The organism is Pseudomonas sp. S1_G07, from assembly GCF_054668565.1.
The window spans coordinates 4064873-4295558 of the sequence record NZ_CP162778.1 but is presented as its reverse complement, the minus strand read 5'-3'; the positions used below and the strand labels follow the sequence as shown (position 1 = coordinate 4295558).

Annotated in this window: 179 protein-coding genes, 2 tRNA genes and 7 pseudogenes (2 of these 188 cut by a window edge); 87 read left to right on the top strand and 101 right to left on the bottom strand. The window is 60.1% G+C overall.

What is annotated here, in order from left to right:
* From AB4O05_RS19500 to AB4O05_RS19390, 23 genes and pseudogenes are all read right to left on the bottom strand, one after another.
* Nucleotides 1–29 carry the 5' portion of a hypothetical protein gene (locus AB4O05_RS19500; protein ID WP_460135885.1) on the bottom strand. Its footprint begins 454 nt before the window's first position, so only the first 29 of its 483 coding nucleotides appear in the window; the start codon lies at nt 27–29; its stop codon lies beyond the left edge, outside the window.
* 144 nt (nt 30–173) lie between these two features.
* Entirely contained in the window at nt 174–1667 is a 1494-nt protein-coding gene (locus tag AB4O05_RS19495; RefSeq protein WP_460135887.1) for a methyl-accepting chemotaxis protein, read from the bottom strand.
* A 270-nt stretch (nt 1668–1937) separates the two neighbouring features.
* The gene (locus tag AB4O05_RS19490) at nt 1938–4097 is read right to left on the bottom strand and encodes a TonB-dependent siderophore receptor (protein WP_460135889.1); all 2160 of its coding nucleotides are present in this window, start codon (nt 4095–4097) and stop codon (nt 1938–1940) included.
* 259 nt (nt 4098–4356) lie between these two features.
* Entirely contained in the window at nt 4357–6936 is a 2580-nt protein-coding gene (locus tag AB4O05_RS19485) for an autotransporter family protein (protein WP_460135891.1), read from the bottom strand.
* Nucleotides 6937–7177: 241 nt separating this feature from the next.
* Entirely contained in the window at nt 7178–7939 is a 762-nt protein-coding gene (locus AB4O05_RS19480) for a PIG-L deacetylase family protein (RefSeq protein ID WP_460135892.1), read from the bottom strand.
* A gap of 177 nt (nt 7940–8116) precedes the next feature.
* Complete coding sequence (locus AB4O05_RS19475; RefSeq protein WP_460135894.1) at nt 8117–8776, bottom strand: glycosyltransferase family 2 protein; 660 nt, start codon at nt 8774–8776, stop codon at nt 8117–8119.
* Nucleotides 8773–9372 (bottom strand): SAM-dependent methyltransferase, encoded by a 600-nt coding sequence (locus tag AB4O05_RS19470; RefSeq protein WP_460135896.1) that lies wholly within the window; start codon nt 9370–9372, stop codon nt 8773–8775. Before AB4O05_RS19470 ends, AB4O05_RS19475 begins: the two co-directional genes overlap by 4 nt.
* Nucleotides 9369–10126: pseudogene (locus AB4O05_RS19465) on the bottom strand (PIG-L deacetylase family protein). Before AB4O05_RS19465 ends, AB4O05_RS19470 begins: the two are co-directional and overlap by 4 nt.
* A complete protein-coding gene (locus AB4O05_RS19460) occupies nt 10123–11121 on the bottom strand; it encodes an acyl-CoA dehydrogenase (protein WP_460135898.1) in 999 nt (332 codons plus the stop codon). Before AB4O05_RS19460 ends, AB4O05_RS19465 begins: the two are co-directional and overlap by 4 nt.
* 1 nt (nt 11122) lies before the next feature.
* On the bottom strand, nt 11123–13282 hold the full coding sequence (glgX, locus tag AB4O05_RS19455) for a glycogen debranching protein GlgX (protein ID WP_460135899.1): 2160 nt from the start codon (nt 13280–13282) through the stop codon (nt 11123–11125).
* 133 nt (nt 13283–13415) lie between these two features.
* A complete protein-coding gene (locus tag AB4O05_RS19450) occupies nt 13416–13682 on the bottom strand; it encodes a DUF2934 domain-containing protein (RefSeq protein WP_460135900.1) in 267 nt (88 codons plus the stop codon).
* Between the two features lie 24 nt (nt 13683–13706).
* Complete coding sequence (locus AB4O05_RS19445; RefSeq protein ID WP_460135901.1) at nt 13707–16457, bottom strand: malto-oligosyltrehalose synthase; 2751 nt, start codon at nt 16455–16457, stop codon at nt 13707–13709.
* Nucleotides 16454–18538 (bottom strand): 4-alpha-glucanotransferase, encoded by a 2085-nt coding sequence (malQ, locus tag AB4O05_RS19440; protein ID WP_460135902.1) that lies wholly within the window; start codon nt 18536–18538, stop codon nt 16454–16456. The genes AB4O05_RS19445 and malQ overlap by 4 nt, the downstream gene beginning before the upstream one ends.
* On the bottom strand, nt 18535–20280 hold the full coding sequence (treZ, locus tag AB4O05_RS19435; protein WP_460135903.1) for a malto-oligosyltrehalose trehalohydrolase: 1746 nt from the start codon (nt 20278–20280) through the stop codon (nt 18535–18537). The genes malQ and treZ overlap by 4 nt, the downstream gene beginning before the upstream one ends.
* A 19-nt stretch (nt 20281–20299) precedes the next feature.
* Entirely contained in the window at nt 20300–21856 is a 1557-nt protein-coding gene (gene glgA / locus AB4O05_RS19430; RefSeq protein ID WP_460135904.1) for a glycogen synthase GlgA, read from the bottom strand.
* 815 nt (nt 21857–22671) lie between these two features.
* Nucleotides 22672–23625, bottom strand: a complete 954-nt coding sequence (locus AB4O05_RS19425; protein ID WP_460135905.1) for a D-2-hydroxyacid dehydrogenase family protein — start codon at nt 23623–23625, stop codon at nt 22672–22674.
* Between the two features lie 24 nt (nt 23626–23649).
* Nucleotides 23650–24663 (bottom strand): alpha/beta fold hydrolase, encoded by a 1014-nt coding sequence (locus tag AB4O05_RS19420; protein ID WP_460135906.1) that lies wholly within the window; start codon nt 24661–24663, stop codon nt 23650–23652.
* Between the two features lie 131 nt (nt 24664–24794).
* Nucleotides 24795–28529: a carbohydrate binding domain-containing protein gene (locus AB4O05_RS19415; RefSeq protein WP_460135907.1), complete on the bottom strand. Its 3735-nt coding sequence runs from the start codon at nt 28527–28529 to the stop codon at nt 24795–24797.
* A gap of 125 nt (nt 28530–28654) precedes the next feature.
* Nucleotides 28655–29092 carry a YqaA family protein gene (locus tag AB4O05_RS19410; protein ID WP_460135908.1) on the bottom strand — a complete coding sequence of 146 codons (438 nt, stop codon included), beginning with the start codon at nt 29090–29092 and terminating at the stop codon, nt 28655–28657.
* Between the two features lie 3 nt (nt 29093–29095).
* A complete protein-coding gene (locus AB4O05_RS19405; protein ID WP_460135909.1) occupies nt 29096–29542 on the bottom strand; it encodes a DUF411 domain-containing protein in 447 nt (148 codons plus the stop codon).
* A 108-nt stretch (nt 29543–29650) separates the two neighbouring features.
* Entirely contained in the window at nt 29651–30109 is a 459-nt protein-coding gene (locus AB4O05_RS19400) for an SRPBCC family protein (RefSeq protein ID WP_460135910.1), read from the bottom strand.
* Between the two features lie 81 nt (nt 30110–30190).
* Nucleotides 30191–32185: a methyl-accepting chemotaxis protein gene (locus AB4O05_RS19395; protein WP_460135911.1), complete on the bottom strand. Its 1995-nt coding sequence runs from the start codon at nt 32183–32185 to the stop codon at nt 30191–30193.
* A 143-nt stretch (nt 32186–32328) separates the two neighbouring features.
* Nucleotides 32329–33324, bottom strand: a complete 996-nt coding sequence (locus AB4O05_RS19390; protein ID WP_460135912.1) for an aldo/keto reductase — start codon at nt 33322–33324, stop codon at nt 32329–32331.
* 120 nt (nt 33325–33444) lie between these two features.
* Here AB4O05_RS19390 and AB4O05_RS19385 point away from each other — a divergent pair, with 120 nt between their 5' ends.
* On the top strand, nt 33445–34356 hold the full coding sequence (locus AB4O05_RS19385; protein WP_460135913.1) for a LysR family transcriptional regulator: 912 nt from the start codon (nt 33445–33447) through the stop codon (nt 34354–34356).
* A gap of 75 nt (nt 34357–34431) precedes the next feature.
* Here AB4O05_RS19385 and AB4O05_RS19380 read toward each other — a convergent pair whose 3' ends face one another.
* Nucleotides 34432–37716, bottom strand: a complete 3285-nt coding sequence (locus tag AB4O05_RS19380) for a membrane-targeted effector domain-containing toxin (protein ID WP_460164782.1) — start codon at nt 37714–37716, stop codon at nt 34432–34434.
* Nucleotides 37717–38265: 549 nt separating this feature from the next.
* Between AB4O05_RS19380 and AB4O05_RS19375 the strand changes: the two genes are divergently transcribed.
* Complete coding sequence (locus AB4O05_RS19375) at nt 38266–38460, top strand: hypothetical protein (RefSeq protein WP_460135916.1); 195 nt, start codon at nt 38266–38268, stop codon at nt 38458–38460.
* 15 nt (nt 38461–38475) lie between these two features.
* On the opposite strand, the gene AB4O05_RS19370 is transcribed toward AB4O05_RS19375, so the two are convergent.
* Nucleotides 38476–38856, bottom strand: coding sequence for a fe2+ zn2+ uptake regulation protein (locus AB4O05_RS19370; RefSeq protein ID WP_460135917.1), 381 nt, complete (start codon nt 38854–38856; stop codon nt 38476–38478).
* A 237-nt stretch (nt 38857–39093) separates the two neighbouring features.
* On the opposite strand from AB4O05_RS19370, the gene pvdQ reads away from it, so the two are divergent.
* A complete protein-coding gene (gene pvdQ, locus AB4O05_RS19365) occupies nt 39094–41379 on the top strand; it encodes a bifunctional acylase PvdQ (protein ID WP_460135918.1) in 2286 nt (761 codons plus the stop codon).
* A gap of 212 nt (nt 41380–41591) precedes the next feature.
* Nucleotides 41592–41665, top strand: a tRNA-Cys gene (locus tag AB4O05_RS19360).
* Between the two features lie 285 nt (nt 41666–41950).
* Here AB4O05_RS19360 and AB4O05_RS19355 read toward each other — a convergent pair.
* The 3 genes from AB4O05_RS19355 to AB4O05_RS19345 all read right to left on the bottom strand — a co-directional run bounded on the left by AB4O05_RS19355 (nt 41951) and on the right by AB4O05_RS19345 (nt 43531).
* Complete coding sequence (locus tag AB4O05_RS19355) at nt 41951–42202, bottom strand: hypothetical protein (protein ID WP_460135919.1); 252 nt, start codon at nt 42200–42202, stop codon at nt 41951–41953.
* A 352-nt stretch (nt 42203–42554) separates the two neighbouring features.
* On the bottom strand, nt 42555–43178 hold the full coding sequence (locus AB4O05_RS19350) for a CatB-related O-acetyltransferase (protein WP_460135920.1): 624 nt from the start codon (nt 43176–43178) through the stop codon (nt 42555–42557).
* Nucleotides 43179–43273: 95 nt separating this feature from the next.
* Nucleotides 43274–43531: a hypothetical protein gene (locus tag AB4O05_RS19345; protein WP_460135921.1), complete on the bottom strand. Its 258-nt coding sequence runs from the start codon at nt 43529–43531 to the stop codon at nt 43274–43276.
* Between the two features lie 304 nt (nt 43532–43835).
* On the opposite strand from AB4O05_RS19345, the gene AB4O05_RS19340 reads away from it, so the two are divergent.
* From AB4O05_RS19340 to AB4O05_RS19330, 3 genes are all read left to right on the top strand, one after another.
* Entirely contained in the window at nt 43836–44444 is a 609-nt protein-coding gene (locus AB4O05_RS19340) for a LysE family translocator (RefSeq protein WP_460135922.1), read from the top strand.
* Between the two features lie 342 nt (nt 44445–44786).
* A complete protein-coding gene (locus tag AB4O05_RS19335) occupies nt 44787–45767 on the top strand; it encodes a GlxA family transcriptional regulator (protein WP_460137541.1) in 981 nt (326 codons plus the stop codon).
* A 47-nt stretch (nt 45768–45814) separates the two neighbouring features.
* On the top strand, nt 45815–46750 hold the full coding sequence (locus tag AB4O05_RS19330) for an ADP-ribosylglycohydrolase family protein (protein ID WP_460135923.1): 936 nt from the start codon (nt 45815–45817) through the stop codon (nt 46748–46750).
* A 41-nt stretch (nt 46751–46791) separates the two neighbouring features.
* Here the strand turns inward: AB4O05_RS19330 and AB4O05_RS19325 are convergent, their stop codons facing one another.
* The 3 genes from AB4O05_RS19325 to AB4O05_RS19315 are packed head-to-tail and all read right to left on the bottom strand — an operon-like array spanning nt 46792 to nt 50008.
* On the bottom strand, nt 46792–48051 hold the full coding sequence (locus AB4O05_RS19325) for an NAD(P)/FAD-dependent oxidoreductase (RefSeq protein ID WP_460135925.1): 1260 nt from the start codon (nt 48049–48051) through the stop codon (nt 46792–46794).
* Nucleotides 48052–48093: 42 nt separating this feature from the next.
* Nucleotides 48094–49041 (bottom strand): dihydrodipicolinate synthase family protein, encoded by a 948-nt coding sequence (locus AB4O05_RS19320; RefSeq protein WP_460135926.1) that lies wholly within the window; start codon nt 49039–49041, stop codon nt 48094–48096.
* 25 nt (nt 49042–49066) lie between these two features.
* Nucleotides 49067–50008, bottom strand: a complete 942-nt coding sequence (locus AB4O05_RS19315; RefSeq protein ID WP_460135928.1) for a 4-hydroxyproline epimerase — start codon at nt 50006–50008, stop codon at nt 49067–49069.
* A 172-nt stretch (nt 50009–50180) separates the two neighbouring features.
* Here AB4O05_RS19315 and AB4O05_RS19310 point away from each other — a divergent pair, with 172 nt between their 5' ends.
* The gene (locus tag AB4O05_RS19310; protein ID WP_460135930.1) at nt 50181–50963 is read left to right on the top strand and encodes a PAS domain-containing protein; all 783 of its coding nucleotides are present in this window, start codon (nt 50181–50183) and stop codon (nt 50961–50963) included.
* 163 nt (nt 50964–51126) lie between these two features.
* Here the strand turns inward: AB4O05_RS19310 and AB4O05_RS19305 are convergent, their stop codons facing one another.
* Nucleotides 51127–51660 carry a hypothetical protein gene (locus tag AB4O05_RS19305; protein WP_460135931.1) on the bottom strand — a complete coding sequence of 178 codons (534 nt, stop codon included), beginning with the start codon at nt 51658–51660 and terminating at the stop codon, nt 51127–51129.
* A gap of 338 nt (nt 51661–51998) precedes the next feature.
* Between AB4O05_RS19305 and treS the strand changes: the two genes are divergently transcribed.
* The gene (treS, locus tag AB4O05_RS19300; RefSeq protein WP_460135932.1) at nt 51999–54062 is read left to right on the top strand and encodes a maltose alpha-D-glucosyltransferase; all 2064 of its coding nucleotides are present in this window, start codon (nt 51999–52001) and stop codon (nt 54060–54062) included.
* Between the two features lie 185 nt (nt 54063–54247).
* Nucleotides 54248–54445, top strand: coding sequence for a hypothetical protein (locus tag AB4O05_RS19295; RefSeq protein ID WP_460135933.1), 198 nt, complete (start codon nt 54248–54250; stop codon nt 54443–54445).
* 17 nt (nt 54446–54462) lie between these two features.
* Here the strand turns inward: AB4O05_RS19295 and AB4O05_RS19290 are convergent, their stop codons facing one another.
* The 7 genes from AB4O05_RS19290 to AB4O05_RS19260 form a co-directional block, all read right to left on the bottom strand.
* Nucleotides 54463–55218 carry an ABC transporter ATP-binding protein gene (locus tag AB4O05_RS19290; RefSeq protein WP_460135934.1) on the bottom strand — a complete coding sequence of 252 codons (756 nt, stop codon included), beginning with the start codon at nt 55216–55218 and terminating at the stop codon, nt 54463–54465.
* Nucleotides 55212–56273 (bottom strand): FecCD family ABC transporter permease, encoded by a 1062-nt coding sequence (locus AB4O05_RS19285; RefSeq protein ID WP_460135935.1) that lies wholly within the window; start codon nt 56271–56273, stop codon nt 55212–55214. The genes AB4O05_RS19290 and AB4O05_RS19285 overlap by 7 nt, the downstream gene beginning before the upstream one ends.
* The gene (locus tag AB4O05_RS19280; RefSeq protein WP_460135936.1) at nt 56270–57439 is read right to left on the bottom strand and encodes an ABC transporter substrate-binding protein; all 1170 of its coding nucleotides are present in this window, start codon (nt 57437–57439) and stop codon (nt 56270–56272) included. The genes AB4O05_RS19285 and AB4O05_RS19280 overlap by 4 nt, the downstream gene beginning before the upstream one ends.
* A gap of 20 nt (nt 57440–57459) precedes the next feature.
* On the bottom strand, nt 57460–59835 hold the full coding sequence (locus AB4O05_RS19275) for a TonB-dependent siderophore receptor (protein ID WP_460135937.1): 2376 nt from the start codon (nt 59833–59835) through the stop codon (nt 57460–57462).
* 100 nt (nt 59836–59935) lie between these two features.
* The gene (locus tag AB4O05_RS19270) at nt 59936–60913 is read right to left on the bottom strand and encodes a FecR domain-containing protein (RefSeq protein ID WP_460164781.1); all 978 of its coding nucleotides are present in this window, start codon (nt 60911–60913) and stop codon (nt 59936–59938) included.
* Nucleotides 60914–61429 carry a sigma-70 family RNA polymerase sigma factor gene (locus tag AB4O05_RS19265; protein ID WP_460135939.1) on the bottom strand — a complete coding sequence of 172 codons (516 nt, stop codon included), beginning with the start codon at nt 61427–61429 and terminating at the stop codon, nt 60914–60916.
* Nucleotides 61430–61501: 72 nt separating this feature from the next.
* Entirely contained in the window at nt 61502–62746 is a 1245-nt protein-coding gene (locus AB4O05_RS19260; RefSeq protein ID WP_460135940.1) for an MFS transporter, read from the bottom strand.
* A gap of 182 nt (nt 62747–62928) precedes the next feature.
* Between AB4O05_RS19260 and AB4O05_RS19255 the strand changes: the two genes are divergently transcribed.
* Nucleotides 62929–65145: a TonB-dependent receptor gene (locus AB4O05_RS19255; RefSeq protein WP_460164780.1), complete on the top strand. Its 2217-nt coding sequence runs from the start codon at nt 62929–62931 to the stop codon at nt 65143–65145.
* Nucleotides 65146–65326: 181 nt separating this feature from the next.
* A tRNA-Leu gene (locus AB4O05_RS19250) sits at nt 65327–65413 on the top strand.
* An 80-nt stretch (nt 65414–65493) separates the two neighbouring features.
* On the opposite strand, the pseudogene AB4O05_RS19245 reads toward AB4O05_RS19250, so the two are convergent.
* Both AB4O05_RS19245 and AB4O05_RS19240 read right to left on the bottom strand, forming a co-directional pair.
* Nucleotides 65494–65709, bottom strand: a pseudogene (locus AB4O05_RS19245) (site-specific integrase); the annotation flags it as partial.
* Nucleotides 65710–65916: pseudogene (locus AB4O05_RS19240) on the bottom strand (DNA cytosine methyltransferase); the annotation flags it as partial.
* Between the two features lie 84 nt (nt 65917–66000).
* On the opposite strand from AB4O05_RS19240, the gene AB4O05_RS19235 reads away from it, so the two are divergent.
* Nucleotides 66001–66600, top strand: coding sequence for a hypothetical protein (locus AB4O05_RS19235; protein WP_460135942.1), 600 nt, complete (start codon nt 66001–66003; stop codon nt 66598–66600).
* Between the two features lie 244 nt (nt 66601–66844).
* Here the strand turns inward: AB4O05_RS19235 and AB4O05_RS19230 are convergent, their stop codons facing one another.
* Nucleotides 66845–67189 carry a hypothetical protein gene (locus tag AB4O05_RS19230; protein ID WP_460135943.1) on the bottom strand — a complete coding sequence of 115 codons (345 nt, stop codon included), beginning with the start codon at nt 67187–67189 and terminating at the stop codon, nt 66845–66847.
* A gap of 141 nt (nt 67190–67330) precedes the next feature.
* Here AB4O05_RS19230 and AB4O05_RS19225 point away from each other — a divergent pair, with 141 nt between their 5' ends.
* Nucleotides 67331–67648, top strand: a complete 318-nt coding sequence (locus AB4O05_RS19225; protein WP_460135944.1) for a hypothetical protein — start codon at nt 67331–67333, stop codon at nt 67646–67648.
* Between the two features lie 465 nt (nt 67649–68113).
* Here the strand turns inward: AB4O05_RS19225 and AB4O05_RS19220 are convergent, their stop codons facing one another.
* The 4 genes and pseudogenes from AB4O05_RS19220 to AB4O05_RS19205 form a co-directional block, all read right to left on the bottom strand.
* Nucleotides 68114–68452 carry a hypothetical protein gene (locus AB4O05_RS19220; protein ID WP_460135945.1) on the bottom strand — a complete coding sequence of 113 codons (339 nt, stop codon included), beginning with the start codon at nt 68450–68452 and terminating at the stop codon, nt 68114–68116.
* 139 nt (nt 68453–68591) lie between these two features.
* A pseudogene (locus AB4O05_RS19215) lies at nt 68592–68813 on the bottom strand (hypothetical protein); the annotation flags it as partial.
* Nucleotides 68814–69182: 369 nt separating this feature from the next.
* Nucleotides 69183–69491 carry a hypothetical protein gene (locus tag AB4O05_RS19210; RefSeq protein WP_460135946.1) on the bottom strand — a complete coding sequence of 103 codons (309 nt, stop codon included), beginning with the start codon at nt 69489–69491 and terminating at the stop codon, nt 69183–69185.
* Nucleotides 69492–69758: 267 nt separating this feature from the next.
* A complete protein-coding gene (locus tag AB4O05_RS19205; RefSeq protein WP_460135947.1) occupies nt 69759–71975 on the bottom strand; it encodes a TonB-dependent siderophore receptor in 2217 nt (738 codons plus the stop codon).
* A gap of 294 nt (nt 71976–72269) precedes the next feature.
* Between AB4O05_RS19205 and AB4O05_RS19200 the strand changes: the two genes are divergently transcribed.
* The 10 genes from AB4O05_RS19200 to AB4O05_RS19155 all read left to right on the top strand — a co-directional run bounded on the left by AB4O05_RS19200 (nt 72270) and on the right by AB4O05_RS19155 (nt 106054).
* Nucleotides 72270–73073, top strand: a complete 804-nt coding sequence (locus tag AB4O05_RS19200; protein ID WP_460135948.1) for an ABC transporter ATP-binding protein — start codon at nt 72270–72272, stop codon at nt 73071–73073.
* Nucleotides 73070–74053 (top strand): FecCD family ABC transporter permease, encoded by a 984-nt coding sequence (locus tag AB4O05_RS19195; protein ID WP_460135949.1) that lies wholly within the window; start codon nt 73070–73072, stop codon nt 74051–74053. The genes AB4O05_RS19200 and AB4O05_RS19195 overlap by 4 nt, the downstream gene beginning before the upstream one ends.
* Nucleotides 74050–75099, top strand: a complete 1050-nt coding sequence (locus tag AB4O05_RS19190; protein WP_460135951.1) for a FecCD family ABC transporter permease — start codon at nt 74050–74052, stop codon at nt 75097–75099. The genes AB4O05_RS19195 and AB4O05_RS19190 overlap by 4 nt, the downstream gene beginning before the upstream one ends.
* A gap of 51 nt (nt 75100–75150) precedes the next feature.
* Nucleotides 75151–76089 (top strand): ABC transporter substrate-binding protein, encoded by a 939-nt coding sequence (locus tag AB4O05_RS19185; protein ID WP_460164779.1) that lies wholly within the window; start codon nt 75151–75153, stop codon nt 76087–76089.
* 120 nt (nt 76090–76209) lie between these two features.
* Nucleotides 76210–77199 (top strand): TauD/TfdA family dioxygenase, encoded by a 990-nt coding sequence (locus AB4O05_RS19180; protein WP_460135953.1) that lies wholly within the window; start codon nt 76210–76212, stop codon nt 77197–77199.
* Nucleotides 77200–77268: 69 nt separating this feature from the next.
* Nucleotides 77269–82086 carry an acyl carrier protein gene (locus AB4O05_RS19175; RefSeq protein ID WP_460135954.1) on the top strand — a complete coding sequence of 1606 codons (4818 nt, stop codon included), beginning with the start codon at nt 77269–77271 and terminating at the stop codon, nt 82084–82086.
* A gap of 43 nt (nt 82087–82129) precedes the next feature.
* A complete protein-coding gene (locus AB4O05_RS19170; RefSeq protein WP_460135955.1) occupies nt 82130–91591 on the top strand; it encodes an amino acid adenylation domain-containing protein in 9462 nt (3153 codons plus the stop codon).
* A gap of 11 nt (nt 91592–91602) precedes the next feature.
* Complete coding sequence (locus AB4O05_RS19165) at nt 91603–100617, top strand: amino acid adenylation domain-containing protein (RefSeq protein WP_460164778.1); 9015 nt, start codon at nt 91603–91605, stop codon at nt 100615–100617.
* The gene (locus AB4O05_RS19160) at nt 100614–104402 is read left to right on the top strand and encodes an AMP-binding protein (protein WP_460135959.1); all 3789 of its coding nucleotides are present in this window, start codon (nt 100614–100616) and stop codon (nt 104400–104402) included. Before AB4O05_RS19165 ends, AB4O05_RS19160 begins: the two co-directional genes overlap by 4 nt.
* On the top strand, nt 104399–106054 hold the full coding sequence (locus tag AB4O05_RS19155; RefSeq protein WP_460135960.1) for a cyclic peptide export ABC transporter: 1656 nt from the start codon (nt 104399–104401) through the stop codon (nt 106052–106054). The genes AB4O05_RS19160 and AB4O05_RS19155 overlap by 4 nt, the downstream gene beginning before the upstream one ends.
* On the opposite strand, the gene fhuF is transcribed toward AB4O05_RS19155, so the two are convergent.
* Complete coding sequence (fhuF, locus tag AB4O05_RS19150) at nt 106051–106788, bottom strand: siderophore-iron reductase FhuF (RefSeq protein WP_460135962.1); 738 nt, start codon at nt 106786–106788, stop codon at nt 106051–106053. The two genes, AB4O05_RS19155 and fhuF, sit on opposite strands and share 4 nt — an antisense overlap.
* Nucleotides 106789–106992: 204 nt before the next feature.
* Here fhuF and AB4O05_RS19145 point away from each other — a divergent pair, with 204 nt between their 5' ends.
* The 3 genes from AB4O05_RS19145 to AB4O05_RS19135 all read left to right on the top strand — a co-directional run bounded on the left by AB4O05_RS19145 (nt 106993) and on the right by AB4O05_RS19135 (nt 108978).
* Complete coding sequence (locus AB4O05_RS19145) at nt 106993–107208, top strand: MbtH family protein (protein ID WP_460135963.1); 216 nt, start codon at nt 106993–106995, stop codon at nt 107206–107208.
* Between the two features lie 36 nt (nt 107209–107244).
* Entirely contained in the window at nt 107245–108675 is a 1431-nt protein-coding gene (locus tag AB4O05_RS19140; RefSeq protein ID WP_460135964.1) for a diaminobutyrate--2-oxoglutarate transaminase, read from the top strand.
* A gap of 111 nt (nt 108676–108786) precedes the next feature.
* Nucleotides 108787–108978 (top strand): DUF2188 domain-containing protein, encoded by a 192-nt coding sequence (locus AB4O05_RS19135; RefSeq protein WP_460135965.1) that lies wholly within the window; start codon nt 108787–108789, stop codon nt 108976–108978.
* 41 nt (nt 108979–109019) lie between these two features.
* On the opposite strand, the gene AB4O05_RS19130 is transcribed toward AB4O05_RS19135, so the two are convergent.
* The 3 genes from AB4O05_RS19130 to AB4O05_RS19120 form a co-directional block, all read right to left on the bottom strand.
* The gene (locus AB4O05_RS19130; protein WP_460135966.1) at nt 109020–109547 is read right to left on the bottom strand and encodes a DinB family protein; all 528 of its coding nucleotides are present in this window, start codon (nt 109545–109547) and stop codon (nt 109020–109022) included.
* 94 nt (nt 109548–109641) lie between these two features.
* Complete coding sequence (locus AB4O05_RS19125) at nt 109642–110253, bottom strand: LysE family transporter (protein ID WP_460135967.1); 612 nt, start codon at nt 110251–110253, stop codon at nt 109642–109644.
* Between the two features lie 128 nt (nt 110254–110381).
* On the bottom strand, nt 110382–111665 hold the full coding sequence (locus tag AB4O05_RS19120) for an arsenic transporter (RefSeq protein ID WP_460135969.1): 1284 nt from the start codon (nt 111663–111665) through the stop codon (nt 110382–110384).
* Between the two features lie 14 nt (nt 111666–111679).
* Between AB4O05_RS19120 and AB4O05_RS19115 the strand changes: the two genes are divergently transcribed.
* The 5 genes from AB4O05_RS19115 (at nt 111680) to AB4O05_RS19095 (ending at nt 113850) form a co-directional block, all read left to right on the top strand.
* The gene (locus AB4O05_RS19115; RefSeq protein WP_460164777.1) at nt 111680–111907 is read left to right on the top strand and encodes a hypothetical protein; all 228 of its coding nucleotides are present in this window, start codon (nt 111680–111682) and stop codon (nt 111905–111907) included.
* Nucleotides 111908–111973: 66 nt separating this feature from the next.
* Nucleotides 111974–112189, top strand: coding sequence for a hypothetical protein (locus AB4O05_RS19110; protein WP_460135971.1), 216 nt, complete (start codon nt 111974–111976; stop codon nt 112187–112189).
* A gap of 71 nt (nt 112190–112260) precedes the next feature.
* Complete coding sequence (locus AB4O05_RS19105; RefSeq protein WP_460135972.1) at nt 112261–112956, top strand: AzlC family ABC transporter permease; 696 nt, start codon at nt 112261–112263, stop codon at nt 112954–112956.
* Nucleotides 112953–113264, top strand: a complete 312-nt coding sequence (locus AB4O05_RS19100; protein ID WP_460135973.1) for an AzlD domain-containing protein — start codon at nt 112953–112955, stop codon at nt 113262–113264. The genes AB4O05_RS19105 and AB4O05_RS19100 overlap by 4 nt, the downstream gene beginning before the upstream one ends.
* Before the next feature lie 232 nt (nt 113265–113496).
* Nucleotides 113497–113850, top strand: coding sequence for a hypothetical protein (locus tag AB4O05_RS19095; protein WP_460135974.1), 354 nt, complete (start codon nt 113497–113499; stop codon nt 113848–113850).
* Nucleotides 113851–113994: 144 nt separating this feature from the next.
* Here the strand turns inward: AB4O05_RS19095 and AB4O05_RS19090 are convergent, their stop codons facing one another.
* The 10 genes from AB4O05_RS19090 to AB4O05_RS19045 all read right to left on the bottom strand — a co-directional run bounded on the left by AB4O05_RS19090 (nt 113995) and on the right by AB4O05_RS19045 (nt 122053).
* The gene (locus AB4O05_RS19090; RefSeq protein ID WP_460135975.1) at nt 113995–114699 is read right to left on the bottom strand and encodes a YoaK family protein; all 705 of its coding nucleotides are present in this window, start codon (nt 114697–114699) and stop codon (nt 113995–113997) included.
* Nucleotides 114700–114814: 115 nt separating this feature from the next.
* Complete coding sequence (locus tag AB4O05_RS19085; RefSeq protein WP_460135976.1) at nt 114815–115894, bottom strand: DNA topoisomerase IB; 1080 nt, start codon at nt 115892–115894, stop codon at nt 114815–114817.
* 72 nt (nt 115895–115966) lie between these two features.
* Nucleotides 115967–117046, bottom strand: a complete 1080-nt coding sequence (gene modC / locus AB4O05_RS19080) for a molybdenum ABC transporter ATP-binding protein (protein WP_460135977.1) — start codon at nt 117044–117046, stop codon at nt 115967–115969.
* Between the two features lie 5 nt (nt 117047–117051).
* The gene (gene modB, locus AB4O05_RS19075) at nt 117052–117732 is read right to left on the bottom strand and encodes a molybdate ABC transporter permease subunit (RefSeq protein WP_460135978.1); all 681 of its coding nucleotides are present in this window, start codon (nt 117730–117732) and stop codon (nt 117052–117054) included.
* The gene (modA, locus tag AB4O05_RS19070; protein ID WP_460135979.1) at nt 117733–118485 is read right to left on the bottom strand and encodes a molybdate ABC transporter substrate-binding protein; all 753 of its coding nucleotides are present in this window, start codon (nt 118483–118485) and stop codon (nt 117733–117735) included.
* A gap of 117 nt (nt 118486–118602) precedes the next feature.
* Nucleotides 118603–119661 carry an NAD(P)H-dependent flavin oxidoreductase gene (locus AB4O05_RS19065; protein WP_460135980.1) on the bottom strand — a complete coding sequence of 353 codons (1059 nt, stop codon included), beginning with the start codon at nt 119659–119661 and terminating at the stop codon, nt 118603–118605.
* A 105-nt stretch (nt 119662–119766) separates the two neighbouring features.
* Nucleotides 119767–120813 (bottom strand): bifunctional DNA-binding transcriptional regulator/O6-methylguanine-DNA methyltransferase Ada, encoded by a 1047-nt coding sequence (gene ada, locus AB4O05_RS19060; protein ID WP_460135981.1) that lies wholly within the window; start codon nt 120811–120813, stop codon nt 119767–119769.
* 75 nt (nt 120814–120888) lie between these two features.
* A complete protein-coding gene (alkB, locus tag AB4O05_RS19055) occupies nt 120889–121554 on the bottom strand; it encodes a DNA oxidative demethylase AlkB (RefSeq protein ID WP_460135982.1) in 666 nt (221 codons plus the stop codon).
* Between the two features lie 3 nt (nt 121555–121557).
* Nucleotides 121558–121725, bottom strand: a complete 168-nt coding sequence (locus tag AB4O05_RS19050; protein WP_012724160.1) for a hypothetical protein — start codon at nt 121723–121725, stop codon at nt 121558–121560.
* A gap of 25 nt (nt 121726–121750) precedes the next feature.
* Nucleotides 121751–122053 (bottom strand): DUF1883 domain-containing protein, encoded by a 303-nt coding sequence (locus tag AB4O05_RS19045; RefSeq protein ID WP_034105160.1) that lies wholly within the window; start codon nt 122051–122053, stop codon nt 121751–121753.
* A gap of 213 nt (nt 122054–122266) precedes the next feature.
* On the opposite strand from AB4O05_RS19045, the gene AB4O05_RS19040 reads away from it, so the two are divergent.
* Nucleotides 122267–122617 carry a hypothetical protein gene (locus AB4O05_RS19040; protein WP_460135983.1) on the top strand — a complete coding sequence of 117 codons (351 nt, stop codon included), beginning with the start codon at nt 122267–122269 and terminating at the stop codon, nt 122615–122617.
* A gap of 136 nt (nt 122618–122753) precedes the next feature.
* Nucleotides 122754–122984, top strand: coding sequence for a hypothetical protein (locus AB4O05_RS19035; RefSeq protein WP_460135984.1), 231 nt, complete (start codon nt 122754–122756; stop codon nt 122982–122984).
* Between the two features lie 10 nt (nt 122985–122994).
* On the opposite strand, the gene AB4O05_RS19030 is transcribed toward AB4O05_RS19035, so the two are convergent.
* Both AB4O05_RS19030 and AB4O05_RS19025 read right to left on the bottom strand, forming a co-directional pair.
* Nucleotides 122995–123276 (bottom strand): hypothetical protein, encoded by a 282-nt coding sequence (locus AB4O05_RS19030; protein ID WP_460135985.1) that lies wholly within the window; start codon nt 123274–123276, stop codon nt 122995–122997.
* A gap of 141 nt (nt 123277–123417) precedes the next feature.
* Nucleotides 123418–123603: a hypothetical protein gene (locus AB4O05_RS19025; protein WP_010562799.1), complete on the bottom strand. Its 186-nt coding sequence runs from the start codon at nt 123601–123603 to the stop codon at nt 123418–123420.
* Nucleotides 123604–123918: 315 nt separating this feature from the next.
* On the opposite strand from AB4O05_RS19025, the gene galU reads away from it, so the two are divergent.
* Both galU and gorA read left to right on the top strand, forming a co-directional pair.
* On the top strand, nt 123919–124758 hold the full coding sequence (gene galU, locus AB4O05_RS19020) for a UTP--glucose-1-phosphate uridylyltransferase GalU (protein WP_003212579.1): 840 nt from the start codon (nt 123919–123921) through the stop codon (nt 124756–124758).
* A gap of 101 nt (nt 124759–124859) precedes the next feature.
* A complete protein-coding gene (gorA, locus tag AB4O05_RS19015) occupies nt 124860–126218 on the top strand; it encodes a glutathione-disulfide reductase (protein ID WP_460135986.1) in 1359 nt (452 codons plus the stop codon).
* Here the strand turns inward: gorA and AB4O05_RS19010 are convergent, their stop codons facing one another.
* Nucleotides 126219–127226: a DNA-binding protein gene (locus AB4O05_RS19010; protein ID WP_460135987.1), complete on the bottom strand. Its 1008-nt coding sequence runs from the start codon at nt 127224–127226 to the stop codon at nt 126219–126221.
* A gap of 170 nt (nt 127227–127396) precedes the next feature.
* On the opposite strand from AB4O05_RS19010, the gene AB4O05_RS19005 reads away from it, so the two are divergent.
* The 3 genes from AB4O05_RS19005 (at nt 127397) to ahpF (ending at nt 130722) form a co-directional block, all read left to right on the top strand.
* Nucleotides 127397–128329, top strand: coding sequence for a site-specific integrase (locus tag AB4O05_RS19005; RefSeq protein ID WP_460164776.1), 933 nt, complete (start codon nt 127397–127399; stop codon nt 128327–128329).
* Nucleotides 128330–128462: 133 nt separating this feature from the next.
* Entirely contained in the window at nt 128463–129026 is a 564-nt protein-coding gene (gene ahpC / locus AB4O05_RS19000; protein ID WP_003173835.1) for an alkyl hydroperoxide reductase subunit C, read from the top strand.
* A 130-nt stretch (nt 129027–129156) separates the two neighbouring features.
* Nucleotides 129157–130722 carry an alkyl hydroperoxide reductase subunit F gene (gene ahpF / locus AB4O05_RS18995; protein WP_460135990.1) on the top strand — a complete coding sequence of 522 codons (1566 nt, stop codon included), beginning with the start codon at nt 129157–129159 and terminating at the stop codon, nt 130720–130722.
* A 61-nt stretch (nt 130723–130783) separates the two neighbouring features.
* On the opposite strand, the gene gloA is transcribed toward ahpF, so the two are convergent.
* Entirely contained in the window at nt 130784–131305 is a 522-nt protein-coding gene (gloA, locus tag AB4O05_RS18990; protein WP_460135991.1) for a lactoylglutathione lyase, read from the bottom strand.
* 196 nt (nt 131306–131501) lie between these two features.
* Between gloA and AB4O05_RS18985 the strand changes: the two genes are divergently transcribed.
* Nucleotides 131502–132029: a DUF4946 domain-containing protein gene (locus AB4O05_RS18985; RefSeq protein WP_460135992.1), complete on the top strand. Its 528-nt coding sequence runs from the start codon at nt 131502–131504 to the stop codon at nt 132027–132029.
* Nucleotides 132030–132141: 112 nt separating this feature from the next.
* On the opposite strand, the gene AB4O05_RS18980 is transcribed toward AB4O05_RS18985, so the two are convergent.
* From AB4O05_RS18980 to AB4O05_RS18970, 3 genes are all read right to left on the bottom strand, one after another.
* Nucleotides 132142–132507, bottom strand: coding sequence for a histone-like nucleoid-structuring protein, MvaT/MvaU family (locus tag AB4O05_RS18980; RefSeq protein WP_460135993.1), 366 nt, complete (start codon nt 132505–132507; stop codon nt 132142–132144).
* A gap of 197 nt (nt 132508–132704) precedes the next feature.
* Nucleotides 132705–134246: an EAL domain-containing protein gene (locus AB4O05_RS18975; protein WP_460135995.1), complete on the bottom strand. Its 1542-nt coding sequence runs from the start codon at nt 134244–134246 to the stop codon at nt 132705–132707.
* A 44-nt stretch (nt 134247–134290) separates the two neighbouring features.
* Entirely contained in the window at nt 134291–135202 is a 912-nt protein-coding gene (locus AB4O05_RS18970) for a LysR family transcriptional regulator (protein ID WP_460135996.1), read from the bottom strand.
* Nucleotides 135203–135278: 76 nt separating this feature from the next.
* Between AB4O05_RS18970 and AB4O05_RS18965 the strand changes: the two genes are divergently transcribed.
* The 3 genes from AB4O05_RS18965 (at nt 135279) to AB4O05_RS18955 (ending at nt 138925) form a co-directional block, all read left to right on the top strand.
* On the top strand, nt 135279–136202 hold the full coding sequence (locus AB4O05_RS18965; protein WP_460135997.1) for a DMT family transporter: 924 nt from the start codon (nt 135279–135281) through the stop codon (nt 136200–136202).
* A gap of 242 nt (nt 136203–136444) precedes the next feature.
* Nucleotides 136445–137521 carry a 4-hydroxyphenylpyruvate dioxygenase gene (gene hppD / locus AB4O05_RS18960; protein WP_460135998.1) on the top strand — a complete coding sequence of 359 codons (1077 nt, stop codon included), beginning with the start codon at nt 136445–136447 and terminating at the stop codon, nt 137519–137521.
* 162 nt (nt 137522–137683) lie between these two features.
* Nucleotides 137684–138925, top strand: coding sequence for a dermonecrotic toxin domain-containing protein (locus tag AB4O05_RS18955; protein WP_460135999.1), 1242 nt, complete (start codon nt 137684–137686; stop codon nt 138923–138925).
* A 62-nt stretch (nt 138926–138987) separates the two neighbouring features.
* Here AB4O05_RS18955 and rarD read toward each other — a convergent pair whose 3' ends face one another.
* The 3 genes from rarD to AB4O05_RS18940 form a co-directional block, all read right to left on the bottom strand.
* On the bottom strand, nt 138988–139869 hold the full coding sequence (gene rarD, locus AB4O05_RS18950; protein WP_460136000.1) for an EamA family transporter RarD: 882 nt from the start codon (nt 139867–139869) through the stop codon (nt 138988–138990).
* Between the two features lie 146 nt (nt 139870–140015).
* The gene (locus AB4O05_RS18945) at nt 140016–141026 is read right to left on the bottom strand and encodes an aldo/keto reductase (protein ID WP_460136001.1); all 1011 of its coding nucleotides are present in this window, start codon (nt 141024–141026) and stop codon (nt 140016–140018) included.
* 165 nt (nt 141027–141191) lie between these two features.
* On the bottom strand, nt 141192–142502 hold the full coding sequence (locus tag AB4O05_RS18940; RefSeq protein WP_460136002.1) for an MFS transporter: 1311 nt from the start codon (nt 142500–142502) through the stop codon (nt 141192–141194).
* A gap of 158 nt (nt 142503–142660) precedes the next feature.
* Between AB4O05_RS18940 and AB4O05_RS18935 the strand changes: the two genes are divergently transcribed.
* The 3 genes from AB4O05_RS18935 to AB4O05_RS18925 all read left to right on the top strand — a co-directional run bounded on the left by AB4O05_RS18935 (nt 142661) and on the right by AB4O05_RS18925 (nt 145570).
* Nucleotides 142661–143767: a sugar diacid recognition domain-containing protein gene (locus AB4O05_RS18935; RefSeq protein WP_460136003.1), complete on the top strand. Its 1107-nt coding sequence runs from the start codon at nt 142661–142663 to the stop codon at nt 143765–143767.
* Between the two features lie 91 nt (nt 143768–143858).
* Entirely contained in the window at nt 143859–144998 is a 1140-nt protein-coding gene (locus tag AB4O05_RS18930) for a glycerate kinase (RefSeq protein ID WP_460136004.1), read from the top strand.
* Between the two features lie 59 nt (nt 144999–145057).
* Nucleotides 145058–145570 carry a GNAT family N-acetyltransferase gene (locus AB4O05_RS18925; RefSeq protein WP_460136006.1) on the top strand — a complete coding sequence of 171 codons (513 nt, stop codon included), beginning with the start codon at nt 145058–145060 and terminating at the stop codon, nt 145568–145570.
* Here AB4O05_RS18925 and AB4O05_RS18920 read toward each other — a convergent pair.
* On the bottom strand, nt 145567–146259 hold the full coding sequence (locus tag AB4O05_RS18920; protein ID WP_460136007.1) for an aspartate/glutamate racemase family protein: 693 nt from the start codon (nt 146257–146259) through the stop codon (nt 145567–145569). The two genes, AB4O05_RS18925 and AB4O05_RS18920, sit on opposite strands and share 4 nt — an antisense overlap.
* Nucleotides 146260–146431: 172 nt before the next feature.
* On the opposite strand from AB4O05_RS18920, the gene AB4O05_RS18915 reads away from it, so the two are divergent.
* Both AB4O05_RS18915 and AB4O05_RS18910 read left to right on the top strand, forming a co-directional pair.
* Nucleotides 146432–146926 carry a hypothetical protein gene (locus AB4O05_RS18915; protein WP_460136008.1) on the top strand — a complete coding sequence of 165 codons (495 nt, stop codon included), beginning with the start codon at nt 146432–146434 and terminating at the stop codon, nt 146924–146926.
* Nucleotides 146927–147031: 105 nt separating this feature from the next.
* On the top strand, nt 147032–147703 hold the full coding sequence (locus tag AB4O05_RS18910; protein WP_460136009.1) for a DUF3313 domain-containing protein: 672 nt from the start codon (nt 147032–147034) through the stop codon (nt 147701–147703).
* 104 nt (nt 147704–147807) lie between these two features.
* On the opposite strand, the gene AB4O05_RS18905 is transcribed toward AB4O05_RS18910, so the two are convergent.
* Nucleotides 147808–149208, bottom strand: coding sequence for a DUF1254 domain-containing protein (locus AB4O05_RS18905; RefSeq protein ID WP_460136010.1), 1401 nt, complete (start codon nt 149206–149208; stop codon nt 147808–147810).
* 159 nt (nt 149209–149367) lie between these two features.
* Nucleotides 149368–149733 (bottom strand): response regulator, encoded by a 366-nt coding sequence (locus AB4O05_RS18900; protein ID WP_460136011.1) that lies wholly within the window; start codon nt 149731–149733, stop codon nt 149368–149370.
* Between the two features lie 238 nt (nt 149734–149971).
* Here AB4O05_RS18900 and AB4O05_RS18895 point away from each other — a divergent pair, with 238 nt between their 5' ends.
* The 6 genes from AB4O05_RS18895 to AB4O05_RS18870 all read left to right on the top strand — a co-directional run bounded on the left by AB4O05_RS18895 (nt 149972) and on the right by AB4O05_RS18870 (nt 160761).
* Complete coding sequence (locus tag AB4O05_RS18895; protein WP_460136012.1) at nt 149972–153469, top strand: response regulator; 3498 nt, start codon at nt 149972–149974, stop codon at nt 153467–153469.
* Nucleotides 153470–154300 carry a CheR family methyltransferase gene (locus AB4O05_RS18890; protein WP_460136013.1) on the top strand — a complete coding sequence of 277 codons (831 nt, stop codon included), beginning with the start codon at nt 153470–153472 and terminating at the stop codon, nt 154298–154300.
* On the top strand, nt 154297–154896 hold the full coding sequence (locus tag AB4O05_RS18885) for a chemotaxis protein CheB (RefSeq protein WP_460136014.1): 600 nt from the start codon (nt 154297–154299) through the stop codon (nt 154894–154896). The genes AB4O05_RS18890 and AB4O05_RS18885 overlap by 4 nt, the downstream gene beginning before the upstream one ends.
* The gene (locus tag AB4O05_RS18880) at nt 154890–156083 is read left to right on the top strand and encodes a hybrid sensor histidine kinase/response regulator (RefSeq protein ID WP_460136015.1); all 1194 of its coding nucleotides are present in this window, start codon (nt 154890–154892) and stop codon (nt 156081–156083) included. The genes AB4O05_RS18885 and AB4O05_RS18880 overlap by 7 nt, the downstream gene beginning before the upstream one ends.
* Before the next feature lie 78 nt (nt 156084–156161).
* Nucleotides 156162–156539: a response regulator gene (locus tag AB4O05_RS18875; RefSeq protein WP_017528049.1), complete on the top strand. Its 378-nt coding sequence runs from the start codon at nt 156162–156164 to the stop codon at nt 156537–156539.
* A 91-nt stretch (nt 156540–156630) separates the two neighbouring features.
* Complete coding sequence (locus tag AB4O05_RS18870) at nt 156631–160761, top strand: YopT-type cysteine protease domain-containing protein (RefSeq protein ID WP_460164775.1); 4131 nt, start codon at nt 156631–156633, stop codon at nt 160759–160761.
* A gap of 9 nt (nt 160762–160770) precedes the next feature.
* Here the strand turns inward: AB4O05_RS18870 and AB4O05_RS18865 are convergent, their stop codons facing one another.
* The 3 genes from AB4O05_RS18865 to AB4O05_RS18855 form a co-directional block, all read right to left on the bottom strand.
* Complete coding sequence (locus tag AB4O05_RS18865) at nt 160771–162459, bottom strand: ATP-binding protein (protein ID WP_460136017.1); 1689 nt, start codon at nt 162457–162459, stop codon at nt 160771–160773.
* Nucleotides 162459–163958, bottom strand: coding sequence for an ATPase domain-containing protein (locus AB4O05_RS18860; protein WP_460136019.1), 1500 nt, complete (start codon nt 163956–163958; stop codon nt 162459–162461). Before AB4O05_RS18860 ends, AB4O05_RS18865 begins: the two co-directional genes overlap by 1 nt.
* Nucleotides 163959–164091: 133 nt before the next feature.
* Complete coding sequence (locus AB4O05_RS18855) at nt 164092–165150, bottom strand: tetratricopeptide repeat protein (RefSeq protein ID WP_460136020.1); 1059 nt, start codon at nt 165148–165150, stop codon at nt 164092–164094.
* 298 nt (nt 165151–165448) lie between these two features.
* Between AB4O05_RS18855 and AB4O05_RS18850 the strand changes: the two genes are divergently transcribed.
* Genes AB4O05_RS18850 through AB4O05_RS18830 form a run of 5 tightly spaced genes read left to right on the top strand, consistent with a single transcriptional unit; the run spans nt 165449 to nt 171012 of the window.
* The gene (locus tag AB4O05_RS18850; RefSeq protein ID WP_460136022.1) at nt 165449–167098 is read left to right on the top strand and encodes an AMP-binding protein; all 1650 of its coding nucleotides are present in this window, start codon (nt 165449–165451) and stop codon (nt 167096–167098) included.
* A 21-nt stretch (nt 167099–167119) separates the two neighbouring features.
* A complete protein-coding gene (locus AB4O05_RS18845; RefSeq protein ID WP_460136024.1) occupies nt 167120–167887 on the top strand; it encodes an SDR family NAD(P)-dependent oxidoreductase in 768 nt (255 codons plus the stop codon).
* A gap of 15 nt (nt 167888–167902) precedes the next feature.
* Nucleotides 167903–169087: an acetyl-CoA C-acyltransferase gene (locus AB4O05_RS18840; RefSeq protein ID WP_460136026.1), complete on the top strand. Its 1185-nt coding sequence runs from the start codon at nt 167903–167905 to the stop codon at nt 169085–169087.
* Between the two features lie 12 nt (nt 169088–169099).
* Entirely contained in the window at nt 169100–170227 is a 1128-nt protein-coding gene (locus AB4O05_RS18835) for an acyl-CoA dehydrogenase (RefSeq protein ID WP_460136027.1), read from the top strand.
* A gap of 11 nt (nt 170228–170238) precedes the next feature.
* Nucleotides 170239–171012 (top strand): enoyl-CoA hydratase, encoded by a 774-nt coding sequence (locus AB4O05_RS18830; RefSeq protein WP_460136029.1) that lies wholly within the window; start codon nt 170239–170241, stop codon nt 171010–171012.
* Nucleotides 171013–171213: 201 nt separating this feature from the next.
* Here the strand turns inward: AB4O05_RS18830 and AB4O05_RS18825 are convergent, their stop codons facing one another.
* The 12 genes from AB4O05_RS18825 to arnC all read right to left on the bottom strand — a co-directional run bounded on the left by AB4O05_RS18825 (nt 171214) and on the right by arnC (nt 184247).
* Nucleotides 171214–172365 carry an acyl-CoA dehydrogenase family protein gene (locus AB4O05_RS18825; RefSeq protein ID WP_460136031.1) on the bottom strand — a complete coding sequence of 384 codons (1152 nt, stop codon included), beginning with the start codon at nt 172363–172365 and terminating at the stop codon, nt 171214–171216.
* A 3-nt stretch (nt 172366–172368) separates the two neighbouring features.
* Nucleotides 172369–173472 carry an enoyl-CoA hydratase/isomerase family protein gene (locus tag AB4O05_RS18820; RefSeq protein WP_460136032.1) on the bottom strand — a complete coding sequence of 368 codons (1104 nt, stop codon included), beginning with the start codon at nt 173470–173472 and terminating at the stop codon, nt 172369–172371.
* Between the two features lie 141 nt (nt 173473–173613).
* On the bottom strand, nt 173614–174324 hold the full coding sequence (locus AB4O05_RS18815; protein ID WP_460136034.1) for an HPP family protein: 711 nt from the start codon (nt 174322–174324) through the stop codon (nt 173614–173616).
* A gap of 191 nt (nt 174325–174515) precedes the next feature.
* Nucleotides 174516–174752, bottom strand: a complete 237-nt coding sequence (locus AB4O05_RS18810; protein ID WP_460164774.1) for a type VI secretion system contractile sheath small subunit — start codon at nt 174750–174752, stop codon at nt 174516–174518.
* A 195-nt stretch (nt 174753–174947) separates the two neighbouring features.
* Complete coding sequence (locus AB4O05_RS18805) at nt 174948–176570, bottom strand: ArnT family glycosyltransferase (RefSeq protein WP_460136037.1); 1623 nt, start codon at nt 176568–176570, stop codon at nt 174948–174950.
* Nucleotides 176571–176573: 3 nt separating this feature from the next.
* Complete coding sequence (locus AB4O05_RS18800; RefSeq protein ID WP_460136039.1) at nt 176574–177953, bottom strand: UDP-glucose dehydrogenase family protein; 1380 nt, start codon at nt 177951–177953, stop codon at nt 176574–176576.
* Nucleotides 177950–178351, bottom strand: coding sequence for a 4-amino-4-deoxy-L-arabinose-phosphoundecaprenol flippase subunit ArnF (gene arnF, locus AB4O05_RS18795; protein ID WP_460136040.1), 402 nt, complete (start codon nt 178349–178351; stop codon nt 177950–177952). Before arnF ends, AB4O05_RS18800 begins: the two co-directional genes overlap by 4 nt.
* On the bottom strand, nt 178348–178695 hold the full coding sequence (gene arnE / locus AB4O05_RS18790) for a 4-amino-4-deoxy-L-arabinose-phosphoundecaprenol flippase subunit ArnE (RefSeq protein WP_460136042.1): 348 nt from the start codon (nt 178693–178695) through the stop codon (nt 178348–178350). Before arnE ends, arnF begins: the two co-directional genes overlap by 4 nt.
* Nucleotides 178692–180347 carry a lipid IV(A) 4-amino-4-deoxy-L-arabinosyltransferase gene (gene arnT / locus AB4O05_RS18785; protein WP_460136044.1) on the bottom strand — a complete coding sequence of 552 codons (1656 nt, stop codon included), beginning with the start codon at nt 180345–180347 and terminating at the stop codon, nt 178692–178694. The genes arnE and arnT overlap by 4 nt, the downstream gene beginning before the upstream one ends.
* Nucleotides 180344–181228: a 4-deoxy-4-formamido-L-arabinose-phosphoundecaprenol deformylase gene (gene arnD, locus AB4O05_RS18780; RefSeq protein WP_460136046.1), complete on the bottom strand. Its 885-nt coding sequence runs from the start codon at nt 181226–181228 to the stop codon at nt 180344–180346. The genes arnT and arnD overlap by 4 nt, the downstream gene beginning before the upstream one ends.
* On the bottom strand, nt 181228–183219 hold the full coding sequence (gene arnA, locus AB4O05_RS18775) for a bifunctional UDP-4-amino-4-deoxy-L-arabinose formyltransferase/UDP-glucuronic acid oxidase ArnA (RefSeq protein ID WP_460136047.1): 1992 nt from the start codon (nt 183217–183219) through the stop codon (nt 181228–181230). The genes arnD and arnA overlap by 1 nt, the downstream gene beginning before the upstream one ends.
* Nucleotides 183216–184247, bottom strand: a complete 1032-nt coding sequence (gene arnC / locus AB4O05_RS18770; RefSeq protein ID WP_460136049.1) for an undecaprenyl-phosphate 4-deoxy-4-formamido-L-arabinose transferase — start codon at nt 184245–184247, stop codon at nt 183216–183218. The genes arnA and arnC overlap by 4 nt, the downstream gene beginning before the upstream one ends.
* Nucleotides 184248–184649: 402 nt before the next feature.
* Between arnC and AB4O05_RS18765 the strand changes: the two genes are divergently transcribed.
* Nucleotides 184650–185462, top strand: a complete 813-nt coding sequence (locus AB4O05_RS18765; protein ID WP_460136051.1) for a M949_RS01915 family surface polysaccharide biosynthesis protein — start codon at nt 184650–184652, stop codon at nt 185460–185462.
* Nucleotides 185463–185759: 297 nt separating this feature from the next.
* Here AB4O05_RS18765 and AB4O05_RS18760 read toward each other — a convergent pair whose 3' ends face one another.
* Nucleotides 185760–186617: an SDR family oxidoreductase gene (locus tag AB4O05_RS18760; protein WP_460136052.1), complete on the bottom strand. Its 858-nt coding sequence runs from the start codon at nt 186615–186617 to the stop codon at nt 185760–185762.
* Between the two features lie 104 nt (nt 186618–186721).
* Nucleotides 186722–187930 (bottom strand): multidrug effflux MFS transporter, encoded by a 1209-nt coding sequence (locus AB4O05_RS18755; protein WP_460136053.1) that lies wholly within the window; start codon nt 187928–187930, stop codon nt 186722–186724.
* A gap of 104 nt (nt 187931–188034) precedes the next feature.
* On the opposite strand from AB4O05_RS18755, the pseudogene AB4O05_RS18750 reads away from it, so the two are divergent.
* The 5 genes and pseudogenes from AB4O05_RS18750 to AB4O05_RS18730 all read left to right on the top strand — a co-directional run.
* Nucleotides 188035–188841 (top strand): annotated as a pseudogene (locus AB4O05_RS18750) (HAMP domain-containing protein); the annotation flags it as partial.
* Nucleotides 188836–189699, top strand: coding sequence for a methyl-accepting chemotaxis protein (locus AB4O05_RS18745; protein ID WP_460164919.1), 864 nt, complete (start codon nt 188836–188838; stop codon nt 189697–189699). The pseudogene AB4O05_RS18750 and the gene AB4O05_RS18745, both read left to right, overlap by 6 nt.
* A 184-nt stretch (nt 189700–189883) precedes the next feature.
* Nucleotides 189884–190804 (top strand): ribokinase, encoded by a 921-nt coding sequence (gene rbsK / locus AB4O05_RS18740; protein ID WP_460136054.1) that lies wholly within the window; start codon nt 189884–189886, stop codon nt 190802–190804.
* Between the two features lie 27 nt (nt 190805–190831).
* Entirely contained in the window at nt 190832–192163 is a 1332-nt protein-coding gene (gene fucP, locus AB4O05_RS18735) for an L-fucose:H+ symporter permease (protein ID WP_460136055.1), read from the top strand.
* Nucleotides 192160–193206, top strand: a complete 1047-nt coding sequence (locus AB4O05_RS18730; RefSeq protein ID WP_460136056.1) for an aldose 1-epimerase family protein — start codon at nt 192160–192162, stop codon at nt 193204–193206. Before fucP ends, AB4O05_RS18730 begins: the two co-directional genes overlap by 4 nt.
* Here AB4O05_RS18730 and deoR read toward each other — a convergent pair.
* Nucleotides 193203–193960 (bottom strand): annotated as a pseudogene (gene deoR, locus AB4O05_RS18725) (DNA-binding transcriptional repressor DeoR). The gene AB4O05_RS18730 and the pseudogene deoR sit on opposite strands and share 4 nt — an antisense overlap.
* Nucleotides 193961–194089: 129 nt before the next feature.
* Between deoR and deoC the strand changes: the two are divergent.
* Nucleotides 194090–194773 carry a deoxyribose-phosphate aldolase gene (gene deoC, locus AB4O05_RS18720; protein ID WP_460136058.1) on the top strand — a complete coding sequence of 228 codons (684 nt, stop codon included), beginning with the start codon at nt 194090–194092 and terminating at the stop codon, nt 194771–194773.
* Between the two features lie 51 nt (nt 194774–194824).
* Here deoC and AB4O05_RS18715 read toward each other — a convergent pair whose 3' ends face one another.
* Nucleotides 194825–195217: a winged helix-turn-helix transcriptional regulator gene (locus AB4O05_RS18715; RefSeq protein ID WP_460136059.1), complete on the bottom strand. Its 393-nt coding sequence runs from the start codon at nt 195215–195217 to the stop codon at nt 194825–194827.
* Between the two features lie 98 nt (nt 195218–195315).
* On the opposite strand from AB4O05_RS18715, the gene AB4O05_RS18710 reads away from it, so the two are divergent.
* The 4 genes from AB4O05_RS18710 to AB4O05_RS18695 all read left to right on the top strand — a co-directional run bounded on the left by AB4O05_RS18710 (nt 195316) and on the right by AB4O05_RS18695 (nt 201175).
* Nucleotides 195316–196065, top strand: coding sequence for an SDR family NAD(P)-dependent oxidoreductase (locus AB4O05_RS18710; RefSeq protein WP_460136061.1), 750 nt, complete (start codon nt 195316–195318; stop codon nt 196063–196065).
* A gap of 220 nt (nt 196066–196285) precedes the next feature.
* On the top strand, nt 196286–197539 hold the full coding sequence (locus tag AB4O05_RS18705; RefSeq protein WP_460136062.1) for a tyrosine-type recombinase/integrase: 1254 nt from the start codon (nt 196286–196288) through the stop codon (nt 197537–197539).
* 11 nt (nt 197540–197550) lie between these two features.
* Nucleotides 197551–199071: a tyrosine-type recombinase/integrase gene (locus AB4O05_RS18700; protein ID WP_460136063.1), complete on the top strand. Its 1521-nt coding sequence runs from the start codon at nt 197551–197553 to the stop codon at nt 199069–199071.
* Nucleotides 199058–201175: a hypothetical protein gene (locus AB4O05_RS18695; RefSeq protein ID WP_460136064.1), complete on the top strand. Its 2118-nt coding sequence runs from the start codon at nt 199058–199060 to the stop codon at nt 201173–201175. Before AB4O05_RS18700 ends, AB4O05_RS18695 begins: the two co-directional genes overlap by 14 nt.
* A gap of 1046 nt (nt 201176–202221) precedes the next feature.
* Here AB4O05_RS18695 and AB4O05_RS18690 read toward each other — a convergent pair.
* Both AB4O05_RS18690 and AB4O05_RS18685 read right to left on the bottom strand, forming a co-directional pair.
* On the bottom strand, nt 202222–204447 hold the full coding sequence (locus AB4O05_RS18690; protein ID WP_460136065.1) for a Mov34/MPN/PAD-1 family protein: 2226 nt from the start codon (nt 204445–204447) through the stop codon (nt 202222–202224).
* Nucleotides 204444–205634, bottom strand: coding sequence for a ComEC/Rec2 family competence protein (locus AB4O05_RS18685; RefSeq protein WP_460136066.1), 1191 nt, complete (start codon nt 205632–205634; stop codon nt 204444–204446). Before AB4O05_RS18685 ends, AB4O05_RS18690 begins: the two co-directional genes overlap by 4 nt.
* 130 nt (nt 205635–205764) lie before the next feature.
* Between AB4O05_RS18685 and AB4O05_RS18680 the strand changes: the two genes are divergently transcribed.
* Nucleotides 205765–206640, top strand: coding sequence for a WYL domain-containing protein (locus AB4O05_RS18680; RefSeq protein ID WP_038843347.1), 876 nt, complete (start codon nt 205765–205767; stop codon nt 206638–206640).
* Nucleotides 206633–207172 (top strand): hypothetical protein, encoded by a 540-nt coding sequence (locus AB4O05_RS18675; protein WP_050572377.1) that lies wholly within the window; start codon nt 206633–206635, stop codon nt 207170–207172. Before AB4O05_RS18680 ends, AB4O05_RS18675 begins: the two co-directional genes overlap by 8 nt.
* Nucleotides 207173–207252: 80 nt before the next feature.
* On the opposite strand, the pseudogene AB4O05_RS18670 reads toward AB4O05_RS18675, so the two are convergent.
* Nucleotides 207253–207402, bottom strand: a pseudogene (locus AB4O05_RS18670) (IS3 family transposase); the annotation flags it as partial.
* Nucleotides 207403–207663: 261 nt separating this feature from the next.
* Between AB4O05_RS18670 and AB4O05_RS18665 the strand changes: the two are divergent.
* Nucleotides 207664–208884 (top strand): RES family NAD+ phosphorylase, encoded by a 1221-nt coding sequence (locus AB4O05_RS18665; protein ID WP_460136068.1) that lies wholly within the window; start codon nt 207664–207666, stop codon nt 208882–208884.
* Between the two features lie 222 nt (nt 208885–209106).
* Here the strand turns inward: AB4O05_RS18665 and AB4O05_RS18660 are convergent, their stop codons facing one another.
* Both AB4O05_RS18660 and AB4O05_RS18655 read right to left on the bottom strand, forming a co-directional pair.
* Nucleotides 209107–209943 carry a hypothetical protein gene (locus AB4O05_RS18660; RefSeq protein ID WP_460136069.1) on the bottom strand — a complete coding sequence of 279 codons (837 nt, stop codon included), beginning with the start codon at nt 209941–209943 and terminating at the stop codon, nt 209107–209109.
* A gap of 584 nt (nt 209944–210527) precedes the next feature.
* A complete protein-coding gene (locus tag AB4O05_RS18655) occupies nt 210528–210779 on the bottom strand; it encodes a hypothetical protein (protein ID WP_460136070.1) in 252 nt (83 codons plus the stop codon).
* Between the two features lie 238 nt (nt 210780–211017).
* Between AB4O05_RS18655 and AB4O05_RS18650 the strand changes: the two genes are divergently transcribed.
* Entirely contained in the window at nt 211018–212373 is a 1356-nt protein-coding gene (locus AB4O05_RS18650) for a trypsin-like serine peptidase (RefSeq protein WP_460136071.1), read from the top strand.
* Nucleotides 212370–213347 carry a hypothetical protein gene (locus tag AB4O05_RS18645; RefSeq protein ID WP_079303365.1) on the top strand — a complete coding sequence of 326 codons (978 nt, stop codon included), beginning with the start codon at nt 212370–212372 and terminating at the stop codon, nt 213345–213347. The genes AB4O05_RS18650 and AB4O05_RS18645 overlap by 4 nt, the downstream gene beginning before the upstream one ends.
* Before the next feature lie 785 nt (nt 213348–214132).
* On the opposite strand, the gene trxB is transcribed toward AB4O05_RS18645, so the two are convergent.
* Entirely contained in the window at nt 214133–215095 is a 963-nt protein-coding gene (trxB, locus tag AB4O05_RS18640; RefSeq protein ID WP_460136072.1) for a thioredoxin-disulfide reductase, read from the bottom strand.
* Between the two features lie 334 nt (nt 215096–215429).
* Here trxB and metC point away from each other — a divergent pair, with 334 nt between their 5' ends.
* Complete coding sequence (metC, locus tag AB4O05_RS18635; protein ID WP_460136073.1) at nt 215430–216461, top strand: cystathionine beta-lyase; 1032 nt, start codon at nt 215430–215432, stop codon at nt 216459–216461.
* Nucleotides 216462–216666: 205 nt separating this feature from the next.
* The gene (locus AB4O05_RS18630; protein WP_460136074.1) at nt 216667–218157 is read left to right on the top strand and encodes a leucyl aminopeptidase; all 1491 of its coding nucleotides are present in this window, start codon (nt 216667–216669) and stop codon (nt 218155–218157) included.
* Between the two features lie 44 nt (nt 218158–218201).
* On the opposite strand, the gene AB4O05_RS18625 is transcribed toward AB4O05_RS18630, so the two are convergent.
* The 3 genes from AB4O05_RS18625 to AB4O05_RS18615 all read right to left on the bottom strand — a co-directional run bounded on the left by AB4O05_RS18625 (nt 218202) and on the right by AB4O05_RS18615 (nt 222906).
* Complete coding sequence (locus AB4O05_RS18625; protein ID WP_460136076.1) at nt 218202–220247, bottom strand: M3 family metallopeptidase; 2046 nt, start codon at nt 220245–220247, stop codon at nt 218202–218204.
* 24 nt (nt 220248–220271) lie between these two features.
* The gene (locus tag AB4O05_RS18620) at nt 220272–220418 is read right to left on the bottom strand and encodes a DUF2891 family protein (RefSeq protein ID WP_460136078.1); all 147 of its coding nucleotides are present in this window, start codon (nt 220416–220418) and stop codon (nt 220272–220274) included.
* 76 nt (nt 220419–220494) lie between these two features.
* Nucleotides 220495–222906: a TonB-dependent siderophore receptor gene (locus AB4O05_RS18615; protein WP_460136079.1), complete on the bottom strand. Its 2412-nt coding sequence runs from the start codon at nt 222904–222906 to the stop codon at nt 220495–220497.
* A 67-nt stretch (nt 222907–222973) separates the two neighbouring features.
* Between AB4O05_RS18615 and AB4O05_RS18610 the strand changes: the two genes are divergently transcribed.
* From AB4O05_RS18610 to AB4O05_RS18565, 10 genes are all read left to right on the top strand, one after another.
* The gene (locus AB4O05_RS18610; RefSeq protein WP_460136081.1) at nt 222974–223231 is read left to right on the top strand and encodes a hypothetical protein; all 258 of its coding nucleotides are present in this window, start codon (nt 222974–222976) and stop codon (nt 223229–223231) included.
* Between the two features lie 96 nt (nt 223232–223327).
* The gene (locus AB4O05_RS18605) at nt 223328–223840 is read left to right on the top strand and encodes a sigma-70 family RNA polymerase sigma factor (RefSeq protein WP_460136083.1); all 513 of its coding nucleotides are present in this window, start codon (nt 223328–223330) and stop codon (nt 223838–223840) included.
* 14 nt (nt 223841–223854) lie between these two features.
* The gene (locus tag AB4O05_RS18600) at nt 223855–224793 is read left to right on the top strand and encodes a FecR domain-containing protein (protein WP_460136085.1); all 939 of its coding nucleotides are present in this window, start codon (nt 223855–223857) and stop codon (nt 224791–224793) included.
* 241 nt (nt 224794–225034) lie between these two features.
* Nucleotides 225035–225262: an STN domain-containing protein gene (locus AB4O05_RS18595; protein WP_339532212.1), complete on the top strand. Its 228-nt coding sequence runs from the start codon at nt 225035–225037 to the stop codon at nt 225260–225262.
* Between the two features lie 14 nt (nt 225263–225276).
* Nucleotides 225277–226053, top strand: a complete 777-nt coding sequence (locus tag AB4O05_RS18590) for an energy transducer TonB (RefSeq protein WP_460136087.1) — start codon at nt 225277–225279, stop codon at nt 226051–226053.
* Nucleotides 226054–226077: 24 nt separating this feature from the next.
* Nucleotides 226078–226824 carry a MotA/TolQ/ExbB proton channel family protein gene (locus AB4O05_RS18585; protein WP_460136088.1) on the top strand — a complete coding sequence of 249 codons (747 nt, stop codon included), beginning with the start codon at nt 226078–226080 and terminating at the stop codon, nt 226822–226824.
* A complete protein-coding gene (locus AB4O05_RS18580; protein ID WP_460136089.1) occupies nt 226824–227249 on the top strand; it encodes an ExbD/TolR family protein in 426 nt (141 codons plus the stop codon). Before AB4O05_RS18585 ends, AB4O05_RS18580 begins: the two co-directional genes overlap by 1 nt.
* A 30-nt stretch (nt 227250–227279) precedes the next feature.
* The gene (locus AB4O05_RS18575; RefSeq protein WP_460136090.1) at nt 227280–229025 is read left to right on the top strand and encodes an ABC transporter ATP-binding protein/permease; all 1746 of its coding nucleotides are present in this window, start codon (nt 227280–227282) and stop codon (nt 229023–229025) included.
* Between the two features lie 9 nt (nt 229026–229034).
* Complete coding sequence (locus AB4O05_RS18570) at nt 229035–230282, top strand: thioredoxin family protein (RefSeq protein ID WP_460136092.1); 1248 nt, start codon at nt 229035–229037, stop codon at nt 230280–230282.
* Nucleotides 230283–230300: 18 nt separating this feature from the next.
* Nucleotides 230301–230686 carry the 5' end (the start) of a TldD/PmbA family protein gene (locus AB4O05_RS18565; protein WP_460136093.1) on the top strand. Its footprint extends 961 nt past the window's final position, so the window shows 386 of its 1347 coding nt (coding positions 1–386); the start codon lies at nt 230301–230303; its stop codon lies beyond the right edge, outside the window.

Genomic DNA, 230686 nt, shown 5'->3' with positions numbered 1-230686 from the left:
GTTGTTCTCAGGAAACGATAAAAATACAAATGAATAATTCCTTGTGCCTAACTGTAAGTTGGAACCGCATAACATTTACAACGCGCACCGCTCAAACCCGTATTTCGCGTTGGGACGGTGTGAGAGGTAAATGAGTGCAAATACGTCATTCCCATTGCTCCCAGCCAAAAAACTTACTGATGAAACCTCCTCCCCAACGCATCCAGCCTCACTGCAATCGGCGGCAGCCGTTCGCTGCTTCTGGCCAACATCTCCACGTCGTCGGCCGTGCTCTGCGCAATGCTTTGCACCGACTGCAAGCGCTCGACAATCTCCAGGTTCGCCTCGGTCTGTTCGCGCGTGGTGGTGACGATCCGCCCATTGAGTTCATCGATCTGCGTAATGTCATTGCCCACCGCCCTTAGCATTTCCACTGCGACCTGGCTGTCTTCCACGCAGCGTTCCACGCCCTGGCGGCTGTCGTGCATGGCCTCGACGGCCTGGCGGCTGCCTTGCTGCAACCCTTCAATGATGGCCTTGATTTCCTGGGTGGAGACCGCCGTACGTTGCGCCAGGTTGCGCACTTCATCGGCCACCACCGCGAACCCCCGGCCTTGTTCACCCGCGCGGGCGGCTTCGATGGCGGCGTTGAGGGCGAGGAGGTTGGTCTGGTTGGCGATGCTGCTGATGACGTCCAGTACCGAGCCGATCTGTTCGGCTTGTACGGCCAGGCCCTGGATGGTCTGGTGGGTGCCTTCCAGGCGTGTGGCCAGTTGGGTGATTTCGTGCTGGGCGCGGCCAACGCTTTGCTGGCCGCGCAGGATTTGTTTGCTGGCGCCTCCGGCATGTTCAACCGCTTGTTCGACGTGCACCGCAATGTTGCCCATGGCGTGTTCCATGCGTTGCATGGACCCGGTCATTTCGGTGATTTCGGCCAACTGGTGCCGCGCGCCTTTTTCCAGGGTGCCGCTGGCGTCGGCCAGTTCCTGGCCGAGTTGGCCGAGGCCATGGGAGTCACGGGCGACGCCGCCGATGAGGTGGGTGAGCTGCTGCAGGAAGTGATCGAAACGCTCGGCCAGGGAGACGCGTGCCTTGCCTTCGTCGAGGCCGGTTTCTGCGGTGAATTGGGACGTGACGGCGAGCATTTTCTCGAGCATTTCCTGGCTCTCGACGGCTTCGGCCTGGCTGTGTACCGCGAGGTAGAGGAGGGCGATGGTCTCCATCACCACGTAGAAGGCATGCACGAACACCATGGTCCAGCCGCCGTGGTGCTCCATCACGAACACCGGGAAGCCCTGGTGCTGCAAGGCGTGAAACACCACGTGGTGCACGGCGATGGTGAGCGCCGCCACCAGGATCGGCAGCCAGTCGCGGTAGAAGGTCAGCACGGCCAGCAGCGCGAAAATCCCGAAGTGCGCTTCGATCACGCCCTGGGCCTGGTTGATGTGCAGCGCGGCCATGACCATCAGGCCGGCGCCCAACGCGCAACGCATCACACGGGTGCCACCGAGGGTGCGATAGAGCACGGTCAGCACCAGGCTGGTGCCGCCACCCACGATGATCGCCTGGCTAAAGGTGTCGTGCCAGAACGCCAGGCCCAGGGAGAATAGGGACATCAGCCACATCAGCGCCAGCATGACGCGGTCGGCCTTGCGGTAGTGCTCCAGGAAACGGGGGCTGGAAGGCATTCACTGTTACTCCATGTGGTCTAGCCGGGAACAAAGCACGCGGCGTGCCACGATGGCGCGCAGTTGCGGAGCAAAGCAGGTATCAGGTTTTTTGCAGATGTGGGCAAGCCAAAAGGCGTATCGGCAGTGAGTGAGGAGACTTTAAGCGCGATTCGGTTCAATTTTGAATGGGGCATCACCCCGCAGCAGTGTGATCCGAGTGCTGCCTCGCGTCTGCGAGGCAGCGGATCCTTTCGCCGCCTCGTTGGGGGTCGACAGTGCCCGTATCGGTCAGAAGCTGTACTTGGCCGTCAGCATCATGTTGCGTGGGCTGCCATAAGCGTCGCCGCCATAGCTCGCGGAGTTGGCGATGGTCGAGTAATAGCGGCGGTCGAAGATGTTATTGGCGTTGAGCTGCAAGTCCAGATGCTGGTTGACCTTGTAACCGGCCATCAGGTCGGTGACGGCGTAGGCGCCTTGTTTGAGGCGGTAGCTGCTGCCATCGACCAGGGGGATGTCGTTATACATGCGGCTCTGCCAGGAGATATTACCGCCTACGCGCAGTTTCTGCAGCGGGCCCTGGAAGTTGTAGCGGGTGGTGAGCTTGAACAGTTGCTCGGGCGTGTCGGTGTCGAACGGCTTGTTGACCTTTTGCGGGTTGGCGTCATCTTTGAGGGTGTGGGTGCGCGCGTAGGTATAGCCACCGCCCACTTGCCAGTTCTCGGTCAAGGCGCCTTGCAGCTCGACGTCGATACCCTGGCTGCGGATCTTGCCGGAGCCTTCGCTGCAGCTGGCTTGCGGGCAGTTTGGCACGACTGTCGCCACAGCGCGGTTTTCCTGGTCGATGTTGAACAGCGCCACGCTCGCATTCAGCGCCCCACCCAGATATTCGCCCTTGATGCCGACCTCGTAGTTTTTGCCGACGATGGGTTTGAGCGGCGTGCCGGTGCTGTCTCGTTGGCTTTGCGGCGTGAAGATGTCGCTGTAGCTGACGTAGACCGAGTGGTGGTCGTCCAGCTCATAGATCAGGCCCGCGTAGCGGGTGAGGTTACGGGTGACGTGGTAGTCGCCTTCGCCGTCGCGGTTATCGTAGTCGTACCAGTCCAGGCGCGCACCGAGGATCAGCTTCAACGGGTCGGCCAGGCTCAGTCGCGTGGTTACGTAGACGCCGTCCTGGGTGGTGACCGCACGTTCGTTGCGGGTGTGGACGAAGTCCGGCTTGCCTGCGGTAAGCGGCCAGTTGTTGTTGTACGGGCTGTAGTTGTGGGTGGTCATGTCGTAGATACGCTTGCTGGCACCGACCACCAGTTCATGGCTACGACCGAAGGCCTGGAACGGGCCGCTGGCAAACGCGTCGACGCCGGCCTGGTTTTCATCGTAGGCGGCCTGGTAGACCGTCCGGGCCAGGGTGTTGTTGACCCAGCGCGACTGATAGGAGCCGGAAAACAGCGCGTTCTGTTCGGCGTAGTTGGCGTTGACCTGCAGGCTCCAGTCGTTGGCCAGCTGTTGGCGCAGCTCGGCGAACACGGTGTTGATTTCCTGATCCTTGTTCTCCCAGTCGGTGCCAGGGTTGTAGGCGCGCGGCAGGTTCAGGTGATGGCCATCCTGGCCGATCATCGCGGCGCCCCAGAAGTAGTTGGTCTTGTCCTTCTGGTTCGAGTAGCCGAGGGTCAGGGTGGTGTCTTCGCTCAGGTCGGCTTCGGTGACGGCATAGAACAGGCCGTGATATTCCTCGGCATGGTCGATGAAACTGTTGGCGTCGCGGTACGAGGTGACGACCCGGCCACGCCAGGTGCCGCTGTCATTGAGCGGGCTGGAGGCGTCGAGTTCGCCACGGTAGTCGTCCCAGCTGCCGGCGGCGCCGGTCAGGGTGACTTTCTGCTCGTCCAATGGCCGCTTGCGGATCAGGTTGATGGCGGCCGAAGGGTTGCCCGCGCCGGTCACCAGGCCGGTGGCCCCGCGCACCACTTCGACGCGATCGAACATCGCCAGGTTCGGCTGGGCGCCCACCGAAGCGCCGTTATAGCCGGTGGGAATGCCGTCATACATGAGGTTGTCGATGTCGAAACCGCGCGAGGTGTAGGACTGCCGGCCAGGGCCGCTGGAGAAGTTCAGGAACAGCCCCGGCGTGGCCTTGACCACGTCGTTGATACTGGTCATGTTCTGGTCGTCCATGCGCTGGCGCGTAATCACGGTGACAGCCTGCGGGGTTTCGCGCATGGTCATGGGCAGTTTGGTCGCGGTTTTCATCGCGCCCGTGGTGTACGACTGCGTGCCTTCGGTGGTCTGGCCCAGTTGCTCTTCGCCGGAGATTTGCGTGGCACCCAGTTCCAGCTTGGTGGCCGGTGCTTCGTCGTCGGCGGCGAAGGCTGCGGGGGTGGTGACCAGACAGATCGCCATGGCCATTGAATTCAGAGAAAAACCGTTACCGCCCAGTTGTTGCACAGACATGAATCTGACTCTCCCTAAAGCGCCTTCCTTAGCGAATAACAAAGATGTTGATAATTATTCGCATCAGTGTGGCAGATCGATCCTGTAGGAAAAAGCCTTTGTCGAGCATTGGTTAACGAATTTGTCACATTCGCGGGGCGCCTGGCCCCATGGGGGGTGTGCGGGTGTGGAAGGGCTCAGCCGGGTTGAATAGTGTCCTCCAGTGGTTTGCACGCTGTATCGCAGTGGCCCGCCTACACACTGCGATACGCCAGTCGGGTCAGAAATCCATTCTCAAGCCCAAGGTGCCTTGGCGGCCATTGTAGGTGTTGCTGTCCAGGTTGCGGTTGTAGCCCACTTCGCTGTACAGGCTGACGCCCTTGGCGAGGCTCAGCGTGGCGCCGACACTCAGCCCCAGAGTGGTGGACTTCTGCTCGGTGACGATGTCCGTAGTGTCGGCAAAGGTCACAGTGTTGTCACCCTTGCGGGTATGCCAGACGTTGGCTCGCGCATAGGGCTGAAACGGCATGCCTTGTACCTGATAGTCGCCGCGCAGGCGCACCCCCAGGCGGCTGGTGAGGCTGGTGTCGGCGTCATAGGACACCTCGGAGATGCCATCGTTTTGCCGATCCAGTTTGGTCTTGCCGACGATCAGTTGGGCCTGGGGTTCTGCGACCCAGTTCGCGCTCACCGGGAACGGCCAGCCGACTTCCGCGGATGCCATGAGGTTGTGACCGCGGGTGTTCATCTTCACGCCACGGTCCGACTGGTTGTTGCCGTCCAGGCGGGTGCCCATCAGTACCAGGTCGAGGTAGGCCTGATTGGCGCCGATCAGTGTCCAGTAAACCCCCAGGCTGTCCCCGCGCAAGGTGGTCTTGCCGGTGTCCTTGTCCTGCCAGCCGCGGCTGAAGCCTTTGACATTGCCTTTGAGGGTGCTGTGACCGACAAAGAAACCGGCGCGCTGGATCTGGCCGTTGTCGGTGGCAGTGGCATACACGTCACTGCCGATCTGGAAGCCGGTTATCGAGCTGTCCAGCGTCGGGCTGACGGTGCCGGCGAAACCCTGGCGGCTGCTGTTACCGTAGACTCGCCCCCAACCGGCTGGAAAGGTGCCGGTGGCCTGCTGTTGGCGCTGGTCGCCCATGCGTTCGTGATAGGTGCCCAGCATGCCCTGCACGAGTTGTTGCGCCGCGGGAAACAGCGCCGAGTAAATCGCCACTTCCGGGCGGTAGATCGGAATCGGCCGCCCACCGGGATCAGGCCGTGGCGGAGGAGGGTCTTCGCCCGGCACGGGCAGCACTTCAATCGGGTCCTCCACGCCTGGCAGCGGGGTGACTGGCACGGTGGAGCGCAGGTAGAAATTCTCGCCAGTGCCGGCGCTCACGCCGCCCTTGTACAGGTAATAGTCAAAGGCGCCGGCGGACACCGGTCGGGCCAGGGTGAAGCTGCCGATGCCGGTGCCGCCGGATGCACCATTGATCGCCTGTACCACCTGGATACCGTCCTGAAGGGTGGCCGCACCACTGCCGCCGAGGTTGGTGACGCTGATGGTGGTAGCGCCCCCGATCGTGCCCTGGCTGACCACCAGCTTGTCGCTGGGCGAGCCGTCGCCGCCCAGGACACTTTGCAGCGCGAGCTGGCCGCCAGTGCCGTTGTAGTTGCCATTGACCGTCAGGGTATCGGTGGCGAGGGAACTGCCGGTGGTCATGTCGATCAGGCCGCCGTTGTTCAGTGTCGTCCGTTGGCCGGCGGTAAAGGGGCTGATGACGCCGGTGCTGACCCGCAATGCACTGCTGCCATCGAGCGTCATGCTGCCGGTGCCGGTCACACTGTCACCGAGGGTGAAGGTGCCACCGAGGGTCAGTTGCGATGCGTTATCCAGGTTGACCTGTTCCCAGTTGGTATAGCGACCGGGCGTGGCCACCTGTGCGTTGTCAAAGGTCAGTGTGTCGGTACCGGTGCCACCGTCCACCTGCAAGGTGGGCGCCACGATCGCTTCGGTCAGGTTCTTCAGCAGCGCGGTGTCGTCATCGCCGCCCATCATGACGCTCGAGTTAAGCTTGCCGGCGCCGTTCCACTCGAATTGATCGTTGCCGAAGCTGGCGAGGATCTGCCCATTCACCTCGCCGCCGGTGATGGTAATGATGTCGGCGCCGCCACTGACGCTGATATTGCCGCCAATATAGCTGCTGCCCGAGACCAGGATGGTGTCGTTGCCAAAGCCGCTGACCAGGTTGCCGACGATGGTGCCGCCGCGCATATCGAACACGTTGTTGTCGAGCTTCATGTCGACTCGACCGATCGTGCCCCCGTTCATCAGAGCCACGTCGCCGTCCTCGAATGCCCCGGTGATCTCTCCGGATTGCAGGACGAAGTTATCGATGCCATCCCCTTGGGCCAGCGATGCGATCTTGCCCGCGTTCATTTGGAACGTATCTGCCCCCGCGCCTTGGTTGATTGCCATCGCTTGTCCGCCACTGATTTGTACCGTATCGGCGCCGGCCCCCTGCAGTACCGTCGCCTGGACCTGCCCCTTGGAGAGACGGAAGATGTTCGCGCCATCTCCCATGTTCACGCCACCTGGGCCGATAACGGCAGCATCCGAATTCAGTTCGATCAGATCGTTACCGGCGCCGTAGGTGACCCCGACGACACTGCCGTCCCCGGAGGGGAAGAGCAGGCTGTTGTTGCCTTGCGGGTCGTTAAGGGTGCTGGCGGCGCCGCTGGTGCAGTTGATCACGTCGTCCCCGGCCGTGACCGTCAATGTGCAAGCGCCCGCGCTGCCGGGTGACAGCGTCAGCCAGGATGCCGTGGCGATGGCTACGCTCAGGCAAGTATGGGGGGGAAGTCGTTTGCTCATGATCCGTCCTCGCTCATAGCGACCTATCCAACGATGCCTGCGGGCAGGCACGGTCAAGACCATGGCAACTGAGAGCGCGATACGGATCAGGGACGACGGGTTACCTGCATCTGAAAACACCGGCCAATGCAAAGGGTTGGCATGGCTTTCTCGACTGCACATTAAGCTGTGCAGGTCTTTTGCACCTTAGCCGCAGAGCCTGCCGGGCGCTACTGTCATAACTAACAGGTACAGACGAGTGCTACGAAAGCACAATCTCGTAGGGCTCGCGCATGCGCTCGAGCAGCACCTGGGCCAGTATCGGTTCCAGGCCGATCTGCGGGTCGCCCATCAACTGGGTGGCAAACGCATGAGCGGCATGCAGTTTGCGCGCCACGGTCCACGTGTCCAGGCGCACCTTGCGCGCCCGGTGCCAGGGGATCAATGCCCCCTCGCGGGCGGGCCAGTGCCAGGCCCAGATCGGCACTTCATACAAACGCGCGCCCACCCTGTCGCAGGCGTTGGCGCTGGCACGGCCGACGGCATCGTGATCAGGGTTGCGATCGTTGCGCCAGGTGGTGAAGACCACATCGCCAGGCTGCAGGTAGCGCGCGATAAATTGGCTCAGTTGCGGCTCGCTGGCGGCCAGGGCGTTGTCGCAAAAGCCGCCGCGAATCCATTTGAGGCTGTGCAAGGGCATGCCCAGGCGGCGCAGCGCCTCGGCGCTTTCCTGGGGCCGCACCACGCTCAGGCGGCTGGCCGGCCATACATGGGAGCCGGGGTGGCTGGCGCTGCCATCGGTGATCGAGATCAATTTCAGGGGATAGTCCAGGGTGCTGAACAGCTGCAGCATCCCGCCGCAAGCCACTATCTCGTCGCCGGGATGCGGAGCGATGACCACCACCCGTGCGCCGGGGGGCACCAGCGAGGTGGGTGCGACAGGGGCGATTTGCGCCAGTTGCGGCGCACTGTTCCAGATTTGCGCGGGGCCGCGACGGCCTTCGCTTAAGGAGGCTGGCTTCATGGGTGTCACATCCTTGTCCATCGATGCTGGGGCGTGCCCGGTTGACGGGACGACGCTCTTGTCTTGATCACAGGCTCCGCTGTGATGGGTGCATGGCAATTCAACCCTGAATTACCTGCAAGGCGTCATCAGCATAGACAAGGATTCGGCGCTTTTACATGTGACACGGCCGTTTTTTCAAGCCGATTGCATCAGGCCCTTGAGATAATCACCGAAGCCGCCTCGGGCCCTGGGGTCCAGGCGTGCGCTGGTGATGACTTGCGGGGCGTGGCTCCAGGCGATGGAGGCGCCGCAGCGTTCCAGGTCGCGCACCAGTTGTACATCTTCATGGCACGGCAACGGTTCGAAGCCACCGGCACGTATGTAGGCCCCGGCGCTCACCCCCAGATTGGCGCCGTGGATATGCCGATGCCCGTCCCGCGCCTGGTAGTTCTGGTCATAACGGATCTGTGCGCTCGGGTCGAAGTCTTCGCTCCAGGTATCCACCGTTACGGTGCCACACACCACGTCCACCCCCAGCGCCAGTTGGGCCACCAGCCAATCGGGCGCGACCCGGCTGTCGGCGTCGGTGCAGGAGATCCAGCGGGCACCGCTGTTGAGCAAGTGCCGCGCACCCACCCCGCGTACCTGGCCCACATTGCGCGCTTGCACCTCGAGGCTCTGCACCGGGTATGCGCTGGCGATGGCCGCGCTGGCGTCGCTGCAACTGTCGAGCACGACCAGGATCTGCACCGTTTCGCCCAGCAGGCCCGGGTGGCGGGCGGCAACCAGTGCCGCGTCCAGGCAGTCGGCCAACAGCGCCTCTTCGTTGTGCACCGGGATCAAAATGCCGATCATCGCAGGCCCTCAAGGCTGGCGACCGAGGCGCCGTCGCGGCTCCACAGGTCGAGGAGAAAGTCGTGTTCGTGGTGGCTGGCGACCAAGGGCATGCCCAGCCGCTGCCCAAGCGTGGCATGCACCTGCTCGGCGGTCTGCGGGCAGCCTTCGATAGGCGGGCGCCAATGGCAGGCCAGTAGCTGGCCGTCGGCGCTCAGGCTGCAAAGGGCGCGGTCTATCAGGCGGTCGAGGTCGGCGGCGTCCAGGTAGTAACACAGTTCGCTCAATACGATCAGTTCGAACTGGCCCGCCGGCCATTGCTCGGGCAGGCGACTCTGCTGCACCTGGGCATGGGCGAAACCCAGCAGGCGGCCGCGTGCCAGGGCCACTGCCGCCGACGCGGTATCGCAGCACAGCAGGCGATCACAGCGCGGTGCCAACTCGGCGCTCAGCTCGCCATTGGCGCAACCCGGTTCGAAGATCGCGGCATAACGCGGTCGTGTCAGCACCGCCAGGGTCAGCGCGCGTTTGCGTCGTTCATACCAGCGTTGGCGAAAGGCCCAAGGGTCGTCGTTATTGGCAAACAGTTGATCAAAATACGGCGTGGCCACACTCATACGAATACCACTTCAAAAGGTTGCAGCAAGCGCTCCACCACATACGGCGCCAGCACCGGCGGCAGGCCGATCTGGGGGTCGCCTTCCAACTGGCTGGCGAAGGCATGGATGGCGTGACGCTTGCGCGCCACCGCTTCACAGGTCAGCGGGATTTTGCGCGCGCGGTGCCATGGCACCAGGCTGTCTTCGGGGTTGCCCAGTGCCAGGTCCATACCGGCAATTCATACAATGTGGCGCCTACCGCCTGCGCCGCCTTGGCACTGGCCCGGCCAACGGCCTCATGGTCGCAATGCCCGTCTTCGCGCCAGGTGGTGAACACCACATCGTTGGGTTTGAGGTAGCGCTGGATGAACTCAACCAGCTGCGTTTCCCGCGCGGCGACCTGGCTGTCGGTAAAGCCGGCGCGCAGCCATTTCAAACTGTGCAACGGTAAACCGAGGCGATGCAGGGCCTGGGCCGATTCCTGCGGGCGCACCACACTCAGGCGTTCCACCGGCCAGCGCCGCGAACCTGGGTGGCTGGCACTGCCGTCGGTCACGGAGATCAACTGCAGGGCCCGCCCCAGCGCGGCCAACCCTTGCAACAGGCCGCCGCAGCCGAGCACTTCATCATCCGGATGGGGCGCGATGATCACTGCGCGATGGCCCTCGGGCACCAACTGCTCGACGCTGATCAGCGGCAACTCGGCCATGCGCGGCGAGGTTTGCCAGTGATGCAGAGGGGTGCCCTGGCCGACAATCGGGTTGGGTTTCATAGCTGCCAGCTCCTGCTGGGGGCGTCGACAACCTGTGCGCCCAGCGCGGCCAGGTCGCGCTCTGCATGGCTCTGGCGCACGTACACGGGCAGGTCCGCGATCAGTTGGGCAAAGTGCCGGTTCTGGCAATAAGGCCCAGCGCCGATGGCACGGCCCACATGGTGGATCACCTGCTCGACGGTGTTTTCGATGCAGGCCCGTGCCTGCCCGGCCAGGTGCCTGGCGCTGGCCGTGGGCTCACGATCGATCCGCGCGGCGCTGTCACGCAACACACAGGCCGCACTGTTCAGTGCACTGTCCACCGCGCCCAGGTGGGCGAGGGCATGGGGCTCGGGGCGCCGGGAGCAGTGTTCGCGCAGCACCTGCGCCAGGCGTTGTGCGGCGCCGTACCAGCACGCCGCGATTCCGACTCCGCCTTGCCAGAAGCCGGGGCGCGCCAGATAGTCGCCAGGGCCGCCGACGGCCAGGCCACTGGCCTCCTCGAACAGCACCTCGACACTGCCGGTGGCGGCCATGCCCACCGCACTCCAGCCGTCATCCGTTACCGTAACGCCCGGTTGCTGCATCGGTACCGCCACCAATTGCTGGCGGTCCTCTTCGTCCCAGGCGGTCAACAAACCATGGCTGACCACCGCCGCGCCGGAGCACCAGGCCTTGCGCCCCAGCACGATCAGCCGCTGGCCGTCGCGCCGTACGCGCACCTTGGCGCTCGGTGGCTCGGCGGCCCACATGCCCCAGGTGTTGCCCGCAGGCGGCGGAGGGCTGTGCAGTTCGGCGATGATGGCCAGGGCATCGGTATGGCCCTCGAACAGTTTGCACAACCGCAGGTCGTGCCCGGCCACTTCGGCCAGGCGCCTGAAGCGCTCCAGGGTCTGGCCGCCGCCAGGCAGCGGCAAGCGGTCCAGGCCCAGTTCCTGCAGCGCCCTCAGGGCGGCGCCGAGGGCCTGTGTATGCGCATACTCCCGGTCGGCCTGGAGCCATCCATGCACAGCCATTTCACACCTCGTCGTCGCGCTGCAGTTCAAACAGCAACAGCGAACGGCCGGTCACGGCGTACTCGTGCTCGAAATCAAAGCGCTCCTGGCCACGTACCGCCGGGTCGTTGGTGTCGAGCATGCAGGTCCAGAATTCACCCTGTGGCACCGGCGGCAGGCGGAAATTGACCATGTCATGGTGTGCGTTCACCACCAGCAACAGGGTGGCATCCGCGCCGGCGCGACGAATCCCGGTTTCCTGGGCTCGCCCATCCATCAGCATGCCCAGGCAGCGGCCATGGCTGTCTTCCCACTGTTCGGTGGTCATTTCATTGCCATCCGGCGCCAGCCAGGTCACGTCCTTCACACCGATGGCTTCGTTGTAGTCGCCCACCAGGAAGCGCCCGCGACGCAGGATCGGGTACGCCAGGCGCAGCTTGATCAAGCGCTTCACGAACTTGAGCAACGCCCTGCCGTCATCGTCCAGATCCCAGTTGACCCAGCCGATCTCGCTGTCCTGGCAATAGGCATTGTTGTTGCCGTGCTGGGTGCGCGCGAACTCGTCACCGGCGACGATCATCGGCGTGCCCTGGGCCAGCAGCAGGGTGGCGAAGAAATTGCGCATCTGGCGCAGGCGCAGTGCGTTGATCTCCGGGTCGTCGGTGGGGCCTTCGACGCCGTGGTTCCAGGACAGATTGTTGTTGCTGCCGTCCTGGTTGTTTTCGTCGTTGTCTTCGTTGTGCTTGTCGTTGTATGACACCAGGTCATGCAGGGTGAAACCGTCGTGGGCGGTGATGAAGTTCACCGAGCTGTATGGCCGGCGACCCCGGTGGTTGAACATCTCGCCCGAGGCGGTCATGCGCCCGGCGAAGTCCGCCAGTTGGCCGTCGTCGCCTTTCCAGAAGGCGCGCACGGTGTCGCGGAAACGGTCGTTCCATTCCACCCAGCCTGGCGGGAAGTTGCCCACCTGGTAGCCGCCGGGCCCGCAGTCCCAAGGCTCGGCGATCATTTTCAGCTGGCGCAGCACCGGGTCCTGGCGGCAGGCGACGAGGAAGCTGTGGCGTTCGTCGAAGCCGTCGCGGTAGCGCCCGAGGATGGTCGCCAGGTCGAAGCGGAAGCCGTCGACATGCATCTCGGTGGCCCAGTAGCGCAGGGAGTCGGTGACCATCTGCAGCACGCACGGGTGGCTGAGGTCCAGGGTGTTGCCGGTGCCGGAATCGTTGATGTAGAAGCGCTTGTCGTCGGGCATCAGCCGGTAGTACGAGGCGTTGTCGATGCCGCGCATCGACAGGGTCGGGCCGCGCTCGTTGCCTTCGGCGGTGTGGTTGTAGACCACATCGAGGATCACTTCGAGTTTCTGCTCGTGCAGGTGCGCGACCATTTCCTTGAACTCGGCGATCTTGCCGCTGGCCAGGTAACGTGGGTCGGGGGCGAAGAATGCGATGCTGTTGTAGCCCCAATAGTTGGTCATGCCTTTTTCCAGCAAGTGCTGGTCGTTGACAAAGGCGTGCACCGGCAACAGTTCGACCGAAGAGATGCCCAACTGGCGAATGTGTTTGAGTACTTCGTCTTCCATCAGCCCGGCGCAGGTACCGCGTACCGATTCGCCGACCGCAGGGTGACGCATGCTGATGCCACGCAGGTGGGTTTCATAAATGATCGTCCGGTCCCACGGCACGCGTACCGGCTGGTCGTTGCCCCAGGTATGCGCCGGGTCGATGACTTTGCACTTGGGCACGAAGGGCGCGCTGTCGCGCTCGTCGAAGCTGAGGTCGTCGTCCGGGTGGCCGATGGTGTAGCCGAACAGTGCTTCGGACCATTTGAGCTCGCCGACCAGTTGCTTGGCATAGGGGTCGATCAGCAGTTTGTTGTGGTTGAAACGATGCCCGTTGGCCGGGTCATACGCACCGTACACACGGTAGCCGTAGATCAGCCCGGGGTGGGCGTCGGGCAGGTAGCCGTGGAAGATCTCGTCGGTGTATTCCGGCAGCTCGATACGCTCCAGTTCCACTTCGCCGGTGTCGTCGAACAAGCACAGTTCGACCTTGGTGGCGTTGGCCGAGAACAGTGCAAAGTTGACGCCCAGGCCATCCCAGGTGGCGCCGAGAGGGAAGGGCAAACCTTCACGAATCCGCGACGGCTCATTGCCTGGCGTCGATGGGGTCTTATGGGGTTTGCTCATTGAAAATTGCTCCTGCAAGGGTCTTCTTTCGGGCCGAACGCAGCCGGGCCGACGAGGGGTCAGCGGATAAGTATGAAAAGTAAGGTCACCTCCTGCCGGCTGCGCCGGGAGGAGGTTCAGGACGTCACGACGTTCAGGGTTTTGGCTTTTTCGGCGCCGCCGGTTTTTTTGCCGGCGGCGGGGCCGGTTTGCTCGCGGCGGCCGGCTTGGCCTTGGATGCGGCCGGCTTGGGCGCGGTTTTCGGTTTGGCGGCCGGCTTGGGTTTGCTTGGCGTCAGCGCTTCGGCTTCGGCCAGTTTGCGCGCCATCTCCCAGTGGCGTGCGTCCTCCCCATGAGGCTTGCCCTCAGACTCCCAGATCTGATGCGCCAGTTCGCGTATGCGTTTGTCTTCAGTACTCATCACAATGCTCCTCACAGAAAATTTTCAGCTTTCTTGATCATCAGGATTGATAAAGACATTGACCGGGAAATCCCCCAGGGCAGTGCTGATCAACAGCTCCTTGTCTGGTGTGACTGCGCCTGCATGAAAAAGTCCCTTCCAGTTTTGAGTTGGTGCGGTAAACGGTAATTTCACCCGGGTATCGCCCCAAACCCGCGCGTTGATCTGGGGATGCACACCGTTTTCAAGCAATAGATGGGGCCAGCGTGGCACCACCACCAACAGGCGTTTGCCCTGGTGTTCACGGCAGAACGCGACCACCCGATCAGCGTGTTGGCCGATCACTTCCAGCGGCGTATACGTCCCGTTGCGGAACAGATCTGGATGGGCCTTGCGCAAGGCCAGCACCTGGGCAATCAACGCCTGTTTGATACGCCCATCACGCCAGTTGAACAACAGCTCACCGATGTCCGGTGGGGTATTGAGCGCTTGTTGCCGTGCGTTGAAATCCACCGGGCGACGGTTGTCCGGGTCCACCAGGCTGAAGTCCCAGAACTCCGTGCCCTGGTACAGGTCCGGCACCCCCGGCACAGTGATGCGTAGCAAGGATTGCGCCAGGCCATTGAGGGCACCGGCCGGCGCAATCGCCTGGGCGGCAGCGCCGATCGCGGTGCGCAACGGCTGGCCTTCGTCACTGAGCAGCAGGCGCGCCAGGAAGGTCTCGACGCCCTGTTCATACGCCTCATTGGGCGCGCTCCAGCTGCTGTGCAATTTGGCTTCGCGCAGGGCCTTTTGTTGCCATTGCCACAGGCGTTGCTGGTAGTCGTCAAGTTTATCGGTGAGGTCCAGCGGCCAACTGCCCAACAGCACCTGGTAGAGAATCAACTCGTCACCCGCCGACGGCGTGGTGTGGTCTTCACGCAATGGCGCCGCAAGCCTGCGCCAATGCTCCACCTGTTCCACGTACCAGGGCGCGCATTCGCTGAGCACCGCCAGGCGCGCGCGGGTGTCTTCGCCGCGTTTGTGGTCATGGGTGGCGGTGGCCAGCAGGTTGTCCGGGAAGGCGTGCAAGCGTTGTGCGTTGACCTGGTGGAAATCGGCCAGCGGCGCGCTGAACTGCTCGGTACTGAAGCCCACATCGTTACGCGACAACAGCACCGCCGAGCGATAGAACGCGGTGTCTTCCACGGCCTTGGCGGCGGCCGGCGAGGTCAGTTGCTGGAAGCGCACGCAGGCATGCTTGAGCATCTTGCGCTCGCGGCCCAGCGGGCGATTGCGCCAGGGCTGGCCGCCAAGCCATTTTTCCAGGTGCTCGAGCACCGGCCAGTCGCCCTCGCTCAAGGTGCTGCGCGCACCGTCCATGGCCTGTTGGAATATCCTGTCGTCGGCGGCGCTGCGACCGCGCGCACTGATGTAGGTGCGGTACACCGGGAAGTGCACGATCAGTTCCTGCAAGGCGCGGCGAATCGCGCCCAAGGTCAGGTCGCGGGTCATCACATCGTCGCGGGCGACCTGAAGCAATGCCTGGGCGACACTTTCAAAATCGCCGCCGAGGGAGCCATTGAGGATTTGCTGGCGCGCCAGGCGGGCTTCTTCGATAAACGCCGAGGGCCGTTCGCTTTCGCGTGTCCACAACTCGGCCAGCGGTGCAAACCCGTCCGGGTGGTGTTGCAGCAACGACAGCTGGTTCATGAATTCATAGCCGGTAGTGCCGTCCACCTGCCAGTCTTCGCGCAGGGTTTCGCCTTCGCCGAGGATCTTCTCGACAAAGATCGGCAGGTGCCGCCCGGGTGACAGCGAATCGACGCGGCGGCGCAGCTTGCGGCAGTAACCGCGCGGGTCGGCGAGCCCGTCGATATGGTCGATGCGCAGCCCATCCACCAGACCTTCGCTGATCAGTTCGAAGATCTTGCCGTGGGTGGCTTCGAACACCGCCGTACGTTCGACGCGCAGGCCGCCCAGCTCATTGACGTCGAAGAAGCGCCGCCAGTTGATATCGTCCGCCGCCGTGCGCCAGCTGGCCAGGCGGTAACTCTGTTGTTCGAGCAACTGATGCAGGCGCGTGAAGCCTGCGGCGGTGCGCCCGTCGAACTTGGCCAGGCGCTGCTCGATGGCGCGCAGCACATCGGTCGCCCGCTCGGCCAGCGCCTGCTTGAGCCAGGCCGCCTCGCTGTAGGCGTCGTCCTGATAGGCGAGGGCGCTGAAACGGTCGGCCAGGGGTTTGAGTGGCTCATCGCTGCCGAGGATCAAGGCGTAGTCGCGTGGGCAGATCGGGAAACGGTGTTCGTAGTGCTCCACATAAAACGCCCCGTGGGCCTGGTCAAAGCGCAGGGTCAGGGTGCCGGTCTGCAGGGCTTCGCCGTAGTCGCTGCCGAGAAACGGCATCAGCAACTGGCCCTTGAGCAGCGGGTCGGGCGAGTGCCACTGAATATCGAAGAACTCGCTGTACGGGCTCAGGCGCCCCCATTCCAGCAGGTCCAGCCACCAGGGGTTGTCGGCACCGCCCACGGCCATATGGTTGGACACGATGTCGAGGATCAGCCCCATGTCGTGTTCGCGCAGCGCGGCGATCAAACGTCGCAACGCCGCTTCACCGCCCAGCTCGGGGTTGACGGTGGTGGGGTCGACCACATCGTAACCGTGCATGGAACCGGCGCGCGCGCTGAGCAGGGGCGAGGCATACAGGTGACTGATGCCCAGTTGGGCGAAGTACGGCACCAAGGGCACCGCATCGTCGAGGGTAAAGCCTTTATGGAATTGCAGACGCTGGGTCGCGCGCAGGGGCAAAGCTCTCATCGGTCACGCTCATAGGCTTGGTTACGCGCAACCGCCAGCAGTTCGAGGCGGCGCGCGGCGCCGGCATTGTCGAGCAGGCTGGCGGCCTCGCCCGGCAGGCGGCGGCGCCAATTGGGGTGGGTGTCGGTGGTGCCAGGCAGATTGGCTTGCTCCTCCACACCCAGCGCATCTTCCAGGGGCAGCAGCACCAAGGGCGCGCGGGTATGGCCGAGGTAACGCACGCTGGCGTCGATCATATGGTCGGTTTCGTTGCGAACCTCATCGACGAAGTTCTGCGGGTCCTGGCTCAATGCCTGGCGCAGGGCCTGGCGCTCGCGCAGGCGGTGTTCGCTCCATTGCTCCGTGGTCGGCGCATCGATCAGGTCGAGCTGGACGTTCCAGTCGATATCGCGGCTGTGCCACCAGCCATTGAGGGTCGGCAAATCGTGGGTGCTGGTGGTGGCCAGGGCGTTGTCCGGCCAATCGAGGATCGGCGTGAACTGGCCGTCGTGGCCCTGCTCGAAGAGCAGCACGCGCATGCCCAGTATCGAACGGCCGATGAGCTTGTCGCGCAGGCCGTCGGGCACTGTGCCCAGGTCTTCACCGAGCACGATGGCCTGGTGGCGATGGGATTCGAGAGCGAGCAGGCGCAGCAGATCGTCCACCGGGTAATACAGGTAGGCGCCTTCCCGGGGCGAGGCGTCCATGGGGATCACCCACAGGCGTTGCAGGCCCATCACATGGTCAATGCGCAAACCGCCGGCATGCGCAAAGTTGGCCCGCAGCATTTCGATAAAGGCGCGAAAACCGTGGCGCTTGAGCCCTTCGGGCGAGAACGCAGAGATGCCCCAGCCTTGACCGGCGCGGTTGAGAATGTCCGGTGGCGCGCCCACGGTGAGGTTGGCCAGCAATTCATCCTGGCGGCTCCAGGCCTGGCTGCCACCGCCGTCGGCGCCCACCGCGAGGTCAGCGATCAGACCCACGCCCATGCCGCTGCCTTTGGCGGCTTGTTGCGCGCGCTCCAGGCAGCGGGCGATCAGCCATTGGGTAAAGGCGAAGTAACCGATTTCGTCACGGTTTTCTTCGGCAAACCGCAGCAGCGCCGGGCTCTGTGGGCTGCGCCATGCCTGCGGCCAGTGGCGCCAGTCGAGGTCTTCGCCAGCGGCGGCGCGAGCGGCTTGCACGGCTTCGAAACGGCAATGGTTTTCCAGGGCTTCACCGCCGGCCTGGCGGAAACTTTGGAAGTCGGCATGTTGCGGGTGGTGGCCGTGGCGGAAGTCTTCATACAGCGCGCGTAACAGGCGTTGCTTGGCCTTGGCGGCGGCGGGCCAGTCGACCAGCGTGTGCTGTTCGAGGGTGTGCAGCTCTTCTTCCAGGCCGATGGCCTCGATGGCGTTGCGCACTTCACGTTCGCCGAGGATGCAGCCGGGCGAGGCATACAGGCTGTTGAGGAACAACCGGCTCGACGGCGAATACGGGCTGTAGCGCCCGGTGTCGGCGCTGAACATCGCGTGCATCGGGCTGATCGCCAGGGCATCGGCACCGCGTTCGGCGGCCGAACGCGCCAGGTGTTCCAGGGCCAGGGTGTCGCCGAAACCGCCATCGCCCAGACGCCGCAGGGCATAGAGTTGGGCGCTCAGGCCCCAGGCACGCGCGGGGCGGCTGTCGACCGCTTCGGCCACGCTGTAGCAGTGGGTGGGGGCGACGGCGAGGGTGAAGGTCTGGTCGGCGATATGCACCTGGTGGTAGCCGAGGGCGACCACCCCAGGCAGTACTGCGTCGCCATCGAGGCGCAGCTCCAGGGTCTGGCCGTCTTCCAGGTTGATCCGGCACGGCGTGTCGGCTTCGAAGTAGCGCGCGAGGTCGAGGCCGTGGCCGCTGTCGACGGTCAGCAAGGGCGGCAGGTGCTTGTCTTGTTGCACCCGCTCCAGTTCAAGCAGGCTGGCGTTTATCTCGGCATCGCTGTCGGCCGGATGCCCCAGGCCTTTGAGGACGGCGCGCAGGGCGCCGGGTGTGACACGTTGCGGGCGGCCGTTGGCGTCGATCCAATCGACGGCCAGGCCCGCTCGGCTGGCGAGAGTTTCCAGGTTCGCTTCGCTCAAGGGTGTTCTCCAGCAGGGGATAGGCTAACGCGTGCGCTGTATGGCGGCAGTTGCGCGCCCTGGTCGGCAGGCGTTGCAAAAATAACGGGCTGCGGCGCGGTGTGATCCAACGCCGTGGCACTCAGGTTCAGGTCGATTTGCAGCACGGCGCCGTTGCCCAGGCGCCAGCGGGCGGTCAACGCACGGTCTGCCAGCACCTGTGCGCCCAACGCCACGCTGCCGGGCAGATGCGGCACGATGTGGTGGTGGCGCAGGTTCAGCAGGTGGCGGTAAAGCTGCGTGTGTGCGTTGTCGACGAACACCGGGGACGATTGCTGGAAGGTCTGCAGCGCGTTGGGGTCGGGGATGCGCGCGCGTCGCTCGGGGTCGTGGAATGCGGCGAAGTCGGCAAACTCATTGCGCCGTCCTTCACGCACCGCTTCGGCCAACTCACCGTGATGGTCGGTGAAGAACAGGAACGGTTGATCGGCGTTGACTTCATCGCCCATGAACATCAGCGGGATCATCGGCGACATCAGCAGCAACGTGGTCGCGGCCTCGAGCGCCTGGGGCGGGCAGAGCCGGTGCAGACGCTCGCCCAGGGCGCGGTTGCCGATCTGGTCGTGGTTTTGCAGAAACAATACAAAGGCGCTGGGTGGCAGGTGCCCGCTGGGCTCGCCACGGGCATGGCCATGGCGGGTGGTGTGGCCTTGGTAGATAAAGCCTTCGCTCAGGCAGCGCGCGAGCTTGGCGGTGGTGTCTTCGGCAAAGTCGCTGTAATAGGCGTCGGTTTCCCCGGTGAGCAACACGTGCAGGGCGTTATGGCCGTCGTCGTTCCATTGCGCATCGAAGTCATGATGGAGCAGGCTGGCCTGATTGAATTCGTTTTCCAGCACCAGCCATACGTGGCGACCGCTATCGACCTGCTGGCGAACCCGCTGTGCCAGCTCTTGCAGGAAGCCGGGGTTGTCGATGGCGTGTACGGCGTCCAGGCGCAACCCGTCGAAGCGGTATTCGAGTAACCACATCAGCGCATTGTCGAGGAAAAAATCGCGGACTTCGCGACGGTCGAAATCGATGCCGGCGCCCCAGGGTGTTTGCACGTCTTCGCGAAAGAAACCTTGGGCGTATTGGCCCAGGTAATTGCCGTCGGGGCCGAAGTGGTTGTAGACCACATCGAGGATCACCGCCAGGCCATGTTCGTGGGCACTGTCGATCAGGTGTTTGAGCTGCTCGGGCGTGCCGTAGGAGGCCTGGGGGGCGTAGGGCAATACGCCGTCGTAGCCCCAGTTGCGTTCGCCGGGAAACTGCGCCAGCGGCATCAATTCAATGGCCGTGACGCCCAGCTCGGCCAGGCGTGGCAGGTGCTGCTCGACGCCGGCATAACCGCCCAGTGCGCCGACGTGCAATTCGTAGATCACCGCCTCGTGCCAGGGGCGGCCTTGCCACTGGTTGTGGCGCCATTCGTAGGCGAGGGGGTCGACGACCACGCTCCAACCGTGGACATCCGCAGCCTGGGCCCGGGAGGCCGGGTCAGGCACATCCCTTTCGCCGTCGATGTTGTAGCGGTAGCGCGTGCCCGCCGGGCACTTTATCTCGACCTCGAACCAGCCAGTTGCCTGCGGCAGCATGGCGATGGATTTACCGTTTTCCAATTCAACGCTGACATAAAACGCGTCTGGCGCCCACAAGGCAAAACGCGTGTATTGCGCGTCCAGCATGATTGCGCCGTGGGGCCAGGTTTCCAGAGTCCGTAACGGCATCTATAGAGACCTCCCTTGATTACTTGGTTTGTTTCCCCAGTGCTTTGGCCACCAGTTGTTCGTACAGTTCGGCGTAGGGTTCTACTGCCTGGCACCAGTTGAAGGGTTGAGTCATGGCGCGGCAGCGCATGGCGTTGAGCAGGCCGGGGAAGGCGAACACCTTGAAGGCACGGCTCAGGGCTTGTTCATAACTCTCTACGGTGGATTCATTGAACAGGAACCCGGTCACTCCATCCTCGATGGTGTCCGCCAGCCCGCCGGTATTGCGCGCCACCGGCAGTGAACCGAAGCGCTGGGCGTACATCTGGCTCAAGCCGCAGGGTTCGTAACGCGATGGCATCAGCAGGAAGTCGCTACCGGCAAACATGCGGCGCGCATCCGTTTCGTTGAAGCCGATGCGCACGCCGACCTGGCCGGGAAAGCGCAGGGCCAGTTCACGCATGGCCTGCTCTTCTTCCGGTTCGCCGCGCCCGATGATCGCGATCTGGCCGCCGTTTTCGACAATAAAACTGGCGACCGCTTCGGTCAGGTCCAGGCCTTTTTGATAAACCAGGCGCGAGACCACGGCAAACAGCGGGCCGGTGGAGTGGTGCAGGCCAAATAACTCACGCACATGGGCGGCATTGATCGCCTTGCCTTCCCAGTCGCCGATATTGAAGTTGTGGATCAGGTGCTCGTCGGTAGAGGTTTCCCAGCTTTCGTCGATACCGTTGGGGATACCACTGAGCAGCCCTTGCTGGGTCTTGGCGGCGAGGAAGCCGTCGAGGCCGCAGCCGAATTCCGGGGTGGTGATTTCCTGGGCATACGTGGCACTGACCGTGGTGATATGGCTGGAGTACGCCATGCCGGCCTTGAGGAATGACATCTTGCCGTAGAACTCCATGCCTTCCTGCTGCAGGGCGTGGGGTGGAATGCCCAGCTCCGGCGTGGAGGCCAGGCTGACCACGCCTTGATAGGCCAGGTTATGAATGGTGAACAGGGTCGGCGTGCGTGACCCACGCCAGTGCATATACGCCGGGGCCAGGCCAGCGGGCCAGTCATGAGCGTGCACCAGGTCCGGGCACCAGTGGATCTGCGCGAGGTTGGCGGCCATGTCGGCGGCGGCCAGGCCCAGGCGGGCGAAGCGAATATGATTGTCGGGCCAGTCGCGGCCGTTGTTGGCGCCGTAGGGTGTGCCTTCACGCTCGTAGAGCTCGGGGCAGATCAACACATAGATGACCAGGCCATCCTTGAGGTCCATGCGCCCGATCTTGCACGGCGGCAGCGCGGCGTGGCCGCCCAGCTCACCGATGATATGGATCGGGTTGTCGCTTTCCATCACCTGCGGGTAGCCGGGGATGAGTACGCGCACATCATGCAAATGGGCCATGGCACGGGGCAGGGCGGCGGACACGTCGCCCAGGCCGCCGGTTTTCACCAGATCGGCGAATTCTGAGGTGACAAACAGCACTTTCTTTCGGTTCGGGTTCTGACTCACGATCGGCCGCACAGTGTTGGGCAGGTCGGCCAATGAAGTCGGTCCCCCTACCGGCTGACTAAAACGCTCTCCCTGAGTATCTACAGCGGCACTGATCATAATGAACTCCCATTTTGTTGATCGGCTAATGGCCCGCTGCCATTAGCTCCGATTGACCGCATCCTGCGGCCAGGCGCACAAGCACTGTACAAACTGGCAAGGCGTATGCCAGTTGCACGGCTAGCTGAAAAAGATTGGATGGACGGGCATTTGCTTAATTCGCGCGTGCTCGCCGTCCCTTAAAAACTGGACCAATGGCAGAGGCGTAAAGTTTCGATTTTTTGCGGGGTTTTTGTTTTGGAACGGACCCATCGGTCATGAGTCTAGGACAGATCGTAGAGCCTGTAAGGTTTATGTGGGAATTTTGTAGGACAAAAAACGTGTAAGCAGAAACTGAGCGGCGCTTATCCGATGAACGGAGGCCTTTGAGGCCAGCTGGCTTGCCCTGATGCCGGTCAGTTAAGAGATAGAGCGGGCGAAAAGTAACCTGTGGCGAGCGGGCTTGCCCCGCGTTGGGCTGCGCAGCAGCCCCAAAATACAGCCCCGGAGCTGCCTGGCACACTGCAGCGTTCTTATTGGGGGCTGCTTCGCAGCCCAACGCGGGGCAAGCCCGCTCGCCACATAAGCCCGCTTGCCACAGTTAGTGTTTCTCCTTAACTGACTGGCATTAAGGCTTGCCCCGCCGTCGAGCTGCGAGGCAGCTCCATTGGGTGCACTGTCCGCCTGCGTGGTGCGCCGCGGTGGCCCATTTGGGAGCGCTTCGCACGCCAGTGCAGGGCAGTCTGCTCACTCCCGCAACCTTGCTCAGCACCACAGGGCGGCTCAATCAGCAGAGGCTTTCACCCCATCGGTGCAGGCTGCCCCGAGTTGGTGCGTCAGCCCAGGGTGCGGATTGGCGCCTCATTCGCCCAGGCCTGGATATTCTCGATCATCTGTTGGTAGAACTGTCGGTAGTTCTGCTCGCTTACATAGCCGATATGGGGCGTGGCCAGGACATTCGGCAAGCGGCGGAAGGGGTGATCCAGTGGTAATGGCTCCTCGCCATATACGTCCAGGGCTGCCCCGGCCAGACGGCCGCTCTCCAGTGCCTCGACCAATGCCTGTTCATCCACGATCGGCCCGCGCGCGGTATTGACCAGGCGGGCCGTGGGCTTCATCCAGCCCAGTGCCTCGGCGTCCACTACGCCACGACTACGCTCGCTGAGCACCAGGTGGACGGTGAGAATGTCGGCCTGTTCGAACAGCGCCTGCTTGCTGACCCAGGTCACGCCCGCCGCCGCCGCGCGCTCGGGCGTGAGGTTTTCGCTCCAGGCAATGATGCGCATGCCGAACACCTGGGCAAATTTCGCCACTTTCTGGCCAATGCTGCCCAGGCCGAGGATGCCCAGGGTCTTGCCATACAGGTCGCCGCCCAAGCCCACCTGCCAGTGGCCGGCGCGCAGGGCGTTGGCTTCGGCCAGCAGGTTGCGGGTGCTGGCCATGATCAATGCCCAGGTCAGTTCCGGTGCCGCGTGTTTATAGCTGTCGGTGCCACAGACCTGAATGCCCAGGGCCTTGGCGGCGACGATGTCGATGGCGGCATTGCGCATGCCGCCGGTCACCAGCAGCTTGAGGTCAGGCAGCCCCTGCAACAGCGCCTTGTCGAAGGTGGTGCGTTCGCGCATGACGCAAATCACCTCGAAGCCTTGCAAGCGCTGGATCAGCGTCGCGGTATCTGTCGGGTAATCGTGCAGGAAATGGACCGTACCCAGGGGCTTGAGCACTGACCAATCCACCACACCACTGGCGACATTCTGCCAATCATCAATGACTGCGATCTGTACCGACATTCACGGGTGCCTCGAAAAAGGGGATTAAAGGGCGTTCAAACCCTGCAACAGCGCCTGGTGAAACCGCTCCGGCTCTTCCATCTGCGGCGCATGGCCCAGGCCAGGGAACTCCACCAAGGTGGCGTGGGGAATCAACCCAGCCACGTGCTTGCCCAATACCGCGTAGTTGCCGAGCTTGGCCTTGACCGCCGGCGGGGCGATCGCTTTGTTGATCGCGGTGGTGTCGGCGGTGCCGATCAGCAGCAGGGTGGGCATCTGCAGGTCCTTGAACTCGTAGTACACCGGCTGGGTGAAGATCATGTCGTAAATCAACGCCGAGTTCCAGGCGACCCGCTTATGCCCGGGGCCGTTGCTCAGGCCGGCGTACATGTCCACCCAGCGCTGGTACTCGGGTTTCCAGCGCCCGACATAATAGGTGTCGAGTTGGTACTGGCGGATACCGTCGGCGTTGACGTTCAGTTCTCGTTGATACCATTGGTCAACCGTCAGGTAAGGCACACCCAGGGCTTTCCAGTCTTCCAGGCCAATGGGGTTGACCAGAGCCAGTTGCTCGGTCTGTTCGGGATACAGGAGGGCATAACGGGTGGCCAGCATGCCGCCGGTGGAATGGCCGAGGAGCGTGGCCTTGTGAATGCCGAGTTTTTCCAGCAATTGGTGGGTATTGGCCGCCAATTGCTGGAAGCTGTACTGGTAATGCTCGGGCTTGCTGGAGGTGCAGAAACCGATCTGGTCGGGGACGACGATCCGGTAACCGGCGTCGCTCAGCACCTTGATCGAACCTTCCCAGGTGGCGCCGCAGAAGTTCTTGCCGTGCATCAGCACCACGGTGCGACCGTTGGGTTTGCCGTTGGCCGGCACGTCCATGTAACCCATTTGCAGGGCGTTGCCTTGGGACTGGAAGGTGAAGTGCTTAAGTGGGTAGGGGTATTGGAAGCCTTGCAGTTCGGGGCCGTAGGTGGGGCCGTCCGTTGCTGCGAAGGTCGGCAGGGCGATGGTTGTGAATAGGCTGGCGAGACAAAGTGTGCGTATTGATGGCATGAGTAAGGCTCTGGACACGGTGCCCGGAGAGTATGGCTTGGGGATTAAGCGTGGGTTAACGAAGTGTAGATGAGGTTTTTAAAAAGGGCATATTTATTTCTAAATAGATATGCCCGACTGCCGTGCGTTATTTATACCTCTTCGATCGTTAACGAGCCAATTTCATAGTCATTCCCGTTCCAAGCGGCTTCCTCGCTAAAGACAGAGAAAAACGTCCTATTGTTAGGCACTGCCTCGGCGGTGGCTGTATGAGAGATAGTCACCCAATCGGGGGACGATAGCGTCACGGTGGCCGACGAACTGTATCGGACGGTGACTCGCAACTTAGGTGTGACTGTGCCGACATTGACCTGTCTTGCAGTAATACTGATTCTATATTTTTTCCCTGGGACGGTTGTTAGCCGCTTCTGAAGGACATAGCCATTGAATATATTTCCTGAGGCGGAGTTGGTGTTGTTAAACCAGACTTTGCTTCCGACGGCTCCTCTTATATACCCCCCTGCGCCAGCGGGCTCAACTGTCCAATTGTTTAACTTTCCATCTTCGAAATTGGTTATGTCAGGCAGGCTACGAAGTACGTAGTTTGTCTGTGGAAACGTCGAAATACGTTCGTAAGTGCCGTCAAATGCGACATGAAAAGCGACGTTAATATGCCGCGAGCTGGCAATGCTTCCCAACCAGTTGCGCAATACCGTTTTGTTGACCAGCCCATTCGCGGCCTCCACCGATGTAATTGCCACGCCGTCAAGCACCTTCAAATCGGCCACATCGGCACTGCTGCACGTCAGCCACACGCGTTGGCCAGTTGCACTCAACGGCCACTTGGCCACCGCTGCCAAGGCATTGCCAGCAAAGGTACTGAGATCCAGCGTTCCGTTATCCGCCACCCCGTTAATCAGTGGCCTTGGCAGATTGGCGTTAGGAATCGGACTCACCGTCACGGTCTGGACTTCCGACGGGATTGGCGCTCCCCCATGACGCACAATTGAGTAACGCAACATCACCGTGCTGTTCACGCTGCGGTGCAGCACCTTGGCATTGGTAAGGTTAAACACCACTGTGCCACCGTCCTGACCGTCCAGAGATGCGTCATGTGTCGTGCAATCGGCGAACACCCACGTCAGCGTAATGCGATCATTGCTGCTCATGCCGTCGTAGCGAACGGTCACCGTGGTGTTGTGCTCGATCGTCAACGGTGCCACCGTCACACTCGGCCCGGTGCCTGAGGCACCGCCGATAAACGGATGCGGCAGTATCCCCGGCACCGCCTGGATAACATGCTGACGTACGCCGAACAGTACGGCAGTGCTCTTACTGATGCTTTCGGCCAGGCTGACCCAGAAGCGGATCGTCAACGTCGAGCCATCTTTAAGCAGCTTGAGCTGATCGACCGGAGTGGGTGGGCTGATCCCATTGGCCGCGCCCTCTGCGGTGACCAGGTTGGCGGTGTAGGTGTTTTCGGTATATGGCGTGTCGTCGGCGTAGGTGCCGTCGTAGGTCATCCACATCCGCTGGTTGGCATGGATAAAGTTCCACACGGATATGTGGGTACGTGCAGTCGGACTCAGTTGCGACAGATCCAGGATTGGCCCATTGATGCCCTCGATATAGGGAGTTGGTAACCCTGTCAGCGGCAGCAATCGCAGGGCGACGGTTTCGGAGGCGTACGGGAAGGTGCCGCGATTGAAGCGATATTGCACATGGATCAGATTGCCGCTCTCACGAATCCCTTTGGCGATCGTGCGTGAGTCGATCAGCACGCTGACCTGATGGGTCGAGGGGTTGCCCTGGACCGGCTGCGTGATGCTGCCGATGCCATCGATGCTGAGCCAATCAACGTTAATCTCGTCAGTGGCCAACATCGGCCGGTACCCCACAATCACCTTGGCACCCGCCAGGACGGCCAGCGGGTTGAGTTCATCGGGGAAGGTCGAGGCGCCTTCGATGATGGGCCGGTTCAACTCCACGCCTTTGCCGACGGTGAGTTCCAGCACCTCCGAGCGCAGCACCAATGGCGGTGTGCCAGGGCGCTCCAGGCTGTAGGAAATACGCAGGCTGCCGTTGTTGTTTTTATCCAGAATGTCACGCGTCACCGGGTACGGCAGTTCCCGGCCCGCCGTCGCGGCATTGATGTCGAGGGTGCCGCTGGCGGAGCCGCCCAAGCCAGAGCCAATGCACGACCAGTGCAGCTTGTCGCCCGCCAGGGTGCCCAGGTAGGTAAAGGTCACCAACACCTCACTGCCCGGTACATCGGCGGGGTCCACGTTGTTACCGATAGCCCCTTGCAACCGAGGTGCCGGCAGGTCGGCGATCCGCTCTCCGACTTGAGCGCCGAGCATCAGCGATCTACGAATCGCCAGGGCATTGCCCCCGAAGATATGGGCGGCACCGTCATTGGTTTCGTAAGAGATCTTGATCGGCCCCAGCCCAATAAACGGGTGCAGCTCGGCGGCGGTGACCGTGCGGGTGCCGCCCTGGCTCCCCGCCAGTTGTGGCTGCGTGAAGATAATGGCACCGCCACCGCCGGTCGGCGCGTATTCAATCACCAGGGTTTCCAGCCAGCCCGGGTTATGCGGCTCGTAATGGGGGATGGTGACCGTGATGTTTTCACCGGCCGGAATCAATCCCAGTTCAATCGGGCTGACAGCGGGGGCCGGCATCAGCACCTGGGTGCCGACCACGGTGATGGTAATGCTGCCGGATTGGCGCTTGGGAACACCGTCGGCGGTTTGCCAACTGAACGATACCCGGAATGAACCGCCGACCAATTGGGCAATGATGGCGCGGTCAATGGGAACATAGGTGAAACCGAAGTTACTGTCGTTCACCGGATCCAGCACAAAGGAGTGGGTGGACCCATCGGCCAGGAGGCCGAGCAAGGTCACAATGATCTGATGCCGGGGGTTGGGTGTTGGGAACTCTCGGGGCGTGAGGGCGAGCACATCAAAATGCGCGTCACTTTGGGTGTCGAAGTCAATCTGCCTCGACTCGAGTTCTGCGTTGTCCACCAGGAAAATCGGCGCCCCTAACAGGTCGGAGTCCAATTCCGCCACCAGAAAATAGGGTTTGGAGTACTGGTATTTTTCGCCGGAGAAATTCTCCACCACGTCCCGCACACGAAAGCGCAGGGTCAAGGTGCCCAACTGCCCGCCCTGGTCGATGACCGACTTGGGCACAAATACCCGTACCGCTCCCGACCCGGCGGCTTCGTCAGGGCTCACGGTATGCAGGACGAAAATGCCGTCCCAGGACAACTCGATCACATCGTTCTTGCGGATATTTTCGTAGCGGTTAATCAGGCACCACAGGCCGGCAGAGACATCGCCAGCGCCAATACTGGAGCCTTCGGGAAAACCTTCGACGCTCATCACCAGCCCTGTGTGCCAGGGGCTGCCGGGGTCGATATCGGTTCCGCCTGGCCGGGACGTCTTGATTAAAATCGTTTGGACGGGCGAAGTACTTTCGTTACCGCTGCCTGCGCGCAGCACCCGGCCATAGGTCTGCACCTCACCTTCAGGCATACGCTCTTCGGGGACCGCCAGGACGTGCCGATTCAGGGAGGGGTCCGTGACCAAGTCCTCGGCAGCGGGAAATACAAGGTTGCCCAGGTATATGGCGAAATAATCGTTGACGACCTGCACAAACCAGCTTTCAAACACAAACAAGGCATAGGGGCGCACGTGACGGATGCCCAGGCCATAGACGCCGTTTTCCGGGTAGGGGGTAGACAGCAGCGGCACCGAGGGAAAGGCCGAGTAAGGGTGATCCAGGTCTTCAAGGCGTTGCGGGGCGGTGGGTATTGGGGTGTTCGGGGGGCAGACGGCGGGAAGCAAATCGTCGGTGGGGTGCCGTGGATGCGTAGGCATGATGAATTCTCCTGGCTGAGAGGACGCGCGCGGGCTGGGCGCGTAGGGGGCCAGGAAGATCAAACACCTATGGGGCGAGGGCGGATAACTGTCAGAAGTGACAGTGGCGATGAACGGTCGCTTTGCTAAAGAGGCCATTGGCTGGAGACCAGCAGCGCCAGCACGCCATAGCGCACGCCCTTGGCCAGGATCACCAGCAGCAGGAAGCGCCACAACGGTTCACGCATCACGCCGGCCACCAGGGTCAGCGGGTCGCCGATGATCGGCAGCCAACTGAGCAGGAGTGTCCAGTGCCCCCAGCGCTGGTAATGGCGACGCGCCTTTTCCAGTTGCGTGTCGCTGACCGGAAACCAACGTTTGCGCTTGAAGTGCTCCACCCAGCGCCCAAGCAGCCAATTGACCACCGAGCCGAGGACATTGCCCAGGGTGGCAACCCCCAGCAATAGCCACAGGCTGTAATGCCCGCTGACCAGCAGGCCGACCAGCACCGCTTCCGATTGCAGCGGCAGCAGGGTCGCGGCGCCAAACGCCGCGAGGAACAGCCCCAGGTAACCCATCAGCACCGATCAGTGCGCCGGGTACTTGGCCACCACCACATCGTTACCGTCACGGGTCAAGCCGATGACTTGATAGGCCTCACCGCGTCCCTCGACTTCCATGCCGGGCGAACCCATCGGCATGCCCGGTGCCGCGATGCCGAGCAGATCGTCGCGCTTGCGCAAGGCCAGCACCTGTTCGGCCGGCACGTGGCCTTCGACGAACTTGCCGTCGATCACGGCGGTATGGCACGAGCCCAGGTGCGGTGCCACGCCCAAGCGTTGTTTGACGGCGCTCATATCGGCTTCGACATGGTCATTGACCTTGAAACCGTTGCTTTCCAAGTGGCTGATCCATTTTTTGCAGCAGCCGCAGTTGGCGTCACGGTGCACGTCGATGGGAATCAGCTCGGCAGCCTGGGCCAGGGGGGCGCAGAACAGCGCGCAAAGCAGGGCAAATCGAAAGGGTGTTTTCATACCGGTCTCTTGAAGTGGTGAGGTCATCGGATCGCTGGCGATCATGACGACCTCATCGCAGGCAAGCCAGCGCCCACGGTCACGCGGAGGGGGGGTAATGTTTCAAAATTATACTGAAGGTGGGTTTTCCAATCGGTGCTTGAGCCGATCCAGTGCAACGGCCGACAGTTCAGTCATACGCTCATGCAGGGCGACCAGTTGCAGTTCGGTTTCGTAGGTCAACACACGCTTGAACAGCGTGCCGCCGCGAAAGGGCTGCAGGAAATAGTGAATGGAACCGTCGACCGCCAGGGATGTGAAGACCGTCTTGAATTCGCCGGGACGCTGGGCGACCTGCACCCGGTAGCTCATGGGCACGCGTATGCCCAGCAGGTCGATGAACTCGGTAAAGCGGCTGCCGGCGGGGAGCGAACCGGTGGTGCCGGTTTCGGCACCGAGGGAGGTAGGGTGCCATTCGTGCCAGCGATCCGGCTGGGTCACATAGTCGTAAACGGCATCGATAGGGGCCTGGATAAAGCGTTCCTGACTGATCCGTTCCAAGCGGACCGACGGCTCGACAGCGCGCATCTCACACCTCCTGTGTGGCGACAGAGAGTTATGAGAATAGTCCTACTCCCGTGCTTTGCACGGGAGTGTCCGGGCAATGGGTCAACGGACTTTGAAGCGACTCATCAGGCTGATCACCCGACCATTGGCGTCCAGCAGGCTTTGCGTATTGGTTTCAGTAGCATGACCGCTCTGCACCAGCTCTTCGACCATATGTCGGATTTGTACCATGCTGCGGTTGATCTCCTCGGTGACCGCACTTTGCTGTTCGGCGGCCGTGGCGATCTGGGTGCTGAGGTTGTTGATATGGCTGACCGAGCCGGCCATTTCATCCAGCCCCGTGTTGACCCGCGCGGTGGCATCCGCTGCCGACTGGCAACTGGCCTGGGTGTTTTCCATCGCGGCCACCGACGAGCTCACCCCCGTGGTCAGGCGTGCCAGCATCTCGTTGATCTGCGAGGTGCTGGCCTGGGTGCGCGCGGCCAATGCCCGCACTTCGTCGGCCACCACCGCAAAGCCGCGGCCTTGTTCGCCGGCCCGCGCCGCTTCAATCGCCGCGTTGAGCGCCAGCAGGTTGGTCTGGCCGGCAATCGCACCGATCACGCCCAGGGTTTCGGTGATGCGCGCGGCGTCCTGGCGCATGTTTTCCACGGTCTGGGTGGCACTGGCGACCTCGCCGATCAAGGCGCTGACGCTGGTGGACGCTTCGCCCACCACCACGCGGGAACGGTCCGCATGTTCATTGGCGCGCTGGGTGAAGGACGCTGTTTCTGCTGCATTTTGCGCCACGGTGTCGGCGGTGGAACTCATCTCAGTAATGGCGGTGACGGTCTGGTCGGTCTCCGAGGCGTGGCGCACCAGAATGCTATTGGTGTGCGCCGAGGTCTGCTGCAATTGCTCAAGACCCGAGGACATGGCGCCAGTGGCCTGGGTCACTTCGCCGATCATGTTCTGCAGGTAGACGATAAAGCGGTTCACCGAATGGCCGATGGCGCCCAGTTCGTCCTCGGCGCGGATGGTGATGCGGCGCGTCAGGTCGGCGTCGCCGGTGGACAGGGCATCGATATTGGTTTTCAGGATTTTCATGCGCTGCACCAATTGGCGGATCGCATACACCGCCAGCAGTACCAGCAGCAATACCATGGGGATTTGCAGCAACGCCAGGCTGCCGAGTACATCGTCACGCTGGGCGGTAATCAACGAGGTGGGCAGGGCGGTGGCAAGGAACCACGGCGTGCCTTGGATCGGGCGCATATAGAAGGTGCTGGCCACGCCGCCGTTATCGAATTCGCTGCGTTGCAGCGCCTGGTCACGGTGGGCCAGGGCTTTGCTGATCTGGGCGGCGAACGCCGAGGTGCCGGTGAGCTCGCTGATGTTCTTCAACACCACCGGGCTGCTCAGGCGCGTGCTGTTGCTGATGATCTTGCCGTCGCCCTCGACGATCAGCATTTGCCCGCCTATGTCTTTTTCCTTGCTGGCCACCAGGTCATTGAAGAAGCCCAGGGTCACGTCGATGGTGGCCACGCCGTACGCCGCGCCATCGCGCTGGATCGCCATGGCGCAGTTGGTGCGTGGCTCCTGGCTGGCGTCGTCTTTGTAGGCCGCGGCCCAGGCACATTGCCCGCGCGGTGCGGCGAGTCCGCCTTTGTACCAGCTCTGGTCGTAGTAGTTGGGCGCGGGGTCGCTGTTCCAGAAGGTGTTCACCGCCAGCTTGCCGGAGGCATCGCGGTGCCAGAACGTACTGTGCTTGTTGCGCCCCGGTGTGCGCTGGTTGGGCAGCGGCCAGATACCGCCGCCGAACACCTTCAGCTCGCCGTACTGGTCCACCAGGCCGGGCAGGACCTTGTCGATGGCGTCGCTGTCGAGCAGGGGAATGGTCTGGGTGATGGTGCGTTGCTGGGCCTGGACTTTATTCAGCTCGCCCTGAATCTGTTCAGCCACCTCACTGATGCGGTTGAGCACCACCTGTTCTTCGGTGTGTCGCAGCGTGGGCGCGACCATCTGGCCGATTCCGACGACGGTCAACACCAATAACACCAGGACGAACAGCACCAGAAACAGGGTGTAGCGAGCTTGGATGGAGCGCAGTGGGGGCATGGAGGTCGTCCTTACGAAGCGTTTATTGTCGACGCGGCTTTGTTAGAGCTTCGTAGGGCTATCGGCTTGGCGAATGGGACCTTTAGATACGATGGTGCAAGAAAGCCGGAGCGCCGATTAACGACGCTCCTGGCAAGGGTAGATCAGATATCCAGCATGGCCATGATTGCCTCTGGGTAGCGCAGGCCGGCCGTGGCATCGGCGGGGAAGATCGCATCCAGCGCCGCCCGCTCGGTTGGGCTGAGCCGGATCGACACCGCCGCGATGTTTTCCTCCAGGTAGACGCGTTGTTTGGTCCCCGGGATCGGAATGATGAACTCGCCTTGGGCCAGTACCCAGGCCAACGCCAGCTGCCCGGCCGTAACGCCCTTGTCGGCCGCCAGCGCCTGCACTTGCTTGACCAACAGCAGGTTCTTGGCAAAGTTCTCGCCTTGGAAACGCGGGCTGAAACGACGGTAGTCATCGGCGCCGAAGTCTTCCGGGCTTTTCAGTGCACCGGTGAGGAAACCGCGGCCCAGCGGGCTGTAGGGCACAAATGCGATACCCAGGCGTTGGCAGGCGGCGAGGCAGCCGTTTTCCTGCGGGTCGCGGCTCCACAGGGAGAATTCGCTTTGCAACGCACTGATCGGATGGACCTTGTGCGCCCGCTCCAGCGTGGCGGCGCTGGCCTCGCTCAGGCCCAGGTAACGCACCTTGCCCTGCTGCACCAGTTCGGCCATGGCGCCGACGGTCTCTTCAATGGCCACGTCCGGGTCGATGCGATGCTGGTAGTACAGGTCCAGGGTTTCCACGCCCAGCCGTTGCAAGGTACCGTTGATGGCGTTGCGGATGTACTCCGGGCGCCCATTGACGCCGCGCAGCGTCGGGTGGGCGGGGTCGCGCACGATGCCGAACTTGCTGGCCAGGAACACCTGGTCACGTTTGCCGGCGATGGCTTTGCCGATCAGTTGTTCGTTGGTGTGCGGGCCGTACATGTCGGCGGTGTCGAGGAAATTCACGCCCAGCTCGAGGGCGCGGTGCAAGGTGGCGGTGGCTTCGCTGGTGTCGCTGCCAGGGGCGTAGAAATCGGTCATGCCCATGCAGCCGAGGCCGATGGCGGAAACGAGGGGGCCATGTGTGCCGAGTTGACGAGTGTGCATGGGTTCAGCTCCAGGGGTAGGGAAGGGTTCTATTGTTATCCTCGACAAAAGCGGGATAAACCGGCTAAAACCGCTATCACTATTCGTAATATCTAAATAATCTCTTGAGGAGCCCCTCCCTTGGATCGTTTCCACGCCATGCGCGTATTCACCCGCATTGTCGAGTTGGGCGGCTTCGCCAAGGCCGCTGACAGCCTGCAACTGCCCCGTGCTTCGGTGACTGTGTTGATCAAGCAATTGGAGGCGCACCTGGGCGTGCAGTTGCTGCAGCGCACCACGCGCCAGGTCAACCCGACCCTGGACGGCACCGCGTATTACCAACGATGCGTACAGTTGCTGACGGACCTGGAAGAAACCGAGGCGGTGTTTTCCACTCGCCGCCAGAACCCGCGCGGTACGTTGAGTATCGATATGCCGTCGGGTATCGGCCGTTTCCTGGTGATCCCCGCCTTGCCGACGTTTACCGCCCGTTACCCGCAGATCGACTTGGAAATCGGCTTGAACGACCGCCCGGTCGATCTGATCCGCGAAGGCGTGGATTGCGTGCTGCGCGGCGGCCTGGCGCTGGACGAGTCGCTGGTGGCCAGGCCGTTGGCGATGATGGATCAAATCACCTTGGCCAGCCCCGACTACCTACGACGCATGGGCACGCCCGAGTGCTTGGACGACCTGGCCCGGCATCACATGGTCGAGTACGTGTCCAGCGTCAGCGGCAAACGTTTTGGCCTGGAGTTTGTGCTCGGCGCCGAACTGCGTGCGGTCAACCTGCCCAAGGTGGTCGCGGTGAACAGCGCCGACGGTTACTTCTGCGCGTGCGAGGCCGGGTATGGGTTGATCCAGGCGCCGTACTACCACGCCCGGCAGCGCCTGGCCGAGGGCGCGCTGGTGGAGGTGCTGCCGCAGTTGGCGGTACCCAGGATGGCCCTGAGCGCCCTGTACCCGCAGCACCGCCAGCTGTCGCAGCGGGTGCGCGTCTTTGTGGATTGGCTGGTCGAGCTGTGTGCCCAACCGGGCAGCGGGCTGCAACGCTAGGTTTGCGCTTTACGTTAGGCGCCTGGCTGTTGCCCGCTGACTTTGTGAAACCTCAAAGACACGTTGATCGAAGGGTTACACTCGCGGCTTGATGTAGATCTGCAGGTCGCCTGGGATACTGCCTGCGCTGATCGGCTGAGCCGGATCAGGCGCGCGGCCCAGCACTTTTAAACCAAGATGCTTGGGCACGTTGGCGTTGTTAAAAACGCCTATGCCAATAGCCCCCGTCAACTCCGCGATACCGGGGACGCCTTCGGAGGTATTCATATGTGAATGCCCTACCAAAGCCACCCACTTCTCCGTTCCCGAAGTGGCCTGGATGGTTTCTGCGGCGTAGTAGTTGAGTTCCTCGAGCCGACGTACAGAGCCTGATCCTTTTTCTGTCTTATCGAGTAGCTGGCGAACATCGTTGTGTCGGGTGAGGTAGTAGTGGTCAAGCGGCATGGCTTCTATGCCATTGTCCGCAAGCTTGGTGAGCAGCTCTGCAAGGGTGGGGTCGGTGCGAGGGATGCGGGGCGGCGGCGGGAGATTGGGGGTGCGAGGGCGAGGGTCTTTTGGCGCAAGCAGGCCAATCCCGTCATCGACCAACCCTTCCGGCCTATCGATCAAGCCTTCGAAATACACTTTTTTCACGCCCTGTTTCTTTAACGTCTCTGCATTGTCGAACAACACCCTGAAGCTTGCCGTCTGTTTATGTGACTCCCCCAAAACGATTCCAGGTGAAACCTTCAAGGCTTCTTCGAGCAGTTCGGGGACAGAGACCGGCTTTGGCATGGGGGGCAGAGGGGGGCGCGGTGGAAGGCCGGTCTGCTTGATAGCGGCATAATATTCATTCATCTCATCGTTGAACTTGGCCATGGTTTTCAGCTTGGTGTCTGGCTTGAAATGGTCCGGCTCCAGCTTGCCTTTGAGGCTCTCCACGTAGTCTCCATCGGGCAATGGTTTTCTCACTCGTAGCGGACGGTTGTGGGTGCTCAGCGGGTTATAGCGATGGGGGCGTTGCTGTCGCGGTGATAGCGTATTGGGCGAGAAAGGCGCCAGCGTATCAAGCGGGTTGAAGTCTTCCAGCGGCGGGCCGTAAGGTGTCATTTTGATTGGGTCGTATGCATAGTGCTGGCCGTTGCTGAGCACGGTGCTGCCCTCCACGGTTCGGCCTGATGCCTTGAAGGTGCCTAAGGTGACTGCGCCGTAGTGGGGGTCGGTAATGATCGAGGCACTCCTGAGTTTTTCAATACCCTTGCCGATCAGCCGTGTGCCGCCCCGCACCATGTCGCCCAGGCCATTCAATGGGTTCAACTCTCCGATGACCGTGGTGCCGAGGATTTTCGCCACCTGCAACGCCTTGGCCGTCGTGCTGAGCGCCTTGGCACCGACTTTTGCCACCTTCGATACCGTGCCGGCGCCGGCTGTGATGAAGCCGAAAATATCCATGCCCAAGTCCAGCGCACCGTCCAGGTAGTTGCCGTTCTGGAAGTTGACGATGGCGGATCTGAGTGGAACGAGATCCAGGAGAAAATTGATTACTTTCCACTCCGACGCCAGCTGTTGGTCGTAGCTGCTGGTGCCTTTGGCCTGCTTGACCACCTCCTCGTTGTCGACATCCAGGTGCTCTACAAACACCTCGGCGATGGTGTTTGTTCGCGCGCTTGAAAAGCTGGAGGGCACCGGCGGTGGGGTGCCTGCACCGGTATCCTGGCCCAATTGGGCTGCGCTGGCCTTGGTGGGGGTGAACTTCTCTATTGGAAAGACCAGGTTGGCTTTACGCTCGCGTGCTTGAGTCAGCACGGTGCTTGGGACTACCGCGATGGAGCCCTGTTTCACATCAATCTTATAAACCGTCTCATCCTCGCCACGCGTGGCTTTAACCAGCAACGTTGGGTTTTTTTCCTCCAGTGTCTTGCCGGTGAAACCTGCACCCAGCTTGTAGGTGTTGTTTTGAAAGAACTCCAGCTTGCCGTATTCCAGGTTTTGCCTGTCGGCCAGTGGGAGCTGAGCGATCAAGTGTTTGACGGTTGTCGCAATGCCTTTTTTGCGCGCCTCGATCGCCTGGGTGAATTGCTCGTTGAACACGGTGTTCACGTCGAATCTGAGCGACTTGCCTTGCGTTGCGTCGAGGATGCGCGGGTCTTCGCTCTCCCACGTGTAGTTATGCAGCCCGCTCATGGCGATATCCAGCAGCGAGTGCAGGCCAGCAGGTGCGCGATTTGGGTCGTAGAGCGGCTGATTGTGAGGCTGGCGGGTGTCCTTGACCTTCAAGAGTTTTTCTTCAAATGGCACGTGCTCGCCAAAGCGTTCTTTGAGTTTTGCCAGGGCGATGGCTTTGCGGCTGGGTATTTCAGTCTGGATCTGGCTGGACGCCTCTATCCGTTCATTCGCCTGGAGATTGAATGCACTCCTGACTTTTTCGACCTCAGGGCTGTCGTAGCGCTCGGCTTCTTCCCTGCTGATAACGCCGTTGACCACCCCCCAGACCCGCAGTGCTGCACGCTGTGCCTGTTGAGTGACGGCGTGGTCTTGCAGGCTGGCGTTCTCAGCGGCCGACATGACTTGGGCGAAAGTCATGCCCGGCACTTTCCCAGGGGTTTGGGCCTCAATCGTGGCGGCGGCGATCGACAGGCTGACCCACGCGGGGCTGCCATAGGTCACGCTGGCGGGAATGTCCTTGATCAGCAGTTCAGGCGCCTTCCTGGCCAATAACAGGTAAGCGCCGACCTTGGCCATTTCCGCTGTGGTGATGCCTTCTTCGCTCAGGTGCTCGCTCAGGCTGGCGAGCAATGCCGAAGCGGGCTTGCCCCAGTTTTGTTCGCCTGTGAGTTCAAAACCGGCGAGCTGGGTTGGACGTGGATGATCGGGGGATTCCGGATCCAGTGCCAGGTTGAGGGCTGCCAGGGTGTAATCGTAGACGCTGGTGTCCGTGGCAATGCCTTTCAATTGGGTTTGCAGCGCCTGCCCCAGGGCCTGTGCGCGCGGGGTGCTGATGATGGCTTCGAGCGCTTTTGCCGGGTCGTTGAGTGCATCACCGGAGGGTGGCTGGTTGCTGTTCAGGTATTCCAGCAGGCTAAGGCTGGCGCCCATCTCGGGTGGGTTCGGATGGCGCAGGGTATGGTGGTTGATCGTATTGATCAGCGTACGTTGCTCGTCAGCGCTGAGGGGGAGGGGCCAGGACAGGCCACCGCCGAAATTGCCCAAGGGGTGTTCCAGGGCCCTGTTGAGCACGGCGTCCGCCAGGGCGGTCAATGAGAAGTGGCTGTTGGGTAGCGCCAGGCCTTTGGCGGTGATGTAGCTCTCCAGGGTCACGGAATCGCCGGTTTGTGTGTGTTCGGATGAACCCGGATCGATGTTCAGGGTGGTCGTCTTCAACGCCGCGAGGATCGCCTGAGGCGTGGCGTTTACCCCCAGGCGTGTGGCGGTCTCGTTGAGCTTTTGCCCCAGGGCTCTGAGGTTGCGGTTATTTGCCAGCATTTGCGGCAGGCCATCGCCGACGGCGGGCTGTTCGATGCCAGCAGATGGTTGCGGTGCGGATCGCGCGCTGCGCGTTGAGGGGGGCGCCTGGTTCAAGGCGGGGGGAGGCGACAACTGAATGTGCAATGGACGTTGGGATAGCGCAGTGGTGTTAATCATGTACGGGTACCTATTCAGACTTGCCTGGACTAAGCGCCTGCCTATAGGAGGTTCCCTGTTCCCCAGACGCCCTTGCTGGGTGTGCGGAACATTCGCTGTGGTTCCATCCGAAGATACTGCGGGTTGTAAGACTTGATTGAGACTGAAAGACGAAAATGCCTCCGGCCAATCTGGCGTCGGACAAGCCAAAGCTTTTTATCGCCTGTAAGATAAGACGTTGCCGACCCGATGGCAGGCAATGTCCGGCGGCACACAGTGGATACACTTTTTCAGGTTCAGGAACCCGTCATGACCCAAAAGCAACGCTTGAAATACTCGATTCTGATCTCCCTGGTGGTGCTGGGGTCGATGTTTGGCTTGTCCTATCTGCAGAACACCGGGGTTATCAGCGAAAAAACTTTTCAATACATCGCCATTGCAATCGCGGTGACAGTGGTGGTGATCAACGGCGTGATGCGTCGCAAGGTCAAGCCCACCCTCTGATTCAAGTGCCGTGAGTCAGGCGCGGCCTTCGAGTACTTTGGCCGCCTCTTCGTGGAGGCTGTAGCTCTTGTCGGCATTGAGGGTGATCACGCCCTCGCTGCACAGGCGCTTGAGCACCTCGCGCACGCTGAGAAACGATAACGGTATGCCCAGCGCCAAGAGGTGGCTGTGCACGCCACGCACCCCGAGGGTGCGCTGGTTGTCGGCGGCGGTGAGCAGGGCGTCGATGACCTTCAGCCGAATCAGGCTGGTACGCAAACCGAAGCACTTGAGCAGGTGGCGAATACGCTGGTTGCCGTGTTGTTCGGACGCTTTGCCGAACGCTTGCTGGGTGTCGCCGAAATGGGCGTCGGCCACCGATGAATGTCCTTCCGTGGGCACTTGCGGGTTGTACATGCAAAAACTCCTTATCAGAGCCTGATCAGGAAAAATGACGGCGCTCTTAGTTAATAAGACGAACGAGCGAGCGAAATCATGAAGCGCGGAATGTAGAAATTTCGTCAGTGTCAGTTTTGTCACAGTGCGCCGCCCTTCAATAAACATGTGGCGCGGTTAAATTCTTCGCGGTTTTTTGCGTTCTTACCCAGGGGTAACTGCCTCGGTGAGGATGTTCAATTTGACTGTGGAGTCTGCGTGATTATTTCCAATGGGTTGTCCAGGGTGTGCATGGCCGGTCTGATGCTGGGGCTGAGCCTTGCCGCATCGGCGCAGGAGCCGCTGCCTGCGTCGGCGGATATCCGGCGTACCGGTTTTGGCGTGCCCCACATTCGCGCCAATGATGAGCGTGGCCTGGGCTACGGCATCGGCTATGCCTACGCCCAGGACAACCTGTGCCTGCTGGCCAATGAAGTGGTCACGGTGAATGGCCAGCGTGCCAGGTTCTTCGGCCCCGAACAGGCCACGCTGGAGGAGCGCAACAACCTCGCCAGCGATGTGTTCTTTACCTGGCTCAATACCCCGCAGGCGGTGGCCACGTTCTGGCAGGCGCAGAGCCCGCAGATCAAGCAGCGTATCGAAGGCTATGTGGCCGGCTATAACCGTTATCTGAAAGAGCAGGGCGCCCCGGCACAGTGCCAGGCGGCGTGGGTACGCCCGCTGGTCGCCGAAGACCTGGTCAAACTGACCCGCAGGCTGTTGGTCGAGGGCGGTATCGGCCAATTCGCAGAAGCCCTGGTGGGCGCAGCTCCCCCTCAAGCCACTGCCCGTGTGCAACCCACTGCTCAGGCATTTGAACTCGCCGCCGCCAACCAGCAGCGCTTCACCCTTGACCGTGGCAGCAATGCCGTGGCGGTGGGGCGTGATCGCTCCTTCAACGGCCGTGGCATGCTGCTGGCGAATCCGCATTTCCCTTGGGTGGGCGGCATGCGCTTCTACGAGATGCACCTGACCCTCCCTGGCCAACTGAACGTGATGGGCGCCGCGCTGCCGGGCCTGCCGGTGGTCAATATCGGCTTTAACCAGCATGTGGCCTGGACTCATACGGTGGATACATCCAAGCATTTCACCTTGTACCGCCTGACCCTCGATCCCAAGGACGCCACGCGCTATCTGCTGGATGGCCAATCCATTGCCCTGGATAAAACGGCGGTGAAGGTGCAGGTCAAACAAGCCGACGGCAGCGTGAAAGACGTGAGTCATACGGTGTACAGCTCGTCGTTCGGCCCTGTGGTGCAATGGCCCGGCAAGCTGGATTGGGACAACCATTATGCGTTCAGCCTGCGTGACGCCAACCTGGGCAACGACCGTGTGCTGCAACAGTGGGATGCCATGAACCGCGCTACCAGCCTCAAGGCCCTGCAACACTCGGTGCGCAGCCTGCAGGGCATCCCGTGGGTCAACACCCTGGCCGCCGACGACCAGGGCCAGAGCCTGTACATGAACGTGTCGGTGGTGCCCAACGTCAGCGCGGCCAAACTCGCCAAATGCAGCGACCCACGTGCCGGCCTGCAAATGATCGTGCTCGACGGCGCCCACAGTGCCTGTGCCTGGGACATCGACCCGCGTGCGGCCCAGGCCGGTATCTTCGCCGCTGAGCAACTGCCGCAACTGGCGCGTACCGACTACGTGCAGCACGCCAATGATTCGGCGTGGCTGGCCAACCCCAAGGCGCCGCTGACCGGTTTCTCGCCAGTGATCAGCCAGGAGAATATCGGCCTGGGCCCACGGGCGCGTTTTGCCCTGCAACGCCTGCAATCCCTGGAAAAGCAACCGATCACCATCGCCGACCTGCGCAATATTGTGATGGACAACGAGGTATACCTGGCCGGCCAAGTCATGCCCGACCTGCTGGAGTTCTGCGACAAATACCTGGGCGCCGACGCCAGCAAGTTGCAACTGCTGTGCACCAGCCTGAAACACTGGGACCGGCACGCCAACCTCGACAGCGGCGTGGGCCTGGTGCACTTCATCAACTTGATCGAACACCTGCGGCAACTGCCCGACGCCTGGCGTGTCGCCTTCGACCCGACCCAGCCGCTGACCACGCCACGCGGCCTGGCCATCGACCGCGCGCCAGTGGCCAAGGCCTTGCGCGAAGCCATGCTGGCCTCCACGGCAAGCGTCGCCGAACTGGGCCTGACCGCCACCAGCCGATGGGGCGACGTGCAGGTCTCGGGCCACACCCCGATCCACGGAGGCCCGCAGGAACTGGGGCTCTACAACGCCATGCAAACCGTGCCCCGCGCCGACGGCAAGCGCGAAGTGGTCAGCGGCACCAGCTACCTGCAAATCGTCACCTTTGACGACAACGGTCCGCAGGCCCAGGGGCTACTCGCGTTCTCGGTTTCCAGCAACCCTGCGTCGAAATACGCAAAGGACCAAACCCAAGCCTTCTCCGAGAAAAAACTGCGCCCACTGCCATTCACCGAAGCGCAGATCAAGGCCGACCCGCAGTACCAGTCACTGCGCATCCGGGAGTAGGACCGGCACGCAACCCCTTGATGCCGTTGCGAAATATTTTCGAAATCAAGGGGTTGCAGGTAAAAGCAAATGAGTACATAATGGCGCCCATCGAACGCAACGAAGCATTAAAAACTTCAATGTATTCAATGAGTTAGAGTAGAGGCATGGCTTTAAAGCCCACTCAAGTTTTTATGCGGTGAATGCCAGCGACAAGGGCATTGATCGTTTGAGGCCGAGTAGCAAAATGGTTATGCAGTGGATTGCAAATCCACCTACGCCGGTTCGATTCCGACCTCGGCCTCCACTCTCAAAAAACCCGTAGCTCAATGAGTTACGGGTTTTTTTTTGTTTGGTTCCAGGTGCTGGGTTCCGCAACCTGTCGCTATTTCGTAGGCTTCACAGTCTCCAACTCGGTGTTAGACACGCTTTGTCATTTCTTCCGTCAAGCGCCCAGTAACCGGTACGTGCGAGTCTGATGATATCCCTTCATTGCTTGCGCACTGGCTGAAAGTGGTAAGCAACGCCTGGCCCCCTGACTGGCCCGTCTTAAGCAAGTTTAGAGGATGCAGATCGGACGTTACAGGTAATCCTATTCGTCAAAGACCACCTCGCGTGAGAGGCCGCGCTCGATGATGGCAATGCTTACCCGGTCATTTTTTTTATGATAGTTGACCATCCCGCAGTAGATGATTTGTTTAATGTCTGTTCCGTCATCTGGCTGGACGCTCACTTTCCAACATTTTTGATTCGGTGTTGCAAAAGGTTTACGATCGTCATGCTCCCAAGGCTCACTAATGTCCGTAATTACACCTTTTTTAACCGTTCTGGTGGTGGTCTCCATTTTTCATCTCCTTAATAACGCACAACCGCAGTAATGCTATTTGAAGAGTTTCCCCTCCGACACTCTGGATTTGATACCGACAACGGATGTTCGACAACTGTCAATGTTGACAGGTAGATAATCAAGGCTGAGAAGGGGGCTCGACGATAGATCGGAGGTTGACCATCGTGTCGGGGTTGGCCGGTTCGATTCCGTAGATTAACGTCTACGGGGTTTTTTATTACCCTGGATTAATGATCCCTTTCGCACCTGTCAGCAGGGTTTGCGCCATGGCCTGACCGCGCTGGGTGCGTGCCAGGCTTACATCATGGCGGTGGCTGGATCATTCAGGCGCTAAGCCTTAAGTCGCGCTTCACGTCAGCGGGCGCTGTTGAAGGTATTCCACAAATGGCGCGATATCCGGGCTGCAGAGCAAATGTGCAATCGCACGGACCTCCTGCTCTGGCCAATCCCACCAGGCGGATTGTTCCAGGATCAGGCGAGTCGGCTCGTCAAAACGCCAGCGGATATGCTTGGCCGGGTTTCCGCCAACGATGGAGTAAGGCGCAACATCCTTTGTCACCATTGAACCTGCCGCTACCACCGCGCCATTGCCAATCGTGACGCCAGACAGGATCTTTGCGTGGGAGCTGATCCAGCAATCATTCCCAATGATCACGTCGCCTTTGCTGCCGCCAAAATCGGTGATGTGCGCGACGCTGTCGACCTTGGCCGGGAAGGGGTAGCAACTGAGCCAATCGGTGCGATGGTGCCCGCCCAGGTACACTTCCACATTGCCGGCGATGGACGTATACGCACCGACGCGCAGGGTCGTCCCCTCATGCCAGTCGTGAACCTTCAGGTCACCGTAGGTGCCCAGGCCAAAACTATAGTTGGGATAGCGGTTGCGCAGTTTTTGCGTCGAGCGCTCCAGGGCAGAGAGTGCGCGCAACGCCTTGCGCGCTTTGTGTTCGCGCCATTTACGCAATAACTTCATGCGTCGAGCCTTCTTGCAGAGGTTAAAAACAGGCCGCTATCCTGAGCAATGGGGGCCTTCCATGCAAGTGGGGCATGAGGTGCACGGGGCAGGCATCACTCATTCGGCTCGGACCTGAGGATGCGCTGGTGCCTGGCTTCACTCGCATACATGGCCAGCTTTTGCTGCTGAGCCGTCAGCAGCGTGCAGAGCTTCATCAGCGCCACCGCTTCGGCCGATGTTCTGTCATTCGCCGCCATGGTCGTCAGTTCTGTCACCGACCAGCCTATGACAGTCGCGGCGTCTTCCAGGTCGTAAAAAAGCTCCTGCTGAGCGGTTCTGGGCCCATCCAGGCCCTGTATCAACCTTTCCATCTATTTCTCCGCCTGGCGCTGATAACTGCGTGAGTTGACGTCCCATTCCGATCATCCCACCTTCCATCCCGTCCGTCCGGGATAAATCAAAGGCAAAGAAAAGCCCGCGATGGGGGCGCGGGCTAAAAGGGATGTTCATTAGGAGCTGGGTCTACCATAGGCGCTCGTCTGTGAAAGGTTTGTGAAAGCGCGCGGTGTATGCGCACCTCAAGTGTATGCCTCGATCCGCCCCTGGCTGTACGGGGCGTCGGACCGCAGAAGTGATTACTGTCGCAGGCCTGTCACCTTGTTGGGATGCCGCGTCATGTTTATATCCAGCAGTCTGCTTTCAGCCTTTGTGCTGTTCGCCTTTGTGTCCTCGATCACGCCAGGGCCCAATAACACCATGTTGCTGGCCTCGGGGGTGAACTTCGGGTTCCGCCGTTCGATGCCCCATGCGCTCGGGATCAGCATTGGCTTCATGCTGCTGGTGATTTCGGTGGGGCTGGGGCTGGGCGAAGTGTTCAAGGTATTCCCCTGGGCCTACACCGTGTTGCGCTATATGGGCGCGGCATATCTGCTGTATCTGGCGTGGAAGATCGCGACGGCGGGCGGTATGTCCGACAGCGATGATGCGCGCGGCAAACCCATGACCTTTCTGGGCGCGGCTGCTTTTCAGTGGGTAAACCCCAAGGCCTGGATCATGGCATTGGGGGCGATCACCACCTATACGCCGGCGGAGGGCTATATTACCAACGTGCTGGTGATTGCCCTGGTCTTCGCGCTGGTGAACCTGCCCAGTGTGTGCGTGTGGGTGGGATGTGGCAGCGGCTTGCGCAATGTGCTGCGCGAGCCGCGTTGGCTGCGGTTGTTCAACGGGTCGATGGCCGGTTTACTGGTGCTGTCGCTGTACCCGATGTTGTTTGCCGGCTAGGCGCTAAACCGGCGAGATGGTCGCCAGCAGGCCGATGCCGATGGTCAGCACTAAAAAGCCGAACAGGAAAATCGCCATCTTGGTCATAAGGCCTCCGTCAGGAAGGGGAGTGGGAAGTGGCGCTATTGTCCACCCAGGCGCTATTTCAATACAGACGCAGATAGTAAAGAAAAAACCGTATCAGATGCCCTTGCAGCGGCTCTGTCAGGGGCTTTGCGCGGTGGCGGGTTCTTCGGGAGCAGCGCCTGAGACAGCCACCCCATTTCCCCCTAAGATGACACCCCTGCATCAACAATAAGAGTGGGCCAACCCTCGATGGAAAGACGTCAATTCAGCGGCGGCATGAAAGGCAAAAACCTGCGCTACCTCAACGAAACCTCGCAGCCCACGGCGGTCACCCGTATCGGCTTCCTGTTGCTGGAACATTTCTCCTTACCCGCCTTCACCCAGACCCTCGACACCTTCGTCACCGCCAACCTGCTGCGCGCCGACCTGTTTGCCTCGCGCACGTTTGGCTGCGGTGAGGGTGAGGTCATCAGCGACCTGGGCCTGGTCATCCGACCCGATGCGCGCCTGGATACGGCTGCGCTGCATGACGTGCAATTGCTCGTGATCTGCGGCGGCTTTCGCACCGAACTCAAGGCCAGCGAAGACTTCATCCAACTGTTACGCACGGCGGCCGAGCACGGCATCCACCTCGCCGGGCTGTGGAACGGCGCCTGGTTCCTCGGCCGTGCGGGGCTGCTGCAGGGCTATCGCTGCGCCATCCATCCCGAACATCGCCCGGCGCTGGCCGAAGTGTCCAAGGCTACCCACGTCACCAGCGAACCCTACGTGATCGACCGCGACCGCCTGACCGCGTCCAGCCCCTCCGGCGCCTTCCATATGGCCCTGGACTGGATCAAAAGCCTGCACGACAAAGCCCTGGTCGAAGGCATCGAAGACATCCTGGCGTTTGAGGAGTCCCGCTATCGGCGCATCAAGCCCACCGAAAATGTCAGCGTCAGCGCGCCCCTGCGCGAAGTGGTGAAGCTGATGGACGCTAATCTGGAAGAACCACTGGAACTCGACCAACTGGCCGTTTACGCCGGCCGTTCGCGCCGCCAGTTAGAGCGCTTGTTCAAGGAGCAACTGGGCACCACGCCGCAGCGCTACTACATGGAACTGCGCGTCACCGAGGCGCGTCGGTTGTTGCAGCACACCGAGTTGTCACAGGTAGAGGTGCTGGTGGCCTGCGGGTTCGTGTCGCCGAGCCACTTCAGCAAGTGCTACAGCTCGTATTTCGGATATCGCCCCTCCAAAGAGAAGCGGTTGGTCAAGTAACGTAAGCGCTGCTCATGCATCCCGGCATGACTTTTCAGGGAAGGCACATGTCTCTCACGCTTTTGGATCGTTATCGCGGCAGCCTGCTGGGCCTGGCCTGCGGCGATGCTGTCGGCACCACAGTCGAATTCATGCCGCGTGGCAGTTTTTCCACGGTCACGGATATGGTCGGGGGTGGCCCGTTCAATCTCAAGCCGGGCCAGTGGACGGACGACACATCGATGGCCCTGTGTCTGGCAGAAAGCCTGCTGCATAAAGGTGGCTGTGACGCGAACGATCAGATGGGGCGTTATCTGAACTGGTGGAAATGGGGGTACTTGAGCGCTACTGGGGATTGTTTTGATATCGGCATGACAGTCCGCGAAGCGCTGGCGACGTTCGAGGCTAGCGGCAACCCATTTGCAGGTTCAACCGCCCCGTATTCCGCCGGCAATGGTTCGATGATGCGTCTGGCGCCCGTGGTGTTGTTCTACTTTCCAGACCCCGACAATATCAGCACATTCACCATCCAGAGCTCGCGAACCACCCACGCTGCCGAGGAGGCAATCGAATGTTGCCTGGTGCTCGCGCAAGCCATCTGCAACGCGTTGCGCGGTGATGCCAAGGATGAGGTGTTGCGCTTATCCTGCACGTCGTTGTCTGCGCCGAAAGTCATGGCCATCGCGCGCGGAGAGTACCGCGACAAGTCGAGCGCTGACATCAACGGGTCGGGGTATTCGGTCGCGTCTTTAGAAGCGGCGTTGTGGTGTTTCCATCACAGCAATAGCTTTGCCGAGGCCGTGCTTTGCGCCGCGAACCTTGGTGATGACGCCGATACCACCGCCGCGATCGTTGGGCAATTGGCCGGCGCGCACTATGGGGTTCAAGCGATCCCCACGGACTGGATAAAAAAACTGTGGTGGCAGGATGAGATTCGAGAGATGGCCGACGCGCTCTTGAGGGCCTCAAGCAACCGTACGATAAAAAGCCACAACCAACGTTAATGCACCCCGAGCAACTCGCCTCTTCAATCGCAGCCACGCCGCTAGAACCGATCCAGCCGATACGGCCCAGGCGCCGGCAAGCACGCAGGTGCCGCACCTGGCGACATCAGCCGGGCCACCAGCTCGGCCGTCACCGCCGCCTGCGTCAAGCCTAAATGCTGATGCCCGAACGCAAGCAGCACTTTCCCCTCACACACCCGGTCGATAATCGGTAGCGAGTCCGGCAATGACGGCCGAAAGCCCATCCAGGGCGTGGCGTCCTGCGCATTCAGATCTTCACGAAACAACCCCTTGCTCAACCGATGCAACTGCCAGGCACGCTGCATGGCGGCGGGGCGTTCCAGGCCGGCGAATTCCACCGTGCCGGCCAGGCGCAGGCCGCCCGCCATGGGGGTCATGATGAATTTGCGCTCCAGGGAGGTGACGGCAAAGGGCAGGCGCTGTTGCTCGTGGGGCAGCATCAGGTGATAGCCGCGTTCGGTGTCCAGCGGGACTTTTTTGCCCGTGAGTGCGGCGGTGAGTTTGGCCGAGTGGGCGCCGCAGGCGATCAGCACCTGGCGCGTGGTAAGGCTGCCTTGGTCGGTGCTCAGCGTGACGCCGTGTGCTTGAACCCGTGCATCCAGCACCTCGCGCTTGAGGAACTGTACGCCACTGGCCTTGGCCGCCATCACCAATTCGCCGACCACCTGGTAAGGGTCGAGAAAGTGCCCGGTACCCGGGAAAAACAGCCCGCCCTGAATGCCATCGCTCAACGCCGGGGCGGCCTGGTGTACGGCATCGCCCGACCAGAACGCTACGGGCACCTGCTGCTCTGTCATCCGCTGTTGCAGGGCGCCCAGCGCTGCCCGTGAGCCCGCCCGTTCGAACACCAGCAACGAGCCATCCTGGCGCAGCAAGCCGGGGCGCTGGATGCTGGCCAGCAAACGCTGCCAGGCACCGAGGCTGCCTTCGTTGAGCGCGCGAATACCTGCCACCGTTCGCTGGTAGCTTGCCGGGCGCAGGTTCAGCAGCAGCCGAGTAAACCAGGGCAGGGCTCGGGGCAGGTAGCGCCAGTCCAGGCGCAGGGGGCCCATGGGGTCCAGGAGCATCGCAGGCAAGTGTTTGAGGATCGACATGTCGGCGATGGGAAACACTTGCTCGGTCGCCAGGTGCCCGGCATTGCCGTAGGAGGCACCCATGCCGGGCTCCTGAGCGTCGATCACCACCACGCGCCGACCCTGGCGCGCCAACTGCATTGCGCAGGCGACGCCGATGATGCCGGCACCGATCACGGCGATGTCCGCCGGGGCTGAGTCGCGCATTGTCTAAACCTCGCTCTGGCCGTGAAGTAAACGCCGTGCGAATCAGGCGATGTGCTGTTCAGCCGACCAGTTGGCGTACCACTGGCGGAACAGTGTGTATTGGTGTTGTGCATAGCGGCGCTGGGCCTCGCTGAGCACATCGGTCTCATTGAAATGCAGGTCGTAGCCTTGGTCGCCGTTGAGCACCATCAAGTACTTGTAATACAGCACCAGGTCGCAGCCTTCGTCGAAGGACGACAGCACCGCCAGTGCCGCCTCCAATTCATGCGCCAGGCGGCGGGCCTTGGCATCGCCCTCGGCCGCTTGTGTGCTCAGGGCCACCAAGTGCAGCACTTCCCGTGGCAGCGCGTTGCCGATGCCGGTGATGGCGCCGGTGGCGTTGCAGTTGACGAACCCGTGCACCACCTGGGTGTCGACGCCGACCATCAGCGTCACATTGTCGTCCTGAGAGGTGATGTGTTCGGCGGCGTAGCGCAGGTCGGCCGCGCCACCGAACTCCTTGAAGCCGATCAGGTTCGGGTGTTCGCGGCGCAATTGGAAGAACAACTCGGCGCGGGTCGCAAAGCCGTAATACGGGCTGTTGTAGATCACTGCCGGCAGGTTGGGCGCGGCCTTGAGAATCGCCGAGAAGTGCGCTTTTTGTGCGGTGGCCGACGCGCCCCGGGACAGCAGGCGCGGAATCACCATCAAACCCTGGGCGCCGACCTTGGCCGCATGGGCGGCGTGGGCCACCGCTTCACGGCTGTTCACCGCGCCAGTGCCGACGATGGTCGGCACGCCGGCCGCCACCAGACGCGCCACGCCTTCCTGGCGCTCGGCCTCGCTGAGCAACGGCCAGTCACCCATGGAGCCGCAGTACACCACGGCGCTCATACCGGCCGCGATCAGCTCGCGGCCCTTGGCTACCAGGGCGACAAAGTCGGGCGTGCGTGCGTCGGTGCACGGGGTCATCAGCGCGGGGATGCAACCGGTGAAGATGTTGTCGCTCATGGTGCTGGCTCCTTGGGGCATTCAGTCAAATGGATGCGGGGCTAAGGCCCCAGGCAAACGGGTCCTGTGCATCGATCAGCAAGGTGCTGTCGGCGGTCATGTAGGCGCGGCCAGTGATGAAGGGGGTTACACGGTCGCCGTCCCATTCATAGCGGGCTTCGAATTGGCTGCCGGTGATACTGGCCTGTACCCAGGTTTCACCCTCGGCGAGGGAACCGTCGGCCGCCAGGCAGGCGAGTTTGGCACTGGTGCCGGTGCCGCAAGGCGAGCGGTCATAGGCTTTGCCGGGGCACATCACGAAGTTGCGGCTGTCGGCGTGGTCGTCATCGGCGAACAGCTCGATATGGTCGATCAGCGCCCCGTCCGCACCCTGGACGCCTTGATCTTCCAGGGCCTTGAGCATCGCCCAGGTGTAGTCGGTGAGGGCGTCGACGTTGTCCATCTGCAAGCGGTGAGCGTGTTGTGACACCAGGAAAAACCAATTGCCACCCCAGGCGATATCGCCCCGTACCGTGCCATGGCCGGGCACGTCCACCGGCACCTGCTGGCGATAACGATAGGCGGGCACGTTGCGCAGGGTCACGGCGCCGTCTGCATGCAGCGTTGCCGTCACCGGGCCAACGGCGGTGTCGAGGGTATGCACGCCCGGCTGGATACGCCCCAAGTAATGCAACGAGGCAACCAGGCCGATGGTGCCGTGGCCGCACATGCCCAGGTAGCCCGCGTTGTTGAAGAAGATCACCCCGCAGGTGGCGCCCGGCGAAACCGGTTCGCAGTACAGCGCGCCGACCAGCACGTCGTTGCCGCGCGGCTCCAGCAGGCAGGCGCGGCGCCATTCATCGTGCTCGGTACGCAGGTGCTCAAGCCGGGCGGCGATGCTGTTGCCGGCGAGCGGGGGGAAGCCTGTGAGTATCAGGCGCGTGGGTTCGCCGCCGGTGTGGGAGTCGATCACATGCAGTCGCTTCATGGCACGCGCCTTTGAATGGTGGGGCAGGGCTCTACAGTGAAGACATTGTTGCCGCCGCGATTGATCTTTTTGCTGTCCGCGATGACGAATTCAGCACAGTGCGCGTCGCTCGACAGCGCGCCGGGCATCGGGCAATCTGCTACGCGTCGAGGGTTCGGTGGGAGGGACGGTGATGCTGCACAGTGCGTTTGCGAGCCTCTGCCAAGGCAGCGAGACGGTTCGCCCCCACAACATCGAGCAGTTGTTGGCGGGGGTGGCGCAGCTGTTGCCGATGCTGGACGTGATCCCCAATGCCGCGATCTTCATCAAGGACACGCACGCCCGTTACCTCCTGGCGAACCGCACCCTGGTGCACCGCTGCGGCCTCAAGCAGTTGCAACCGCTGCTGGGCAAAACCAGCGCCGAGGTGTTCCCCGCCCAACTGGGGCCGGGCTACACCGAGCAGGACCGCCGTGTGCTGGAGGAGGGGTTGGTGCTTGAAGATCAACTCGAACTGCACCTCTACGGCACCCGCGAACCCGGCTGGTGCCTGACGCACAAATGGCCGCTGTACAACCACGAAGAGCGCATCATCGGCCTGGCCGGTATCTCGGTCGACCTGCAATCGGCCAGCCAGACCCACCCGGCCTACCAGCGCCTGGCCGCGGTGGACGAGCACATCCGTACGCACTTTCACCGCCGCGTCACCCTCGGCGAATTGACGCGCATCGCCGGGATTTCCGTAGCCCAGCTGGAGCGCTACTGCAAGCGTGTGTTCCACCTCACACCCCGGCAAATGATCCAGAAAGTGCGCCTGGAACATGCCCATCGCCTGTTGCACACCGACCTGCCGATCACCGAGGTGGCGTTGCAGTGCGGGTATACCGACCACAGCGCGTTTAGCCGGCAGTTCAAGGCGTCGACCGGGTTTGCGCCGAGGGAGTATCGACAGGCGATGGGAGGGGAGAATGAGTAGCAGCGGCAGTGCTGCTGCGGTAGTTTGTGGTCTTCATCTATAGCAGGATCGGGTGTAGTCACCCAGTTCAGTAAGCGGTTACCGGGACAGCGAGCTCTTCGGCAGGAAGATCAGGCTCGTTTTCCCGGTAGCCCGTAAAGAACCAGGTTTCAGCCGAGAGCAATCAGATCTTGCTCATAAAGTATTTATGTCTCCAGCCGAAACCATTCACATCAACTTCATGATACTTAACGCGATCTCCTACCTTGAGGTCTTTTATAAATGCGGGGTGGGGTTTAGTGGCCCACTCGACGAATGATTCAAGAAGCTTGGTTTTGTCATGGAGATATGTTTCAAGTATCGGTTCCCAGTATTCACTGTCTAATGAGAATGTTTCTATAATTTCAAATTTGGAACTTTTAATTAAATTAGCTATTTCGTCATTGTTTGGAGCCCGTATCAGGTCTCCAAGAAAGATTTTAAAGTCGTCGGGTAAGAAGGGGGAATCTCTTGAGCTGATAAATTTTAATAATTGTGCTTCGTATTCAAAGCAGTGTTGCGAGTTTTCGTTATTGATTTTATAAGAGTCTGTAATAGGAATTATAATATTCCCATAGCCTACGTGCGGCATGACAGTTGCATATTTTACCTCGGGAAATAGAAAGCTGTCATCCATGGCCTCGGATATTGCTTTTACAGTACCAGTTGTTTCAGTCATGATAGATGCTCCAATATTAAAACTTAAGATTTGGTTGCCGCTTTTATATGGAGCAGGGCTGCTCGTGTTTTTCTTGATGTTGGCTATAAATGCTCAAGTAATTATCGATGCTTACGGCTTTTATAATGGCGCAATGCGGCCCTTGATGTAACTGTCAAATCTGACAGGGTTTTATTATTTTTAGCGATAACTGCTTATAGAAAAACTACTGAAAAACACCGGCCTTCAGTCAATGCTCGCCTATCGGAACCTGCATAACTGAGCCCAATGCAACGAATGGCCCACGTACCCCTCATATGTCTACGAGCAACTTTTTCACGACGACAGGTACCGAGCTTATGACTGCGGCTGAAAACAACCATGTGAACTGGCTGGTGGAACAATCGATGCTGCATGCGGCACGCCAGCGCGCCAAGCTCTATTCGGGGCAGGGCCGGTTGTGGCAGCAGCCCTTCGCGCAGACGCGGCCGCGTGATGCCACGGCGTTGTCGTCGGTGTGGTTTACCGCGTACCCGGCGTCGATTGTGACGCGTGAGGGCGGCACGGTGCTGGAAGCGCTGGGGGATGAGACGCTGTGGCACACGCTGTCGAAGATCGGCATCCAGGGCATTCATAACGGCCCGTTGAAAAAGTCCGGCGGACTGATCGGCACGCAGCACACGCCGACCATTGACGGCAACTTCGATCGCATCAGCTTCGAGATCGACCCGCAACTGGGCACCGAGGCGCAGTTGCAGGCGTTGACGCGCATGGCCGCGGCGCACAATGCGGTGATCATTGACGATGTGATCCCGTCCCACACCGGCAAGGGCGCGGATTTTCGCCTGGCCGAGATGGCGTATGAGGATTACCCCGGCCTCTACCACATGGTGGAGATCCGCGAAGAAGACTGGCCTTTGCTGCCCGACGTCGCCGAGGGCCGTGATGCGCAGAACCTCAGTCCATTGCAGGTGGATGCACTGCGTGACAAGCACTACATCGTCGGCCAGCTGCAGCGGGTGATCTTCTTCGAGCCCGGCGTCAAGGAAACCGACTGGAGCACCACACCGGTGGTGATTGGCGTGGATGGCAAGCCGCGCCGCTGGGTGTACCTGCATTACTTCAAGGAAGGCCAGCCGTCGCTCAACTGGCTGGACCCGACCTTTGCCGCGCAGCAGATGATCATCGGGGATGCGTTGCATGCCATCGACGTGATGGGCGCAAAGATCCTGCGCCTGGACGCCAATGGTTTCCTGGGAGTGGAGCGCAAGCTCGATGGCACGGCCTGGTCGGAGAGCCATCCACTGTCGATCACCGGCAACCAGTTGCTTGGCGGAGCGATTCGCAAGGCCGGTGGTTTCAGCTTCCAGGAGTTGAACCTCACGGTGGATGACATCGCGTCCATGTCCCATGGTGGTGCCGACCTCTCCTACGACTTCATCACCCGCCCGGCGTACCAGCATGCGTTGCTGATGGGCGATGCCGAGTTCCTGCGCCTGATGTTGCGCGAAATGCACCGCCAGGGCATCGACCCTGGCTCGTTGATCCATGCGTTGCAGAACCACGACGAACTGACCCTGGAACTGGTGCACTTCTGGACGCTGCACGCCCACGACACCTTCCTCTACCAGGGCCAGACTTTCCCCGGCAATATCCTGCGCGAACACATCCGCGAGCAGATGTACGAGCGCCTGACCGGCGAGCACGCACCGTACAACCTCAAGTTCGTGACCAATGGCGTATCTTGCACCACCGCGAGCATCATCACCGCGGCGCTGGGGATTCGAGACCTGGAAGCGATCACGCCGGCCGATATCGAGCAGATCCGCCGGATCCATGTGCTGCTGGTGATGTACAACGCCATGCAGCCAGGGGTGTTCGCTTTGTCGGGCTGGGACCTGGTGGGCGCGCTGCCGTTGGCGGCCGAGGAGGTGGCGCACCTGATGACGGACGGCGATACCCGCTGGATTCATCGCGGTGCCTACGACCTGGTGGACCTGAACCCCGACGCGCAGTTATCCGCCGGGCAGATGCCGCGCTCGAAAAGCCTGTATGGCAGCCTGAACAGTCAGTTGCAGGACCCTGAATCATTTGCCTCGCAACTGCAGAAAATCCTCGCGGTGCGCCGCGCCTATGATATTGCCGCCAGCCGCCAGATCCTGGTGCCAGACGTGGAAAACCCCGCCCTGTTGATCATGGTCCATGAGTTGCCGGCCGGCAGAGGCACGCAAATCACCGCGCTTAACTTCGGTGCCACCTCGATCACCGAAACCGTGAACCTGCCCGATATTGCAGCGGGCATGGTGGTGGACATCATCAACGAGCGCGTGGAAGGCGACCTCACGGCAGAAGGCGAATTCACCATTACGCTGGATGCGTATGAAGGGTTGGCATTGCGGGTGGTGAGCAATTCACCGATCTGATAACCACAGCCGCCCAACGGTGGGAGCCGGGCTTGCCCGCGATGGCGGTGTATCAGCTAAGCCATTATTGCCTGATCTACCGCTATCTCCGGCTTGGCCGTTCGTCCATTGCCCGGCACTCTCGAGCCGTCGCCGTCTCTGATGTTCAAGCGCGGATATCCCGCGTGTCAGACAGGAGACACCGCATGGACATTGACGAAAATGCACCGGGCAACCAATCCCAGCAGCCGGTAACACGCACGACGGACAACGAAACCGGCCCTGAGCTCAAGCCACGCGAAGGTCAAGTCCCGCTGCCGCCGGATGACGACGCACCCCTTGAAGAAGATATGTCGGATGTGGATGCCGCTGATTCGGTGGCGAGCGAGCATCCTGATTCCTGATACCGGCCGCACGCCGTTCAAACGATGCCGTCGATCAGAATGTGGTGCTGCCCACGACTGCACTGCTCGATGCGCGCCTCTACCCGGTAGACGGTGCGCAGCATGCCTTCGGTGATCACCTCATGGCTCGCGCCACTGCCGTGGGCGGTGCCGTCGGCAATCACCAGCACTTGATCGGCAAAACGCAGCGCTTGGTTGAGGTCATGGATGGCAATGAACACGATCACTTTGCGCTCGCGTGCCAAGGCGCGCATGAAGTTCAGTACCTGAACCTGGCGGTGCATATCGAGGGCGCTGGTAGGTTCGTCCATCAGCAGGATTTCTGGCTCGCGCACCAGGGTCTGGGCAATGGACACCAGCTGTTGCTGCCCGCCGCTGAGTTCGCCAAGGTTACGAAAGGACAATTCGCTGATCCCCAGCGCGTCGAGTATGGCGTCGACTCGCTGCAATTCATCGTCGTCGACGGCCCAGCCCGGTGACAGTTGCTTACGGGCCAGCACGATTGATTCATACACGGTCAATCGTGCACTGCCGTTCACCCCTTGAGGCATATAGCTGATGCCTTGCAGACCTTTTTCCGAGTTTTGCAGGATCACCCGGCCGGGGCCGTCTATCAGCCCGGCGATGCGCTTGAACAGGGTCGACTTGCCTGCGGCATTGGGGCCCACCACGGCCACCACCTGGCCGCCGGAAAACGTCGAGGTGGTCACCCCGGCAATGATGGTGCGCTGGCCGTAGCGCGCACCGAGGTTTTCCAGCTGGATCGTTACCATGAGTTTTTCTTTGCGCTCAGAATCAGGGAGATGAAGAACGGTACGCCGATCAGTGAGGTGACCACGCCGATGGGGAAAATGGCGCCCGGGATCAGGGTTTTGCTGACTACCGAACTGGCAGACAGAATCAACGACCCGGTCAGCAGCGAAGCGGGCAGGAAGAAACGCTGATCCTCGCCGATCAACATGCGTGCAATGTGCGGGCCGACCAGGCCGATAAAGCCGATGGTGCCGACGAACGCCACGGGAAACGAGGCGAGCAGGCTGACCATGATCAACGTTTGAAAGCGCAGGCTGCGCACGTTGATACCGAAACTGGCGGCCTTGTCATCACCCAGTCTCAGGGCGGTCAGGGCCCAGGCGCGTCTGGCGAAAATCGGCAGGGTAATCACGATCACCAGGCAAATCACCCCGAGTTTGGGCCAGGTGGCCTTGGTCAGGCTGCCCATGGTCCAGAACACCACTGCCGCCACGGCTTGTTCGGTGGCAAAGAACTGCACCAGGGCCAGCAGTGCGTTGAAGGTAAACACCAGGGCAATGCCGAGCAGCACGATGGTTTCGGCGGTGACGCCGCGACGCAGGCTCAGAAAGTGGATCAGCAACGCCGACAGCATGGCCATGATGAATGCATTTACCGGCACCATGTACTGCGCCGCCAGTGGGAACAGGGCCACGCCAAACGCCAGGCCCATGGCCGCGCCGAAGCTTGCGGCAGCGGAAATGCCAAGGGTGAAGGGGCTGGCCAGCGGATTGTTGAGGATGGTCTGCATCTGCGCACCCGCCAGCGATAACGCTGCGCCCACGGCAACCGCCATCAGGGCGATCGGCAGGCGGATATCCCACATCACCACGCGTATCTGCGGGGTCGCGCTGTCAGGCGACAGCAGTGCGCCGATGACTTCGCGCAGGCTGTAGCTGGCCGGGCCCAGGGCGAGGTCGAGCAATACGCTGCACAGCAACAGCAACGTGAGCCCGGCGAGGATCAGGCGTTTGCGCAGCACCAGACGTCGGTAGGTATCGCGTTGCGGCACCAGGGTGTCGTTCAGGGTGCTCATGGTTTGACCTCGGGCTTGCGCAAGCTGACAAAGTAGCCCGGCTCATAAGGCACAGGCAGGAACCGCTCGTGTAATTCGCGAAAGGACGCTTCGGGATCCAGATCGGCGAACAAGTCGGGATGAAACCACTTCGCCAGTTGTTGGATCGCCACGAATTGATAGGGGCTGTTGTAGAACTGATGCCAGATGGCATGGAAGTTTTGTTGAGCCTGGGCCTTGATTCCCGCATACGCCGGGCGTTGCGTGTACCACGCCAGTTTGCGCCGAGCCTGAGCCATGTCGGCGCCCGGGCCGACGCCAACCCAGTGGCCGCCGGGGGCGAACGCCTCCCAGTTGGCGCTGGTGATCACCACCTGCTCGGGGTTGGCGACGATCACCTGTTCCGGATTCAACTGACCGAACGTCGTCGGGATAATGCCCTTGGCGATGTTATTGCCACCGGCCATATCGACGAACAGCCCGAAATTTTCATTGCCAAAGCTCAGGCAGCAATCGTCTGCATAGCCGCCGATGCGCTCGATAAACACCGTTGGGCGGGGCGGCTGGCGGGCCGCGATCATGTCCGTCACCCGGCGGATCTGCTGGTTTCGAAAAGCGATGAAGGCTTCGGCGCGCGCTTCTTTGCCGAACAGTTTGCCGAACAGGCGCATGGTCGGCTCGGTGTTCTGCATGGGGTGATTACGAAAGTCGACGTACACCACGGGGATGCCCAGCGCATCGAGCTTCTCGATATAGCGCGCATCCTCGGTGGCATGCTGCGCTTCGATATTGAGGATGATCACATCGGGGTGCTGGGCGATGGCTTGTTCGATGTCGAAGGTGCCGTCTTCGAAACCGCCAAAGGTGGGGATTTGGGCAATCGCGGGGAATTGACGCAGGTAAGCGCTATAGGTATCCGGGTCCGACTGGATCAGATCCTTACGCCAGCCGACAATACGCTCGATAGGGTTTTGCGTATCCAGTGCAGCAACCAGGTACAGCTGCCGGCCCTCGCCGAGAATTACCCGCCTGACCGGCAGGTGAACCTTGACCTGGCGGCCGAGCAGGTCGGTGACGGTGCTCAGCGGCGGCTGTGCCTCGGTTGCCATTGAAGGTAGCGCCAGTCCTAGTACGCCAACGAACAGCAGCGCCGTGAGGGCGTGGCTGCGTCGAACAGTCTTAACCATGGTTAGAGCCTTTATCGATATCAGAAATCGACTGTGGTGGAGAGCAGAAGTGTGCGTGGCGAGCCTTGGGAGAACGCCCCATAAGACGCGACGCCCGACCAGTACTCGCGGTCAAACACGTTTTGCAGGGTGGCGCGTAACGTGGTGGGCCGTTCGGCAATCCGCGTGGTGTAGCGCACTCCAACGTCGAAGCGGGTCCAGGGATCCAGGTGTTGCGTGTTGGCCTGGTTGACGTACTGGCTGCCGGTATAGATCGCGCCACTGATGAGGGTCAGCCCTTTGACCCACGGGGTGTCCCATTCGGCCCACACGTTGGCTTGTACATCGGGCACGCCCACAGGGGTGTTGCCGCGGTTGGCGGCTATGCCGGTTTCGGTCAACCGCGCATCCAGCAGCGTCACGCCACTCAGCAGGCGCGTGCCCTGTGCAACTTCGCCAAACACGCTCAGCTCAACCCCCCGGTTACGCTGTTCGCCCTGCACCGAAAACATTCCGGCCGTCAGCTCGCCACTGGGCTTTTTGATCTGAAACAACGCGAGGGTCGACATGAACGTGCCGTAGTCGAGCTTGACCCCGATTTCCTGTTGCCGGGACACGTAAGGGGCAAAGACCTGGCCGGCATTGGCGGCGTTGGAAGGGGCGACATCCCCCTTGCTCAGGCCTTCAAGGTAGTTGTAGTAGAGCGACACGTGGTCCCAGGGTTTGATCACTACGCCGAACAGCGGCGTGGTCTTGCCCTGGTCATAAGATGCGGGCACCGTGCCGGTCGCGGTGTAGTTGTCGGCCTTGATGTTCTGCTGGCGCAGGCCGAGGGTGACCTGCAGGCGTTGTTCGAACGCCGACAGGGTGTCTGCGACTGCGATGCCAGACAGCCGCGTTGCCGATACCTTGGGCGTTTGCGGTTCTGCGATGAAGGGCTTGGGTTGGTCGATCGGGTGGTAGATGTTCGACAACACGGCCGAGCCGGAGAGGATGCCGCGCGACAGCTCATCGCGATACCGGCTGAGCTGCAACGTGGCGCTGTGGCCAACCGCGCCAGTCTCGAAACGCAGGCGCGCGCCCGCATCGACGGTATAGCGCCGCACGTCGAACTTGTAATAGCCGGGTATCGAAGAGGTGTCGCCAGCGGCATTGATAAGGGTTGGGGTCTGGTCGGACATGCGCGCGACGGTTGACTGGCCGCCACCGGCGTGGGCGAACAGGGTCAGTGCATCGGTAAGGTCGTATTCGCCGCTGAGCAGCGTGGACTTGTCGCGGGTTTTGGACCAGCCCCAGTCCTGGCTCACGTTGGTGCGCCCATTGGCAGCGGGGGGAATGTCCACGCCCGAGGCGATCAGGAAGGGGCGCGATGCCGCGTTGAACTGTTCTTGCTGGGCGATCAGGTCCAGGCTGGCGCGCAGGCGGTCGCCCTGATAGTCGAGTGACAGCGCACCCAGGTCGATGTCACGCGATTGGTGGTCGATCACCGTGTCACCTTGCTGGGCACTGCCGTTGAATCGCATCCCGAATCGGCGGTCTTCGCCAAAGCGCCGACTGATATCGATGTGGCTGCCCAGTTGCGCATCCTGGGCGTAACGGGCGGTGAACCGGGTGAGGTCTTCGTCCAGGGACCGTTTGGGCACCACATTGATCACGCCGCCAACGGCGCTGTTGGGCGACATGCCATAGAGCAGTGCAGCCGGGCCCTTGACCACTTCGATGCGTTCGGCGTATTCGGTGAACACGCGGTAATTGGAGGCCACGCCATATACGCCGTCAAAGGCCAGCTCACCGAGGTTGCCTTCGCCTACCGGAAACCCGCGGATAAAAAACGAATCGACAATGCCCCCCGTCTGGCCGGTGGAGCGTACCGACGAGTCGTGTTCGAGCAGGTCGCCGACAGTGGTTGCCTGCTGGTCCTTGATCAGCGCCGCTGTGTAGGTGCTGACGCTGAACGGGGCATCCATCGCATCGGTATTTCCCAACATGCCCAGGCGCCCGCCGACGGCCACCTGACCTCCCGCGTACACGGGCGGCAGGCCGTTGGCAGGTATTTCGCCGGCGCTGACAGTGGTCTGCTCCAGGGTGACCCGGCGCTGTACCAGGGTGTAACTGCCGTCGCCACGCGCCTGCATGTCCAGGCCGCTGCCGGCGAGCAAGCGCATGACGGCCTCCTGGGTCGAGTAAGTGCCGGAAAGTCTCGGGCTGAATAACCCGTCCGTGAGCGCCGGCTCGAATGACAAGGCTATGCCGGCCTCTACGGCAAAGCTTGACAGTGTCGCGCCGAGTGGCCCGGGGGCAATGTTGTAGGCTCGCACGTTGATTGAATCCAGCTGCGTCGATACAGCCGCCTGGGCCGTAGGGCAGACGGCACTGATCAAGGTCAGGCTGAGCAGCGCGCAGCGAATGACAGGCATCAATGGGGGACCCTGTGGCGAGAGAAAAGGGTAGTTGCTGTCATTGCCAGTTGAGATCAAAAAAAGTATCACCCCGGCAGCCGTTTATTTTTCGACGCGCTCAAGCAGCAGAGAGGGTGACCCAATAGCCGTTCAAGTGGCCGGTGACGAGCACCGGGTAGGTGTGTGCCAGCATGTTCAAGGTGCGCTGGGTGTCGCTGATCGGAAAAGCGCCGGAGACGCGCAGGTCGGCGATGGCGGGTTCACAGCGCACGAAACCGCGACGATAACGGGCCAGTTCGACGAGCAGATCCGCCAGGCGCATGTTGTCGGCCATCAGCATGCCCTGGACCCAGGCGCCGACATTGCGATCATTCGGATCTACCCCACCCAAGGTCTGCGCGGAAAAGTCGGTGCGTTGCCCGGCGTTGACGATCAACGGTGCGCCCGGGGTGTCATGGGCCAGTGTCACTTTTACCGCACCTTCCAGGACCGCCAGGTGGGTACGCAGGCTCATCTCGCGCACGGTGAACCGTGTACCCAGCGCCTGCATTCGCCCCTGGGGCGTGCTGACCAGGAAGGGGCGGGGCAGGGCGGCCGTGTCCGGTGCGGTCTGCACCAGTATTTCGCCCTCGCGTAGATGGACCAGCCGCTGCTGGCTGTCGAACAGCACATCGATGGCTGTGTCGGTGTTGAGCGTGAGGCGCGAGCCATCGGCGAGGGTCAATTCGCGCCGTTGGCCCACCGCCGTGCGGTAGTCCGCCGACCAGGGCGGCGACTGCGCCAGTTTCCAACCCCCCCAGCCCACGGGCATCACCGCCAGCAGCAGTGCCAGTTTGCCCAACGCCGCACGCCGCTCGGGGCTGTTGGGTCGATCCAGCGCCGACATGGCCAGGGACGACGGCAAACCGCCCAGCTTGCTTTGCAACCGCTGCGCCCGCGCCCACGCACGATCATGCTCGGGGCTGCTGACCTTCCAGCGTTCCCATTCGGCGCGGTCGTTGTCGCTCAGCTCGCTTTCGCTCAAGCGCATCAGCCATTCGGCGGCCTCTTCGAGCACGTCGGGGTTCAGTGGTGGCTCTTTGCGCAGCAAGCGCACTTACTCGACCATCATCAGGCATTGCACAAAGGCCTGTTTCATGTAGCGCTTGACGGTAATCAGCGATACCCCCAGTTGCGCGGCGATGTCTTCGTATTTGAGGCCGTTGATCTGCGACAGCAGGAACGCACGCTTCACCAGCTGCGGCAAGGCGTCGAGCATGGCATCGATTTCGTGCAGGGTCTCCAGGACCATGAAGTGCGATTCAGGCGACGGCGCGTCCTGTACAGGCGCATTGGCCAGCGCTTCAAGATAGGCGCGCTCCAGTGCTTTGCGCTGGTACCAGTTGATCAGGATGCCCTTGGCCACGCAGCTCAAGTAAGCCCTGGGCTGCTCGATCACCGTGACTTGCGAGGCGAGGATACGGGTGAAGGTGTCCTGCGCCAGATCCGCCGCGTCCATGGCGTTGCCCAGTTTTCGCTTGAGGGTGGCATACAGCCAGCCATGATGCCCGCTGTACAGGGCCTCAATCGCGCGCAAATGATTCGGGTTGTTCGCGGAATGGGTTTGGCTCATGGCGGCAGGTTTGCTTCTAATTGAGAAGTATTCCCAATGCTAGTTGACTCCCGATGTGGAAAGCAAGGGCCATCATTCCCGCTTCGCGACCTGACTGGTTTGCATGCCCGCAGGCCGGTAACGCAGAGCAACAAGAGGCACCAGCGCCACCGTGTAAGCCAGGCAAACAAACAGGTAGGTGTACTGCAGGCCATACACCTGGCTGAGCAACCCGCCCATGGAAATACCTGCGATCGAGGCGAACTGCGCGGTGCTCTGGGCGATACCCAGCACGTAGCCTTGTTGTGAGCTGTCGGCGGTTCTCGAGATCATTGCCATCAGCACTGGGGTCGTCGCACCCAGCAGGACGCCCCATATGAAGTAGGCCGCGATAAACGCGACGGGGTTGCGGGTAATGCCGGCAAAGGCAGTCAAGGCAATGCATCCGATCACCACGTAAGTGATGTGCTGCAACGTCTCGGGTTGAGGGCGATGCTCGAAATAGCGCGACCACGCCGTCGCCGACAGAATGAAGCCCAGGGCCAGCAGCCCGTAGCACAGGCCGACCACGGCGTTGCTCACGGCAAAGGTCGAGCTGACGTACAGCGAGAACGAGGTCTGGGGCAGCATCCGCGCCAGCAGCAGAAGGCCCATGACGCCCAGCAGCGACAGCAGCGGGGAAGCGCGCCAAGCCGCTGGTTTGGTCTGGGGCGATGCCGGGAGGTTGGTTGCCGATGGCTTTTGCACGGGGGGAACATCCGGCAACGTCATGGCGGCGATCACGGTGCAGACGGCGCATAACAGCGCCGCCACCAGGTTGATCCAAAAAAAGCTCGCATAGTCCAGGATCAGGCCGCCGACCACTGCACCCAGGAGTGAACCGACGTTGGTTGATATCTGCAGGATCGCAAACAGCCGGGCTCGCCGCGACGGGGCTTCGATGCTCACGCCGTATGCCTGCGCCGGCGCGATGTAGCCCGCAAAAGCGCCTTGCAGGAAACGCAGCGTGAGGATCACCCAGATGTCACTGAAATACGCCAGCCCGAGCTGAGTCACGGACAGCCCGGCGAGTGCACGGATCATCATCAGCTTATGGCCGTAGCGATCACCGATACGCCCCCAGAAGGCACTGGTGAGCATAATGCCCAGCATCGGCGCGACGTAGACCGCAATAGTGGCGAAGCTGAACACCGACTCCGAGGACGTCAGTCCACGCAAGTGAACGGGCCAGAACGGCCCGCTCATTTCCATCGCGCCCATGGACACCAACTGGATCGCGAACAAAAGATAAATCAGGACTCTGACCCGCGAACCCTGGATGGCACCTGCATGGGACATGGAACAGTCTCGGTGGTTGAACGGCGGTTGGCATACGGCAGGATGCCAGGCTGCACATGGGGTTGTAAGGCGTGGGAGAACGAAGGTTCTCAAAAAAATGACGAGGAGGATGATACTTTTTCGCCGCTCGACTGGCACTAAGAGTGATTCCCATTAACCAGTATTCCAAGGATCCTCTCGTCATGCCTGTTGCCAGTCGTCCCTGCCGTGAGCGTGCGTTAACCCTCGCGATTCGTACCGTCATGTTGAACGTCGTCCTGGTCGCGGGGGGCGCCAATGCCTGGGCGGCGGAACCCGAGCCGAGGCCGGTGGCAACCGATTCGTCAACGGACGACAACGCGCAGCACCTGACGCTCGATACCACCCATGTCGAGGGCCAATATGCTGGCCCCATGGCCTTGCCGCCTGTGCTGGCCGGCGGGCAGGTAGCTCGTGGCGCTCGCCTGGGCATGATGGGCAACAAGGATGTGATGGACACTCCGTTCAGTGTGACGAGCTATACCGCCAAAACCCTCGCCGACCTGCAAACCGTGACGGTGGCCGACGCCCTGGAGCGCGACCCTTCGGTGCGTTCCACTGGTCAAACGGGCGGTATTGTCGACTCGTTTTTCATCCGTGGTTTTGCCATTGGCGAGGGCAACCTTGGCGAACTGGCCTACGATGGTATGTACGGCGTAGCGCCGAACTACCGTGTGTTTACCGAGTACGCCGAACGCGTTGAAGTGCTCAAGGGCCCCGGCGCCCTGATGTACGGCATCTCGCCGAACAGCGGCGTCGGCGGCGTGATCAACATCGTGCCCAAACGCCCGCTGGATGAGGACCTGACGCGCTTTACGGGCAGCTATGCATCAGACTCCCAAGTGGGCGGGCATCTGGATATCAGCCGCCGTTTTGGTGAAGATCATCAGTTTGGCGTGCGCTTCAATGGCAACCTGCAAGGCGGGGATACTGCCGTGGACAATCAACACCGTGACGTGGGGATCGGTGCCATTGCCCTGGACTATCGCGGCGAGCGGCTGCGTCTGAACCTCGACTACATCAACCAGAAAGAGAGTTTTGAAGGTGCCTCGCGACCCTTCAACGTTGCGTCGGGCGTCCAGGTGCCATCGGCGCCCAATGGTCGCACCAGCCTGCCGCAAAAATGGGGCTGGTCGGACACCAAGGAGCAGTCGGCATTACTGGGCGGCGAATATGACCTGAACGATTCGCTTACGGTATTCGCCCATGCGGGGGGTGGTAAATCGGATGTGAAGCGCATGTCCGATCAGGTGCCCAAGATTCTCAATGACGCCGGCAACACCAGTAATTTTCCGGGGTACTACAAATTCAACGTCGATCGCAACACGGCGGATGTGGGCATTCGCGGGTTGTTCGCCACCGGGCCGGTGACCCATACCACCACACTGATGGCGACCCGTTATCAGGATGAGCTGTCGCGCGGGATTACCAACGGTACTGAGGTCTTGTCCAACATTTATCACCCGGTGGATACGCCCAAGCAATATATCAACGCGCCAAAGGTGTTGCGTATCTCGGAATCGGACTTGTCCGGCGTCGCGTTGACCGACACCTTGGGCGTACTTGACGACCGCCTCCAACTGACCCTGGGGGTGCGTCGGCAGGACATCGAGTCACGTAACTACAACGCCGCCGGCGGTGTCAGCTCGCGCTATAAAGACAGCGCCACTACCCCGTTGCTGGGGGTGGTCGTCAAGCCTTGGGAGGATGTGTCGCTCTATTACAACTATGTAGAAGGTTTGAGCAAAGGTGATATCGCGCCTGGCACCGCGACTAACGTCGGCGAAACCTTTGCGCCTTACGAGTCCAAGCAACACGAGCTGGGGGTGAAGTATGAACACGGCACCTTCATGACCAGCGTGGCGTTGTTCCAGATTGAAAAGCCCAGCGGTGAGCTGGCGGCCAGCGGTGTGTACGCCGTACAAGCCGAACAGCGCAACCGTGGTGTCGAGCTGAGCCTCTACGGCGAAGTGGCGCCGGGTACACGTTTGATGGGCGGCGTGACGTTCCTGGACGGCGAACTGACCCAATCGGCCACGGCGGCCAATCGTGGCAATAAACCGGTCGGTGTACCGGATATCCAGGCCAACCTGTGGGCCGAATGGGACACCCCTTGGCTGGAAGGCTTCACCTTGACCGGCGGTGCGATCTATACCGACAGCCAATACGTCAACCAGGCTAACACCCAGGAGCTGGACGCCTGGACGCGCATCGATGCGGGCGCGCGTTATGCCACCAAAATCGAAGGGCGGCCGACAACATTCCGCGCCACCGTACAAAACGTCTTCGACCGTGAGTACTGGTCGGGCGTCGCGTCGTACGGCGCGTTTTCCCCGGGTTACCCGCGCACCTTGCAGTTGTCGGCCACGGTTGATTTCTAAGGTCGGCGAGCGGTATCAGGTCTACCGGGCGGCGGGGTTACCGGCACAAGGTCTGGATTAGGGTGTAGATCACTGATCTACCAAGCTTTTTTATCCTGACTTTGTGCAATAAAGTCGCCCTTCGACCTTGCACCGACGCACCTGGGCCTATATATTCCCAACCCTGCTGCACCGCGCTGCCGCCCGAATGGCGAAACTGGTAGACGCATGGGACTTAAAATCCCCCGCTCGTAAGGGCGTCCCGGTTCGATTCCGGGTTCGGGCACCATATGATTCAAGGGCTTGCGTGATTTTTCATGCGAGCCCTTTTTGTTTTTCGCTCCGCAATTTAAGAGGGCGCTCCGCAACTCACTTTGTTGGCGTGACCTTTTTTCCTATCCTTTTACGGATATAGTTCTCCGTCATCACAACCGTGGTGTGCCCTAACTGATCGCGCGCTTGCAAGATGTCACCGCTGGATTCTGCTTTGTCAGTACCAGCTTTTGCGCGAAGGTCGCGCATCTGAAAGTCTCCCGTCTCAACACCTGCCGCCTCACGGGCCGCGTCAAACCTCCCACGCAACATTGGGTGATTCACTGTGTGCATGCTGATCGCTTGCGGGCTGTGGTTCTTCGCAACGTTCACCGCACTGCCCAGCCTCATTTCCAGCCCGGTACCGGCGCCGCCACCGCCACAGAAGAAGTCGACAACGATCTCATCGTCCTGAGGGTTGAAGCCGAGTCCGTATTGAGTTTTGAAATCGAAGGGGTGTTTCTTCTGTTGTGCGGACATAGGTGATCCTCGCCGGGTATATTTGGCGGATAAATTCGGAGGGGGGGGGGGATTGGGATGCTTAACGAGAAGGGGAGGTCTCTAATGAAACCGTGGATATCAGTTCAAAATTTTGTTTTGGCTTGCGCACTGATTTTTTTGATTGCACTGCTCAAACTTACAAGCAGTGAGCTAGCGAGTTGGGTACAGGCTATTGGGTCCATTGCTGCGATCTGGGGAGCGCTACATGTCAGCAACTTGCAGCATTACCGTCAAAATGCTGCTCAAAATGCTATGGCAATAAATCGGGCTAAAGCTCGATTGGCAGTAGTAAAAAATGCTGCCGAGTACGGTATGTCGACGGGGGCATTTGCTGCCAAAACTCCACCCATTTACGTCTTTGTTAGCACCTGGAAAATGACGCTGGGAGTTACTACAGCAGCGGCCTTGAGTTCTCTAGAGGCACTTCCTAGTCATGAGCTTGGTACTTATGAAATGGTCCTTGCCTGTAGCGGGATATTGGGAGGTTTGGTCCAAATGAGGGCTGACGTCAATAGTCTCATCGACAAAGGAGAAGTCAGCGAAGAATCCGCAGTGCTGGCTTACGAAGGAATACAACTACAAGGCAGGATGATTGAAATGTATTGGTTACAGTTTCAGGATTCGTTTTCGAAAGAGATTTCCCAACTAGAGTTGTCAAACTAGGCGACGCACACATTCGACTCCCATAGGTCGCTGCCACCGATCAGCTCTTCGTTATTTTGGAGAAATTCGTAGGCCAGGACCGTCTCGCTGTCGCGACCGTCGGCGAAGGTCTCGACCCCCTCAACTACGTCAGTCAGGTCGGAGAAAGGAAGGCGCTCGTCTTCTGCCCCGTCGCGCTCGCACAGCCATTAACGAGTTGTTCAGCCTGCTCCAGGGTGACGCCCTTATTCGGGACATCCGCGATCTATTCCGGAGCCTCATCGCTCCGCAATTCGTAATCGATGCGTCCGGCGATGCACTCGCACACAGTGTCACGGATCGCGTCGAAGTCGATCACCTTACTCTTGATGTCGCGGTCCAGCTTCTCGTGCAGATAACCATCGCTCTGGTGGCGCAAGAAGTTGATGCTGTAGCTGGATCCAACGTGGAATACGAGCGGGCCGATATCGCCCATCATGCACATGCCGAAGCGGGTAACGCAGATGTCGAACCCGTAGCAGCTGCTGCCTGGCCGTGCGCAGCGCCAAACCTCGACGCCGTTTTCACTCACCAGCTGGGTGTACTGATGTAGGGCCAGGTCTTCTGCCACGCGGGCGGTGAGTGCGGCGCGTTCTTGCTCTTTCTTGGATTATCTCCAGTCAGGCGCCGCCCTCCGTGTCGGGTGGTGGCAATTTGGTTTTGGTTGGGGTATTACGGATATCCGGCATGGAGTCGGATCAAGGAGATGCTGATGCGCTATGCGGCCTGGACGGTAGTTTTGTTTTTCGCTGTGAGCTGGACTTTTGGTCTTTTGGTGGCCCCGCAGCATCGAGTGAAATCAACAGTCGTAGCTCTCACCCACTGGTGGATATCTATTGCGATAGTAGTGTTCATCGGCCTTAGCGTGTATCACCTTTTTTGGCTCATGCCGCTCGCATTGGTAGTATCGATGGTTGCCCTTAATATTGAGTTGAGAAAATTTCGGGCCAATGTTGGAACGATTTTCTTGAAAGTCGCCTTGGTCATGTGGCCTGCAATTTTCTTTACATTGAAGGCTGCGGAAATCTGAGGCCAGGAGACGCCCTTCGGTTTACCGATGCAGCGAGTAGATTGATATAATGGCCTATTGCAATTACGATCACGCCTTTCTCAAGGGAGTGATTTTGATGTTTCCACGATATTTCCGCTGGATTTCGGTGCTGGGCATCCTTGCCGCAGTTGTTGTCTTCGTATTCGCTAGCCTGCAAATATTTACCGGTATGGCGCCGGCAACAGACCTGATTCGACCTATCATCGCAGCGGTCGCATTTGGGTGGGCTTTCACACAGTCCACAAAGGTCTGAGTCTGGACAAGGTTTTTACTCAGGTTTGCGGGTTATTCGTCGTCGTCGACATTTATTTGAAGTGATTCGGCGAAACCCGCTTGCCGTAATTTGTGCGCCACATTTTCCGATACGGTCAAATCGTGGCGCGGAATTTCGAAGAGATGCGCGGACTTCTTGGCGCCCAGTGAGTGCGCGTGCGCAATCAGTCGTCAGATGGTAGCCCGGTCTTTCTCTTCGCTCAGTTCAGCGGTGAGTGCTTCAAGTCGGACCCGCATTCCCTTGCGGAAGTAGTGGCGGATGATGTCGGACGGTCCTTTTACTTTCTGGGGCGCCGGCGGTAGATTCTCGGCTCGACCATTCAGCACCAGCACCAGCACCAGCACCAGCACCAGCACCGCCTCGCTGACTTCCTCGACCTCATGCCAGCACATCAGTTCGTCGAGCATCCGCCAGGTACTGTGCGGGACCGTGTGCCGCAATTCCTGCTCGCCCAGTTCCTGCCGCTCCTCGGCAAGCTTGGCTGTGCGTTCCTTCTGTTCGGCAGCCATGGCCTACCTCTTCTAATCCGCTGGCCGGCAGTGCGAGCCAGGTTTGACGTTTGCGTTGCTGGGTGCGGGCTATGCGGCGCATGAATCGACCTTGACTTGGCGCCAGGCCCATATGATTTAAAAAGAAAAGTCTGCGGACTTAACCCCCCCCCCACTCGTAAGGGCGTCCCGGTTTGGGCACCATATGATTCAAGGGCTTGCGTGATTTATCACGCAAGCCCTTTTTCGTTATATGCCCGAGCTGATCACGCGCCTGTAAGAAATCGCCGCTGAATTCTGCCTTGTCAGCACCCGCTTTGGCGCGCAGGTCCCTCATCTGAAAGATTCCTTCCCCTCGTAACATGCTGCTGGTCATTGGCTGATCGTTAAAACTCTATACTGCGGTTTTTAGGGAATATGAGGAACACGGATGTCCAGCTCGTTTCAGGCCTTTGGGTTTATCTTTCTTGCAAGTGGCGCAAGTGCTCTTCATCTATGGCTTATCTGCAGGGTAATGGTTAGCGGCCTTGGCGGATTGAAGAGAGCCTTGTTACTGGTGGCACTGTTACTTGCTCCGATATCTGCTCTTACGGCCGGACATGGTTGGTATGGAAAGCTCATCTTTCCAGAGGATATTGAGCTTAGTTCGGACTAGGAGTTGCGCGTGCGCAGGTTGATGGCCATCGCATGGAAGGCAGCGAAGTTGAGGACGGGCAGGCGGAGGACTTGGAAATCCTTCAATGCTGCGGGCTTAGCGCACAGGCGGGGCATCATGAGTCAGGTGCCACTGGTCCGCGATATCACTCAAATCTGTTTGTTTTGAACGTTCGATATCTTGGATGAGATCGCCAAGGCCAGCCTGATCTACATTGGCGCGTTCGCGTTTTTTAGGGTTCTGCAACGGAATGAAGGTGTCACAAACGCTGCCGGCCGGGAGTTTCGTGCCTTTAAGCACCTCTCTCATCACACTGCGAGTTGCCTGACGGCCTGAATGGTCATCACCGTTGTTCTGAGCGGCCTTTCTCAGTCGATCTGCCTTGTCTGCGTTCGTCTGGCTCATACGGTCCTTCGCTTCAGATAATCAACAAGGCACAAAGCTACTACGCCAGGCCCCCACGCAGTTACTGGCATTTCATCCACGCTGGATGCCTGGACAGGGAAAGCGGCAAAAAAAACGCTGGGGCGGTTGGCCGACCCCAGCGTTGTCTCATGTCGCTTATTCCGCTTTCGCGTCTTCACCTGCTCAGGTTGGACGGTCAGTGGGTGGACTTTTTGAACAGGTCGATCCTCGACAAGAGAGTTGACGACATGCTGACCGAACCCGTGCTTACCACCTGAAGTTGACGGACGTCACCAACTCGCGTTCGTCGCCGTAGCGGCAGATTGCAAACTCACAGTAGGTGTACTTTTTGTTCATGACGTTGTTCGCGTTGAGGCTAACGTCCCAGTTCTTGTCGATCTGGTAGCTGGCCATGGCGTCGAACAGGGTATAGGCGGGCATCTGCGAGGCAATACCGGAGGCCTGGGTCGTTCCCTGGTACCGCGCACCACCGCCCACCTTCAGCTTCGGCAAGCCAAACAAGGCGAAGTTGTAGTCAGCCCACAGGGCGGCCTGATGGTAGGGCGTGTCTTCGCTGCGCTGGCCTACTTCGCTCTGGGTCAAGCTTTTGGTGATACGTGCATCGGTGTAGGCATAGGTCGCGATGACACTGAGTTGAGGGCTGACATCCGCCTTGGCTTCCAGCTCAAGTCCACGGGAGCGCTGTTCGCCGATTTGTGTGGGGTTGGCCCCTGCGAGGTCAAACTTCAGCACGTTTGTCTGGGTCAGTTCGTAGACCGCCGCGCTCAACAAGATGTTGCTGCCCGTGGGCTGGTAGCGAATGCCGACTTCGTACTGCTTGCCTTCGGTGGGGTCGAACGTCTGGCCAGGCGCTTCGGACACCGCGACCGGGAAGAATGATTCGCTGTAGCTGATGTAAGGCGCAAGGCCGTTATCTGCCTGGTACACCAGCCCCGCGCGCCAGGTCGTGGCTTCGTTGTTCTGGCTGAGTTTCTGCCCGGTGGCGAAGCCTCTTTGATCCTGGTCTGCCCAGTCGTGTCGGCCACCGAGCAGCAATAGCCAGTGATCGTCGAACTTTATCTGGTCTTGCAGGTAGATGCCTGTCTGCAGGGTGTCGATCTGCGAGCCGCGATCACGCCTCGGATCCTTGTTCACGACCACGGGCTGTCCGTAGTTGTAGGTGCTGAGGTTGAGGGAAGTGGTATTGGCTCGGAAGTTATGCGAGTCGTACGAGGCATCGTAGGTATCGGCGCCGACCAGGAAGGTGTTTTCCACGCCGCCGATATTCCAGCGGGTTTCGATATTGGTATCGCTGGCCAATGCTCGGGAGCGTTCACGCCGATCACTGTACTGACGGGCCAGGATACCTCGGGTGGCCGCCGCATTGATGGCCGCTGTACCTGTCTGGGCCTGCAGGTATTTCCATTTCACGTCCGCTTCGTAGTAACGCAGTTTGTTACTGATACGGGTGTGCTCGTCGAAGCGGTGTTCGAACTCATAGCCGATGGCGGACATTTCGCCATTCATGTCGTCATAGCTGGGCTCGCCGATGAAGTCATGGCGGCCGATGGTGAAGGGGCCGTTGCCTACACCCTTGACGAGCTGGTAGGGCAGGGGCGCAGAGAAGCGTGTGTCACTTTTCTGGTAGAAGGACAGCAAGGTCAGCGACGTATCGTCGTTGGGGCGCCAGGTCAGGGCTGGGGCGATGTAGGTCTTGTCGTCGTTGACGTGGTCCTGCTGGGTATCACTGTCGCGCTTGAGCAGGGTCAGGCGATAGCTGAGGGTCTCGCTGTCGCCGAGGGGGCCGCTGAAGTCTCCAGTCAGTTGCTTGCGGTCATTGTTGCCGTATTGCAGGCCCAACTCATGCAGCGGGGTGTCGGTCGGGCGCTTGCTGACGCCGTTGACAAAACCGCCCGGCGACAACTGCCCGTACAGCACCGAGGCCGCGCCGCGGATCACCTCTACGCGCTCCAGGCCGTAGGGTTCCTGCACACCGTCATAGGAGTTGTTTTGCAGGCGCAGGCCGTCGCGCAACGAGCCGCCGGTGGCGGACTCTACGTCGAAGCCGCGAATGCGGAACCGGTCGGAGGTGCGGTTGAAGCTGCCAGGCTGGCTGGTGAAGCCCGGGGTATAGCTGAGGGCGTCGGCCAGGGTGTCCGATTTGCGGTCGCGCATTTCATCGGCTGTCACCACGGACAACGATTGGGGTGTTTCAGTAATGGCCGCATTGGTTTTGGTGGCGCTGGTGTTGCGCAACGCGACTTTGCCGTTGATCGGCCCCGTGGGGTTCTCGGGCGCCGTGGCATTGATGTTGATTTCTCCGAGTTGAACCGCCGCGCCCTTGTCGGACGGTTCACTCTGCGCGGCAATCGCCTGCGCTGAAAAAATGCTTCCCAAAGCCAGTGCAAGGGTGCTTAGGTGAAACACTGGATGACGCCTGGCATAACCATTTTCGCTGGCAACTGTTGTTTTTGTTCCGCGCATCGAGGGAGTCCTTGAGTTCACATTTTGGCTTCGGGTGGGCCTTATGCCCTGATTCCTGCTCAATCAGGCAGACCGTGCAGAGGGATGTCTACTGGCCATATATTAGCTGTTAATGATAAAGGTTTGCATTAGTATTGTCAGTCCTGCGGGCATTTTTTTTAATTTCGACATATCCTGTCGCCCACTTAGATAGCCCCCCCAACCGATGGCCTCATATGGCCGGGCGTAAAAACGCTGCGGGGGCATTACTCGATGAATGATTCGATCAGGCCTTTTGGGCGTGGAGGGAAGGTCATGCTGAAAGCCACCGACGTGCGGCTGAGCTATGGCGAACAGCAGATTCTCAACGGCGTCAGCCTGGATATACCGCAAGGTCGTTTCACTGCGTTGATCGGGGCCAATGGCTGCGGCAAGACCACGCTGTTGAATGTGCTTGCGCACATGCTGCGGCCGAGTGCAGGCAGCGTGCGGTTGTCGGGAAAGCCCTTGGGGCAATATTCGCGTCGGGCGTTGGCGCAACAACTGGCGTTATTGCCCCAGCGCACCACATCGCCCGCCGGCATGACTGTGCGCGAGCTGGTGATGCAGGGGCGTTTTCCCTGGCAGAGTTGGTGGCGCCAATGGTCCGAACAGGATCAACAGGCGATTGAGCGCGCCATTGACCTGGCTGGCATCAGTCTTTTGCTTGATCGTTCGTTGGCAACCCTGTCGGGTGGGCAATTGCAGCGCTGCTGGATCGCTATGACGCTGGCCCAGGATACGCCGGTGATTCTGCTGGATGAGCCAACGACCTTTCTCGACATTGCGCACCAGGTCACGCTGCTGGAATTGCTGGTTGACCTTCGTGACCAAGGCAAAACCATCGTGGCTGTGCTTCACGACCTCAACCAGGCCGCGCGTTATGCCGATCATTTGGTGATGATGCGCGAAGGGTGCCTGCTCGCCCAGGGCTCGCCTGCCGAGGTGTTCACGCGGGAAAATCTCAAGGCGGTGTTCGATCTGGATGCGCACATTATCACCGACCCCCATTCCGGTGACCCGTTATGCGTACCGCAGACCCGCCTCAAACGGTCGGCAGCCCTGCGGGAGGCGATGTGAGTCACGGTTTACGCTTGCCAGTCTGGTTGGGTTTATTGCTGGCGATCGCCCTGGCGGCGCTGCTTCATCTGCTGGTCGGCGCCAAGGACATACCCTGGCATGAAGCGTGGCAAGCCTTGGTCGCCTACGCACCGGACAACGCCGACCAGAACGTCATTCGCGGCAGCCGCTTGCCGCGCCTGCTGGTTGCGATACTGGTAGGGGCCAGCCTCGGGCTTGCTGGCGCAATCATGCAGGCGGTGGGCGATAACCCGCTGGCCGACCCTGGCATTCTCGGCATCAACAGCGGCGCTGCGTTGTTTGTCGTGTTCGGCTTGCTGGTGCTGCCGGGCAACGATATGTCGATGATTCCGTTGTTTGCGTTTGCGGGCGCATTGGTGGCCGCTCTCGGCGTCCTGATGTTGGCGGGACGGGGGCACAACCCGATTCGACTGACCTTGTCGGGTGCGATGATCGCGGCGCTGTTCAGCGCGATCACCTCGATCTTGCTGCTGCTCGACCAGCAGGGCCTCGACAGCTTGCGGCGCTGGCTTACCGGCTCTATCGGCGTGACCGGAGGCTCGATGCAAGCCTGGGTCTGGCCTTACCTGTTATGGGGTATGGCATTGTGCCTGGTGAACGTACGTGCGTTGAATGCACATCGCCTGGGCGCGCAAGCCGCCGCAAGCATGGGTGTCAGCCTGTTGAAAATGCGTGTGTTCGGCCTGGCATCGGTGGTCCTGTTGTCAGGGTGTGCGGTGTCACTGGCGGGTCCCATTGGTTTTGTCGGCCTGGTGGTGCCGCATGCTGCGCGGCTGTTGTTCGGTGATGATTATCGTCGACTCCTGCTGGCGGCTCCGTTGCTGGGGGCCTTGCTGCTGATCCTGGCGGACATCGCGGCCAGAACCGTGGTGCGCCCGTTCGAACTCAATACCGGCATCGTAACGGCCCTGATCGGCGGCCCGATTTTTGTCGTGCTGGTGTTGAGGAAGGTCCGATGATGCGCACTGGATTGACCTTGCCCCGCGCCTATCCGTGGCTGCCATGGGTGGCCCGGCCGATCGATTTGATTTCAGTGCTGTTGCTGATGGTTGCCGTGGTGGCAATGGCGCTGTACGCCTTGACTGTTGGCAGTTATGCGCTGGATGTTGCCCAGGTAGGGCAAGCCTTGCTGACGCCTGAGCAGGTCGACTCGACCCTGCGCAATTTGCTCTGGGAGCTGCGGCTGCCCCGGGTCTTGCTGGCGATTCTGGCCGGCAGCGCAATGTCTCTGGCCGGCCTGTTGATGCAGTCGTTGACGCGTAACCCGTTGGCGGCGCCGGGGCTGGTGGGGGTCGAGTCGGGCGCCAGCGTTACCATGTTGCTGATCATCGTGCTCTGGCCGACGCTCCTGCCTCTGGCGTTCTACCCCTTGGCGGCGCTGGCCGGCGGCTTGACGGTGGCGTTGTTTGTCGCGCTGCTGTCCTGGCGCCAGGGCATCTCGCCGTTGCGCCTGATCCTGGTCGGCGTGGGGCTGACCGCCATGCTCAGCGCGGTGGCCGATTTGCTCATTACGTACGGCAATATCGACCAGGTCGAGTCGGCGCTGATGTGGCTTGGTGGCAGTTTGCACCGCGCCGGCTGGCCGCAGGTGCACAGCCTGGGCATCTGGCTGCTGGTGGCGGGGCTGCCATTGGTGTTCTGCCATCGTCAGCTGAATCTGTTGCAGCTGGGCGAAAAAGTTGCCCTCAGCCGAGGTCTGAATGTTACGGGGGTCATGCTGGCCTTGTTGTTGTGCAGCGTGATGCTGACGGCGGCGGCTGTGGCGAATGTCGGCACCATGACGTTTGTCGGGCTGGTGGCGCCGCATCTGGCGCGACAAATGGCCGGTGATCGTCATGGTGCGTTGATCCCTTTGTCGGCATTGGTCGGCGCGCTGTTGGTGCTGGCCGGTGACACGCTGGGCAGAGGGCTTTTCCCTCCGTTGCAGTTGCCGGCGGGGCTGGTGGTCGCAATCATCGGCGCGCCTTATCTGATTGTTTTGCTGGCGCGCCAGCGCAGTCGCTGAAACACATTAACGCCTATCGAAGGGGCTGGAGGTAAACACGTGCGGGAACGGGTGAAGGTTTTTTTTCGGGCGATGGTCGGCATGCTGTGTGTGCCGCTGGCATTGTTGGCTGGGCAGGCCGGTGCGGCTGAAACCAAGGTGTTCGAAAACCAGTTTGGTCGGGTCGAGGTCCCCGTGGCCCCGCATTGCATTGTGTCTTTGCACGATTTCAGCCTGACGACCCAGTTGCTTGAGCTGGGGATCAAGCCCTGTGGTTCCACGGGGCGTAAAAAGCTGTTCTCGGATGTGTTGTTTCGCGGAACGCAAGGGCGGTTCGATGTGACGGGTATCCAGTACGTCGGCTCGCAGCAGGCACCCGATCTGGAGGCCATCGCCGCCTTGAAACCTGATTTGATCGTCGGTTTGTCGTATCACGCCGACCTCAAGGACAAACTCAGCAAGATCGCCCCGGTCGTGCTGCTGCCCGTCCGGGAAGGCGACATCAAGACCTATGCCAAGGAGCTCGCCGACCTGGTTGGCAAGCCGCAGCGCTATCAAGAAATGCTCAACGAATATCAAGGGATCGTCAGCGAGTTCAAGAAGCGCGTGAAAGAACCTTCACGTATCACTGTCACCACGCTGGAGGTCTACAGTGACGGTTTCCAGCTGATCGGGCGCGGCGGCATGGACGACGTCATCGCCGATTTCGGCCTGGGGCGCGTCGCCGCGTACCGCGATGCCCGGCAAAACGTGCCTTACAGCCTGGAGCGCATCGGCGACTTCGACAGTGATTTCATTATCGACACCTATGAAGAGCTGCTCAATTCAGAAGCCAGCACCGCGGCGTTTCGCCAGTCGCCGCAGTGGCAGAACCTGTTTGCGGTGAAGAACCGCCAGTTCCTCTACCTCAATCGCAGCCGCTATGCCGATACGATGCAGGGCCTGGTGGGTTCCGCCTATTTGTTGATGTCGCATATCGCCGAACGGGAGAGCGTGCTGCAGGCCAAGTGAAACATGTCGTCTGTGAAACAATACACATTAATGACAATGATTCTCTATTGCAGCTGTTACCTATTTGTATTAGTTTGTGCTCTCGAAAAAATGCGCCGATGGCGATGGTGGGGGGCTCAAATGGAAAGTGGTGTGTTGCGTGCACAGGTTCAATTCAAGGATGTTGTACCGGGTAGCGAGCAGACCCTCCCGTTCATTGTCGAAGCCGCGAATGCCGGTGACGCCTGGCAAGCCAGCCAGGCGCTGATCCGGCGCGTGGTCGAAGCCGAATTACCCAGGGCTGGTGGCATTTTGTTTCGTGGCTTTGGATTCAACGGCGAAGCGGACTTCGAGGCATTTGCCCGCAGCTTCGGTCATGAACTGCTGACCTACGATTACGCATCCACCCCGCGCACCAAGCTCAACAACCGGGTGTACACGTCTACCGAGTACCCGGCCCATCAGGTTATCCCGCTGCACAATGAACAATCCTATTCGCTGAACTGGCCGATGAAGATCTGGTTTCATTGCATGCAGGCCTCGCAGGTCGGCGGTGAAACACCTATTTCCGACAGCCGCCTTGTCTACCAGCAACTCGACCCCGCCATCCGTCAGCGCTTTGCCGAGAAGCGCCTGATGTACGTGCGCAATTACGGCAACGGCCTGGACTTGCCCTGGCAGCAGGCATTCAGCACCGAAGACCGCTCGCAGGTTGAGCGTTTCTGTCGCGCCAGCCACATCGACTTCCAATGGACGGAGGACGGCGAGCTTTCCACGCGCCAGGTCTGCCAGGCCGTGGCCCGGCATCCGGTCAGCGGCGAATGGGTGTGGTTCAACCAGGCCCATCTGTTCCATATCTCCAACCTTGCCGCGTCGGTGCGCGAGACCTTGATCTCCATTGTCGGGGAGCAGGGGGTGCCGCGTAACGTGTTTTACGGCGACGGCTCACCCATCGAGCTGGAGGCGCTGACGCATATCCGCGAGGTCCTGCAACGCTGCCAGGTGAGCTTTGCCTGGCAGGCGGGGGATGTGTTGATGCTCGACAACATGCTGGTGGCTCACGGCCGCTCGACCTTCCAGGGCACGCGCAAGGTCGTGGTCGCGATGGCGGAGCCTGCCTCGGCAAGCTGATCGCCTCTGACTTTCAGAAAGCCGTCGTCATGGGCGGCCTGTTTCGAACCTGCACAAAAAGGACACCCAATGCTCGATCGCCTGATGCATCGCTGCTGGCTGCGCGGAATTCGCTTATCGGCGGCCGAAGGCCAATTGATCATTACGCACGGATCGCCAGAGGCGCTGGATGAGGCGCTCAAAGCTGAGCTTCACGCCTGCCAGGCCGACGTTGTGCAATGGCTGCAACAGCATCCCGATTATTTCGAGGCACGGCCGCTCACGGATAACGAGCAGGCACTCTGGTTTCTGCAACGCCTGGAACCTGACAGCTGTGCGTATAACATTGCCTACGCCGGTCGGATCAAGCCGCAGTTCGTCACCCCGGACTTGCCCCAGCGCCTGCAGGACGCCTGGGCGACGCTGCAACAACGCTATCCGATGCTGTGCACGCCGTATGCCGAGCGCAACGGTGAATGGCTGCAGTGGAGCCACCGCGAGCGCGTCCGGCCGTTGCAGTGTGTGGCCTTGCAAGCGGCAGACGCCGCGACGTTGCAGCAACGTATCACCGAGTCGGCCGATCTTCCCTTCACTCTGGAAGACGGCGATGTCAGCCGCGTCGTTCTGTTCAGCAACGCCTGCGACGGCCATGTCGAGCACACCGTGTTGCTGGTGATTCATCACATCGCGGCGGATCTTGCCACGTTCTACATCGTGCTCAATGAGTTGTTCGCATTGGTCAACGACCAACCGCTGCCGGCCGTGAATCCCGACGCCTATCGCAACTATTGCAGTGCGCTGCATATCCGCAGTGAAGTGACCGAGCCTGTGGAGCTGGCATGGTGGCAGGCGTGGCTGGCCGAAGCCCCGGCGCTGGAGTTGCCGACGGATTTTCCCTACGGCAGCAATCAGGCCTTCAAGGGCGGGGAGTTGTCGGTGCGTTTCGACCCGGCCACCACCGCACGGTTTCGCGCCGTCGCCCGCGAGTGGGGCGTAACACCGTATGTGCTGTGGTTTTCGCTGTTCCAGCAATTTCTCGGCGTACTGTCGGGCCAGGATGACTTCGTCCTCGGCACACCCAGTGGTTGGCGCTTGCGGCGTGAACACGTCAACCTGCCGGGTTACCTGGTCAATCCGCTGCCGATCCGCTGTCGCTTGCGTCGGGACCTGTCCAGCGGCGAGTGGGCCAGGCAGGTGGACGCCAACGTCAAGCAGGCTCTGCAGCACCGCCACTATCCCTTCTCGCGGCTGGTCAAACAGCTGGATCTACCGCGTCAGGCGGGCAGGGCGCCGCTGTTCCAGCATATGTTCACCCTGAACAAGGAACGCACCGCGCCGTTCGAGCAGTATGTCGACCGCTTGCTCTCGGAGCAGCGAGGCGCGGCCCACGAACTGAACATGGTGATCATCGACGAGGAAGAGGGATTCCTCTGCCGGTGGCGCTACAGCAAGGCGTTGTACCGCCATGCGACCGTCGAGCGCTATCGGGATCAGTTTGTCGCCCTGGCACTTGCCGTGATCGAACAACCCCAGGTGCCGTTTGCCGAACTTGACTGGCTGGCGCCCGAGCAACACGCGTTGCTCACCGGCGAGGACGTGCCGGTGGGCGTCAGCAACGCCTGGCAGGCGTTCACCGAGCAATGTGCACTCAAGCCTCGCTCGATTGCGCTTGAGGATCAGCAGGGTGCGCTCAGCTATGCCGAACTGGGGCGCGCCGTGGTCGCCCGTGGCGAACGCTTGCAAGCGAATGTGCCGTTGGCCGGCGAGCGTGTCGCGTTGTGCCTGCCGCGCAGTCGTGAGCTGGTGATGCACATGCTCGCGACGTGGCAGTGTGGCGCGACCTACCTGGCCGTTGATCCGCAGTGGCCGCCGTCACGTTTGCAGGCGATCTGCGAGGATGCCATGCCCAAGGTCTGGATCAGTCAAGGTGCGCGGCCTGACTGGTTGCCCGAGCAGGTTCGGTGGTTGGCGTTGCCGGCGGCGCCCCTGTTCAGTGAGTCGCCTTTGCGCGCGCCCCTGGCGGCCGATCTCGCGGCTTACGTGGTGTACACCTCGGGCTCCAGCGGTCGGCCGAAGGGCGTGATGGTCAGCCAGGGCAACCTGATTCACTACGTGAGTGGCTGCCTTGAACGCCTGGACCTGACGGCCGACGCAAGCCTGGCCAGCCTGGCCAGTTGCGCCACCGACCTGGGGCACACCGCCTTGTTCGGCGCATTACTGAGCGGGCGCCGCCTGCGCCTGCTGGCCGAGGACCTGGCCTTCGACGCCGAGGAACTGGCTGCCGAGCTGGCGCGCCAGCCCGTCGATCTGTTGAAGATCGTGCCTTCGCATCTCAACGCCTTGTTGATCGCCACCAACCCGCAGCGCTTATTGCCGCGCCAGTGCCTGGTGGTGGGCGGCGAAGCCCTGGGGCAGGACCTGGTGACACGCTTGCGCGCCTTGCAAACGGACTTGCGCATCGTCAACCACTACGGCCCCAGCGAAACCACCGTCGGGGTACTGACCCATGAGGTCGATGCCACGGGGGCCGCGCCGTTGGGGCGGCCACTGGCGAATGTCCAGGTCAGTGTGCGTTCACCTGACGGCGCGCTGTTGCCGATAGGCGTCAGCGGCGAGTTGTACGTTGAGGGGCCGACGGTGGCGCTGGGTTATCTCAGTGCCGACGATGCTGACCGGGCTCGTTTTGGTGAGCACGGCTATCGCACGGGCGACCGAGTGCGGCTTAATCACCAGGGGCAGGTGGAGTTTCTCGGGCGCCTCGATGAGCAGGTCAAAATCAGGGGGTACCGCGTAGAGCCGGCAGAGGTCGCGGCGCAGTTGCGTGCCCTGCCGCAGGTCAGCGACGCCAGGGTGTTGAACAACCCCACGTTGCTGTCGGGCAATCGCCTGGTGGCCTTTCTGGTCGCGCCGCCGGCTGCACTGGGTGAGATCCAGAACGCCCTGCAGCGGCAATTGCCGGACTATATGCACCCGGCCGAGTGGCATTGTCTCGACGGATTTGCCTTGCTGCCCAACGGCAAGGTCGATCGTCAGGCGTTGTTGCGCCTGGCTGAGCAGGCTACGCCTGCTGTCCATGAGCCACAGCGGTCGAACGATCAGCTCCTGGATGCCGTGGAAGTCGCCTTGCTGGACATCTGGCGGGCAATGCTCGGCAACCCCGAGGTGGGGCCCGATGACAACTTCTTCGCCCTGGGGGGCGATTCGATTCTCGGCCTGCAGATCATCGCCCTGGCGCGTCAGCAACAGATCCTGATGACGCCCAAGCAGCTGTTCGCCGAGCCAAGCGTGCGCGCCTTGGCTCGGGTGGTGCAGACCCCGCAACGCACCCTCGAACGGCGCCTGCTCGACATCGCCCGGGATATTCTCAACAACCCTGGTTTGCAGGTGGACGATAATTTCTTCGCGGTCGGCGGCGATTCGATTCTGAGCCTGCAGATCATCGCCCGCGCCAAGCAACAGGGGCTGCAACTCAAACCCAAGCAGATCTTCGAACACCCCACCGTGCGCGGTTGGGCCGTACAGGTGATCGACCTTGGCGCACGGGATGCGCGGCGCGGCGACGAAGCGCCCGAACCCACCACGGCGTTTGCCTTGACGCCCATCCAGGCTTGGTTTTTTGCTCAACAGCACAACCTGTCCGAACCCTGGAACCAGTCGCTGTTACTGGCCCTTGACCAACCCCTGGACCCGGCGCGCTTCACCCAGGCCCTCGGCTCGTTGCTCAAGCGCCATGCCAGCCTGCGCCTGACCTTCGTGGCAACCCCCGAGGGCTGGCAACAACGCTACCAAGGCTTTTCCCCGGACCAGGTCGACGCGTTGCTGCACGTGGAGGAGGCACCCTTGACCGAAGCCCTGCTTCAAAGTGCGCAGCAGGGCTGGAACCTGGCCCAGGCTCCGTTGATCCGCTGGGTGTACTTCGCCCACAGCCGCGAGTTGCTCTGTACGGCACATCACTTGCTGGTCGACGCGGTGTCGTGGCAGGTGCTGCTGCACGAGCTGGAAAGCCTTTACCTGCACCCGGAAACGGTTCTGCCCCCCGTGACAGCAGGGTTTCATGTGTGGAGCGAAGCGTTGCAACGCCGCCGTGGCGAGCCCGATGTACTGGCCCAGGTGGATTTCTGGCGGGCACAACTGGCCGCTGAGGGCGGCGTGCCTGCACCGCTCGGCCTGTACGGTGAGAGCCAGACGCTGGATGCGCAATTGTCGGTCGAGCAGACGCAATGGCTGCTGGGCGACTGTCATGCCGCCTACGGCACGCAGGTCCAGGACCTGCTGGTGGCCGCCCTGGCCGGTGCCATCGGGTACTGGCAGGGACGCGAGCGCGTCACCCTGGAACTGGAAAGCCACGGTCGCAGCGGCTGGGAGCAGGGCCCCGATCTGTCCCGGTCGGTGGGTTGGCATACCAGCCGCTATCCGCTGGCCGTCGACACCTCGTGGGACCTCGAACACTCGATCATCGCCGCCAAGGAAGCCCTGCGCAGCATCCCTGAACAAGGTATCGGCTACGGCCTGCTGCGCCTCGATCCGGCCCACGGCCTGGGAGCGACCTCGCTGTTGACCTTCAACTATCTGGGGCGCGTCGACCAGTGGCTCGAGGCATCCAGCCTTTGGCGACTGGCCCGACCGATCTGCCCCGGGATGCGCGCCGACAGCACCCGTCGCACGCATTGGCTGGATGTCACCGCACTGGTGAACGAAGGTCGCCTGCATATCGAATGGCGTTACGACCCGAAGGCCCACACGCCCGCAGTGGTCCGCGAGCTGGCCGAGCAATTCCAGCAGCGCCTCGCTGGCTTGCTGGAGCACTGCCTGGCGCCGGCCGCTGGGCGTGCCACGGCCTCGGACTTCGCTGACTCGGGCTTGTCCGACGATGAATTCCTGGGGCTGCTCGAACAACTTGAGCAGTGATTATTCCTGCGTCCCCTACATTACAGGTTCGGATACCGTCAGCATGAACGACAAGGTCAAAGCACTTTCGCGCAATATCGAATCGATTTACCCGCTGGCCCCCATGCAGCAAGGGTTGTTGTTCCACAGCCTGTTGCACCCTGGCAAGGGCATGTATCTGCTGCAATACCGGCATGTCATGGTCATGCCGAATCTCGACCTGGCGGCGTTCCAGCAGGCCTGGGCACAGGTGGTGGAGCGCCATGAGCTGCTGCGCACCTCCTTCGTCTGGAAGCAGCAGAAGCGCCCGATGCAAGTGGTGCACAAACAGGTCCAATTGCCGATCACCTATGAAGACTGGTCGCATTTGAGCGAAGGCGAACAACAGGAGCGCCTGGAACGCTTGCTCAGTGAGGAGCGCGCCCAGGGGCTGGACTTTACCAAGGCGCCGCTGATGCGCGTCAGGCTCTATAAGCTGGCGCCCGACACCTACCAGTTCGTGCGCAGCTATCACCACATCCTGATGGATGCCTGGTGCTTCTCGATCATCATGATGGACTTTCTCAACGGCTATCGCGCGGCCCAGGAAGGCCGTCGCCTGAACCTGCCGGCGCCGCGTCCGTATCGTGATTTCATTCGTTGGCTGGAAACCCAGAAGCCCCAGGACCATCAGGCGTTCTGGCAACAACGCCTGGCGGGTTTCGACACGCCCAACGAGTTTGGCTTCGGCCATGTCGGCCGCATCCAGGGCGCCGCCGAGCCGGTCGAAGACTGTGTCGAACAGCTGCAGATCGAGCAGACCCAGGCATTGCAACACGCGGCGGCCCAACACGGCATCACCCTCAACACCCTGGTGCAAGGGGCCTGGGCGTTGCTGTTGGCGCGCTACAGCGGGGATCGCGACCTGGTGTTCGGGATAACGGTCGCCGGCCGCCCGGTCCACCTGCAAGGCATGGACAGTATTGTCGGGCTGTTCATCAATAGCCTGCCGCTGCGTTGGGGCTGGCGCCCGGACGAGGCGCTCGGCCCGTGGTTGAAGGCGCTGCAGAGCGAAAATCTGAGCCTGCGCGAACACGAAAGTGTGTCCCTGGCCGACATCCAGCGCTGGAGCGATGTGCAGCGCCAGGACCTGTTCCAGAGCCTGTTCGTGTTCGAAAACGCCCCTATTGCCGCCGACCTGCGGCAGGGGCAGCTCGACTACCTGATCAGCGACATGGCCAACCGCACCCACACCAACTATCCCATCACGGTGGTGATCGTTCCGGGTGAGCGCCTGCACCTGCAGTTGACCTACCAGACCGACTGGTTTCTGCGCGAAGAAATCGAGCAGATGCTGCGCCATTTCCGCACCTTGCTGCTGAACATCGGCGATGCCCTGCGCACGAACGCAGCGACCCCCTTGCACCAGCTGGCGATGCTCGATCCGCGTGAAATCGCCCATCAGCATCAGGTGTGGGCCGGCGGTGGCCTGGCGGCCGACGAACAAGCGCTGCACCCTTTGTACATCGAGCGATTGCAGCAACAGGTGCGCCGCACGCCCGAACGCATTGCCGTGGTTCACGGCGAGCAAAGCCTGAGCTTCGATCAGGTGAACCGCGCCGCCAACCGCCTGGCCCGGCACCTGCGCGCGCAGGGTGTCAACGCCGGCGACTTGGTCGCGGTATTCGACGAGCGTGGCCTGGACCTGGTGGTGATGATCGTCGCCACCCTCAAGGCCGGTGCCGGCTGGCTGCCACTTGACCCGCGCAACCCGCCTCAGCGCTTGGCTCAAGTGCTGCGCCAGAGCCGCACGCCGTTGCTGATTCACAGCGCGGGGCTGGGCGAATTGGCGATGCAGGCCGTGGGTTTACTTGAGCAGCGCCCCAACGCCGTGCTCTACGACCCGGCCGTATTGAACCGCTACAGCGATGACGACCTGAACCTGCCGGTGTACGAGCATTCGCTGGCCTATTGCATCTTCACGTCCGGTTCCACCGGCACACCCAAGGGCGCCATGGTGGCGCACGCCGGGATGCTCAACAACATCCTTGGCAAGCTGCCGGGGCTGGGGCTCGATGCGAACGATGTGATTGCCCAGACCGCGCCGCAGTGCTTCGACATTTCCGTCTGGCAAACCCTTGCCGGGCTGGTGCTGGGCGCGCGCACCGTGATCCTCGGCGATTGCGTGGTGCAGGACCCCGATGCTCTGGCGTCGGCCATCGAGCGGCACGCGGTCAGCATCCTCGAAGCCGTGCCCTCACTGATGCAGGGCCTGCTTGACGCGGGGCTTGAGCGTTCGCGCCTGCGCTGGGTGCTGGCAACCGGCGAAGCGCTGCCGCCGGCCTTGGCGCGTCGCTGGTTCGAACGCTATCCCGCCATCCCGTTGATGAATGCCTACGGGCCCGCCGAATGCTCCGATGATGTGGCTTTCCATCCGTTGCTCGAACGGTTGCCGGAACACCGCACCAACGTGCCGATCGGCCGTGCCACGCTGAACAACCGCTTGTACCTGCTCAATGCCGACCTGCAGCCGATACCGGCCGGTGCGGTGGGGGAGATTTTCGTCGCCGGTGTCGGCGTCGGGCGCGGCTACATGGCCGACCCTGCGCGTACGGCGGCGGTGTTCCTGCCGAACCCGATCGCCAACGATGGTTCGCGCCTGTATCGCACCGGCGACCTGGCGCGCTTCCTGCCCAATGGTGATCTCGAATACGTCGGGCGTACCGACCATCAGGTCAAGATCCGTGGGCACCGCATCGAGCTGGACGAGATCGAAGCCTGCCTGACCCGTTACCCCGGCGTGCGCGAGGCGGTGGTCGTCGCCCGTGATGACCAGCAACGTGCCAAGGTGCTGGTGGCCTATGTGGTGGGCGATGCCCTGGCCACTATCGAAGCCTTGCGCGAGCATGTGCTGGGCAACCTGCCGCCGTACATGACGCCGGGCGCATTTGTCTTGCTGGAGCGGTTTCCACTCAACGGCAATGGCAAGATCGACCGCAAATCCTTGCCCGCGCCGGACTTCGCCGCGCAGAGCCAGGCCCGCTACGTCGCGCCGAGCAGCGAGCTGCAAAGCCAGATGGTCGAGGCTTGGCAGAGCGTGCTGGCGCTTGGCAAGGTCGGGGTCGAGGACAACTTTTTCGAGCTGGGCGGCCACTCGCTGCTGGCCACTCAACTGATTGGCCAGGTCGGCAAACTCACGGGCAAGGACCTGCCTCTGCGCGTGGTGTTCGAGCGCCCGACCATCGCCGCCATGGCCGATTGGCTGGAGAACCAGGCCGACACCGTGAAGCCATCGCCAAGCGTGTTGCCGCGCCCTGAAACGCTGCCGCTCTCGTTTGCCCAGCAGCGTCTGTGGTTCTTGCAGCAACTTGACCCCGACAGCCCGGCCTACAACCTGGCCGGCGCCGTACGCTTGACCGGTGAGTTGCACATCGCCGACCTGCGGGCGGCGCTGCAGGCGGTGGTCGACCAGCACGAGGTGCTGCGCACCGGGTTTATCAGCCAGGCCGATGGGCCGAGCCAGGTGGTGCTGGAGCGGGCCGAGCTTGACGTGCCCGTGATCGAGGTGCCGGACGAGGAGGCGCTGCACGGTCTGCTGCGTCGGGACGCTATGACACCGTTCTCGCTGGACGCCGCGCCATTGTTGCGCGCCAGACTCTATCGCCTGGCGCCGGATGCCTTTGTCCTCTCATTGAACTGCCATCACATCGTTGCCGATGGTTGGTCCCTGCAATTGATCATCGACAGTGTGTGCAAGCAGTACTGCAACGTGCGCCAGGGCATAAGCACCGCACAAATAGCCCCGGCGATGCACTACGCCGACTACGCCGTCTGGCAACGTCAATGGATGGACAGCAAGGCGTGCGAGCAGGAACTGGCCTATTGGCGCGAGCAGTTGAGCGGCGAGCTGCCGGTGCTGGAGCTGGCGGCCGACTTTCCCCGCCCGGCCCAGGCCAGCCAGGCCGGCGCTCGTATTGAACGACGCTTGCCCGACGCCCAGGCGGCACGCTTGCGCGCCTTCAGTGCCCGCCACGGCTGGAGCAATTTCATCCCGATGCTCACCGCGTTCCAACTGCTGTTGCGCAGCCGCAGTGGCACAGACGACATTCTGGTCGGGGTGCCCGCCGCCAATCGGCACCATGCGGTGCTGCAACCCCTGGTCGGGTGCTTCGTCAATACACTGGTGTATCGCAAGCAACTCTCGGGTGAGCGCAGCCTGCTGCAGCTGATGAATGAACTGCAGGCGTTGTCCGTATCGGTTCAGTCCCATCAGGACTTGCCGTTCGATTACCTGATCGAGCAGCTCGGTGTCGTTCGGCAGGTGAGTTACAACCCATTGTTCCAGGCCATGTTCAACTACTTTCCGGGCAATGCCCTGGAACGTTTCGAGCTGACCGATGTGATCGCCGAGCCGCTGGACAACCGTCCGGACAGCGCCTTGTGCGATGTGCACCTGGACGTGCGCGACAGCGAACATGGCATCAGCCTGAGCCTTCAATACAGCACCGACCTGTTCCGCGAACAGACGGCCCAGGCGATGGCCGACCAGTATCTGGCATTGCTCGATGTGTTGCTGGCGCAGCCGCAGCAAGCCTTGGGTGAGCTGGCATGGCAAGCCGCCGACACCCACCTTGCGCGGATCGATGGCCGTCGTGTGAGCGGCCATCAGGACATGATTCAGGCCTTTGCCCATCAGGTGGCCCGCCAGCCTGATGCGATCGCCGTACTGGCCGGCGACGAGCGTCTGACCTACGCCGAACTGGACCAGGCCGCCGAGCGGCTGGCGGCAGCCTTGCAGGCCCGTGGCATTGGCCTGGAAGATCGAGTGGCGCTGAGCCTGCCCCGTGATGCCCGCCTGCCCATGGCCATGCTGGCGATCCTCAAGGCCGGCGCTGCCTATGTGCCATTGGCCGAGGACACACCGCCGGAACGTGGCCGCTACATCCTTGAGGCGGCGCAACCCAAACTGTGCCTGGGCACCGGCGCTAGCCTGGCGGTATTGGCACAGTGGAACAGCGGCGTGCCGTTGCTGGACATCGATGCCTTGGAGGCAACCGGCCGCTGCACGGCGGTGCCACCGACGGCAGAGCAACTTGCCTATGTGTTGTATACCTCCGGTTCCACCGGCCAGCCCAAAGGCGTGGCCATCAGCCGTGGCAACCTGATGAACCTGATGCTGGCCGTGGAGCAGGTGTTGCCCATGACCGCCCAGGACCGGGTGCTGGCCTTGACCACCGCGACCTTTGATATCGCCATCGTCGAGTTGCTGCTGCCCCTGGCGCATGGCGCCAGCATCCTGTTGGCCGACCGCGAACAGGCGCGCGACCCCCAGGCCATCGATCACCTGCTGATGAGTGGGCGACCGACGATCATGCAGGCCACGCCGGCCACCTGGCGCATGCTGGTGGCGCACACCTCGCGCAGTTGGCAGGGCGTGCGCGCGGTGTCCGGTGGCGAGGCCTTGCCCGTGGCACTGGCCGAGGCCATGGAGGGCCGAGGTGCCAGGGTGATCAACGGTTACGGGCCGACGGAAGCGACGGTCTACAGCACCTTTGAAGTGCGTCGCGGCGACGAGGCGGGGGTGGAGGTGCCGATCGGGCAGCCGGTCGCCAACACCGCCGCGTATGTCCTCGATGCCGACTTGCAGCCTGTGGCCGCCGGCGTGCCTGGTGAACTCTACCTGGCCGGGGCCAACCTCGGGCGGGGCTACTTCGCGGCGGCGCGGCTGACGGCGGCGGCTTTCCTGCCGGATCCTTTCGTGCCGGGGGCCCGCATGTACCGCACGGGTGACCGGGTGCGGCGCAACCGCAGCGGTAGCCTGGACTACCTGGGGCGCCTGGATTTCCAGGTCAAGCTGCGTGGCTTTCGCATCGAACTCGGGGAAATCGAAGCGCTGCTGGCGCGTATTCCTGGGGTTCACGAAGCGGCGGTCGTGCTGCTGGGCAGCGGCGAAGCGGCGAGCCTGGTGGGTTACTACGCAGGCGAGGCGCTGGATGAGACGCTGCTGCGCGAGGCACTCGGCGCGCAACTGCCGGACTACATGCTGCCAAGCCAGTTCGTGCGGCTGGACACCCTGCCTTTGAGCCCAAGCGGCAAGGTCGACCGCAAGGCGTTGCCGGCGCCGCTGCAACGCGACGGGCAGCGCGGCGCGCTCTCGGGCGAGTGGGAACAGGCAGTGGCGAGGCTCTGGGAGGCGCTGCTGGGATGCTCCGACGTGGGCGCGCACGACCATTTCTTCGCCCTGGGTGGCCATTCGTTGCTGGCGGCGCGTCTGGTGGCGCGGATTGCCGAGCTGCATGGCCGGCGCCTGCCATTGCGCACGCTGTTCGAGCACCCGGTCCTGCGCGATTTTGCCGCGCAGGTGGCACTGAACAGCGTTGAGGCCGATAGCCTCCTGCGTCCGTTCAATGCGTGCCAAGCGCCGTTGCATTTCACCCAGCAGCGCTTGTGGTTCCTCGACCGTTTGCAGGGGGACACTCAGGCCTACCAGCTGTCCCTCGCCTTGCGCTTGGACGGTACCCTGCAACCCGAGTTGCTGGAGCAGGCTCTGGCACAACTGAGCGATCGTCAGCACAGTTTGCGCACGGTGTTCAGCGAAACGCCCGAGGGCGCGCGCCAGGCGGTCGAGGTGTGCACGACGGTGCCGCTGAGCCGCGAACCCCTGGAGGTCGATGTGCATTCGCCGGCCTTTGCACAAAGGTTGAGCCAAGAGGCACAACGGCCCTTCGACCTGTCGGCGCCACCGTTGTGGCGGGTGCAGCTGTATCAGGGCCAGCGCCTGAGCGTGCTGCAGGTTACCTTGCACCACATCATCGCCGATGCCCGCTCGCTGGAAATTTTCTTCAATGAACTGCAACTGATCTACCAGGCGCTGGCGCAAGGGCGCAGCGCTTGCTTGCCGCCACTGCCGCTGCAGTTTTCGGACATCGCGGCCAGCTGGCAAAGCCCGGCAGGCCAAGCGCGTATCGACACGCAGTTGGCGTACTGGCGCCAAACCCTGGCCGGGGAACCGCCGGTGCTGAACCTGCCGACCGACCTGCCACGCCCCGCAGAGCAAGGCTACACCGGCCAGCGCCTGCGCTTCAGCCTGCCGGCGCCACTGGTCAAGCGTTTGCGCGAGACCGCGCAACGCCACGGGCTGACCGCATTCACGCCGTTGCTGGCAGCCTGGAAAACCCTCCTGGCCAGGCACTCGGGCCAGCGTGAAATCTGGATCGGCCTGCCCGTTGCCCATCGCCACCAGGCGCATACCGATCACCTGATCGGCTACTTCGCGACCACCCAAGTGCTGCGCAGCCGCCTGGACGCCCAGCAATCGGTCGAACATTTGTGGCAGCAACTGCACGCCACTCACCTGGCCGCGCAGCAACATGGCGACGTGCCTTTCGAGCGGCTGGTGGAGGCCTTGCAGGTGCGCCGCGACCTGAGCCACACACCGCTGTTCCAGGCGCTGTTCAACCTGATCCAGCGCGATGTGGCAAACGGCGAACAGCGTTTTGCCGGTTTGCCGGCGCAGCGCCTGGCGGTGGAAAGTGACAGCGCCCTGGTGGATATCGGCTTGCACATCGAGCAGCACGGTGACGATTGGCCCTGTGTACTGGAATACAACACCGACCTGTTCCTGGCCCGCACCGCGCAACGCTATGCCGACGAATTTCTGCACCTGCTCGAGGGCATGCTGGAAAACCCGCAGGCGCGCCTCTGGGACATCGACCTGGCCAACGCCGACCACGCCCTGGCCCAGCGCCCCTGGCACCGGCCTGACGAGGCGGTGCACCGCGACGCGGACCTGATCGCCCGTTTCGAGCGTCAAGTGGCACTGACCCCTCAGGCGCTGGCGGTCGATTGCCAGGACCAGCAACTGAGCTATGCCCAACTCAACGCGCTCGGCAATCGCCTGGCCCATTGGCTGCGTACACAAGGTGTCGGTACGGATGACCTGATTGCGGTCTGCCTGACGCGAGGCCCGTGGTTGCTGCCAACCCTGTTGGCCATTCACAAAGCCGGCGCGGCGTACCTGCCGCTGGATCCACAACAGCCGGCGGAGCGCCTGCGCTTCATCATCGAGCACGCGCGCCCGGCCCTGGTACTCAGCGAAAGCCTGTGTGGCGATGCCTTGAGCGGGGTCGACAACGTCTGGCTCGATCAGGTGCCGCTGCAGGCATGCAGTGCCGATAACCTCGGGCTGGCGGTGCACCCACAGCAACGCGCCTACGTGATCTACACCTCCGGCTCCACCGGCACCCCCAAAGGCGTCCAGGTCAGCCGCGAGAACCTGAGCAACCTGTTGGCCGGGCTTGATCGGCAATTGCCGCTCAGCGCGACGGATGTCTGGTTGGCCAGCACCACGTATGCGTTCGATATGTGCAAGCCGGAGCTGTTCCTGCCGCTGGTCAATGGCGCGTCCATACTGCTGGCCCGCCGCGAGCAGGTGGTCGATGGGTACCAACTGTTTGCCTTGCTGCGCCGGGCCACGGTGTTCCAGGCGACGCCCGCCGGCTGGCAGATCCTGCTGGAAACCGCGCAGGCCGACTGGCCGCCGGTGCGTGGGTTGATCGGCGGTGAAGCGGTTCCCGGTGAGCTGGTGGCCGAGCTGCGCAGCCGTGGCGTGGCGCTGATCAATGCCTATGGCCCGACCGAAACCACGGTGTGGTCAACCACCCAGGCGTTGCAGGACGCGCCGTCCGGCGTGGCCGATATTGGCTTGCCGTTGCTCAACACCCGCTGCTACGTGCTCGATGAAATGCTGCGTCCGGTGCCGCTGGGTACTACCGGCGAGTTGTATATCGCGGGCGCCGGGGTGACTCGGGGTTATCAGCATGCCGCCCCGACAACGGCTGCGGTCTATCTGCCCGACCCCTATGCCAGCCAACCTGGCAGCCGCATGTATCGCACCGGCGACCTGGTACGCCGGCGCGAGGACGGTCGCCTGGCGTATGTCGGGCGCAGCGACTTCCAGGTCAAGGTGCGTGGGTTCCGCATCGAGCCTGGCGAGATCGAATCGTTGTTGCGTCGCTACCCGGGCGTGGAGGAGGCGGTGGTGATGATCGATCCGCGCAGCCAAAGCCTGTTCGCCTGGTTGCAGGCGCCGAGCTCGGTTGACCAAGGGGCCCTGCGTCGGTACCTGGAAAGCGTGTTGCCGAGCTATATGGTCCCGGCCGGTTTTGTCGAACAACCGCGCTTGGCCCTCAATGCCAACGGCAAGATCGACCGCAAGGCTTTGCCGGCGCCGCAGCCGGTCAGGGTCGAAGGGGTGGCGCCGCGTACCGAAACGGAGCGGCAACTGGCCGAAATCTGGCAGGACCTGCTCGCGGTGCCGCACGTTGGGGTGTTCGACAGTTTCTTCGAACTGGGCGGTCATTCGTTGTTGGCGATGCGCCTGATGACCCAGGTCGAGAGCCGTTTTGGCATCAGGATCGAGCTGCGCAGCCTGTTCCATAACCCGACAATTGCCGCACTGGCCGAGCAGATTGACAAACCCCAGGGGCCTTCGGCCGACGAAAGCCTGGACGAAATGCAGCGCCTGCTATCAGAGATGGAAGAGTAAGGATGAGTGCGATGACGCAACAAGCGTTCCTGGAGATTGCGCAGCGCCTGGCTTCCTTGCCTGCGGACAAGAAAAAGGTCTTTCGCCAGCGCCTGGCCGAGAAGGGCATCGACAGTTGGCGCCTGCCGATCGTCCCCGCCGTGCTCGGCGCCGGCGAGCCCACGCCGTTGGCCCAGGCGCAGCGGCGTTTTCTGTCGGCGGAAGCCGTGAGCAGCCGCGCCCTTTACAACCTGTGCTCGGTGCTGCGTTTCGACGGCCGCCTCGATGGCGAACGTTTGCAGCAGGCCATGCAGCAGTTGACCGACCGTCACCAGATCCTGCGCACCCGCTACATCACCGACGCGCACGGCCAGTTGCAGCCCCACTGCGAGCCGCAAGCCGTCGCCCGGCCAACCGTCGAACCCTTGACCTTGGCGGCCAGCGAGTACGAGCAGTGGTGTGCCGACGAGTACGCCCGGCAACTGGCCGAACCGTTTGACCTCAGCCAGTCAGCGCCGTGGCGCTGGCAAGCGTTCAGCGATGCGCGGGAACACTCCACCTGGTTGTTCTTCACCATTCACCACGTGGCCTACGACGCCTGGTCAGCGCAGCAACTGACCCTTGAACTGGCCGAAGCTTACCGGGCGCTGGCAGTGGGCGAGGTTGCCCGGCAGCCCGAATTGAGCATCCAGTACTCCGACTACGCCGCGTGGGAACAGGAGTGGCTGAACAGCGAAAGCTGCCGGCAGCACATCGACTTCTGGCGCGCACAACTGAGCGATGCCCCGGCCCCATTGGCGTTGCCCCTGGACCGGCCACGTCCGGCATCCGCCCAGCGCTGCCATAGCGGCGCGGTGCTTGCCCGGGCGCTTTCGCCACAACTGGCGGGCGCGGTCGAGGCGGCGATTCGCGCTCATGGGGTGACGCTGTACATCTACGGCCTGACGGCTTTCAGCTGCCTGCTGTCGCGCTACAGCGGCGAGCATGACCTGTGCCTGGGCACCTCGGCCGCGCAACGTGATCGTCCGGAGCTGGTGCCCTTGATCGGCCCCTTGCTCAATACCCTGGTGATCCGTCAGCGCCTGCACGACAACCCAAGCTTCGCCACCGCACTGTTGCGCACCCGTGACAGCGTCGCAGCCGCCTTCGATCACCAATTGCTGCCTTTCGAAAAGGTGCTTGAGAACCTTGAGCGCCCACGGTCGAGCCCGCTGTTTCAGGTGATGTTCGTCCAGGTGGACTTGCCCGAAAGCCGCACCCTGGCATTGCCCGGTGTCGCGGTGGAAGTGCTCGACCCGCCGCAGCGCCATGCACGCTTCGACCTCACGTTGCGCATGGTGCGCAGCGCCGACGCGGGGCTGCGCTGCGAGCTGGAATACAGCGATGAAGTGTTCGACGCGGCGACGGTCGAGCAAATGCTGGATGACTTGCTGGCGATTTTCCACCAGTCGACGAGCCATCCCCAGCGACGTCTGGCCGAGCTGCAACTGGTGTCGCCGCCGAGCGAGGTGCAGGGCCCCGTGCCGGGCACGATGCCCTTGCCGCTGGATCAGCAGGTGCTTCAGTGGGCAGCACGCACGCCGACCGCGCCGGCCTTGTGCGGCGTCGGGCAAACCCTCGACTATGCCACGCTGGGTGCCGCGAGCCGCGCGCTGGCCTCACGGCTGGCCGGGCAGGGCGTAGGTCCGGGGCAGGTGGTGGCCCTGTGTATGCCGCGTTGCGCGGAACAACTGCTGGCGATGCTGGCTTGCTGGCAACGTGGCGCGGCGTGCCTGTTTCTGGACCCGGCCCAACCGCCACGGCGACTTGCGCAATTGTTGCAGGACAGTGGCGCGAGTCTGTGGGTGACCTTGGCCGAGGCGCCTGAAACCGGCGTTGACATGGCACACCTGGTACTCAGCGACGCTGACTTGTCGGCCGTGGCCGGCGAGAGCCAGAGCCTCAGCCAGCCGCACCTGCCGGCTTATCTCATTTACACCTCGGGTTCGACGGGGCAGCCCAAAGGCGTGGTGGTCACTCACGGCAACCTGGCGCATTACGCGCGTGCGATCGGTGACCGTTTGCCAGCGAAGCCGGGCAGCCGCTGGGCGACGTTGGCGACCGTGGCTGCCGATCTGGGGCTGACAAGCGTGTTCGCCGCACTGAACGCCGGCGATGCGCTGATCCTGCCGCCCGCATCGTTGGCCTTCGATCCGCCAGGCTGGGCCGACTTTCTCGACGCGCAACCGGTCGACTGCCTGAAGATCGCGCCTTCGCACCTGCGCGGCCTGTTGGCGCTGGACGATGCCCGACGCGTGTTGCCCAGGGAGGTGTTGATCCTCGGTGGCGAAGGGTTCGATCACGCCCTGTTCGCACGGGTGCGCGAACTGGCGCCGCAACTGCGCATCTTCAATCACTACGGCCCCTCGGAAACCACGGTGGGGGTGCTGTGCGGAGAACTCCTGGCGCGCGACGCGCTTGACTCGAATCGGTATCTGCCCTTGGGCCAACCGTTAGCGGGCTGCCAACTGCGCATCGTTGACAGCCATGACGTGGCGGTGCCGCTGGGCGTGGCCGGCGAGTTGCTGATCGGGGGGCCTCAGGTTGCCCAGGGCTACCTCGGTCAACCCGAGTTGACCGCCAACGTCTTTGGTTCCACCGCCCAGGGGCAACGTTTTTATCGCAGCGGCGACCGGGTTCGCCTGGACCGCAACGGGCATCTGGTGTTTCTGGGGCGCCAGGACGATCAGGTCAAGATCCGCGGTTTCCGCGTTGAACCCGGCGAAGTCAGCGCCTGGCTCAAGGCTCAGCCTCAGGTGCGCGAAGGCGCGGTGCTGGCCTGTGAGGTCAAGGGGCGCACGCAGTTGGTGGCGTACCTCAGCCCGTTGTTGTCGGCCGAAGCATTGGCGGGCCTGCAGGCCGAGGCCCGGCGTCAATTGCCGGAGCACATGGTGCCCGGTCATTGGTTGGCCCTGGAGACGCTGCCGCTGACGGCCAATGGCAAGCTGGACCGACAGGCATTGCCTGAACCGGCCGACAGCGGGTCGGTCGAGGCCGGCATCCAGCCGCCGCGTGGTGCCACGGAACAGCGTCTGGCGCAACTGTGGTGCCAGATTCTCGGTTGCGCGCACGTCGGGCGCGAGGACGATTTTTTTGCCCTTGGCGGCGATTCGATTCTCAGTCTGCAACTGATCGGCCTGGCCTCGCGCGAAGGGCTCAAGTTGCAACCACGCGATGTCCAGCAGCAACCGACATTGGCGGCCATGGCCCTGTGCATCGATAGCCGCTCGGACCCTGTATTGCTCAGCGTACTGACCGCCTTTCGTGAGTTGCTCGAACAGCCTGGCCTGGGGCCGGATGCCGACTTTTTTGCCGCGGGCGGTGACTCGATCCTCAGCCTGCAGTTGATCGCGCGGCTGCGCCAGGCCGACCTGCGCCTGATGCCCCGGCAATTGCTGGCCAACCCCACCGCCCGGCAATTGGCCGGAGCACTGAGCGTGTCGGCGTCGCCGGCCGTTGCATCCGTGAGCACCGGCGAAGACCTGGAGCAGCCACGCAGGCTGTCCCACGCCCAGCAACGGGTGTGGTTCATGCAACAGCTCGATCCGGCCGCAACCGCGTACAACGTGACACAGTTGCTGGCGTTGCGCGGTGAGCTGGATGTGCCTCGACTGCAGCGCACCTGTCAGGCGCTGGTTTCGCGCCATGAGGCGTTGCGTTGCCGGTTTTTCGAAGCGCAGGGGCACGTCTGGCAGCGCCTGGATGAGAACGCCGCTGCGATCTTCACGGTGCATGACCTCTCTGACCTGGACGAAGCGCGGCAGACCCACGCCATAGCCGAGGCCGCCCAGCGCGTGTTCGACCTCGTGCGGGGGCCGTTGCTGGCCGTCGATGTGTTTTGCGTGGCGCCGGGCGATTACCGGTTGCTGTTCAACGTGCACCATATTGCCGTGGACGGCTGGTCCATGGGCTTGCTGGTCGAGGACTTTGCGCGGGTCTACCAGGACCGCGCCATGCCCGCACCCACCGGTTTGTTGCCCTTGATTCAAGCGCAGCGCCGCAACCTTGAAGCGCAGCAGGGCGACCAGTTGCTGGCGTATTGGCAACAACGCCTGCAAGGGCTGGGCAACGAACCGCTGGAATTGCCCGACCACTGTGCACGGCCGGCGTTGCAGGCCTACGCCGGCGCTCGCAGCGAGCAGCTCCTGCCCGGCTCGTTGAGCGCGGCGGTCGAGTCTCGGGCCAGGGCGCTGGGTGTGACGCCCTTCGTGCTGTATTTCGCCGCCTATCAATTGCTGCTCTGGCGGCATGGCGGGCGCAGTGATTTCGCCATTGGCTTACCGGTGGCGGGGCGCGAGTCGCCCGAGAGCCAGGCGTTGGTCGGCTTGTTTGTCAACACGCTGGCGCACCGGGTACAGATCAATGCCCGGCAAAGCCTGCAATCCTTTATCGGCGAGCTGAACCAGCTGTTGGCCGATGACCTGGCCCATCAGGCGCTGCCGTTCGAGCAACTGCTGGACAGCCTTGCGGTGACGCGCAGCCTGGATCGCACGCCGCTGTTCCAGACGATGTTCAACTACCAGGCTGACCACCACGGTTCGCGCAGCCTCAGCCTGCCGGGCGTGAGCGTGGAATCGTTGGCGTTGCCGGACGGTGTGGTGAGCGCCAAGTTCGACCTGACGTTCAACCTGTTCACCCAAGGGCGCGGGGCAGATGCGCGCACCGGTTTGATTGTCGAATACGCCACGGCGTTGTTACGTTCCGGCACCGTGGAACGGCTGACGGAGGATTTCCAGGGGTTACTGGCCAGCCTGGTCAGCCTCGATCTTCAGCTGCCTGTGCTGGACATCCCCCTGCGTTCGGTTGCCACGCTGGCCACGGCCGGCACCTCGAGGCAGGTGCCTGGCGAAGCGGATTTTGTCACGCGCTTTGAGGTGCAGGCCGCTGCCCACCCTGAGCGGATCGCGGTGTACTGCGCCGATCGTGGCTTGAGCTACGCCGCGCTGGACGCCCAGGCCAACCGCCTGGCTCACTGGCTGCTGGGGCAGGGCATCTGCCAGGAATCGACGGTCGCCTTCTGCCTGCCGCGAGACGAACGCCTGCTGGTGTGCCTGTTGGGCATACAGAAAGCTGGCGCCTGCTACCTGCCGCTGGACCCGACTCATCCACCGGCACGCCAGGCACAGATTCTCACCCGGGCACAACCGCGATTGCTGTTGTGTGACACGCTGCCTGTGGACCTGCCTGAGACACTGCGCTGCTGCCTGTGGGCGGACCTGGCGCTGGCGTCGTTGCCTGCGCAACCGCCGGCATTGGCGACGACGCTTGAACAGTTGGCCTACACCCTCTACACCTCGGGGTCGACCGGCCAGCCCAAGGGCGTGCAGATCACGCGAGGCAATTTCGCCAACTTCCTGCTGGCCATGGAACAGGCCCTGCCACTGGAAAACGTGCAGCGTTATCTGGCGCTGACCACCGTGACCTTTGATATTTGCGGCCTGGAACTGTGCCTGCCGCTGGTACGCGGTGGCAGCGTGGTGCTGGCCGATGATGAAGAACGCCAGGACCCGCTGTTACTGGCGCGGTTGATCCAGGACCAGGCCGTGGACCTCATCCAGGCCACCCCGGCGACCTGGGCGATGTTGTTGCAGGGCGACCGAAAGGTGCTGGCCGGGCGTGTGGCGCTGGCCGGTGGCGAGGCGTTGGCTGCAGAGGTGGCGAACGAACTCAGGCAATGCGTGGCCCACCTGGTCAACGTCTACGGGCCCACCGAAACCACGGTGTGGTCCACCCAGGCGCCGCTCAATGCCGTGCAAATGCCGGTCGCGCCCATTGGCCGGCCATTGCTCAACACCCGCTGCCACGTTCTCGATGAGCATTTGTGCGAAGTGCCGCCCGGTTGTGTGGGCGAACTTTATATTGCTGGCGACGGCCTGGCTCGTGGGTATGCCGGGCAGCCGGGGTTGACCGCCGAACGCTTCATTGCCGACCCGTTCAGCCACGACGGCGGGCGTTTGTACCGCACCGGCGACCTGGCGCGTTGGCAGCCGGATGGGCAGCTGTATTACCTCGGCCGTACCGACGACCAGATTAAGTTGCGCGGTTATCGCATCGAACTGGGGGAGATCGAGGCGGTGCTGCTCAGCCATCCCGAGCTGCTGCAGGCGGTCGTGGCCGTGCAGGGCGAGCATCTGGCGGCGTTCTGGGTCAGCCATGGCGATACTCCACCTGACCCGACTTCGATCCGCGAGTACTTGCAGGCGCGCTTACCGGCCTACATGGTGCCGACGCATTGCCAGGCACTGGAGCACCTGCCTCTCAATACCAACGGCAAGGTGGATCGTAAACAACTGCCTCGCGTGCAGCTGGACATCACCGCCACGGGCCTGGCTGCGCGCGCGCTGACGGCCAGCGAGACGCTGCTGGCCGAGGTCTGGGCGGCGGTGCTGAACCGGCAGCCGATCCCTGCCGACGCTGATTTCTTCCAGCTGGGCGGCCATTCGCTCATGGCCGCCCAGGTGCGTGCGCGCCTGCGTGAACAGGGCGTTGACGTACCGTTGCGCTGGCTGTTCGAAACGCCGGTACTGGCGGACCTTGCGCAGCGCCTCGAAGGCCTTGCGTGCCAACTGGACCTCGCTTCGTTGCACATACCTCAAGTGGACCGGCAGCTTGACCACCCCTTGTCCTCGGCGCAGCAACGGGTCTGGCTGATGCAACAGCTGGACCTGGCGGACAGCAGCTTCAACATGAGCAGCAACGTGCGTTTGCGCGGGCCACTGGACACCCAGGCCCTCGAGCGTGCATTGCAGCGGTTGGTGGAGCGCCATGCCATCTTGCGTACCACCTATCATCAGCGAGGCGGCGAGCCGTACCAGCGGATTCACGGGCAGCTGTCGGTACCGTTGCAAGTGACGGCGTCGAGCGATGCGCAGTGGCCGGTCGCCGCGCGCGGCATTGCGTTGCAACCGTTCGACCTGGTCGGCGAGGCACCGCTGCGCGCGGTCCTGTACCGCCTGGGCGAGCAGGACCACGTGCTGCAACTGGTCATGCACCACATTGCCTCCGATGGCTGGTCGGGCGCGGTGCTGGTCGATGAGCTGATCCAAGGTTATGAAGCCTACAGCGCCGGGATGCTGCCGCCCCGGCACGAACTGGCGATCCAATACGTCGACTACGCCGTGTGGCAAGGCTCGGCGGCGGTACAGCTGCGTCAGCGTGAAGGCCTGGCCTTCTGGCGGCAGACCCTGGCCGGCATTCCTGCGCACGTGCCACTGCCGTTCGACTGGCCCCGCCCGGAGCGCGACAGCGGTGCCGGGGCCGCCTTGGACTTTCAGTTGTCCGCGGCCACGGTGAGCCGGCTCAAGGCGTTCGCGCAGGCCAGCGGCACATCGCCGTTCATGCTGCTGCTGACCTGCTATGCCGCCGTGCTGCAACGAGAAACCCAAGGGCGCGACCTGGTCATCGGCACCGACGTGGCCAACCGCGACCACCCGGCCACCGAAGCGTTGATTGGCTTCTTCGTCAATCTGCTGGCTTTGCGTATCCACCTGCAACCGGAGCTGAGTTTCCGCGAGCAAGCGCTGCAGGTCCGCGAGGTGTGCCTGCAAGCGTTCGCCTGGCAGGACACGCCGTTCGAACGTGTCGTCGAATGCCTGGAGCTGCCACGCGTAGCGGGTGTCCACCCGTTGCTGCAGACCTTGTTCGTGCTCGACAACACGCCGCGCCGGCAACGCTCACTCGAGCAGTTGCAGGTCGAGCCACTGACGGGTGAACAGCACCATTCGAAGTTCGATATGGCCCTGTTCGCCAGCGAAGACGGGGACGGCATCAGCCTGCGCTGGGTGTATCGCACCAGCCTGTTCCGCCCGGCCACGGTTGAACGCTTGCGTGATGCCTTCGAATCCCTGCTGGGCATGGCCCTCGATGCGCCGGACACCCCGATCGATACCCTGATTCCGACTCCAGAAGGAGCTGCTGCAATGTCTACGGACAACCCGTTGCAACGCAAAATGAGCAAGTTGGGCAAGATGCGCCAGAGCGGTTCGCCGGTGACCCGCGAACCCTTCGACGCTCGGCCGCTGCGCGAAGGCTCGACGTTTCCCTTGTGCGTTGAGCTGCGTGACCGCGAGTTGGCGCCGGCCATCTGGGCTGAAGCTCACCGTGAAAAGGTCGAACAGTGGCTGCTCGAGCACGGCGGCATTGTCTTCCGTGGCTTTGATTTGCCGACCCCGGCGGCATTCGAGGCGTTTTGCCAGGCCCTGTGCCCGCAGCTATATGGCCAGTACGGCGACCTGCCAAAGGAGGAGGGCGGCAAGAACATCTACAAGTCCACGCCGTATCCCAAGGACCGGATGATCCTGTTTCACAACGAGAGTGCCCATCAGCATCGCTGGCCGCGCCGGCAATGGTTCTACTGCCAGATCCCCGCCACCTCCGGTGGCGCTACGCCGATTGTCGACAGCCGCCGGGTCTTTCGGGAGCTGCCGGCCTGGCTGCAGGCGAACCTGCGCAACAAGCAGCTGATGTACGTGCGTAATTTCAGTACCCAGCTGGACGTCAGCTGGCAGCACTTTTTCCAGACACAGGAGCGTGCCGACGTTGAACGGATCTGTCGGCAGAGTGCAATCGAGTTCCAGTGGCGCGGCGCCAATGATCTGCATACCCGCCAGGTGTGTCCGGCGGTGATCCTGCATCCGCTGACGGGCGAGGAGAGTTTCTTCAATCAGATCCAGCTGTATCACCCGGCCTTTCTTGACGCCGATGTGCGCGCGCAGTTTTTACGCGATGGCGAAGCCGCGATGCCAAGGCAGGTGTTCTACGGTGACGGCTCCGAGCTTGAGCCCAGTGCCATCGAGGCCATCAACGCGGCCTACGAGCGTTGTGCCGTGCGCTTTGACTGGCGGCAGGGCGATGTGGTGATGCTGGATAACATGATGGCGGCACACGCCCGGGACCCGTTCGAGGGCGAGCGCAAGATTGTGGTGGCCATGGGCGAAATCTATGCGCGTGACCAGGTAATGGCTGCCCCGGCGCAGACCGAAGAAACCCTCGCAGAGTTGAAACCATGATGGACCTTGGACTGACCCTTTCACCTCAGCAGAAACAACTGGCCCAGGCCAACCCGCAGGCCTGGCGCTGGGCACGCATGCAGCTGCCCGGTGTGCCCGAGGGCCTTGTCGAACGGCGATTGCGCGACGGCATGCAGCAGCATCAGGCGCTGCGCCTGCGCTACGAGCGCCCGCTTGGCGCTACGGGCTTGCGTCAACGTGTGGTCGAGCCTTTCGAGCTGCGCCTGGACTGGCGCCAGGGGCGTTCGAGTGACGGGCATGATGCGCAAGGGTGGCTGCGCGCGGCCCAGCAACATTGCCTGGCCGAACAGCCCGATGTCCTGGCCTGGTTGCTCGACGACCAACTGCTGCTGGCGGTGCCGACGTACTCGCTGGACCCGCGCAGCCTGAACCAGTTGCACGCGCATTTGCTGGGGCGCGCTGCGCCGTTGGCCGACGCTCCCATGCAGTACGGCGATTACGTCGAATGGATCAATGGCCTGCAGCTGGACGAAGATGCCGAGCAAGGTGCGCAGTTCTGGCGCAACCTGGCTTTGCAGGAGGTGCCGGGCATGCGCCTGATCGAGCGCTACGGCATCGCCAGCGGCACGCACGGCGTGGTACGGCAGGTGCTTGCGCCGACAGTGCCGGCGGCGTTGGCCGCCCTGGCCGAGCGCGAAGGCGTGGCCGTCGAACCCCTGGCCCTGGCCGCCTGGAGTGCATTGCTGGGCAGGCTCACTGGCCAGCGGCAGGGGCAGTTGGGGTTGCAGCACGATCCACGCGATGACTATGAGGAACTGTCGGGAGCGTTCGGGTTGTTCGAGCAGACCCTGCCGATGGTGGTGCGGATGTCCGAACACAGCACCTGGATCAACCTGGCGCGGCCATTGGCACGGCAATTGGAAAATGCCGTGGCCTGGCAGGAATATGTGGGCCAGGCCCAGTTGTTGCCGGAGTGGCGCGCCAGTTTTCAGGCCGGGCTGCGTGTCGTGCATGTGCCGTTGCTGCAGGACGTGCAGGTGCTGTCCTTCGATACCCCGGTCGAACTGCAAGTGCAGTTGACGCTCGATGCCCAGGGCTGCGGGGAGCTGCTGCTGGCCTATGATCAGGGGCTGTACGGTGAACAACAGATGCAGGTGTTGCTCAAGCGCTTCGCCCATTGGCTCGAGCAATTGCTGCAGTTGCCCAACGGCCTGATCGATGCCATCGACCTGCACTGGCCCGAGGAGCTGTCGGCGGCGGCAACGCCACCGGCCCTGGCGCCGGACCTTGATATCGTCGCCACCGTGCGCGAACACGCCCGCGCGTACCCGGATCGACCGGCATTGCGCTATGCGCAGCAGCAATTCTCGTATGCCGAACTCGATGCCCTGAGCGACCGTGTGGCCGGCAGCCTGCACCTGGCCGGCGTGGGCCGGGAGCAGGTGGTGGGCCTGTATCTGCCACGTGGCGCGCAGATGCTGATCGCGATGCTGGCCTGCTTCAAGGTCGGTGCGGCCTATCTGCCGCTGGACCCTCAACAACCACCGTTGCGTCTGGCCGGTATTGTCGAGGATGCGCAACCCAGCCTGATCCTGTACGTAGAGGGGCTGCCACCCGACACCTCGGTCGATACGCTGGGTTGGTCGCAGGCATGCAGCGGGCCGGTGTTCGATTTGCCGGTGCAGGGCGCGGCGCAGGACCTGGCCTACGTGCTCTACACCTCGGGCACCAGCGGCAAGCCCAAAGGTGTGCAGATCGAACAAGGCCAATTGCGCCATTACGCCACGCAAGTGACTCGCGCACTGCGGTTGCCCGAAGCCGGGCACTACGGCCTGGTGTCGTCGCTGCTCGCGGACCTGGGCAATACCGTATTGTTTCCGGCCTGGCTGCAGGGCGGTTGCGTGCATGTGCTGGAGCAGTCCGTGGTGACGGATGCCCGGGCATTCGCCGAGGAACTTCAGCGCTACCCGCTGGATGTGCTGAAAATTGTCCCTTCGCACCTTGAGGCGCTGATGGGCGAACACCCTGCCGAGAGTGCGCTTCCACGCCAGGTCCTGGTGTTGGGTGGAGAACCGATCAGCGAGCGTTTACTCAGCCGTTTGGCCCAGGCCAAACCCAGCTGTCGGCTGTACAACCATTACGGGCCGACGGAGACCACCGTGGGGGTGTTGTGGCGGGCGATCGATATTGACCAGGTCGTGAGTGGCAGTGCCTTGAACCAAGTACTGGGCGATAACCGCATCCTCTTGCTCGATGACCGGCAACGCGCGGTGCCGCCAGGCCAGGCCGGGGAGTTGTGCATCAGTGGCGCCAGCGTCGGGCGTGGTTATGTGGGCGGTGTCGGCGGTGGTGCCTTTGGTGTCGATCCGCTCAGCGGCAGCCGCCTGTACCGCACCGGCGATCTCGCGTTGCGCCAGGCGGATGGCGCGTTGCGCCTGCTTGGCCGCAATGATCAGCAGGTGAAAATCCGCGGCTTTCGCCTGGAACTGGCGGAAGTCGAACAGGCATTGTTGGCCCAGCCAGGCATCTTGCAGGCCGCTGTCTTGCTCGACGGTGAAGGCGATCAGGGGCGCCTGCTGGCTTTTGTGGTCAAGGATGACACCCGTCTGCAGACGACCGAGCACCTGCGTGCCGCCCTGGCGCGCCAGTTGCCGGATTACATGCTGCCCAGCGCGATCCTGGTACTCAAGACGCTGCCACTGAACAGCAATGGCAAGCTGGATCGCAAACACCTGCTCGAACGCGCCCGGCAGCGCATGCAGAACACCCGCGTGGCGCCTGTCGGCGAACTGGAAACCGCCATCCTGGCCCTCTGGGGCGAGGTGCTCGGCGTCGACGACCTGGGGGTGACCGACAACTTCTTCAACGTCGGTGGGCATTCGCTGGCGGCAATCAAAGTGGTGTCGCTGATTCGTGAACGGCTGTCGATCGAGCTGCCGACCCATTTACTGTTCGAACGCCACACGGTGCGTGAGCTGGTTCGTGGCCTGGACAACGGCAACGGCAGTGGCCCGTGGAAAGTCTTGAATGACGCGGATGAACAATCGCCGGCATTGCTGTTGGTGCACGGTGCGCAAGGGCACCTGCTGGCGTATCAGCCGCTGGTGGATAACCTGGATGCAAAGGTCGCGGTGTTTGGCCTGGCCGCGCTGGACACCGGCTGGGAGACGGACGACATGGACGCGCTGTTGCAGCGCTACGTAGCGAGCATCCCCGCCCAACTGAAACAGCGCCCGCTGGTGCTGCTGGGTTGGAGCCTGGCGTCGCGGCTGGCGTTGCAGCTGGTGCCGTATCTGCAAGCCAGCGGTTTTACCGTCGAAGGCCTTGCGGTAGTCGACCACGATGCGCAACGCAGCCTGGCCGGAGAAGGCGATGAAGCAGGGCAGTTGATCGCGGATTTTGCTTTTTACTGCCGCAGCCACGCCCAGCCCATGGGTGAATCACTGCGCGAACGGTTGACGGGCCTGGTCGCCGGTCATGACTATGCCGAGGGGGTTGCCCGGTTGCTCAACGATGCCCAGGTGCGTGAGCACCTGCAATGGGCCACGGCGGATGCTGATTTGCTCACGCTATTGGCGCACTATCGCACGATCAAAACACGCTTGTATGAGCAATCCTTGCCCACCGTCGATGTGCCGCTGTGGCTCTGGCGCGGCAACGCGCATGCGGACTTGCGCGCCCAGTGGCAAGCGCATACCCGGCAACCCGTGCGCCAGTGGACACTGGACGTCGGTCATCAGCAGATGCTCGGCGAGCCGCGATTGGTGGAAAGCCTGTTGCCCTTACTGCTGGAAAATTCTGCCAAGGTGGTGCCTGCCTCATGATGTTATTGAAAGAACTGCTGCACGACGCAAGGTGGCGCATTCTGCTGGCGATTCTGAGCAGCGCCTTGAGTGCGGCAACCAGTATCGGCCTGATCGGCTACATCAACCGCAGCCTGGAGCATGGGCTTGAGGATATCGGCCAAGGTCTGTGGCTGTTCGGCGGCCTGCTGGTGCTGTTGTTCATCAGCGGTGTGACGTCGCAGTGGTTGCTGGTGCAGATCGGGCATCGCCTGGTCTATCAATTGCGCCTGCGGCTGGTGGCCAAGGTGCTGGGCACGGCCCTCGAGCGTATCGAGCGGCTGGGCAGCCCGCGTATCTACAACGCCCTGACCAAGGATGTGACCACCGTCGCCACAGCGTTCAAGCAACTGCCGATCTCCTTGTATAACGGCCTATTGCTGTTGGCGGGGCTTGTATACATGGCCTGGCTGAGCGTGCCGTTCTTTTTTATGACCCTTGGCGTGATTGCCGTTGGGGTGGGGCTGGATGTGTTGCTCGGGCGCAAGGTCAAGACCTTGATGCAGGCCGTACGGCAGCAGGACGACCAGTTGACCGAACAGTTCGAGGCCACCATCCAGGGCCGTTGCGAGTTGGGCCTGAGCCGCGAACGTCGGCACCTGCTCTATGAACACCGGCTCGAACCCATTGCGCGGGCTTCGCTGGAGGCGTCGGTACGCGCCGATACCCTGTGGGCGGTGAACCTGAACTGGACGACACTGCTGGTGTTCGTGCTCATCGGTACGCTGTTCTTCCTCGGCCAGGGGCTGGGCTTGCTCAGTCAGCAGGTGGTGGTGGGGTATGTGCTGGCTATCATGTTTTTGCGCACGCCGATCTCGATGATTCTGGATGCCATTCCCGCAGTCATTCGCGGCCATGTTGCCTTGCAGGCCATCGATGCGTTGGCGCTGGGTGAGACGCTGCAATTCAAGGCACCCGCGCAAGCGGCGCAACCCTTTGACGAATTGCGCCTGTCGAATGTGCGCTATCGCTATCCCGGCCAGCGTGACGAGTTCGCCTTCGAACTGGGGCCGATTGACCTGTCGATTCGTCGCGGTGAGTTGATTTTCATTGTCGGCGGCAATGGCAGCGGTAAATCGACCCTGGCCAAGCTGCTGACGGGGCTCTATGTGCCCACTTCTGGGCAGGTTTCGCTTAACGGTGTGGCACTCGATGCGAGTACCAGTGAGTGGCACCGCGAGCATTTCGCAGCCATTTTTGCCGACTTCTATCTGTTCGCCGATGTGTTGGGCGAGGCTGGCAATCATGAAGGGCTCGAAGCCCGGGTGGATCACTACCTCGAGCGTCTGGGGCTGGCCCATAAAGTCGAATTTGCGGCCGGGCGCTTGTCGACCACGGCGCTGTCCCAAGGCCAGCGCAAGCGCCTGGCGCTGTTGCTGCTCATGATGGAGGGCCGGGAAGTGTTCCTGCTGGACGAGTGGGCGGCAGACCAGGATCCGGTGTTCCGTCATGTGTTCTACAACGAGCTGCTGCCCGAGTTGAAGGCGGCTGGCAAGACGGTGATCGCGATCACCCATGACGACCGTTATTTCGATGTCGCCGACCGCGTCTATCGTCTCGACTACGGGCATCTCGTGGACTACGACCGAGCCCTGGAAAACCCGTTTCACCGGGTGCAACAAGGCAACAGTTAAACGCTCGTCTCCGGCTGTTTGCACTCATCGAGGGGGCAACTGCTGCAATAGCCGACGCCGGGAAGGCGGTAGCGAATGCAGCAGATGCGCCTCAGGCGTTGGGGTTCACCCTCGCCGATGTCGTGGTATTGCACGGGGGCGAACAACGGATTGCGTCGGCCATCGGGGCGCAGGCGCGTGCCGAGGATTTCCCTGGCGGGTGCGGTGCTGTGCGCGTTGGCCAGCGGGTGCAGGTCGATACGACTGGTGACGAACTCGAACGTATTGCCGGCATTGCTCCAGAACAAGCGGGGCGATGCCTGGGAGGCACTGACCAGGGTCTTGATGACCGGCTCCAGATGCCCTTCGATCAGGCCGTGAAACCGCTCGAACGCCGTGCAGCGGGGCAAAGGACGGCCTGCATGGGCCAGGTGCAATGCCAACGGCCGGTCGTCGGCGCCCAGTTGTATGCCGATGTCTTCCAGAGCCATTGGCAGGTCGAGCTGCTGGAGCAGATTGGCGGCCATCACCGGTGCAAGGAAGGTGCTGAAGTACCATTTTGACCAAAGCGACACCAAGGCCAGCCGCTCATCGGTCTGGTAGCGCAGCTGCAACCTGTCGACGAAGGCATTGAAGTCGTCGGGCTGGAAGAACCGGCTTCCCGGCACGTCATTGCGGGGCTGGCTGCGCAGTTGCAGCTTTTCACCATGCTCGGCCAGCGGGCCGGTGAACAGCGGGGCAAGGCTGGGGATCATCGATTCATCCGTGGACCGCGAGTTGAGAGAAGTTATCGTTCAGAACGGCACGAAGTATAAACACGGCGTGACGGTGTTGCGACTGTTCATCACGTACGGAGAAATATGAGAACCGTGCATGAATTTTAAAAATTTAATGAGAATCGCTACCATTACTATTGTATCGTAGGGTTTTTCCCCAGCATGCCAGTCAAGGAGCAAGCAATGAGTTTGGACAGCCCGGATACGCGTTTTCTGGTGGTCGTCAACGATGAAGAACAGTACTCAATCTGGCCGGACTACCGCAGCGTGCCCAACGGCTGGCGCACGCTGGACATCAAGGGCACCCGGGAAGAGTGCCTGAACCATATCGAACAAGTCTGGACCGACATGCGTCCGCTGAGCCTGCGCCAGGCCATGCAAGGACAAGGGCAGGGCTGATCCTGCGCGACAGACTTTCTACATCAGGGATTGCATATGGACAATGTCGAACCTCGCCTGGCTTGCAGCGCAACCTTTACGCTGGCGCACTTTCGTCAACAAGCATCACGTGAACTGAACACCAACCCGTATCTTCAGCGCCAGGCTGCCCGCGAATCGAACGCCCGGTCTTATCCGCGGCGTATTCCCCTGGCGTTGCAAGAAGCTCACGGCCTCTACGTGCGCGACACCCAGGGCCAGCTGTTCATGGATTGCCTGGCGGGAGCGGGGACCCTGGCGCTGGGGCATAACCACCCGGTGGCGATTGCGGCGATGCGCCAGACACTCGATTCCGGCCTGCCCTTGCACACCTTGGACCTGACCACGCCGGTCAAGGATCGCTTCGTCGAAGACCTGTTCAATGCGCTGCCGGACAACTTCGCGCGCCACGCGCGTATCCAGTTTTGCGGCCCGACGGGTGCCGATGGTATCGAGGCAGCCTTGAAACTGGCCAGGACGACGACCGGGCGCAAACCGATTCTGTCGTTTTCCGGCGGTTACCACGGCATGACGCTGGGCACCCTGAGCCTGATGGGCAACCTGGGGCCGAAAGAGGCGCTGGGTTCGCTGATGGCCGATGTGCAGTTTCTGCCTTACCCCTATGACTATCGCTGCCCGTTCGGTATCGGCGGCGAGGCCGGTGTCGACGCGGGGCTGCATTTTATCGAGCAACTGCTCAGCGATCCGGAGTCTGGGGTGCTGCCGCCGGCCGCCGTTGTCGTTGAAATCGTGCAAGGCGAGGGAGGTGTGATCCCGGCACCGATCCGATGGCTTCAGGGCCTGCGGCGACTGACCCGCAAGTTTGGCGTGGTGCTGATCATTGATGAAGTCCAGACCGGCCTGGGGCGTACCGGCAAGCTGTTTGCTTTCGAGCATGCGGGGATCGAGCCGGATGTGCTCGTGCTCTCCAAAGCCATCGGCGGAGGCCTGCCGTTAGCCGTGATGGTCTATCGCGAAGAACTCGATACCTGGAAACCAGGCGCCCATGCCGGCACATTCCGTGGCAATCAGCTGGCGATGGCGGCGGGGGCTGCGACCCTGCGTCATATCATCAGTGAAGACCTTCCGGGGCATGCCGATGTCATGGGGCAACGTCTGATGGGGCACCTGCGAAGTTTGCAAAGCGATTTCGCGTGCCTGGGTCAGGTCCGTGGCCGAGGGCTGATGGTGGGGGTGGAGATCGTCAGCGACACGCCGAGCGATCATCGTGTACCGCCAGCGGATACGGCCCTGGCCCAGGCCATTCAGCGCCATTGCCTGCGCCTGGGCGTTATCCTGGAGCTGGGAGGACGCCACGGTGCCGTTGTGCGATTCCTGCCGCCGCTGATCATCGAGCCTGAAGAAGTCGATCTGTTGGCTGAAGTCTTCCAGGCTGCGCTGGTGAATGCACTGGCAGAGGTCAAGGGAAGGGCGTTGCATATTGCGTGAACATCCGTGCAGCCTGCATCGCGCCGGGGCGACATGTGGTCGGCAAGCCGTTGGCAAGTGGGTGTAAGGTGGATCGGCAACGCTTGGAAATCTCAGGAAAGCGAGGTGACTATGAGTGCTCCACTGCTGAAGAAGCTGCAACTGAATGGGTACGCCATCGTGCAGGTCAATTACGGGCCATGGCGGGTGTGTACACCCCAGGACCGGTTGGCATCCTTCAATTCCCGCGAACAGGCACTGGCGTATGCCGCCACGCTGCCGGGGTACCAGGCACGTAGCCGGCCGGGGTCCAACGATGATTGATTGAGGGCCAGCAGGCCCCGGTTTTGCCGGGGCTTGCGAGTTCAGTCGATCAACACCAGCAGATCGGTGTCGCCCACGTCCTGTCCGGCCTGGGTCAGCAGCGTCGTGACCTGGCCTCGGTGATGGGTCTGGTGATTGAAAAAGTGCGTCAGCAGGCCAAAGAACGGCTTGCCAGACGCCTCGCCGCGCATGTTGTGGTAGTGCAGGCGGTGGTCGAGATCGGGCTCGCTGAGCGTGTGGACCCAGTCGATGATCAATTGGTCCAGCCAGAAGCGATGGGCCGCCAGCTCGGGCAGGTCGGCAAACGCCAGTTGCCTGAGGTCCGTGGGGGTGGCGATGGCCTGCAGCGGCAGCAGCGCCGTATAGCCGGCCGGGTGCTGGGCAAAGCGCTTGAGCCAGACGGTGTCACCCAAGGTGAGGTGGTTCAGGGTGCCGAAGATCGAGCCGAAAAATGCCTGGCGGTCGAGCCGCACTTGCGCGTCGGTCAACCTGGCGGCGGCGTCATACACCTTGCGGTTCATCCACTGGTTGTAGGTCGCCATCAGCGTTATCTGTTCGATACGGTTCACGTGCTTTATCCCTCGCTGGCAACGGTGCGGCCATCATCAGGCGTGCTCGCCTGGTGGTCCGCGTGTATTCGGATAGGTTGCGGGGTAGATGACTTCATATACCGTGCGCGGCCAGGATCGCCAGGTAGATCAAGACCAGCCCACAGGCGCCATAACTGATGCGCTGCCAGGTGGGCGAGGCATTCTTGCGCAACAGGTTGACCAACGCTGCAATCACAAAGCACGACAACACCGAGGCCAGCATGAAACCGGCAAAAAACATCAGCGTCTGCCCGTGGCTGGGGGTGGCACCGACAATGCCGGACAACGCGCTGCCCAGCGCGCCCCAATAAACGATGTTCTTCGGGTTGGCCAGGGAGATCGCCGCGCCTACCGCCAGTGCGTTTTGCCCGGAGCGGGCAGGTTGGCTGTCCGTCGCAGGCAGTTGCCAGGCATCGATCAGGCTGCGTATGCCCAACCAGGCCAGGTACAGCGCGCAGATCACGGTCAGCGGCACGCGCACGGCGTCGTGCTGGATCAGCAAGGCGATGCCGGTCAGGCCGATGATGGCCCAGACGGCATCGCCCACCAGCGAACCTACCTGCACCAGCAAGGCCGGGGTGAAACCGTGGAGCAAGCCTCGCCGCAGGGTCTCTGCCAACACCGCGCCGGGTGAGAGGCAGAATACAAAACCGAATACCAGCGCGTAGAAGAAAATCGTCAGCATGCCCGCGTCCTTTCGAGAAAGTGCGAGAGCATACGCCAGCCAAGGTGTTCAAATCGACTGCGGATTTACCCGTTGTGTCATCCGATATCCGGCGGCTGGCGGTGCAGATGGATCCGGCGGTATCGGCATCAGACACTCAGGCGCAAGGCGAGCGCGGCCAGGGTGATCAACAGCACCGGCAGGGTCAGCACGATACCGACCTTGAAGTAATAACCCCAAGTGATGGTGATGCCTTTACGCGCCAGGATATGCAGCCACAGCAAGGTGGCGAGGCTGCCGATGGGGGTGATTTTCGGGCCGAGGTCGCTGCCGATCACATTGGCGTAGATCATCGCGTCCTTGACCACGCCCACGGCATGGCTGGACTCGATGGACAGCGCGCCGATCAGGACGGTGGGCAGGTTGTTCATCGCCGACGACAGCAACGCCGTCAGCAGGCCGGTCCCCATCGCCGCGCCCCATACGCCATAGGTGGCAAAGGTATCCAGCCAGGTCGCCAGGTAGGTGGTGAGGCCCGCGTTACGCAGGCCATAGACCACCAGGTACATGCCCAAGGAAAAGATCACGATCTGCCATGGCGCTTCCTTGAGCACTTTGCGCGTGGAAATCATATGGCCCTTGGCGGCAATCACCAGCAACAGCACGGCGCAGACGGCGGAAATCGCGCTGATGGGAATACCCAGGGGTTCCAGGGCAAAGCAGCCGACCAACAGGATGCCCAGCACCCACCAGCCGGCACGGAAGGTAGCGCGGTCGTGGATGGCACTGTCGGGGTCGGCCAGGTCGGCCGGGTCGTAGGACTGCGGAATATCGCGGCGAAAAAACCACAGCAGCACCGCCAGGGTGGCCGCGACGCTGACGAGGTTCACCGGCACCATCACCGCGGCGTATTGGTTGAAGCCGATCTTGAAGTAGTCCGCCGAGACGATATTCACCAGGTTCGACACCACCAGCGGCAGGCTTGCGGTGTCGGCGATAAAGCCGGCGCCCATGACGAACGCCAGGGTCGCCGCCGGTGAGAAGCGCAAGGCCAGCAGCATCGACATCACGATGGGCGTGAGGATGAGTGCCGCGCCGTCATTGGCAAACAACGCCGAGACCAGCGCGCCCAACAGCACCATATAGGCAAACAGACGCCGGCCGCGCCCGCGCCCCCAGCGCGCGACATGCAGCGCGGCCCAGGCGAAGAACCCGGCTTCGTCGAGCAACAGGCTGATGATGATCAGCGCGACAAAGGTGCCGGTGGCGTTCCAGATGATGTGCCACACCACCGGAATGTCGGCCAGGCTGATTACGCCGCAGGCCAGGGCCAGGATAGCGCCCAGGGTCGCGCTCCAGCCCACCCCCAGGCCCTTGGGCTGCCAGATGACAAGGACAATGGTGAAGATAAAAATCGCAACGGCGACAAGCATGAATAAACGCTCCGATGGCACAGCAGCAGGTGCTGGCCGTTTGTGGTCTGTCGCTCCCGGCAGCGGGAGAGGGGGTGGCTATCGTCCAGTGCATGGATCAATTCGCATGCGCAAAGTTCGCCTTCGCGCTCGATAGTCGCGTCAAGCGCGCGGATGACGCCCTGAATGCGAATATCGATGTGCTCGGTCAAATCTTGTTTCAATTGATATGGATCAAAGGCCCGCGAGTCAACCACAAGTGATTGAAATTAAAATGAAACACCCATGTCCTAAAGTGCCTGCCCATTGCCGATAAAGGAAGAGCCCGCGTGACCCGTGCCACTCGCAACCTGCGCAAGACCCTGGATTCCGTCGCGGAGAATAACGAAACCGCAGCGTTCGACCTGATGCGCGCCGTCGAAAAGCTCGGCGATGAAGTGCTGCGCCAGCGCTTGCTCCATACCATTCACCGGCTCAATCAGGACGCCCATGAGCTGCGTGAAGCGCGAGATTCGCTGGAGCAGGTGTTCGTACGCCTGGCCTGAGCAAGATCGTTCAAGACAACCTCGTTGTTGCACTGGCATGCTTGTCGACTGTCCAGCGATGAGCCGTCTTCATGCCTACAGCCTTACCTCATTACGCTTTCGCTCGCGGCGCAATCGCCGTTGTCCCCCTGTCCCTGGCCTGTGCGCCGTGGGGACTGCTTGCCGGCTCCATGGCCATTGATGCGCAACTGACCCCGCTGCAGGCCCAGGGCCTATCGGCGATTGTGTTTGCCGGCGCCGCGCAACTGGTGGCCATCGGTATGGTCAAGAGCGGTGCGAGCCTGATCTCCATCGTCCTCACCACATTGCTGCTGACCTCCCAGCACTTGCTCTACGGCATGCACCTGCGCCCGGTGCTTTCGCCGCTCAAGGCGCGCTGGCGCATGAGCCTGGGGTTTCTGCTCACCGATGAGTTCTTTGCCCTGGTCAGCCACTATGACCGCCAGACCTTTAATCGCTGGTACGCCTTGGGGGTCGGCCTGACGTTCTATATCGTCTGGAACCTCTTCACGCTGGCGGGCATCGTGCTGGGCAAGAGCATTCCGGGTCTTGATCAGTTGGGCCTGGAGTTTTCCATCGCAGCGACCTTTATCGCCTTGATCACCCCGGTGGTACGCGATATATCGACGCTGGTCTGCGTGGCGGTGTCGCTGCTGTTCTCGGTGTGGCTGAGCTTTCTGCACTGGGAGTCGGCCGTAGTGGTATCGGGCCTCTTGGGCATGAGCGCAGGGTTTGCCTGCAAACGACTGGGAGTAGGGCAGCCGTGATTTACCTGATGATTGTGGCCATGGGCCTGGTGGTGTTTCTCAACCGCTACCTGTTTATCGAGCCGAGCCTGCCGGTGCGCCTTGACCGTGGGGCACGAGAGTTTCTCGGGTTCGCGGTGCCGGGCATGCTCACGGCCATTTGCGGGCCAATTATTTTCCTCGCCGACCACCGACTCAACCTCAGCCCGACCAACCCGTATTTGCTGGCCGGAATCTGTGCGGTGGGCTTGATGTTCTGGACGCGCAATGTGCTGCTCACCGTGTTGCTGAGCATGGCGCTGTTCTACCTCTTCCGTTGGTGGTCTTGACGCGCAGGCGAAAAAAAGCCCGCGGGAGGGCGGGCAGAAGGGAGGCTTCTAAAAATGAGCCTGGTCACTATAGGTCGCGGGTACGCCTTTCACAGTGAAACTAACTTCATCCTGCGCGCAGGCCGGTTTTTTTCCTGGCGTTCGCCCCGGCGGCCAGGCATTCCAGCGCGAACTGTTCGGTGCAGTCCACCTGCTAATGGTAGAGTCGCGCTTTTTCCAAGGAGGCGATGGCATGCGTAAGGTGGTAATGGGCGCGTTGGCGCTGGCGGCACTGGCGGGGTGTGCGGGTTCGAAGATGAACGAGGCGCGCTCTGGCACCCCCTACAAGACCCTGGCGTCGGACAAGGCCCCCTTGGTGGTCGCCGAGTGCATCCAGTTCGGCTGGCAGGACGAAGGTGTGTTCGGCGTGGACGCCGGCGGCTTCAAGGAGCCGGACGGGGCGGGTGGCTTCACTGTCTACACCACCGGTGGCGACTACTTTGTGGATGTGAAAAGCACCGGCGCCGGCGCGACTATCCACTACTATGCGGCCCAGGACATGATGCCCGCCAAGCGCCGATTGGCGGCACTCGCGACTTGCCTGTAATCCCTTGCCTTAGTGTTTTTCGGAAATGCCCGGCGGGACAGTCGCCGGGCATTTCGCTTATGATTCATTCCGCTCGCCCGAGGTGATGGCTCTTTACCAGTACACGGAAGTCGAGGCCAGTACCTCGGGCGAGCAACCTTTGTGTCAGCGCGGCATAAAGCCCAGGTGCCAGCGCCGTGGAATCTTCAGTGTCAGCAGCCCCAGCAACCCCGCCAGTATGCCGCTGACGAATAATGCCTTCAGGCCCATGTGCTCCTCCAGCACCGCACCGATCACCGCCCCGACGAACATGCCGCCCCACGGGATCAACTGCACTCGCCAGCCATAGCGACGTTCGCCGAGCATCCAGCGCCCCAGGCCGCGCCCAAAGCGCGACAGCGCCCCGGTCACGTAGGTGAGCCCCACCGGCAAGCCATTGACCTCTTCCACTGCCGCATTGAGCATGCCCATCGCGGTGATCGCCGCCAGCAACGCAGGCAACATATCGTCAAACGGCCACAGTGCCCCCGCGCACAACAACGTGGCAATACATAACAACAATGGCAGTGCATGGCGTCGGCCGAAGCGGCTCACCACCACCCCCAGCGCGTTGCCGGCGACAAAGGTTGCGACCAGCAACATCAGCCGCCCGGTCAGGCCGAGGTCGCCAGCGCTGATCGCTACGGCCAGCCGCGTGGTGTTACCGCTCATGAACGACACAAAGTCGCCGCTGGCCATAAAACCGATGGCATCGGTCATGCCCGCCAGCACCGACAGGCTGGCGACCAGCATCAAACCGACGCGGCCCCGCCAGCGCTGTTGGTGGGCGAGGGCGGCATTGGCCAAGGGTTTGTGGGACGAAGGCAGCATGGGGTCGGGTTCCTCAGTGAGATTATCCGGCCACTACGGTAGGGCGCTTTGATTCAGCATGCAATGACCTCACACACTTCAGGCACAAAGCTTCGCTTTCCCGGCGCATCGGCGCTTATCCTGGACGTCGCAAGGGAGACGCAGCTTGACCCGGCTTGGCTTTTTTCGGTGAGGCTGCGGCCAGTTGCTCAAGGAACATGGCCAGGGCGACCTCTTCAGCCTTGAGGCCCTTGCGCACCCGTGGCCGGGGCAACCTGGACAGCTCGCCCAGGCTGAAATGCTCCAGCACCGCCGGGTGGATGTAACATTTGCGGCACACCGCCGGGGTGTTACCCAGTTGCTTGGCGACCTCCTTGACCATCGCCACCACGTGCCGCTTGGCGTCGGATTCGGGTTGCCATTCCAGTTCCCGCAACACCGCCAGCGCCATGGCGGTGCCGGCCCAGGTGCGGTAATCCTTGGCGGTAAAGTCGGCGCCGGTGAGGCTGTGCAGGTAGGCATTCACATCCTGGGAGCTGACCGTGTGGCGCTCGCCGTTTTCATCCAGGTACTGGAACAGGTGTTGCCCCGGCAACTCCATGCAGCGCTTGACCACATTGGCCAGGCGCCGGTCCTTGACGCTGACCTGGTGCTCCACGCCGCTCTTGCCGCGGAACTGGAACTGAATCTCGCTGCCCTTGATGTCCACATGGCGGTTGCGCAACGTGGTCAAACCGTAGGATTTGTTATCGCGGGCGTACTGGGTATTGCCGACCCGAATCAAGGTGGCATCCAGCAGCGTCACCACCGTGGCCAGGACTTTTTCGCGGGTAAACCCCGGCTTGGCCAACTGGGCTTGCAACTGCTTGCGCAGTTTCGGCAAGGCCTTGCCGAATGCTTGCAGGCGCGAGTATTTATCGCTGTCGCGCACTTCGCGCCAGCGCGCGTGGTAGCGGTATTGCTTGCGCCCACGAGCGTCGCGGCCGGTGGCTTGCAGGTGGCCATGCGGGTCGGCGCAGATCCACACATCGGTGTAGGCGGGCGGTACAGCCAAAGCATTGAGGCGCTTGATCGCGTCGGCGTCGGTGATGCGCTCACCCTGGCTATCGAAATACTGGAACGTGCCACGCACTTTCCTGCGGCGGATGCCGGGTTGCGTGTCGTCAACGTAATGCAGGTCGCGGGGCAGGTCGGCGGGGGGCGCGGAGTCGGGCATGGGCAGGGTCCTTGGCAAAAATCAGGCCGGTATGTCTGATTGACCGCAGCGTTGTGCGGTCGTGCCAAATGGTTAGGCCAGCACCGCGACGGCCTTGATTTGCGCCCATAGCGCCTGCCCGGGGTGCAGTTGCAACTGGTCGCGGGAGAAGCGCGTGATGCGCGCCAGCAATGGCGTGCCGTCGGCGTCCAGGCGCACCAGCACATGGGCGCTGTTGTCGGCGGGGATTTCCTCGGTCACCGTCACCGGCAGGCGATTGAGGATGCTGCTGTGTTCGGCGCCTTGCAGGCTGAGGCTCACATCCCGTGCCCGCACCTTGACCCGCAGCGCCTTGCCGAGATCCAGCGGCGTGTGGGCGACGCGCATGTGCAGCGCATCACCGGGCAATTGCAGGGTGAGCAATTGATAGTGCGGGTCATAAGCGCTGACGCGGCCGTTGATCACCACGCCGGCGTCGTCACCTCGAGCCAGGGGCAGGTCGAGCCGGGCCAGGGTTTCGCCGACAGGGCCACTGGCCAGGGCCTTGCCTTCGCTGAGCAGTACGATGTGATCGGCCAGCCGCGCGACTTCATCCTGGGCATGGCTGACATACAACACCGGGATGTCCAGTTCATCGTGCAGGCGTTCCAGGTACGGCAGGATCTCGCTCTTGCGCTGGCTGTCGAGGGCCGCCAGCGGCTCGTCCATCAGCAACAACCCTGGGCTGGTGAGCAACGCGCGGGCGATGCCGATACGCTGGCGTTCGCCGCCGGACAAGTGCTGGGGGGAGCGCTCCAGCAAGTGAGCGATGCCGAGTAATTCGGTGGCCTGGGCCATCTCCACGCGGCGTTGCTGGCGCGGGATACGCTTGAAGCCGAATGCCAGGTTGGCGCGCACCGACAAGTGCGGGAACAGGCTGGCCTCTTGGAATACATAGCCGAGCGCGCGTTTATGCGGTGGCACGAACAGCCCGTTGCGGCTGTCTTGCCAGACCTCATCGTTGACTTGGATAAAGCCATTATCGGCGCGCTCCAGCCCGGCGATGCAGCGCAGGCAGGTGGTCTTGCCGGAGCCCGAATGCCCGTACAGCGCGGTCACACCACGCCCAGGCAGGTGCAGGTCCACATCCAGGGCAAAGCCCGAATACTTCAGGTGCAGGCGTATATCGATCATCGCCATCAGCTCCAGCCCATCCTGGTTTTACGGCTGGAATAGAGCGCCAGCAACACGAGGAAGGCAAACACCACCATGGACCCCGCAAGCCAATGGGCCTGGGCGTATTCCATGGCTTCGACATGGTCGTAGATCTGCACCGAGACCACACGGGTTTTGTCGGGGATATTGCCGCCGATCATCAGCACCACACCAAATTCACCCACGGTATGCGCAAAACCCAGAATCGAAGCGGTGATAAACCCCGGGCGCGCCAGGGGCAAGATTACGCTGAAGAACGTATCCCACGGATTGGCGCGCAATGTCGCGGCCACTTCCAGTGGGCGCGTGCCGATGGCGCTGAAGGCGTTTTGCAACGGCTGCACCACGAACGGCATGGAGTAGATCACCGAACCGATCACCAGCCCGGCGAAGCTGAAGGTGAGCGTGCCCAGCCCCAGCCATTGGGTGAGCTGGCCGAAATAGCCGTTGGGCCCCATGCTCAGCAGCAGGTAGAAACCGATCACCGTGGGCGGCAGCACCAACGGCAGGGCCACGATCGCGCCGATGGGCCCCCGCCACCAGGAGCGCGTGCGCGACAGCCACAAGGCAATTGGTGTGCCGATGACCAGCAGGATCATGGTGGTCAGTGACGCCAGCTTGATGGTCAGCCAGATCGCGGAAAAATCGGCGCTCGATAGCGGCATTTACAGCTCGTAACCGTAGGACTTGATAATGGCAGCAGCTTTCGGCCCTTTCAGGTACTCGACCAATGCCTTGGCGGCGGCGCTGTCTTTGCCCTTGTTGAGGATCACCGCATCCTGTTTGATCGGGTCGTGCAGGGCAGCGGGGACGATCCATGCCGAGCCGCGGGTGACCTTGCCGTCTTTATAGATCTGCGACAAGGCCACAAAACCCAGTTCGGCGTTGCCGGTGGACACGAACTGATAGGCCTGGGTGATGTTCTGGCCTTCGACGAGCTTGTCCTTGACCGTCTCGCTCAGGCCTTCCTTTGCCAGCACTTGGGTCGCGGCCAGGCCGTAGGGCGCGGCCTTCGGGTTGGCGATGGACAAGTGCTTGAATTGATTGTTCTTGAGCACCTGGCCCTGGGCGTCCACGTACCCGTCCTGGGCCGACCACAGCGCGAGGGTGCCTACGGCGTAGGTGAAGCGCGAGCCCTTGACGGTCTCACCTTCGTTTTCGAGTTTTTGTGTCGTGGTGTCGTCGGCGCTCAGGAACACGTCGAAGGGCGCGCCGTTCTTGATCTGGGCGTAGAACTGCCCGGTGGCGCCGTAGGCCGCGACCAGCTTATGGCCGGTGTCTTTCTCGAAGTCGGTGGCAATCGCCTGGATCGGCGCGGTGAAGTTGGCGGCGACGGCCACCTGGACTTCATCGGCGTAGGCCGAACCAAAAGTGAGGGCGGCGATCAAGGCGGCCAGGCGTGACGCGTGAATCAACATGAAGCAGCTCCTTGGAATGTACGGCTGGGCAGGGCGAAAAAGCGCTACCGCTATGTATGGGAATATATAGCGGTTAGCCATTGCCGGTACAGCGCAACGTTGCCACAGGCGTTGGGCCTATTTGAGCCTGGCCAACGTCTGTTCGGCTAACTGGCGGGTCAGGTCATAGGTGCTCATGTCCTTGCCCAGGCGCACTGCCTGACCCGCCCACAGGTTGCTGAACCCGGCTTCATCCTTGGCCTTGAGCGGTATCAGCGCACCACCGGCCTTGGGGAACGCCGGCGCCGCCGGGTTGATCGCCCCCAACTCGCGCATCACCCGGTTGACAATGCCCCGGGCCGGGCGGCCGGTGAACAGGTTGGTCAGCGCGGTTTCGCTGGCTTGGGCATGACGCAGGGCGTGGTGGTGGGTGGCGGTCACATTCGCCTCAGGGGTAAACAGGTAGGCGGTGCCAATCTGTACCGCCGAGGCGCCCAGGGCGAACGCTGCGACAATCCCGCGTGCATCGCCGATGCCGCCGGCGGCAATCACCGGCACGCGCACGGCGTCAACGATTTGTGGCAGCAGGGCGAACAGGCCGATCTGGGTGTTGAGATCGTCGCTGAGAAACAAGCCACGATGGCCGCCGGCCTCGATGCCCATGGCGATGATTGCATCGCAACCGTGCTGTTCCAGCCAGCGCGCTTCTTCCACCGTGGTGGCCGAGGACAGCACTTTGGCGCCGGTGGCTTTTACCCGATCCAGCAGCGACTTTTCCGGCAAGCCAAAGTGGAAACTCACCACCTCGGGACGGAATTCTTCAACCACCTGGCAGGCGGCGTCGTTGAACGGCGCACGATTGGAGACCGGTGTTGGCGCCTCGAAATCGGCGCCCAATTCACGGTAGTAAGGCTCCAGCAGCGCTTTCCAGTGAAGGTCCCGCGCTTCGTCCGCCTCGGGCGGCTGATGGCAGAAGAAATTGACATTGATCGGCCGTGTGCTGGCCTGACGGATAGTGACCAGCGCTTCTCGCAGTTGCTCGATGCTCAACGCTGCGGCAGGCATTGACCCGAGTGCGCCGGCGTTGTTGGCGGCAATGACCATGGCCGTGGTGGTGCCGACGGCCATGGGCGCCTGGATGATCGGTACATCGATGCCCAGCAGGTCGAGAATACGAGTGTCTGGCCAGGTGCTCATGGCATGCGTCTCCAGCGGTAGTCAGGTTTTTCGCTGTTTTAGCAGGGCGCCCGGCTGCCGGCCAGTCTGTTTTATTCACTGGACGAGACGTGTTTTTCGTGAGCCTCAGTGGTCGCGTTCACGCTCCAGCAACTGCCGCTTGCGCTCAACCCCCCAGCGATAGCCGGACACGTCGCCGTTGCTGCGCACCACGCGGTGACAGGGGATCGCCACCGCCAGGCTGTTCGCGCCACAGGCCTGGGCCACTGCCCGATACGCCGTGGGCGCGCCGATTCGTTCGGCGATCTGCGCATAGCTGGCGGTGGCGCCCACCGGGATGTCGCGCAAGGCTTGCCATACCCGCTCCTGAAACGCGGTGCCGCGTAAATCCAGGGGCAGGTCCAGGCCCAGTGCGGGCGCTTCGATAAAACCCACGACGTGCGCGATCAACTGTTCAAAGCTGTGATCGGCGCCCACCAGGTCGGCCCTGGGGAATTGATCCTGCAGGTCACGCACCAGTTGGTCCGGATCATCCCCCAGCAAAATCGCGCACACACCGCGTGGGCTCTGCGCTACCAGGATCGCCCCCAGCGAACATTGCCCCACCGCAAACCGTATCTCGCTGTTGGTGCCGCCGGCCTTGTAGTCGCTGGGTTTCATGCCGAGCCGCTGGTGGGCCGACTCATAGAAGCGACTGTTGGAATTGAAGCCTGCGTCATACAGCGCATCGGTCACCGAGTGTTGGCCCTTGAGCCCGTCACGCACTTTGCGTGAGCGGTGGGCGCTGGCGTAGCCCTTGGGCGTCAGGCCGGTGACCGCTTTGAATACGCGGTGGAAGTGAAACGGGCTCAGCCCCGTGTGTGCGGCGAGAGTGGCCAGACTGGGCGGGGTGTCGGCCTGTTCGATATAGCGGCAGGCGTCGGCCACCAGTCGCGCATGTTGGGCGGCGCGCTGGGTCTGGTCGCCGGCGGCGCGTTTGCTCGGGCGATAACCGGCCGCTTCGGCATGCGCCGGCGAGTCGAAGAATTCGATGTTTTCCGGGCGCGGCAAACGCGAGGCGCTGCTGGGCCGGCAATATACACCGGTGGTTTTCACGCCGTAGACGAACAGCGCGTCAGCCTTGGGGTCGCGGGCGAGAATCGCAGCCCAGCGGGGATCTTGTTCGGCGGTCATGGTCGGCACTCTTGACGGTTCCTGGGCAGGTTAGTCGTGCGGTGTTCGCCTGGCACTCCGAAGCTTGCGGTCAAATCAGCCGGCGGTGCGAAACGTCAGGTTGATGCGCTGCGGCCCCATGACCGGGTGCACCCCGTCCTTGATCGGCATCACGCCGTGAAAACGCAGGCGATCGACCCCGCCCCAAACCACCACGTCGCCATGGAACAACGAGATCCTCTGCGGCTTGTCGCTGCGGGCATGGCCGCCAAACAGAAAGATCGCCGGCAAGCCGAGGGACAGCGATACCACAGGCGCGTCGAAGCAGCGTTCGTTCTTGTCCTGGTGCAACGACATTTTAGCCCCCGTCAGATAACGGTTGATCAGGCAGGCGTCGGGCGCGAAGCCGATAAACCCGGCGTCTGCCGCCGCGCGCACAGCCAGTTCGCGCAACGCGTCGGGCAGGGCCGGCCAGGGTTGCTGACTGCGCGGGTCCAAGGGGCTGTAGCGGTAGCCGCGAGTGTCGGTGGTCCAGCCCAACTCGCCGCAACTGCTCAACGCTGCGGACATGGTGAAGCCACCGGGGGTGACCATTTGCCGAAATGGCGATTGCGCCAGCACACGGCGCAGTTCGGGTAGCAATTGCTCAACCCAAGGCAGGGCATAACCCCTCAGCACATAGGATTGTTCGCCAATTTGCTCACGCCCCGAGGGTTGTTGCAGGGCATCATCGGCGAACAGGTCGGCGGTGGGGCCGGGCATGGCTTAGAGCGCCTTGCTCACGTTGATGTCGGTGATTTCATCACTGGCATCATGGATTTTCGCCAAGGCTTGTTTGGCTTCTTCGACGCTGTTGGTCTGCAGTTGCGCGAACTCAAAGCGGCGCTCGCCGTTGAGTTTGTACTTGATCACATATTTAGTGGTGGCAGTCACGGCTATTTCCTGTGGCGTATTCGGGTCAGCTCAGCTTGCTGCTGGTGCGGCGTACGATGCGAATCTTGTGGGACAGCGCAGGTTTGCGGGTAACGCTGATGGCGCGGCGCGTGACCACATCCAGGGTGATGTTCCAGAACCCGGTGCTGGGCGCGGTGATTTTGGCGGGGAATGTATCGAATGCGCCACCGTGGTAGGTGTGGCGTCCGCCGTTCTTGAAACTGCGAAAATTCGCATCGCTCATCAGACGAATATTACAAGTCTGCGAGCATTCAATGACGACGATATCTCCCTCGTTGAGGTGCTCGCGCTGGTGAATGAATTTCATGAGGGGTGTCTCCAGAAGGGCTTTTTCTGAAAAATCAGAACGATACGTAGGTTAAGATGGAGTTTATCAGCCCCAGCGTGTTTATTATCCGCTCGTCTGCAATCACATCGACAATTTAAAACAGTTATTTACCCCGTTATCAGCGATAAATCCTACGTGCGCGGGAGAAAAATACTATCCCCGCTGTCGTAGGGTCTTTATTGGAGGTTTTATATGAAGTGGAGTGTGTTGGTTCTGACCTTGGCGATAGGTGGGTGTGCTTCGGTTGCAGACATCAAGCAAACCCCTCCGACGTTGGCGGTTATTTCCGGAAAGAAGCCGCAGGAATATGCCGCTTGCGTCGTGAATAAATTGTCTGCGACGCGCCGGCCACCGCAGATCGAGCCTCACAAGGGCGGTGTCCAGGTGATCGTGCCGCAGAAATTCTCGGCTGATCCGTCGGCGATCTTTGAAATCGAAGAGCGTTCCAGTGGCAGCAGCATCAAGCTCTACGAGAGTATGTCCAACGTGCCTATTCGCCCAGGCGACGTTAAGAAAGCCGGGGAAGATTGCATTTCCGGCTGACACGCTAATGAGTGGGTCAAACGGTAGAGAGCGTGTTGATCGGGCAAGGCATCCGTTAAACTGTCGGCTATTCAATAGCAAAATGCCGCTCAAACCCTGAGTTTGCGCGGCATTTGTCTTTTTCTGGAAGCCGCTCATGAAACGTGAACACGTCATCGCCCACCATGCCGAAGGTCAGATTTCGACCACCCATATCATTCAGAACCCCGCCGATCTCGGTGAGTGGATCGTGTTTTTCAAGAAGAGTGGCGGGCGCAGTTTCTTCCTGGTCAATGATCAGGATGAGGTCGAGTCCTTCCAGCGCCTGGATGATCTGGTCGAGATCCTGCGTGGCCTGGGTATCAAGTTCGCCGACGTTCACCTATAGGGCGTTGTCGCTACTTGCAGACCACCACCACGCTGCGTCCCTTGAAATTGCCCACATCCTTGCCGAGTGTTTTGTCATCTGCACTCAGCGCAGGCGTGCCCTCGGTGCCGACAATGCGGTAGCCGGTGCCCGCGCAGGAGGCATCGGCTTTTTCGTAGCAACTGGCCCAGGAATTGGCCTCGCCCGAACAATCGATGGTCAGGCCTTGTTCGCCGTTTTTCAGGTAGACGTCGGAAGTGGTGGTGCAGCCGGCGAGCGCCAGTACCGCGGTCAGTGCCAGGATCTTGTTCATGTGTGTTCGTCGTCGAAGGTGTTGGAAGGGGCGCTGACACTGTCGTGGGGCGTTTGCAAAAGATTATAGCGAACTGCCATCTAGGTACAGACAAACACAAAAAAGCCCCGTCACTCGGGGCTTTCGTGCAGGGTACGGTGCTTACTTGCCTTTCGGCCGCTTGCTGGACGCATGGCCTGCTTCATCCACGAACACTTCAGCTACCGCAATCGCTTCACGCTCGGTGGCGAATGAGCCCGCGACGCTATCGCCGTGGAAGTTGATCAAGTGCCAGCCATCCGCTCGCTGTGTGATCAGGTAGCCGTTCACGCCTTTTGGTTCTGACATCTATTAACAATCTCGTGGTCTGGTTCAAGGGCGTAATGATAGCGCCAAATGTCGCGGGGCCGCGCAAGTTATTCAAGGTCAGTGTCGTGCGCTGAAAAGCGTGCTAAAACAGTTGCAGCCCTTTTAAACAGGAGGGCCAGGCATTTTTTGTCGTGTCGGCGTGGAAGCTCTTCGTAAGATTAGCGGAACTTACGCCGACATTTTTTCTCTATGATGACATCGCAACGCCAGCAGCTGCCCATTGTAAGGCGACTGCGGCCTGATTAGACTGCGCCGAATTCCGTACGCATAGCCCTTTGTTTTGTAAGGACCCATATGATCAAGAAATGCTTGTTCCCAGCAGCCGGTTACGGCACTCGCTTCTTGCCAGCGACCAAGGCCATGCCCAAAGAGATGCTGCCGGTGGTGAACAAGCCACTGATTCAGTACGGCGTTGAAGAGGCACTGGATGCCGGTCTGAACGAAATCTCCATCGTGACTGGGCGTGGTAAGCGCGCACTGGAAGACCACTTCGACATCAGCTACGAGCTGGAAAACCAGATCAAGGGCACCGACAAGGAAAAATACCTGGTCGGTATCCGCAAGCTGCTCGACGAATGCTCGTTCTCCTACACCCGTCAGACCCAGATGAAAGGCCTCGGCCACGCGATCCTCACCGGCCGTCCGCTGATCGGTGACGAACCGTTCGCCGTGGTACTGGCGGATGACCTGTGTGTCAACCTGGAAGGCGACGGCGTACTGACCCAGATGGTCAAGCTGTACCAGAAATATCGCTGCACCATCGTCGCGGTTCAAGAGGTTGACCCTCAGGAAACCAACAAGTACGGCGTGATTGCCGGCGACGACATTGGCGATGGCCTGATCCGTGTACGCGATATGGTCGAGAAGCCAGCACCGGAAGACGCACCGTCGAATCTGGCGATCATCGGTCGCTACATCCTGACGCCGGACATCTTCAAGTTGATCGAAGAAACCGAGCCAGGCAAGGGTGGCGAGATCCAGATCACCGACGCCCTGTTGAAGCAGGCCAAAGACGGTTGCGTGATTGCCTACAAGTTCAAAGGTCGTCGTTTTGACTGCGGTGGCGCCGAAGGCTACATTGAAGCGACCAACTTCTGCTACGAGCACTTCTACAAGACTGGCAAGGCTTACTGATTCACGCTTGCCCACTTCTAAAAAGCCACCTTCGCAGGTGGCTTTTTCGTTTTTCGGTCCCATGTAAGTCGGTATGCTGATGGCCTGCCGAGGAGAGTGAAATGGCCTACGATTTTGACCTGTATGTAATTGGCGCCGGTTCCGGCGGTGTTCGCGCGGCACGCTTTGCCGCGGGCTTTGGCGCGAAGGTGGCCGTGGCGGAAAGCCGCTACCTGGGAGGGACCTGTGTCAACGTCGGGTGCGTGCCGAAGAAGCTGTTGGTGTACGGCGCGCATTTTGCCGAAGACTTCGAGCAGGCCGGCGGTTTTGGCTGGTCCCTGGGCGAGGCGAACTTCGACTGGGCGACCCTGATCGCCAACAAGAATCGCGAGATCAACCGCCTCAATGGCATCTATCGCAACCTGCTGGTCAACAGCGGCGTGACCCTGCATGAAGGGCATGCGCGGCTGGTTGACGCGCATCAGGTGGAAATCAATGGTGAGCGCTTTACCGCCAAGCACATCCTGATCGCTACCGGTGGCTGGCCACAGATTCCGCAGATCCCAGGGCATGAGCACGCAATTGGCTCCAACGAGGCGTTCTTCCTTAAAGCGCTGCCCAAGCGCGTACTGGTGGTTGGCGGTGGCTATATCGCCGTGGAGTTCGCCGGAATTTTCCACGGCTTGGGTGCAAAAACCTCGCTGCTGTATCGCGGTGACCTGTTCCTGCGCGGTTTTGATGGCGCGGTGCGCACGCACCTGAAGGAAGAGTTGACCAAGCGCGGTCTGGACCTGCAATTCAACGCTGATATCGAGCGCATCGATAAACAGCCCGACGGCAGCCTCGCGGCCACCCTGAAAGACGGTCGCGTGCTGGAAGCCGATTGTGTGTTCTATGCCACCGGCCGCCGCCCGATGTTGGATAACCTCGGCTTGGAAAACACCGGCGTCAACTTGGATGAGCGTGGGTTTGTCCAGGTGAATGATCGGTACGAGACTTCCGAGCCATCGATCCTGGCAATCGGCGATGTGATCGGCCGCGTACAGCTGACGCCGGTAGCGCTCGCCGAAGGCATGGCCGTGGCGCGTCGCCTGTTCAAGCCCGAGCACTATCGCCCGGTGGATTACGCGATGATCCCGACAGCGGTGTTCAGCCTGCCGAATATCGGCACGGTCGGCTTGACGGAAGAGGAGGCGAAGAAGAACGGCCATAAGGTGCAGGTTTTCGAAAGCCGCTTCCGGCCGATGAAGCTGACGCTGACGGATTGCCAGGAGAAGACCCTGATGAAACTGGTGGTCGATGCCGACACCGATAAAGTGCTGGGCTGCCATATGGTGGGCCCGGACGCCGGTGAGATCGTCCAGGGCCTGGCGATCGCGCTCAAGGCGGGCGCGACCAAGCAGCATTTTGACGAAACCATCGGCGTGCACCCCACGGCGGCGGAAGAGTTTGTCACCATGCGCACGCCTGTGGCGCACTGATCAGGTTTTGGGGGTTGCCTCTGGCGCCGTTGCAACGACGGCCGCCAGGCGCAATGCCTCGATACTGGCCTGGGCCTTGATAAGCTCAAGCTCCAGGGTTTTGTTGGCGTGCTGCTGTTCGGCCAGTGTCTGCTGACGCGACTGGTTCTCCAGCACGGCGACGCGCAGGCGCTCCTGAAGCAGGCTTCGTTCGTTGTCGGCCCTATTCACCTGTTCGTTCAGCTTGAGGTGCAGTGCCTGGTCTTTGCGGGCCTGTTCCTGCAGCGTATTCAGTTCCTTTGCGGTCACTCGGTGCTCAATCAGCAACCGCTCGTTATCACGGTGCAGTTGGGTGATTTCGTCCTGACGCACCAGCGCACTTTGCTGGGCCTGGCGCAGTTCCGCCTGGAGCTGCTGCAACTGGCCTTCGTGGCGCCGCTGCTCCTGCTCACGCTGCTCTTTGATCGCGTTGCGGTAATGCTCCAGTGCGTCACGAGCGTGCAGGTGTTTTTCTTCCAGTGAGCGAATCTGCTCGTCTTTGTCGCTGAGGCGTAATTCGTAATCGCTGCACGCCTGGCTGAGCCCGGCGTTGCGGGTTTGTTCGGTCTGCAGGCTGGTGCTTGCGGTGTGCAGGGCGGCGCTTTGTTCGGCGAGCGCGGCGGCCTGGATATCGAACTGCTGCTGGAGTTGACCGTGGGCCTCTTCAAGCGTCGCCACCTGGTCGAGCAGGGCGGCCTTCTGCTGTTCGAATTGTGCCTGGGCCAGGTCAATCGGCTCCTGCGCCTTCTCCTTCAGGCGCTGTGCCAGGCGCGCCACCAGTTCACCCAGCTCATCGTCGATGGGCGCTTCGGTGATGGTCAGGCGCGTTTCGCTGTCGTCCAGTTCCTTCAAATAACGATGAATCGTGGTTTTCGAACCGGTATTGCCCATCTCGATGCGTACGGCATCGATGCTGGGGTTTTCGCCGCGAGCGAGGATCGCCAGGCGTGCCGTTTGAACTACTGCTTTGTTTATGCCGCCGCGAGCCATGGGGTCTCCGTCGATTTTGTACTGTGGTATGTAGTATGTATTTACATACCATATCACAAGTAAAAATCGTTTGAAATTCAGGCTTTAACAGGTGGGATATTGGCGTATTATCCCGTGTGATACGGGGTTTGAATGCTGATACACCCGCCAGCAGTACGAATAGGCCTCCCATGAGCGATCTGGATCGTTATCTCAATGCCGCTACCCGCGACAACACGCGGCGCAGCTATCGCGCGGCGATTGAACACTTTGAAGTGAGTTGGGGTGGCTTCCTGCCCGCCACCAGCGACAGCGTGGCGCGCTATCTGGTGGCGCATGCGGGGGTGCTGGCGGTCAACACCTTGAAGCTGCGGCTCTCGGCATTGGCGCAATGGCATACCAGCCAGGGTTTTTCCGACCCGACCAAGGCACCGGTGGTGCGCAAGGTGCTCAAGGGCATCCGCGCCGTGCACCCCGCGCAGGAGAAACAGGCCGAACCTTTGCAGCTCAAACACCTGGAGCAGGTGGTGGCCTCGCTTGAGGCGCAGGCCAGGCAAGCGCTCGACACTGAGGATCACCCGCGCCTGCTGCGCGCCAAACGAGATACGGCGCTGATCCTGCTGGGTTTCTGGCGCGGCTTTCGCAGCGACGAGCTGTGCCGCCTGCAGATCGAGCATGTCCAGGCCACGCCTGGTGCCGGGATCAGCCTGTACCTGCCGCGCAGCAAAAGCGACCGCGACAACCTCGGCAAGACTTACCACACCCCGGCGCTGCTGCGGTTGTGCCCGGTGCAGGCCTACAGCGAATGGCTCAGCGCCTCGGCCCTGGTGCGCGGCCCGGTATTCCGGGGTGTCGACCGCTGGGGCAATCTGGGGGAGGGGGGCTTGCATCCCAACAGCGTTATCCCGTTGTTGCGCCAGGCCCTTGAGCGTGCTGGCATCGCCGCCGAGCAATACACCAGCCATTCCTTGCGCCGTGGCTTTGCCACCTGGGCTCATCGCAGCGGCTGGGACCTGAAGTCACTGATGAGTTACGTCGGCTGGAGCGACATGAAATCGGCCATGCGCTATGTTGAAGCGACCCCCTTTCTCGGTATGACCCTGGCGACCCAAGCGCTGCTTTGAGATTTCTTCTATTAATACAGCCGGCTGATAGCGAAAACCAATCGTCAGCATCAGGTTTGCCAATGAGCCATCGGCCGAAGGAGTGGGTAGGATTCACTTCATCAACTTCTTAACCCCTGACGGAGAGTCAACGATGCCTATCATCAACAGCCAAGTAAAACCGTTCAAAGCAACCGCATACAAAAACGGCAACTTCGTAGATGTGACCGACGCTGACCTGAAAGGCAAGTGGTCCGTCGTGTTCTTCTACCCAGCCGACTTCACCTTCGTTTGCCCAACCGAGCTGGAAGACCTGGCCGACAACTACGCCGAATTCCAGAAACTGGGCGTCGAAATCTACAGCGTTTCCACCGACACCCACTTTGCTCACGCTGCCTGGCACAACACTTCGCCAGCCATCGGCAAAATCCAATACACCATGATCGGCGACCCTACCCTGACCATTTCCCGCAACTTCGACGTGCTGATCGAAGAGGCTGGCCTGGCAGACCGCGGTACCTTCGTGATCAACCCTGAAGGCCAGATCAAGATCGTTGAATTGAACGACGGTGGTGTGGGCCGTGACGCTTCCGAGCTGCTGCGCAAGATCAAGGCTGCTCAGTACGTAGCTGCTCACCCAGGCGAAGTGTGCCCAGCCAAGTGGAAAGAAGGCGAGGCTACTCTGGCTCCGTCCCTGGACCTGGTCGGCAAGATCTAACTCTGTGAAGACGTATCAAGGGCGGAACTCCGCACTTAAGTAAGCTGCATCCGCCCTCAAGACGCCCGGGCGAAAGTTGCTCGGGCGTTTTTTTGTCTGCAATAAACCGAATTAATAGGAAATCGCCCGTATGTTGGACGCCAATCTTAAAGCTCAGTTGAAGTCATACCTGGAGCGGGTCACCCAGCCGATCGAGATCGTCGCCTCCCTCGATGACGGCGCGAAATCCCAGGAAATGCTTGCTCTTTTGCAGGACGTCGTCAGCCTGACCACGCTGATTACCCTGAAGACCGATGGTGATGATGCGCGCAAGCCGTCGTTCTCCATCAACCGCCCGGGTGCCGATATCAGCCTGCGTTTCGCCGGCATCCCCATGGGCCATGAATTCACTTCGTTGGTGCTGGCCCTGCTGCAAGTCGGTGGCCACCCGTCGAAGGCCAGTGTTGAAGTGATTGAACAAATTCGCGCCCTGAAAGGTGAGTTCAGCTTCGAAACTTACTTCTCGCTGTCGTGCCAGAACTGCCCGGACGTGGTCCAGGCGCTGAACCTGATGGCGGTGCTTAACCCGAATATCCGCCACGTCGCCATCGACGGTGCATTGTTCCAGGCCGAAGTCGACGATCGTCAGGTCATGGCTGTGCCAAGCGTCTACTTGAACGGTGTGAACTTCGGCCAGGGCCGCATGGGCCTGGAAGAAATCCTCGCCAAGCTCGACACCAGCGGCCTCGAAAAGGCCGCCGAAAAAATCAGTGCGAAGGACGCTTTCGACGTACTCGTGGTGGGCGGTGGCCCGGCTGGTTCTTCGGCCGCCATCTATGCGGCGCGCAAAGGTATTCGTACCGGCGTGGCTGCAGAGCGTTTTGGTGGCCAGGTGCTGGACACCATGTCCATCGAGAACTTCATCTCGGTACAGGAAACCGAAGGGCCGAAACTGGCCAGTGCGCTGGAAGCCCATGTGCGTCAGTACGACGTGGACATCATGAACTTGCAGCGCGCCAGCAGCCTGATCCCTGCAAAAAATGCCGGTGAGCTCCACGAAATTCGCTTTGAAAGCGGTGCGACCCTCAAGTCCAAAACCGTGATCCTGGCGACCGGCGCCCGCTGGCGTGAAATGGGTGTGCCGGGCGAGCAGGAATATAAAGCCAAGGGCGTATGCTTCTGCCCGCACTGCGATGGCCCGCTGTTCAAAGGCAAGCGCGTCGCGGTGATCGGCGGTGGTAACTCCGGTGTTGAAGCCGCCATCGACCTGGCCGGGATTGTCAGCCACGTGACCTTGCTGGAGTTCGACAGCAAGTTGCGCGCCGATGCGGTGTTGCAACGCAAGCTGTACAGCCTGGCGAACGTTGATGTGATCACCAGCGCGCTGACCAGCGAAGTCAAAGGCGACGGTCAGAAAGTTACCGGCCTTGCCTACAAGGACCGCGATACCGGCGAGTTCAAGACCATCGACCTGGAAGGCATCTTTGTGCAGATCGGTTTGCTGCCAAACACTGATTGGCTCAAAGGCACCGTCGAGCTGACCCCACGTGGCGAGATCATCGTCGATGCGCGTGGCGAAACTTCACTGCCAGGCGTATTCGCCGCCGGTGACGTGACGACCGTGCCATACAAGCAGATCGTGATTGCCGTAGGCGAGGGCGCCAAGGCTTCGCTGAGCGCATTCGACCACCTGATTCGTACCTCCGCGCCGGCGTAAACCCAGACCGTAAATACAAAGCCCCATGAGCGATCATGGGGCTTTTTGCTGCGCGAGATCTTTACAGCGGTGCTGGCTGGATGATCTCAACCCAGTAGCCGTCCGGGTCCTTGATGAACGCCAGGCTTTTCATGCGGCCGTCGTTCAGGCGCTTCTGGAAGTCGCAGCCCAGGGCTTCGAAGCGTTCGCACGCCGCAACGATATCCGGCACCGAGATGCAGATGTGGCCAAAGCCGCGCGGGTCGGTATTGCCGTTGTGGTAAGCGAAGTCGGCATCGTTTTCGGTGCCGTGGTTGTGGGTCAGCTCCAGGATGCCCGGGATCGACTTCATCCACTGGGTGCGCTCGGCGGCGTCGGCCGGGATCTGCGCCTTGTCCACCAGGGCCAGGAAGTACAGGCTGAATTCGGCGTCGGGAAAGTCGCGTTTTTCAACCAGGGAGAAGCCCAGGACGCGGGTGTAGAAATCCAGCGACTTGGTAATGTCCTTGACCCGCAGCATGGTGTGGTTGAACACGAAGTTCGTGGTTGCGGTGTCAGGTTGGGCGGTAACGCCCGGGAAAGTGTTCAGTTCGTGCAGGCTCATGGGCCCTCCAGAAAAAAATGAGGCAAATGCGGCTCCAGGTGAGAGGAGCGTTCCCTTGGCTTGCGGCCAGCATCCTTGCAGCCGAACCATGATACGCAAGGCCCGGCCGCCGCGCCAAATGAAAAGGTCACGCAGGCCTTGCGGCCGGCGGGTGCCAGGCTCACACTTTGTTACTTGATCCTTGGGTGTGTTTTGCATGATCGACGTTCGTATAGGCGCTGCTTTTCTGCTATTGGCCAGTTCTTTCGTGCTGGCGGCCGACCCGGAAATTCATTGGCCCAGCGGCTGGCAAGTCGAGGACGTGATGGTCGACGGCGAGGCACCGGCAAAGCCTGCGTCGGTATCGCGTCAGCGTGCGATCAAGCATGATGAAAACGGCAACACGTTGATGGTCATGGAGTTGACCGGCACGCCGATTGAGGCGGGGCACAAAGTTAATCTTCAAGGCGTGTTATTGGAGATGCGCAAAGCCATACAGAAGGATTTTGCTCGAAGCGGCTATCAAAGCGTTTGCACCAAAATGCACGCTGCCACATTGAGCCGCCTTGACGCACTGGAAACTACTTGCGTGATTACCGAAAACGGGCGGCACATACTGTCGCAAACATTGGTCGGTGCTGTTGATACCGATAAAGCGTATGTTTTTTCATACGCGGGCCAGGTCCAGGCATACGAGGCGAGCAAGGATGAAGTCAGTTCAGTGCGTGACAGCCTGAAACTTTAAGAGCGTCAAATCGATCGATTATGAACAAGATGAAATGTTATTTAAGTTCGGTTTCGAACCCTTGAATAGAAAAAGCCCCGCATAAGCGGGGCTCTTTATTAGTGCAGCGTGATCAGCCGCGAAGCCAGGAGTCTACAGTAGCGGCGCCGTACTGTTCTTTCCAGGCCTTGAGGCCACGGTGGTTGCCGCCCTTGGTTTCGATCAGTTCACCGGTGTGCGGGTTCTGGTACACCTTGACTACGCGCGCGCGGCGCTGTTTTGGTGCAGCAGTGGCAGCCGCGCTGGACTTGCCCGCGTTTGGATCGAGGATCAGGATGATTTCACGCAGGCTTTTGCCGTAGGTTTTCATCAACGCCTGAAGCTTTTCTTCGAATTCGATTTCTTTCTTCAAGCCCGCGTCGTTCTTAAGGGACTCCAACTGGGCAAGCTGCTCTTGAAGGGCTTTTTCTGCTGCGCGAAATTCGGCGAGTCTGGACAAAATTCTGTACTCCAATAGTGTATTTGGCTGATATCAACTGCAGGCAAAGCTAAGCCAAAAGCTTTAAGGCGACTCAAAGAAAAAGTCGTCCTGCGAGTTCAACGCAGGCAGGAAAAATTGTAGTAGTTAATGCGCCACGAGTAAATCACGTCTTTCACCTTGCTAACAATATTTCCAAGTGTGTAGTGCATGGCTATTCAATGCTTGGCCAGGAATTTAATGAACTCATCACAGGGCAAAGGTCTTCCAAACAGGTAGCCCTGTAGGAAATCCACACCGTGAGCCGCCAGATATTCGCACTGCTCGGCTGTTTCCACGCCTTCTGCGACAATGCCCAGGTCGAGCTTGCCGGACAATTCGATGATGCTGTCGATAATATGACCTGATAGTGCGTCCGCTCCGATCATGGCAACAAAACTCTGGTCGATCTTCAAGTAGTCCACATTGAAATTGCGCAAGTAACCCAGGCTGGAATGGCCGGTGCCGAAATCATCGATGGCAATCATCACGCCCAGTTCATGCAGCGCATCGAACAGGCGGCGGGCGGTATCGGTGGGTTCGATCAGCTCACGCTCGGTCAATTCCAGCACCAGGGTCACTTGGCCCGGTGGAAAGGCGGCTAGAAATTCACGACAGTCCTGCACCAGCGCGAGGTCGTGGCAATGCCGCGCGGTGATATTCACCCCAATATGGAAGCCTGGGCTGAAACGCGCCGCATGGGGTGCCAGTTGCGCGGCGGTCTGGCGTAGCAGAGCGCGGGTCATTGGCACGATCAGGCCGGAGTGTTCGGCCAGCGGGATAAACAGGTCGGGTCGAACCACGCCCTCCTTGGGGTGGTGCCAGCGCATCAGCACTTCACAACCGGCCCATGCGTGGGTGTCGCCACGCACCACCGGTTGAAAGTATGGGACGAACTCATTGGCACCCAGGGCGCGTTGCAGTTCATGGGTAGGGGAAGAGGAGCGCTTTTGCAGCCAGTATGCGAACAGCCCCGCCAACACGCCAAAGAACACCACCAGGCTGAATAGCGGCGGGTAGCGATCCTGCATGTATCGCCACACTTCACCGGCCGGCATGCCGGCGTCGACACTGTAGTGGTAGCGTGCCGACACAAGGTGGTGAGGGGCCACGGCAAACGCCGGCACGGGCAGGTTGTGCACTGAGCCGTCGGCGTCCAGCCAGTGGGGGCCGACCTGTAAAACCAGCTGCGCGTAACGGCTGATCAGGCGCAACGCATTGGTCAGGTGGTAACCGTCGATGGATGCGAAGGCGCCTTTGTCGCCTTCGGCCAGCCGATAAACCAGCAGCGCGGTATCCGGCGTCACCGGGTTGCCGTTCATCAGCCACAAGCTGCCGTCGACATAATCATTCGTGTTGACCGCAGACCGGTGGCTGTCGCCAAACAGTGAGCTGCAATAAATGTTCTGCTGCCACGACAAGGTGGTGGCCCGCACAAACGGCCGGCGCGTGACCTGCTCACGCAGTGCCAATTGCACGTTGCTGTCGCAAGGCTGGCCGGCCAGCGGCAGCAGGGCCTGGGCGGCGAGGGCGGTGTTGTCGAGCATCAGGTCGAACTGGCGCACCGCTTCCCGCGCGGTTTGCGCGGTACTTTGTTCAAGGGTGCGTTCGGCCTGCCAATGGAGGATGACCACACCCAGCAGAATCGGCAGCAGCCCGCAGAACACGCTGATTATATAGCGCCCGAGGGGGTTTCGAGGACCTTTGACGGTGAAGGGCATGGGGTCTGGGGCCTGTTGCAAAAAGGACTTTACCGGCAGGCCGGTCAGGAATCTTTCGATGATAGATGGCCTGCTTGAAATAAGCTCGCCATACCCAGGCTTTGCGCAATCTGGATGAACGCCAGGGTGGCGGGCGATGACTGGCGACGATCAAGCACGGCCAGGCCGATCTGGCGCGGTACGCGGGGGGACAGTGGCCGTACGGCATAGCGCGCATCCACACTGCGCGGTAACGAAGCCTCGGCGACGATGCTCAAGCCATCGCCACGGCTGACCGCATCCAGCGTGCTCAGCAACTGGGCGCAGCGATAGCGCACCTTCGGGCGCAATTGAGCCGCGGCAAACAGGCGGGTGACCAGTTCCGCGGAACCGGCCTCAGTGAGAATGAACGGATCGTCGCACAGGTCCTGCAAGCTCAGTGTGTCGCGTGCCACCAAAGGATGTTTGGTCGGCAACAATGCCACCATCTGGTCCTCGAACAAGGCAAAGGTGTCGAAGCGCTCCTGCTCCAGTACCACAAAGCCCACGTCGATCCGCCGCTCATCCAGCCACTGCAGTACCTGGCGGTCGGGGCCTTCGTCCACATGCACCTCGATCCCCGGATGGGCCGCGCGAAACTGATCGAGAATGGCCGGCAGCAGGCGAATCGATGCCGTCGGGCCGAACGAACCGATGCGCAAGGTGCCGCGCTTCATGCCGCGGGCATCGGCGGCTTCCTGTTGCAGGGTGTTGGCCAGGCCCAGCATGGCACGGGCGCGCCCCAGCAATTGCTGGCCGATGTCGCTTGGCTCAACCAGCGTCTGATGGCGCCGGAACAGCTCCACGCCCAGCTCCTGCTCCAGGGCCTTGATCGCATGGGACACCGCCGATTGGCTGATCCCCAGGCGATGGGCGGCGCTGGTGAAGCCCTGCAGTTCAGCCACAAGGGAGAAGATTTCCAGTTGGGTCAGGGTCATGAGTGATAGCTCATTTTACGATGATAGGTCATTAGCTAAAGAATACGCGCATTCTTCCATTCCTTGAGCCAATCCCATGCGCCCAGCCTCGGACTGCCTGACCTACTGCAAACTCGCCGCTGTCACCATGATCTGGGGCGGCACCTTTGTCGCCGGGCGTTACCTGGCGGACCAGCTCAACCCGCTGCTGGCCGCCAGCCTGCGGTTCATGCTGGCGAGCGTTGCACTGTTGCTGTTCATGGCGGTTGCGCGCATCCCTCTGGCGCGCCCCAGCGGCAGGCAGCTGGCGCAACTGACGGTGCTGGGGTTCTTCGGTATCTTTTTCTACAACCTGTGTTTCTTTTATGGGCTGCAGTACATCAACGCATCGCGGGCCTCGTTGATCGTGGCGTTGAACCCGGCGGTGATCGGCCTGGCGTCCTGGCTGCTCTTCAAGGAAGGCCTGGGGCGCGACAAAATCATCGGCATCGCGCTGTGCCTGGGAGGCGCCGCCAGCGTGATTGTCAGTCGCAACCCACAGCTGCTGCAGGCGGCACCCAACAGTTGGCTGGGTGATCTGTTGATTTTCGGCTGTGTGCTGGCATGGGGCATTTACTCGTTGTTTTCACGAAGCCTGAACGCCAGCCTCGGCCCTTTGCAGACCGTTACCTGGTCGGTGCTGCTGGGCACGTTGATGCTGAGCGTCACCACCGTATCCATGGGGCGTTTCACGATTGAAAGCCTTGGCCGTATCGATCTGCCTCAACTGTTGAGCCTGGTGTACCTGGGCGTACTGGGCTCTGCGCTGGCCTATATCGGTTACTACGACGGCATCCGGCGTATCGGTGCCACGCGGTCCGGTGTGTTTATCGCGCTCAACCCTCTCACCGCAGTGATCTGTGGGGCCTTGCTGTTGGGCGAGCAGTTGACAGCCCCCATGTTGGTGGGTGGGGCGGTGATTCTGCTGGGCATCTACCTGTGTAACAAACCCCTTGCGCGGGCCAGGGTAATGGGGATTTGATAAGAGTACGGACAAACCCTGTTACGCTGTGTAGAATCGATTTACGCATACAAGAATACGGACTTGCGCTCACGCAAGCCTCGGCCGTCAGAGACTGATGTAACCATGAAGCGACTCGGCTCCCCCCTCATCTTTGGTGACTTCCTCGCCCGCAGCGTGCGAGGTCTCTCCTGCGCGCCACCCTTACACCTCACCCTTGCTGGCAATTGATATCCGCTCACCACAAGAATGAGGCGCCGAACATGGCCGACCAATACGCAAACCCAATGGGCCTGATGGGCTTTGAATTCATCGAATTCGCATCGCCTACCCCTGGCATCCTGGAGCCGATCTTCGAGATCATGGGCTTTACCAAGGTGGCCACCCACCGTTCCAAGAACGTGCACCTGTACCGCCAGGGTGAGATCAATCTGGTCCTCAACAACGAACCCAACAGCATCGCCTCCTATTTCGCGGCCGAACATGGCCCGTCGGTGTGCGGCATGGCGTTCCGCGTCAAGGACTCGCAAAAAGCCTACAACCGTGCGCTGGAATTGGGGGCGCAACCGATTCATATCGAAACCGGCCCGATGGAACTCAACTTGCCGGCGATCAAGGGCATTGGCGGCGCGCCGCTGTACCTGATCGACCGCTTTGGTGAAGGCAGTTCGATCTATGACATCGACTTTGTGTACCTCGACGGTGTGGACCGTAACCCGCAGGGCGCCGGCCTCAAGGTCATCGACCACCTGACCCACAACGTCTATCGCGGACGCATGGCCTACTGGGCCAACTTCTACGAGAAACTGTTCAACTTCCGTGAAGCCCGCTATTTCGATATCAAGGGCGAGTACACCGGCCTGACCTCCAAGGCCATGAGCGCCCCGGATGGCATGATCCGCATCCCGCTGAACGAAGAGTCGTCCAAGGGCGCCGGGCAGATCGAAGAGTTCCTGATGCAGTTCAACGGCGAAGGTATCCAGCACGTGGCGTTCCTCACCGACGACCTGATCAAGACCTGGGACGCCCTGAAGAAGATCGGCATGCGCTTCATGACCGCGCCGCCGGATACTTACTACGAAATGCTTGAAGGCCGCCTGCCGAACCACGGCGAGCCGGTAGACCAGTTACAAGCGCGCGGCATCCTGCTCGACGGTTCCTCCGTTGAAGGCGACAAGCGCCTGCTGCTGCAAATCTTCTCGGAAACCCTGATGGGCCCGGTGTTCTTCGAATTCATCCAGCGCAAAGGCGACGATGGGTTTGGCGAGGGCAACTTCAAGGCACTGTTCGAGTCCATCGAGCGCGACCAGGTGCGTCGCGGTGTGCTCGCCACCGACTGATCGGCCAGCGTGAAACCGAGCCCGACGGAGGATGTGCCCCGTCGGGCTTCTTTATGCGTGCCGATCGGCAGGGAACCAGATATTCGCTGAGGCTCACTCAGACAGCTGGGAGGAAGGTTGCCTACAGCCTCTCACTGTCATTTCCAGCCTACAGGTATTTCCATGAGCACAGTTTCGTATGTCAATCACCCCCCGATCCCTCCATCGATACAGGCGCTCATTCAGAGGCCCGAAATACACAGCGAACACGCCGGGCCAACCCGCATCGCGCGCTCCGCGATCGATTCACAGGCGCCTGACCGTGCGCGTGAAGCGTATCTGGATAGCTTGCAGTCGGATTACCTGGATGGTGCTCTGAGCGCCAAGGGATACAAACTGGCTGAAGCGGCGATACCGCCCGCTAAAAAAGGCGCGCCTGGCGTACAGGTTTCCACTTTTGCGGTGGATGGCGCGCAATCCAGCGACATCGTGGTCGTCAAGCGAGTGCCGGTCACACCGGAAGGCCCCAATTTTCTGTTGTATGTTCCGCACGAGGATGAGGCTTCGTTTCATGAGTTCACCACGGCCGAGGACATGACGACGTGGCTCAAGGAAATGGCGACCGACCCCGAACAACTTGACGCGTTCGCCCGGCATTTTTCCTTGGCTGCAGCGCCTGGTCAGGTCGAGCGAGTCAAGGAGACGTTGGTGCGGTTTGCCGCGGACGACATCAATGCCGTGGTCGGCAGCTTTGCCTATGAGAAAGGCGACATTTTCCAACGATTGGATAAGGACGCTACTGTCCCGCCCGTGCAGGTCAACGGGCTTAGCCAAACTCGCCTTTTTTCAATCAAGCCCGATGGTAAAGCCACCTATATCGGCACCCGGCCAGATGGCAAGGAGGTACTCTTCAGCTATGACGCCTACGGCAACCTGCACGGCGGCAACAAGAACGACTTCTATTTGGTTCGAAACGGGCTGAATAACGATGAGCCGCTGACGCCGATGACGCTCAAGCAATACACGCGCAAAGTCGCCAACGTAGCCCTGGACAATGTGGGCGCCAATGATCTGCGCGGGCTCTACGACGAATTCCTCAAGCAACTCAGAAACCCCGGCCACGGCCTGGGCACCGCGTTGAAAGTACTGGGCGTGCCGGAGGATGTGGCCAATTCGATCGAGACCATCGTCAAGAACCCCGTGAAAGGCACGTTGCTTGAACTGAACCATGACAATCGGCTCGGCAAACTCTTTGGTGTTGAAAGGGAGGCGATGGATAGCGCCTTGGAAAAGGTCGGCGATGAACTGCAAAGCCTTATCCCGGTTTATGGTCAGAGAAGAGCGCAATTGGAGGAGGCCGCGGATCTGCTTGAGGAGCGGTTCGGCACCCCCGAAGAACCGAAAGCCCAGGTGGTGGCCCGCTAAGCGATTACCGCGCAACCTTCCAGAGGGGTATGGATGCCCCCACGCCGACATCCATTCACCGTTCAGGCTCGACGCTGACGCACCAGATGCTTGAACCCTTCGTACACCAGCACCATGACCGCGAGCCAGATCGGAATGTAGGTCAACCATTCCCCTGCCTTGATCCCTTCGCCCAGCAGCAGTGCTACCACCAGCAACAGGACCGGCTCGACATAACTGAGCAGGCCGAACAGGCTGAACGCCAGTAAGCGGCTGGCGATGATATAGCTCACCAGCGCCGAGGCGCTGATCAGGCCCAGCAGCGGAATCAGCGCGTACAGCTTGGGGTGGGCGTCCATCACCGCGTAGCCCTGTTCGCCGCTTTGCACAAACCACCACGCCACGGGCAGCATCAACGCCATATCCAGCCACAGCCCGCCCAGGTGGTCGGTCTTGAGGGATTTACGCACGATGAAGTACAGCGGGTAACCAATGATCACCACCAGCGTCGCCCAAGAGAAGCCGCCGGCCTGGTATAACTCATTGAGTACCCCAAGGCAGGCAAAGAACACCGCGATCTTTTGCAGGTATGACAACTGCTCGCCCCACACCAGGCGTCCGGTGAGCACCATGCTCAAGGGCAACAGGAAGTAACCGAGGGATACATCCAGGCTGCGCCCGTTCAACGGCGCCCACATGAACAGCCACAACTGCACGCCGAGCAAAGCCGATGACAGCAGCATGCCGCCCATCAGCCAGGGCTTGGCCGCCAGCATTTGCAGCAGTTTCCACACGCGCCGCCATTCGCCGCTGACGATCATGAAGACCGTCATGCACGGCACGGTCAGCAGCATGCGCCAGCCGAAGATCTCCAGGCCGCTCAAAGGTGCGAGCAACGATGTGAAGTAATACATCCCGGCAAACAGCACCGAGGCCGAGACCGATAACACAACACCTTTAGACACGCTGTCCTCGCGAAAACCGATGTGTACAAAAAGAGGAGGGCATTATGGGGGCTTCGGCGGGAAACGGCTGCTCTGTTTTGGGGCGTGTAGCGGAAATTTTCTCACAGCCCCCTGGGTGGGGGCTGTGATCCAGGTTTTTTTGCCCTTCAGATGCGCGCCATGCGCCCCGAGACAAAGTGGCTGACGTCATTGAACCCCGGCGTGGATGAGTGCCCAGGTGTGACCAATGCGTCGATAAACGCCTCATCCTCGGCCGTGATCTTCACCTCCAGCGCGCCAGTGTAGGCGTCCCACTGCGCTTCGGTACGCGGCCCGACAATTGCCGAACTCACCGCCGAGTTGTTCAGCACCCAGGCGATGGCAAACGGCACCATCTCCACGCCGCGCCCTTGGGTGTATTGCTGGATCTGCTGGGCAATGCGCAGCGACTCCACGCGCCATTCGGTTTCCAGGATGCGCTTGTCCTGGCGCGCGGCGCGGCTGCCCGGTTCGGGTGTCACATCCGGCGCATATTTGCCGCTGAGCACGCCCCGCGCCAGTGGGCTGTAAGGCACCACGCCCAGGCCGTACGTGGCGGCGGCGGTGATCTGCTCGACCTCGGCCTGGCGATTGACGATGTTGTACAGCGGCTGGCTGATTACCGGCCTGTCCACCCCCAGGCGCTCGGCGATGCGGATCACTTCGGCAATGCGCCAGCCACGGTAATTGGACAGGCCCCAGTAGCGGATCTTGCCCTGGCGTATCAGGTCGCCAATGGCCGATATCGTCACCTCCAGTGGCGTGTTGTGGTCCTCGCGGTGCAGGTAGTAGATGTCCAGATAATCGGTGTCCAGCCGCGTCAGGCTGGCCTCCAGCGCCGTGAATATCCGTTTGCGGCTCAAACCGCTGCGGTTAGGCACACCGTCCGGCGGGCCGAAGCCGACTTTGGACGCCACCACCCAATCCTGGCGCTGCCGCGCAATGGCTTCGCCGACCAGTTCTTCGGAGCGCCCGCCGGTGTACACATCCGCCGTGTCGATGAAGTTGATACCCTGGTCCCAGGCCTTGTCGATGATGCGCAGCGAGTCTTCGGTGTTGGTCTGTTCGCCAAACATCATGGCGCCCAGGGTCAAGGCGCTGACCTTCAAACCGGACTGGCCCAATGTGCGGTAAATCATGCAAAGCTCCTTAATGCAGGAAAACGTGCACCATGCAATACCAGACTCAGCGGCTCTGGAACAAGCCTTGGGTGCATTTCTTCATTCACTTTTCAGCCCTTTGACATCAGTCTCGTCGACGTAGCACTGTCACGCAGCAAACACTTCATTGTTTATGAGAAAGCATTACGCCTTCAACGTCCGCGTCATCCGCAATGCCAACACACTGCCGGCCACAATCACCGCCGCCAGCAGGTACAACGCCGTGTCCGTGGACCCGGTGGCATCCTTCACAAAACCGACGATATATGGGCTGAGGAAGCCGGCCATCTGGCCCATGGAGTTGATCAACGCCAGGCCGCCGGCTGCCGCGCCGGCGCTGAGCAGGGCGGTCGGCACCGGCCAGAACATCGGCAGGCCGGTGAGGGCGCCCATGGTGGCGATGGTCAGGCCAAGAATCGCAATGGCCGGGGTGGTGGCGAAATTCACCGCGATCACCAGGCCGATCGCGCCCATCAGCATCGGCACCACCAGATGCCAGCGCCGCTCCTTGCGCATGTCGGCGGAGCGGCCCACCAGCAACATGAACACCGCTGCCAGCAGATACGGGATCGCACTGAGCCAGCCAATCACCAGGTTATCGCTGAAGCCCAGGTTCTTAATGATCGACGGCAACCAGAAGTTGATCGCGTACACACCGCTCTGGATACAGAAGTAAATCAGGCCGAACGCCCAGATCGCGGGGTTCTTGAATACGTCGGCGAGGGAGTCGGTGGCGGTTTTCGGCTTGTTGGCCAGGTCGCTGGCCTGATCGGCTTCCAGCACTGCGCGCTCATGGGGCTTGAGCCACTTGGCGTGGGCGAAGCTGTCGCTGAGCAGGAAGTAGGCGAGGGCACCGAGGATCACGGTGGGGATGCCTTGCAGCAGGAACATCCACTGCCAGCCCGCCAGGCCACCCTGGCCCGCGGCGAAGTGGTTGAGAATCCAACCGGAAAACGGGCTGCCGAGCAAACCGGACACCGGGATCGCCGACATGAACAACGCCATGATCCGCCCACGGCGGAATGTCGGGAACCACTGCGAAAGGTAGAGCACCACGCCAGGGAAGAAGCCGGCTTCGGCGGCTCCGGTGAACAGGCGCAGGGTGTAGAAGTGCGTCGGCGTGGTGACGAACAGCAGGCACGTGGACAAAGTGCCCCACACGATCATCATCAACGCAATCCAGCGCCGAGGGCCGAACCGGGTCAGCGCCAGGTTGCTGGGCACGCCGCACAGCACGTAGCCGATAAAGAAGATCCCGGCCCCCAGGCCGTACACGGTTTCGCTGAACTTCAGCGCATCGAGCATCTGCAACTTGGCAAAGCCAACGTTGACCCGGTCAAGGTAGTTGAACAGATAGCAGATGAAGATGAAGGGGATCAGGCGCAGGGTAATGCGCTGGTAGATGGCGTTTTTATCGTCATCGGTGGCCAGTGTGGCAGCGGCGCTCTGTGACATGGCAGTCTCTCTTTATTATGATTTTTTTCGATGCGAGGGTAACGTTGATCGCCCAACGAGTCTCGGCCACGTAGCGGGGTACTGTCTTTGTGCTCGCGCACAGTCAAGCGCGCTTTGCACTGTGCCGATGACCAACCACGATGAAGGAAGTTGGCCCCATGTTCGAGCTGGATCATGACCTGGCGCAGGATATCGTCGATCGAACCATGGCGATTCTGCCTTACAACGTCAACGTCATGGACAGCCAGGGCCTGATCCTGGGCAGCGGCGAAAGCGAGCGGATCAATACCCGCCATGAAGGCGCGCAGTTGGTGCTGGCCAACGGGCGAGTGGTGGAGATCGATGGTCAGACCGCCAAGCACCTCAAGGGCGTGCAACCGGGTATCAACCTGCCGCTGATGCATGACCAGCGCCTGATCGGCGTATTGGGTATCACGGGTGAGCCCGAGCGCTTGCGCATCTACGCCGAACTGGTGCGCATGACCGCCGAAATGCTGGTCAGCCATCGCCACCAGCAAGCCGAACAGCAATGGCGGCGCCAGCGTTGCGATGATCTGTTGGCGCTGCTGCTGGCCGACACCGGCGACTCGCCACGGCTGGTCGACGAAGCCCGGCAATTGGGGCTCAAGCCGCAATTGGCGCGCACCCCGTATCTGTTTGAGTTGGGCGCGGGCCAATCGGCGCAAGCCCTGAGCACCTGGCTGAGTTCGCGTTACCCGGACAGCTGGTGCGTGAGTTCGGCGCAGTTCTCGTTGCTGTGGTGCCGGCCGGCGGCGGTGCCGGTGGACAATCCCCGGCTGCTGGAGAAACTCGCGGGCCAAGGCTGGAATATTCTGCGCGTGGCCGTGGGCGGGCAGGCCGATGGGCTGGCTGGCCTGCGCCGTTGCTATCGTCGCGTCAGCGACCTGCTGGCCTACGGGCGTGACGTGCTGCCGCAATCGCGCCTGCTGACCCTCAACCGTTACCGCCTGCCGGTGATGCTCTGGCGTCATCGCAACGACGATGCAGTCGACGAATTGCTCAACCCCCTGCGCAAAGTACTGGCCAAAGACAGCAACGGCCAACTGCTGGCCACCCTGCGCGGTTGGTGTGAACACGACGGCCAAAGCCAGGCATGCGCCGATGCCTTGGGCATTCACCGCAACAGCCTGCGTTACCGCATGGAGCGTATTGCCGAACTCAGCGGCGTCGACCCGCTGACCCTGGATGGCATGCTTGCCTTGTACCTGGGCGTGCAGCTGCTGCCCCAGGCTTTGTCGGAATGAACAACAAACCTCACCCGCCGTTGTGCATCGGACCGGCGTCAGGGCCGGTACCAACTGGCAGCATGGGCGTCATGAAAACCGGAGAACACCCATGAAAATCGTGATTGCCCCCGACTCGTTCAAGGACAGCCTGAGTGCCGAAGGGGTAGCCAAGGCCATTGCCCAAGGGGTGTCTCAGGTCTGGCCGCACGCGCAGTTGATCCAGTGCCCGATGGCGGACGGCGGCGAGGGCACGGTGGAGTCGGTGCTCGCCGCCAGCAATGGGCAACTGCGCGGCCAAACGGTGCGCGGGCCTCTGGGCGCGGAGGTTGACGCGCGCTGGGGCTGGCTGGCCGAGAGCCACACGGCAATCATCGAAATGGCCGAAGCCAGCGGCCTGCAATTGGTCCCGCCAGGGCAGCGCGATGCGTGCATCAGCAGCACCTATGGCACCGGCGAGCTGATTCGCGCGGCCCTGGACGCCGGTGCCCGGCGCATCATCCTGGCGATTGGCGGCAGCGCCACCAATGATGGCGGCGCTGGCGCGATGCAGGCCCTCGGGGTGCAACTGTTCGACGCCCAAGACCAGCCCCTCGCGCCCGGTGGCCTGGCCTTGGCCCGCCTGGCCCGGATCAGCCTTGAACACCTGGACCCACGCCTGGCCCAGGTGCGCTTTGACATCGCCGCTGACGTGGATAACCCGCTGTGTGGTCCCCATGGCGCATCGGCGATTTTCGGTCCGCAAAAGGGCGCCACCCCCCGGCAGGTGCAGCAACTCGACGCGGCCCTGCGCCACTTCGCCGACCACTGCGCCCGCGTGCTGCCCAAAGACGTGCGAGACGAGCCCGGCAGCGGCGCAGCCGGCGGCCTGGGCTTTGCCGCCAAAGCCTTTCTCGGTGCACAGTTCCGTGCCGGCGTGGACGTTGTAGCCGAACTGGTGAGGCTGGATGACGCCATCTGCGGCGCCGACCTGGTCATCACCGGTGAAGGCCGCTTCGACGCCCAGACCCTGCGCGGCAAAACCCCCTTCGGCGTGGCGCGTATTGCCCAGCGGCACAAGGTGCCGGTGATTGTCATCGCCGGCACCCTGGGCGACGGCTACGAACAGATGTACGCCCACGGCGTGACGGCCGCGTTCGCCTTGCCGGGCGGGCCGATGAGCCTGGAGCAGGCCTGCAACGAGGCGCCGCGTCTGTTGCGCGAGCGGGCGGCGGATATTGCGCGGGTGTGGCGCGTTGCAGCCCGGCGCTGACACACACCGACAGGGCCTCTACACTGGCCGGCCACGTGTCTTTCAAAGGATGAAGCACAATGCACGCGCCTGAACCCCATATCGTCATCCAACGCTTTACCGAGGCCCATCTTGAAGGCGTCGCGGCGCTTTATAACGAACCGGCCGTGTGCCGTCAGGTGCTGCAGATGCCTTTCCAGTCGGTGGAGTCCTGGCGCAAGAAGCTGGTGATGGACAACGAGCGGCGACTGCAGTTGGTGGCGGTGCATGGCGGTGAAGTGATCGGCCAACTCGGCCTGGAACAGTACCTGCGCGTACGCCAGGCCCATGTCGGCTCATTCGGCATGGGGGTGGCCATCGCGTGGCAAGGCAAGGGCGTGGGCTCGCGGCTGTTGGCTGCGGCGCTGGATGTGGCGGATAACTGGATGAACCTGCACCGCGTGGAGCTGACGGTGTACGCCGACAACGAAGCGGCGCAATGCCTCTACCGCAAATTTGGCTTCGAGGTGGAAGGTCGCTTGCGCGATTACGCTCTGCGTGACGGCGTGTTTGTCGACACCGTGAGCATGGCGCGCCTGCGCACCTCGGTTTAGTCCGCCAAGGCAAACGCCACCGCCGCCCGCGCATGCAGCTCGGTGGTGTCCAGCAGCGGCAGGTGGCTGTGTTCGGGCTTGATCAGCAGGCCGATTTCCGTGCAGCCCAGGATGATCGCCTGGGCGCCACGCGCAGCCAGGGACTCGATAACCCGTTGGTAAACCTGCCGTGAAGCCTCGCTGATCACCCCCACGCACAATTGGTCATAGATGATCCGGTGCACGTCCTTGCGCTCCTCCGCGTCCGGCACCAGCACGCTCAGGCCGTGCCCGGCCAGGCGGGACTTGAGAAAGTCCTGTTCCATGGTAAAGGCGGTACCCAGCAAGCCGACCGTCCGCGTGCCCGCTTCCACGGCGGCCAATGCTGCCGCATCGGCGATGTGCAGGAGCGGAATCGACACCACCGCCTCGATACGCGGCGCCAGCTTATGCATGGTGTTGGTACACAACACCACGCAGTCAGCACCGCCGGCTTGCAAACGACGCGCGGCATCTTCCAGGATCAGTGCGGTATCGTCCCAACGCCCCGCGTGCTGAGCCTGCTCCACCGGGCCGAAATCTACGCTGTACATCAACACTTGTGCCGAGCGCAGGGGGCCGAGCTGGTCGCGCACGCGCTGGTTGATGATGCGGTAATACTCGGCGCTGGACTCCCAGCTCATGCCGCCGATTAGGCCGATGGTGCGCATGTGATGTTCCTGACAAGGGATGTGGCTTTACCTTACCGACTGCCAGGCCAACAGTCATACGCAGTTACCGAGCAAATGAGCGGAGCAGTTTGCGCAGGCGTTAATCGTACGGTGACGGCCGGCTTCTGCCATGATCGTGCTTCGCAACCTGGTTCATCCAAGGAAATCCGCAATGGACGATGTACAGCAACTGGGCGAGATGCTTCGTCATTACGCCGATAGCGAAGCGCATAAAAAACAGCAATTCGATGTGCAGTCGGCGCGTTGGGCGCAAAAGCTCGGCGAGTTGTTCGAGCAGATCGAACAGTGGATGGCCCCGGTCAAGACCGCCGGCCTGCTGGAGGTGCAGCGCGAAGTCTATGTGGCCAGCGCACCGAGCGTGCCGGTGGAAACATCGACCTTCAATACCGAGAAACTGACCATTCACATCACCGGCAAAGCCGTGGAGTTCGTGCCGGACGTCATGGGCGCGGGCGGCTTTATCAGCGTGGCGGTCATGGGCCTGACCGCCGCCAGGCACGGCAGCGTATCGCTGGTGTTGCCGGCGGATAAAAACGATTGGTTGTGGAAAAAAACCAACGGCCTGAAAGACCCGGACACTTATGGCTTCGACGCTAACTTCCTGGCTGCCCAGTTGCAGAGCCTGATTCCCCGCGAACGCGCCTGAGCCTGCGAACGGCGGGGCGCATGGCGATTGGCGCAAGGCTGTTCTCCCAGAGATCGTCTATAACTACAGTTCCATGTTCCAGCGCCGACCGCCAGGGAGTTCAAGATGAAATCAAGGCTAATGATCAGCACACTGTGCATCGCTTCGCTCGGGCTGGCGGGCTGTGCCAGCAAGATCACCCAACCGGATGAATATTCAGGTTTTCTTTCGGACTACAGTCAACTCAAAGAAGCCAAATCCCCCTCCGGCGCCGAGGTGATGCGCTGGGTCGACCCTGAACTGGACCTGAGCCGTTACAACGCGGTGTATATCGAACCGACGCAGTTCTACCCCAAACCCCAGGCGACGGCGAAAATTCCGGACAGCACCCTGCGTGGTATCAATGACTACTTCAATCAGGCGCTCAAGCGTGAGCTGGCCCAATCGATGCCCCTGGCCAATGCCCCAGGGCCGGGGGTGATCGTAGTGCGCGCGGCAATCACCGCAGTCAGCAGCAAGACCGAAGCGCTCAAACCCTATGAGTTTGTGCCGGTCGCCCTGGTGGCCGCAGCGGTCAGCGCCGGCACGGGTATCCGCGACCAGGAAACCACGTTGGGCACCGAAGCACAGTTTCTCGACGGCGGTAATGGCAAGGTCCTTGCCGAAGTGGTGCGCAAAGGCACTGGCACGCCGCTGGCCAACGACTCACAGGTGATGAAGGCCGATGACGTCAAAAGCGTCATCGATGGCTGGGCGGCAGACCTGCATCAATCCTACGTGAAGCTTAAAAAGCACTGATGCCAGGAACGCATTCCTGGCCGGTTCGTTGTCGCAGCGGCGTCGGGGACCTGCCAGCCATGCATCCGCCGTGCTGTTGTCTGACAACGGACCAACGCACGGAATTACTTGAGCGGCGTCAATGCTGGCAGCTTCCACTGCCCGTTACTCGCCTCAGGCTTGGGCAGGTAAATGCGTAAAACGGCGTAGAACGGGCCCGGCGGGGCCGGTAGCCAGTTGCTCTGCTCAGCCTTCGGCGGCTCGTGATGCTGCAAGGCCAGGGTCAGGCCGCCGTCGGCGTCCAGCTTAAGGCCCGGCAGCATGCGCGAATTGATCTGGTAGCGCTTCTTGTGATTGGGCACCAGCAGTCGGGTCTTGGCGTTATACATGGTCAGCGACCAGAACGCATCGGCCGGCGGCAGTTGGTCCTTGGCAAAGTGCACGGTATAGCTGTGGCGTGCGCCGTTGGCCGGTTTGCCTTCGCTGTCGTCGTGGTAGGTGAACAACGTGGCTTCGTCGGAGGAGTTGCCGAAAATGCCCGTGGCCGCGCCGGCGTAACGATACAGGTAGTTGTTTTGCAGGTGGTCACGGCTACCGTACAGATCGCCTCGGCTGACCTGTTGGGTATCGAGCTTGTCCTTCTTGAATGCGGCAAATTCGGCGTGCGCATCGGCAATACCGTCCTCAAGCGCCTTGCGCTGTTGCGCGGTCAACTGATTGACCTTGAACGGTGCGCCCGGCGCAATGCCGATTTTGGCAAAGCGTGCCAGCAGTTCTTTCTCGCTGTCCTGGGGCGCGGCGAAGGCCAGCATGAAGTTCAGGTAGCGAAACAGCTGCGGGCCTTCGGTCATGGTCGCCATCGGCTTGGGCCATTCGACCTTCGGCGCCCTGGCAGGGGCGGCCTGCTTCACGTAGCTGCTCAGCGCCTGCACTTTATAGCCGTTCTGGATCTGCTTGACCTTGTTCAGGTCCTTGTCATCGAACAACTGCGTGCGATAGAGCGCGTAGGCGAGGTTGCTTTCGCTGTACACCACTCGGTCCACGTCCACCGGCTGCTGACCTTTCCAGTCGGGACCGGCGATCATGTAGTGGCCGCCGTTGTTGCCAGTGCTGCGGGTGCCCAGGTAGGAGAAATTCTGCGTATAGAGATCGATCAACTGCACGGAGTAGTAACGGTTGTCTTCGATTTTCGGCAACGTCAGCACCTGCGGCTCGCGGCGCAGGTCCATCCACATGAAGGAGTACGCCATATCGGGGTTCGGCGTCGCCAAGACGTTGTCCTTGGGGGTCAGCACCTGCGCGGTGTTGCCGATATGGTTGAAGGGCGCTTTGAAGTGAGGGCCGCCTTTATCAACCGCCTGGGTATAGAGCGTCCTGTACATTTCTACTACGGGATAGCCATACAGGTACGCTTCCTTGGCAATGGCCCGGGCTTCGCTCGGGGTCGCCGTAAAGTCGGCCCAGGCGCCGCTGCTCATGAGTATCGAGAGGCTCGCCAACAGCAGGCGTGTCGGTTTTCCAATCATGTTGTTGCGTCCTTCTTGAGGGCTTTTTGAAGAATGTTTTTAAGTGGCGTGGGAACGCGCCGAGTTTCCGGTTTTATTTGCGCAAGGTCACGTAAATCTAGGTATGACTGACATAAAAAAGCCGCCTGGGCAGGCGGCGCGGAGTCTTGCGAGGTCAGGTCAGGCAGCGGGCAGCATCGATTTGACCTTGTCACGCAACTGATCGATCGAGAACGGTTTGGCAATCACCTGCATGCCATCGGGCAGATCGATGCTATCGGCATAGCCGCTGGCGAACAGGATCGGCAGGGCAGGGCGCAGGGCGCGCACCTCGCCGGCCAACTGCTTGCCGTCCATGCCGGGCAGGCCGACGTCCGTCATCATCAGATCGATCACCTGATCGCTGGATTGAATCTGCTTGAGTGCTTGGTCGGCATCGACAGCTTCAAGCACGTTGTACTCCAACTCCTCAAGCACATCGACGATAAGCATGCGCACGATGGCGTCGTCTTCGACAACAAGGATGGTGGAGGGGGCTGCGCACATAGATGGGATTCCCAAAAAAAGCGAGGTTTACCGGTGGCCGCTCTAACAGGCCTCTTCCTTGAGTAAGCGCGGGCCATGGACAAGTTCCCGCAGGCTGTAAAAACAACGCAATACAAAAGGCCAGGCAGAATAGCCTGTTCCGCTGTAGGAATCTGTACAAAACCGTCTCAGAAAAATAGTCTTGCCCGTCCGTTTGGGGCAAACTCGCGGTTTTTCCGTATTTGGCCAAGGCATGCCCATGACTCCCGCGTCGACCGTCGATGAAAAGAGCTTCCGTACACTCCTGAGCAGAAACGTGGCGCTGCCCCTGGGTGTGGGTGTGCTCAGCGCGGCGTTTTTCGTGGTGCTGATCACCTACCTTTTGTCGGTGATCCAGTGGGTCGAACACACCGACCGGGTCATCAACAACCTGAATGAAACGTCGAAACTGACCGTTGACCTGGAAACCGGCATGCGCGGCTTCCTGATCACTGGCGATGAGCACTTCCTTGACCCCTATGAAGTGGCCAAGCCGCGAATCATTGCCGAACTGCGCAACCTGCAGGAGCTGGTGGCGGACAACCCGCAACAGCTGGACCGCCTCAAGCGCCTGGAAGCTCTGCAACTGGAGTGGAACAAATACGCCCAGTCGATGATTGACATGCAGCGCCAGGACGGCGACTACCGCGGCGCGGTGAAGGCGGGCCGTGGCAAGCGCCTGACCGATGAGATTCGCAAGGGATACGAAGATGCGATCGTCATGGAGCAGCAGTTCCGCATCGCGCGCAATCAAGAGGTCACGCGCACCACGGTGATCAGCGTCACCCTCTACCTGGCTTTCGTACTCGGGCTGAGTGGCTTTCTTGCCTATATTGGCCGTCGAAATTTACTTTCTCTGTCAGAGAGTTATAGCGCGAACCTCGCGTCGCAACAGAAGATTGCGCGGCGCCTGGAACAGCAAGCCTGGCTACGCAATGGCCAGACCGAACTGGCCGAACAGGTGCTGGGGCAACTGACCCTGAATATGCTGGGCCGCAACATTCTGCAGTTCTTTGCCCAGTACATGGGCTCGGCCGTTGCCGCGTTGTATGTGCGCGAAGAGCACGGCGGTCTCAAGCGCGTGGCCACCTATGGCTTCTCGCGCGAGCAGGAACAGCTCGAACAGGCGATCTACAGCGATGAAGGCATTGTTGGGCAGGCGGCCCAGATGGGGCGTCTGATTCGCCTGGACGACGTGCCGGTGGACTACTTCAAGGTCAGCTCCGGCCTGGGCGAAGGCGCTACGCGCAGCGTACTGGTGGTGCCGACCAGCAACGATGATCGCGTCAACGGTGTGATCGAGCTCGGTTTCCTGCGCCCATTGCAGGAGCGTGACGTGGAGCTGCTGGAATTAATCGCCGATAACATCGGCACCTCCATCGAGGCCGCGCGTTATCGCCAGCGTCTGCAGGAAGTGCTGGCCGAGACCCAGCAGCTCAACGAAGAGTTGCAGGTGCAACAGGAAGAACTCAAGACCGCCAACGAAGAACTGGAAGAACAGTCGCGCATCCTCAAGGAGTCCCAGGCCCACCTGGAAACCCAGCAGGCCGAGCTGGAGCAGACCAACGAACAGTTGGCCGAGCAGGCCCAGACGCTGGCCGAGCAGCGCGATGCCATGGACCGCAAGAACGTCGAGCTCAACCAGGCCCAGCTGGAACTGGAAGACCGCGCCGACGAGTTGCAGCGCTCCAGCAAGTACAAGTCCGAATTCCTGGCCAACATGTCCCATGAGCTGCGCACGCCGCTCAACAGCTCGCTGATCCTGGCCAAGTTGCTGGCTGAGAACCCCCAGGAAAACCTCAGCGCCGAACAGGTCAAGTTTGCCGAGTCGATCTATTCAGCCGGTAACGACCTGCTCAACCTGATCAATGACATCCTGGATATTTCCAAGGTCGAAGCCGGCAAGCTCGAAGTGCGCCCGGAAAACACCAGCGTGGCGCGCCTGGTCGACGGCTTGCGCGGCATGTTCGAACCGCTGGCGGCCGACCGCACGCTGGGCTTCCAGGTGGAGGTACAGGCGGGCACCCCGTTGATGTTGTTTACCGACCGCCAGCGCCTGGAGCAGATCCTCAAAAACCTGCTGTCCAACGCGATCAAATTCACTGAGCATGGCGACGTCAGCCTGTCGGTGGCGCGCGCGCCGGGCGAAGGCATTGCCTTTACGGTGCGCGATTCCGGGATCGGTATTGCCCCGGATCATCAGGAAAGTATCTTCGAAGCCTTCCGCCAGGCCGACGGCACCACCAACCGTCGTTACGGCGGCACTGGTCTGGGGCTGTCGATTTCCCGCGACCTGGCCACCTTGCTCGGCGGCTATATCAGTGTGACCAGCGCACCAGGCCAGGGCAGCACCTTTACCCTGGTATTGCCTGAGCACTATGTGGAGCGCGAGGACGATGCGCCACCTGTCCAGCAGCCGCGCCAGGTGGTGGTGGCCCCGGCTCCCAAGCCGATTGCGATCTCGCCGTTGCCGGAGGCCGACGCCAAGCAGATTCCGCGCTTTGCCGATGACCGTGACAAGGCCCCATTCACCACCCGCTGCATCCTGGTGGTGGAAGATGAGCCGAACTTTGCGCGCATCCTGTTCGACCTTGCCCATGAGCTGGGCTACAACTGTCTGGTTGCCCACGGTGCCGACGAGGGCTACAGCCTCGCCGAGGAATACATCCCCGACGCGATCCTGCTCGACATGCGCCTGCCCGACCATTCCGGCTTGACCGTGCTGCAACGGCTGAAGGAACACGCCAACACGCGCCATATCCCGGTGCACGTGATTTCCGTTGAAGATCGCGTCGAAGCCGCCATGCATATGGGCGCCATCGGTTATGCGGTCAAACCCACCACCCGCGAAGAGCTCAAGGACGTGTTCGCGCGCCTGGAAGCCAAGCTGACCCAAAAGGTCAAGCGCGTACTGCTGGTGGAAGACGACGACCTGCAACGCGACAGCATTGCCCGCCTGATTGGCGACGATGACATTGAGATCACCGCCGTCGGCTTCGCCCAGGAAGCGCTCGACCTGCTGCGCACCCACGTCTACGACTGCATGATCATCGACCTCAAGCTGCCGGACATGCTCGGCAATGAGCTGCTCAAGCGCATGGCCACCGAGGACATCTGTTCGTTCCCGCCCGTGATCGTCTACACCGGGCGCAACCTGACCCGTGACGAAGAGGCCGAACTGCGCAAGTACTCGCGCTCGATCATCATCAAGGGCGCCCGCTCGCCGGAGCGTCTGCTGGATGAAGTCACACTCTTTCTGCACAAAGTCGAATCCAAGTTGTCCCATGAGCGCCAGAAGATGCTCAAGACCGCCCGCAGCCGCGACAAGGTCTTCGAGGGGCGCAAGATCCTGCTGGTGGACGACGATGTACGCAATATTTTCGCGCTGACCAGCGCCCTGGAGCACAAAGGGGCGGTGGTGGTGATTGGCCGTAACGGGCGCGAGGCCATCGACAAGCTCAATGAAGTCGACGATATCGACCTGGTGCTGATGGACGTGATGATGCCGGAGATGGACGGTTACGAGGCGACGGCCCTGATCCGCCAGGACCCGCGCTGGAAAAAGCTGCCGATCATTGCGGTGACGGCCAAGGCCATGAAGGACGATCAGGAGCGCTGCCTTACGGCGGGCTCCAACGATTACCTGGCCAAACCGATCGATCTCGACAGGCTGTTCTCGCTGATTCGTGTGTGGTTGCCCAAGATGGAACGTATTTAAGTGGAGCGCAGTTTTTTGGACAAAAGCAGCGATATTGAGCTGCGCCTGCTGATCGAGGCGATATACCTCAAGTACAGCTATGACTTTCGTGACTACTCCGGGGCGTCGGTTAAGCGCCGTGTGGCCCATGCCCTGCGCCAGTTCGAGTGCGCGACCATCTCGGCCTTGCAGGAACGGGTGCTGCACGACCCTGCGGCGTTCATGCAGTTGCTGCAATTTCTGACGATCCCGGTGAGCGAGATGTTTCGTGACCCGTCGCACTTCCTGGCCATTCGCCAGGAGGTGGTGCCGCTGCTCAAGACCTACCCCTCGATCAAGATCTGGATCGCCGGCTGCAGCACGGGGGAGGAGGTGTACTCCATGGCCATCCTGCTGCGCGAAGAGGGGCTGCTGGAGCGTACGATCATCTACGCTACCGATATCAACCCGGCGTCGCTGGATAAAGCCAAGCAGGGGATCTTTTCCCTGGAGAATGTGCGCGCCTATACCGCCAACTATCAGCAGGCCGGCGGGCAACGTTCATTTGCCGACTACTACACCGCGGCCTACGATTACGCGATCTTCGACAAGACACTGCGCGAAAACGTTACCTTCGCCGACCATAGTTTGGCGACCGACAGCGTATTTTCAGAAACTCAGTTAATTTCATGTCGTAATGTACTGATTTACTTCAATAAAAAGTTGCAAGATAGGGCGTTTGGGTTGTTTCATGAGTCGCTGTGCCATCGCGGCTTCCTGGTGCTGGGCAGCAAGGAAACGCTGGAGTTTTCTGCCTACAGCAAGCAATTCGAACCTTTGGTCAAGCAGGAACGGATCTACCGAAAATCATGAACGACGCTGCACTCAGCCCGATTCGCGGGATTGAAGCCATTGTCGTCGGTGCTTCCGCCGGCGGTGTGGAGGCGTTGCTGAGCATTTTTGCCGAGCTGCCGGACGACTTCGGATTGCCGATCATTGCCGTGCTGCACCTGCCGGATGAGCGCCGCAGCCAGCTGGCCGAAGTGTTTGCGCGACGCCTGCGTATCCCGGTGCGCGAGGCGCAGGACAAAGAAGTGATCGCGGCGGGTACGCTGTATTTTGCCTGCCCCGGCTATCACCTGTCGGTGGAAACTGACCGCAGCCTGTCCCTGAGCCAGGAGGAGCGCGTGCACCATTCCAGGCCCGCCATCGACTATTTGTTCACCTCGGCGGCGGATGCCTACGGCCAGGGGCTGTTGGCGATCCTGCTGACCGGCGCCAACCACGACGGCGCGTGCGGGCTGGCCTATGTCAAGCAATCGGGCGGCACCACTGTGGTCCAGCACCCCGACGAAGCGCGGATTGCCGTGATGCCCCTGGCGGCGCTGGCGCTGCACACACCTGATCATATTCTGACTCTGAGCCACATTGGCTCGTTGCTGGCTTTGCTGGAATCCTCCCCATGTTAAGTAACGTCCAGGCCAAACTGCTGATCGTCGATGATCTGCCGGAAAACCTGCTGGCCCTCGAAGCGCTGATCAAGCGCGAGGACCGTCAGGTGTTCAAGGCATTGAACGCCGACGAAGCCTTGTCGCTGTTGCTGGAGCATGAGTTCGCCATGGCGATTCTCGATGTGCAGATGCCCGGCATGAACGGTTTCGAGCTGGCTGAACTGATGCGCGGCACCGAAAAGACCAAAAACATCCCGATCGTGTTTGTCAGTGCCGCCGGCCGTGAACTCAATTACGCGTTCAAAGGCTATGAAAGTGGCGCCGTGGACTTTCTGCACAAACCGCTCGACATCCATGCCGTGAAGAGCAAGGTCAATGTATTCGTCGACCTCTATCGCCAGAGCAAAGCGATGAAACTGCAGGTGGAAGAGCTGGAGCGTAGTCGCCGGGAACAGGAACTGCTGCTCAACCGCCTGCAGGCTGCCCAGGCCGAATTGGAGCAGGCGGTGCGCATGCGTGATGACTTTATGTCGATCGTCGCCCATGAAGTGCGTACGCCGCTCAATGGCCTGATCCTCGAAACCCAACTGCGCAAGATGCACCTGGCGCGGGACAACGCCGCGGCCTTTACCCTGGATAAGATGCGCGCCATGGTCGACCGCGACGAGCGGCAGATCCAGAGCCTGATCCGCCTGATCGAAGACATGCTCGACGTGTCGCGCATCCGCACCGGCAAGCTGTCGATACGCCCGGCGCGTTTCGACCTGGCGCAGTTGGTCAGCAACCTGGTGCAGAACTTCGCGCCGCAGGTGGCCGCCGCCGAGTCTTCGATGCAGCTGGTCGTCGAAGGGCCCGTCGAGGGTAACTGGGACGAGTTCCGCATTGAGCAGGTGGTCACCAACCTGCTCACCAATGCCCTGCGCTACGGTGCCAAGAGCCCGGTGGGTGTGCGGGTGTACAGCGAACATGGTGAGGCACGGGTAGAAGTGCGCGACCATGGCATCGGGATCAGCGAAGAGAACCAGAAGCGTATTTTCCAACAGTTCGAGCGCGTGTCCGCCAGCCAAGTGGCTGCGGGCCTGGGCCTTGGTTTATTTATTTCCGAACAGATCGTTGCGGCCCATGGCGGCACCATCGAGGTCGAGAGCCGGATAGGCGAGGGCGCCTTGTTCCGGGTGTGCCTGCCGCTCGAAACGCCGACGTGAAATCAATCGTCACTTCGACGCAACCTCTGCGTGACCCCATGGTCGTACTTGCAGCAATTGACCGGACAAAGGCTTCCCATGAGTGAAGATGCACAAGATGTCGTACTGATCGTCGAAGACGACGAATCCATCATGTTTGTGCTGGGCGAGTACCTGGCAGGGCTGGGTTACCGGGTCTTGAAGGCGGTTAACGGCAAGGAGGCCTTTGAAATCCTGGCAACCAAGCCGCACCTGGACCTGATGGTGACCGATTACCGCCTGCCTGGGGGCATCTCGGGCGTGCAAATCGCCGAACCGGCGCTGAAGGTGCGCCCTGAGCTGAAAGTCATTTTCATCAGCGGCTACCCGCAGGAAATTCTTGACTGCAACAGCCCGATCACACGTAACGCGCCGATCCTGGCCAAGCCGTTTGACCTGGATACGCTGCAAGAGCATATCCAGCGATTGCTGGCTTGAGAGAACTGCTATTGCCTGCGACATTTGCGACGTTTACCTCTCACGTCAAAGGAACCTTCTGACAGTGCAGGACCATTAAGTGGCGTGACCGATGAGCCCGACTCATTGCGATCAACATCTTTGGTTTGTCAGAAGGTTGTCTCATGTCTCTATCCAGTGTTTCTTCCAGCCACCGCTTTTCGAATCATCTCAATACTTCCCAGCCCCCCAAACCGTCCCGCCAATAACGCCACCTGCCGGGGACACTGGAGAGACAGGCGAAAGGCGTTTATTAGCGCTTTATACCCGCGCCATACGGCAAGCAACGCAAACCGACACGGGCGCGGAAAAAATTGACGGTATCGCGCGGGACTCGAAGTTTGGCGCGTGGTGGCAGCAATTATTCGACGCCACCCATAGCCCGATCTTTTTGGAATGGGCAAAGTCGAAAAATATTGATACCTCCCAACCCATCAATATCGACGCTTTCAATGACACGTTGACCGTGACTATCAACGGCAAGCGAACCGAATTAAACAGCGACGGACAAGAGCCAGGTTGGCGTGAACTCACGGCACCTATCATGGCCGCCGCGAAGGCTATGGGACAAGCAAGCATCGATGCGCCAACCCGTCCCGACTCGGCACCGTTGATTCAAGTCGCACGTTTTTATGGCGAGGTTCTACTCCCTTACAGGAAAGAAGAAACGTTAGCTCGGGCGACGCAGCTGGACCACAATCAGGCGTTTGACGTGTTAGGGCCGGACACCTATGTCGATGGCGAGGCTCAATCGTCTGAAGCACTTGAGCAACAAAAAGGCCAACTGGGCGATAGCATTAATCAATTCAAGTTGCTGCAAAAACTCCGTGAAATTTCCGAAGCGCAGTACGTTGACGTTGCCGGGGTTTTGGCCAGCAAGAAAGTGGCTGTGCATCCGGACTCATCCTACCGGCAAGACACCGAGCGGGCCGAAACCAGCGTGACGGATTGGTTGGCGGCAAATGGCTTGCACGTACCGCAAAACCAGGAGGAACTGGATAACTTGATCCGCGCCTTGGCTGCGCCAGGGTTAACGGCCCCGGACGACGGAAATCTGGGCGGGGCACTGGCGTGGCCGGAGCCCATGTCTACCGAGGACCAGGCTGAACTGTTCCGCATCATTGCTGACAATCAGCCGCCACTGCCTGGCCTGAACAGCGACGCTCGATTGGGAAGTGCTGACGTGTTGGGCGCTTTGGTGAAGAATGTGCCTCGCACTTTGCTTAATCAAGGCGACCCGCGCGCCGTCGTGCAGTGGATTCTTACGTCAAAGCAAGGTCAGCAATTAGGCGCAGAACTGAAAAAACGATTAGGGGAAATTGCAGATCAGTCCACGTCCAGAGAGGTGCTTTTGACTGCCTTGGCGGTCACCTTGGATACCCAAAGTCTGGATGAGCCCAAAGAGAACCACGTTTCCGGGTTCAATCTCGCGGCGCCCCAGTTCCATGGCCAGCCTTTGTCCGTAATCAAGAAGGCGTTGATTGATCATCTGGTGGAGACCAACCAGACCACGCCTGAGGCGGCGCCCGTCGCAGCGATGCTGATGTTGTCGCGGGCAGCACCCGAACTACTGGTCAAGGACGTTCCTGACAGCGCGACGTACGGGTCGTTTTCCTGGCTCGCCCTCAAATCGGCGGTCGCGCGTATTGAAGCGACGACGCCAGGGGCAAGCGCACACATGACCTTTGCTGAAATCGTTGCATTCGACACCGTAGACCCTGTCTCGGAGCAGGAAGAACAGATTCAGCAGCAAACCCGGCAGCCCGCGATCATTGAGTGGGGAAAACTTCACGGCACATTGCCCATGACTGGGCCGTACTCCTCCAAACAAGTGGAAGACACCCAGCTGGCAATCAGCACGCAACAACAGTCGATGCTGAGCGCCATCAACGCGTTCATCGCCCCGGTGCCGACCCAACGCTCAGTGGCGCTGGCGGAACTCAAGGCCCGATTTGGCGAGGGGATCCCGTTTGAGGAAAAAAGCATCCGTAGTCATCGCACGACCACGGATAGCCACAAGCTGACCCCATCGATCAGCACGGACCCGCTTGGCAGCTACTCGTTGCTGGACCTCTATCTTGCAAAAAAAGCGGGCCTGGATGTTGGGTGGCACTCCAGCAACTCCAGGATTACCCAGGCAATGATTAAGGCGGTAGCCAAGCTGCCCGATCCAATCGAAAAGCACAAAACAGCGTTCGACGATTACCAGGACAACCTGGAACAGGGTTGGAATTCGGTGACCCGAAACCTTATTTCCACCTTACCCCTGGAAGACCGAAAGAATATCGAGACGGGGCAGTTAACTGTTTATCGAAGAGGCACCTCTGAGTACGAACATATCAATCTACCTGGCGTGAATCACACGTCGAAAAAGCACTTTCGTGCACCCGAGAGGGACGGGGCCTTAATTATCAAAACTGAACGCAATGGCGTCACTGACTATTACGAGATTGACCCTCAGCGTAATGTGCTACGCCGACGTGACGATTGGCGGGACACATTCAGAGAGGGGCTTCAAGGCTCCTGGAGCATGACAACACCCTCTATTGGCAGGAACGTTTACACCGCCCCTACCATCGAGCGTATCAGCCCCGAAGTGGATGACGAGTCCAAGGAGCAGGCTGGCGTCGATCATGGTGATTTCCCCAGGTCGTTCTCCAGTCCCAGAAGTCAGTACCTCGGAAGGAAGCTGTCTGAGAGCATTTTGGCCCGTTATAAAATGGGTGAAGTGGAGGCCTCAACGGTGGAAACGACGACCTTTGATGATGAAGAAAGACAAAAGGCGTTCATGCGCAACCTGATACTGGGTTTCGTACCTGGGGCATCTGCAGTCTGGAACCTGGCAAACGGTAATTATCTCGATGCGGCGGGAGATGCCATTTTTGACGTTGTCATGTACGCCACTACCGCAGGGCTTGGGAAGGCCGGCACGGGTGTCGCCAAAGGCACGCGTTCCTCCAAGGCGGGAGTGCCGAAACCCTTCGGCCGGTCGTTTCTCAAGGGGATCGGGCAGGGCGCAAGGCCTGGCACCCAGGCGGGAAGTTCTTTTTTGGAAAATTTATCGGGAGGTATTCGTTCACGTGTCATAGGCCGCGTTAAACAGTCCGGCGTGCAATTGAACAGACAACAGGCCCGTCTTGTTGCCGAGCGCACCGATCTGTTTGAAGGCACGGCTAAAGCTTCCGGGAGTAACACTTACTACCAGACTATCGCACGCTACAACCCTGGTAATCGCAAGTGGTACGCCTACAACCCCGCGACCAATAAACCCTATGGCAAGCCACTCGTGGACTTCAAGCCTTCCAGTTCCACCCACCTGGAAACTAAATGGCAAAACCTTACCAGGAATGTTGAGAATGGGCCTCAGGGCGCGGCGTTTCGGGACGGCTATCTCAATGGAGATCCCAAGACTGTCCCCGGTTACTTCTCGGGAATGACATCCGCGCAAGTAAAGAAATTGACGGTGACGAATAAAACGCTCTCGCCCAAGCAAATCGGCATTCTGGTCCGTCAGCAGGAACGGCTGGCCGTTCAACATGGCCTCGGCGGTGTCAATACATTCAACGATTTGGTGCGCGCGGCTGGCGGTCGGGTGACACCAATGCCACAGATTTTCTATTTGAGCCAGACACAGCCTTTATCCAAGGGCCAATGCGCAGCGCTGTCGCACTTAATGGCTGAAGCGGCGAGTAAAGGCAAAGCACAGACGCTGATTGATAATTTCTATAAAGCGGCTGCAAATCCGACGGCGAAATCCTCCAAGACATTCATACAGACGCTGTCGGAATTACAGAAGCGAGTCGAGACGCCAACAGGGTTTCATGGCATCGGCTCGGATAAAGTCCCCTCTCGGCCTTATACAGCGATTGCCGATGAGTTGGTTAAAAGCCCTGGATCGAAGACGTTGATGTTAGGCGATGAGGGGCATGCGATGAATGCGGGTGTGATAGTCGATGGAAATACACGGACCTATTTCTTTTTTGACCCCAACTATGGCATCGCAACCTTCCCCTCGGTGGAAAGCATGCGCGAAGGACTGAAACGTGTTTTCAACAATAAAAATTTTGCCCGACCCTATAAATCAACCGGTCCGGCCAATCAGGAACTTCAAATCAAGGTATCCGAATATGACGGTTTCACTTTGGAGAAAGTCGGTGCTGACCAACACGCAGTCGCCAACACCTACATGGCGCCCTTGGAATAACCGGCAATCTCAATTCGTAGAGGGGGAGGGTATATGGATCATCTCCCTGACCTTCGCCGTCAACAAATCAAAGGTAAACGGCTTGGTGATCAGTTGCATCCCCGGATCGAGAAAGCCGCCGCGCACCGCCGCGTGTTCGGCGTAACCGGTGATGAACAACACTTTGAGGTCCGGTCGGATCTGCCGGCCGATTTCCGCCATCTGCCGGCCGTTCATGCCAGGCAGGCCGACATCGCTGATCATCAGGTCAATACGCTGGTCGGACTCAATGATCGGCAATGCCGCGTCGGCATCCCCGGCTTCCAGAAACCCATAGCCCAACTCTTTGAGTACCGCGCTGACCAGCACGCGTACCGCCGGGTCATCCTCGACAATCAGCACGGTTTCGCCCGTGTTGGCAAACGGTAGCAGTGCCGGGTTGGCCGCTTCATGGGTGACGACTTCGCCCATGAAGCGCGGCAGGAACAGGCTGACGGTGGTGCCTTTGCCGACTTCACTGTGGAGCGTGACGTGGCCATGGGACTGGCGCGCAAACCCGTAGATCATCGACAGGCCCAGCCCCGTACCCTGGCCGATCGGTTTGGTGGTGAAGAAGGGGTCGAACACCCGGCCCATCACGTTTTCGGGAATACCACAGCCGGTGTCGGTGATGCTCAACTCTACGTAGTCGCCGGGTTGCAGCGAGCCCAGGGCGGCGGTGAAGACGCTGTCGAGGTGGCGGTTGGTCGTCTCCACCGTGAGCTTGCCACCGTCGGGCATCGCATCACGGGCATTGAGCACCAGGTTGAGCAGGGCGCTTTCCAATTGGTTGGGGTCGGCTTCGGCGGTCCACAACTGAGGGGGCAGGCGCATATCCAGCGTGATGCTTTCATTGATGCTGCGTTGCAGCAATTCGCCCATGGAGGTCACCAGTTGGTTGATCTCCACGGGTTTGGAGTCCAGGGACTGGCGACGGGAGAATGCTAATAACCGATGGGTGAGCCCGGCGGCGCGGTTGGCGGAGGTGACGCCGAGGTCGATGAGGCTGTCGAGGTCGTCCAACTTGCCACGGGACACGCGCCTGCGCAGCAGCTCCAGGCTGCCGATGATCCCGGTGAGCATGTTGTTGAAGTCATGGGCGATGCCGCCGGTCAACTGGCCGACCGCTTCCATCTTCTGCGACTGACGCAGGGCTTCTTCGTTAGTGCGCAGTTGTGCGGTGCGTTCCTCGACTTGCTGTTCGAGGGTTTCCAGGGTGCGCTGCAGGCGAAGCTCGCTCTCGCTCAAGTCGATCAGGCGGTCCCGGGCTTCGTATTGCCGCCGCCGTCCGCGCAGGGCGGCGCTGACCAGGCTGATCAGCGTAATAGGGTGGAAGGGCCGCTCCAGGAAGGTCACGTTGCCCAGCAGGCCGCTGAGGTGCGAGGAATCGTTTTGCTCGCTGCCACCATGATGGGTCATCAGCACAATCGGCAAGTCCGACCAGGCGGGCTGTTGGTGCAGGTACTCCAGCAGCGGCTCCAGGTCGACGCCGCGCAAGGCTTCGGCGGCGATCACCAGCAGGCCGGCGCCTTCTTCCAGCGCCTTGCACAGCATTGTCAGGTTGCTGGCGATGACGCCGCTGTAGCCGGCCTCGTTGAGCATCATCAGCGCCAGCGAGCTGTCCCGACCCAATGGCGCCAGGATAATTGCGCGTTCTGATAAAGGAGAAAGGCTGGTCACTATCCCTCATCCTTGAGCAGTGGAGAACCAGCACCCATGTAGGTCGGAATGCCGCGCAACACGCCCTGGAAATTGTCCAGCGGCACGCCAACCGTCAACCCCTGGCTGCCGATCCGGTATTCGCGGATCGTCGACTCGTGCGAGCCGGTGCGTTTCTTGATGATCGAGATGGCGCGACGCACCTTGCCCAAGGCTTCGAAGTAACGCAGCAGAATCACGGTGTCGGCCAGGTAGGTGATATCCACCGGCGTTTGCATGTCGCCGACCAGCCCATGCTGGGCAACCGTCATGAACGTGGCGGCGCCACGGCGGTTGAGGTACAGCAACAACTCGTGCATATGCAGGATCAGCGCGTTTTCTTCCGGCATCGCGGCCTGGTAACCGTTGATGCTGTCGATTACCACGGTCTTGATCCCGCGCTCATCGACACAGCGGCGCACTCGGTGCGAGAACTCGCCCGGGGACAACTCGGCCGCGTCCACCTGCTCGATCAACAGGTTGCCGGTGGCTTGCAGCGCGGCGAGGTCAATGCCCATGTTTTTCATGCGTTCGAACAGCAAGCCCAGCTCTTCATCGAAGATAAACAGCGCGGCCTTTTCGCCGCGTGCCACGGCGGCAGCGGCGAAGATCATCGAGATCAGCGATTTGCCGGTACCGGCCGGGCCGAGGATCAGGCTGCTGGAGCCGGTCTCGACTCCACCGCCCATCAGGGCATCCATCTCGGGGATGCCGCTGCTCAGGGTCTCGCGTTTGTAGCCCCCGCGATGTTCGGCCGCGACGAGACGCGGGAACACGTGGATGCCGTCCCCCATGATGGTGAAGTCATGGAAGCCGCCACGGTATTTCTGGCCGCGGTACTTGACGATCCGCACACGCCGGCGCTCGGCGCCGTAGCTGGGGGTCAGCTCTTCCAGGCGTATCACGCCATGGGCCACGCTGTGCACGGTTTTATCCAAAGATTCGGTGGTCAGGTCGTCCAGCAGCAGCACGGTGGCGTCATAGCGCACGAAGTAGTGCTTGATCGCCAGGATCTGCCGGCGATAGCGCAACGAACTCTGCGCCAGCAAGCGGATCTCCGACAGGCTGTCGATCACCACGCGGGTCGGCTTGACCTGCTCGACCACTTCGAAGATCTGCCGAGTGGCTTCACCCAGCTCAAGGTCCGAGGAATACAGCAGGCTTTGCTGGTGATCGGCGTTGAGCAGGCTTTCGGGCGGGGTCAACTCGAAGATATGGATGTTGTCGTCCAGATCCCAACCATGGGACGTGGCGCCCTGGCGCAATTCGCGCTCGGTTTCCGACAGGGTGATGTACAACGACCGTTCGCCGTTTTTCGCGCCGGCCTGGAGAAAGTGCAGCGCCACGGTGGTTTTACCCGTACCCGGTTCGCCTTCCAGCAGGAACAGGTGGCTGCGCGATAGGCCCCCGCACAGAATGTCGTCGAGACCTTCGATGCCGGTGGCCGCCTTTTCACTGAACAGCTCTTTGGATGTAGACAAGAAGTGCCCTCGGGTCACGTACCAGTAGAGGGGCATGTCTGTCGTGACATGCCATGCCTACTTGACCATGGCGCTCGGCAGCCGTTCCACAAAAAACGCGCAGAAGCCGCATTCAAAAAGGTGTGCAGCGCGCTCAGAGCCCTTGCTGCAAGGCGGGATCGTCCGGGTTCTGTTGCTCAAGCTGGGCCAGCAGCACCTGCACATTCTGTAGTTGGCCGCTCTCTTTCCAATAGTTGATCAGCAGCACCCGCGCCTTGCGATTGGCCGGGTGGCGCTGCACGATTTCTTCCAGCTGGCGTTGCGCGGCTTCCAGTTCCTGCTGGTCATGCAGCGTGGTGGCCAGGTCGTAGCGGTAATCCTGATTGCCCGGTTCCAGCTCCACCGCCCTGGACAACCCGAGTAACGCATACGGCCGCTCGCCGTGGTGCAGCAGCCACATGCCCAAGGCGTGCTGCAGGTAGGCGGATTCGGGGTGGGCGGCCAGTTGGCGGGCCAGCAGTTGGCGGGATTCGTCGGTCTTGCCTTGCTTGTCGAGCAGCTCGATCTGCGCGACCACGGCTTGCAGGTTGTCCGGTTGCAGGCGAATCGCCTGTTCCAGGGCCTTTTGCGCCTCCGGCAGCAAGGCGCTGTGGATGTACAGGCGCGCCAGTTGAATCCAGCCCTCGGCGGTTTCGGGTTGGGTCTTGAGGTATTTCACGAACTCGTCCAACACCTGCTGCAACGGGCCGAAGTACAGGCCCAGGGTGTCTGGCGACAGGCCGAGCAAGGCATTGGCAGCGGCAAACCGTACGCTTTGCTCAGGGTCATCCAGCACCGGGCCGAGCAGCAGGGTGCGCTGGCCGGAGGGCACCAGGCCGACAATGCTGTGGATCGCTGCTTCGCGCACCACGGCGGAGGCATTGGCCAGGTCTTTATCGGCGAGCTTCAGGGCCTGGGGGCTGGGGTAGTTGGGCAGTTCGGCGTGCAACGCGGCGCGGCGCTCATCGCTCAGGTCCGGTCGCGCCAGTTGCTGGTACAGCACGCGCGCGGCACCGGGTTCGCCGTTACGCGCTTGTTTCAACGCCTTGGAATAACCATGGGCAATCGCCGCCGGTACAGCCTGCGGGGTGGAGCGGGAGAAGTACCAGGTCATCAGCACAATCAACAGCAGGGCGCACAGGCCGACAATGGAGTAACGGCGTGACTTTGACATGCAGGTGTCCAAAAGCTCGGGTAACGAGGGCAAGGCCGTCAGCTTCGGTCAGACCCGGTCAGCTGTCAAACGCGCATCACCTCTTCACGCACCCCCAATCCGGGCCGGCGGCCGGGGATCAATGGCCTGGACCGACCGGCTGATCGGTGCGGTCTACCTCCCAGTGTGGGGTTGGCCAAAACAGTCAGCCAGGTTGAAGGCTTTGACCATTGCTGCTGGTACGCGCTGGAGCGACTATTTGCGCGGTTCTGGTCCTGAAAAATGTCCTGAAAATAAAAACACACAAGGATTTGAAGCAATGCGCAATTACTTGGCCGCCACCACCGAATTCGATTACCAGCGCACCGTTGACGCCACGCTGGCCGGCACCCTGCAGGGCTTGAATGCCTGTGTGGAATGTTGTGACCGGCATGCCTTGCCCGGGCGCATTGCACTGTTCTGGGAGGGCCGGGATGGGCGCAGCGCCACCGTCACCTTTACCGAGTTGCAGGAGCAGGCCGCACGCTTCGCCAATTTCCTGCTGGCCCAGGGCGTGAAGCGCGGCGATAGAGTGGCGGGGCTGTTGCCACGCACCGCCGAATTGCTGGTGGTGGTGTTTGCCACCTGGCGCATCGGCGCGGTGTATCAGCCGCTGTTTACCGCGTTTGGCCCCAAGGCCATCGAGCACCGCTTGAACAGTTCCGGCGCGGCGCTGGTGGTCACCGATGCGGTGAACCGGCCAAAACTGGCCGACGTCGAAGGCTGCCCGACCATCGTCACGGTCGGCGGCGCCAGGGGCGAAGGTATTGTGCGCGGCGATTTCAGCTTCTGGGCCGAGTTGCCCACCTATTCCTCGCTCTGCGAACCCGTGCTGCTGGGCGCGGACGAGCCCTTTCTGCTGATGTTCACCTCGGGCACTACGGGCCCGTCGAAAGCCTTGTCGGTGCCGCTCAAGGCAATCGTCGCCTTCCAGAGCTATACCCGCGACGCCGTGGACCTGCGCCCCGAAGACGCGTTCTGGAACGTCGCCGATCCGGGCTGGGCCTACGGCATCTATTTCGGTGTGACCGGGCCGTTGTCCATGGGCCATCCGATTACCTTCTACGATGGCCCGTTCACCCTGGAAAGCACCTGCCGGGTGATCAACAAATACGGGATCACCAACCTCACCGGTTCGCCGACCGCTTATCGCCTGCTGATCGCCGGCGGTGAGCAGTTCGCTCGCTCGATCAAGGGCAAGCTGCGCATTGTCAGCAGCGCCGGCGAGCCGCTGAACCCGGAGGTGATCCGTTGGTTCGCCGACAACCTCGGCGTGACCATTCACGACCATTACGGCCAGACCGAGTTGGGCATGGTGCTGTGCAATCACCATGGCCTGGAGCACCCGGTGCACATCGGCGCCGCTGGCTTTGCCTCGCCGGGCCATCGCATCGTGGTGCTGGACGATCACCATCAGGAGTTGCCAGCCGGCCAGCCAGGCATCCTTGCCATCGACCGCGAACAGTCGCCCATGTGCTGGTTCGCCGGGTATGACGGGGTGAAGACCAAAGCCTTTGTCGGCAAGTACTACCTCAGCGGCGACACCGTGGAGTTGAACGTCGACGGCAGCATCAGCTTTGTCGGCCGCAGTGACGACGTGATCACCACCTCGGGCTATCGCGTGGGGCCATTTGATGTGGAGAGCGCACTGGTCGAACACCCGGCGGTGATCGAGGCGGCCGTGGTTGGCAAGCCTGACCCGGAGCGCACCGAACTGGTCAAGGCTTTCGTGGTGATCAACGCGCAGTACCGCGCCACCCCGGAGCTGGCCGAAGAACTGCGCCAGCATGTGCGCAAGCGCTTGGCGGCACACGCCTACCCACGGGAAATCGAATTTGTCATTGACCTGCCGAAGACCCCGAGCGGCAAGCTGCAACGTTTTATCTTGCGCAATCAGGAAATCGCCAAAGCCCAGGCGGCGCTGGCTTGATCCACTTTTAAGGAAACAATGATGCAGATTGAAAACAAGGTTTTTCTGGTCAGCGGCGGTGCTTCGGGCCTCGGCGCGGCCACCGCCGACATGCTGGTGGCCGCCGGTGCCAAAGTGATGCTGGTGGACATGAATGCCGATGCGGTCGCGGCCAAGGCCCGGCAGTTGGGCGATAACGCCCGCAGCGCCGTGGCCGACATCAGCCAGGAAGCCGCCGCCGAAGCCGCCGTGCAAGCCACTGTTGCCGCGTTTGGCGGCCTGCACGGGCTGGTCAACTGCGCGGGGGTGGTGCGCGGCGAGAAAATCCTTGGCAAGAACGGCCCTCACGAATTGGCCAGTTTTGCCCAGGTGATCAACGTCAACCTGATCGGCAGTTTCAACCTGCTGCGCCTGGCGGCGGCGGCCATGGCTGAAACCGAGGCGAATGCCGAGGGCGAGCGCGGTGTAATCATCAACACCGCCTCGGTCGCCGCGTTTGACGGGCAGATCGGCCAGGCGGCGTATGCCGCCTCCAAAGGTGCGATCGCCAGCCTTACGCTGCCGGCGGCGCGGGAACTGGCGCGCTTCGGCATTCGGGTGATGACCATTGCGCCGGGTATTTTCGAAACGCCGATGATGGCGGGCATGACCCCGCAGGTGCGCGAGTCCCTGGCGGCCGGTGTGCCATTCCCGCCACGCCTGGGTAAACCCGACGAATACGCCGCGCTGGTGCGGCACATTATTGAAAACAGCATGCTCAATGGCGAGGTGATCCGTCTCGACGGCGCCTTGCGCATGGCGGCCAAGTAAGAAGGAGGGTTACCGATGAGCGATCCGATTGTCATTGTCAGTGCCGTGCGCACGCCCATGGGCGCGTTCCAGGGCGACCTCAAGGGCCTGACCGCGCCGCAGCTCGGCGCCGCCGCGATTCGCGCGGCCGTCGAGCGCGCCGGCATCGCCACCGATGCCGTGGATGAGGTGCTGTTCGGCTGCGTGCTTCCCGCCGGCCTCGGCCAGGCGCCGGCACGCCAGGCCGCGCTGGGCGCAGGTCTGGACAAATCAACCCGTTGCACCACCCTCAACAAGATGTGCGGCTCCGGCATGGAGGCGACCATTCTCGCCCATGATTCCCTGCTGGCCGGCAGCGTCGATGTGGTGATCGCCGGCGGCATGGAGAGCATGTCCAACGCGCCGTACCTGCTGGACCGCGCACGCGGTGGCTACCGCATGGGCCACGGGCGTGTGCTCGACCATATGTTCCTCGACGGCCTTGAAGACGCCTACGACAAGGGCCGCCTGATGGGCACCTTCGCCGAAGACTGCGCGACGCACCATGGCTTTACCCGCGAGACCCAGGACGCGTTTGCAATAGCCTCCCTGACCCGCGCCCAGGAAGCCATCACCCATGGCCACTTCGCCGCCGAGATCGTGCCGGTGCAGGTCACCGTGGGCAAGGAGCAGAAAACCATCCTGCATGACGAGCAACCGCCCAAGGCCCGGCTGGACAAGATTGCCAGCCTCAAACCGGCGTTCCGCGAAGGCGGCACCGTGACAGCGGCCAACTCCAGTTCGATTTCCGACGGCGCGGCGGCGTTGCTGTTGATGCGTGAGTCCCAAGCACAGGCGCGTGGGCTCAAACCATTGGCGGTGATCCATGGGCACGCAGCCTTTGCCGACGAGCCGGGGCTGTTTCCCGTGGCACCGGTGGGGGCGATTCGCAAGCTGATGACCAGGACCGGCTGGAGCCTGGAGGACGTCGATCTGTTCGAGATCAACGAAGCCTTCGCGGTGGTCAGCCTGGTGACCATGAGCAAGCTGGACATCCCTCACGCCAAGGTCAATGTCCATGGTGGCGCGTGCGCCCTGGGCCACCCCATTGGTGCCTCTGGCGCACGTATCCTCGTGACGCTGCTCTCGGCCCTGCGCCACAAAGGCCTCAAGCGCGGTGTTGCCGCCATCTGCATCGGCGGCGGCGAAGCCACGGCCATGGCCGTCGAATGCCTGTATTAAGGACTCTGCACCATGCTACCCAATGACGAACAGCTGCAAATCAGCGACGCGGCCCGGCAATTCGCCCAGGAACGGCTCAAGCCGTTTGCCGCCGAGTGGGACCGTGAGCACCGCTTTCCCAAGGAGGCCATCGGCGAGATGGCCGAACTGGGCTTTTTCGGCATGCTGGTGCCCGAGCAATGGGGCGGTTGCGACACCGGCTACCTGGCCTATGCCATGGCCCTGGAAGAGATCGCCGCCGGTGACGGCGCCTGCTCGACGATCATGAGCGTGCACAACTCGGTAGGCTGCGTGCCGATCCTCACGTTCGGCAACGACCAACAGAAGGCGCAATTCCTCGCGCCCCTGGCCAGCGGCGCCATGCTCGGTGCCTTCGCCCTGACCGAACCCCAGGCAGGCTCCGATGCCAGCAGCCTCAAGACCCGCGCACGCCTGGAAGGCGACCACTATGTGCTGAACGGCTGCAAACAGTTCATCACGTCCGGGCAGAACGCCGGGATCGTGATTGTGTTTGCCGTCACCGACCCCGCGGCAGGCAAACGTGGGATCAGCGCGTTTATCGTGCCCACCGATTCACCCGGTTATCGCGTGGCGCGGGTCGAGGACAAGCTCGGCCAGCATGCGTCCGACACCTGCCAGATCCTGTTTGAGAATGTGAAGGTGCCGGTGGCCAACCGGTTGGGCGAGGAGGGCGAAGGCTACAAAATCGCCCTGGCCAACCTGGAAGGTGGCCGCGTGGGGATCGCTTCGCAGGCGGTGGGCATGGCCCGCGCCGCGTTTGAAGCGGCCCGCGATTACGCCCGCGAACGCGAAAGCTTCGGCAAGACGCTGATCGAACACCAGGCCGTGGCCTTTCGCCTGGCGGACATGGCCACGCAGATCGCCGTCGCCCGCCAGATGGTGCACTACGCCGCCGCGCTGCGTGACAGCGGCAAGCCGGCGTTGGTGGAAGCGTCCATGGCCAAGCTGTTTGCCTCGGAAATGGCCGAGAAAGTCTGTTCGGCCGCCTTGCAAACCCTGGGCGGTTACGGTTACCTGAACGACTTTCCCCTGGAACGGATCTACCGCGACGTGCGGGTCTGCCAGATCTACGAAGGCACCAGCGATATCCAACGCATGGTCATCTCACGCAATCTCTAAGGAGCCGATACATGAGTTATGAAACCATTTTGCTCGAGGTCCAGGACCGTGTCGGGCTGATTACCCTCAACCGTCCGCAGGCGCTGAACGCCCTGAACGCGCAGCTGGTCGGCGAGCTGAACCAGGCGCTGGACAGCCTGGAAGCCAACCCGCAGATCGGTTGCATTGTGTTGACCGGCTCGAAAAAAGCCTTCGCCGCCGGCGCCGATATCAAGGAAATGGCCGAGCTCACCTATCCGCAGATCTACCTGGACGACCTGTTCAGCGACAGTGATCGTGTGGCCAACCGCCGCAAGCCGATCATTGCCGCTGTCAACGGCTTTGCCTTGGGTGGCGGTTGTGAACTGGCGTTGATGTGCGACTTTATCCTGGCCGGCGACAACGCCAGGTTCGGCCAGCCGGAAATCAACCTCGGCGTGTTGCCGGGCATGGGCGGCACCCAGCGCCTGACTCGCGCGGTCGGTAAGGCCAAGGCCATGGAAATGTGCCTGACCGGGCGCTTTATCGACGCGGTGGAAGCCGAGCGTTGCGGCATCGTCGCGCGCATCGTGGCGGCCGATGAATTGCTGGAGGAAGCGCTGAAAGTCGCGAGCCTGATCGCCAGTAAATCGGTGCCTATCAGCATGATGGTCAAGGAAAGCGTCAACCGCGCGTTTGAGGTGAGCCTGTCCGAAGGCGTGCGCTTTGAGCGCCGGGTGTTCCACGCGGCGTTTGCCACGCAGGATCAGAAGGAAGGCATGGCCGCTTTCGTGGCCAAGCGTGCGCCGGCGTTCAAGGACCAGTAACGGCGCTGTAGTCAAGCGCAGCCGCCCTGTAGGAACGAGCTTGCTCGCGAAGAACGTCAACGATAACGCGGGAAACCTGATCCCCCGCGGCGTTCTCAGGCTTTTCGCGAGCAAGCTCGCTCCTACAAAAAGCCTTAACTGAACGGTATTAGGGCAAGCCCGCTCTTAAATGACTGGCATTAGGCTTGCCCGCTACAACATTTAAAGCTGGTAGTTCTTCAGCTCCCGCGCAATCACCATTCGCTGAATCTCGCTGGTGCCTTCGTAAATCTGCGTGATCCGCGCATCCCGGTAGTAGCGCTCCACCGGGTAGTCCTCGAGGTAGCCATAGCCGCCATGAATCTGCATGGCCGACGAGCAGACCTTTTCGGCCATTTCCGAGGCAAACAGCTTGGCCTGGGAGGCCTCCGACAGGCACGGCTTGCCCGCGCTGCGCAGTCGCGCGGCGTGCAGGATCAGTAAGCGCGCAGCGTTCAAGCGGGTTTGCATATCCGCCAGCAGGTTGGCCACGCTTTGGTGCTCGATGATCGCCTTGTCGAACTGTACGCGGTCACGGGCATAGGCCAGCGCCGCCTCGAATGCCGCGCGGGCGATCCCCAACGCTTGGGCGGCAATACCGATGCGGCCGCCTTCGAGGTTGGACAAGGCAATCGCCAGGCCCTTGCCGCGCTCCCCCAGCAGGTTGGCTTCGGGCACGCTGCAGTGGTTGAGGGTGACGGCGCAGGTGTCCGAGGCGCGAATCCCCATTTTGTGTTCGGTGCGGTCCACCGTGAATCCTGGCGTGTCGGTGGGCACCAGGAATGCGGAAATGCCTTTTTTGCCCAACTCCGGGTCAGTGACGGCAAACACGATGGCCAGTTTGGCGCGCTTGCCATTGCTGACAAATTGCTTGGCGCCATTGATCACCCATTGGCCATCACGCAATTCGGCACGGGTGCGCAGGTTATGGGCTTCCGAACCGGCCTGTGGCTCTGTCAGGCAAAAACAGCCAATCGCCTGGCCACTGGCGAGGTCCGCCAACCAGGTCTGTTTCTGTTCAGGTGTGCCGTAGTTGAGGACCGGCCCGCAACCCACTGAATTATGGATACTCATCAGTGCGCCAACGGCGCCATCACCGGCGGAAATCTCTTCCACCGCCAGGGCGTAGGCCACGTAATCGACGTAGGTGCCGCCCCATTCTTCCGGGACCACCATGCCCAGCAGGCCCAACTCACCCATCTTCGCCACCAGGGCGTCGTCGATCCAGCCGGCTTTTTCCCAGGCTTGGGCGCAAGGGGCGATTTCACCACGGGCAAAGTCGCGCGCCATGTCGCGGATCATGACTTGTTCTTCAGTGTATTCAATATTTTGCATGAGTTATTTCGCAACCTGGGTGAAGTCGTGGAAGAAGCTGTCGACATGGGCCTTGTCCAGCCCGTGGAGCGTCGGCGGGTTCCAGCGAGGGGTCTTGTCCTTGTCGATGATCAACGCGCGCACGCCTTCGATCAGGTCGCCGCGCTCGAACCACTGGCGGTCCAGGTGCAGTTCCAGGGCAAAACACTGCTCCAGGCGCAGCCGGCGACCGCGACGCAGCATGTGCAGGGTGACAGCCATGGCCAGGGGCGAGCGGGTTTGCATCAGACGCACAGTGTCGAGTGCCCATGCATGACTGTCGGCGACAGTGACTTGCTGCAATTGGTCGACGATGCTGGGGATGTCCGGCAGTGCGAAAAAGTGGTCAATGGCCGGGCGCAACGCAGCCAGGGGCGGGTTCGGCAATTGCTGTACCGCGAGTTTGGCCAGCACGCCTTGCAGGTCCTTGAGGGCGGAGTCGTGCCATTGCAGTTGATCGAGTTTGCGATCCAGGTCGGCCAGCCGGGCGCTGTCCAGGTACCAGTTCGCCAAGCCGCAATACAGCGCGTCGGCCGCCTGGATCTGCACACCGGTGACGCCCAGGTAAATCCCCAACTCACCCGGGATGCGCGGCAGGAAATAGCTGCCGCCCACATCCGGGAAGTAGCCAATCGCTACTTCCGGCATGGCCAGGCGGCTGCGCTCGGTGACCACGCGCAGATCAGCACCTTGCACCAGGCCCATACCGCCGCCCAGGACAAAACCGTCCATCAGTGCCAGGATCGGCTTGCGGTAGTGGTGGATGGCGAGGTCGAGGGCATATTCCTCGACGAAGAAGTCTTCATGCAGGGTGTCGCCGCGTTTGAAACTGTCGTAGAGCGAACGGATGTCGCCACCGGCACAGAAGGCTTTTTCGCCGGCGCCCCGCAGGACCACGGCGTAGACCTGCGGGTCGTCGGCCCAGGCCTGCAGGTGCTGCGTCAGACGGCGCACCATGTCCAGGGTAATGGCGTTCAAGCCGGCGGGGCGGTTGAGGGTGAGGTGGCCGATATGGTTACGGACGTGGGCCAGCACCTCATCCTGAGGTGCATCGGCATGGCTTGCTTCGGATGAAACCTGAGCAGTCATCTATAACTCCCTGCTTTTATTGTTCTTTATCAAGATGTTCACGGGTGAACCTTCTCGCGATCCTACCAGTGCAAATTTGCCCAGTACAACCTGGAATCATGCAGGGGCTTTTTGCATTTATGCAGGACGTCAGTGGCGCCCTCAGCGCACGCGACTTGCCAGTACCTCACCAATGCTGCGGCGGCGAGCATGGGCTTCAGCGGCATGAATCAGTTGTTCCAGTTCCGTGGGAGCCACGTCGTAGAATTGCTCCATCTCGGCCAATGCCAGCTTCAAGTCGGCGGCGGTAACGGCGGGATCCCGACCGGCATTGGGGTCTTTCAAAATCACCGCCGGTGACTCGACGACCCCTTTAGGGTAGCGCGTACGTGTGGCGTTGTTATAAGCCAAGGCGCAGGCCAGCAATGCGCCAGCGCCCAGCAGCACGGCGCCCAGTTCATGCCAGCCGAGGGCGGCCGAAGCCGGGTCGGCCAACACCAGGGTCATGGCCAGGCCGCCCGCTGGCGGGTGCAGACAGCGTAGCCAGCACATCAGCACCACGGCCATGCCCGCCGCCAGGCAGGCACCGCCCAACGTACGCCCCAGCACGCGAGCCACCAGCAACGCCACGACCCCCGCGCACAGGTAGCTGCCGATGATCGACCAGGGCTGAGCCAGCGCACCGGAGGACACTGCAAACAACAACACTGCCGAGGCTCCCAGCGGCCCCAGCAGGTGCAGCGCTACGTCCATGCCGAAAACCTGGGCGCAAAGCCAGACACTGAACAAAGTGCCCAGGGCCATGCCGATGGCGGCACGGCTCCATTCGGAGGGGCGGGTGTTGATAGCGGCGGGAAACCAGCGAGCGAGCATCAAAAAATATCCATGAACGGCGGGCAAAAAAAAGGCCTGTCTGGTCGCCCGGATAAGCCTTTTGAAAGTTCCTGCATTTGGGGGAGGAACCTGTGCAGTGTGTCGCGCCGGTTAAATGGGCGCCAATGCATATTAATGAAGATTGAATGCAAAAATAGTGGATTTAATACAACGGTGAACTAGGAAGCAGGTCACGCCGGGGAGGAGGTCGTTCGCTTGCCCAGCATGCGGTCATGGGCCTCTTCGTTGAACAAGCGCCTTCGCAGGTTTTCCTGCAGGCCCGCGTCGCTGACCAGCGGGCCCTTGAGCGCGACCAGGGCATCGCGCAGTCGCATCAATCGATCCAGCGGGGGAACGGCGAGGTAGCCGACATGTACTTCAGCGAGGGGCGCAGACGCACGGGAATCAAGTGAATCATCATTTGGCACGGCATTGCCCTCTCACGAAGAAGGCCACCGCGCTCGCTGTGGCCCCCATAACGTCCTTGTTGTTATTCATGACCCATGGCGGTAGATGCTTACCGCCACAGGCCATCGAGTTTAACGTTGGGGTTTGGACGCGGGAAAGTGAAATAACACCAGTCTTTACGTATACCTACGTAGGAATCTTCAGCGCTGCGAGCCTCAAGGTTGAATCGTCTTGGCCAGATACAGGAGCACATAGGGATTCTTGTCGAACACTCCGGTCAGGGTCGGTGTGATCGAGCGAAAACGCGGGTCGGTCAGCCCTTCGAAATCCGCCGCGCTCATCACCAGCCAGGCCGGTCCTTGCAGCGGGGTCAGGTCAGCGGGCTGCTGGGTAAACAACGGCACCTGGTCGCAGTCGAGGTTGACCATGTACTTGATCGCCTTGGCGTCTTTACCCAGGCCGTGCAATACCAAGGGCGCCCGCTGTTGCATGACCTGCTCATGCACTTGCAGGGTGAAGGTCCGGGTGTCGTAGACACTGCGCTCCAATGGCTCGACCACCAGGATATAGGTGGCCCACACCGCCAGCACGGCGGCGAACGCCGGGCCTGCGGGGCGCAGGCGAGACTTGATCAGCGCCAGCAACGCCAAGGCCTGCAGTACCCCAAGTACGCCGAATACCGGAGCGAGGTGGCTCAACTGCTCCGGGTAACGTGGCCGCACAAACACCAGCGCGACGATCAGCAGCGCCGGAAGCAACGTGAACAGGCCCAGCATCAGCCCCCGCAACCAGGCATACAACCGGCCTTCGGCAACGTGGAAGGGGTACGCGGCAATGATCGCCGCCATGGGCAGCATCGGCAGTATATAGCGAGCTTTTTTCGCCTGGGGAATCGACAGGCCCAGCATCACCAGCAAGCCGGCGGCCGCGCAATACAGCACCAACTGCAAGGCCGGTTCCGGCGCGCGCCGCCCACCCAGCGCCACGGCCAGCAGCACCAGCAGCGCGAGGGGATAGGCCAGGGCGTAATTGCCCAATGAACGGGTGAAGTAATACAGCGCGTCACTGGAGCCTTCAGTGCCATCCATGCGACCGAGGAACTGCATGCGGATCACGTCCTGCATGAAGGTCTCGCCGCCGCTGAGCTTGGCCATCAGCAACAACAGGCCGACACAGGCCACCAACAGCGCCAGGGCCAGCAAGCCGAAACTGAACAGTTGGCGCCATTGGCGATTGATCAGGTAATAGCTGCACAGCACGCCCGTCGGAATCACCAGGCCGATCGGCCCGCGAATCGCAAAACCGAGAATCAGCAACAGGTACAGCCAGTGCAGGCGTTTGCCGGCACCGAAATGGTCATGGGCATACCCCAGGTAGAACACCGCCAAGGTAACGGCGGCGAGCATCTGGTCGAGGGACACCGCACGGGTTTCGCTGATAAAGGTGCTGCTGAGTAACAGCAGCGCGATGCTCAGCAGGCCCCAGCGCTGGGAGTAGGGCGCCGTCAGGCGATACACCAGGGTGACGATCAACGCTGCGGCGATCGCCGTCGGCAACCAGGCCGTCAGGCTGGTGACCTGGCCCAGGGGCAGCGATAGCAGCCACGTCAGCAGCGTCGAGGTCGCCAGGTAATCGGCATACGGCTGGCCATAGGTGGTGGGGAAGAAGCTTGGCCCATGGCGCAGCATTTCCTTGGCGAACACCACGAAGCGCGAGTCGAAACCGATAATTGCCTGGTGCCAGTTACCGGCGATAAACAGCAACAACCCCAGCAATCCCAAACCGAGGGATTGCCGGCGAATCGTTGCGTTGAGCAGGGGTGGTCGGGTTTTATTCACGTGTCAGGCTTCCACGACCTGAGGCACCCACTGTTGCTGGGGGATCGGCAACTGGCAAGAATCGCCCCGGCCGATCGGGTAGTACTGAAAGCCTTTGCGCGCCAGGCGTTCGCCGTCGTACAGGTTGCGACCGTCGAAGATCACCGGGGTTTTCAGACGCTGGTGGATCAGGTTGAAGTCCGGCGCCTTGAACTGCTGCCATTCGGTGCAGATGATCAGCGCATCAGCACCCACCAGGGTGGACTCCGGCGTGCCCATCAGCATCAGTCGCGTTTCGTCGCCGTAAATGCGCTGGGTTTCCTGCATGGCTTCCGGGTCGAAGGCGCGCACATCGGCGCCGGCGGCCCACAGCGCTTCCATCAGCACGCGGCTGGGGGCGTCGCGCATGTCGTCGGTGTTCGGTTTGAAGGCCAGGCCCCACAGGGCAAAGGTCTTGCCGCGCAGGTTGCCCTGGAAGAACGCGTTGATGCGTTCGAACAACTTGCTCTTCTGGCGCTGGTTGATCGCTTCCACGGCTTCGAGCAGGTCGCTGGAGCAGTTGGCCTGCTTGGCGCTGTGGATCAAGGCGCGCATGTCCTTGGGGAAGCACGAGCCGCCATAGCCGCAACCCGGGTAGATGAAGTGGTAGCCGATGCGCGAGTCGGCACCGATGCCCAGGCGCACGGCTTCGATGTCCGCCCCCAGGTGTTCGGCCAGCTCGGCGATCTGGTTGATGAAGCTGATCTTGGTGGCCAGCATGCAGTTGGCGGCGTACTTGGTCAGTTCGGCGCTGCGCAGGTCCATGAAGATGATGCGGTCATGGTTGCGGTTGAACGGCGCATACAGTTCGCGCATCACTTCGCGCACTTCTTCGCGCTCGCAGCCGATGATAATGCGGTCCGGGCGGCGGCAATCGGTGACGGCCGAGCCTTCCTTGAGAAACTCCGGATTGGAGACAATATCGAAGTCCAGGTGCCGGCCGACCACGCGCAGGGCTTTTTCGATATGCGCGCGCAGGGTGTCGCCGGTGCCCACGGGCACGGTGGACTTTTCAACCAGGATCACCGGGTCGATACGGTGGCGGGCCACGGCGTCGCCTACCGACAGCACGTATTTCAGGTCGGCCGAGCCGTCTTCGTCCGAAGGCGTACCCACGGCGATGAACAGCACCTCACCGTGTTCAACGGCGAGTTTTTCGTCAAAGGTGAAATGCAGGCGCCCGCTTTCCAGGTTTTCCTTGACCATGGCCGCCAGGCCCGGCTCGAAGATGCTCACATGGCCCTGCTGCAACAGCTTGACCTTGTTCTGATCGACGTCCATGCAGATCACATCGTGACCGACTTCGGCTAATACAGTGGCCTGCACCAGGCCGACGTAACCACTACCAAATACACTGATTTTCATGGGGAATTCCTGGGACTTGTAGAGCCAGTACGACGAGAGTTGATGATCAGCACACCCGAGATGACAAGCGCCACCCCAAGGGTTCTTGAAAGCGAAAAATGTTCGTTGAAAACCGGCAGGCTGGCGGCCAGCAGGTACACCAGCGCGTAGCTGATGCTCAACAGCGAGTAGGCACGCCCCAGCGGCAGGTGCTTGAGCGCCCCGAGCCAGCAGAGCATCGACAGGGCATAGGCGAGAATCGCCAGGCACACGACGCCAAGGGCTCCGGGATCGATCTGCGCGCTGAGCCATTCGTTGGGCAGCGGCAGGCGCGTCATGCTCCAGCGCATCCCCAACTGGGCCGCACTCACCAGGCCAACACTGCCCAAGGCCAGGGCAAAGCCTTGAGCCCGGCTCATACCTGGCGCCCCAACAACACGACACCGGCGATCACCAGCACCACGCCCAACCAGTGACGGCGGTCGATGGGTTCATGGAAGACAAACCGGGCCACCAGGGTGACCAATACAAAATTCAGGCTGAGCATGGGGTAGGCGATGCCCACTTCCAGGCGCTGTACCACCAGCAGCCACACCAGCAGGCCCAGGCCCAGGCAGATCAGCGCGGTCCACAACCACGGCGAGCGCAGTTTCAGCGCCCAACCGTCGGGCTGGTCGCGCCAACCTTCCACGGCGAACTTCTGTGCGACCTGGCCCATGCAGGTCAGCAGGCACGCGGCGAGTAACAACAGCAGGGTGATCATGGTGTCACCTGCGGGAAGATCAGAATCACGATATTGCCTTGTTCATAACGCTGGCCATCGGCGGGCAGCAACGCCACTTCGGCGGCTTCGTCGTCACCTTTAACGCGCATCACCACGCCGACCGCGCCTTTTTGGCGGGCATCACTCATCCACTGCTGGATCTGCGTGGTATCGACCTTGTGATGCCCGGCATCCGGGTAGGCGAGGCCGTATTTGACTTCGCCGACGGTGTTGTAGAGCGTCACATCCGGGCGTTGCAGGCGCCATGCCAGGGCCGACGCCGCGCCGAGGTCATTGCTGAGCAACGCCGCGGCCGGTTGCAGTTGCGCCAGGTGGTCGATGATGAATTGATCCGGGGTCTTGTTGTACACCACCGAGTGCGGCAGCGCGGCCGGCAGCAGGGCGACCATCAGCCAGCTGCCGAGCACCGGTGCGGCCCACAGGTGCAAAGGCCGTACGGCGTGCAGCAGGTTGACGATGATCCAGGCGAACAGGAAGGTGAACACCAGCACCAGGCTGACGGTTTCCTGGCCGTGCGCGTAGACCGGTTTTTTCAGCTGGACCCAGGTCAATGCCAACAGCACTACGACGCCAATCACCAGATTCAGCCAGCCGTTGATGCGCAACACGCGGTCACGTCCGGCGGCCAGTTTGTCAGCCAGGACCCTGCCCATCAGCAAGGCCAGCGGTAGCAGGCACGGCAGGATGTAGGAGGGCAGTTTGCCTTTGGCCAGGCTGAAAAATGCCAGGGGCATCAGCAGCCACAGCAACACAAAGCCGACATTCGCGCGGCGCTTGTCCAGCCACGCCTGTTTGAGCGTGGACGGCAGCAACGCAACCCATGGCAGCGAGAACGCCACCAGCAGCGGCAGGTAATACCAGAACGGCTCGGCATGCTGGGCATCGTCACCGGCAAAGCGTTGGATATGCTCGTGCCAGAAGAAGAAATTCCAGTAATCCGGTTCCTGCAGGTGCACGGCCAGTGCCCACGGCAGGCTGACCACGCTCGCAACCCCTACGGCCACTACGCCATAGGCCAACAACTCACCAAAGCGCTTCTGCCAGATCGCGTAGGGCAGGGCGATCAATACCGGCAACAGCCACGCCAGGAAACCCTTGGTCATGAAGCCCATGCCACAGGCCAGTCCGAGCAGTGCCCACGACCACAGCCGACCGCTGCGGGTGGTGCTGTCAAAGCAAAACCACAAGGCCACGCCGGTCAGGTTGACCCAGAAGGTGAACTGCGGGTCGAGGTTGGCATAGCCGCCCAGCGCCGCGACGCTGACAAAGCTCATGTACAGCACGGTGCTGACCAGGCTCTTTTGCGGGTCATTCCACAGTCGGCGCGATACCAGGTACACCAGCAGGATGCTCAAGCCGGTGCTCAGCGCTGAGGCGAAACGCACGCCAAACAGGTTCTGGCCGAAGATCGCCTGGCCCAGCGCGATCATCCAGTACCCGGCCGCCGGTTTTTCGAAGTAGCGAATGCCCATGAAGTGCGGTGACGCCCACTTGCCGGTCAGCAGCATTTCCTGGCTGATTTGCGCGTAGCGGGTTTCATCCGGGATCCACAGGCCATGGGTGGCCAGCGGCAGCAGGTAAAACACGCCGAATGCCAACAGGAGCAGGGGCAACGCCCAACGCCGGATCATGCCTGTTGCACGCCGAGCCAACCCTCACGGCCACTCAAGGCGCCGCGCACCAGGTGTTGCTGGGGCAGGGTGGTCAGGTCCGCAGGCAACAGGTCGCCCAGTGGTTTGAAGTCGATGCCGCGCTGCCCTGCCTGGGCGAGCAACTGGCGAAAATCCTGGGCCATCAGAATCCCTTCTACTTCTGCGTGGATCGTGTAGACGTTGAGCTTCGACGCGGCAAAGCGGTCGAGGATGAAAGCATTGAAGTCTTTGGCGGCCACCACCGGCCCGACGACTTCGTCGAAGGTCGGCAGGTCCACCGGAATTTGTGGCGTACCGGCACTGCCATCAGCCAATGTCGGCCGAAACAGGCTGGTACCCCGGCAATCGCTGTTGTAGCGAAAGTTGAATCCTTGCTTGGCTTGCACCACGCGCTCATCGGCGCGCCAACCGGCGGCCGCTGAGCAATCGACGCGTTCACCCAGGATGTCGCTCAGGGTGTCCACGCCACGCCGGATCTGCTCGACCAGCTGTGCGTCGCTCCAGCGCCCGGTGTTGGCCTGCCAGCCGTGGTGATCCCAGGCGTGCAGGCCAACCTCGTGCCCGGCGGCCTTGGCCTGGCGCATCAGGTGCCCCAGGTCGCGGCCGATCGGTTTGCCCGGCCAGGCGGTGCCGGCCAGCAGGATGTCCCAGCCATACAGGCCGGCGGCATTGGAACGCAGCATCTTCCACAGGAACTGCGGGCGGATCAGGCGCCACAAGTGGCGCCCCATGTTATCCGGCCCGACACTGAAGAAGAACGTCGCTTTAACCCCTGCTTCATCCAGGGTTTCGAGTAATCGTGGCACCCCTTCACGGGTGCCACGGTAGGTATCGACGTCGATGCGCAACCCTGCCTTCATTACTTTTTGTCCGCGATTTCAAGCATGGCTTCGCGCAGGAAGAAGTCCAGCGTGTTGCCGATGGTCTCGCTCATCTCCACGGTCGGCGCCCAGTTCAGCAGGCGCTTGGCGTTTTCGATGCTTGGCTTGCGGTGTGCTACATCCTGGTAACCGGTGCCGTAGAACGCCTTGCTTTCCACGTCGCGGAAACCGGCGAACGGCGGGAAGTTGCCCCGCAGCGGGTGCGCTTCGAACTGGCGCAGCAGCTCTTCGCCCAACTGGCGGATGCTGGCTTCGTTTTCCGGGTTGCCAATGTTGATGATCTGGCCGTTGCAGGCATCGTTGTCGTTATCGATGATGCGCGCCAGGGCTTCGATGCCGTCAGCGATGTCGGTGAAGCAGCGCTTCTGCTCGCCGCCGTCGAACAGGCGGATCGGCGTGCCTTCCACCAGGTTCAGGATCAGTTGCGTGATCGCACGGGAGCTGCCGATACGCGCCGAGTCCAGGCGGTCCAGGCGTGGGCCCATCCAGTTGAACGGACGGAACAACGTGAAGTTCAGGCCTTTGGCGCCGTAAGCCCAGATCACGCGGTCGAGCAGTTGCTTGGAGACCGAGTAGATCCAGCGCTGCTTGTTGACCGGGCCGACCACCAGGTTGGAGGTGTCTTCGTCGAAGTACTGGTCCTGGCACATGCCATAGACTTCGGAGGTCGACGGGAAGATTACGCGCTTGTTGTACTTGACGCAGTAGCGCACCAGCTTGAGGTTTTCTTCGAAGTCCAGCTCGAATACGCGCAGCGGATTGCGGGTGTATTCGATGGGCGTGGCGATCGCCACCAGCGGCAGGACCACGTCGCACTTCTTGATGTGGTACTCGATCCACTCGGTGTGGATGCTGATATCGCCTTCCACGTAGTGAAAGTTGGGGTGGCTGCGCAGGCGCTCGATGGCGTCGGAGCCGATGTCCAGGCCATAGACTTCGTAACGGTCGTCACGCAACAGGCGCTCGGACAGGTGGTTACCGATAAAGCCGTTCACCCCCAGGATCAGCACGCGGGTACGGCGCGGCTTGCGCCCGGACTCGGCGCCGCGCAGCACGGAACCGTCCACCAGGCCCAGTTCATTGGCCAGGGACGGGCCGGCCAGGTACAGGCCGTTGTCGTTGCGCTGGCCGAACTTGATCACCAGGGAGTCTTCGCCGCAGGCAATGCGCAGCGGGTTGACGCTGATCACCCGGCCCGGTGCCAGGCCTTCGTTGCCCTGGACCACCTCGGCTTGCCACACGATCAGCTTGTGCTCACCCACAGCGCAGAAGGCACCTGGGTACGGTTGAGTCACGGCGCGAACCAGGTTGAACAGTTGCTCTGCCGGCTTTTTCCAGTCCAGCTTGCCATCGGCGGCGGTGCGGCGGCCGAAGTACGTGGCCTGGGTTTCGTCCTGGGCGGTTTCGGTCAGCTTGCCTTGGGCCAGTTGCGGCAAGGCATCGCGCAGCAGGCTGCTGGCGGCGTCGCGCAGCTTGGCGTGCAGGGTCAGGCCGGTGTCGCTGCGCTCAATGATGACTTTTTGCTGGGCGAGGATAGCCCCGGCATCGGCCCGCTTGACCATGCGGTGCAGGGTCACGCCGGTTTCGGTTTCGCCGTTGACCAGCACCCAGTTGGCCGGGGCGCGGCCACGGTATTTGGGCAGCAGCGAGCCATGCAGGTTGAACGCGCCTTTGCTGGCGGTGGCCAGCAGTGGCTCGCTCAGCAGGTTGCGGTAGTAGAAGGAGAAGAGGTAGTCCGGGTTCAGCTTGGCGATGCGCTCGATCCACAGCGGGTGGTTGGCGTCTTCCGGCGCATGCACCGGGATGCCGTTGCGGGCGCAGAGCTGGGCGACGGAGCCGTAGAAGTTGTTTTCCTTGGGATCATCGGCATGGGTGAACACGGCAGCAATTTCGTAGCCTGTGTTGAGCAGTGCTTCGATGCCTGCACAACCAATATCGTGGTACGCGAATACAACAGCTTTTGAACTCATGACTGAACCTGATCGGCAGAAGTGGAGGAATGGGAGGAGGCGAGGCCGTCAACGACGATGACCGGGGCCGGTGCTGCGGGTGTGTTACGCAGCACTTTTTCAATAAAGAAGCGGGGCCGGGCGCGCACATCGCTGTACATGCGCCCCAGGTATTCACCCAGGAGCCCCATGCCGATGAACTGGCCGCCGGTGAACACGAACAGCACCGCGAACAGCACGAACATGCCGTCCCCGGCCCATTGGGCACCAAAGGCCAGGCGCAGCACGATCAGCGCGAAAGCAAACAGCACGCCCAATGCCGCCAGGCTGAAGCCAACGATGGAGAGCAGGCGCAGCGGGGTGGTGGTCATGCAGGTGAGCAGGTCGAACATCAGGCTGATCAGGCGCATGGCGCTGTATTTCGACTCGCCGTGTTCACGCTCGGCGTGGTGTACGAGGATTTCCGTGGTGTGGCGGGCAAAGCCGTTGGCCAGGATCGGAATAAAGGTGCTGCGCTCACGGCAGGCCAGCATGGCGTCGACGATGGTGCGGCGATAGGCGCGCAGCATGCAGCCGTAGTCGGTCATGGCCACGCCGGTGGAACGTTGCACGGCCAGGTTGATCAGGCGCGAAGGCCAGCGGCGGAAAGCCGAGTCCTGGCGGTTGTTGCGCACGGTGGCAACCACGTCGTAGCCCAGGGCGGCCTGCTCGACCAGGCGCGGGATTTCTTCGGGTGGGTTCTGCAGGTCGGCGTCGAGGGTGATCACCACGTCGCCCCGGCACTGCTCGAAACCGGCCATGATCGCCGCGTGCTGGCCGTAGTTACGATTGAGGATCACCGCCACCACGTGGCTGCCGTCCTGCGTGGCGGCGTCTTCGAGCAGTTGGGCGGAGTTGTCGCGGCTACCGTCATCCACCAGGATGATTTCGTATTCGTAGGCCAGTTGCTTGCAGGCTGCCGTCGTGCGACGCAGCAGTTCAGGCAGGCTTTCTTGTTCGTTGTAGACCGGAATAACGATCGACACACAATGAATAGGGTAGGGTTTCAAAGAATCATGACCTCGGGGGTTAGAGCAACTTGGCGCGTTGAAACAGCAGCAATCATTAGGCAAATAGGCAGGCCGCAGATACAAGTACGGCACTAAAGATGAAGCAGAATCAACAGGTTAGTCGGTAAAGCGCGGATTGCCATGAAGTGCTGTGTTAAAGATTAAGCGTAAAAATGTGGAACCGATATGAAAGGCAGATGAAAAACTCGTTTATTTGACAGGCAGACAGCTAGGGTTCAGCTAGGCAGCCCAGGCAAATGGAGGCTGATACAGCAACGGTCTGCGGGGTCTTTGGTTCAACCCGGCCAGGGGACCGCCGGCCTGCGAATTTTATTGAAGAATCTTCTCTGCAATGCGCGCCAAGTGCCGGTAAAGTAAGCGCTCTCTTGCCAGGGTAATCGGATGAATAGCGTGCAGCGTTTACGCGGCCAGTGGCGGCCGGTGTTAGTGGGTTTGTTGATGAGCATGGCGTGCGCCACCACCGTGCGAGCCGATCAGGGCGTGGCGCTTGATAGCATCGACCAGGTTCCAGCGGGCGTGGAAGTGCGCGGCAAGCAGATCGCCGCCTACACCTGGAATGACCGCCAGGGCAAGAACCTGCTGGTGCTCGGCGAGCAAGTCAGCGAGCGCGACGATGACGGCAACCAGTCAGCCTTCGTCTACGCGGCTCAGTACCTGATCGACGGCGATCGCCCCAAGCGTATGTGGATGCTCTACGACGACGTACAACATTGCCCATTCGACGCAGCGCTGCGCTTCGACATGGCCGCGACCCAGGTCACCGACCTCGCCGGCGATGGCATCACCCAGACCACCGTGGGCTATTCGCGCACCTGCACCAGCGATGTCAGCCCCAACGAATTCAAATTGATCATGCACGTCGGCAAGTCGCAGAAGTACCGACTGCGCGGTGTCGACCGTATCGGCGCGGCGTGGTGGGATGAAGCGGAGGGCGCACTGCGTGGCATGCCACTGCCCAAGGATTGCAGCATCGCCGGGCAACAGGCGCTGGTCAGCCAGTACCAGGAACAGGGCACCGAGCTGCCGTTGCCGGGGTGCTATGGCGATGAGAAAGACTTCGCCAAGGCACCGCCGGCGTACCTGACGTTCATGCGCCAGCATTGGTTCGCGCTGATGCAGAAGCAGGACAGCGAATGGAGCCAGGCCCAGACCCAGCCACAGGCCCCCACCGAGGAAGAAGACACCGCGCCTTGATGGAGGCCAAGGGCCAATGCCGTTCAGTTAAGCTGTAGGAGCGAGCTTGCTCGCGAAAAACGCCCAGGCAACGCGTTCATTCTCGATAAGCGCGGTGGCCCTGAGTTCTTCGCGAGCAAGAACTAGGCGTCCCCCCTCGCTCCTACAAAAAACCTTAACTGAACGGCATTAGGGCGAGGGCCGCTGCCGCGCTAGGCTTGGCCCTCGCGCACTCACTGAATATCTCGTTTAAACAATGAGTTACTCAAGGTATTTAATCCAAAAGATGATTTACCTTGATTGAGTCTATGCATCGGTTTAGAGAATCGGCTTGCCACCGGTGACCGCATACCGCGAACCGGAGATGTAGCTGGCTTCATCCGAGGCCAGCAGCACATAGATCGGCGCCACTTCCACCGGCTGGCCGGGACGGCCCAGTGGGGTCTGGCCGCCAAAACCTTGTACCTCTTCGTCGGTCATGGTGGCGACGATCAACGGCGTCCAGATCGGGCCCGGCGCCACGCTGTTGACGCGAATTCCCTTGCTGCCAAGCATCTGCGCCAGGCCGGCGGTGAAGTTGGCGATCGCTCCCTTGGTGGTGGCGTAGGGCAACAATGTCGGCTTGGGCATGTCCGAATTCACCGAGCTGGTGTTGATGATCGAACTGCCGGCTTTCATATGGGGCAGGGCAGCCTTGCAAATACGAAACATCGCCGTGATGTTGATATCGAAGGTCTTGACCCATTCCTCGTCCTCAATCTCTTCGAGGGTTTCGTGGGTCATTTGGAACGCGGCGTTATTGACCAGCACATCGATGCGCCCGAACTGTTCGACGGTCTTGTCCACCAGTGCCTGGCAGGTGGCCTTCTGTGCGATGTCGCCGGGCAGCAGCAGGCATTGGCGCCCGGCTTCTTCGACCCAGCGCGCGGTTTCCCTGGCGTCTTCATGCTCATCCAGATAGGCGACAGCCACATCGGCACCTTCACGGGCGAAGGCAATAGCGACGGCACGACCGATACCGCTGTCGGCGCCGGTGATGAGCGCGATTTTGTTGGCCAAACGGCCGGAGCCCTTGTAGCTCTGCTCGCCGCAGTCCGGGTAGGGGTCCATTTTCTTCTGCGAACCCGGCACGGATTGGGCTTGAGGGGCGAAGGGCGGGCGTGGGTAGTCAGTCATTGCAAACTCCTATAGCAGTCAACGGGTGCTAAGGAATTAGGTCGCCGCCCGCCCGCGATAGTTGTAACTGATGCCTTCAAGGCCCGACGAGTGGTCACAAGTCGTCAGGGCGAGGGCGGGGCGCTCGCCAGATGCGTCGGCAAGCGGCGCAAGGTCCATATAACGGTGAGCATTGCCGCAACGGCACACAGCGCAATGCCGACCAGCATCGGCGCTGGAGTGTGGTCGGCGAACACACCGACCAGGGTCATGGACACTGCCGCGGTGATCATCTGGATCGCCCCCAGCAGGGCCGAGGCGGAACCCGCTACCGCACCATGATCTTCCAGGGACAATACGCCGGCGGCCGGCAGCAATAGGCCGAGAAAACCGAAGCCGATAAACAGCAACGTCATCATCACCGCCAGGTTATCGGCCCACAACGTAGTCGCCGCGAGCACCACCATCACGGCCGCGACGGCCGTCACCGACCAGCGAATCAGCGGCGCCAGGCCGAAACGCGCGCTCAAGCGTGCGGTGAGTTGGCTCATGGCGAAAAACGACGCGGCGTTCAGGGCAAAGCACAGGCTGAATTGCGTAGGGGTGAGGCCGAAGTGTTCGATGTACACAAAAGGCGCGCTGCCGATAAACACGAAGAATGTGGCCAGGCCAAACCCGCACACCACCGATAAACCGATAAAGACCGGGTCGCGCAGCAAGGCGCCATAACTGCTGAACGCATTGCCCAGTGTCTTGCCCAGGCGGCGCTCGGGGGGATGGGTTTCGGGCAGTTGCACGATGGTCATCAGCAGGCACAGCACCGCGACCACCGCGAGTACGGCAAACACCTCACGCCAGCTCCACAGCGAGATCACCAGGCTGCCGGCCAAGGGCGCGAGGATCGGCGAAACACTCATCACCAGCATCAGCAAGGCCATCAGCCGCGCGGCTTCATGGCCCGTGTACAGATCGCGTACGATCGCGCGGGGAATCACCATCCCGGCACAGGCACCAAACGCCTGCACGGCGCGAAAGCCGATCAGCACCTCAATGGTGGGCGCCAAGGCACAGCCGACGCTGCCTACGGCAAAGATCACCAGCCCCGCATAAATCGGCGGTTTGCGCCCGAAAACATCACTGATCGGCCCGTAAAACAGCTGGCACACACCAATGATCATGAAAAACACCGTGAGGCTCATCTGCACCGCCGCCGGTGAGGCATGCAGGCTCGCGCCCAGGGTGGGCAGGGCGGGCAGGTAGATGTCGATGGCGAACGGGCCGACAGCGGTGATCAACCCCAGCAGCAAGGCCAGGTGGGCAATACTTCGAGACATGGGCAGTTCCGGGTGGAGCAACGGCCGGCCAGCTTAAGGGATCCGCGCGGATCCGCAAACTTAGGCTTCACTAAATAACTACTGTGCCGATAACACGACTAGCGATGTACGAGCGGTTGAGTTGCCAACGGCAGTCCAAGTATGGGGATACCAGCATGACGATCAAATTACGCTTGATGTTGTTGATTGCCACCGGGTTGCTGACGGCCGTGGTCATGAGCCTGGCCAGTTACCTGGGCAACACACGGATGGGCGACGCCGTGCAGGACAACGAGGTCAGCATGACCGTGCTGCGTAACCATATGGAAGCCGACATGATGCACGACGCCCTGCGCGCCGATGTGTTGTCGGCCATGCTGGTGGGCTTGGGCAAGAGCACCAGTACCAAGGATGAGGTCAATGGTTCGCTCAAGGAGCATGCCGAGCATTTTCGCCAAGTGCTGGGGGACAACCTCAAGTTGCCGCTGGACGACGCGCTCAAGGCCAGTCTGGAAAAAATCAAACCCAGCCTGGACACCTACATTGGCGCAGGTGAGCGCATTGTCGCCCTGGCCCTGGAGAATCCCGAGGGCGCTCGCGGCGAACTGGATAGCTTCAATATCGTGTTCAGCCAGCTGGAAGATCAAATGGCTGCGCTGAGCGAACTGATCGAAAGCAACACCGAACAAACCCGCGCGGGTACGCGACAGACCCTCAGCAACGCCAACCTCACCCTGGGCGCGGTATTGATTGCCAGCCTCCTGCTGCTGTTGGCTCAGGGCCGCTGGGTCACCCTGAGCATCATGGGGCCATTGCAAGCCGCCAGCCGCATTGCTGCGAGCATCGCCCGCGGTAACTTGAGCGAGCCGATTGTCGAACCGCGGCGCAAAGATGAAGCCGCTTCGTTGATTCGCAGCCTCGCCACCATGCAGCGTGACCTGCGCGGCATGATCGAAGTCGTGCGCAGCAACGCCCATGGCGTCAACGGTATGAGCGAGCGATTGAGTGAGGGTTGCCATGCAGTCGCCGGCAGCAGCCAGCAGCAAAGCGCCGCCGCCAGCACCATGGCGGCGGCCGCCAGTGAAATGACCGCCAGTATTGAAGAAATTACCCGGCACGCCGGGCGCGCCCTGGATATGGCCAACCAGGCTGAAGCCTTGGCCAAGGATGGCGGCCGCGTCATTCACCAAGTGGTCAAGGATATGGATGGCATCGCCCGTTCGGCGCAGCAATCGGCTCAGGTTATCCGCACGCTGGATAAGGAGTCCGAGGCGATCTACAGCATTATCCAAGTCATTAAAGGCATCGCTGACCAAACCAACCTGCTCGCCTTGAACGCCGCGATTGAAGCGGCCCGTGCGGGTGAGCAAGGTCGCGGGTTTGCCGTGGTGGCCGACGAGGTGCGCAGCCTGGCGGGACGCACCAGCGCATCGACCCAGGAAATTGCCGCCATGGTCGGACGTATCCAGCAAAACACCCGCGAGGCGGTGACCAGCATGGAGGAGGGCGTCTCTCAGGTGGACAAGGGCATGGCCGTGACCGCTGAGGTGGAGCGAGCGATCCGCGACATTCTGCAAGCCACCTTGAACACCACGGAGTTGGTGAACGATATTTCGCGCACCATCAGTGAACAAAGCCTGGCCAGCAATGAAATCTCCCACCAGGTGGAGATGATCGCCGGCATGTCGGAAAACAACAGCCGCATCATCGGCGAAACCGCCTCAACCACCGATGAGTTGTCTGGCTTGGCCGGCAAGTTGTCGCAGTCCGTGGATCGATTCAGCCTGTAACGCAGGTATATGACCGGCCGGCCCCCTGCGGGCCGGTTTTTTTTGCCTGTACCAGGGTGACTCGGGCGACGCCTTGAGTCGGTCCTGCAAAATAAAGATTGAATATTCACACCTAATGTTATTTAAATAACAAAACAAGAGCGGCTCAACCTGCCTGGTCGTGCCGCAACAAGGTGGGATAGCAATGAGCAAGATCGCAGTCATCGGCAGCAACATGGTGGATTTGATTACGTATATCGACCGCATGCCGGTCCAGGGCGAAACCCTGGAGGCGCCGGGCTTTGCCCTGGGGTGCGGCGGCAAAGGCGCCAATCAGGCGGTGGCGGCAGCCAAGCTCGGGGCTGATGTACTGATGTTGAGCAAGGTCGGCGACGACATGTTTGCCGACAATACAGTGGCCAACTTCCAGCGCTTTGGTATCGACACCCGTTATGTACAGCGGGTGCCTGGTGTTTCCAGCGGCGTCGCGCCGATTTTTGTGCGGGCCGACTCCCACAACAGCATTTTGATCGTCAAAGGCGCCAATGCGCATTTGTCACCGGCGGACATCGATGCGGCGGCAGACGATCTGCGTGAGTGCACGCTGATCGTGTTGCAACTGGAGATCAGTCTGGAGACGGTGTACTACGCCATCGAGTTCGCGCACCGCCACGGTATCGCGGTGCTGCTCAACCCGGCGCCGGCCCTGGCCGGGTTGAGCGCCGAGCACCTGGCGCAACTGGACTTCCTGATCCCTAACGAATCGGAACTGGCGTTGATCACCGGCCTTGCCGTGGACTCGCCGGCCTCGGCCCAAACCGCCGCACGCACCCTGGTGGCCAGCGGCATTCGCCACGTGATCGTCACCCTCGGCGAGCACGGCGCACTGTACGTCGGGGAGGAGGGTGAGTTCCAGGTGCCGGGCCGACAGGTTGTCGCCCGTGACACCACCGGGGCCGGCGACGCCTTTATCGGTTGTTTCATTCATCACTGGAACCTGGACGGCAGGATTCGACAGGCCATGGAACAGGCCGTGGCGTATTCCGCCTGCTCGGTCATGGCCCTGGGTACGCAGACTTCTTATCCCGACAGTGAAGCGTTCGCTCGCTTTCAGCAACAGCGCTAACACCCTCAACCAGCCCGGAGAACAATAATGAACAAACCTGCGCTGCAACAGACACCCGATGGTTTCTACCTGAACCGCACGCCCTGGTTCGCCTTTATCCTGCTGTGCAGCATCTTTGCACTGTGGGCCGCGGCGGCGAGCATGAATGACGTGCTGATCGCCCACTTCAAGAAAGCGTTTTTGCTCAGTGACTTCCAGACCGCCTTTGTTCAGTCGGCGTTTTACCTGGGCTACTTTTTTGTGGCGATTCCGGCCGCAATGGTGGTGCGTCGTTTCAGCTACAAGAGCACGATTCTGATCGGGCTGCTGTTGTATATGTTCGGCTGCCTGCTGTTTTTCCCCGCCGCGTCCACGGCCAAATACGGCATGTTCCTGCTTGCGCTGTTTGTGATCGCTGCCGGCCTGTCGTTCCTGGAAACCGCCTGCAACACCTACTCGACGCTGATGGGCCCACGGGAAACCGGGACCCGGCGCTTGAACATCTCGCAAACCTTTCACCCATTCGGTGCAATGGCCGGGGTGTACGTGGGCAGTTTCGTGATGTTCAAGGACACCGATGCGACCACTGAACAACTGACGCAGATGAGCGCCTCCGAGGCGGCCGTGCAGCAGTTGCAAATGATCCAGTCCACGTTGTTGCCCTACAAGTGGATGATCGCGGTGCTGGTGCTGATATTTATCCTGATCGCCATTACGCGGTTCCCCGCCTGCAAGGGCAATAAGCCGGCGGGTAGCAAGCCTGGCAGCCTGCGCGAAAGCCTGGGGCGCCTGTGGCGTAACCCGCGCTTCACTTTTGGGGTATTGGCGCAGTTCCTCTATGTGGGAGCGCAAGTGGGGGTGTGGAGCTTCACCATTCGCCTGGCCATGCAAATGGGCGGTATGAATGAGCGCAGCGCGTCATGGTTTTTGCTGACCACCTTTGCTGCCTACTTTGTCGGCAAGTTGCTCGCCAACCTGTTGATGCGGCGTCTGCACCCCGCCAAGGTCCTGGCGATCTACGGGGTGCTGTGTATCGTGCTGCTGGCCTACACCATCCTGGTGCCGAACATTTCGGCGGTGTATGCAGCGGTCGGCGTGAGCATTTTCCTGGGCCCTTGCTGGCCGACCATATACGGCCTGACCATCGATGGCCTGGGTGAAGATACCGGCGTCGGCGGTTCGTTGCTGGTGATGAGCATTGTCGGCGGCGGGGTGATTCCGATCTTCCAGGGCCTGTTGTCCGACGCCAGCGGCGGCAACATGCAACTGGCCTACAGCGTGCCGTTGCTGTGCTTTATCGTGATCGTGATGTATGCGCTCAAGTGCATGCGCCAGCCGGGTACCTTACCGCTGGGCGCGACGCGGGCGGTGGCCTCATGACTACACGTATCCCGCTGTATCGCGCGATGTTCGGTGAGCAGGAAAAGATCCTGCTGCAGTCGCAGGCATTCAAGGTCAGCGCCTGGACCTACCCGTCCGGGGTGCCGGCCCTGAGCCTGGAGAACAGCCGTGGACGACTGGTGATACTGCCTTATCAGGGGCAGATGATCTGGTCGGCTGTGTTCGACGGTTGCGACCTGACCATGAGCAACCTGTTCGCGCAACCCCGGCCCAGCCCGACAGTCATCGATACCTATGGCTGCTTCATGTTTCACAGCGGCCTGTTGCGCAACGGTTGCCCGGCGCCTGATGACACGCATGCCTTGCACGGCGAAATGCCCTGTGCGCCCATGGACACGGCCTGGTTGGAGATCGGCGAGGGTTTTTTGCGCCTGAGCGGCGCGTATGAATATGCCAAGGGGTTCGGTGATCGCTATCGGGCTTGCCCTGGCGTGACACTGCGTGCCGATTCGGCGTTGTTCGATATCGACATGGACGTGACGAACCTGGCGGGCAAGCCCATGGACCTGATGTACATGGCCCACATGAACTACGCGTATGTGGACGGCGCCCGATTTGTCGAGCCGTTGGGGATGCAGCGCCAGCGCCTGCGTACCAGCGTGCCGGACCACGTCACGCCGACCCCGGCGTGGAGCGCCTACATGGCGCAACTGGCCGAGCATCCGGCCCAATTGGCCTGCCTCGAACAGTCGTCACTGTACGACCCTGAAATCGTGTTTTTCTTCGATGGCGTTGGCACAGACGCCGCGGGCCAGGCGCATTTTCTGCTCGATCATCCCGACGGTGCGGCGTTCTATACCCGTTACCGTCCCGAGCAATTCGAGCACGCCGCGCGCTGGATCCTGCACACGCCGGATCAGCAAGTGGCGGCCTTTGTGCTGCCGTCTACCTGCGAACCCGAGGGCTATAACGCCGAAAAAGCCAAGGGCCACGTGCGGGTGCTGGCGCCCGGCGCCAGCGCCTCGTTCCGTGTCACCACCGGTTACTTGAGTGCGCAGGAGCGGCAGAGGTTGCTGGGTTAAACCAGCAATTGCGCACCGCTGGCCTGGATGATGTCCTTATAGCTGCGGGGGATTTTCTTGTCGCTGACCACGTACTGGAAGTCTTCCAGGGTGGCGAAGTGGGCGGTGCGCACCGTGTCGAACTTGCTGAAGTCGGCAAGCAACACGCGCTGCTGGGCCTGGCGCATGACCTTTTGCTTGACCTCGACTTCATTGAAGTTGAAGCACGTCACGCCGAACTCCTGGCTGACGCCGGCGGCGGTCACGAAAGCCCAGGTCAGGCGCACGCTGTCGAGGATGCTGCTTTCGGCGCTGCTTTCAAAGACCTGGTTCTTGCGATGAAAGGTGCCGCCGCACAACACAATGTGGCAATTGGGTTTGTTCTGCAGCTTGAGCAGCACGTTCAACGAGCTGCACACCGCCGTGAACTCCAGCTCATCGGGGATGAAATCAACCACAAAGGCGAGGTGGTGCCGCAATCGAAAAATACCGTGTCACCGGCCTGGATCAACGGCGCGGCGAGTTTTCCGATGCGGCGCTTTTCCTCGACGTGGCGCGTGTCCTGCTCGGCTACCCGGTAATCGCCGACCTCATTGCCGACCCGGGTGATGTAGCCACCCAGCAGCCGCAGGTGGTCGCTGAAGTGGTTGAGATCGCGGCGCAGGGTCATCTCGGAAACGTCCAGCAGGGCGGCCATTTCCTTCAGGTGAATGGCGTTCTGGTCCTGCAGGGCTTGTTGGATAAGCTTGAGTCGCTCGGCTTTTCTACTGTCCACGGGTATTCCAGGGCTTGATTGTTGGTGTTAAATAAGTAACATTAATTGTTAGTATTATAACGTATTGGCGTGAGTACTGTGACAAGCGCCTCACAATTCATTGGCAACATACAGGCAAGGGCCCTTTAAATGAACAGTCTTCCACCCACCGCATTGGCCAGGTACATCGATCACACCTTGCTGGCGCCCGACGCCACCCGTGAACAGATCCGGACCTTGTGCGAGGAAGCCCGCGAGCATGGCTTTTATTCGGTGTGCCTGAACTCCGGGCAGGTGCCTTACGCCGCTTCGTGCCTGACCGACAAGACCGTGGTGATTTGCGCCGTGGTCGGCTTTCCACTGGGCGCCGGCCTGAGTGATACCAAGGCCTTCGAAGCCCAGCGGGCAATTGCCGCCGGGGCAGGGGAGATCGATATGGTGCTCAATATTGGCTGGTTGAAGGACGGGTTGCTGGACGCCGTGCGCGAAGATATTGCCTTGGTCCACAAGGCCTGCGGCGCCGTGCCGTTGAAGGTCATCCTGGAAACCTGCCTGCTTGACGACCAACAGAAGGTCCAGGCTTGTGAAATCTGTCGGGACTTGGGTGTGGCCTTCGTCAAGACGTCCACCGGATTCAGCCGCAGCGGCGCTACGCTCGAAGACGTGGCACTGATGCGCAGAACCGTGGGCACTGGGGTTGGGGTGAAGGCCTCCGGCGGCGTGCGCGATTATCCGACGGCGGTGAAGATGATTGAAGCCGGGGCGACACGTTTGGGCAGCAGTTCGGGGGTTGCGATTGTGGGTGGGGCGATGACGGCAGTGAGTGGTTACTGAAGGGGGTTTGCTGGTGCGGTAAAGACCAGTACTAATTTAGCTCAACTAAATTCATTTAGTTGAGCTGGCTTCAAGCATAGGGGACTCAGAACGGGTGAGGGCAGTGGTGCGCCGTGCGCTGATACGCTCGACCGTCTGCATATGTTCCGTGCCCCAGGTGCATAACCCGCCCAGCGCAATCGCCAGGGACTGCCCGAAGGGCGTGAGGGAATACTCGACCTTGGGGGGGATTTCCTGGAAGTCGATGCGCGCAATTATTTCATCGCGTTCCAACTCCTTGAGTTGTTGGATCAGCACCTTATCGGTCACGCCGCCGATCGCACGTCTCAATTCGCCGTACCGGTGAACATTTTTCGCCAGGTTATACAAAACCAGCGGTTTCCATTTACCGCCAATCACCGCCAGGGCGGCTTCGAGCCCGCAATTAAAGCTGTTGTTGGCCATGGTCCGGAACTCCAAGGGGGTACTTACTAAAAGGTGCATACTATTCAAAAGAATAGCCTGGATCTAGAGTTGGGCCTCAACATTCTTGTGAGTTCACCATGAGCAGGCTCAACGGAAAAATTGCAGTGATTACCGGCGGCAACAGCGGTATCGGCCTGGCCAGTGCCATTCGTTTTGCGGCGGAAGGCGCGCAGGTGGTTATCGTAGGACGCAGGCAGCAGGAACTGGACAAGGCGCTCCACCAGATCGGCCACGAGGCCATCGCCATCCAAGGTGACATTTCGAACCTTGACGATCTGGACCGTGTCTTCACCCAGGTTAAAGCTGCCAAAGGCCGGATAGATGTGTTGTTTGCCAATGCGGGTCTTGGCGATTTCCAGCCCATCGGATCAATCACCGAAGAGTCGTTTGATCGTACATTCGGCATCAACGTCAAAGGCACGTTATTCACCGTGCAAAAAGCGTTACCTCTGATGCGCGCCGGCGGCTCGGTGATCCTGACTGGCTCGACGACCGGCAGCATGGGCACACCAGCATTCAGCGTGTACAGCGCCACCAAGGCCGCGCTGCGTAACTTCGCCAGGAGCTGGGCGTTGGACCTGAAAGGCACCGGTATTCGCGTCAACGTACTTTCACCTGGGCCGATCTCGACACCGGGATTGGACATGGCGCTTAACAGCACCGGCCAGAAAGACGCGATCATTGAAGACATGACCACGCAGTTGCCGCTGAGTCGAATTGGTCAGCCGGAAGAAATTGCAGCCGCGGCGTTGTTCCTGGCGTCGGATGAAAGCAGCTTCATGACCGGTAGCGAAATGTTCGTGGATGGAGGCTTTGCCCAGGTCTGACGTTGAAAGGGGTTTTGCCCGTTGAAATCTGATGGGCACTGCCCCTGATTACGCAATACTATATTACGCATAATGTATATTATGTTAAACGAGGTGCTATGTCAGATATGTTCATAAGCTACGTAAGTCACTGATTCGACCAATTCGTATTTGACGCCTACTCTCTCAACGGGCCATGTCCATAGTGTTCATGACGATTCGTTGAATGAGGTGGCTTTCGATGAAACTGATTCAGTGCAGGTTCTCTTCAGGTCAAAGACTACCGCTGCTTGTACAAGCTGGTGATGCGACGCCGTTGCCCATACTCATTCCGTTCATCTACGTCCAACTCAAACTCAGGCACCGCGCTTACAACACGGCTGCGGCGCACCTGCGCGCGATCCAGGCTTTCTACGCTTATGCCAAAAGCCGAGATCTGGATATCGATGAGACCATCTTGGCCTGCGACTTTGAAGCGATTCTGGCTTTGCTGGACGGTTACGCTATTTGGCTCCAAAGTGGCCGTCATGCCGATAATCTGATCGCCCGAATCGGCAAAGCTGGCACTGTACTTTTTCAGCAGATCAGTTCACGAACACGTGACCAGTACCTGCGCCTGCTGAAAAAATACTTGTCTTGGTGCGTCACCCGTTACATCCCGCGCGTCCGTCAGAATTCAGCCACACAGGCTGACATCAACGTGGTATTTCCTGATGTTGCCGACGTCATTGAGCGGCGCTTTGAGAGCCATATCATCAATGCTCGTCCCGATCGCACTCGTTACCGCAGCCTGACAGATACGCAACTACAGATCGTTCGCACACTGATTCGCCCTGGCGCTGCGGCGAATCCGTTCCCGGAACGTTTGCAACTGCGTAACTGGCTAATGATTGAATTGCTCTTGGAGACCGGCATCCGTCGCGGAGAGCTTCTGAAGCTCTACACCACGGATATCAATAAAGGTTCTCAGCACGCCTATGTCAGCATCAATGATCGCGAACATGATCCCCGCGACCCGCGCGTTGAAGAGCCTGCGCTCAAAACACATGGGCGGACCGTAGGCATCTCCGCACAGTTGTATGAGGTCTACGAGCGCTATATCCAGCGCGACCGGCGCCCTCTGCGTGACGGTAAACCGATGAAATTGCTGTATCGCTATTTGTTCATCTCGGATCGTGGCCGCCCGCTGTCGATCCGCGCGTTGTCTAACGTTCTTGATCGGCTGTTTCTGACTATTGAGCTGGCTCATCCAGGATTGTTGCCTACACTTTCTGCGCATGACTTTCGCCACACCTTTGCAGACCACTTTTTGGCTTACCTGGTCGAACAGCGTGGGCATGACCTCGAGCGGGCCACGGACGAACTACGGCGAGTCTGCGGTTGGTCTGAGACCTCGACTATGCCACGTCGTTACGCAGGTCGTTATCTAGCCGAGTCGGCCAACCTCCACAATGCCCAGCGCACCTCGGCAGCCTGGAGCCGACTTGACAGTTAAGGAGGTTCGCCGTGACCAAATCAGCCGATCAAGAACACGCGTCACCGCCCTCCTCTTTGCCAGCTTACGTGTTCAGGGGGCCCGCTCACGTTGCGATTCGAACTCGCACTAATGACCAACCAAGCTACGTCGATACCCGGCTAAAGGTGTGGACATGGTACGACGGTGGAGTCGCGCTGAAAATTGATTGGGGCGAGCTAGCCTTAGCTCCAGAGCTTACTGAAATAGCCAAAGGCTTTATGGCTTATTCGTTAGAGAAGTATGCTCCCCAAACAGCATTCATGTTTGCTAGGTTTCTTGTCTACTTATCAAGCACCAACCTCGCCCAACACTTTCCTTGGGGTCAGCAAAACTTTATTGCCAAATTAGAAGACTTTAAACAAGTTAGGCACAACCTAATTGGGCTTCGCAGATTTTATCGCTGGGCAATGGATAGAGGAATTAATGGATTCGATCCAATCACATATTTAAAAATCAAGGAGGTAAAATCAGATCGGGTTGACCCCTATGCTCGAATTTTTCTCTCGCAGTCTGGGTTAGAACTTGACGAGGAAGTTCGATTGCTCAAACGCATTGAACGAGAACCTAAATCTGACTCTTGGGAGGATGTTCAGCTTAATATAGTGCTTCACTTGGGTTTCGAACTCGCACCTCGGTCGATTCAATTTCATTCACTTGACATTGCTGACTTTGAGTTTATTGAGAGCGCAGGTCACGAGAAGTACTATACCCTGTGGTTACCCATGGCCAAAAAAGTCGGCCAGCGCAGACCTGAGCGGCGCCCCCGCAAGATAACCACCCGCCTAGGTGAGAAAATCTCACGCCACGTTTTAGAAATTCAACGCCGTTTTGGTAGCGACTGTGAACCATTATTTGTCAATCCTTGTGGAAGGCGTCTCTCGGTTATTGAAATCGGTACAGGTCTCAAATACGAGCTGCGTGAAGCTGGGATAGATAGGCCGAATCAGGTATCCATGTTGTTGCGCCATCACCTCGGGCAAGGCTTGGCGGATCAGGGTACTCCAGCAGACATGATTGCCGAACTGCTCGGTCACAACAGCACGGTTGCAGCGCGTGCTTACGTAACGGCCACCCCTAACATTGCCCGGATCAAAGAGAAAGCACTGGGTAAGAGCCCGGCCTATCAACGCATCATGCGCAGCTTATTAACTGGGAAAATCGTCCAACGCCGCGATGCGGCTCCTGAAGCAGCCGTCCGCGGTGTCATTGATACGCAATACATAGGCGATATTGGTGCCTGCGCCCTGCCCGTTCATACCCACTGTCCCTACAATCCTATATACGCGTGCTACACCTGCAAGAAGTTCCACCCCTTTGCTGACGGCCGCCACGAGCAGGTAAAGGATGCGCTCCAGCGGGAGGCCCAACGGTTCATTGATATGGCAGAACAAGCCGGTGATCTGAGTCACAACCGGCCCCTCGCCCAGCATCAGACAACCATCCTGGCAGTAAGCGCTACGATCGAACGCTGCCGGCAGCACACGGAGGGTGCCGAAGATGACGCTGTCTAGGGCAAGGCTGAGCCTCGAAAGCTTTATTGCACAGGAGCAAGCGATTTTTCGGTCATTACCGATTTCAACACCATGGGCGGAATCATTCTGGGGTATCGGAAATTGGTTGCCGCAAAGGGATGTTAACAAACATGCACTTACGTTTGAGACGTACCGACAAGCCCTGGAAAAGACAGGTTATCCTGCACCGCCGAAGGGCCCACTCCCCTTTGCTTTCCAGGACTTTAGCAAGGCTCTAATTGTGTATTTACAACGCACCAGAAGCCTGAAGTTTTCGATGGTGGCTGCATACAATATTGCTGTTCGACGGCTGTACAACACCCTGTTTGAGCGCGGCGTATCCGACCCCACACTCCTGACGCGAGGCGATTTCGACCGCGTCGTAGGCTTTCTCCGTGAGAGCGGCTACAAGAATATCTACGACGCGATCTCTCACCTCCAAGTAATAGCGAATACGATTGATAATCTCCAATTAACCGAGTTCGCCATCCACTTTGAGCATGATGCAAAACCAGAAAAACGCCGACACGATTACATTTCATTGCACGACCCTGATCGTGCGGTAAAACAGCGTAAATCTGATGATAGATTACCTTCTCGTGAGGCGATGGAGGCATATGCACTATGTTCGAACAACCCACTTAGTGACGGCGAAGAAATTTTGCTGCGAGTGATCGACTTATTGATAGCGACTGGGCAACGAGGTAACGAAGTAGCCGTAATACCCTATGATTGTTGGGTCGAAAGGCCGATCAAAGGGACGACAGGAGAAGTAGTTGTCGATGCACATGGCAAGCCTCTGGTCGAATGCGGGATTAGGTACTTCGCGGAAAAGCAATTTCAGTCCCGTGTTCATTGGCTGGCTGAAAGCGACATTCCTCTAGCCAGGCGCGCAGTAGAGCGATTAAAAACGCTAACCAATGAACAACGAGAAATTGCCGCCTGGCAAGAACTCCACCCAGGACGTATTTGGAGCTACCCCCCTCAGTCAGTGATCTCCGATGCAAAGGTCTTGGACTGGCTAGGTTTTAGCGAAGCAAGAAGCGCAAGCAGAAATCTATACCTTTTCCTCACACGCAACGGTGTCCATCCATTTGACGATGAACCGGATGAAAAGCAAGGAAGGTCGTTAAAGCGACGTTACGTCGCCGGGGAGATTGAGCGACTGATCGTCCCGAGGATCCGTGGGCACGCGGCATTGACAGAAAATGTCGGGGGACAAGTTCGTATCGTACTTAGAACCAGCGAAACGCTTGCGATCGCTTTCGACGGCCAATTTCGTTTCGGTGGACGTGAGGCGAATGTGTTTCGTGCGGTCCCGCGTCGGGTCACCCTCGGGGATATCAATCACGCATTAGGTGACGATGAAAAATATACGTCCATTTTTTCGCGTCGCTCATTAACCGAATCCGATGGGACTCCAATTAGGCTAACAAGTCACCAACCTAGACACTGGCGGAACACGATTTACCACTTGACCGGTATGAGCGATGTTCAGCAAGCGTTGGCCCTGGGGCGCAAACGCCTCGACCAGAATGTTTATTACCAACACACGAGCATTGAAGAAAACACCGCTGCCCATCATGAGTTCCTGGCGTTCAATAGCTATCACGAGCGCCTCGACTTTCTACATACAGCCATAAGAGATAAGCGCATTCATGGCGCTTTGACCGATAGTTACCATGCTTTGCTATCAGATAAAGGTACAACAACTGCAGAAGCATTCCTCACCGTACACGCCACGGCGCTGCATGTGACCCCTTTCGGAGGTTGTATCCACGATTTCTCCCAGGCCCCCTGCCCTAAGCATCTTCAATGCTGGAATGGCTGCTCGCATCTACATCTGATGGGCACTCCATCGGAGCGGGTCAACCTTGAAAAACAAGCCAAGAATCTGACGAAGGCAATATCCATCATGCTCGACGCAGGCACCGGAGAGGCAGGCAGCGATGTATGGCTAGCAGACCAGGAAAACAAGCTCAACAATTTAAAATCTGTCCTTGCACGCGATACCTATGGAGGTGTGCAACGCGTGTTTCCAAACGGGCGTCCAATCACCGTTATGGACTCGGACAAACGACACAGTTCGGTATCAGATGACTAGGGGCAACTATGGCACGACGACAGACATTGAGGGGCGGTACTCTTGACGAAGCAATAGACGCTCTCCTCGCCCAGATGATTAGTTCAGGAGTGGAGCTCGCTCCCATTTCCCGACCGGAGGTGCAGCGCCGGCTGGGCCTGACAAGCCGAGCTACGCTAGGAGGTGACCGTGGAGACAGAATTGAGGCCGCCCGTATTGTTCAAATGAGGGAAAGCGGGAGGGATCCGGATGGTGCCCGCCGGCGCAGGAGTCTCGAAGAGCGTATTGCAAGTCTTCAAGCGGAGAACGCTGCGTTGGCAATACAGCGAGACAAGCTTTTCGAGGCCCTGTCAGTAATAGCACACAACTGCCTTATGAACGGTTTGGACGTAGAGTCAGTAATGGCACCGTTGAGAAACACCCGATAATCAGGCTGAGTAGTCTTCGTATCGACTACAAATTACGGCATGGTAATCTGCCCACATTGCTAGGCAGGACTGCGTCAGCTCTGACGACTGCACATTACGGTACACGTTCGTCCCAGACGCAGAGCGTTGACATGAGCGCCAACCGCTCGTAGAGTTTGGCTTGTAGACCTTGTAGACCTTGTAGACCTTGTAGCCCTTGAGGCACTTGAGCTTTAACTCCCCTTGAGGGATCTGCAAAGCCCGGTAACGACCGGGCTTTTGCCTTTCTGCTGTATTGCTCTGAACTCTCATAAGACGTTCCCTCGTATTCACCCTTTTATCGCCGTTGTGTTTTCAACCAGACGCGGCTTGCTCAGGGCTCCTCGTACTCGGCCTCAGTTTAGGGCAGCGAGGTATCTACAAAACGCAGGGCGATTCAGTCGCCGTCCGAGTTAGAAGGTCCTGCTGAGCGCTTGAAAGAGGTGATGAGAAAACCTGCTGGATCACGCCGTCCACGCATTCCCCCACCAGAGTTCGCCCGATAGAGAAAAATACGATTTCTACCCCGACGGCGGGAGGCATCATCCCACTGCCTCCTCTATTAGCCAAAAGGTTCATCTCATGGCTACTGACGAACAGTGGGCCTGGGAGCTTGGTGAATCAACACACAAAGATCCCTACAGCACCTTTGGCAGCGATCACCATCAGCGCTGGCAATCCTTCAACGCTCATCTGCTTATGCAGGGTACTCAGCAAATTCTCGTCGAGCTCACTCGGGCGAGCCGGACAACCGTCGGGATGCGAATGCCATTCGCCCACATAATCCACCATGCCAGCAGTACGCTTGTGTACTACCTCCAGCGCTTCTGCCTGGCCCTCTTGCCCTCTAATGAAATGGCTCGGACTGGCCTCGCTGTCCGGCGGTGCCGGCAGAACGTCAACAATGACAATCGTCTTCGTTTTGAGATCCGTGACGCCGAGGATTGCGCCACCCGTTTCGTTCGGAAGGGCCTTCTGTCGAGCGGTGTACAATTTCTGAACCAGTGACTCGTCGTACTTCACCGTCCAGCCAGATGATTGCGCAGTATGCACTTGCGCGGTGTCGATCTCATGAGCGGTAACCGATCCGGATCGGTCATCTGATTCCCAGACACAAATCCTTGCCTGCGACTTGGCGACTGACTGCCGAAGCTGCCTGGAAAGAATTCCGGCATGACCATGAATAGATTCACCCGACATCCTTACCGAAATGTCACGACAGCCACCGCCCACCCAGCGATCCCCCAGAGGCTGGGCCAAGTGCTCATGACCCCACTCGTTTTCCAGTATCGCTCGGTAGTACTGCCCCTCCAGACCGTCAATGCGCCGAAGCCTGTCCTGATCTTCGAGAATCATCACACTTGAGAGACCTGAAGGTGTAACGAACAAGCTCACGGTGCGGGGAGCTTCCGGTCTACGGGCGAGCTCACGTGGTGCCTCCAACGTTGTCGTTACATCCACCAAGATTTGGGCACCGCTCAACGACGAGGCGATCTCCTCGGTATCCTCAAGTATGCTTTTGGCAATTGCCTTGGGTGGATCCCAGTTCGGAAAGATTTCTACAGCCAGATCCCTCACTACGTTGACCTTTGGCCGGCCAACGTATAAATCGAACGCCACATGGCGGCATAAATTGTGAGGCAGCACCCGATCAGGGTCTATGAACGTCCACCGCCCCCAGCCTTGGCGAATCCATAGATCAGCCAACACGCTACCTAACGCCCCCACCCCGGCCAGGACGCCTTGGATGTCACTGTTCTCCTCAGGGGTGCCCGATAGATCACGAGCGGCTTTGGCTGTGAGAGCACTTCGAACTTCTACCGACATGAGCGGGATCAATCGCCAGGCAATACTGCCAGATCCACCGAGGATCACGCTACGGTGACTCAACCCTTTCGAATCAGGGGGGCCTAGCATATCTAGGGCCGTTGCTAGGTCAAACAGAGAGACGTCCAGCATGTACCCAGCTACGTCAAAGCGTTCAGCCTCGCCGTCGCGTACGCGCGGAATCCAGACAGTAATGAGTACACCTTGGCCTTGGGCGGGAGCAGCAGAAACACCGCCTTCAATGGCGTCGTAAACGGTCGCATGAAGCGACTGATAGAGGTCGCTGCCCCAGCTTACGAGTTGATCATGCAGATCACCCAAGGTCTCTGGATAGCGAGCCAACGTTGGCGATCCCACAGGATTGACCACCATTGAGACCATCCTGACCAGCTTCGACTGGTCGCCTGGCCGAGTGGGATCGGCCCTCAAGATGATCGAGTCACCTACATCCACTTTGCAAATGGTCAACGTGTTGCTACCCGATTTTGCGTAATCGGTATAGTTGGAAGGCAGGATAAGCTGGTAAGGGCTCATGTAAAAAAGCTGCTCAACCGGCTGATCACTCCGGTGTAGTTTCAACAGAGCAGACTCTCGCAACCACCAGAACATTCGAGCGATGAAACGCTCCGGCGTCCAGGTTCGCTCGACCGTCGACCAATTGCTGTCGTACAGACAAAGCACCCTAGCCCCGCCTATGGAAGGCGGATGCTGGTGCGACAGCACAGGGAAGTCTTTGCGCAGCGTGTAGACTACTACCGGCACGCGGAAGTCGGGGTTTACACCGACCGCCAATCGCTCGCGTCGCCTGACTCCTCCGAGATTACCCGAATCCACTGTACCGTCGCCGGCATCGATGACAATGTATTCGCTGATTATCGTCCCTGGTTTGTCCTTCCTGACTTCTCGAACATCGGTGTAGGGACAAGCACGTAAAGCTTTGAGGAGTGCCTGGGTATGGGGATAGAGGTGATCCTCATCTGCACAGTCCAAAACCTCACCGAGCTCGTAGTAATCGATCATTTGAACTTGCCAGCGCGTGGCGGAATCGACGCCGCTACGGAACTCGGTACCGCTCCAGCAAGCGCTGCAGCAACGGCCAGCAGTTTGATCTTACCATCCGACCGAACCTCGAAGTCCATGCAAGCCTTCTCACCGAGATCCCCAGTGCAAGAGAACCAACCATCAACTTCGTCCAGGATGCCCTGATACTCACGCTTCGCCCGGATGCAGGGCGGATCGCAATAATCGTCGAGAATCTCAACACTGCTGGAAACGATCGTTGCACCATTGCGTGCCTGGCTCAGGGCTTGACGGGCATCCCAACTTACCTTGGCGTTCTCGCCCTTGCCCGACCAGCTGTCCCACGAAAGCGTGTGCCAGGAACAGTGGTGCGGAGCTAGGAGCAGATCATATTCAAGCACCTCGGGCGTGGACTCGTAATGACTCCACATCCGCTCCCAGATCAATACCTCAGCGTCACCGCCAACAAGGAATTTGGTTTTGGTTTGCGAGTAAGCCGACGGCGAGATCTGAATATTCATGATCACGCTCGATTCGTTTTTTGTCAGGTCTTCTTCAAGATCCGCATCATCTTCATGCGGTGCCGGTGCGAGCAGGTGCGAGGTGAAAAACTGCGGAAGGTTTTCACCTGCGATCTGGCTGAAAGTCTGGCCGGCTTTAACCAGGATTGGGCCAAGATCGTCAGTCTTCCCCTGGTTGTCTTCGCCCATGATGCGAATGCGGTTCCCATCACCTGCAATGCGATAATTGCGCCAGTAGATCACTCGCCGCCGCGCTTCTTTATCGAAAGCTTTCGCGTCGTCACAGAGGATGTGGTTCTTCGAACTCCGACGGAATACCAGAGGCGACGACCACATTTCACGGATCAAAATCCGCCTCTCCCAACGATCCTTGCCGTCGTCAGGGTAGTCCGCAGGATCGCCAAGCCAGAAGTGATTTCTCAGGCCTGCACAGTGGTCTTGGTCAGGATGACTCAATAGGAAGGCGTTGACGAATGGGCGGTCTTTGGCATCCCACTGCAGCCGCTCTCGCAATGCCCTGCCCACGTCAGGAGTGTCATCGTCTGGGTTGTCCGCAGCCTGGCGGATCCGCGAGTCAATCAGAATGGTGGTGACCAACGTATCGGCCAACCGGATCAACGTCATGTCACCGGTACCCACTTGAAAAAACGTCACCTTGGCAGCCATATATCCCTCCCCGGGCACTGGGCCATCTTTGAGAAACGCTACAGATACTGTAAGATACGTATAGAAACTCAATCCGTCTAGATACTATTCGAATATTTTTTATACCCATTACCTACCAGGCTGATTTCAGATGACTGCTACCGCTACTCGTACCGGACGCTGGGGCCAGGAACGCCGCCTTGAATTTATAGATTTTCGGCTGCTGTGGGAGCGAAAACTCAATCGCTCAGACCTGACCATTTTTTTTGGGATTTCTGTTCCTCAAGCGTCATTGGATTTCGCGACCTATCAAGAACTCGCTCCTGACAACATGGCCTATGACCGAACGCTGAAAGCGTACGTGGCAGGCCCTGACTTCAAACCCGTCTTGACCAACCCGGATCCAGCGCACTATCTAAATGAGCTACAGCAGCGTGGCATAGGCAATATCGCCCCAACGGATAGTTTCATCGGCTGGGCGCCCCCAGTGGCGAACCTACCTTCTCCCATGAGGCAGGTTGATCAACAGATCCTGATCAAGCTCATCAGGGCGCTCCAGGCAGGCGAGGCAGTGGACGTCGACTATCGATCAATGACCAATTTCGACGAGCCAGCTGTTCGGACTATCTTCCCCACATCGTTCGCCCATGACGGCTTTCGTTGGCACACCCGCGCCTTCTGCTTCAAGTCAGGGATATTCAAGGATTTCGTTTTAGGTCGCATCAATGCCCTGAAGACTTCGTTTGCCCCTCCTTCAGAGGTGCCAGAGGACGTTGAATGGGAGACCTTCATCGATGTGGTGATCGGCCCGAATCCGAGCTACCCGCCACAAAAGCAAAAAGCAATCGAGCACGATTACCAGATGGTGAATGGCGAAGCTCGGCTCAGAGCTCGCAAGCCACAGTTGTATTACCTAAACCGCCGGCTGAACCTGAATGTGAAGCCAGGCGACCCGGTCAGTGAGCATCAGCAGATTGTGATGCTTCGGATTGAGAATGCTCGCAAGGAGTCAGCAGCAGATGAGTGAAACCACTTCAGCCAAGCCAAAGACAGATCTGACGATCGTCATCATCATCTATCTGCTGGCACTTCTGGTCTTCGCGACCTACTCCATCGGTGCGATGGCTCTGGGTTGGCTTTCTGAGCCCTATAGGCCTCTGAGAGTGCCGTTGATGTGTGGCGCGATCGCCTACGTTGGCGGTGCCCTGTACTGCTTCCGTGCGATTTACCTCAACAAGTGCGTCCACAAGCGCTGGGATCCGGACTGGCACGTCTGGTATTTCATCCGCCCCATCACCAGCACAATCGCCGGTGCGGTGAGCTACCTCTTCTTGAAGGCAGGCTTGTTGGTACTGGAGTCGACCGCGAACGCCGGAGCAAGCGAAATTGGATTTTTCGCACTGGCCTTCATAGCCGGCTTCAACGTCGACAAGTTCGTGGCGAAAATTGAGGAGGTCGCGAAGGCGGTGTGGGGCATTGATAAAACCCGGAGTGGACAGACTCGGGCTGGTGAGGCGGAGCCGGTCAAACCGCCCACTCCAACCTCCCCTCAAGCCTGAATTAGGTTCTTGCTTGGGAGTTTGATGCGGCAGGCTCACTGCCTGCCGCTGAGACTTCGTCAGACAGCAACTTGTAGTGGTCAATTAATCCCGGACACGACGTTAAGTTTTTCCTCGGCCCGCGCTGGTGCCAACCCCTCGTTGAATTGGTGAGGCCGAATCCAGTTGTAGCGATGCATCAAAAAATGGCTGATATCGCGCTGCGCTTCCTGCGCAGTTCGATGGCCCACCAATGCCGAGTGAACGGCTGGCTTCGATGTAGCTGTAGTTTAGTTTGAGCACGAGGTCGGCGGCCTCGCGCTTGAATTCAGGAGTAAAGGAGCGCCGTTGCTTGGTTATCTGACACCTCGAGCTGGCGAGCATTCTCGCCTAAATGGGTGTCCGGCTTCATTAGACCACTACAGTAACGTTCAATACCTAAAACGTAAAATTTGCCTGTACAGGCCGCCAGAGTAAAATCAATTTCTCATAGAAACTTTGGACTGTACTCAATGCTTGATGAATATTATTTGTGCGAATTTTGTCTTTCTCAAAATGAACTGCAGCTAGAGATAAAGCAGCGAGGCGTCCAGATTGAGACATGCAAAATCTGCGGCTCACACGACGGCAAGGCACTCCTGGCTTCGGACGTACGGGTACGTCGCATATTTCGTGCATTGATCAGGCTCAACTTTTCTGAGTGGGATTATAATCACCATATTGGCGGAAGCTCCCTCCAAGGACTCATATTCAACAGCAAAGCAATATTCAATCTTCCAGCTGACGCCTGCGAGTCAAGCTTCGAGGATGTCTTCCTGACGATGGAGGAAACGGTAGGCTGGTACCCTGATTCCGAGGACGATATTACACTCGGGGGCGGTTATTGGGATGGCGGGATTTTGGACGGCTTACATAATCGAAGAGATCATAATGTTGAGACTCTAGTGCGAAACGCACTAGAGCTGAACTCCTTCGAAACTGAGTCGAATGCTAAGGGGCTGATCGCTCTTTTACAGCCCGATATATTTTATATCATTCCAGCAGGCACAGAATTTTTCAGAGGGCGTGTTGGCGTAGCCTCTCGCTTGAGAAAAGAGCAACATGAATTTCACGATGCTCCAAATTTTGTGTATCTTCCATACTCGGGAAAACAAATAGATCGCCCTCCCATGCATCTCGCTACGGAAGGACGTTTCAATCGAACGAGAACCTCTGTGCTCTATTTGGCATCTGACGCCCAGACCGCAGTTGCAGAATTAAGGCCGCATCCGGGCCACTTAGTCTCAACCGCAAAATTTAAAGCCAGACGTGACATTAATGTGGCCAATTTCGCAAATCAAGATATCCGCAATTTTCTAAATGACAAGCGACTGGAGAAATTGCGCACCATTTTATCAATTGCAGAGGTTCTCAACGTACCCATACAACCCGAGCATCGCTACATATATTCCGTGACGCAACTTTTAGCAGATGCAATACGCACGGAAGGATTTTCCGGAATAATGTTCAACAGCAGTGTGGGTGAAGGGGTCAATTTAACTTGCTTTGAAAGCGATGCCTTCGAAGCAGTTGAGAGTAGCGAATGCGTTATGGAAGTAATATCTCTTCAATATAGAATAGCTGAAATGCCAACGGTAGCTGTAAACCATGAGCACCAAGAGCTCATTAAGGATGAAGACAGCCCTTTTGCCACGCTTCTTTACGGTATGACGAGAAGAAAAAAACAGGTGTAGATCCCCTTCGACTGCACCACTAATGGATAGTTGAAGGTGCGACTATCCACATCCAATAATAATTGTCGGCGAGCACATACGACATGCTCGCACAACTAAATCCTTCACTGACACTTCCAAACCACTGCAAACTTGGTACTGGCTCACTTGGAATGACATACAAGCCTAACGTTGCCGCGCGGTTCAATCGTCGGGCCAAGGCAGCTTGCCTTTCTGGCAATATTACCTAGCTTTCATAGCGTTTGAAAAAACTGAAAATCTGTACAGGGAAGTGTAATCCTGGCTGCCAGGGTAATTTAAATACCGAGATGCAGTGCAAATATCTAGGTCAGATTTCGAGTCGGCAATTTTAGTACAGCAGGAGGTCGACAATATAAAACCATCCAGCACATTGCTTTCACGAATTTTATCATGCAGTTCATGGCGATAATCAGCTAGAAAGTTTTCAATAAGTAGTTGAGCATAGGCCTCTCCCTCTTGAAAGCTGGTGAATTCTAGCGGTTCGGCGTTTTTGGCAAGCAAATCCAGATTCAATCCTATGATTCCGACTCCATGCTGCTTGAGTTGCCCGCAACCATCGGATATTAAATTCAGCAAACCATTTCGGACATGAAGTTTTTTGCACGCTATGGAGTACTCGCCAAATTCTAAAGTCATTTTGATATCTGGCTCTGCTATCCAAGCCGGAATCCTGCGCAGCCTCAGATGAGTTAGCATATCCAACTCCCAGGCAGCATCTATTCCTATTGAGGTTTTCGACCCTCCAGCCTCAAGAGAATTCTTTGCTATTCTCCACAGGAGCATCACGTCTTCTGGCTGTTCAGGGTTGGCCTCTAAAATTAAATTAATCATCCGCATTGCCTTTGAGATCGGAACTCTCAAGTCACTAGATATCTGAATATTATTTGAGACCAGTTCGGCCGCTGTTTCCGCCGCCTTCAAATAGCGACCCAGATCACTCGACGCATTAATGGTGAATTTAAGATTTTTATAGAGGGTTCGTACTAGTGCTGATTTTTCACCAAGCGTATCGTAACTTAGAAAAACTTCCGACTGCATAATTCCCCCTCTGACTTGTCATTTATTTGCGATCTTGACGAAATCAACATGCGCTTCATTTATTCTGATCTGATGGCATTATTGCATAGATTTAATTTGGCTCATAACAAAAGCATCAACCTTTAGGCATGGCGCCACTTTTTCCGATAGATTATCGGTTTATTCAATTTGCTTTTGGACTATGGCTTCGCTTGGCAGCTTATCAATGATTTTACCTAATACTTTCAGAGAGTCTCGAAAATCAACTCCGCGGGTAACATTTTCTCATTGGTTAGTTACTCAAATTAAACAAGTACCGCTGCTCGCATCCACACCCATGTGGATGCCTCTGCATTTTTACAAGCCGTCTTGCACTAACGCCTATTCTGGTGATTTGCTTCTCGGCCAAAATTTCGAGAGTTCCCCTTTTTACTTTCGGAAAAGCACCTATGACCTGCAATCAAAACAACTCTACGGCCCTGTCTACTCTCTCACTTCGCGCTACCCCGTTCAAGCAACAAGTGTTGGCGGCTGTTTATCGATGTGGGGTTTAAGTAATGTGAAGCTGCGCAGCTATGTGATACTCCTTGCGCTTGTCCCTACCCTCATCCTCGCAGTGGCGTTGAGCGCCGTCTCCATCGCCGTGTTGTATCGGCTAACCCCCCGAATTTTTCCTTGACCTGACGCACCTGAATCGACGGCAGCTCAGGGTGAGCATCCATGTAAGTTTTCAGCGTGCGACAAAGCTCATCGATTAAATCCAGCCAACCTGGCAGGCATCCGATTTCGCGAAGAGGCGCGCTGCAGAAAAACGTTGGGTAACGATCACGCAGGACAGGCAGCAGATCTTCAATCATTGGATTTTGTGCTCGCTTAACCGAAGCCGTTCAACATCAGGCGTGCGGCGCCTAGACGAGGCGCGATTTCGTCTCACTGCCTGTCGTTTAAAAGAAGTGTAACGCTGAATTTACAAGTTGTGCGCAATCTCGAAAAAAGCTGTTCTAACCCTATAAGTTCTTTCTCAAGCTTCATATTGACATCATGCATTTGTTGATCTACACCTCACGAACCGCCTAGCACATCAAGGAGCGTGTCATGAGAAAAAGCCCTTCGCTATTTCTCGCTGTAGTGTTGATGGCCTCCTTCGCTCACGCGGAGAGTTTTCCTATTGATGCTAAAGACTCGACCAGTCACGCGTGGCCAAACTACAATTTTACGGACAAACTTGACAAAAACCTCATTGATAACTACTCCAATACCTTACAAGGAAAGTCCCTGGAGCAACTAAGGGAACAAACACCAATAGTAGATGACATTCGTCTTCAACAAAATAAAGATGAAGTTGTGCGAGTTTGGAAAAACACAATAAATACGCCTTATGATCCCGGCCCTCAAGTCATTATGGAGTACCTGACACGAACCAATCTTGGATTACCACCCAGTCAGGGCATCGTGACATCCCCTGCAACTACAAAATTAATAAAACAATCCGACCCAAGAATTACCACTTACTCAAACGGTTTCATCAACGATTTAAATACGTCTAAAGCCTACTCCATTAAAACTGATCCCAGCGCGACCCAACAAACCATAAGCGGCAATAATATTGGTAGCAAATACCAAAAGGTCGATCCCTTCCGCAATGAACTCTCTGGTCTTTCACGGGCCATTCCAGAACAAGATCTCTTGAAGTTTCGTGTAGATAGCAAGGACTGTATTGGCCTCATTGTCTCGTCAACAGGAAGCAAAAGATTAACGAGAGAGAGAATATACCAATGCTTTGTTACGTTGAGCAGTCCTTTTATTAAGGTTGTGCCGGAAGGCGGCTATCTTGACGCCTTGAATCTTCAGACTTCAATAACTATAAGCCGGGACGGTACACACTCATGTATAGCTTCGTTTTATAACAAAAACACATGGGTTACTGCTGCGCACTGTGTATCTGAAGCAAATATTATAGATGGCCGCTCAATATTGAGTGGTGGCAAACCAATCCCCATAACTGAAAGCATGATTAAAATCTGCAAAAAGCCTGGATGCGACGTCGCATTCGTCACTGCTTCAACAAACATCGTCGATATATCGCGATATGAACTATATAACCCCAATTTATTATTACTTACGGAGCAATCTCAAATTTTGATACCGGGTATTGAAGAAGGAATTCCTATTATCTTATCCGATAAGACCCCGTATAAACTTAATCTAATGTGGTCAGATGTTGGCAAAGGTTTTTGCAAAATATACCGAGTTCAAAATGGTTGTTTTAGTCACACTTGCAGCACGTTATCCGGCTTTTCTGGCGCGCCCGTGTACTGGGTCAACGCACCTAGCGGAAAAATCGAGTTAATAGGCATTCATTCTGGAGAAAGCATTGACGGCATTAAATGCAAAAAAACTGATAGTAATTATGCGGTGACTGCCGACTTATACAATGGAGCAATAAAATGAAAAAAATGATTGTTCTGGCATCACTCACGCTTTCTGCGTGCAGTCACTTTGACTCGACTTCATTTGAGTCTAAGAAATACGAATATAATGATTTGACCACAAACCCTCCTATTAAGGAAGTTCGCGTCTTCTCCATCGTCGACCAAACGGGTAAATGCCCTTTACAAAGCACGAAAGAAACACCTCAGGCTCTGGTAATTTCCGCCATTGGTTGGTTGGCCAAAGAGGCAATAGCTTATGGTAAAAGCGAACTTGAGGCGCGAGCCCAATATCTCGAAAGTGATATCAAACTTAACGGCCGAGCCCTTCTGCTCTCAGACTGGCCCGTAATGCCTGCGCAGAAGGAAGGCCTGTGTCTGCTTCTCGTCGCTGGCGAATTCGCAGCTACGCCAGATACCCCGGCATTGGATGCCTTCCGGGCGCACGTGCAGCCAAATACTGTACTCGATGGCGAAGGGAGTTTCCGTGAAACGATGTCGGACTATAAGCTACAAATTCCTGGCGCCGAGCCCATCGCTAACCCATTCACAGGGTTAATAGGCAACCCGGATTTTCTAATGGAGGTGAGGGTCACGCCAAAAACCGTTGGTGGCGCCTTGAACTACGTCGTATCACCCACCTACCTGCTCTACCCGCATCCGTTGCACAAAATGACTTTCAATGGCCCTAAGCGAAAGCTGACAGTGGATCTTGGTCTGGGGGACTCCAAGGCTGCGCTGGCATTGGATGATTTCCAGAGCGGTCACGAGTACACGGCGAACAGCCTGAAAACTCGGTACGCGTTGGCTGCAAGCGCTTCGGGCAAACCCTTCGGCGCATTGTCCTTTGTGGTTACCGAAGGCCCTGACGCGGTACCAACCGCCAAGGCGTTGCGAGCGCTCGCAGAGAAAACTGATGACTTAAACAAAATCGTCGATGAAAAGGTACAGGCGGCATTAGCCAAGGAAGCAGCCAAAAAACCTGCCAAGCCCTAACCAACGGGCCATTTGATTGTAGGTAATCAATTCGCTTTGCTGCTGTTGAAGTTTATGTAGGCAGGGAGTTACGACCCTGCCTCAACCTGTTGTCTGTGAATCCGAAATTTATACGTCGCTTGGCTGGGTTCAGGTTCTAAACCTAGACCAGTGAGCCGCTACCTCGGCGTTAATACCATAGGCTACTAGGGTGGCACCGCTGCTCTACTACCATTTCGACTTCTATTTCTAAGAGAACGGGCAAAACCTCGGCCTTCCCAACATGCTGGCTACTGATCCACTAGCCCACTACGCATCGAAACCCTCACTGTTCATTTTGCGGGTCACCTTTTTCGCGTTTGATGCGATTCGCCCAATACGCTTCAGTGACCCCGAACAATCATCCGAAGCAACCATCTGGTTCAGGCGCTCATCCTGCTTGAGCATCAACGTCTGCTGAAGCTGGCGCAGCTCTGAATCGCCTCGGATTCTGTAGACGCCACGCAAGCGCAACCCGTGCCACCATCGAACATACCTCCAGCAACACTGGAAGGACGAATAAAGCTCGGGTTGACGAGGCTAATGACGGGGAAAGCTAGGTCTATGAACATCAATCGGTGAACAGTTGCGTTCATTTCAAGGGTATTGAGCTAGTATTCTTGGGCTGTTGACCTGCTTATGAACATCTGACATCGCCCACTTTTAAATCACGTGTTATGTTCTAAGCCGCTCTGCCGCTCTCCTAGCCGCCTCCATCGCGCTCAAAAAACGGCCTGTGTTTCAGCCGTTTTTTTATTTCAACGGGTTCAGAACGTTGCGTTCTGCAGCCCGTCGAGGTAACGCTCGGCATCCAGTGCCGCCATGCAACCGGCACCGGCCGAGGTGATGGCCTGGCGGTACACGTGGTCGGCCACGTCACCGGCGGCGAAGATGCCTTCGATGTTGGTCGCAGTGGCGTTGCCTTCACGGCCGCCCTGCACCACCAGGTAACCATCCTTGGCTTCCAGCACGCCTTTGAACAGCGAAGTGTTCGGGGTGTGACCGATGGCGATGAACACGCCGTCGACTTTCAGTTCATCGAAGCTGCCGTCATTGTTCTTCAGACGGGCACCGGTCACGCCCATGTTGTCGCCCAGCACTTCGTCCAGGGTGGCGTTGAGCTTGAGGATGATCTTGCCTTCAGCAACACGGGCGTGCAGCTTGTCGATCAGGATCTTCTCGGCGCGAAACGTCTCGCGGCGGTGAACCAGGGTCACGGTGCTGGCGATGTTGGCCAGGTACAACGCCTCTTCCACGGCAGTGTTGCCGCCACCGACGACGGCGACCGGCTTGTTGCGGTAGAAGAACCCGTCGCAGGTGGCGCAGGCCGAAACGCCCTTGCCCATGAACGCTTCTTCCGACGGCAGGCCCAGGTAGCGGGCGCTGGCGCCGGTGGCGATGATCAGCGCGTCACAGGTGTACACGCCGCTGTCGCCGGTCAGGCTGTAAGGCTTCTTGGAGAAGTCGACCTTGTTGATGTGATCAAACACGATCTCGGTTTCGAAGCGCTCGGCGTGTTCTTTCATGCGCTCCATCAGCACCGGGCCGGTCAGCCCGTGGACGTCGCCCGGCCAGTTGTCGACTTCTGTGGTGGTGGTCAACTGACCGCCCGCCTGCATGCCGGTGATCAGCAGCGGCTTGAGGTTGGCTCGGGCAGCGTAGACCGCAGCGCTGTAACCGGCGGGGCCGGAACCGAGAATAATCACTCGCGAATGACGGGTATCAGACATGACTCACTCCTATCGACCGCCCGGACTACGAGACGGCTTGAATAAAAAGGACCTGAAAATAATGGGCGAAACGCATCGAGGGAGGCGAGATTCGGGAAAACCGGAGTAACAACCCAGCTCATAGATCGTCTCTACGCAATCCAAACCGTTAATCGGCGACCTCACTACCCGCGCGAGCGTTTCAGAAATCACAAAATAGAACAAAACATACTCACTTCATAGAATTATTAGATTCATATCCTATTAAATATATTTTCAGCGAAAAAAAAAGCAAAAAACACCCTCGCCAGCGTCTGTATTATCTATTGACACCCCAAACCAAGACGCCACTACCATGCATGACGCCACCACTCGATACATTCACGCCGGCCGGAATCCTGACGCGTATTGCGGCTTGGTGAATACACCGATCTTTCGAGGTTCAACCGTACTCGCAAAAAGCTTTGAAGCTTGGGAAGCGAGCAAAAAGGACGGCAACCCTTACGCCAATTACGGGCGCTTCGGCACACCGACCACGCGCGCCTTCGAAGAGGCTGTTGCAGAACTGGAAGGTGGCCATGCCAGCCTGGTCTTTCCCTCCGGTCTAGCGGCCTGCGTTCATGCGCTGCTCGCCTTTGTAAAAGCGGGTGACCATGTTCTGATGACGGATAACATCTATGGGCCGACGCGGGCGTTCGTGAGCAACGTCCTGACGCGCTTTGGTGTCGAGGTGGAGTATTTCGTCCCAACTATTGGCGCAGCGATTACCCAACAACTGCGCCCGAATACGCGCGTAGTGTTTACTGAATCGCCCGGTTCACTGACCTTTGAAGTCTGCGACCTTCCGGCTATCAGTGAAGCCGCCCATGCCGTCGGCGCCTTCGTAATAATCGACAATACCTGGGCCTCGCCTTTGTATTTCAAGCCCTTTGATCATGGCGCAGACGTATCCATTCAGGCGGCGACCAAATACATTATCGGTCATTCCGATGCGTTACTTGGAACCGCCACGGCCAACGAGCGCGCATGGCCGTTGCTCAAGGCCGGAGCCCATGACTTCGGCCAGACAGCCAGCCCGGATGATCTGTTCCTCGCTCTACGGGGACTGCGCACGATGCCCATACGCCTTCAGCGGCATTGGTCCACGGGTGTCGCATTGGCGCAAAGCCTGGAGACACATCCCGCCATCGCTCGCGTACTGCACCCTGCCCTGCCGAATGATCCTGGGCACGAACTGTGGAAACGTGATTTTCTCGGCGCCAGCGGGCTGTTTGGTATCGAGGTCAAGACAAAGGACCCAGCGGTACTGGCCCGGCTGTTCGACAACCTGACGTTGTTCGGCATCGGTCTTTCCTGGGGGGCTTCGAAAGCCTCGTGGTCCCCGTAGGGCAGCCATTGCGCAGCGTCCCCACAGACAGTCAGGGTTATCTCATCCGCGTGCATGCTGGCCTGGAACACGTCACCGATTTGCTTGAAGACTTCCATCGTGCCTTGGACATCGCTTTCCCGAGTCCTCGCGTCGCAGTTGCGTAAAACTCTTTTTGCCTGAAGACATCACCCATGGTGTCGCGGGATTTACTCTGAGGCCTCCAATGAAATTCACCTTACTTGAACACTTCGACAGCAACTACCTGCGCGACGCAAAGATGGATTGCATCGTTGTCGGCGTCCATATCCGCAAACTCAACGACGCAGCCTCCCGCTTGGACTCTCTGTGTCACGGCCGTTTACATGAGGCTCTGCACCTCAACGAACTGTCGGAGCCCCTTGGCAGCACTTTGTTGCTGCACGGTACAGATGCGCTGACGGCAAGGCGGATCTTGCTGGTACAACTTGGCGACAAGGAAATACCCGACGCGCAACACGTCAAAAAGGTCGTAGACTCTGCCGCCAAAGCGTTAAAGGCTGCGCACTGCCGCAAGGTCTTGTGGTGCCTGGCCGAACAAATTGGCACCCTCGATGGGCTGAGCCAATCAGTGCTCTCCCTTTACGAGTCCGAATACCGTTTCCACTGCCTCAAGAGTCAACCAGAATCTCAACCTGCAAAACTGGAGGAAGTCGCGCTGCTGATAGCCCCCACACAGCAGGAACTGGCCAGGCAAACCCTGGCGCAGGCTACCGCAATTGGCCACGGCATAACCTTGTGCCGTGACCTTGGCAACCTGCCGCCGAACATTTGTACGCCGGAATATCTGGCGCAAACAGCGCGCACTCTCTCCACGTCGGCCAACGTCCATGTTGACGTGCTGGAACAGGAGCAAATTCAAGCCCTGGGCATGAATGCGTTTCTCTCCGTTGCGCGAGGGTCAACGCAGGCGCCCAAGCTGATTGTCGTCAAGTACAACGCCGGCCAAGCCGAACAGGCTCCCATCGTACTGGTAGGCAAAGGCATCACTTTCGACTCTGGTGGTATCTCGATCAAACCAGGCGAGGCGATGGACGAAATGAAGTACGACATGTGCGGTGCTGCCTCAGTGCTCGGCACACTGAAAGCCATCATCGAAATGGAAGTGCCGTTGACCGTCTATGGTGTGATTCCGACGTGCGAAAACATGCCCGCTGGGGACGCACTCAAACCGGGTGACATCATTACCAGCATGCTCGGCAAGACCATCGAAGTGCTCAACACCGATGCGGAGGGCCGCCTGATTCTCTGCGATGCGCTCACCTACGTCGAACAATTCAAGCCAGCTGCAGTTATCGATATCGCTACCCTGACCGGTGCCTGCGTGGTCGCCCTGGGCCACGTGCACAGCGGGCTCTTTGCCCGTGAAAACGACTTGGCCGAGCAACTGCTGGCTGCCGCCAGCACCTCCTGCGACACGGTCTGGCGTATGCCTCTTGATACTGACTACCACGAGTCACTGAAATCCAACTTCGCCGACCTGCCGAATATCGGTGGGCGCGCAGGCGGCTGCATTACGGCCGCCTGCTTTCTCGAGAACTTCACCCGCAGCTATTCCTGGGCACATCTGGACATTGCGGGCACGGCGTGGAAGAGCGGGTCCGATAAAGGAGCCACAGGCCGCCCGGTCAGGCTATTGACTCAGTACCTGATTGATCGTTGCAACCTAAACGCCTGACACAACAGCGGCCGGCCTGGATTGCCTCCAGGCCGGTGTAGACGTTAAACCTGGGCCCGATCCAGCCCGCTCAACGCCAGCAGCGCGCCAATTCTTGGTTCGCGTCCACGGAAGCGCTTGAACAGATCCATTGCAGGCTCTGCGCCACCCTGGGCGAGTACCGTCTCGCGGAACGCCTTACCCACTGCCGGATTAAACAATCCTTCTTCCACAAAGCGCGAAAATGCATCGGCGGCTAACACTTCAGCCCATTTGTAGCTGTAATAACCCGCCGCGTAACCGCCCGCAAAAATATGCGAGAACGTATTCGCAAACCGGATATAAGCGGGTGGTGACAACACAGACACCTCCTGACTAACCGCTGCCATAAATACCGTCGGGTCAAGCACCTCCGAGCGGGCATGCAGTTCAAAATCGAAGAGTGCCAATTCAACCTGACGACACATCGCCAAGCCGGCCTGGAAACCGCGCGACTCAACCAACCGGTTCAATAGCTCGTCCGGCAGCGGCTGGCCATTATCCACATGACAACTTAAGCCACGCACCACTTCCGGTTGCCAACACCAATTCTCCATAAACTGGCTAGGCAATTCGACTGCATCCCATGCCACGCCGTTGACACCTGCAACACCCGATTGCTCGACCCGGGTTAACAAATGGTGAAGACCATGCCCGAACTCATGAAACAGGGTCACCACTTCGTTATGGGTCAACAAGGCAGGTTCACCCTGCATGGCTGGAGCGAAATTGCAGACCAGATAGGCCATCGGCGCATGCAACACACCTTGCTTGTCTCGCCGACGACTGCGACATCCATCCATCCATGCCCCTGCACGCTTGTTCGGTCGCGCATAAAGGTCCAGGAAGAAACGTCCCACCACCACATCCTTTTCAACAACTTCAAAAAAGCACACATCGGGGTGCCATGTATCGAAATCCGTCAGTTCGTTGATCTGAATGCCGTAGAGACGCTCGACAAGTTCAAACATGCCCTTGAGTACGTGTTCGACCGGAAAGTAACGTCGCAATGCCTCTTGGGACAGAGCGTAATATTGCTGCTGGTAGAGTTCGGAAAAATATCGGATGTCCCACATTTGCAAATTCTCGACACCCCGTTCAACCGCGAAGGCAGTGAGCTGTTGCAACTCTTGCATCGCACCTGCACGACTGTGTTCAGCCAGGTCGCGCAAGAAATCCAGAACCTGGGGCACAAAGTCGGCCATCTTGCTCACCAGGCTGAGCTGCGCATAGTTCTCGTAGCCCAGCAGTTGAGCCAGCTCGGCACGGCCCTCAAGGATCTGCTGCATGATCGGGCCATTATCGAATTCACCGGCATTGGGCCCAACTTCCGAGGCTCGAGTGACATTGTTGAAATACACTTCTTCTCGCAACGCTCGATCATCGGCATACGTGAGGATTGCCTGCACACAAGGCACCTCCAGCGTCAGCAGCCAGCCTTGCAAACCCCGCTCTTTCGCGCAGTTGGCCATAAAGGACTTGGCCGCCGCGGGTACGCCGGTCAGCGCTTGTTCATCTGTCAGCAAACGGCTCCAGGCTTGGGTTGCATCCATGACATTATTGCCAAACAGGCTGCCCAGTTCACTCAGGTTGAGGTTGAGCTCGAGAAAACGTTGTTGACTGGCCGGTGGCAAATGAACGCCTGATAGTTTGAAATCCCTCAGGGCGTGATCGATCACCGAGCGTTGCGCCACATCGAAATCAACATAATTGCGGCTATTCAACAAGGACTGAAAGCCCTTGTACAACGTCATGTTTTGTCCCAGTTCGGTGCCGTACGCGGAAAGTTTTGCGAGCGCTGCCTCATAGGCTTCACGCAGTTCGGGTGTGTTGCATACGAAATTCAGATGACTGACCGGACTCCAGACTTCGTTCAGGGCGGCGTGGAGCTCATCGAGCGCGAGTACGAAACCCTCCCAACTGAGGTCTTTGTTGTTGTCTGCGGTCAACCGTGCAAGTAACTGGCGATTATCGGCCAGCACCTGGTCAATTGCCGGACCGACGTGCTCGGCTTTTATCAGTGAATAAGCCGGCAGGTCACCGGTAGATAGCAGCGGATTGGCAGTGTGCATCCAGAGTTCCTCGTGGGGTAGAGATCAGGCATCAAGCGCCAAAAACAGGAAGGTGGCGAGCCAGTGCTCGCCCATGTAGTGGTCATGCAACTGGCCGCTGCTGGCGTGCAGATGCTGCGCTGCCGACGCGGTCAGTCGGCAACGCTCATTGTCGAACCGGAGATTGTTCATTAACAATGACGGCTTCGTCTTCAGGGGAATCGCAACGCCAGGAAGGCCGCAATTTCTTGCGGCGGTTGCGTCGCAGTCAGAAGTTGTAAACGAAGGTCAGACGAGCATTGCGCTCTTCTCGAAGCGGGATAAAAGTCGATGTGCCAGATCCATAATAAAGCGTGCGGTCGAATATGTTTTTGACACCCAACGTCAGCGAGTATTCTTTCGCATGGTAGAAGACTGAAAGATCGGTGGTGGCACCTCCTGGCAGTTCGTAGGAGTCCGATCCAGCCCCTCCTATAGCACTGCTGAAAGCAGCCATACCGAGCCCTGCACCGAAGCCCTTGTAGCGCCCTTCTTGCAGTTCATAGGATGTCCATAGGGTGGCCGTGTCGCCGGGTTGGGAAGAAAACTCCGACGTATCCCCCTTGGCCAACTTCGGCACGGAGTAGTCCACGTGGGTATAACCCGCTGCGATGTTCCAACCTGGCACCAATTCACCGGTCAGGGTGAAGTCATACCCTTTGCTCTCCTGTGACTGAGTGCCAATATTTCTCCTGGTGATGGGATCAGTGAGCGGGACATTATCCTGCTGCAATTCAAAGTAAGCGGTGGTCAGCGTCAATGCATCGTCCAGGAAACTGAACTTCGCCCCCACTTCCTTCGATTCGCTGGTCAGCGGCGGCAGGAGTTGGAAGGTAGTACTGTTATAACCACTTGATCCGTTAAATCCGTGAATCACGTTCGCATAGACCGTCATCTGCGGGGAAACATCGAAACTGATGCCAACATTGGGCACCCATTTTTCCGCTACGTCGGGAGCGCTCGGGAAAACACCACCGGCGCTCGAATAAGTAGTCGTTTGACTAATCCATCTGGCCCTCTTGGCTGCCAGCAGAACATGGGTACGATCCCCAATGTCCATCTGATCCTGCAGGATCAGCCCACGTTGCTGAGTGCGGCTGTCGCTGGAACGATAGTTGGCCCCCCCTATCTTCGGAAGAAGATTCAGGGAATCCGGATCATATATATTCACTTGCGGGTAAGGCCCGTCCAATCCAGCAACGTCAGTATTGAGATCGTTCTGAACGGTTGAAATGTGCTGATAGTCGATGCCGACCAATACTTTGTGGGTGATAAAGCCCGTCTTGAACTTGCCTCGGATATCGTTCTGCAGGCTCCAGGATTTTGAATTTCTGACCGCGGAAAAAGGCGACGCAAAGGCCACGGAACCGTCCCGGTTATAGGCAAAGAGCTGCCATAACCGTAAGGTGTCGGTTGTATCAACATACGTGGCCTTACTGTTGAACGACCAGTCATCCATCAAATCCTGGGAAAACTCGTAATAGCCGGTCTTGTTTTCGCTGCGAGAACCATCGTCTTTACGAAACAGCCGGTAAGTGGGTAATTTTTGAATCTTACCGTCAAGCGCCATCGTAGAATACGGTGCCGCTTGTCTTTGATTACCGTACTCAGCACCGAACGTCAGACGCGTGTGCTCACCCTCCCAAGTCAAGGCAGGGGCAACGAAGACATCCCGCTTACCGTCAAAATCAGGAGAAGCATTGTCTGATTTCATATTCGACAGGTTCAAGCGGTAACTCAGCGAGCGATCCTCATTCAGTGCGCCCCCCAGATCAAGCCCCTGCTTGAGCTCACCATAATCCGCCACTTCCAGGCTCAGCGTTCGCACATCATACTTAACAGGTGCTTTGCGTATGATGTTAATGGTTCCGCCCGGTGTGGAACTGCCAGACATGATTGAATCCGGCCCCTTGATGACTTCTACACGTTCAATACCTTGAATCGAAGTGCCATTTACGCCGGCATTGGGCATGCCATTGGTGGAGGTCTTCTCGACGGCAAATCCACGAATCTTGTACTGAGCACCGCCTCGGTTGCTTACAGTTTGCTGAACACCGGGTGAGCTTTTGAGCGCATCGGACAGATTGGTTGCCTGGCGATCCTGGAGTAATTTTGCGCTCAGCACGTCAACCGACTGTGCGGTCTGTTTCAAAGGTGTATCAGTCCTCGAGACGCTGCTTGAGTTGGAGGGGTTGTAATAGAGTTGATCATCACTCAGCGCCGAGCCATTCACCGCGATTGAAGGCAACTGGGCATCAGTGGCGGTAATATTCGTGGGGGCAACATTCAACACCTGAGGCGCGCTCGTCACCGTCAGCGTACCATTTGGCGTCACGTCCAGAACCAGCTCTGTGCCTTGCAAACAGGCCGCGATGGCTTGCTCCACCGTCATGTTGCCGTGCACTGCGCGCCCTTGGTAGGGAGCAACGAGAGTGGGCTCGAATGAAATCACGCGACCACTTTGCCGTGCAATATTCAACAGCATTGTATTGAGTGGTGCTGCCGGTATCTCATAATGCTCGCGCGCCACGGTTGCTGCTGGATTTTCTTGCGCCAGCACCAAGGGGGGGATAGCACCTAAGGCGATTACCATGGCTATGCGTAAAGGCGTCAACGCGTAGCGACTATTGGATTTTTTCATCAGCTTCCTCGACGGCAGAGCAGGTTTATGAGTTTTGTTACCTACTTTGTGCAACGAGAGAAAAAAAGTGACAGTGGCATTACCAAAAAGACCACACCCCCACAAATTTCGTGATGCCCTCAGCCAACCCAAACCATTTCAGAACGTCTGGGGCGGACTCGCCTCATCTCCCTTTCTGCCGCATCAGCCCGGCACTGAAAATCCAGGAAATACGGATGCGCACTTGAATTGTGCGGGCTGGATTGGCACGCACTCAATTGAATCAGATATCCTGGAAATCCCGAAAAAAGCCAATAAAAAATTCGAATTCAATGGGAATTATTAGAATGGCATTCGCCTTGCATTGTTTTCGCATAGGCGCCGCCATGATCAATGTGAGCGGATTTAGATAAAGAGTCAGCGTTTTCGAGAAAGACTAATCATGTCCAGTACACTGATTGGCAAACCCGATTTACTCACCGAAATCTTCCGTCGCGATTATCGTTGGTTAGCTGAACGCCTACGCTATCGCCTGGGCTGCCGATTTAATGCTGAGGATGTCGCTTCAGAGTCTTTTTTACAGCTCTCAACGCTCGCCACATTGGAAGGCGTGCGCGAGCCGCGAGCGATGTTGACTACTATAGCCAATCGCGTCCTCTACGAGGTGTCGCGTCGCAAGGCGCTGGAGAAAGCGTACCTGCAGGCACTCGCTTCAGCTCCCGAACATGTGCATACTTCGCCCGAAGAACAGCACCTGCTTCTCGAGTCGCTGCTGGCGATCGACAAAGCATTGGACGGCCTGTCGAGCAAGGCGCGACAAGCCTTCCTGTACAGCCAGCTCGATGGTATGACCTACGCACAAATCGCGGTTAAATTGGGCGTGTCTGCAAGCATGGTGCGTCAGTACATGACTAAAGCCTTGACTCAATGCTACTTGGTTGCAGCGCAATCCTGAGTGCGGAGCATACGATGTCGAAACCGATTGCACCCGATACCGTTGCACAGCAGGCAATCGAATGGATGGTGCACCTCCACTCGGGCGAGATGAGCGACGAGCAGCGTTCCGATTTCGAGCGCTGGCGAGCCGAACACCACAGCCACGACCTGGCATGCCGCCGAATCGAAAAGGCCTTGGGTCATGTGCCTCAGGTGGCAGCCGAGCCCTCGTTGCGTAAAACGTTGAACGATACAGGCGGTCGCCGTCAGTTCCTGACAAACGCTTTGGCCATCGCGACGCTCGTCTCTACCGGCGGTTGGTTTTACAACCGACAGACCCCGCTGACCGGATTGCTGGCTGATTTGCATACGGCCACTGGAGAACGCACCACCACGCACCTGGCTGACGGCAGCGTGCTTACCCTGAATGCGCGCAGCAGCGTCGACGTCAAATTTGATGCAAATCGTCGTCACCTCTATTTGACGAAGGGGCAAATTTACATTGATGCCCAGCCTGCACAAATCCCGCTGGTGGTTACTACGGCCGATGGCGATATCAGCATGTACAGCGGCGCATTCACCGTCTCCGTCAGATCCGACGGCACACGGGTTGCCGCCCTTTCGCAAGCCGCACAGATCAAAGCCCGCACCCTGCGCACCCAACTCCTTACCGGCCAGGGAGCGCTGTTTAATAGCCAAGGTATTTTCCCTCGTAAGATCGCGGTGAATTCAGAGAGCGCCTGGCTCAACGGATTCATCGAAGTCAATGATCAGCCCCTTGGAACCCTTATCGAGGCCTTCCGCGATTACCGCACAGGAATCGTCCGGGTATCACCGGAAGCTGCCAAGCTGCGGGTCAGCGGAGTTTTCCCGCTCGACAATACCGACTACGCCCTTGAAGCCCTCGCTCAGACGATGCCTGTCGTCATCACCCGGACCAGCGGATATTGGGTCAGCATTTCCAAATCCTGACCCTTCCCGCCTCCCACTTCAAAAAATCTCGCACACTCACTGTCACTTTTATCTTCTGGTTGCACAGACCTTATAGAGATAACCAGAGTGTGCCGCCGTGAAACCTGCTCAACGCATTCGCTTCGCCACCATCGCCCCACCTTTACGCTTGGCGCTCGCGTTACTGTCGCTTTGCATCAGCCGCCAAGCGCTGAGTTGCGAATTAGACGCTGCTTATCCCTTTCACATTGAAGCTCACAGCTTGAGTGAAACCCTTCTGCTGATTGGCCGTACCAGTGGTTGTACCGTGGCGTTCAAACCCGACAACACGCGTGGCTACCAAAGCCAACCCATCAACGGCCGCCTTAGCGTGCGCCAAGCCATGGGGCTGGCACTGATCAACAGCGACCTTGAAACGCTGCAAACCCGCAACGGTTCCCTGACCGTCCGTAAGCGCGGCGCCGCACCCCGTTATGTGGGGGAAGAATGAAGAGTAAGCCGACTATGACCAACTTGAACGTTTACCTTAAAGAGGGTGTAGACCCTCTGACCTGGAAGGCGGAACCAACACTGCCCAAAGAACACAAGTGCTTTCCATATGGTCTGCTATTGGTTGCCGGCGCGGTAATGATCGCGCACGTGGGATTATTTGCCTTGATGGTGACCCAGACGAGCAACAAGGAAATCACCCTGACCACTGCACCGGCTGCCAGTGTCCGGGTGTCCATGGTCGCCCCACCTCCCCCTCCTGAAGTGCCGCCAGAGATCATACCCATACCGCCCGCGCCTCCAGTGCTGACCAGCGAGAAAGCCGAGCGCACGGTTGCACTGGAAAAGCCCAAGCCCGTTGATAAGCCCAAGCCAATACCAAAACCAAAGCCCGTGCCTAAAAAAGTCGAGCCTACTCCCGTTGTCGAGGCCAAGCCTGTAGAGCCGGTACCTGCCCCACCACGAGAAGCTCCCGTCAACAGCGAGAAGATGCTCGATATGCCGGCGTCCGGCCCCAAGGATGTGCAAACCGTCGGCTGTCGCGTACCTGCGCCTGATTACCCACGCCAGGCTCGCCGTCAGAAGATTGAAGGCAATGTCCTGGTGCGATTGCAAATTGACTCTCAAGGTCAAGTGCAGACGGCCAGTATCGCCCGTAGCAGCGGCAATCAAGATCTCGATGAGGCCGCACGCAAAGCCGTAATGGGCGCCTCATGCACGCCCTACATGGAAAGCGGCCGAGCTATCGCAGTGCGCGCAGTGCAACCCGTGTCATTCCGTTTGAATCAATAAAATCAGCCTGAGAGGTAACATCAAATGCAGGAATTAGGATTGGCTTATGCCTGGCAACAGGCCGACTACGTATCCAAAACGATTGCGTTCGTCCTGACGATCATGTCCGTATTGTCCTGGAGCGTAATTCTCATCAAAGCAGTCCAATTGCTGCGCTTTGGACGCATGAAAAAGCGTGCGCTGGGTTTCTGGAACGCCAGCGGATTTGTCGAAGGCGTAAAGAGCCTTGGTCGGAAAAAGCACAACCCCTTCCAGGAACTGGCCATCGCCGGGCACGCTGCCAACTCTCACCAGAACCAGCGAAGCTCCCAGTTGCATCAACGCTTTGATCTCAGCGACTGGCTCGCCCGCTGCCTGAAAGAGGTTCTGGACGACCATGTCACCAAGCTGCAGGCAGGATTGGCGATCCTTGCATCCATTGGTAGCACCGCACCGTTTGTTGGGCTCTTCGGCACGGTCTGGGGTATTTATCACGCGCTGAAGGTCATTGGCATGAGTGGTGATGCCTCGCTGGCCCAGGTAGCGGGGCCTGTGGGTGAGTCGCTGATCATGACGGCCTTCGGCCTGTTCGTCGCCATCCCGGCTGTACTGGGTTACAACGCCATTGCCCGACATAACAAAGGCGCGGTACATCAGCTCAGTCGCTTTGCCCATGACCTGCATGCCTTCTTCCTGACCGGCGCACGGGTTTGCGTGGACCCGGCCGACGAGCAAGCTCAAGCCGATAGCAAGGTCACCGTGATGACCGCCAAACAGGGAGGCAGAGCCTGATGAGCATGTCTCAAGGTTCACAGTTCGACAGCGACGATGCTCTGATGAACGACATCAACATGACCCCCTTGATTGATGTGATGCTCGTGCTGTTGATCATCTTCATCATCACCCTTCCGGTGATCAACAAGGCCGTCAAGGTCGACCTGCCCAAAGGTGAGGCCCAGACCATCGCCGTGCAAGACAAGAGTGTGGACGTCTCCATCACGGCAGACGGCAGCATCCTGTGGAACAAGGAGCCTGTGGATGACGCCCAGCTGGTACAGAAAGTTGCGGTAACGGCGGTACAGGAATCACCGCCTGTACTGCGCGTCTATGCCGACAAAGCGGTTCGCTACGAGCGAGTCGCTCAGTTGCTGTCCACTGCCCAAAAAGGCGGACTGTCGAAAATTGATTTTGTCACCGACGCCACTCCCAGTCACTGACTGCGGTAACGCCGCTAACGAGTAATGATCATGACCTCTTCGACGTCCGCAATAGACGGACACATTCTGCCTTTACCTGAATCAATGTCGGGGCATTCCATCGCTGAGCGGCCAAGCATAAGCGAGGTGCTTTTGCCCTTTTGGTTCTCCAGCGAAAAGTGGCTTGCGTTAGGACTGTTGAGCGTCATCCTCACCATCACATTCGCCGGTACCTTAGGCGCTGTCACCTTAAACGAATACCAGGGCAAGCTGACCGATGCTCTGGTGGCACTGGACTGGGAAGCGCTCAAGCCTCTGTTCCTCTTCAGTCTGCTGTTGGGAGTGGTGACCGGAGTGCTGCCTAGCGGTAGCACTATCATTTCGGGATACCTGGAACTTCGCTGGAGGACCTGGATGACCCATGTCCACCTCGACAAATGGACATGTAACGCTCACTTCTTCGCGTTGGAGCGTGACGGGCTGATCAGCAATGCTGATCAGCGAATCGCCGAAGATATTCGGCAGGCTGTAGAGATTACTATCAACCTGCTCACTTCAAGTACATTCGTGGTTGTCAGTACTATCACCTACAGCATTGTGCTCTGGAACCTGGCCGGAGCACTTGAATTCGAGGTTTTCAATCTTCAGTTCAGCATTACCGGCTACATGGTTTATGCCGTCTTCATTTATCAATTTTTACAGTTACTGATATCGCACTGGCTCGGGAAGAATCTGATCGGCCTGAACATGCATAAACAAACGGTTGAAGCGGACTTTCGTCATCAAGGCATGCAATTACGCGAGTACGCTGAACAAATTGCATTCTACGGTGGTGAAGAGCGTGAAAAGCATTCCTTGGTTGAACGATTCGCCCGTATCCGCGCAAATACCATACATATCCTCACGCGCACGTTTTCCGTGACGCTTGGCCAAACTTTCTATGCTTCTTCACTCACCCTGCTACCCACACTGCTTGCATTGCCGCTGCTGCTGACAAGTAAGATTTCTTATGGACAAATGGTCTCCATCATTGGTGCTTACCACATGCTTTCCGGCACCGTTGCCTTTTTCCCTCAGGCTTATATCAATTTTACCCAATGGTTGGGGCTCACCAATCGCTTGCGCGATTTGCAGTGGGCCATCAACAAGGTAGAGCAACAACAGACTGAAATCAGCCACCTGAACAGCCTTGGCCCCTACCTGCATTGCGAAGCGTTGAGTCTGTTCACTCCGCAGGGCAAGGCGCTGGCACGGCTTGATAGCTGGACGGTGGAAAAAGGCGAGCGGTGGTTAATCAAAGGACGCTCCGGTAGTGGCAAGAGCACCCTCTTGCGCGCCTTGGCAGGCTTATGGCCATACGGCGCGGGGCAGATCTGCCTTCCCCACGGCCGTCAGTCGCTTTTTCTTCCTCAGAAAAGCTACATCCCCACGGGCTTATTGAAGGATGCACTCTGTTACCCCCATACCAGTAGCGATTTTACTGATGATCAATGTCGGCAAGCACTCATTGATTGCTGCCTGCCTGCACTGAGCGACTCCCTTACGGTTCGAGAACGCTGGCAGCAAACCCTCTCCGGTGGTGAGCAACAGCGCCTGGCTATGGCGCGCGTGCTGTTGCAACGCCCGAGCTTCATTTTCCTCGATGAAGCCACCAGCGCGCTTGACCCTGACACCGAACACAGCATCTACACCACCCTGATTGAGCAACTACCCGATAGCACTCTGATCAGCGTTGCGCACCGTGAGTCTCTGGCTCGCTTTCACTCTCACACCCTCGATTTAACACACTCACAATAAGGGCACATCATGTCTGACATCATCACCGTGACTGAAGAGAACCTCGATTCTGAGGTGTTCGGCGCCAGCAAGGCAGTACTTCTCGACCTCTGGGCCCCCTGGTGTGCACCTTGTCGCACGTTGGCACCGATTCTGGAAAAACTGTCTGCACTGGGTGGTGAAAGCCTCACCGTTGCGAAAATGGACGTCGAGAAATACCCCGAGGCGATGGCTCGTTTTGGCGTGCGCGGCATTCCAGCATTGCTGCTATTTAAAGACGGCAAGGAGATAAGCCGAGAGGTCGGCACCAAGACCCTTACACAACTTAAAGAGTGGATGGCCAACTCCGACATTAAGCTCAGCGAGCCGGCCCCAACCCCGACTGATACGGCAATGTTCGGGGCATTTTATGGTGACCCCCAACTTAAACAGTTTTTCTGCGACCGCTTGTTAGCCCATGCGCAGCAGGGAGAAATCAAATCGGACAACAACGCCTATTGGATTGAGGGTTCTGGCACACCAGGCGCCGCATGGGTGCATTCGGCTGACCCGGTGGTATTTGAGCGTTTGACCGGTCTTCCTGCTTCTTTCTCCATCGCCCTGGACTTCACCAGACCCATCAAAAGCGCTGAGCTTGAGCCGATCATGCAGGCACTCAAGCCGGGAACGGATCTGAACAATGTGCCGCTTCGTCTGACTCACTCGCTCTTGAGCGAAGCCCTGTTTGACTGGCCGAACCTGCTTTCGCAATCGGCGTTGATCACCAGCTTGCGCAAAGAATGGTTGGGGCTATGTGAGCGTTACCTGGCAGGGAACACCGTCTCAGAGCAAGATTGGAAGGACCTGACCTTGCGCGCGAAGACGCTGAACAATCATCAAGATCCGGCAGTTAGAAACACTGCCGAATTGATTTCGACGCTATCGCCGCCGCCAACAGCCAACAATGCCGATGGCTGGACAGTCGTTTTCAGGCTCGCTAGAACTGTGATGTATTCAATCGGCCAACACCTCAGTAACTGGACACTGGAAGAACGTCAAACCGAACAGCGTCGCTGGGATTGGTTTAATGAAAAACAATCACAGAGCGCTTCCGGTGAGCTCAGTCAGGAAGAAATTCAAGCCTACCGCGAACAGTGGTTCAGTGAAAACGAAGCCTATCAGCTTAAAGAAGAAGTGTTTTTTGACAACGAGTTGCAAGGCCTGCACCCCGTTCTGGATTGCATGCGCGATCACCTGGTAACACTGATGCGCGGCGCCCCGCCATTCAACCCCAACTGAATTTGACGGAGGTGTCTTATGACTGCAGCATTTTCTAACAGCCCCACTTACCTGGCAGAACTCGCCGAACAGATCCTCAAACTGGCACGCAGTCAAGGTGCAAGCCATGCACAGGTTAGCCTCTCGCAAAGCCGGGGCTTGTCGCTGTCAATGCGTCAGAGCCGAGTGCAGTCGCGCGTTCGGGAAACCCACAGCGGCTATTCGCTGACAGTGTTCATGGGCAAGCATCAAGGCTCTGTCAACTCCACTGACTTGAACCCGAACGCCCTCTCCCAATCCGTTAAAGCTGCCTGTGCGATCGCCCGCTATACAGGCGAGGACGCCGCAGCCGGTCCAGCCAGTTCCGAACAGCTTTGCTCACCCGATAGCGAACTGAACCTGTTCCATCCATGGGACATCGATGA

What these genes read in the sequence shown, in the direction of transcription:
- alkB (WP_460135982.1), bottom strand. Translation starts at nt 121,554, where the DNA reads ATGCCCGGCCCCACCGCCGACCTGTTCGCCGATGATGCCCTGCAACAA.
- AB4O05_RS19345 (WP_460135921.1), bottom strand. Translation starts at nt 43,531, where the DNA reads ATGGAAAGGTTGATACAGGGCCTGGATGGGCCCAGAACCGCTCAGCAG.
- AB4O05_RS18815 (WP_460136034.1), bottom strand. Translation starts at nt 174,324, where the DNA reads ATGCTCGCTCGCTGGTTTCCCGCCGCTATCAACACCCGCCCCTCCGAA.
- AB4O05_RS19125 (WP_460135967.1), bottom strand. Translation starts at nt 110,253, where the DNA reads ATGCTGACGATTTTCTTCTACGCGCTGGTATTCGGTTTTGTATTCTGC.
- AB4O05_RS18625 (WP_460136076.1), bottom strand. Translation starts at nt 220,247, where the DNA reads ATGCACACTGCCAATCCGCTGCTATCTACCGGTGACCTGCCGGCTTAT.
- AB4O05_RS18620 (WP_460136078.1), bottom strand. Translation starts at nt 220,418, where the DNA reads ATGAACAATCTCCGGTTCGACAATGAGCGTTGCCGACTGACCGCGTCG.
- deoC (WP_460136058.1), top strand. Translation starts at nt 194,090, where the DNA reads ATGAACAGTCTTCCACCCACCGCATTGGCCAGGTACATCGATCACACC.
- arnT (WP_460136044.1), bottom strand. Translation starts at nt 180,347, where the DNA reads ATGATCCGGCGTTGGGCGTTGCCCCTGCTCCTGTTGGCATTCGGCGTG.
- rbsK (WP_460136054.1), top strand. Translation starts at nt 189,884, where the DNA reads ATGAGCAAGATCGCAGTCATCGGCAGCAACATGGTGGATTTGATTACG.
- AB4O05_RS18965 (WP_460135997.1), top strand. Translation starts at nt 135,279, where the DNA reads ATGCGCCCAGCCTCGGACTGCCTGACCTACTGCAAACTCGCCGCTGTC.
- AB4O05_RS19485 (WP_460135891.1), bottom strand. Translation starts at nt 6,936, where the DNA reads ATGAGCAAACGACTTCCCCCCCATACTTGCCTGAGCGTAGCCATCGCC.
- AB4O05_RS18835 (WP_460136027.1), top strand. Translation starts at nt 169,100, where the DNA reads ATGCTACCCAATGACGAACAGCTGCAAATCAGCGACGCGGCCCGGCAA.
- AB4O05_RS18985 (WP_460135992.1), top strand. Translation starts at nt 131,502, where the DNA reads ATGATCGACGTTCGTATAGGCGCTGCTTTTCTGCTATTGGCCAGTTCT.
- ahpC (WP_003173835.1), top strand. Translation starts at nt 128,463, where the DNA reads ATGCCTATCATCAACAGCCAAGTAAAACCGTTCAAAGCAACCGCATAC.
- AB4O05_RS18585 (WP_460136088.1), top strand. Translation starts at nt 226,078, where the DNA reads ATGCAGGAATTAGGATTGGCTTATGCCTGGCAACAGGCCGACTACGTA.
- AB4O05_RS19280 (WP_460135936.1), bottom strand. Translation starts at nt 57,439, where the DNA reads ATGGTTAAGACTGTTCGACGCAGCCACGCCCTCACGGCGCTGCTGTTC.
- arnE (WP_460136042.1), bottom strand. Translation starts at nt 178,695, where the DNA reads ATGATCACCCTGCTGTTGTTACTCGCCGCGTGCCTGCTGACCTGCATG.
- AB4O05_RS19310 (WP_460135930.1), top strand. Translation starts at nt 50,181, where the DNA reads ATGCTGCACAGTGCGTTTGCGAGCCTCTGCCAAGGCAGCGAGACGGTT.
- AB4O05_RS19445 (WP_460135901.1), bottom strand. Translation starts at nt 16,457, where the DNA reads ATGAGAGCTTTGCCCCTGCGCGCGACCCAGCGTCTGCAATTCCATAAA.
- glgX (WP_460135899.1), bottom strand. Translation starts at nt 13,282, where the DNA reads ATGAGCAAACCCCATAAGACCCCATCGACGCCAGGCAATGAGCCGTCG.
- AB4O05_RS18830 (WP_460136029.1), top strand. Translation starts at nt 170,239, where the DNA reads ATGAGTTATGAAACCATTTTGCTCGAGGTCCAGGACCGTGTCGGGCTG.
- AB4O05_RS19305 (WP_460135931.1), bottom strand. Translation starts at nt 51,660, where the DNA reads ATGACTGAAACAACTGGTACTGTAAAAGCAATATCCGAGGCCATGGAT.
- metC (WP_460136073.1), top strand. Translation starts at nt 215,430, where the DNA reads ATGCATGACGCCACCACTCGATACATTCACGCCGGCCGGAATCCTGAC.
- AB4O05_RS19475 (WP_460135894.1), bottom strand. Translation starts at nt 8,776, where the DNA reads ATGATCGGCATTTTGATCCCGGTGCACAACGAAGAGGCGCTGTTGGCC.
- AB4O05_RS19105 (WP_460135972.1), top strand. Translation starts at nt 112,261, where the DNA reads ATGCCTACAGCCTTACCTCATTACGCTTTCGCTCGCGGCGCAATCGCC.
- AB4O05_RS19120 (WP_460135969.1), bottom strand. Translation starts at nt 111,665, where the DNA reads ATGCTTGTCGCCGTTGCGATTTTTATCTTCACCATTGTCCTTGTCATC.
- AB4O05_RS19275 (WP_460135937.1), bottom strand. Translation starts at nt 59,835, where the DNA reads ATGCCTGTCATTCGCTGCGCGCTGCTCAGCCTGACCTTGATCAGTGCC.
- AB4O05_RS19200 (WP_460135948.1), top strand. Translation starts at nt 72,270, where the DNA reads ATGCTGAAAGCCACCGACGTGCGGCTGAGCTATGGCGAACAGCAGATT.
- AB4O05_RS18605 (WP_460136083.1), top strand. Translation starts at nt 223,328, where the DNA reads ATGTCCAGTACACTGATTGGCAAACCCGATTTACTCACCGAAATCTTC.
- AB4O05_RS18925 (WP_460136006.1), top strand. Translation starts at nt 145,058, where the DNA reads ATGCACGCGCCTGAACCCCATATCGTCATCCAACGCTTTACCGAGGCC.
- AB4O05_RS18970 (WP_460135996.1), bottom strand. Translation starts at nt 135,202, where the DNA reads ATGACCCTGACCCAACTGGAAATCTTCTCCCTTGTGGCTGAACTGCAG.
- AB4O05_RS19085 (WP_460135976.1), bottom strand. Translation starts at nt 115,894, where the DNA reads ATGCCCGACTCCGCGCCCCCCGCCGACCTGCCCCGCGACCTGCATTAC.
- modA (WP_460135979.1), bottom strand. Translation starts at nt 118,485, where the DNA reads ATGTTGATTCACGCGTCACGCCTGGCCGCCTTGATCGCCGCCCTCACT.
- AB4O05_RS18870 (WP_460164775.1), top strand. Translation starts at nt 156,631, where the DNA reads ATGAGCCCGACTCATTGCGATCAACATCTTTGGTTTGTCAGAAGGTTG.
- AB4O05_RS18855 (WP_460136020.1), bottom strand. Translation starts at nt 165,150, where the DNA reads ATGTCAAAGTCACGCCGTTACTCCATTGTCGGCCTGTGCGCCCTGCTG.
- AB4O05_RS19170 (WP_460135955.1), top strand. Translation starts at nt 82,130, where the DNA reads ATGAACGACAAGGTCAAAGCACTTTCGCGCAATATCGAATCGATTTAC.
- AB4O05_RS19395 (WP_460135911.1), bottom strand. Translation starts at nt 32,185, where the DNA reads ATGCCCCCACTGCGCTCCATCCAAGCTCGCTACACCCTGTTTCTGGTG.
- AB4O05_RS19450 (WP_460135900.1), bottom strand. Translation starts at nt 13,682, where the DNA reads ATGAGTACTGAAGACAAACGCATACGCGAACTGGCGCATCAGATCTGG.
- AB4O05_RS19495 (WP_460135887.1), bottom strand. Translation starts at nt 1,667, where the DNA reads ATGCCTTCCAGCCCCCGTTTCCTGGAGCACTACCGCAAGGCCGACCGC.
- AB4O05_RS19415 (WP_460135907.1), bottom strand. Translation starts at nt 28,529, where the DNA reads ATGCCTACGCATCCACGGCACCCCACCGACGATTTGCTTCCCGCCGTC.
- fhuF (WP_460135962.1), bottom strand. Translation starts at nt 106,788, where the DNA reads ATGATCCCCAGCCTTGCCCCGCTGTTCACCGGCCCGCTGGCCGAGCAT.
- gloA (WP_460135991.1), bottom strand. Translation starts at nt 131,305, where the DNA reads ATGAGCCTGCACGAACTGAACACTTTCCCGGGCGTTACCGCCCAACCT.
- AB4O05_RS18910 (WP_460136009.1), top strand. Translation starts at nt 147,032, where the DNA reads ATGAAATCAAGGCTAATGATCAGCACACTGTGCATCGCTTCGCTCGGG.
- AB4O05_RS18920 (WP_460136007.1), bottom strand. Translation starts at nt 146,259, where the DNA reads ATGCGCACCATCGGCCTAATCGGCGGCATGAGCTGGGAGTCCAGCGCC.
- AB4O05_RS18940 (WP_460136002.1), bottom strand. Translation starts at nt 142,502, where the DNA reads ATGTCACAGAGCGCCGCTGCCACACTGGCCACCGATGACGATAAAAAC.
- AB4O05_RS19425 (WP_460135905.1), bottom strand. Translation starts at nt 23,625, where the DNA reads ATGTCGGTACAGATCGCAGTCATTGATGATTGGCAGAATGTCGCCAGT.
- AB4O05_RS18895 (WP_460136012.1), top strand. Translation starts at nt 149,972, where the DNA reads ATGACTCCCGCGTCGACCGTCGATGAAAAGAGCTTCCGTACACTCCTG.
- AB4O05_RS19340 (WP_460135922.1), top strand. Translation starts at nt 43,836, where the DNA reads ATGTTTATATCCAGCAGTCTGCTTTCAGCCTTTGTGCTGTTCGCCTTT.
- AB4O05_RS19225 (WP_460135944.1), top strand. Translation starts at nt 67,331, where the DNA reads ATGCGCTATGCGGCCTGGACGGTAGTTTTGTTTTTCGCTGTGAGCTGG.
- AB4O05_RS19325 (WP_460135925.1), bottom strand. Translation starts at nt 48,051, where the DNA reads ATGCGCGACTCAGCCCCGGCGGACATCGCCGTGATCGGTGCCGGCATC.
- AB4O05_RS18645 (WP_079303365.1), top strand. Translation starts at nt 212,370, where the DNA reads ATGAAAAAAATGATTGTTCTGGCATCACTCACGCTTTCTGCGTGCAGT.
- AB4O05_RS18650 (WP_460136071.1), top strand. Translation starts at nt 211,018, where the DNA reads ATGAGAAAAAGCCCTTCGCTATTTCTCGCTGTAGTGTTGATGGCCTCC.
- AB4O05_RS18615 (WP_460136079.1), bottom strand. Translation starts at nt 222,906, where the DNA reads ATGAAAAAATCCAATAGTCGCTACGCGTTGACGCCTTTACGCATAGCC.
- modB (WP_460135978.1), bottom strand. Translation starts at nt 117,732, where the DNA reads ATGCCGCTATCGAGCGCCGATTTTTCCGCGATCTGGCTGACCATCAAG.
- AB4O05_RS18575 (WP_460136090.1), top strand. Translation starts at nt 227,280, where the DNA reads ATGACCTCTTCGACGTCCGCAATAGACGGACACATTCTGCCTTTACCT.
- AB4O05_RS19025 (WP_010562799.1), bottom strand. Translation starts at nt 123,603, where the DNA reads ATGTCAGAACCAAAAGGCGTGAACGGCTACCTGATCACACAGCGAGCG.
- AB4O05_RS18570 (WP_460136092.1), top strand. Translation starts at nt 229,035, where the DNA reads ATGTCTGACATCATCACCGTGACTGAAGAGAACCTCGATTCTGAGGTG.
- AB4O05_RS18850 (WP_460136022.1), top strand. Translation starts at nt 165,449, where the DNA reads ATGCGCAATTACTTGGCCGCCACCACCGAATTCGATTACCAGCGCACC.
- AB4O05_RS18945 (WP_460136001.1), bottom strand. Translation starts at nt 141,026, where the DNA reads ATGATTTACCGCACATTGGGCCAGTCCGGTTTGAAGGTCAGCGCCTTG.
- AB4O05_RS18745 (WP_460164919.1), top strand. Translation starts at nt 188,836, where the DNA reads ATGCAGCGTGACCTGCGCGGCATGATCGAAGTCGTGCGCAGCAACGCC.
- AB4O05_RS19145 (WP_460135963.1), top strand. Translation starts at nt 106,993, where the DNA reads ATGAGTTTGGACAGCCCGGATACGCGTTTTCTGGTGGTCGTCAACGAT.
- galU (WP_003212579.1), top strand. Translation starts at nt 123,919, where the DNA reads ATGATCAAGAAATGCTTGTTCCCAGCAGCCGGTTACGGCACTCGCTTC.
- AB4O05_RS19390 (WP_460135912.1), bottom strand. Translation starts at nt 33,324, where the DNA reads ATGCACACTCGTCAACTCGGCACACATGGCCCCCTCGTTTCCGCCATC.
- AB4O05_RS19370 (WP_460135917.1), bottom strand. Translation starts at nt 38,856, where the DNA reads ATGTACAACCCGCAAGTGCCCACGGAAGGACATTCATCGGTGGCCGAC.
- AB4O05_RS18710 (WP_460136061.1), top strand. Translation starts at nt 195,316, where the DNA reads ATGAGCAGGCTCAACGGAAAAATTGCAGTGATTACCGGCGGCAACAGC.
- AB4O05_RS18705 (WP_460136062.1), top strand. Translation starts at nt 196,286, where the DNA reads ATGAAACTGATTCAGTGCAGGTTCTCTTCAGGTCAAAGACTACCGCTG.
- AB4O05_RS18695 (WP_460136064.1), top strand. Translation starts at nt 199,058, where the DNA reads ATGACGCTGTCTAGGGCAAGGCTGAGCCTCGAAAGCTTTATTGCACAG.
- AB4O05_RS19175 (WP_460135954.1), top strand. Translation starts at nt 77,269, where the DNA reads ATGCTCGATCGCCTGATGCATCGCTGCTGGCTGCGCGGAATTCGCTTA.
- AB4O05_RS19470 (WP_460135896.1), bottom strand. Translation starts at nt 9,372, where the DNA reads ATGAGTGTGGCCACGCCGTATTTTGATCAACTGTTTGCCAATAACGAC.
- AB4O05_RS19375 (WP_460135916.1), top strand. Translation starts at nt 38,266, where the DNA reads ATGACCCAAAAGCAACGCTTGAAATACTCGATTCTGATCTCCCTGGTG.
- AB4O05_RS19295 (WP_460135933.1), top strand. Translation starts at nt 54,248, where the DNA reads ATGGACATTGACGAAAATGCACCGGGCAACCAATCCCAGCAGCCGGTA.
- AB4O05_RS19255 (WP_460164780.1), top strand. Translation starts at nt 62,929, where the DNA reads ATGCCTGTTGCCAGTCGTCCCTGCCGTGAGCGTGCGTTAACCCTCGCG.
- AB4O05_RS18600 (WP_460136085.1), top strand. Translation starts at nt 223,855, where the DNA reads ATGTCGAAACCGATTGCACCCGATACCGTTGCACAGCAGGCAATCGAA.
- AB4O05_RS18765 (WP_460136051.1), top strand. Translation starts at nt 184,650, where the DNA reads ATGAATAGCGTGCAGCGTTTACGCGGCCAGTGGCGGCCGGTGTTAGTG.
- AB4O05_RS19490 (WP_460135889.1), bottom strand. Translation starts at nt 4,097, where the DNA reads ATGTCTGTGCAACAACTGGGCGGTAACGGTTTTTCTCTGAATTCAATG.
- AB4O05_RS19320 (WP_460135926.1), bottom strand. Translation starts at nt 49,041, where the DNA reads ATGAGCGACAACATCTTCACCGGTTGCATCCCCGCGCTGATGACCCCG.
- AB4O05_RS18680 (WP_038843347.1), top strand. Translation starts at nt 205,765, where the DNA reads ATGACTGCTACCGCTACTCGTACCGGACGCTGGGGCCAGGAACGCCGC.
- AB4O05_RS18675 (WP_050572377.1), top strand. Translation starts at nt 206,633, where the DNA reads ATGAGTGAAACCACTTCAGCCAAGCCAAAGACAGATCTGACGATCGTC.
- AB4O05_RS19220 (WP_460135945.1), bottom strand. Translation starts at nt 68,452, where the DNA reads ATGGCTGCCGAACAGAAGGAACGCACAGCCAAGCTTGCCGAGGAGCGG.
- AB4O05_RS18655 (WP_460136070.1), bottom strand. Translation starts at nt 210,779, where the DNA reads ATGATTGAAGATCTGCTGCCTGTCCTGCGTGATCGTTACCCAACGTTT.
- AB4O05_RS18730 (WP_460136056.1), top strand. Translation starts at nt 192,160, where the DNA reads ATGACTACACGTATCCCGCTGTATCGCGCGATGTTCGGTGAGCAGGAA.
- AB4O05_RS18935 (WP_460136003.1), top strand. Translation starts at nt 142,661, where the DNA reads ATGTTCGAGCTGGATCATGACCTGGCGCAGGATATCGTCGATCGAACC.
- AB4O05_RS18660 (WP_460136069.1), bottom strand. Translation starts at nt 209,943, where the DNA reads ATGCAGTCGGAAGTTTTTCTAAGTTACGATACGCTTGGTGAAAAATCA.
- AB4O05_RS19405 (WP_460135909.1), bottom strand. Translation starts at nt 29,542, where the DNA reads ATGAAAACACCCTTTCGATTTGCCCTGCTTTGCGCGCTGTTCTGCGCC.
- AB4O05_RS18875 (WP_017528049.1), top strand. Translation starts at nt 156,162, where the DNA reads ATGAGTGAAGATGCACAAGATGTCGTACTGATCGTCGAAGACGACGAA.
- AB4O05_RS18900 (WP_460136011.1), bottom strand. Translation starts at nt 149,733, where the DNA reads ATGTGCGCAGCCCCCTCCACCATCCTTGTTGTCGAAGACGACGCCATC.
- AB4O05_RS18630 (WP_460136074.1), top strand. Translation starts at nt 216,667, where the DNA reads ATGAAATTCACCTTACTTGAACACTTCGACAGCAACTACCTGCGCGAC.
- AB4O05_RS19335 (WP_460137541.1), top strand. Translation starts at nt 44,787, where the DNA reads ATGAAAGGCAAAAACCTGCGCTACCTCAACGAAACCTCGCAGCCCACG.
- AB4O05_RS18930 (WP_460136004.1), top strand. Translation starts at nt 143,859, where the DNA reads ATGAAAATCGTGATTGCCCCCGACTCGTTCAAGGACAGCCTGAGTGCC.
- AB4O05_RS19160 (WP_460135959.1), top strand. Translation starts at nt 100,614, where the DNA reads ATGATGGACCTTGGACTGACCCTTTCACCTCAGCAGAAACAACTGGCC.
- AB4O05_RS18825 (WP_460136031.1), bottom strand. Translation starts at nt 172,365, where the DNA reads ATGCAAAATATTGAATACACTGAAGAACAAGTCATGATCCGCGACATG.
- AB4O05_RS19400 (WP_460135910.1), bottom strand. Translation starts at nt 30,109, where the DNA reads ATGCGCGCTGTCGAGCCGTCGGTCCGCTTGGAACGGATCAGTCAGGAA.
- AB4O05_RS19315 (WP_460135928.1), bottom strand. Translation starts at nt 50,008, where the DNA reads ATGAAGCGACTGCATGTGATCGACTCCCACACCGGCGGCGAACCCACG.
- AB4O05_RS19235 (WP_460135942.1), top strand. Translation starts at nt 66,001, where the DNA reads ATGAAACCGTGGATATCAGTTCAAAATTTTGTTTTGGCTTGCGCACTG.
- AB4O05_RS18880 (WP_460136015.1), top strand. Translation starts at nt 154,890, where the DNA reads ATGTTAAGTAACGTCCAGGCCAAACTGCTGATCGTCGATGATCTGCCG.
- AB4O05_RS19045 (WP_034105160.1), bottom strand. Translation starts at nt 122,053, where the DNA reads ATGAAATTCATTCACCAGCGCGAGCACCTCAACGAGGGAGATATCGTC.
- AB4O05_RS18885 (WP_460136014.1), top strand. Translation starts at nt 154,297, where the DNA reads ATGAACGACGCTGCACTCAGCCCGATTCGCGGGATTGAAGCCATTGTC.
- AB4O05_RS18915 (WP_460136008.1), top strand. Translation starts at nt 146,432, where the DNA reads ATGGACGATGTACAGCAACTGGGCGAGATGCTTCGTCATTACGCCGAT.
- AB4O05_RS19330 (WP_460135923.1), top strand. Translation starts at nt 45,815, where the DNA reads ATGTCTCTCACGCTTTTGGATCGTTATCGCGGCAGCCTGCTGGGCCTG.
- modC (WP_460135977.1), bottom strand. Translation starts at nt 117,046, where the DNA reads ATGATCGATATACGCCTGCACCTGAAGTATTCGGGCTTTGCCCTGGAT.
- AB4O05_RS19155 (WP_460135960.1), top strand. Translation starts at nt 104,399, where the DNA reads ATGATGTTATTGAAAGAACTGCTGCACGACGCAAGGTGGCGCATTCTG.
- AB4O05_RS19035 (WP_460135984.1), top strand. Translation starts at nt 122,754, where the DNA reads ATGAAACGTGAACACGTCATCGCCCACCATGCCGAAGGTCAGATTTCG.
- AB4O05_RS19140 (WP_460135964.1), top strand. Translation starts at nt 107,245, where the DNA reads ATGGACAATGTCGAACCTCGCCTGGCTTGCAGCGCAACCTTTACGCTG.
- AB4O05_RS18755 (WP_460136053.1), bottom strand. Translation starts at nt 187,930, where the DNA reads ATGTCTCGAAGTATTGCCCACCTGGCCTTGCTGCTGGGGTTGATCACC.
- AB4O05_RS18955 (WP_460135999.1), top strand. Translation starts at nt 137,684, where the DNA reads ATGAGCACAGTTTCGTATGTCAATCACCCCCCGATCCCTCCATCGATA.
- AB4O05_RS18800 (WP_460136039.1), bottom strand. Translation starts at nt 177,953, where the DNA reads ATGAAAATCAGTGTATTTGGTAGTGGTTACGTCGGCCTGGTGCAGGCC.
- AB4O05_RS18590 (WP_460136087.1), top strand. Translation starts at nt 225,277, where the DNA reads ATGACCAACTTGAACGTTTACCTTAAAGAGGGTGTAGACCCTCTGACC.
- arnD (WP_460136046.1), bottom strand. Translation starts at nt 181,228, where the DNA reads ATGAAGGCAGGGTTGCGCATCGACGTCGATACCTACCGTGGCACCCGT.
- AB4O05_RS19265 (WP_460135939.1), bottom strand. Translation starts at nt 61,429, where the DNA reads ATGAGCCAAACCCATTCCGCGAACAACCCGAATCATTTGCGCGCGATT.
- AB4O05_RS19005 (WP_460164776.1), top strand. Translation starts at nt 127,397, where the DNA reads ATGAGCGATCTGGATCGTTATCTCAATGCCGCTACCCGCGACAACACG.
- AB4O05_RS19355 (WP_460135919.1), bottom strand. Translation starts at nt 42,202, where the DNA reads ATGGAGACCACCACCAGAACGGTTAAAAAAGGTGTAATTACGGACATT.
- glgA (WP_460135904.1), bottom strand. Translation starts at nt 21,856, where the DNA reads ATGATCAGTGCCGCTGTAGATACTCAGGGAGAGCGTTTTAGTCAGCCG.
- AB4O05_RS18905 (WP_460136010.1), bottom strand. Translation starts at nt 149,208, where the DNA reads ATGATTGGAAAACCGACACGCCTGCTGTTGGCGAGCCTCTCGATACTC.
- ahpF (WP_460135990.1), top strand. Translation starts at nt 129,157, where the DNA reads ATGTTGGACGCCAATCTTAAAGCTCAGTTGAAGTCATACCTGGAGCGG.
- fucP (WP_460136055.1), top strand. Translation starts at nt 190,832, where the DNA reads ATGAACAAACCTGCGCTGCAACAGACACCCGATGGTTTCTACCTGAAC.
- ada (WP_460135981.1), bottom strand. Translation starts at nt 120,813, where the DNA reads ATGACCGCCGAACAAGATCCCCGCTGGGCTGCGATTCTCGCCCGCGAC.
- AB4O05_RS19115 (WP_460164777.1), top strand. Translation starts at nt 111,680, where the DNA reads ATGGCACAGCAGCAGGTGCTGGCCGTTTGTGGTCTGTCGCTCCCGGCA.
- AB4O05_RS19290 (WP_460135934.1), bottom strand. Translation starts at nt 55,218, where the DNA reads ATGGTAACGATCCAGCTGGAAAACCTCGGTGCGCGCTACGGCCAGCGC.
- AB4O05_RS19090 (WP_460135975.1), bottom strand. Translation starts at nt 114,699, where the DNA reads ATGCTGCCTTCGTCCCACAAACCCTTGGCCAATGCCGCCCTCGCCCAC.
- AB4O05_RS19065 (WP_460135980.1), bottom strand. Translation starts at nt 119,661, where the DNA reads ATGAGCACCTGGCCAGACACTCGTATTCTCGACCTGCTGGGCATCGAT.
- trxB (WP_460136072.1), bottom strand. Translation starts at nt 215,095, where the DNA reads ATGTCTGATACCCGTCATTCGCGAGTGATTATTCTCGGTTCCGGCCCC.
- AB4O05_RS19010 (WP_460135987.1), bottom strand. Translation starts at nt 127,226, where the DNA reads ATGGCTCGCGGCGGCATAAACAAAGCAGTAGTTCAAACGGCACGCCTG.
- AB4O05_RS19285 (WP_460135935.1), bottom strand. Translation starts at nt 56,273, where the DNA reads ATGAGCACCCTGAACGACACCCTGGTGCCGCAACGCGATACCTACCGA.
- AB4O05_RS19260 (WP_460135940.1), bottom strand. Translation starts at nt 62,746, where the DNA reads ATGTCCCATGCAGGTGCCATCCAGGGTTCGCGGGTCAGAGTCCTGATT.
- arnA (WP_460136047.1), bottom strand. Translation starts at nt 183,219, where the DNA reads ATGAGTTCAAAAGCTGTTGTATTCGCGTACCACGATATTGGTTGTGCA.
- treS (WP_460135932.1), top strand. Translation starts at nt 51,999, where the DNA reads ATGACTGCGGCTGAAAACAACCATGTGAACTGGCTGGTGGAACAATCG.
- AB4O05_RS18845 (WP_460136024.1), top strand. Translation starts at nt 167,120, where the DNA reads ATGCAGATTGAAAACAAGGTTTTTCTGGTCAGCGGCGGTGCTTCGGGC.
- AB4O05_RS18685 (WP_460136066.1), bottom strand. Translation starts at nt 205,634, where the DNA reads ATGGCTGCCAAGGTGACGTTTTTTCAAGTGGGTACCGGTGACATGACG.
- AB4O05_RS18580 (WP_460136089.1), top strand. Translation starts at nt 226,824, where the DNA reads ATGAGCATGTCTCAAGGTTCACAGTTCGACAGCGACGATGCTCTGATG.
- AB4O05_RS19190 (WP_460135951.1), top strand. Translation starts at nt 74,050, where the DNA reads ATGATGCGCACTGGATTGACCTTGCCCCGCGCCTATCCGTGGCTGCCA.
- AB4O05_RS18975 (WP_460135995.1), bottom strand. Translation starts at nt 134,246, where the DNA reads ATGCCCTTCACCGTCAAAGGTCCTCGAAACCCCCTCGGGCGCTATATA.
- AB4O05_RS19030 (WP_460135985.1), bottom strand. Translation starts at nt 123,276, where the DNA reads ATGAACAAGATCCTGGCACTGACCGCGGTACTGGCGCTCGCCGGCTGC.
- AB4O05_RS18665 (WP_460136068.1), top strand. Translation starts at nt 207,664, where the DNA reads ATGCTTGATGAATATTATTTGTGCGAATTTTGTCTTTCTCAAAATGAA.
- AB4O05_RS19480 (WP_460135892.1), bottom strand. Translation starts at nt 7,939, where the DNA reads ATGAAGCCAGCCTCCTTAAGCGAAGGCCGTCGCGGCCCCGCGCAAATC.
- AB4O05_RS18840 (WP_460136026.1), top strand. Translation starts at nt 167,903, where the DNA reads ATGAGCGATCCGATTGTCATTGTCAGTGCCGTGCGCACGCCCATGGGC.
- AB4O05_RS19210 (WP_460135946.1), bottom strand. Translation starts at nt 69,491, where the DNA reads ATGAGCCAGACGAACGCAGACAAGGCAGATCGACTGAGAAAGGCCGCT.
- treZ (WP_460135903.1), bottom strand. Translation starts at nt 20,280, where the DNA reads ATGCCGTTACGGACTCTGGAAACCTGGCCCCACGGCGCAATCATGCTG.
- AB4O05_RS19040 (WP_460135983.1), top strand. Translation starts at nt 122,267, where the DNA reads ATGAAGTGGAGTGTGTTGGTTCTGACCTTGGCGATAGGTGGGTGTGCT.
- AB4O05_RS18820 (WP_460136032.1), bottom strand. Translation starts at nt 173,472, where the DNA reads ATGACTGCTCAGGTTTCATCCGAAGCAAGCCATGCCGATGCACCTCAG.
- AB4O05_RS19135 (WP_460135965.1), top strand. Translation starts at nt 108,787, where the DNA reads ATGAGTGCTCCACTGCTGAAGAAGCTGCAACTGAATGGGTACGCCATC.
- AB4O05_RS18760 (WP_460136052.1), bottom strand. Translation starts at nt 186,617, where the DNA reads ATGACTGACTACCCACGCCCGCCCTTCGCCCCTCAAGCCCAATCCGTG.
- AB4O05_RS19205 (WP_460135947.1), bottom strand. Translation starts at nt 71,975, where the DNA reads ATGCGCGGAACAAAAACAACAGTTGCCAGCGAAAATGGTTATGCCAGG.
- AB4O05_RS19420 (WP_460135906.1), bottom strand. Translation starts at nt 24,663, where the DNA reads ATGCCATCAATACGCACACTTTGTCTCGCCAGCCTATTCACAACCATC.
- hppD (WP_460135998.1), top strand. Translation starts at nt 136,445, where the DNA reads ATGGCCGACCAATACGCAAACCCAATGGGCCTGATGGGCTTTGAATTC.
- AB4O05_RS19460 (WP_460135898.1), bottom strand. Translation starts at nt 11,121, where the DNA reads ATGGCTGTGCATGGATGGCTCCAGGCCGACCGGGAGTATGCGCATACA.
- arnF (WP_460136040.1), bottom strand. Translation starts at nt 178,351, where the DNA reads ATGAGCCGGGCTCAAGGCTTTGCCCTGGCCTTGGGCAGTGTTGGCCTG.
- AB4O05_RS18690 (WP_460136065.1), bottom strand. Translation starts at nt 204,447, where the DNA reads ATGATCGATTACTACGAGCTCGGTGAGGTTTTGGACTGTGCAGATGAG.
- gorA (WP_460135986.1), top strand. Translation starts at nt 124,860, where the DNA reads ATGGCCTACGATTTTGACCTGTATGTAATTGGCGCCGGTTCCGGCGGT.
- AB4O05_RS19350 (WP_460135920.1), bottom strand. Translation starts at nt 43,178, where the DNA reads ATGAAGTTATTGCGTAAATGGCGCGAACACAAAGCGCGCAAGGCGTTG.
- AB4O05_RS19095 (WP_460135974.1), top strand. Translation starts at nt 113,497, where the DNA reads ATGCGTAAGGTGGTAATGGGCGCGTTGGCGCTGGCGGCACTGGCGGGG.
- AB4O05_RS18715 (WP_460136059.1), bottom strand. Translation starts at nt 195,217, where the DNA reads ATGGCCAACAACAGCTTTAATTGCGGGCTCGAAGCCGCCCTGGCGGTG.
- AB4O05_RS19165 (WP_460164778.1), top strand. Translation starts at nt 91,603, where the DNA reads ATGACGCAACAAGCGTTCCTGGAGATTGCGCAGCGCCTGGCTTCCTTG.
- AB4O05_RS19180 (WP_460135953.1), top strand. Translation starts at nt 76,210, where the DNA reads ATGGAAAGTGGTGTGTTGCGTGCACAGGTTCAATTCAAGGATGTTGTA.